The sequence below is a fragment of the Mesorhizobium quangtriensis genome (genome assembly GCF_040081925.1).
GTDB lineage: Bacteria > Pseudomonadota > Alphaproteobacteria > Rhizobiales > Rhizobiaceae > Mesorhizobium_K > Mesorhizobium_K quangtriensis.
Map to the genome: position 1 here is coordinate 1 of NZ_JBEBMF010000001.1, position 225,298 is coordinate 225,298.

Below are 225,298 nucleotides of genomic sequence, written 5' to 3' on the forward strand. Positions count from 1 at the left end.
AGTCGGGTGCAGGGCCGACAACACCGCGCGGCGGCGCAAAGAAGCCTTCAGTCCGCGTCCATCCTCACGCTCCCCAGTGGCAGTCGCGCCATCGCCGACATCGGCCGCACATCGAAATCCCCATAGCCATCGACCGTGGCCCGCGGCTTCCTGCATGAGAGGCTTTCGTACGCCTGCCGGCACCCGAAACCCTTCGCCATGTCGGTCGTAGCAAACGAGAGCGCACGTTCCCGAAAGCGGACATGATCAGCGACTATCGAAAAATGACACTCTGCGGAAGCGGTTGACCGGCGGTGTTTCAACCTGCCGCCACGATCCAGCCTATCGAAAGCAGTCCGGTTGCCGCGGCCCAGCTGCCAAGGACTCGAACGACCACACGAAAGGCGAAGGCGGTGTTAGAGACGAGGAGCGAGGACACCAGGATCGTCATTGCCAGGACAACGGCAACGGAACCCATCAAGGCGACCCAATCGGCGTCGGCGGATCGAAGCTCCAAGCCGCTTTGAAGACCGAGCAAGCCGCCAAAAGCGGCCGCCGCGATAGTTGTCACTATGGTCGTCGTCTTCAGGTCGAGCGCGACGGATCCGCCTAGCACAATGAGCATGCTGGCATTGACGAGGGCGAAAGAAGCATCGACCCCAGAAAGGAAGCCGATTGCACCCGCAAGAAGCCATGCAGTCGGAGCGACGGCTACGAGTAGCCGGCTTGCTTCAGCCCCTTGCGATCCCACAAACAGGCACAAGGTTCCCAAGCCGATCAGGTCCATTGGAGTGAACAATAGGTGCAAGGCGCCGTCGTAGAATGGCCCCAGCCCGGAATTAACCAGGTGCGCCTGCGCCGGCGTGGCGGCGCAGAGCGTCAAAGCAAGCACAACGCCGGCGCTGCGACTCATGCAAACGCGCCGATCAGGAAATAGGTCCCGCCCAGCAGAACGCCGCCACCGAGAGCGCGCAGCAAGGTTCGGCCCATCGGCAGCCTGTCCACTGCTCCAACTCCGATTCCTATTGCGTGGAGGAGCCCCGTGGCGATGACAAAGCCGAGGCTGTAGAGCACCGCATCAGCGCCTGGGGAAAGTTCAGTCCCGTGCGCGTGGCCATGGAAAAGCGCGAAGATCATCACCAAAGGGATCGCGACCACAAGACTGAGCCGCATGTTCGTGACGATGAAAAGCCCAAGGACGATCGATGAAATGGCAATGCCAATCTCGACCCAAGGCAGCGGGATGCCGAGAAGGCCGAGCATGCCGCCTGCGGCCATCGCAACTGGAAAAGCTATCGGAAGAACCCAAAGCGCAGGAGGACCGAGGAGCGCCCCCCATAGACCCACGGCGATCATCGCCAGGATATGATCCCAGCCGCCTACAGGGTGACTCAATCCGGACAGGAAACCGCTGACGGCCTCGCCTTCCGTATGGGCGAAAGCCGTGCCTCCGAACGACAGACTTGCCAGACAAACTGCGCTGGCGACCATGAATCGGACTGAAATGAGTTTGATCACTCTTTTGGTCTCCGCTGCGCGCTAGAACATCATCAACGTTCGTTCGATCGTCCAGAATGCCCCAAGTGATCCGACGACGTATCCGGGCACATAAGGAACCCATGTCGGCAGATTGAACCGCAGGATGAGCAATGCGCGGTGGATCAGCAGGATGATCAGGACGAAGGCCAATTGCCCGATCTCTACTCCGATATTGAAGGCGAGCAGCGCCAGAGGAATGTCGCTGGCAGGCAACCCGACCGTCGTTAGCCCGCTTGCGAACCCGAAACCATGCAGAAGACCGAAGGCGAAAGCGACAACCCATGGGTTGCGTAGCGTGAAGCTGGTCTGACCTCGCCATAGCCGCACGACCTCGACCCCGAGAAAGAGAATTGAAAGGGCGATCGCGGCGTTGAGGGGAGCGGCCGGAACGGACGCATACCCGAGGGTAGCCAACGCCAGAGTTATGCTGTGGGCGACTGTGAAGGCGGTGATGGTCTTGATCAAGGAGCGCGTCGAGCGAACGATGATCATAAGACCGACGACGAAGAGGAGATGGTCGAACCCCATCAGGATGTGTTCAATGCCCAGCACCATGTAGGTTTTGCCAACCTGCCAAGTGTTCTGAGGTTCGGAAAGATCGATCCATGGCTGTGCCGGCTTAACAATCGATGTTACTTTGCGGCCATCGAGCCACGACACCCGTACGAGGACATCGGTGATTGTCGCCTGCAGGCCGACAAAATCGATGCGTTGACCCGCAAGATCATCGTCAGATTGAAGAACGCTTCGCTCGATGACGGAGTCGGATAATTCACGTTCCAATGGCCCGCTAACCAGGGCGATACCGTCGGAAAACTCGAGCAGGACGGGCAGCCGCATCCCGGACAGGATCGGCGTACGCCATACGAGATTGAACCGCTGTGGCGCAACCTGATCGACCTGCAAGTAGGCGGGCCTAATCTCGTGTGCGGACGCGCACATGGCGGTGGCCAAAAACGATGCCAAAAAGCCTAACAACAACAGGACGAGTCCACGCACTCCGACGGCGCAGATCATTGGGATTCGGACACCGAAGGAGCATTGGGGTTCGGGCTCCTCAGATCAGCAAGGTTGACACTGTCGAGCGGAACGACATTCACCTTGTATCGAGAGCGCATCTCGTCCAGGGCGGCGCGTTTCACTTCCTGGTAGCGAGCGTCGTGCCAAGCGGCACGAACGTCAGTTTCCACCTCTTCGAAGGCCGGGACGCGGCCGGCGTCCATTGCATCGATCCAGACGAGATGCCAGCCGTATCCCGATTGGATCGGACCGCGCCATCCGCCAGTTTCAAGCTGGAACAGTTCCGCTGCAAAGCCTGGGCCGAACTCTTTCAGTATCTGCTCGGGCGTGCTGTCTCTGTAGTAGCTGCGCAGGAGAAACGAGTCGGCCAGCGCGGCCACCTCCGGGGAGTCGGCCCGTTTACCGACAATGGCGCCAAGCGCAAATTCGGCATCGTCACGCGCCTGCGAGCCTCTCGTATCCGGAGAAAAATAGAGCTGCCGGAAACTTGCTCGCGGAGGAAGCGCAAATCGGTCAGAGTTCTCGGAGAACCACTTAACCAGTTCTGCCTTTTCGGGCTCCTTGAGGGCAGCTACATCAGCGGCGAGGAAATCCATCTTCTGCGCCACGCGACGCTTGATGATCTCGTCATTGCGATCGAGGCCGAACGCCATCCCCTCGCGGAACAAGATTTCCTCGGATATCTTTTGATCAATCAGGCTTTGCAATTGTTGCCTAGTCAGCGGCGCGCGCCCCTGCGCCAGCCAGGCGACGGCCATCTGACGTATGTCATCGGCGCCAATCTCGATTGTCTCTCTGTCTGCCGTCGCCGCTGGTTCATCGCTGAAGAGCGAGTAAGCAACGAACAGGATCGCACCCGCAACAATGAAGTGCACGAGAGGCTCGCCCAGAAAGTTGCGCAACCTTCCGCCACTCGCCTTCGCGATAGTAAGTTCTGTCATCTTCTTGGCAACAATGGCTGTCGCTCAATTTTGCTCGTTACTTCGCGATCGACACCACTTCGTAGTTTGCGTAGCCGAACTCATTGCTGCGAGCCGCCACGTATTTGTCGCCGGATCGGTAAACCGTCAGCTCGAACGGAGTGCCTTCGAGCGTCGTGACGATGTGTCCGTCCTTGATTTCGTAGCTTGCAGACGCACTGGAAACGCTGTGCATGACCTGTAGCAGATCTCCACCCTTCGCCGGAGCGCCATCGAGTTCGGTAATGATGCGCTGGCCGTCTACTCCGAACAAGACGTTCGACGTCTGGCCGGTCACGTTATTGCGAACCGTGAGGTTCTTACCGACGACGAGTTGCTTGAGATCGTCATCGCCGAGCGCGGCAGCTCCGGTTCTAAGCAATTCGGCGACCGTCAGACCGGACTCGGCCTTTGCTGCATCGGCTTCTGTCGGCGTGTACCAGATCGGGGTGCTCCATGCCCGCTCCTGGATCGTAGCCGGCGCGTTCCCGGGCGGAACAATGCCCAGCTTTTTCGCATCATATGTGCTCCATCGCGGCGTCGGTATCTGAAGAGCCCGTGCGTAGTAGAAAGCATGCTGGCTCGCGTCGAATTCAGGGTCGGTTCAGACGGCCTTCAGTTCGATGGCGCCAATGTCATTGGTATAGGTGGCATTTGTAATATCCACCGTGTTTCCAACAGCTGGAAGTTTTCCCGTGGCGGGATCGGGTCGACGTTCACCCGACCAGGCAACGTCGAATATCTTCTCGAATATCTGACCGTCCTTGGTCCATCCCTTTACGATCTGGATACGGTCCAGGTTTCCATCGACGGGATCCTTCATGGCCCAGACGATGAAGGATGGCGCCTTGCCTTCGGCCTGGCTCAAGTCGCCACCCATCGGCACTCCGCCCGCATAGGCGGTCTTTACCCAGTCGGATTTGGACAACATGCCCTTGTCGTAGTCCCATCCTCCGAAAAAGCGCAGCTTGAGGCGGACCCCGCTCGTTCCGAACACCTCACGCCGCTGCATCGCCGCGAAGATGGATTCGCGCGTATTTTCCTCTGCCCATACTCCGCCTAGACCCGACGTGCCTGTCTTCAAGACGTCCATGCCGGAAGCGATGACGCCGGAAAGCCGCACCTCGGGCGTCGGATCGACAAGCGCATGATCGCCGAAGTAGTCCGACTGCGAATATGCTGTTGCGGTGTTGTGGGAGTCGCCAGCACCGAGGACACCGAATTTGTAAGGGTTGTAGCCGCGAGTATCCTGCATCGCCAGGCCGTTCTGGTAGGCTTGGCGCGTATAGCTTCCGTCCAGCTTCGAGAAGCTGTTGTCGATACCGATCAGGTAGCTCATGATTTCGAAACCGGCGAACTCGTCGTTCGGCGAAAGGTCCGGATGGGTTTCGGAGGTGCCTTTGACCTGCTTGATTTCGGTCAGCGGCTCGTTCGTCATCCGCTGCTGAGCCCAGGCGGCGTCGATCGGATTGCCTTTGCTGTCTACTTCGATCGGAAACATGATGCCGTTTGACAGGTTCGCATTGTGCGATATGGCCAAGGCTTCGTTGCCTGCCTTCCTCTGGCCGTCCATCCAGTTCCACAAATCTTCGGGATGATCGGAATCGATCGCACTAAACGGAGCCTCGGGAACCTTCGCGCAATCCTTGAAAAACACGTTGCGGTGCATGTTCTGGCTTTGCGGCATCGAGGTCCACTCGTAGGAACAGAACGTCGTGAACTCGCCCGGCTTGTAGTATTTGTCGGCAATCTCGTTGTTCTGCTTCCAAACTGAGTTCATGATTGCCGGATCGAGCAATTCCTTGATCGGCTCGCTGTGAGCAATGCTGCCAGCCAACCACTGGAATATCTTTACGGCGGTGTTGTCCTTCGTAACCTTCAGTTTTTGGGCGACCGGGAGCTTGCTGAGCGGCGAATTGGGATCGTTAGCCAGACGTACAACACCGACGTATTCAGAGTGGTCCGTGACGCCCTGGAAATCGAGAGGCGTTTTGATCTGCACGTCATAGCCGGCCGGATGCTTGATCGGTTGCCCCATCGAATACTGATAGGCTTCCTCGGGACCAGTAACCGTATTGCCGAGGATATAGGCGTCGAGGGACCAACTGGTGTGCTGATGTGTCTGACCGAAATAGGCATTCCTCTCCTGCGCCTGCACGACTCCTAATGGGAGAGTCAGTGCCAACGCCAGCGTGCTGGTGCCCGCTACCAATGTCGAATTGAAATTCCTCAGCCTAGCCATGCTCTGATTCCTTCAGAAATACCGCGCGAAGGCGAGTTGGCTCGCCTGAATTTCCCTTGGGGAAGTTGCATCATCAATGATAGCTATGTCTATTGCAATCAGCTTGCCATTTGGCGCCAAATGAAGCTTCACCCAGGGCGAGACAGTCCGCGCGGAGCGCTCTCAAGGATTGGGCTGGAAACGAGACGGCGGTTCTCCTGTCCATCGCCTGAAGGCGCGGGTAAAATGCGCCGGATCGCTATAGCCGACTCTGTAGGCAATTTCTGTCACCGTAGACCTGCCTTCCGAGAGCAGTTGAAGCGCTTCGCTGCGACGCGTTTCGTCAAGCAATTCCTCAAAATCGATACCGCAAAATTTGAGGCGCCTCTGAAGGGTGCGCGCCGACATCCCCAATCTTTTGGCTATGGTTGCCAGCGTAAGATGTTGCTGCTCCGACAGCCCGTCTACAAGCATTCCCGCCACATCGACTGCTGACCGGAGCGCCTCTGTTACCTTTGATCCGTCCTTGATTTCGGAGCGAAGCGGCAAGGCGAGTAATTCATGATCGAATTCGATCATGTCATGCTCTCTTCCCATCTCAATGTTCGGGCCGAGACATTCCTCAAGAGCCTCCTCGCCTCGTGCTCTTGAGGCGCTGAGATGCACACGTATCGCGGACGGATCGCCGGCCATCAGCGGAACTTTGCGCAGCACCGCGAGACTGCCGAAGATGAACTGTCGAGGATCGATGTCGTGCCGACCTGAAAAGCGATAGATGATCCTGGCCTTCCGGCCTTCTGTGACCAGACGGACATCCGATCCCAGATGAAGCATGGAGACATTGGCGGCAGCCAGTTCGCAGGCATGCCCTAGGTCGACGGACCGCAGTATGGCCTGTCCCCACATACCAAGCGAGCGCAGTTCGGTCATTTGGCCGACATACACCCCGCCAAACGGTTCTCGCGTCGCGGCCACGACTTCGTTTGCTATGCTAAAACACGTCGCGCGAGGAAGATAAATATCCGGATCCCGAAAAAGGTTCGGAGCAATGCCAAGCCGCTGGAAAAATTCGATCGAGGAGATCCCCCGCTTCGCCAGATAGGGAGCAACCTGCAGAAAGCTTCTGATCTTGATCGAGGGCGCGGTGTCTAACATGAACTTGGCATCAAATGGCAAGACGTGGCTGGCACACAATAGCAATATGCGTTGAACTTGAAAGGCATTCAAAAAACCAAGGTCGAGATGCGCTCCGTGCTTTTCATCGCCCACCTTGCGGTTGCTGGCATGCTGCAACCGACCCTGGCTAGCGCTTGTGGGTTTGAAAGCCCGCAGGCCATCGCCCTTGGTTCGCTTAACATGAACTATCCCGATGCGGTCCATGTGCTCGCAGCGGTATGGCGCGCTGAGGATGCAGGCGTGTTAACGCCTCGGCGCGGCCAAACAACTACGACAGGAGCGCTGGCATTCTATCGCGCAGCCTCGGGAGTAAAAGCGCTCGGCGCCGATCTCGCTGGGTCACTCGCGACCCAGCCCGACACCGCGATGGCGATCGTGTTGGTGCCACAGGTGATGTGGACACGCTTTGAAATGGGTGTCGCCGGGCTTGTCATTCAAAGCCATGCGGAAGGACCATTGGACGGCGACCTCGTGATTGTAACCGAAGAGAAGGTCGTGAGGTCTCTCGTGGACGGGAAGCTGGGTCCGGCCTTTGCCGAACAATCAGGACTGCTGCGCTTCTATGGAAATGACAGAGACATCGAAAAGATGCGTGCCGCTTTGGCAAAGATCGGTGAGAAAAACTAGACGATCCCAACATGAAACGGGCGAGCCCCAGCGACCGTCACGGTCTTTAGAAGCCAGTTTCCTCTGGTCGAAGCACCAGGTGCGGCGGTGCCGAACAAGTCACCAGGTTTGACATTCTGCGGTCTCAAAAACTATCAACGGCGTGCGCCTGAGCTATCCCGTGAGCGTCGCTGCGAAGGTTTCCGGTACGATTGGCTGCTTCACCAAGTCGTCAGTCTTCTAAAGTGTCCGCAGAGTCTGGTTTTCGCCGATGCTCCATCAGAAGCTCACCGTCCGAAACCGGCCCCATTGCGGTCTTCGCCGAGTGCGTGTCCCGGTTCCGTACCTCAATACCCATCGTCCCTCCGTGCCCCAGCTGTGCAGCCTCGGCCCCACTACGTGGGCGCGCGCGTGACAAAAGCCGTCAGCAATCGACCCCTCCCCCCTAGCGCCACGGCCGGCTGCTGAGCTACGCAGCGGCGTCACCGCCACCACAGCGTCACGTTCGGTGACGGCGGTGACGTACGTGACGGCGGTTGGACTGGCAGCGCAGGCCGGCACAGGGGTAGGGGGAGGGTCTAAATTTGAACGACAAAAACGCGGCGCTCCCAGAACTCTTGTTGCCGGGGGCAGAACGACGGTTGCGCGCGGTAATCAGATCAATCGTGCGCGCCTATCCCGACAAAGTCGGCAGAACTGACGACGACCGCGTTGCGAGCGCGGTAGACATCCTATTTGGCAGGAAGCGGCGGCGCGGTGCGCCGGGAAGGAACCGCGACGAGATGCTCGCGATGATGGCGATGATGTATGCAATAGCGAAGGACTACCAAAACAAGGAGCCTTCCTTCGAATCGCTCGCAAAGTCAGTGATCGACATGCCGGGTGGAGCAGGCAAAGACCCAGAAGGTTCAATCGCCAGGGATTTGGCCAGGAAATTTAGGAAGCACGCTCCGGAGTTGCTGCGCCAGCATGCTTATGACGGAGCCGACAACTCGGACAAATTCTTTATGGACGTTGGGCAGGCGGCCACGTCGATCGCAGCCCTGGGAATCGCAGTGGATCGCGACGGTTTGCCGCCGGATTCAGACAAGGGAGATAATCCCGGTTTTTTCTCCGATGATCGAGCAGACTTTATGTGAATGATGGGCAGCCTTCTCAAACAGTGAGGAAGGCAATGCCTGAAAACATAAAACCTGTAGAATCACTCCTGACCATCGATAAGGCGGCAAAGGAACTTGGCGTCCACACTTGGGCACTGCGCCGCGCCGTGAAATCAGGAACGGTCCCAGCATATCGCCCTTTCAACGGGCGCGCCCTTGTCCGCATCTCTGAAGTGATCGCCGCCATCAACGCCTCGAAGATCGGAGGCAACAATGTCTGAAGACATATTTGGAGCCGAAGCGCAGAAGTTCTGGGACAAAGGCTTTCCGGTAGTTCCGGTTGAGGGCAAGGCGGCCATTCCATCTGGCTGGACGGGATTACTGGGAGGAATCCCCAGCGAGGCCAAACGAACGGAATGGCTCGAAAAACACCGAACCAAGAACATCGGCCTGTTGCTGGGGATGGGCCTAGCGGCTGACGAAATTCTTGTTGCCTTAGATATCGACGATGATCGGCTGGTGAAGTTGGTGCTTTGCCTTCTCGGGCTAACCCGTGCTGAGCGCAGAGCAACGACGTCGGGTAAGCGCGGCAAAAAGGGTGTTACGATCTTTGTTCGCACTCGAAAGTTGACCAAATCAACGACGATCAAAGGCGCCAGCGGACTAGGTAATATAGACTTCCTTGCTGCCGGAAAAATGACGGTCATGCCGCCGTCAATCCATCCGGAAACTGGAAAGCCTTATGAGGTGTATGGCTCGTCCATATTGGATGTCGATTTCGCGGACCTCCCGGAATTCACAGACCGGCAGATTGGTCTGTTGAAAGCAACCATTGGCTCAGAACATGCTGCAGTTATTCGTGGAGGGAAATCCACTCACGACGCCGGTCTCTCGCTGGTGGCGGTATTGGTCCGGGCTGGCGCGACCGACGACGAAATCACGAACACTTTCATCGGACTTCTACCGGAAGGCTATTCAGGCGATTCGTTGAAGGAGCTGCCAGAATGGATCAGGTCCGCTCGCGAAAAGGGCTTTGACGAAGACACTGGGGAAAAGGGCACGCTGACCCAGGCGCTCGTTACCGTTGCAACCGGCAGCGAGATGATCCTGTTTAACGACGGCGATGGAAACGCCTATGCCACGCTCCCTCATCTCGGCAAATCCGTTGCCGTTCGCTTGGGATCATCCGTGTTCAGCACGTGGCTGCGCCACCTTGCCCTGAAGGTTCTAGGCAAGCCAGCGAGCACAGGGCCGGTTAAGGAAGCCGTAGCGACTTTGGAGGCGTTCGCGTTGTTCGACGGGCCTACGCTTCCAGTCTACGCCAGAATTGCAGGAGATGAGGAGCAAGTCGTGGTCGACACGGGCCAAAAGGATGGCAGCGTCGTCGTCATCGACGGAATAGGCTGGAAAGTCGCGTCCGACGCAAACTACCACTTCGTGAGGGGAGCCGGTTTCGGAACTCTTGCGCTGCCGATCCACGGCGGGTCCCTTAGAGGGCTTCAGTCCTTCCTTGGTCTGGACGAACAGACCTACCACCTTTTGGTAGCCTTCCTCGTCAACGCCCTGAAGCCGCATGGACCATACTTTGTTCTCCTGGTAGAGGGCGAGCAGGGGTCGGGGAAGAGCTTCTTCTGCGAGGTAGTCAAGCGCATTATTGATCCCAACGTAGCCATGCGTCTCAGATTACCGGAGAAACCGCAGGATCTCATGATCCAGGCGAAGGAATACCGGCTGCCTAGTTTCGACAACGCATCGGGAATGAGCGCGGAGATGTCTGACGCGCTCTGTGCCTTGGCAACCGGCGGCGGTATTGCTGTCCGGAAACTCTACAGTGACGGCGAACTCTATGTGATGAGCTATTCGCGTCCATTCGTGATCAACGGGATCGGCGGCTACGCCAACCGGCCCGATCTCATGGAACGGGCGATACCAATCCAGTTGGCCTCCATGCCAGAGGGCACACGCAAGACCGAAGCGGAATTGCTCGTTGAATTTGAACGGATACTTCCGGGCATCCTGGGTGCGCTTTACGATGCAGTATCACACGCTTTGCGGACCTTTGATAAGATCGAGCCACCCCGCCATCTCCGTATGGCCGATGCAGCGCGGTGGATCAAAGCGGCCGAAGGCGGATTGGATGAAGAGCCAGGTGCAATCATCGATGCGATTGCCACGGCGCAAAACGCCTTCGTGGTCGATCGCGTCAACGACGACGCGCTCGTCATGATGATCCGTCGCATCGTCAAGCCTGTGGGCTTCCACGATTATATCGGCGAGCTTTACATCAAGATCATTGAACAGGATGACGCAAAGCATCACCGCAGCCTGCCGAAATCGTCTTCACATCTGGCGGCCCAACTTCGGCGTATGCGACCTGCCATGGCAAAGGCCGGCATCCAGGTGGAACTCATTGGTCGAGATCGTAAGGGAAGCAAGGTCAGCATCCGGTTTTCGGATCCTGAGCCTTCAAGACCCGGCTGACGTGACGGTGGTGACTGTGGTGACGGCGATTTAGGGCCGTCGCTCGCAGGCGCAGTAGGGGGAGGGGTACTCCTCCCCCTACCAGCCGCACTGCGGGCATGCGCCGCCAGCCACCGTCACTGCCACCACACCACCACTCTGCTGTCCGCGACTGCGATTGCTACCTCTACGAGGGAAGCATCCGAAATCCCCAAGGCCGCGTCGTTGCGGGCTTGGCGGCTTAGTCGGCTCAAAAGGTTGCATCTGTGGTTGCACTCGGGGGCTCACTGAGCCCGCTTGCGATTACTTGTGACTGTTACAAGGGCATGATTTAATTAGGATTTTTTGGTTTTGAGAGAGCACACGCCATGAAGAAGTTCAACGGAGTAAACATCACGCAGCGAGCGAGGCGGCGAAAGCTGAAAAGCGGCGCTTTGGTAGCTCGCGACCAGTGGTTTGCAAACTACAACGATCCGAAAACCGGGAAGCGCAGGATCATCGCTTTCGACCGCAAGAAGGACGCCGAGGCGTTTCGGAATGCTCTGTTGGTGAAGATCGCCGAGGGCAGCTACGTAGACGAGCGCAAGGCCCCGACAATTGCCAAAGCCATCGAGCACTGGCTTGAGGACCGGGAAGGCAAGGTCAAAGCCTCTACGCTAAAGGGCTACAAGGTCGTAACCCGAGGTGCGATCCGTGGTCCGTTGCTGATCGGAACCCGGCAGGAGCGCGCCGACTACACCGCGACCGGTGTTGTGCCGGCCGGTGCCCGGTTCCTGAACCTGTTGGGCGACGTGAAGCTCACCGAGCTCAACACCGCAATGATCCGGCAGTGGCACCGAACCGTCGTCGAGCAATGCGGCACTTACACGGGAACCCGTGCGAAGGCGTTGCTGAAGTCCATCCTGGCGTTGGCCGAGGAAGATTTCGGTATCCGCGCCCCGTCTATGCCGACCGGGCTGGCTCGGGCGCGCCACAAGGCCAAGAAGGCCATCCTGACGCCTGAGGACATCGCAAAGCTGGTCGCCGCCGCCAAGCAGGATCCCGAGAACGGCATCTACTACGCCTTCCCATTCCTGGCCGGGACGCGCCCGTCCGAGCAGTTGGGCCTGCTGTGGTCGGAGATCGATTTTGACCGGAACGTCATCCACATCCGGCGCATCCAGGAGCGGACCGGCGAGCTCACGGAAATGACGAAGACCGAAGCTGGCACCCGCGACATCCCAATGAGCGCCACCCTGCGCGAGATGCTGCTGTCATGGCGTCTCCGTTGCCCACGGAAGGATCGGGAACTGCATCGCGTATTCCCTGGCCCTGGCCGGCTTCAGGAATGGCCGAAGCCCCGTCTGGGTGGCGGTGGAGCCTTGCTGTACCAAAACTTTCGCAAAAGGTATTGGGAGCCGCCATTCAAACGCCTTGGCTTGGCCTACGTGACTCCGCACAGCGCGCGCCATTCCTTTATCTCGACCTTGCAGGCGGAAGGGATCGAGGTCGGTCTTGTCGCGCAGATTGCCGGCCACGCGAACCCGACTGTGACGCTCGGACATTACACCCAGGCCGTACGCGATGGGGCTGCTGCCGCCGAAGCGTTGGAGCGCGCCTACGGCCGCTAGGTCGATGCTGGTATGGGGCGCTACCGCTCGGCGCGCCGAGGTGCCCTCCCGTGGCGCGGGACCGTGCGCCCAGTGCTGCGGGTACGGCTGCCGGTGTGGTGGGCCGGCCTGCGCCGCACCCGTGCATGGGAGAAATTGTGCGAGGAGTCTCGGCATGTTTCCCTGTTCTGTTGGACAGGAGAATCCCATGCACATCCTTGTGCGAGACAAGCGAACCGGAGTCGAGGAATGGATTCCGCTTGAGCAGGCAGCCGCGCTGATGGGCCTTCCCGCCGACGAGATCGAATGGGCTTTGGAAGAATATGGAGAATGCGAGTCGACTAACCACATAGCGCTGCAACCCGAATAGGCGCTGCCACCAGCGCCACCTGCCACCGGGCTGCGGCGCGGCCGGCATGGCGATCGGAATACGCGCCATCGCGCCGCCCCGGCGCGTAGCGCCAACCTCCCCCCCTTCGCGCGGAGGACCCAAAGACGAATGCGTGGGTCCCCGGTTGGGCCTGGAACAAGGGGAAGTCCGTACCCCCGGACGCTGCGCCGCCCGCTTACTTCTTGGTAGCAGCTCTCCGTAAGCGCCGCTTCTCCAAGATTCTACTCTGCTCGGCCCTATAGCTCTGCCAGTTCTCGAAACTGTGCCCACCTGGACCATCCATGACCAGCGGCCCGCCATCCGGAGCCCGCGCCGTAAACATGTCGAACTGAGCCCAGAGCGCAGGCGCGTCTGGAACGGTTTCGTGGTTGCGCCACTGCACAAGCCAATCCGGCGGTGCGACCAAAACCTCGGTCTGGGCGTAGTCCTGTAAGTTGGGCACGGTTAGCTCGCCCTTTGCCGCCACCAGTCGTCCGAGGTCTTGCATTACCCTGCCGTAGTCGAGGCCAAAAATCTGGGCTTCCGGCGGAACACCGGCGGCACCGTTGAGCACAAGGATAATGGACAGGTCATCCTGATCGACAACACTCCCTTCCTTGCAGCGCTCAATGAGCTGCGTCACCAGCCAGTCCGCTTGAGCTTCCTTGATCGCCATGTGCGTTACTCGATCCTGTATTCGACAGATGATGGCTGCACCCGGATGACGCGCAATGTCTTGCCAGCAACGCTCGTCTTCTGCCCTGCGCCCAAGGTGAAGGTGATTGGGCGTTGCGTCGTTGCGTATTGCGACGAGCCGCGCGGGGGAACGTATCGATACGACGTGGATGTGGCCTGACCCGAAACTTGCGTATGGCCGACGACGCCAGTGACTTGCGTATTGGTCGTGGTGGGAACGATCAACGGCGTCTCGCTCATCGTCGTGGCATTGCTCACCACCTGCACGTCGGTACGCTCGAACACGGCTTGCCCACCCTGGCTGCCAACATAGCGAACAGTCGTGCCGCCCGCATTTGTCGTGCGACCGAACAGGTCGGCTTTGCCAAAGGCATTGGGCAGTGCCTCCCTGGATTGGAAGTTCATCACCACATCGCCAGGGCCGGCTGTCATCGTTGCGCCGCCGCTCGGCGTCACCAGCGATGTCTTCGTCTCGACCGGTGCACAGGCAGCAATTGCGAAAACCGGAGCAAGGAGTGCAAGGCGAATAGCGATTGGGCAGTTCATATCTTCCATCCCTTTGAAAAAGCGAAACTTCCCAAAAAAAAATTTCCGCGAAAATCGCTGTCAAGATTCTGCCAGCTTGCGCAGGCGCGGTGCGTGCTCGCCTCGGATCATCGGAAGGCGTTCGTCGTCGGCAATAAGGATTGCGGCCTTGCGGAGCTGCGAGACCGAAACCGGCTTTTGACCCTTCCAAGGCTCCTTGGGCAGGAACTCGCGGACGTAATGCTCTGGCCCGTTGTAGATCGCACGTCCGATGCCTGCGTCGAAATCCAGTTCGAGGACGAGCAGGTGGTCGGCCTGCGTTTCCGAATAGCTGAACGCAATCCTGTTTGTGGAAGGGCCTTTCGCCTTAACCTGTATCGTCTTGTTACCGTCTGCCGAGTACCCATCGAAACCTGCGTTAGAGCGGGCCTCGACCAGGATCATCCCATATTCCTCGACGGCGCAGGCCTCGCCGAAATCACCAACGAGATTGCCGTCGAACGAAAACTCCAGATGCACCCCCTTGCGACGATAGTGGTCGCGAACTGCAATCCTTGCCTCCGACAGCGGTCGCACTTCGGGAGGCAATCGGAATTCGCGATCATGCCGGCTCAATCGATCGCTCCCGGCAAAAAGGTCGCGCAACGACTAGCGGCACACTTTTACAGTCGCCGCCGATGTCCCTGATCGTCTTGGAATTCACGTGCCCCGGATCCTCCTGGGGCGAGCATGTCACAATACCCGAATTTGGGGTACTCCAAAATCGGGTTCTATTGAAGCGCTGGTCTCTGCACTGGCGCTTCCCTTGTCCTCACTTCGCTCCGACCTCTACCAGAGAATGATCGAGCTGCTTGTGCAGGCTCGAAAGGATGCCGGCATCACCCAAGCCGAATTGGGCAAGCGCATTGGCCAGCGGCAAACTTTCGTGTCGAAATTCGAAGTGGGCGAACGGCGACTCGACGTTGCAGAGTTCGTTGCTGTCGCCAAAGCGATCGGTGTCGACCCGAGTCACTTGATTGAGTTGGCTCAAGCTGCCGAGCCTTAGGAACCCAAAGGCGAACTTGCCACGCACGAACCGAATCCCGTTGCCGATTGCGCTCCCACGGTAACCACCGCTTCAGATTTTCATCCCACGAATCGGAAGCCGCACATTAGAAAAGTGAGAAAGTGAAAATTTTCACTTGATGCTTTCAACTGTTTCAACTACGAATGCAGCATCCAAACGGAGCATATCCCATGCAAGCCAATGCTTTTTCGTTCGCCAGCCGACTGCGCACGCTTCGTGAAAATAGGAGATTGTCGAAGACCGCGCTCGCTAAGCAGGTTGGTGTTAGCACCACGTGCGTATGGAACTGGGAGGAAGGCAATACCGAACCCCGGTCCGAAAATTTGGCGGCATTGGGCAAGGTTCTGAACGCTCCTGTTTCGTACCTTCAAAACGGGAGTGAATGGGACGGGGCTTCCTCGAAGGCCATGCGACCTCACGAAGGTGTAACGCTCGCTGAAGTGATAGCCGACGCCAAAATTCGCATCGCTCTACTCGCGGGGATTTCCCCCGAAAAAGTGAATGTTTCACTTGAGTATTAAAATTGACAGCATGACTCGTTCGCTTGGTTAAGCCTGAACCGTGTACATGATGTCGAGCACTATGACCCTCAATGGATTTGAGCAAGAGTTGGCCGCACTCATCGGTCGCCCCACCGATCTTCGGCCCTTTGTTTGCGAAGGCTCTCCACTGAGCTGTGACGTTTTCCTTGTTGGATTCAACCCCGCCACAACTATGGAAGCAGACTTCTGGGAGTTCTGGCGGCCTGATTATGGCTACGACAAAGTGGCGTGGTTTCAGCGCTATATTGAGGAACGAGCAGCCAAGCCACTCAAGCCCGGAAAGACTCGTAGGCTACCAATAAGCCCCACGCGCCGAAACATGGAGTGCTTTGTGGAAGGTGCAGTCGGCGCACGGGTACTTGAAACCAACATCTACGCGGCGGCCAGCGACGATATGAGAAGCTTGGACGTCGCTAGCCGCGAGATTGCGCCTTTCCGATTCCTCCTCGACGCTATTCGCCCGAAGGTGATCGTGGTGCACGGCAAGCCTGCCGTAGAAGCAATCCAACGGTTCGATACCCCCGCTAAAGTAATCGCCTCCGATCACCACTTTTCTCGCAAAACATCTAAGGAAGCGGCTCGTACCTATGGAGCAACCGCCGCGAAGGAGAGCAGGGAAGCGACCGCCTCACCTAGATAAGGCGGGCTTAGATGTTAGCTACCGCCTTGCGGAGTTGCCCGAGAAGCGACGCGAGTTTGGTCCCGTCACGTTTTAGCTCCGCTAATTTGGCTTCGGCCTCGGATTGGTCCATCGCCAGGATAGAGCGGTCAGGCTGACGTGCACGGATCGACAGCGTTCGAATGAGCAGAAGCCACCGGCCATTGTGCTCGATGGTCACCTTTACCGTCCCGTGACATATCAATGTGCGGAACGCCTCATGATTTTCGCGAAACCGTGAGAGATCCGTGAGGGCATGTCTGCCCACAGCTTCAAATGGACCGTCGGGCCCAATTGCCAAGGCTAAATCCTCGAATCTCTGACCAATGAGGTGACGAAGGCGCACGACTGTTTTACCTTCGTCGAGCGCGCTCAACACAAGCAGCGTCTCGGTCAGGGCCGTTTCGACCATCGAAAAGTGGTGCATACAGGCACCCCGCCAACAATTGACCTCGGAGAAGATCAGATTCCAGTCGATCGATTGCAGCGGCGTTGTTTCGGCGGGCGTAGCAGTCATCTGTTTTTGATAACATGGCTACGTTAAGCATCGGATAAGCGACCTTTAGCGGTACTGGCACGCACCCTAGCGACACATCGATTTCACGCCGCGTCGAATCCGTGAAATGGTGACCCGCTGGTAACCCGAACCTTTCGGCCGGTTTCCGAACTCCCCGATTTCGCCTGCCCGGAAAACACGAAAGCCGCGGAAGACCGCGGCTTTTCGATGTGGAGATATTTGGAGCGGGTGAAGCGATTCGAACGCTCGACCCCAACCTTGGCAAGGTTGTGCTCTACCCCTGAGCTACACCCGCTCGCGCGGCCCTGACAAGACATCGGGGCCGCAAGCCGCGCCTATATGACCGAAGAGACTTGTGAATGCAACAGGGAAAAATGAAGGTCGGTCGCGCTTCTGAAGAAGGTCGGCCGCGGGAGTGGAGTGGTCGCGTGATCTTGTGCCCGAAGCGCGTTTCGCCTTAAAGGGGCCACCATTCCCGGAGGGCCGGACTAGACATGCCGAAGACACCCGACGACCTGTTCGACTATCTGGACGCGCTTGGCATCAGGACGACGACCGTCCGTCACGCGCCGCTCTTCACGGTCGCCGACTCGCAGGCGCTGCGCGGTGAGATCCCCGGCGGGCACACGAAAAACCTGTTCCTCAAGGACAAGAAGGACAATTATTTCCTGGTGACGGTGGAAGAGGACGCGGAGGTCGACCTCAAGCAGATCCATCACGTCATAGGGGCCGCAAGCCGCGTTTCCTTCGGCCGGCCGGAAGCGCTGATGGACCTTCTCGGCGTCATTCCGGGCGCGGTGACCGCCTTTGGGCTGGTCAATGATGACAAGGGGCGGGTAAGGTTCGTCGTAGACGCGGCACTGATGGAGCACGGGATAATCAACGCGCACCCTCTGACCAACGAGGCCACGACTTCCATATCCGCCGGCGACCTGATGGCGTTCGTTCGGGCTACCGGACACGAGCCTGCCATCTTGAAAGTCTCGGCCTGATCGCCACATGCTGGTCCATCGCGGCCCGATACTCGGAAGATTGAGATGAGTGACAACGGAAATCCTTTCGGCGGCATCGGCGGCCAGTATTCGACCAGCGTGAGCTATGGGGCGACGGCGCCCGCAAATGGCGCAGCGCCATCCGCGCCGCTGGAGGTCAAGGACGTGACGACCGCGGGCTTTGCGGTCGACGTGATCCAGGAATCACGCAAGCTTCCGGTGCTGGTCGATTTCTGGGCTCCGTGGTGCGGACCCTGCAAGCAGTTGCAGCCGGCGCTCGAGCGTGTGGTTGCCGCCGCAAAAGGCGCGGTAAAGCTCGTCAAGATGAACATCGACGAGCACCCGGCAATTGCCGGCCAACTCGGCATCCAATCCATCCCCGCGGTTATAGCCTTCCATAACGGCCAGCCCGTCGACGGCTTCATGGGCGCTGTTCCGGAAAGCCAGATCCGCGATTTCATCGAAAAGCTGGTCGGCAAGGGTGGCGGCGCTCCGCAGATCGCGGAGGCGCTAGCAGCGGCTGGCGAAGCGCGCGAGGCAGGCGACCTGCAGACGGCGGCCGGGATTTTCGACGCCATCCTGCAGGAGCAGCCTGAAAGCCTCGATGCGCTCGCAGGTCTGGCGGACATCCTGTTCGAGGTGGGCGATGCCGCTGCGGCGGAAGAGACCCTCGCGCGCGTTCCGGCGGACAAGTTGGACGCCCCGGCTGTGGCGGCGGTGCGCGCCAGGATCGATCTGGCCAAGGAAGCCGCCAGTCTGGGAGACGCAGCCGCATTTGAGCGCAAGCTTGCTGAAAATCCGAGGGATCACCAGGCTCGCTTCGATCTCGCCATGGTCCTGAACGCCCAGGGCAAGCGGGATGAGGCTGCGGACAATCTGCTCGCCATCGTCAAGGCCGACCGGACCTGGAACGACGATGGCGCGCGGGCGCAACTGCTGAAGTTTTTCGAGGCATGGGGCATGACCGACGACGCGACGCTCGCAGCGCGCCGGAAGCTTTCGTCGGTTCTTTTCTCATAACGCCACCTATGGCGGCTTGAGAATGGGCGAAACAGGCCCAGATTAACCTGCGGGACAAGAGCGCCGAAGATCGGAGCAGCCAGTGCAGGCAGGAAATGTCAATTATCGGCGGCAGACGGATCTCCCTGAGACCCTGTCGGTCTTTCCGCTGTCAGGCGCGCTTCTGCTTCCGGGCGGGCGTCTTCCGCTCAATATCTTCGAGCCCCGTTATTTGCAGATGATCGACGAGGCCATGAGCGGTGCGCGGCTGCTTGGCATGATCCAGCCGGGCTTTGATGGTGCAACGCGCCAGGATGGCGAGCCGGAAATCGTCAATGTCGGTTGCCTGGGCCGCATAACGTCGCTCACCGAGACCGGAGATGGACGTTATATGATAGCGCTTCAGGGTGTGTGTCGTTTTCGCGTGGTAGAGGAACTGGCCGTCAAGACGCCCTACCGGCAATGCCGCATCGCGCCCTTCCTGGCTGATCTCGACGAAGATCCCTCCGGCGCGCAGGTAAATCGGGCTGCGCTGCTCAGGACATTCCGCTCCTATCTCGAGGCCAACGACCTCGACGCGGACTGGCAGAGCGTCAGCCGTGCCGACAACGGCGTTCTGGTAAACGCCCTGTCGATGATGGCGCCTTACGGCCCGGCAGAGAAGCAGGCGCTGCTGGAAGCGCCGGACCTCAAGACGCGGGCCGAGACACTGATCGCGCTCACCGAGATGGCGCTGGCGCGCGACGAGGATTTTGGATCGAGCCTGCAATAGGAGAATAGGCATGAGCGAGGCAGAGCGCGCTTCCGGCATCGATGTGAAGATGCTCGAACTCCTGTCTTGCCCGCTGACCAAGGGGCCGCTTACCTGGGACGCGGAGCGTTGCGAACTGGTCTCCAGGGTCGCGCGTCTCGCCTATCCGGTGCGTGACGGCATCCCGGTCCTGCTGCCGTCGGAAGCGCGCAGCATCGAGCCCGACGAGAGCATGCCGGCCGGTAAGTGATGAGCCGGAAGGCGCCCTTCGGATTTACTGAAAGTTGCGGCCTTTGGGCATCACACTGCTCGCTTCTGAATGCGCTTGGCTGTGATTTGCGGGCTTATGGATTGAAGGCGGTCTGAGGCGTTGGTCGGTGCCCGGGCGCTTGATCTCATCGGCGCGGGCGAGGGTCTCGATCGATCGCGCCTTTTCCGAGAGGTCGGATAGCCAGGGCGTCAGGTCCTCCATCGTCTGCGCGACGATATGGATGACACCGGTCTCGCATTGCAGCCGGCCGGTGACGCGGATGAATTTCGATCCCATTATAATCGGCAGAAGTCTTTCGAAATCCCGTTGCCATACGATGATGTTGGCGACGCCGTTCTCATCCTCCAGCGTCAGGAAGATAGCATTACCCTTGCCCGGCCGTTGACGCACAAGGACGAGCCCGGCGACGGCGATGCGGCTGCCATTGCTGACGGCGGGGAGACGTTGGTTCGGCGTCACTCGCGATGCGTTAAGCCTTCCACGCAGGAAGGAGAGCGGATGCGCCTTGAGCGACAGGCCGAGCGTTCGATAGTCATGGATGACATGTTCGCCGGCCGGCATTACGGGCAGGCGCGTTGCGGGTTCGTTGTCTCGAAAGCGCAGGCCGGGCCGATCGAAAAGCGGCATGGCTTCGGCTGCGCTTTTCCGGTCGAGCGCCCTAACCTCCCAGAGCGCTGCGCGGCGATCGAGACCGATGGAGCGGAAGGCGTCCGCTTGAGCCAGCTTTTCGATCGCGCCGACATCGAGGCCGGAACGCAGCCAGACATCGCGCACAGACTCATAACCGACGCCGCGCTTGTCTACGAAGGCTTTCATGTTTTCGTGGGACAGTCCCTTGATCTGGCGGAAGCCGAGCCGGACGGCATGGGCGGTCCTGATGACACCACGCATTTCCGTGTGTTTTTCCAGGATGCGCCCCGGATCGAAACCGGCTTTTTCGAGCGTGCAGTCCCAGATCGAATAGTTGATATCCACCACGCGGATTTCGACGCCGTGATCACGCGCATCCCTCACGAGTTGACCAGGCGCATAAAAGCCCATCGGCTGTGAGTTCAGGATCGCCGCACAGAAGACGTCGGGATAGAAGGTCTTGAACCAGCAGGACGCATAGACGAGCAGCGCGAAGGAAGCCGCATGGCTTTCGGGAAACCCGTATTCGCCGAAGCCTTCGATCTGTGCAAAGCAGCGCTCGGCGAATTCTTTTTCATAGCCGTTATCAGTCATTCCCTTGATGAATTCGTCTCGAAGCTTGTGGATCGTACCAGTGCGTCTGAAAGTAGCCATTGCTCGGCGAAGTTTGTCGGCTTTAGCGGGAGCAAACCCCGCGCATTCGATGGCGATGCGCATCGCCTGTTCCTGGAATAGGGGCACGCCAAGTGTGCGCCAAAGGATATCGTCCAACTTCCCAGGAGACTTGGCCTCTTCCTTACCCATCCTTCGTCGAAGATAGGGGTGGACCATATTGCCCTGAATTGGCCCCGGCCTGACGATCGCGACCTCGATAACCAGGTCGTAGAACTCCCTCGGCCTAAGTCGAGGTAGCATCGACATCTGCGCACGCGACTCGATCTGGAAGACGCCAAGTGTGTCGGCGCGGCAGATCATGTCATAGACCTCGGGCAACCCTTCTTCGATCGTCGCAAGGCTGTGGGCGGGCTCTTCGGGATAATGATCCTTAACGAGCATGAAACAGCGCTTGAGACAGGAAAGCATCCCGAGCGCCAAAACGTCGAACTTGAACAGGCCGGTCGCGTCGAGATCGTCTTTGTCCCACTCCACCATTTTCCGGTCGTCCATCGCCGTCTTGACGATCGGCACGATCTCATCGAGCCTATCTCTCGTAATGACGAAACCGCCGACATGCTGGGTCAGGTGACGCGGAAATTCGAGAATCTCGTTGGCGAGGGAAATCACGTGACCCGCTACCGGATCTGACTTTTTCAGCCCCCCCGCTGCTGCTTCCTTTTCCCCCATTCTTGACGACCACCATCCCCAGATGGAACTGGAGAGAGCACTCTGGACATCGTCCGAAAGACCCATGGCCTTTGATATTTCGCGCAGCGCCGATCGACCTCGATAGCTGATGACCGCTGCGGCAAGCGACGTGTGTTTGTCGCTATATTTCTCATAAATGTATCGGAGCACTTCGTGGCGTCGCTCGTGCTCAAAGTCGACGTCGATATCGGGCGGCTCGCCACGCTCCTCGGAGATAAATCGTTCAAAGAGCGTATCCATGCGATCGGGACCGATATCGGTGATGCGCAGGCAATAGCAAATGAGGGAGTTCGCCGCCGACCCTCGCCCCTGGCAGAGGACTTTCAATTCTTCGCGCGCATGGTGAACGATGTCGTGAACGATGAGGAAGTAACCGGCGTAACCCAGTTTCCTCACAAGCATAAGTTCGTGTTCGAGGGTTTCCCTGTCCTTGGTCCTTATTCCCTTAGGCCAGCGAAAGGCTGCGCCTTCCCACGTGAGCCTTTCCAGTTCCTCCTGCTGCGTGGCTCCATCACGCGTTTTCTCGTCGGGAAGATTATATTTGAGTTCCTCAAGCGAAAACTTCAGTTCGCCCGCAAAACGAACCGTCTCGCTGATCGCCTGCGGGTAATCGCGGAACAGCCGGCCCATCTCTTCGGGCGTCTTCATGTGGCGTTCGGCGTTGGCATCGAGCTCGAAGCCGGCGTCCATGACGGTCGATTTAAGGCGGATCGCAGTGAGCACGTCCTGAAGCGGTCGCCGTTCGCAGGTGTGATAAAGCACGTCGTTGGTCGCCATCATCGGCATGCCGGCAGCTCTGGCCAAGGCAGCCGCTAGGTCCAGCCGATAGCGATCATTGCCTGAATAGGAAGGCGAGACAGCAAGGCGGATCGCTTGGCCGAAACGCTGGGTCACTTCGCTCAGGAGAGCAAGGATTGTGTCGGCGTCGCCTTCGACATCCGGGAGCACGGCGAGCGACATGCTGTCGCCCCATTCCAGGAGGTCGGCTCTGTAGAGATGCGGATCGCCCTTGGGGCTTTCATCGCGCATATTGGCCTGGGTAAGCAGGCGGCAGAGATTGCCCCAGCCCTTGCGGTCGCGTGGATAGACGAGCACGTCGGGGGTACCGTCGCAGAAGACCAGCCGCGCGCCTGGGTGATAGGGCAGCGAGACCGGCTTCCCGTCAGGGCCGGTCCCGACATGTTTCGACTGGCTCCACGCGCGCACCACGCCCGCGACCGTGTTGCGGTCGGCAAGCCCCATGCCGGCATGGCCGAGAAAGGCGGCGGCAAGGACCAGTTCCTCGGGCTTTGATGCACCACGCAGGAAGGAGAAATTCGATTGGACGCCGAACTCGACATACGCGGGATCGCTCATGCCGAGACGCCTTGCAGATACCAGCGCGGAACAATTTCCTTCCTGCCGTAGAGACCTTCGCGATAGAGCCAGAAGCGATGGCCCTCGGTATCCTCGACTCGAAAGTAATCGCGGGTCATCCGTGCCGTTTCGATGGCCACGGCCTCCTTTTGCGCCGCTTCCCGTTTCGTCTCCCTTTCGTCCTTGTCCGTTTTCGTCTCGTCCGCCTCGACATCAGGGGCACTCGTCAGCCACCATTCAGGCGAAATCCGCTCGGGCCCTTCCGCACGCGCCACGCGATGCACGCTGCGCCGCCAGCGGAAATTGCGCGGCGGCCCCTCCGGCACTTCCGTGAGAGGCACCTCAATGGGTTCCGGTCTCGCGAAAAGGCGCAGCGGCCGCTCTGGATTATGAGCAATTGGTGGTTGGGGCGGCCCCGCCCCGCCATCAAAGGGGACGAAGAGGGACGCGCGTTCCGGCACATGACTTTGCGCTAGATGAGGCTGCAGGACGGAAGCCGTTCCGAGACGGGCCCGTACGCGGTCGGCAAAGAGCGCGATGTCCTCGCCCTGAGTGTTGCCTGCGCCGGCAAGGTCCGCCTGCGGCATATCCAGCCTGGCCGTCTCGAAAGCCGAGAGCCGCACGAGATCGAATCCGTAACCGGGCTCCAGCGCAGTGCCGAGCACCACAAGCCGCTCGTGGAAGAGCCTGCCGACGGGACCGGCTTCGCGCAGCGGCAGGGAAGAGCCGACGGAAATCCGGCTGACCGCGCCATCGACTCTGAAAAGCAAGAGTTCAAAGAGTCTCGCACCTTCGCCTCGGCGTTCGAGGTCGCGTCGAAGACTGCCGGAAAGCAGCAGTAGAAGTCGTTCTATGTCCTCCACCAGGCCGATCGGCTCGGCGAGATGCCGCTCGACCGATAGAGCCGCCACAGGCAGGCGTGGCGAGATAGACTCCTCTATCTCCCCCAGTGCCTGGTCGAGCCTCAGAAGCAGGAGACTGCCGAAACGGCGGGCAAGCGGCGCACGGGGGGCGGTCAGGATCATGCCGATCGCCCTCAGGCCCACACTTTCGAGGCCGGAGATGGTCCTGGCTTCGATCCTGAGCGCGGCCAGCGGAAGGTTTTCCAGAAATGAACGCTCGTCGCCTTCCTGAAGGATTGTTCCGGTGGCGGAAAAGCGTGCAGCCGCCCATGCAGCACCCGGCGTCGAGGCAAGTCCCGCACGAACGCGAAAGCCCTGCTCGGAAAAGCGTTCCAGCATGCCGGCCAGCATCGCCTCCTCGCCACCGAACAGATGGACACAGCCGGTGACGTCGAGAAAAAGCCCTTCCGCTCCATCAAGCGCGACGAGCGGCGTATAGCGATCGCACCAGTCCGCCAGCGCTTCGAGCAGACGCCTGTCGGCTTTCGCCTCCTCGGCGACGACCTCGATCCCAGGATGCATGGCGCGTGCGTCGGCAATGCCCATGCCGGGCTTCAGCCCGAGTCGCGCCGCTTCCTCATCCATGGCCGCGATGCGCTGGGTGTTGTTCTCCTGACGGCTGACCACCAGCGGGGGTCGACCCTGCCGGGGAAGAGAACGCCAGGATCGTCCCAGGCGCTGCCGCAGCAGCCGCTCGGTGCTGAGATGCGGGAACCACAGGGACAGGATCCGTCGCCGCTCTTTCGGAAAAGGCGCGTGCATGGGCATTCCATTCGAGGATGAATTCGCTTGGTGGGTTGATGCGGTTCTTGTCTATGCGAACGAGGAAGGCCGGAGGTCCGATCGAGCGGGCGAGCGGCTTTCCCAAAAGGTGGCGTGTCCCCGCCGGCGCTGACGTTATGACCACGCGGAACGGCGCTGCGGTCGGCTCGCAAACGGCCATCTGGCGCAGGAGGAAAAGCGGGCAGCCGGCGTCGAGCGCACGGCGGTGAAGCCGTCGCGTCGCGGTAAGGTCGAGATGGGCGGATGGACCTCGCGTCTCAAGGAGGATCCCTGCGAAACCGTCGATGGAGGCGGCCTGTTCGGCAATCCACAAGACGTCGTTCAGCTTCTGGGCCTGCGCGATCAGGAGCCGCGCCGGGTCGATGCCGTGAAGGAAGCGGATGCCCGGCGGATAGGGGTAACCCGCCTCGCGAAAACTTTCCGAGAGGCCGACCCACAGGAGTGGAGACGACGTTCGCTCGACCAGAAGATGCAAAAGCCCCATGACGAAGCCCGCAGCCGCGCCTGCGTCGCGCATGCCGGTCGCATGGATTTCGGTCAGCCCCGCACCGGGAAAGCCGCCGCCAAGCGCCGCGTCGAACCTTTCTGCCCCGGTCGCGAGGAAGTCACCCTGCGGAAGGCCATCCTGTCGCCGCAGGTGCACATCGCCATTCTCGCCAGCGAATGTTTCGGCGAGGCGCCCTTCAATCTTCGCGATCTGATGGCGCAGGGAAACAATGGTTTCCCGCGCCACGGCAGACGAGGCCATAGCGACACTTCTTCCGAAATATGTTCCTGTTATGTTCTTATAGATTCCAGAGCCGTTTCGAAGAGTCAAGCGGACCCGAAGAAGAATTTATTCCTCGCCTGGCTAGCCTGTTTTTCCTCAATCCAGCCATCAGCCTCGAAACGCGGGGAGAGAACAGCTATATGGGCCCTCAAAGGATAAAGAATGGCCCGCATCTATCAGACACGTTCCTGGCACGAGCACATGTCGCCTTCCATGGAGGAGATGGAGTTGCTAGCGCTGGAAGCTTACGCACACTTGCCCGAGCAGTTCCGCTCCCTGACTGGGGAGATCGTCATCCAGGTCGCCGAATTTCCGACAGACGAGATCATGGACGACCTGTCGCTCGAAAGCCCGTTCGACCTACTCGGCCTGTTCGAGGGGCGCGGCATCGCCGAGCGCTGGAACCCCCAGACCGGCGAGGGCCCGAACCGCGTTACCCTCTACCGCCGCGCCATCCTCGACTACTGGGCGGAGAACGAGGAGACGCTGGGCTCTATCGTCACGCATGTCCTCATCCATGAGATCGGCCATCATTTCGGCCTCTCCGACGACGACATGGAGAAGATCGAGGAGAACGCCGACCTAGAGCCAGACGAACAGCCGGTCCAGGCCTCCTGACGACAGGCGTCCCGATCGGCAACCGGGTCAGTAGTCGGAAAGCTTCATTGACGGATCGTAGTCGATGCCCTCGACATCCTTCACCACGGCCTGGCCGCAGCGCATGGACTTCGTTTCGGCGTCGAAGGCATAGGTCGGCGACCCCTGCAGCTGCCAGCCCTTGTTCAGCGCCGCCGTCACCTTGTGGCAGAAGCTGGAATCGTCCGGGCCGGTCAGGAAGCGATAAAGCCTCATCGTCTAGCTCCTTCCTGCCCGTCCCAGCAGGCGCTCGGCCTGCGCGAGATGCAGCCGCTCGACCATCCTGCCATCGAGGGAGATGATCCCCTTGCCGGCGTTTTCGGGCCGCGCGAAGGCGGTGCTGATGGCCTCGGCTTCCGCGACTGCCTCCGGCGAAGGCGAAAAGGCCTTGAGCGCCGGCTCGATCTGGGCCGGATGGATGAGTGTCTTGCCGTCGAAACCCATCGCGGCCCCCTCTGTGCATTCGCGCGTAAAGGCAGCCAAGTCGCGAAAATCATTGCTGACGCCGTCGAGCACATCCAGCCCGCCGGCACGGGCGGCCAGCACCATCTGCATCAGCCAGGGCGTGATGTAGCGGCGGTCGGGCGTGGCGAGCACGCCGGTTTCCTTGACCAGATCGTTGGTGCCGGCGACGAAGCAGTCGAGCCGGGCGGCGCGGTCGCGGCCGAATTCCGCCAGCGCGCCGAGGTTCAGCATCGCCTTCGGCGTCTCGATCATGATCCAAAGACGCATCCCTTCCGGCGCATCGGTCTCGTCGAGGGCGTCATCAAAATCGTGGATATCGCGCGGCGTGTTCACCTTCGGCAGCAGGATGGCGTCGGGCGCGCAAGCTCGCGCCGCCAGCAGGTCCTCCGTGCCCCATTCGCTGGCGAACGGATTGACGCGGATGACCAGCTCCGGCGTCTTTTCGGGCCGGCTGGCGAACCAGTTGCGCAGGCGTTCGCGCGCGGCGGCCTTCTCCTCGGGCGCGACGGCATCCTCCAGGTCGAAGATCACCGCGTCGCAGGCAAGCGACGTTACCTTGGCGATCGCCTTTTCATTCGATGCCGGCACGTAGAGAACGGCACGGCGGGGGCGATGGACTCTCTCGCTCATGGAATGGCCGGATAACGAAATTTCTGTGGCATCTGGCCTTCTTGCCCGGCAAAGCTGGCCCTTGCAAGGGTGTGGCCACGGGTGTCTCGCCCCGGAGAAGGCAGGAACACGACATGACTCAATACGACGTGGTCATCATCGGCGGTGCGATCGTCGGCAGCTCGGTCGCCTATTATCTGCGCGAGGAGGGCTTTGCCGGCACGATCGCGCTGGTCGAGCGCGACCCGCAATTCACGCATGCCGCCACCACACTGTCCTGCGCCTCGATCCGCCAGCAGTTCTCGATTCCCGAAAACATCCGGTTGTCGCAGTTCACGCTCGGCCTGTTCCGGCGGCTGAAGCAGGAATTCGGGGCCGACGCCGACATCGCCTTCCGCGAGAACGGTTATCTGATCCTGGCGACCGAGGAGGGCCTGCCCGTCCTGAAGGCCAACAACGAGGCGCAGCAGGCGGAGGGCGCCGATATCGTCGTCGAGGATGCGCAGACGCTGACCGCGCGCTTCCCGTGGCTGTCGGTCGACGGCATTGCAGCCGGCGCTTTCGGGCGCACCGGGGAAGGCTGGTTCGACGCGCATGCCTATCTGCAGCTATTCCGCAGGGCGCTGCGTACGAAAAACATCGATTTTGTGCAGGCTTCAGTCGTCGGCATGGAACGGCAGGACGATCGCATCACGTCCGTCGCGCTCGACAATGGCGAAAGGCTGGAGGCTGGCATCGTCGTCAACGCTGCGGGGCCGAACGCCGGCAAGGTGTCCGCGTTTGCTGGCATTGCGCTGCCGGTGGAACCGCGCAAGCGCTCGGTCTTCGTCTTCGAGGCGCGCGACAGGTTCGACGACATGCCGCTGATCGTAGATCCGGGTGGCGTTTATGTCCGCCCGGAAGGCTCCGTCTACATAACCGGTGGTGCCGAGGACGAGGAACACGAAGGTGCTGCCGACCCAGCAGATTTCGAGCCCGACTGGTCGCTGTTCGAGGACAGGATCTGGCCGGCCATCGCGACCCGCGTCCCCGCCTTCGAGGCGATCAAGGCAACACGTGCCTGGGCCGGCCATTACGACTACAACACGCTCGACCAGAACGCCGTCATCGGCCCGCATCCCGAGGTGACGAACTTCATCTTCGCCAACGGCTTTTCCGGCCACGGATTGCAGCAGGGCCCGGCCGTCGGGCGCGCCATCGCCGAACTGATCGTTCATGGCGGCTATCGCACGATCGATTGCGCCGTCTTCGGCTACGGGCGCATTCGCGAAAACCGCCCTTACCGAGAGTTGAACGTGATCTGACCTTAGCCCTTTGATTCGAGGGCAGCTTTTGTGTAAAGCGACCGCAGCGAAAACAGGCCGGAAAGGCAGGTCTAGAGAGCCATGGACAAGTTCACCAAGCTGACGGGCGTCGCAGCGCCCTTGCCGATCGTCAATGTCGACACCGACATGATCATCCCCAAGGACTACCTGAAGACGATCAAGCGCACCGGGTTGAGCGCCGGCCTCTTCGCAGAAATGCGTTTCAACGAGGATGGCTCGGAGAACCCGGATTTCGTGCTCAACAAGCACGCCTACCGCAACGCGCAGATCCTCGTGGCCGGCGACAATTTCGGCTGCGGGTCGAGCCGCGAGCATGCGCCGTGGGCGCTTCTCGACTTCGGCATACGCTGCGTCATCTCGACCAGCTTCGCCGACATCTTCTACAACAACTGCTTCAAGAACGGCATCCTGCCGGTCACCGTCAGCCCCGAAGACCTCGAAAAGCTGCTGGACGATGCCTCGCGCGGCGCCAACGCCACCATCACGGTCGACCTCGAAGCCAAGGAAATCCGCGGCCCGGACGGCGGCGTGATCACCTTTGACCTCGACGACTTCAAGCGCCATTGCCTGCTGAACGGTCTGGACGATATCGGGCTGACCATGGAGAAGGCTTCCGACATCGCCAGCTACGAGCAGAAGCTCGCCGAGAACCGCCCGTGGGCGTAACCGGCGAGCTGGGTCTCATGCGAAAGCTGATCTCCACCGGCTCACCCTTTGAGAAGACCGCCGGCTACAGCCGAGCGGTCGTGCAGGGCGACTGGTGTTTCGTCGCCGGCACCACCGGCTACGACTACGCCACCATGACGATGCCCGACAGCGTCGAGGATCAGACGCGCAATTGCCTTGCCACGATCGGCAAGGCGCTGACCGAAGGCGGCTTCGCTTTAGAGGACGTGGTTCGGGCGCATTACTACATCACCGACCAGTCCTATGCCGACATCGTGTTCCCGATCCTTGGCGAGACGTTCGGCGACATCCGACCTGCTGCGACGATGATCGTCTGCCAGCTCAACAAGCCCGAGATGAAGATCGAGATCGAGGTCACGGCGCTCAGGCGCACGGCCTGATCGCGGCATGGCGCACGGCATCCACCACGTAACGCTGATCACTCGCAAGGTGCAGGCGAATGTCGATTTCTATGCCGGCTTCCTTGGCCTCAGGCTCGTCAAGCGCACGGCCGGCTTCGAGGACGCCAACCAGCTCCATCTAATCTATGGCGACGCGACCGGCAGTCCTGGCACGCTCGTCACCTTCCTTGTCTGGGAAGACGGCTCGCCCGGCCGCGTCGGCCTCGGCCAGATCAGCGAGCTGTCGCTTGCCATCGACAAGGCGAGCATCGGTTTCTGGCTGACACGCGCTCTGTCATTCGGTGTTCAGGTCGAAGGACCTGCCGACGAATTCGGCGAGCCGGTGCTGCGGCTGAAGGACCCTGACGGGATCATCGTGAAACTGGTCGGGACGGAGGGTTTTCCTTCGCCCGATCCTTGGCCGGCAAAAGGAATCTCGTCTCAGGATGCTGTCGGCCCCGTCCGCGCCGTGACCATCCTTGCTGAGGACGCCGACCTCACCGCAAGCTTCCTCAAGCGCCATTTCGGCTATCGCGAAGCGGCGCGCGGCGAAGCGACGACGCGGCTCGTCTCACCGTCTGGCGATGCGATCGATCTCAGGCAGGCGGCCGGCTTCTGGACCAGCGCCCCCGGTACCGGAACCGTCGATCATGTCGCCCTGCGCGCCACCGACATCGCTGAGGTCCAGGCCGCGCAGGCGGAACTCTCGACATCAAACGCATCCGCAACCACCGCGCACGACCGCAAATATTTCTATTCGCTCTATGTCCGCGAGCCCGGCGGCGTGCTGATCGAACTGGCGACTGACACACCGGGTATGACGGTTGACGAGCCTGCCCAAAACCTTGGCGAGAAACTGTTCTTCCCGCCGGGATTGACCGACGCGGAGGCAGACATGACGGCGCGCCTGCCGCAATTCGGCATGCCGGGCGAGCCGAGGACAATCTATCGCGACCTTCCCTTTGTGCACCGCATTCTCGAACCCGAGCAACCGGACGGCTCGACGCTGGTCTTGCTGCACGGCTCGGGCGGCAACGAAACGGGCCTGCTTACCTTCGGCCGGCGTATCGCTCCGAACTCCACACTGCTCGCCTTGCGAGGGCGCAGCGTCGAAGAAGGTTCGCCGCGCTGGTTCCGGCGCTTTCCCGGAGGGTTCGACCAGGCTGACATCCGCGCCGAGGCTCATGCCTTTGCGGCTTTCATCGAAGGCGCGTTGGCCGCATACGGGATCGATCTGCAGAAGACGCTCTTCATCGGCCAGTCGAACGGCGCGAACTTCATCGCGGCCTTCCTGCAGCTTCATCCCGGCATTGTCCGGCTTGCAGCGCTGCTGCGACCGGCTCAGGTGCTGGAAGACGCACCTGCGCCCGATCTCGCCAGTGTAAACGTTCTGGCCGTCCTCGGCTCGGCCGACCCTTTCCGTGATGGTGGCGCGACCCTTGCCGCCACCCTGCGCGACGGTGGCGCGTCGGTCGAAGGAGTCATCGTCGAGGCCGGCCATGATCTTGCCGATGCGGATGTTCCCGTCGTTGCGGAATGGTTGCGACGCCGCGGGTTTTGACCCTTGCGCGTCCCCCGCCGGGCGTTTAGCAAGGCACCTGTTTTGGCCACCCGTTCATTTTCAGACGCACAGGGGCGTTTCATGGCATCGAAGAAGCTTTTCCTCCTTCCCGGCGACGGCATCGGTCCCGAGGCCATGGGCGAGGTCAAGAAACTCATCGCCGCCATGAACGACAAGCTCGGCAGCGGCTTCGAGACCGAGGAAGGCCTGGTCGGCGGCTGCGCCTACGACGCGCACGGCCAGGCGATCTCCGAAGCAGACATGGCAAAGGCGCTCGCCGCCGACGCAGTGCTGTTCGGCGCAGTCGGGGGTCCCAAGTGGGACAGCGTGCCCTACGAGGTCCGCCCCGAGGCCGGCCTGCTGCGCCTGCGCAAGGATCTGGAGCTGTTTGCGAACCTCCGTCCGGCCATCTGCTACCCGGCGCTCGCCGCGTCCTCCTCGCTGAAGCAGGACGTGGTGGAAGGACTCGACATCCTCATCATCCGGGAACTGACCGGCGGTGTCTACTTCGGCGAGCCAAAGACGATCACCGATCTCGGCAACGGCCAGAAGCGCGCCATCGACACGCAGGTCTACGACACCTTTGAGATCGAACGCATTTCCAGCGTCGCCTTCGAGCTGGCGCGCACGCGCAAGAACCACGTCACCTCGATGGAAAAGCGCAACGTCATGAAGTCCGGCGTGCTCTGGAACGAGGTGGTGACCGCCACGCACAAGGCGAAATATTCCGACGTGAAGCTTGACCACATGCTGGCCGACGCCGGCGGCATGCAGCTCGTGCGGTGGCCGAAACAGTTCGACGTCATCGTCACCGACAATTTATTCGGCGACATGCTCTCGGATATCGCCGCCATGCTCACGGGATCGATCGGCATGCTGCCATCGGCATCGCTCGGCGCACCAGACGCCAAGACCGGCAAGCGCAAGGCGCTCTACGAGCCGGTCCACGGCTCAGCGCCCGACATCGCCGGGCAGGGCATCGCCAATCCGATCGCCATGCTCGCTTCCTTCGGCATGTGCCTGCGCTACTCCTTCAACATGATCGAGGAAGCCGACCGGCTCGACGCCGCCATCGCATCGGTCCTCGACGCCGGCCTGCGCACGAAGGACATCATGTCGGAGGGAATGACCGAGATCGGCACCGTGGCGATGGGCGACGCGATCATCGCGAAGTTTCTCGTCTGAGGGATCGGGACCCGCCCCCCTCGCCTGACTGATCCGGCCGTTTGGCCGGCATCGGTCCGGTAGCTGTCTATCTGGCCATCGCAAATGTCGCTTTTGCCGCTACGTAAAACACGCGGGACAGGCAATCTCGCCGGATGGACGCCAAAGCTTCCGCCCATATGAGTTCATCCGACGCCGCAAGGCAGTCGCCGCGCATGATCGTGGCGACTGCCTCCGTCATCCTGTCGATGACGCTGATTGCCATCGGCAACGGTCTGATGTTCGCCTACATCCCCGTGCGCCTCGGGGCGGAGGGCTTTGACCCGACATGGTCGGGAAGCATCCTCACCGGCCTGGCGGCGGGCGGGATCGCCGGGTGCCTGCTTACGGGCGCAATCGTCAGCCGCATCGGGCATGCCCGCGCCTACATGGTCCTGTCCGCCTTGATCGTCCTGTCGAACGCCGGCGTTGCGGCCGACGTCCATCCCATTCTCTGGATTGCCGCGCGCGCGATCTATGGCTTCGGCATGTGCGCGCTATTCATAGTCGCGCAGAGCTGGCTGAACGACGCCGTCGGCAACGCGATCCGAGGACGTGTGATGGCGGTCTTTTACGTCAGCTACATCGTCGCCATGGGACTGGGGTCGCTGATGATGGGCGGACTTGACCTGCATTCCGCGCAGGCTCCCCTGATCGGGATCGTCTTTACCGCGCTTTCCATGCTTCCGGTCGGAATGACCCGTCTTGCCCAGCCGCCGGCCCCGCAGGCAGCCTCCGTCGCGCTTCGCCGATCGTGGCAGATTTCGCCGGTCGGGGTGATGGGCATGTTCGCGGTAGGCGGGCTGTCGATGATGATAGCCGGCTTTGCGCCAATCCACGCGACCGCAAAGGGCTTCGCGCAACACGAGGTAGCGGCGCTGATGTTCGCCATGCCGCTCGGCACGCTGCTGCTCCAGCTCCCCTTCGGCTGGATCTCCGACAGGACGGATCGCCGTTATGTGCTGATCGCGGCTTCGCTGCTGGTCGTGGTCACTGGCATCGTTGCAGCCCAGCTTGATTCGGCGCCCCTCGCCGTCATTCTCGCGATCTATCTGGTTTGGAGCGGCGCGTCCGAATCGATCTACTCGCTCTCGAGCGCTCATGCGAGCGACCGCGCCTCCAAGGAGGATCTGGTCGCTCTGTCTTCGACACTGCTTTTTGCCTGGTCGGTGGCAGGATTTGTCACCCCCGCGGTCGGGACCGTGCTAACCGCCAGGTTTGGCACTCAGTCTTTCATCTACGTGGCGATCTCGATCGCGCTTGTCTTTGCGTTGTTTGTGGCGTGGCGGGTGAAGACGACACGGGCGGTCCCTGCGGAGGAAACCGGCAACTTTGCGCCCATGACGGCACAGGCGCCCTTGCCGGTCGACCTGGCGTTCCCGACGGAGGACGAGAGCGTGAGGCTGCCGTCTTGAAACTGCAATGCAACTCTGCCTATCTTCGGGGTGCCGGCTGATTTGCGCCGGCAGTTGTTCTGTCGTGAAAGGAAAGACACTGAGAACAGCATTACGGAAGAAGGCGGAAATTCTGCCTTCGCCGGCCGGGTTAGGCGGTAGTGACGCTTCGTCCCGCGCCCTACAAACAGTCCTTGCCAGTCTGGAAGACTCCAAGGCCGAAAACATCGTCTCCATCGACATTCAGGGCAAATCCAGTCTCGGCGACTACATGGTCGTCGCGTCAGGCCGTTCGCACCGCCATGTCGCCGCCGTCTCCGAGCACCTGTTGAAGGCGCTGAAGGATGCCGGGCTCGGCAACGCGCGGGTCGAGGGCCTGTCCGGCGCGGACTGGGTGCTCATCGATGCCGGCGACGTGATCGTGCACGTCTTCCGCCCCGAAATCCGCGAGTTCTACAACATCGAGAAGATGTGGCAGGCTCTGGACCTCGAGGAAGAGACGATCCACTAGGCCGCCGGGACCGGTCCGTCAGGATTGGTCCAACGTCCGACCAGGAAGCAATTTCGGAACCGTCCCGGTTTCGATATAGCCTTTTGCGGCGTGGAACTGGGCCAGTGGACAGATGAAGATTTCCCTATTTGCCGTGGGCCGCATGAAATCCGGCCCCGAGAAGGAGCTTGCCGACCGCTACGTCGAGCGTTTCTCGAAAAGCGGTCCGGCGTTGGGCCTCGAATTTGCGGGCGTCACTGAAGTCCCGGAAAGCCGCGCGCAGTCGGCCGCCGAGCGCAAGCGCGAGGAAGGCGAACGGCTCAGGCAGCATGTTTCGGGCGGTGCGCTCATCCTGCTCGACGAGCGCGGCAGGAACATCACCTCGCAGGACTTCGCCGATCGCATCGCTGCTTTTCGCGATGGCGGGCGGCGGTCGCTGGTCGTCGCGATCGGCGGGCCTGACGGACACGATCAGTCGCTGCGCGAAACCGCCGATCTGGTCCTCTCCTTCGGCGCGCAGACATGGCCGCACCAGATGGTGCGCATCATGCTCGGCGAGCAGCTCTATCGGGCCGCCACGATCCTCTCCGGCCATCCCTATCACCGCAGTTGATCTGCGGTCTGTCCAAGCCCTGCTGATTTCCGACAAAATCCCGTGCGATGCGGATCGAACCGGCACGCATGGTTGATGCTTCGTTAACGAAGCGGCCGCTAGGATCTGTGTTTCGGCGCGCGGGCAGGCTGCGCTGCGGATTTCGAGACGGATGACGGCTTCGCAAGGAGAACGGATCGGTTGGTGGCGCGGCCTCGCGATGGCGTTGTCGCTCGCCTCCATCCCGTCATTTCCGCTTGCCGCCGCCGCGCAGTCCGCGACCATCGAATGGCGCGAGATGAACGAGCAGCGCGCCGAATACGACCGCGTCGCTCGCGAAATCACCCTTTCGGAAGAGCGTCGCGCCTCCCTGGCTGCTGACATCGCCAAGATCAAGAAGGATAGCGCCTCGATTACCGCCGCGCTCATCCAGTCGGCCAAGACCGAACGCAAGCTGAGCCAGGACATCGAGGATATCACCGGCCGCGTCGAGGCGCTGAAAACGCAGGAAGACGGGATCAAGGCGTCGCTCGCCGCCCGTCGCGCGGTTCTCGCCGAAGTGCTGGGCGCGCTCCAGCGCATGGGCCTCAACCCACCGCCAGCCATTTTGGTGACGCCGGACGATGCGCTGGCCTCCGTGCGCAGCGCCATAATGCTGGGAGCAGTCGTGCCCGGCCTGCGCAAGGAGACCGAGGCGCTGGTCGCCGACCTCACCGAGCTTTCGCGCATCGCAGCCTCGATCGAGGACGAGCGCGGCCGTCTGGCCGCGGCCTTCTCCGAACAGCTTGCGGAAAAGAACCGGCTGGAGCTTCTCGTGCAGGAGAAGCAGCGTCTGCAGGTCGAGCAGGAGACGGCGCTTATCACGGAGAAGGACCGCGCGGCCGAACTCGCCGGCAAGGCGAAAACCCTGAAGGAACTCGTCGCCGCCCTAGAAAAGCAGATGGACGAGACGCAGAAGGCGCGGTTGGCTGAAGCCGAGCGTCGTCGCCAGACCGACGAGTTGGCCACGCTGCCGGTTCCCGAGGAGAATCAGCTGGCGCCGAGCGTCTCCTTCGCATCGCTGCGCGGACAGCTGGACCTGCCGGTTTCCGGGCGTTTCGTGCGCCGTTTCGCTGGCGATGACGGTAACGGCGGCGTGATGCAGGGCGACATGGTTGCGACACAATCGGGAGCAATCGTCACCTCACCGTCTGACGGGAGCGTTCTTTATGCGGGGCCATTCCGTTCTTATGGACAACTCTTGATCCTGAACGCCGGGGACGGCTATCATATCGTTCTGGCCGGGATGAGCAGAATCAGTGTCGTGTCGGGGCAGGCCGTGTTGGCAGGCGAACCGATCGGCGCGATGGGTGAGGCCAGGGTCGCGAGCGCCTCGGCGGAGACTCTTGGAAATGCTTCTGCGGAACTCTACGTGGAGTTCCGAAAAGATGGAAAACCCGTCGATCCTGCCCCGTGGTGGGCGGACCGGCAGTCTGGAAGGACAGCAAATGGTACGTAAAGTGTCGCTTCTGCTCGCAGGCGCCCTGATGGGAGCCTCGGCCATGAGCCTCGTCTACGGAGCGCCAGGTTCTACGGCCAACGCGGCAGGCTCCGATACCTACAAGCAGCTTGCCATCTTCGGCGATATCTTCGAGCGGGTGCGCGCACAGTACGTGACGCCGCCGGACGAGAAGTCGCTGGTCGAGAATGCCATCAACGGCATGCTGACCTCGCTCGACCCCCACTCGTCCTACATGAACCCGGAAGCCGCCAAGGACATGCGGGTGCAGACCAAAGGCGAGTTCGGCGGGCTCGGCATCGAAGTCACGATGGAAAACGAACTCGTGAAGGTGATCACGCCGATCGACGACACGCCCGCCGCGAAGGCCGGTGTGCGCGCTGGCGACTACATCGCCCAGATCGATGGCGAGGAAGTGCGCGGCCTGACGCTCAATGATGCCGTCGAGAAGATGCGCGGTCTGGTCAACACGCCGATCAAGCTGACGATCCTTCGCGAAGGCTCCGACAAGCCGATCGACATCACCGTGGTTCGCGACATCATCAAGGTGAAGGCAGTGAAGTACCGCGTCGAGGACGATGTCGGATACATGAAGATCACGTCCTTCACCGAGAAGACCTATGACGACCTTGAGGATGCGATCGCCAAGATCAAGGAACAGGTTCCGGACGACAAGCTGAAGGGCTACGTGCTCGACCTGCGCCTCAACCCGGGCGGTCTGCTCGACCAGGCGGTGAGCGTCTCCGACGCTTTCCTCGATCGCGGCGAGATCGTCTCGACGCGTGGTCGCGACCCGAAGGACGTTTCGCGTTTCGATGCGCGGGCCGGCGACGACATCGACGGCAAGCCGCTGATCGTGCTCGTCAACGGCGGTTCCGCCAGCGCCTCCGAGATCGTCGCTGGTGCCCTGCAGGATCATCGCCGGGCAACCGTGCTCGGCACGACATCCTTCGGCAAGGGTTCGGTGCAGACGATCATCCCGTTGTCGGAAAACGGCGCACTGCGTCTGACCACGGCGCTCTATTACACGCCGGCCGGGAAATCGATCCAGGGCAAGGGCATCTCGCCTGACATCAAGGTCGAGCAGCCGTTGCCTGAAGATCTGGAGGGTCGTGACGTTACCCGTGGCGAGTCTGATTTGAAGGGCCACATCAAGGGCGTAGAGGAAAGCGATGAAGGCTCGGGTTCGGCCGCCTACGTGCCGCCGGATCCCAAGGACGACGTGCAGCTCGGCTACGCGCTCGACCTGCTTCGCGGCGTGAAGACCAATCCGGCCTTCCCGCCGAATCCAGACAAAGCGGTGATGAACCAGTAAGGTTCGCGCCAGCCATAAAGTATAGTGTCAATGCGTCCTGCCGGGACCGGAAGGTTCCGGCAGTTTGATTCAAGGACTTCCGACAAGGGAGCCGAACCGCGGGATCGAAGGTGACGCATCTGACGAAGGACATCGAGCGTCCGCTGGGACAGACGAAGCGGACATCCGCGTCGTCCCGAAGTTTCCTGCCATCGACGGGTGCGATCGCGCTGGGCGCAGGCATTGCCGCGGTCATCGCTGCCTCGGCGGCAGTCGCATTGCGCGAACAGCCTTTCCGCAACCCCTCGGTTACGGTGACCTCCGTACCGCAACCGGCCGAAGTCGCTCCACAGCCACCTGTCGACGTAGCCGCAGCCAAACCGGCCACCGAGCCGAAGAAGGGCGGTCCATCGATCATCCGCGTCAACCCCGAGGAGAACCAGACGGGCAGCGGCGTGATCGTCATCCGCGACCCGTCCGCCGTCGGGCAGGATCTCAGGGTGGCGCATATGCCCGACCGCGCATTGATCGAAGAGAGCCAAAACGGACCGCTGCCGATCCGCGCGGCCGACGGACGCCGTCCGTTCGACGTCTACGCAAGGCCATGGTCGGGCGCGCGCGGCGCGCGCGTTGCGATCGTCATCGGCGGCCTTGCCGTATCGCAGACCGGCACGCAGGAGGCGATCGAGAAGCTGCCCGCCGAGGTGACACTCGCCTTCGCCAGCCAGGGCAATTCCATCGGCCGCTGGATGCAGGCGGCGCGCCGCAAGGGTCACGAAATCCTGATCCAGGCACCGCTGGAGCCCTTCGACTATCCGAACATCGATCCCGGTCGCAACACGCTCACTGTCGACGCATCGCCCGAAGAGAACATCGAACGGCTGCAGTGGACACTTGCGCGCACCACCAACTACACCGGCATCATGAACTACATGGGTGCCAGGTTCGTCGGTGACCCCAATGCGATGGCTCCCGTCATGGCCGAGCTCGGCAAGCGCGGCCTGCTCTATCTCGACGATGGGTCGACGGCGCGTACCGTCGCGCCCGACCTTGCCTTGAAGGACAAGGTGCCCTTTGCCGCCGGCGATGCGATCATCGATGGCGAGCGCGAGCGCGGCGCCATCCTCAAGAAGCTCGACCAACTGGAAGCCACCGCAAGAGCGAAAGGCTTCGCGCTCGGCACCGGCTCGGCCTTCGACATGACGGTCGATACCGTCACTTCATGGGTGGCGGAGGCCAAGAAACGCGGCATCGAGATCGTTCCGGTGTCGGCCATCGCAATCGACCCCGAGAAGGGCTAACGTGCCGAAGAAGAAGCCCGTCGATCCGCAATCCCTGCCCTACCGCCCCTGCGTCGGCATCATGGTGCTTAACCGGCAAAACCATGTCTGGGTAGGACACCGCATCGCCGAACCGCAGGGCGAGATGGAAGGCGCCGAGCATCTGTGGCAGATGCCGCAGGGCGGCATCGACAAGGGCGAGGACCCGCTGCCTGCCGCCCGCCGCGAGCTTTACGAAGAAACCGGGATGGAGAGCGTCGAGCTGATCGCGGAGGCTCCCGGCTGGATAAACTACGACCTGCCCGCCCACCTCATCGGGATCGCGCTGAAGGGAAAATATCGCGGCCAGACCCAGAAATGGTTCGCCTTCCGCTTTCTCGGCGATGTCTCGGAAATCAGGATCGACCCGCCTCCCGGCGGCCATACCGCCGAGTTCGATGGATGGGACTGGCGTGGCATGGCCGACCTGCCCGGCCTCGTCGTGCCGTTCAAGAAGAAGGTCTATGACGAGGTCGTCGCGGCATTCCGGCATCTGGCCGCCTAGGGCACGGTTTCTCATACGCCTAAAGCGGACATGGGACCGCGTGACGTCTTGGCGCTACGGGGACGCCCCGCTCACGGGAGCATGACGCACACCCGGCATTTTTTGCAAGGCACCACCTAGTCATTCCCGTGAACCACAAGATTTCGCTGTACAGATTCACATATTCGGCATATTATTGCAACGTCACAGTTTACCTCGGTGATATCTTGCAGAACTAGCATCTACGAGCTATTGATTGTTGCGAACAAGGGGCATTCGCAGACAACAAAGTGGCCGTACCCTCAACACCCTCGGATTCCGCCGCAACCGGCGCCATCCTCACAATCGATCTGCAGGCCATCCGGGATAATTACCGTCGCCTTGGCGCGCGACTTTCCGGCGCTGAATGCGCAGCGGTCGTAAAGGCTGACGGCTATGGGCTGGGGGCGGCCGATATCTGCAATGCCCTCGCGTCCGAAGGCTGCCGGGCGTTTTTCGTCGCCCATCCCGCAGAGGCGCTGGAACTGCGCACTGCGCTCGGACCACAGCCGGACATCTACATCCTGAACGGCGTCTATCCCGGAGCCGAGGAAGCTTGCGCACGGGCCGGGCTGATAGCCGTTGCCAACAGCACGGAGCAGCTCCTGGCGTGGCAGGCTGCTTCGCGGCGTCACGGCCCCCTGCCGGTCGCCATCCAGGTAGACAGCGGCATGTCGCGGCTCGGCATGGCCCCGTCGGAAGTGCGGGCTATCGCGCCCAGCGCCTTTGACGGGCTCGACCTCAGGCTGGTGATGAGCCATCTCGCCTGCGCCGACGAAGCGCAGAACCCGATAAACGGCATGCAGCGCTCCGCCTTTGAGGAGCTGCGTCGTCTTTTGCCGGACGCTCCCGCTTCACTCGCCAACTCTTCCGGCATCTTCCTCGGCACCGATTTCCAGTACGATCTCGTACGGCCGGGTGCGGCGCTCTATGGCGTCAACCCGACGCCCGGACAGGACAATCCGATGCGGCAGGTTGTCGGCCTGCAGGCGAAAGTCATCCAGACACGCGAACTGGCCATTGATATCGGCATCGGCTACGGCCACGCCTACCGGACGACGACGCCGTTGCGGACGGCCACAATCGCGATCGGCTATGCCGACGGCTGGCCGCGCAGGGCGGGCGCCGCTGCCTGGCTGGACGGCATCAGGCTTCCGTTCGCCGGTCGCGTTTCGATGGACTCTATCGTGCTCGACATATCTGCCTTGCCGCCGGGGCGGCCAGTGGCCGGCGAGCTGGTCGAACTCATCGGGCCGCACCAGACGGTCGACGATCTGGCAGCGATCGCGGGCACCATCGGCTATGAGGTATTGACGGGCCTCGGAGGACGGTTCCACCGGATCCTCGAAAATGGCGTCGTCGATCGGGACATGACGGCAAAGGCGTGGGGATCGGCAAGATGAAGGTCGTGGTGCTTGGGGCCGGCGTCATCGGGGTGACCACCGCCTATTATCTGAACGAGGCCGGCCACGACGTGACCGTCATCGACCGGCAGGTCGGCCCGGCCATGGAAACCAGCTTCGGCAATGCCGGCGAGATTTCGCCCGGCTATGCATCGCCCTGGGCCGGTCCCGGAGTGCCGTTGAAGGCGATCAAATGGTTGACCATGAAGCATGGCCCTCTGGTCGTGCGCCCGCGCCTGGAGAAGGCCATGTGGGTATGGCTGTTCCAGATGCTGCGCAACTGCACCTCCGCCCGCTATGCGGTCAACAAGGCGCGCATGGTGCCGATCGCCGAATACAGCCGCGACTGCCTGCGGGCACTGCGCGAGACGACCGGCATCAGCTATGACGAACGCAGCCAGGGTACGCTCCAGCTCTTCCGTTCGCAGGCGCAACTCGACGGCACCAGCAAGGACATCGAGGTGCTCAAGCAGTTTGGTGTGCCCTTCGAAATGCTCGACGCCGCCGGCTGCATCGCGGCGGAACCGGCGCTGGCGCGGGTCAGCGGCAAGATTGCCGGCGGTCTGCGCCTGCCGCAGGACGAGACAGGCGATTGCAAGCTTTTCACGGAGCGGCTGGCCGCGATCTGCAAGGAGCGTGGCGTCACCTTCCGTTTCGGAGAGGAGAGCGCGCGGCTCTATCACAATACGAAGACCGACGCTGAAATCCGCTCCGTCAAGATTGGCGGCAATCGGGAATCGTTCGATGCCTATGTGGTCGCCCTCGGCAGCTACTCGGCGCGCTGGCTGCACAAGCGCCAGATCTGGGCTCCGGTCTATCCGGTGAAAGGCTATTCGATCACGGTTCCGGTCACCAACGCCGATGCCGCGCCGGTCTCGACGGTCATGGACGAGACCTACAAGGTTGCGATAACGCGGCTTGGCGACCGCATAAGGGTCGGTGGTACCGCCGAGATTTCGGGCTTCGACCTGACTCTGCACGAATCGCGGCGTTCCACGCTCGAAAAGTCGGTTCAGGACCTGTTTCCCGATGGTGGCGACGTATCGAAGGCGTCCTTCTGGTGCGGCCTGAGGCCGATGACCCCCGACGGGCCGCCGATCATCGGCAGGACGCGCTACCCCAATCTCTTCCTCAACACCGGCCACGGCACACTCGGCTGGACCATGGCCTGCGGCTCAGGCAAGATTCTGGCCGACATCATGAGCAACCGGACGCCCGATATAGACATCGCCGGGCTCGGCATGGAGCGGTACGCCTAAGGGACCGCAGCCACAATATGCGGAGCGCCTGTCACGTTGGTGTGAAACTTAATTGGAATTGGCGCGTTCTTCCCGGACCAAACGACGGAGGAATCGCCATGGCCAATCCAGTTCGCATGCCCGATCCGCGCGACGAAGCCCGTAACGCCGATCCGCTTAATCCAATTCCGCCTGCCGCCGACCCGGTTACGCCCGGTGCTAGAAACCCGGCAAATGATCCTCGCGTAGTGAACCGGGTTGAAACCCGCAGCGGCGGGAGCAGCGTGATGATCGCCGCGATCATTCTCGTACTCGCTGTGATCGCCTATTTCGTCTTCGCACCGGGCTCGCAGAATGCCCCGCCGGCTCCCGGTGAGCCTGCGGTAACGACAACCGAGCCGGCAACGCCCGCTCCAGCAGCCCCGGCACCTGACGCAACGGCACCGACTGCGCCGGCTGATCCGGTAACCCCCGCGCCGGATGCGACGGCCCCCGCGGCACCGGCTGACCCGACTGCGCCTGCGCCCGAGTCGAGCGCTCCAGCCCCGGCTGAGCCTCCTCCTGCACCGGCCGAGCCCGCTCCGGCTCAGTAAACACCTGAAACCGCGTTGGAAGGGCCCGCTTGTCGGGCCCTTCTTCTTGTGACCTTGCTGGGCATTGACAAGCGAGGCACGGTCCTCCACCTCATGCGCGAAACGTTCATGAGGCCGGCAGGACCGGATAGTTTATGACCGGATACTTCTCCTTGCCCTTCCCGCGCAGGCGCTCGGTCGGTGTCGACGTTGGCGGCGTGATGGTCGGCGGGGACGCGCCCGTCGTCGTTCAGTCGATGACCAACACTGACACGGCCGACATCGACCAGACCGTGGCGCAGGTCGCCGCCCTGCACCGGGCAGGCTCCGAGATCGTGCGCATCACCGTCGACCGCGATGAATCGGCTGCAGCCGTGCCGCGCATCCGCGACAGGCTCGAACGGCTGGGCGTCCATGTCCCGCTGGTCGGCGACTTCCACTATATCGGCCACAAGCTGCTGACCGACCATCCCGACTGCGCCAAGGCGCTGGCGAAATACCGCATCAATCCCGGCAATGTCGGCTTCAGGGAAAAGCGCGATCGGCAGTTTGCCGACATCGTGGAAATGGCCATCCGCCACGACAAGCCGGTTCGAATCGGCGTCAACTGGGGCTCGCTCGATCAGGAACTGCTCACGCGCCTGATGGATGAGAACCAGAGCCAGGGCTCGCCGCTGACCGCCGTGCAGGTCATGTACGAAGCCATCGTGCAGTCGGCACTGCTTTCGGCCGAGATGGCCGAGCAGATCGGCCTGCCGCGAAACCGGATCATCCTGTCGGCAAAGGTCAGCGGCGTGCAGGATCTCGTCGCGGTTTATACCGAACTGGCACGGCGTTCGGATCACGCGCTGCATCTCGGCCTTACCGAGGCCGGCATGGGCTCCAAGGGCATCGTCGCCTCCTCTGCCGCGATGGGCATCCTGCTGCAGCAGGGTATCGGCGACACGATCCGCATCTCGCTGACACCGGAGCCCGGCGGCGACCGGACGCGCGAAGTGCAGGTATCGCAGGAACTGCTGCAGACCATGGGCTTCCGGCAGTTCGTGCCGATCGTCGCAGCCTGCCCTGGCTGCGGGCGGACGACATCGACCGTTTTCCAGGAATTAGCGCAGACCATCCAGGATGACATCCGCCGCAGCATGCCGGTCTGGCGGGAAAAATATCCCGGCGTCGAGGTCCTGAAGGTCGCGGTGATGGGCTGCATCGTCAACGGCCCCGGCGAGTCCAAGCATGCCGACATCGGCATCTCGCTCCCCGGAACCGGCGAGACGCCGAGCGCACCCGTCTTCATCGACGGCAAGAAGGCTGCGACGCTGCGCGGCCCGGCCATCGCGGCGGATTTCCAGAAGATGGTGGCCGACTATATCGAGCAGCGCTTCGGGCGCGGCAGGGCGGCGGCCGAGTAGGATGCCGGTCGTCCACAGGACGACTGTTGCCTTTACCGGGCTGGCGCTCGCCGCCTTGCAACTGGTTACGGCCGCCCCGACGTTGGCCGATCCGCCCGGCCGCTCGCTCCCCGTCACCATCGGCCGGATTTGCACCTTGCTGGAGCGGGAGGCCGACAGGAACGGCATACCGAAGGATTACTTCGCCCGGCTGATCTTCAAGGAGAGCCGCTTCGACCCCCGGGCCGTCAGCCCTGCCGGCGCCGAAGGCATCGCCCAGTTCATGCCCGGAACGGCCGCCATGCGCGGCCTCGACGACAGTTTCGACATCGAAAAGGCTCTTCCCGCCTCGGCGAAATATCTGAGCGAGCTGAAGGGCCGCTTCGGCAATCTCGGGCTTGCCTCCGCTGCCTACAATGCGGGCGAGGGCCGGGTGTCGCGCTGGCTTTCCTCCGGTGGGTTCCTGCCGCTGGAAACCGAGAATTACGTGCTCGATATCATGGGCGAGCCGGCCGATGTCTTTGCCGAGGCCTCCTACGCCGGCACAGTGCAGCCGCTGCATCCGACTGTCGCCTTCGCCAAGGCCTGCCGCAACCTTCCCGTGACGATGAGCGCGGTCGTCGCCATGTCCTCCATTCACACCAAGCCTTGGGGCATCCAGGTTGCCGGCAACACCAGGCGCAACGCGGCCATCCGCCAGTGGCAGAGGGTGAAGGGACGCTTTTCCGCTTTGCTGGCCGGGCACGATCCGGTCGTCAGCCGGGTACGGTCGGCCCGGGTGCCGCGCGGCATCTATGCCGTGCGCATCGGCGCGGAGTCGCGCAAGGAGGCCGACAAGATCTGCGACCGGCTTCGTCAGGCAGGCGGGGCCTGCGTGGTCATGCGCAACCGGTAAACCGGGTCAGGCAGTTCTGGCCATTTCCGCCTCGCCCAGCCATGTGGCGATCTTGCCGCTCAGCCTGTTTGGCGAGATCGGCTTCGGCAGATAGTCATCCATGCCAGCCTCGATGCATTTCTCGCTGTCGCCTTTCAGCGCATGCGCGGTGACGCCGATGATCGGCGTGCGCTCGCCAGTGCCCTCCTCCGCCTTGCGGATGGCGATGGTCGCCTCGAGCCCGTTGAGTTCCGGCATCGAGACATCCATCAGCACGAGCCGCGGTTTGAAGGCGCGATGCATTTCCACGGCAGTTCGTCCGTTGGGGGCGATCCGGTAACTGAGGCCCAGCCCTGAAAGGATTTGCGCGAACACCAGCTGGTTAACGTCGTTGTCCTCGGCAACCAGTATATCCAGCCGCACGGAGTTCGTCGCCGTCGCCTCTGCGCCCGTCCGTTCCACCGCGAGGGGCACGACATCGGCAGGTTCGCGCGTGAATTTCGAGCGCTCAGTCTGGTTCCGGGCCTTCTGGATCGCACCGACCACTGTGCCAAGAAGGGCCGCCGAGCGGGCGGGCTTGGTCAGGTGGGCTGCAATGCCGTAGTCGACCACCAGACGGCTGAAGTCGATCTGGTCCACAGAGGTCAGCAGCACAACCGGGATCGCCGAAGTCCGCGAGTCAGAGGCGATGGCCTTGGCGACGTCAGCGCCACTCATGCCCGGCATCTGGTAATCGAGCACGACGCAGTCGACAGTAGCACCCAGTTGTGCCGCGCGATCGAGGAAGGCGAGCCCGATAGCTCCGGACTCCGCCGCCGCGCAGTCGAAGCCCCAGCTGCGAAGTTGCTCCAGGAGGATTTCGCGGTTGATCGCATTGTCGTCAATGACGAGCACCCGCGCTCCGGTCACGTCGACGGGCACAGGCGCTTGTGCCTCGGGCGCATCGTGTACAGGAAGCGGCGCAGTGAACCAGAACGTCGAGCCGTGGCCGAATTCGCTCTCGAGGCCGATCCTGCCACCCATGAGGTCGACCAGCCGCGCGGCGATTGCGAGCCCCAGACCGGTCCCCTCATGCCTGCGCGTCGAGGAGCTGTCGACCTGTGCGAATTTGTCGAACACCGATGCGAGCTTGTCCGCCGGTATGCCGATGCCGGTGTCCTCGACGCGCACCTTGAGCTGGATGACGCCATCTGTGGTTTCGCCTGACACGTCGACCAGCACATGGCCCTTCTCGGTGAACTTCACCGCATTGCCCACCATATTGGTGATGATCTGTCGGAAGCGCCCGATGTCCCCGACGACGGAAGCGGGTAGACGCGGGTCGATACGCACGATGAGTTCGAGATTCTTTTCCGCGACACGCGCCGACATCAGCGCGGCGACATCCTCGACCGCCTCGGTCAGCCGGAACGGCTCGCGGTCGAGCGTCAGCTGTCCGGCATTGATCTTCGAGAAGTCCAGGATGTCGTTGATGATAGTCATCAGCGCATTGCCGGACTTGGTGATGACGTCGGTAAAGGTCTTCTGGCGCGGCGTCAGGTCGGTTCGCGCGAGGAGCTCCGCCATGCCGAGCACGCCATTCATCGGCGTACGGATCTCATGGCTCATGTTGGCGAGGAATTCGGACTTCGCCCGATCCGCCGCCTCGGCGCGAAACAGGGCCTGCGTTGATTGCGCGAACGCCTGCTGGATCGCCTTTTCCATCGGACGGAACAACCACCAGGCAACGCCTGCCATCACGAGCATAAGCGCCAGCGTTGACCAGCCAAGCAACGCGCGGGCATGGTTCTCGGCCCTTCTCCGTTCCTGCTCGAAGGCGTCGCGTGCCCGCGTCAGCATCGGCTGCGCGAAAAGTTCGCTTTGGTTGCGGATTTCCCGGTAGGTGGAATCCCCTATGGATTGTGCCGTGGCCAACACGCCGAGATTGCGCACCATGTCGCGCGCGGACCAGAACAGATCGCCGTTGATCGAAGCAGACCGCAGGTCGCTTAGGGCCGCCGCCGACAGGCTGCCCTTCAAGGTGTCGACGCGTGCGTCGAGATCGCTGATCGCGACGTCGAGCCTTGCGACATGGCCTTGCGCCGCGACGGCAAGCGCCTCTTGCGTCCCCGGCCGCCAGTTCGCCATCGCCTGTCCTGCAAAGGCTTCGGCGCGGCGCAGATCCTGCATGAGACCGGACAGATCGACTGATACCGCGTCAACTTCGTAACGGAACGAGTTGGCGCGGTTCATCGCGAAGACGATGACGCCAAAGGCGGCGGCAAGGACAAGCAAGCCCGACAGGTAGCGGAGCCGTATGAAACGGATAAAGGATGTCTGGCCGGACAAGCGCATACCCCGAACATGTGCGCCGAAAGAGAATGTCCGGATTAGGCTGTATTTGAATTAATATTTCGCGAATGGAGCGCCAGGTCAGCGCTTGCGATGGGCGATGAAATCTGCCGCCGAGGCAAGCGGCTCCGCTGCGTCGCCGTAAGGCTCCAGCAACCGCCGTGCTTGCGATACGAGGCCCCCAAGCTGGGACCGTGCCCAGTCGATGCCATGAAGACCGACCAGCGTCGCCTTGCCGGCTACGGCGTCCTTGCCGGTGGCCTTTCCCACCGTCGCGGCATCGGCGGTCACGTCGAGCAGATCGTCGGCAAGCTGGAAGGCAAGTCCGATGGCAGAGCCGAATTCCGCCAGTCGCTCGCGATCGGCGGACGACGCGCCAGCGGCGACTGCCCCTGCCTCGCAGGCGAAGCGAATAAGCGCGCCGGTCTTCATCGCCTGCAGCGTGATGATGCCCCTTTCGTCGGGCCGCCGGCGTTCCGCCTCCAGATCAAGCGCCTGTCCACCGGCCATGCCGCCAATGCCTGCCGCCCGCGCCAGCGCCAGCACGAGTGCCGCGCGGCGCTCGGCCGGAAGCGCTGTCGCCTCGTCGGCCACGATGTCGAAGGCGAAGGTAAGCAGGCTGTCGCCCGCAAGGATCGCGGTCGCCTCGTCGAAGGCCCGGTGCACGGTCGGACGGCCGCGACGCAGATCGTCGTCGTCCATCGCTGGCAGGTCGTCGTGGATCAGCGAATAGCAATGCACGCATTCCACGGCGGCCGCAACGCGCAGCGCTGCGCCGCGATCGGCGCCGAACAGTGCGGCGCTTTCGATCGCCAGGAACGGCCGCAGGCGCTTGCCGCCATTCAGCACGCCGTAGCGCATCGCTTCGAGAAGTCTTTCCGGCCGGGCGATCTCGTCGGCCAGCAGGCGTCCGTCGAGCAAACCGTCGAGAAGCTGCTCGACGGCTCGCGCGCGCAGGTCCAGTATCTCTTCGAACGCTTCTGCGGACTTCATCAAGCGACCGTTTACGGCAAAGCCCGACTGGGTCAAGCGCCGCCTGAAAGCGGACGCCTGCTGTTGCGTATCGGCGCGCGCGACATTATTCCAAAGGGACATGCGAGTGGATGCGTGACCGAAGCGGATAGTCAAACCGAAAGGCCGGGCATGGCGTCAGGGCGAACGCGCGCCTCCGCGGGCTTGTTCGGGAGTAGCAGATGGCTACGTCGCGCCCTGTGGGTCGTGGCGATCCTCATCCTGGCGCCCGTAGTGCTGACGATCCTGTACATCCCGTCCTTCGTGCATCCTGTCTCCACATTGATGATCAAGGACCTCGTCACCCTGCAGGGCTATGACCGCCGCTGGGTTCCGCTCGACGAAATCGCGCCGGTGCTGATGAATTCGGTCGTGATGTCGGAGGACGGGCAGTTCTGCTCGCATTACGGCATCGACCTCGCGGAACTCAAGCTGGTGATCGATGACGCCATTTCGGGCGAGAAGCCCCGCGGCGCGTCGACCATCACCATGCAGACGGTGAAAAACCTCTATCTCTGGCACCGGCCGCTGGAGACGGTGCGAAAGGTCGTCGAACTGCCTCTGGCGATCTATGTGGACCTCGTGATGCCAAAACGCCGGATCATGGAAATATACCTCAACATCGCGGAGTGGGGGCCGAACATTTACGGCATCGAGGCGGCGGCGCAGCATTATTTCGGCAAGTCGGCCAAGAATCTGACGCCCAGGCAGGCGGCGCTTCTGACCGTCGCCCTGCCAAATCCCATCACGCGCAATCCCGCCAAGCCGGGTCCGGGCCTGAGGCGGCTTGCCAACCTCATCGAGCGCAGGGCGTCTCGCGCGGGCGGCTATGTCGATTGCCTGCAGTAGCGGTCATGCAAAAAGAATCGTGTCGGCACTGGTCAAAACACGCTTCTGCGTGTAAGGACACGCCACTTTCTGAAGCTATAGGCCTGTAGAGTGGCCCTTTCGCGAGGGTTGCCGGGTCTTTTACGGATTACTGGAGCACTTCCATGGCTGTGCCAAAAAGAAAAACCTCGCCGTCCAAGCGTGGCATGCGCCGCTCGGCAGACGCGTTGAAGGCCCCGACCTACATCGAGGACAAGAACTCGGGCGAAATGCGCCGTCCTCACCACATCGATCTCAAGACCGGCATGTATCGCGGCCGTCAGGTGCTGACGCCCAAGGAAAGCTAAGCTTTCCTCTCGGTACGTCTGAAACAAAAAACCCGGCCTCGTGCCGGGTTTTTTGTTTTACCGTGTGCCGTATCGCCAAATAAAAAAGCGCCGCAGTTTAGCGGCGCTTTTTGTTATTTGTCAGTTGTCCGGATGATCAGCCCTGCGGCTGCGGCTCCATGCCGCTTTCGGGCTCGCCACCGCTCTTCTTCTTGCGGCCACCATGGCCTGCCTTAGGCACGGCGGAACCGCGGCTGGTCGGCGTATCGTCGCCAAGGTCGCGTGCTGGCTTTTCGCCGGCGATCAGCGACTTGATCTCGTCGCCGGTCAGGGTCTCGTACTCCAGCAGTCCCTCGGCGATCGCAAGCCACTCGTCGCGATGGTCCTTGAGGATGCGATGCGCCTCCTTGTAGGCCTCATCGATGAGCTTGCGCACTTCGGTGTCGATCAGACGCGCGGTCTCTTCCGAGACGTTCTGCGTGCGTGCGACCGAATGGCCCAGGAACACCTCTTCCTGGTTGTCGCCGTAGGAGACATGCCCAAGCTTCTCGGAGAAGCCCCAGCGGGTGACCATGGCCCGGGCGAGCTTGGTTGCCTGATCTATGTCCGAGGAAGCGCCGGAGGTGATGTTCTCCTTGCCGAACTTGATCTCCTCGGCGACGCGGCCGCCCATCATGATGACCAGACGCGACGTCATGTATTTGTAGCTCATCGAGTAGCGGTCGCCCTCGGGGAGCTGCATGACCATGCCGAGCGCGCGGCCGCGCGGGATGATGGTCGCCTTGTGCAGCGGATCGGCCGCCGGGACATGCAGAGCCGTGATGGCGTGGCCTGCCTCGTGATAGGCGGTCAGTTCCTTCTCGGCCTGCGTCATGGCGTTGGAGCGACGCTCCGCGCCCATCATGATCTTGTCCTTGGCGTCCTCGAACTCCTGCATGGTAACCAGGCGCTTGTTGCGCCGCGCCGCCATCAGCGCCGCCTCGTTGACGAGGTTCATCAGGTCCGCTCCGGAGAAACCGGGCGTGCCGCGAGCCAGCACCTTGAGGTCGACGTTCGGGGCCAGTGGAACGTTGCGGACATGCACCTTCAGGATCTTCTCGCGCCCGATGACGTCGGGGTTGGGCACCACGACCTGGCGGTCGAAGCGGCCTGGACGCAGCAGCGCGGGGTCAAGCACGTCGGGACGGTTGGTCGCGGCGATCAGGATCACGCCCTCATTGGCCTCGAAGCCATCCATCTCGACAAGAAGCTGGTTCAGCGTCTGTTCGCGCTCGTCATTGCCGCCACCCAGGCCGGCGCCGCGATGGCGGCCGACCGCGTCGATTTCGTCGATGAAGATGATGCAGGGCGCGTTCTTCTTCGCCTGCTCGAACATGTCGCGGACACGGCTTGCGCCAACGCCGACGAACATTTCGACGAAGTCCGAACCCGAAATCGTGAAGAATGGCACGTTGGCTTCGCCGGCGACGGCGCGGGCAGTCAGCGTCTTGCCAGTGCCGGGAGGGCCGACGAGCAGCACCCCGCGCGGAATCTTGCCGCCGAGCCGCTGGAACTTCTGCGGGTCGCGCAGGAACTCGACGATTTCCTCAAGATCCTGCTTGGCCTCGTCCACGCCTGCCACGTCGGCGAAGGTCACGCGGCCATGCGCTTCGGTCAGCAACTTGGCCTTGGACTTGCCGAAGCCCATGGCGCGGCCCGACCCCGACTGCATCTGGCGCATGAAGAATATCCAGACGCCGAGGATCAGAATCATCGGCAGCCAGCCCAGCAGGACGGACACGATACCGCCCGAGCCATCTGTCTCCGGACGCGCATTGATGGTGACGTTCTTCTGCTCGAGGCGATTGACCAGCGACGGGTCGCCTGGCGAATAGGTCTGGAAGCCCGTGGAATTGTCGCTGTAGGTGCCGCTGATACGATCGCCCGAGATGGTCACCGACTTCACGCGTCCCGCGTCGAGGTCGGTCAGGAATTCGGAATAGGCGATGTCGCGCGAGGAACCGCGCTGCTGCGGAGCCTGGAAGAGGTTGAACAGCGCGATCAGAAGAACGGCAATGATCGCCCACAGGGCCAGGTTGCGGTAGTTCGGATTCATCAGGTGTCCCGTCAGCGCCCGGTAGCCGGCGCCCGTCAGAGTGATGTTCAAGTGGCCCTAACATAGGGACCATGCCTTGCGTTGCCAAGCGTTACAGCCCGTCGCGGTTAAGCTTTACTCTCAATGTGTCCGCGCAAAGGCGAGCCGGGAATTTCCGTTGCGCCGAGCAGGTCTGCCACCGCGCGGGCTGGCGGGAGGTCAAAGGACGGCAGGTAGCGCGCCCACGGCGCAACGACCGGAACGGCAAGGATGCCATCGTCGGGCGCAGGCAATGTGGCTGCGGCATGACGCAGCAGGCTTTCGGGAACAGCGTCTGGTGCAAGTCGCGCCGCATCCGGCCTGCTCGCTGCATCGTGTGCTGCCGAAACGATGCGGTATCGCCCGTCCCAGGTCGTGCCTCCCGCTGAACCATCCCGGCTGGGCAGGTCACGCAGTTCCCGCATCAGGAAGATGCCTGCCTTGCGGGCATCGGCCAGCACGCCGGCGAGCGTGTCCTTGAAGCCGCCCGCCGACAGGCGGTCGTGGAGCGCCGCCGTGCGCGTCTCGTCGGGCAATTGCGCGGCACCGCCAGCGACCGCCAGCAGGATGCGCAGTGCATAAATCGCGACGTGACGTTCGCCACCTTGAAAGAAGTCCGGCGAAAGCCGCAGCAGTCCGGGAGCCGCTTGCTGGACATGTGCACGGATGAGCATCGCCGCTTCACGACCCGCCTGTCCCCGCTTTCGGGCCGCAGTGGTCGCCAGCTGCAAGGCATCCTCGATGGCCGCTTGCCCGCCCGGCCCGGACAGCATCTTGCGCTGGCGCGGCCGCTCGTAACGATCATCCAGATTCGTGGGATCTTCGATCCAGCCGATATTCCGCTCTGAAAGATAGCGGCGCAGCTCAAGGCGCCTCTCGCCAAGCAAAGGCCGCACGAACCATGTCCTGCCATCGTACAGTGTAGCCGGCGCGATCCCGGCGAGGCCGCGTCGTTCTGTAGCGTCGCCGCCGCGCGCCTGCCGCATCAGCACCGTTTCTGCCTGGTCGTCCGCCGTATGGCCCGTCAGCACGAGATCGGTTCCCTCGGCGTCCGCTGCCTTCGCCAGCAACTCATGCCGTGCTTCGCGCGCTGCCGCGGGAATGCCGGTCGCCGGCTTTGCGCCCGACCAGGTCAGAATGCGGTGAGCAACACCCAGCCGTGCACACAGCGCGCCAACCTCGGCGGCCTCCCTGTCGGAACCTTCCCGCAACGCATGGTCGACCGTGACGGCGACGGGCCGGGTCGCAGACGCGGCGCGATCAATATGGGATTTCAGCAAAAGGAGCAGCGCCGTCGAATCGCTTCCGCCGGAAACGGCGACGATCACGGACTTTCGGGCAGCAAGATCGAGACGCGAGAGGAGTCCGGAAAATTCAATGCCTTGCGGCGCTGTCAGCACGAGGCGAGGGCCTGTTCCTGCTTAACCCGTTCCTTCAGGACGCCCGAAGCGTCGGGATATTTCTTGCCGATTTCGGCAAAGGTCGCGCAGGCGACGTCGCGCTGGTCGAGGCCAACGAGCGACACGCCGAGCTTCAGCAGCATGTCCGGAGCCTTCTTGGATGACGGAAACTGCTTGTTGGCGGCGAGGAAAACCTCTGCGGCGTCACGATACTTCTTCTGGCCGAGCAGCGCTTCGCCAAGCCAGAAATTCGCATCGGCCGACTTCTGGTCCTGCGGGAAACGCGAGATGTGGTCGCGGAAACCCTGTTCGGCGGTGCCGTAATCTCCCGAAAGAATGAATTCGTAGGAATTGCGGTAGAGTTCGTCCGCGCTGTCGGTCGTGGGCAGCGCCGCGACCTGTGTTTCTGTTGTGGCCGCCGTCGCACCCGTCGGAGCGGGCAGCGCGGTTGCGCCGCTTATTTCGCCCGTGGCCTGCACTGACTGCGTCTGGTCGGTATCGCTGCCGCCCGTCACATTGCCCTTGTCGTCAAATGTAATGGTGCCGAATGTCTTCGGCGGCGCGCCAAGCCCATCGGCGCTATTGGCGGCACCGGTTTCCGAATTCGACCACGCTGGGTCACCAGTGCCGTTATCGACGAGGACCTCGGGCTCCATCGGGACGCTGGCCGAACCATTCTCCTCATCGGCAAGCTGGCCAGCTGGCGCCGGTACGGCAGCTTGGTCGGTCGGAGCCGGAGCAATCTCCTGACCGGCGGCCGGGGCCGAGGCGACATTGCTGTCGCTCGGCGCACCGGCATCCGTCTTCTTCTGCTCAAGCTCCTGGAAGCGGAACTCATTGTCTTCCTGCATCTTCCGGATTTGCTCCTGCATCTGCAGGATCTGGAAGTTCAGCTCCTCGATCGTGCCGGAGAGCGAGCGCAATTGCTCCTCCATGGCAGTGATCCGCGGATCGCCCGCCTGCGCGACGGTGATGGAGGCCGACGGCTGTTCCTTGCTGCCAAAAAACTTCGGCAGTCCGATCTTCGGAAGGGAAAGGCCGCCTGCGTTCTCCGCAGTCTTGAAGGCATCGAAAAGGCCGGCGCGCTCGTCGGCCTGTGCGACCGCGCCGGATACCAGAAGGATTGCGAGCGTACCGCTCAGGATCGTTCGAAAATACATGGACATCTCGCCATTGGTAGGAATGTTCATGCGCAATGCGCGTCTCGGCTTTTAGAGCAATGCGAGACTTCGGCCAAATTTTGTTTTGGCCCTTGCATCATAAGAAAAAGGCGGCCCGAAGGCCGCCTTTGCAATCCAGTGTAACTTGTCGGCGTCAGCTTCCGGCGCCGCTGAGCGTCGTGACGGCGCGGCGGTTCTGCGACCAGCAGGAGATGTCGTCGCAGACGGCGACCGGGCGTTCCTTGCCGTAGGAGATAGTCTTCATGCGGCTGGCGGCGACGCCGCGGGCAGCGAGGAAGTCGCGCGCAGCGGCTGCACGGCGTGCACCAAGTGCGATGTTGTACTCGCGGGTGCCGCGCTCGTCGGCATGACCTTCGATGACGATGGCGTACTGGCGATACTGGTTGAGCCACTGCGCCTGGCGGGTCAGGATGCCCTGTGCGTCGGCACGGATGACCGAGCTGTCGGTGTCGAAGAAGATGCGGTCGCCGACATTGACCGTGAAGTCGCGGGCCGAGCCCGGGGTAGCCGGACCACCGTTGAGGCCGAGGTCAGCGGCATTGTTTGGCGTCTTCTTGTTGGCGCAACCGGCGATCGCCAGCGTCAGGAACAACGCCACGACGAGCGGGTTACGGGTAAGTGCTGCGATGCCGCGCATGCCGGCCTCTCCTTCGCATTCGAGTTAATTCGTTGAACAACCAGTAACCACATCGCGGTTAACCGGGGTTCAAGGAACATGGTTAATTGTTGGTGACCGTCGCCCGTCCGCGACCCAGCCGTCCCATATGTTCCAAGTCTCCGCGCTCGCTTGGCGGAAATGCGGCACAAAGGCGACACGCGCGTGGCGATGTCGCCTTTGGTTAAAGTTTTATCTATTCGCAGGCCGGTTCGGCTATTCGAGAAGCGGCGACCAAGCGGGGTCGGAACCGAAATTCTGCGTCGGAATCGGCTGCTCGTTGCGTCCTGTCAGGTCGATCGAATAGAGACGCGGGCCGCCCGAGCCTGCGGCTTCCTTGAAGAACATGATGTAGCGTCCATTCGGCGCCCAGGTCGGCCCTTCCTGCTGGAAGCCGGTCGACAGGATGCGTTCGCCCGAACCGTCGGTGCGCATGACGCCGATCTGGAACTCGCCGCCCGACTGCTTGGTGAAGGCGATGAGATCGCCGCGCGGCGACCAAACCGGCGTCGAATAGCTGCCGCCGCCGAACGAGATTCGCGTCTGGCCCGAGCCGTCCGCGCCCATCGCGTAGATCTGCGGCTGGCCGCCACGGTCCGAGGTGAAGACGACCTTGCTGCCATCAGGCGAATAGGAGGGTGAGGTGTCGATCGCATTGGAGTTGGTCAGCCGCGTCGTCGTGCGGCTCCTCAGGTCCATGGCAAAGATGTTGGAGTTTCCGTCGTCGCGCAGCAGGCTCATGATGACCTTCTGGCCGTCCGGCGAGAAGCGCGGCGCAAACGTCATGCCGGGGAAGTTGCCGACAAGCTCGCGCTGCCCGGTCTCGATCTGCAGCAGATAGACGCGAGGTTCGCCGCCCTCATAGGACATATAAGTGATTTCCTGGCGCGTCGGCGAGAAACGCGGCGTCAGCGCGATCGAGCTACCGTCTGACAGATAGCGGACATTGGCGCCGTCCTGGTCCATGATCGCCAGCCGCTTCTTGCGCTGGTTCTTCGGCCCGGACTCGTCGATATAGACCACGCGCGTGTCGAAATAGCCCTTTTCGCCGGTCAGGCGCTCGTAGATCGCATCGGCGATGATGTGGGCGACGCGGCGCGAATTGGCCTTGTTGGCGAAGAACTGCTCGCCGATGAGTTGCTGACCGGCGAACGTATCCCACAGCCGGAACTCGGCGCGCAGGCGGCCGTCGCTCTCCTGCGTGACGCGACCGGTGACGAGCGCTTGCGCGTTGATGACCTTCCAGTCATCGAAGCGGGGCGCCGCATCCGGGTTGGAAATCTTTTCGATGAAGGCGCCCTTGTCGACCGGCGCGAACAGGCCCGAACGCTTGAGGTCGGCCGCGATGATGCCGGCGATCTCGGCCCCGAGGTCGTTGCTGGACAGGAAGTCCGTCACTGCGATCGGCAGCGGTTCGATGTTGCCCTTGTTCACGTCGATCTCGACGAGTGCGCGCGCCGGCAGGACCGACATGGCGCCGAGGCCTGCGGACAGCGCCACGGCGGTCATCATCGCTCTGAAGAATCTTTTCATGCAGTCGAACCTCTTTGCTAATGACTGGCAGACGCCGCGTCAGAACATCTCGCTGGGGTCGAAATTGACGATCACGTCAGCCCAGGCTTCGTATTTTTCGGAGGGAAGATTGTAGGGCGCGCAACGCGATACGGCGCGACGCGCGGCTTCCGCCGCCGCACGCTCGACGCCGGCGCTGCCGCCGCCGCTGATGATCTCCGGGCTGCCTTCCAGCGCGCCGGAGCGATCGAGCCTGAACTTCACCGACACGCGCAGGTTCTGGGCGTCGGCCGCACCGGCCGGAATGTTCCAGCACCGCTGCACTTGGCCGCGCAACGCGTCCATCTCGCTCTGCGACAGCTTCTGGCCGCCTGTCGAGCGGTCGCCGCCGAGCGAGGCGGTCTGGTCCGAACGCTTGGCGCCGCCGCCCGATGCCTTCTCCTTGTTGAGGAGCGCGGCGACCTCGTCGGCGTCGAATTCCTTTTCCTCGGTCTTCGGCTTGGCGGCCGCTTCCTTCGCCGGCTTCTGCGTGTCTTTCTTCTCGGGGGCTTTCGCCGTCTGCGCCTGCGGCGGCTTCGGCTTGGCCTCGGGCGTCGGAGCCTCGGTCGGCAACTTCACCGCATCGGCGTTGGTCTCGGCAGCCGCGATGGTCTCCTGCACCGGGTCGGGCTTCACGTCTTGCTTGGGCTGGGGCTCTGGCGTGGCCTCGGTTGCCGGCACGGCGGCCTTCTTCGGCTCGGGCTCGACGACAGGATCCGGCTTGGGCTGGTCTACCGGTTTTGGATCTGGCTTTGGTGCGGATTCGGGCATCGCCGCCGCCTCGACCTCCTTCGGCGTCACGGTCGGTGTTGCCTTCTTGTCGGTGTCGACCTTGTTCTCGCCAACCTTCTCAGCGTCGGGGATCGTTTCGGTCTTTTCCGTCGGCTTGGGCGAAGCCTTGTCCGCCATCGGGGCCTTCTTGTCGCCCTGCTGGATCTGCGTCAGTTGCTCGATGGGAATGATGTCGACCGGAAGCGACTCGACATCCAGCACCTCGAACGGCTTCGGCGCCGAAAGCGAGATCAGCCCGAAGCCGAGCACGGCCGCATGCAGAATGGCGGATGTCGTGAGGCCAGCTTTCATGCGCGGACCACGATCCTTCCGGTCGGTCTTGGCGAGAGCCTGCGCCTCATTCTCAGCTGTTGTCCTGTTCCTGCAGCGTCACCAGGCCGATGCGCGTGTAGCCGGCCGCCTGGATGCGGGCCATCACCTGCATCACGATGCCGTAATTGGTGGTCTTGTCGCCGCGCACATAGATGCGCTCCTCGTAGCCGGTGGTCGCGATCGCTGCGAGCTTGGGCACCACCTCGTCCAGCGCGATCTCCGTCTCCTGCAGGTAGATCTGCCCGTTCTCGTTGACGGAGATGGTGATCGGCTGCGTCTCTGGGTTCATTGCATTGGCCTGCGTTTCCGGCAGGTCGATTGGCACGCCGACCGTCAACAGCGGCGCTGCGACCATGAAGATGATCAGCAGCACCAGCATCACGTCGACAAAGGGCGTGACGTTGATTTCCGAGATGACGCCATGATGCCGGCCCCGTCTCCGGTGCCCGCGCCCGCCACGTCCGCCCGCATTGCCTACGGCCATTCCCATCGGTCAGCCCTCACGCCTTCTGCGAGACTTTTTCATCGATTTGCCGCGAGAGTATGGCGGAGAACTCGTCCGCGAACCCCTCCATGCGCACGCCGATCTTGCCAGCGTCCGACGACAGCTTGTTGTAGGCGATGACGGCGGGGATGGCGGCGAGCAGGCCGATCGCGGTCGCCAGCAGCGCTTCGGCGATGCCGGGCGCCACGACCGCGAGGTTTGTCGACTTCGAACCCGCGATGGCCTGGAAGGACGTCATGATGCCGACCACCGTGCCGAACAGTCCGATAAAGGGCGCCGCAGAGCCGATGGTGGCGAGGAAGCCGAGCCGCCCTTCGAGCCGCTCCATCTCCCGCGTCAGCGCGAGGTCCATCGCCTTGTCGATGCGCGTCTGCAGCCCGAGCGGCGATTTTGCGCCTTTCTCGAAGCTCTTTTTCCACTCCCGCATGGCCGCGACGAAGATCGCACCCATGCCTGTCGTCTTGCGGTCAGCCAGCGTGCGGTACAGCTCCTCGAGCGACTGCCCCGACCAGAAGACCTGCTCGAAGCGGTTCAGCGAGCTGCGCATGCGCGAATAGGCGATGACCTTGTCGATGACGATCGCCCAGGTCCAGACCGAAGCCGCGAGCAGGCCGATCATCACGAGCTTGACGACCCATCCGGCCTGCGCGAACAGGTGCCAGACGGACAGTTGAGCGCCGGCATCGGCGATAGGAAGAGTTTCCATAAAAGAGGTCCTTAAAGAGTCCGGGCGTGGCTCGCGGCTGGCCCTAGGCGCAAATATCCCGTCATCCGTCCGCGCTCATGCTTGCGGAAATGCCCAGAAATGCGCCGTTCGACGGCCTTTTCGGGACAAATGTTGGTGAAAGGAAGGCGCGCGGATTCCATCCAATTCTAACCAATTCCTTCATGAAGGGGTATGGTTAAGGAACCGTTAGGACAACAAGCCTGACCTGCGTCAGGTAGCCTCAGGCAGCAGGGTCCGGCAGCTGGCTCAGGCGGTCATTTCAGGCTCTGGAGGAATGAAGGCCGCGATCCATTCGGCCGGAAACCGCTTCGGCCGCCCGTTGCCATCGATGATCGCCGCCTCGACCTTAGCCCGGATCAGGATTTCGTCGCCCCGACGGATCTCCTGCGCCATGAAGATGCGCGCGCCGGATATGCGCTCCGTGCGCGTCTCGATGACGAGCACGTCGTCCATGCGTGCCGGCCGGACGAAGTCGATCTCCATACGCCGCACGACCCACACGATCTTCTCGCCGCGCATGCCTTCCATGAGTTCGGTGTGGCGCACACCGACAAGCCGCAAGTAGTCCGACCGCCCGCGTTCCAGGAATTCGAGGTAACGGGCATGGTAGACGAGGCCGGAAAAGTCGGTGTCGGCGTAGTAGACGCGCGCGAGCAGGCGATGGCCGGACGGCGTGAGTTCGCCGGAAAGCCCGACGGCGAGGGCCTGTTCCTCGTTCAAGTCAGTCTTCTTCCTGAAACAGGTTGATTTGCTGCTGCGCGAGATCCTTCGGCGCGTCGAGGCCCAGGTGCCGCCAGGCATTGGCGGTCAGCACGCGCCCACGCGGTGTGCGCTGGATAAAGCCTTGCTGGATCAGATAGGGCTCGATGATGTCCTCGATCGCGTCGCGCGGCTCGGAAAGCCCTGCCGCGATCGTCTCGATCCCGACCGGGCCACCGCCGAAATTCATCGCGATTATCGAGAGGTAGCGACGGTCGAGCTGGTCGAGACCGAGCGCGTCCACTTCCAGCCTGAGCAGCGCCTCGTCGGCGATCTTCTTCGTAACCAGCTCGACGCTCGCCACCGACGCGAAATCGCGCACACGGCGTAAAAGGCGACCGGCGATGCGCGGCGTTCCTCGAGCACGCCTCGCGATCTCAAGCGCGCCGTCATCACCGAGCGGCAGGCCTAGGATGCGTGCACCGCGCCGGACGATCTGCTCGAGTTCCTCGACCGTGTAGAAGTTGAGCCTCACCGGAATGCCGAAGCGGTCGCGCAGCGGATTGGTCAGCAGGCCGAGCCGCGTCGTCGCTGCAACCAGCGTGAACTTAGCCAGATCGATCTTGACCGACCGCGCCGCAGGGCCTTCTCCAATGATCAGGTCAAGCTGGTAATCCTCCATCGCAGGATAGAGAATTTCCTCGACGGCCGGGTTGAGGCGGTGAATCTCATCGATGAAGAGGACGTCGCGATCCTCAAGATTGGTCAGCAGCGCGGCAAGATCGCCCGCCTTGGCGATCACCGGGCCAGAGGTCGAACGGAAGTTAACACCCAGTTCGCGCGCCATGATCTGCGCCAGCGTCGTCTTGCCCAGCCCCGGTGGCCCGACGAAAAGCACATGGTCCAGCGCCTCGCCCCGGTTCCGCGCCGCCTCGATGAAGACCTTCAGGTTTGCGCGCGCCGCCGCCTGACCGACGAACTCGTCGAGCATCTGCGGACGCAGCGTCTGGTCGGCGTCCTCGCCGCGCTTTTCGGGCGTTATGAGGCGGGGCGCGAGGCTCACGAGAGAAGTTCCATAGACGGGACGAAACGAGCGGCTTTTAAGTCGAAAGTCACGGTATGCGAACAACCCGCTCGTATTGCCGAATAGGAGATCAGGCGATCTGCCAGATCGCCAGCCCTTGCTTCTGCGGCAATCGCAGAGAGCGATCCGTGATCCTCAAACAAGATTTCCTCGGTATCGAGCAATCTTGATAGAAGCGTCCCTATGGCAGCCTGACCATATCCGTAGTGCTTTCTCAAAACCCAGACCAGCTCCGCAACCACGATAAGGCTCACGAAAGCAGGATCCTCTGATGTCCTTTCTTCCAGAAAGGCGGATGCTTTGATGAATTGCCTCTCATCGTCGCGAAGGACGAACCGCAACAATATGTTCGTGTCGACAGCGATCATCGCTTTTTGCCGACGAGTTCATTCCATTCCCGCTTGATCCGCTCGTCATCTTCCGCGACCGCCTGTCCAATCGCATTGTCGAAATCTTCAAGCGTGGCAGGGGCACCCCTGGGGGGATTGCCGAGAATGCCCGCGAGGTCGGCAATTTTTTTGTTCTTTGGCAAAGCCACGACTTCACCATTCCTGACAGTGACGAAAAATTTTGTGCCCGGCTTCAGGGCCAACTCGTCTCTTACCTCTTTCGGGATCGTCAACTGTCCCTTGGAGGTCATTGTCGTGAAAGCGCCCATGACTTACTCCTGCCAAACATTCTTACTGATCATAAATAGTAAGAAAATCTCTGCTCAGCAATACAACTATCGCGCCAGCTCTTTCAACCCAAGTCTGATCAGCTTGGACGAGTCCGCCCCCTCACCGGCGCTCTTCAGAGCGGCAGCCACGGCATTCGCCGCAATGTCGCGCGAATAGCCGAGATTGACCAGCGCCGAGACGGCGTCGGCGATTGGCGCCGGCGCAACGCCCTCACCGAGTTCCTGCTTCAGCCCGATCGTCCCCGACGCAGCGCCCGCAAAGGCCGGCGCCTTGTTCTTCAGCTCGGTGACGATCCGCTCGGCGACCTTCTTGCCCACGCCCGGGGCACGGCTAACGGTGGCGATATCGCGTAGCGCGATCGCATTGGCTAGATCGGCCGGAGCCAGTGTCGAAAGAATTGCCAGCGCGACCTTGGCGCCGACGCCCTGCACATTATTCATCAGCAACCGGAACCACTCACGCTCCAGCACCGACTCGAAGCCGTAGAGCCGGATCATGTCCTCGCGCACATAGGTCTCGATGAAGAGCGTAACCGCCTCACCTGGGCCGGGAAGATGCGCCAGCGTCCGCGACGAGCAGTAGGCCACGTAGCCGACGCCATGCACGTCGATCGTGCAGTGGTCCTCGTCGATCTCGTCCAGCGTGCCCCTGAGCTTGCCGATCATTGCCCCGCCTTCAATCCCTACGCCACCGCCCGCGCCAACCGCGCCGCCGGGCTTTGCATGTGGTGCGCGTGGCAGATGGCGATGGCGAGCGCGTCGGCGGCGTGTTCGCTGTCGAAGCACGCCTTCGGCATCAGCACCTTCACCATCATGTGGATCTGCTGCTTCTCGCCATGTCCGACGCCGATCACCGCCTTCTTCACTGCGTTGGGCGCGTATTCGGCGACCTCCAGGCCAGCCAGCGCGGGCACCAGCATGGCGATGCCGCGCGCCTGTCCGAGTTTCAGCGTCGCCACCGCATCCTTGTTGACGAAGGTCTGCTCGACGGCCGCCTCATGCGGCGCCTGTTGCCCGACCACGCCCACCAGTCCGTCATGAATCTGCCTGAGCCTCACCGCCAACGCGGCCTTGTCGTCAGACTTTATCGTGCCGGCTGCGACGAAGCGCAGCGAATTGCCAAGAGTCTCGACCACGCCCCATCCGGTACGCCGCAGTCCGGGATCGATGCCGATGATACGAATCGCCTGAGCCATCGCGGAACCTTTACCTGTCCGCTGGAGCGATGCCAGAGAAATGTGAACAAAGCAGAAACAGAGGCCGCGCCGAGGCCATGATTTCAGGGGAAATCCCCGCAGACGGTTCCGGCAGGGGTTTGGCGGCTCAGCCGCGCGCAAACGCCGTGTTCAGGAGCGTGATCTGGTCGGATACCGGATTGGGGCTGCGCACTGGCGACAGCGGCGTGACGGTATTCTTGCCGTAGATCTCGTCGTCCATGCGCCGGACCAGCCCCTGCAGGCTGAGCGAGCGGTTCACCAGGTCGACGAAGGCTACCGGCAGTTCGCCCCAGCCGCTTGCGTCAGCATGGGCGGACGCGGTGTCGAGCCTTACCTTGGCCTTTTCGATCGCGACCTGGTCTCGGCTCATCTCGCCGGAGTTGGCCGCGCGCTGCAGCAGCAGCCAGGAAGCGATCTGCATAAGGCGGGTGGTGAGACGCATGGATTCCGCCGCATAAAGCGTCGCGGCGAGGCGCGACAGCTTCTTTGCTTCCGCGCGGCCCTCGCCGTCGAGATATTCGGCGGCGTTTTCTACCAGCGTCATGCCTTCGTTATAGAGCGGCTTGAAGGACTGCGAGAAAACGCGGCGTTCCGCGAGCTTGATCGTCTTGCTGTCCGTCGACGGCTCGCTCATGTCCAAACGCCCCTGCACTACTTTCCCGCTCCGGCTGTCCACTCAGCCGCCAGTCCTATTTGACCACCCACGGACCGGCGCAGCGAAAATGCGCCGTCATGCAGAGCAACGCAAGCGTATGTTTAATAAAAGGTTAACGGTACCGGCCCGGGTGTTAGCCGGCGACAATCCGCGAACGCTGTCGGACAAAAAAAAGAGCCGCGAAAAGGCGGCTCTCAGGAGTTTAACAGGGAGGCGTCAAACGAAGTGGCTCCAGCCACTCGGTAAGAATCCAGATCACTGGATGCGCACAGTAAACGCCCGTAAAGCTTAATGCGGGGTTAACTGACGGGCCGGAATCCGGTAAAAATTTTCGTCATTCCGCCGGAATGTGATGCGCGGCCGAAGCGGGACTTGCCCTCCAGAGCGCCGAAAGCGCGATGAACGCGAACAGGAACGTGCCGGCGAAATAGACCATGGCCGATACGCCCAGCAGCGGCTCGATCGACGGGTCTCCGCCGTAAAGAATGAAGAGCCCGATGAACATGCCGAGGCTGCTCAGCGCAGCGATCCAGAAGTGGATTTTGGCGAGCATCGACGCGCCGGCTCCCGGCACGAGATGGTAGAAGACGGCGAAGACCGCCGACATCAGCCAGCCCAGCACCATGATGTGCGCGTGGGTCGGCAATTGCGAGTGGTCCTGAGACATCGCCATGTGCAGGCCGAGCGACATGCCGACCAGCGAATAGATGACAGCGATGGTGAAGAAGTTGCGCGCTGTGCCTTTCATGGAGTTCCCCCTCGGGTCCGGATGATGTATCGCGCATTTCTGCGGCGGGCCCGTATCGGGACAATGTCGCCACGGGAAAAGCACGATGCACGCAGGATACCTGAGTCGCGACTACCTGCCACGAACCGGCTGCTGGAACAGAAATCCCTCGGCGACGAAGACGGCAGGACTGTCCGACCCGCTATCCGGCCTTGGCGCGGTCGCGCAGCTTGAACTTCTGGATCTTGCCGGTCGAGGTCTTGGGGATTTCGGTGAAGATCACCGCCTTTGGCACCTTGAAGCGCGCCAGCAGCCCACGGCAGTGCGCGATGATCTCGTCCTCCGTCGCGCTCGCCCCCGGCTTCAGCTCGACATAGGCGACGGGAACCTCACCCCATTTGTCGTCATGCCTTGCCACCACGCCGCAGGAAGCGACCGCCTTGTGCTTGTAGAGCGCGTCTTCCACCTCGATGGACGAAATGTTCTCGCCGCCCGAGATGATGATGTCCTTGGAGCGGTCCTTGAGCTGGATGTAGCCGTCCGGATGCATGACGCCGAGGTCGCCCGAATGGAACCAGCCGCCGGCAAAGGCCTCGTCGGTGGCTTTTTTGTTCTTAAGGTAGCCCTTCATGACGATGTTGCCGCGGAACATCACCTCGCCGATCGTCTGACCGTCGGCAGGCGTCTCGATCATCGTCTCCGGGTCCATCACGGTCAGCCCCTCCAGCGGCGCGTAGCGCACACCCTGCCGGGCCTTTTTAGAGGTTCGGGCATCCTTATCGAGACCGTCCCACTCGCCGTGCCATTCATTGACGACCGCCGGCCCGTAGGTTTCCGTCAGCCCGTAGAGATGGGTCACCGCAAAGCCTTCGTCGGCCATGCCGGCGAGCACCGCCTCGGGCGGCGGCGCGGCGGCGGTGTTGAAGGTGACCGTCTGCGAGAAGTCGCGTTTCTCTTCCGGCCGTGCGTTGATCAGCACCGACATCACGATCGGCGCGCCACAGAGATGCGTGACCCCATGGTCGGCGATGGCGTCGTAGATCGGCTTCGGTCGCACCCAGCGCAGGCAGACATGAGTTCCCGCGTGCACGGCAAGCGTCCAGGGGAAGCACCAGCCGTTGCAGTGGAACATCGGCAGCGTCCACAGATAGACCGCATGTTTCGCCATGCCGGCATGGATGGTGTTGGCATAGGCCATCAGCGCCGCGCCGCGATGATGGTAGACGACGCCTTTCGGATTGCCCGTCGTGCCGGACGTGTAGTTCAGCGACAGCGCATCCCATTCGTCGTCGGGCATCGACCATGCGAAGTCGGCGGCCCCGGACGCAACAAAGTCCTCGTAGTCGATCGAACCGATCCGCTCTCCCTTGGGATAGTGGGCGTCGGCGGGATATTCCGGATCGTCGAAATCGATGATCATCGGCTTTGCCTTGGCGAGCGCCAGCGCCTCGCGCATCACGCCCGAAAACTCGCGGTCGACGATCAGCACCTTAGTTTCGGCGTGGTCGAGCTGGAACGCGATGATGGCGGCGTCGAGCCGGGTGTTGAGCGAATGCAGCACCGCCTTGGTCATCGGCACACCGAAATGAGCCTCCAGCATCGGCGGCGTGTTGGACAACATGACGGTAACAGTGTCGCCCTTGCCGATACCGCGTTGGGCAAGCGCCGAGGCAAGCTGCAGGGAGCGCTGCCAGAACTGTGCGTAGGACCATCGGCTCGCGCCGTGGATGATCGCGGTGTGGTCGGGATAGGTCTTGGCTGTCCGTTCCAGATAGGTGATCGGCGTCAGCGGCTGAAAGTTCGCCGGCTGGCGATCCAGGTCCATTTCATAGGGATTCGTCATAGGCCCTCCCGGGGGAACCACAGCGTTCAAGCGGCGCAACGTCAGTAAAGGATGTCCAGCACGCCATCATAAATCAGCTTCACCGCGATCAGCGCAACAGTACAATAGGTGAAGGGATAGAATATCTCCGGTCGCATGCGCCGCACCAGCCAGGCGCCGGCGAGCGTCGCCAGCGGTGCGATCGGCATGAGCACGAGCGAGGCGGTCAGGTTGGTGGCGTCGAACTGGCCGAGCGCGAAATAGGGCACCAGCTTCACGGCATTCGTCACGGCAAAGAAGATCGCTGCCGTCCCGCTCAGCACTTTCGGATCGAGCCTCAGCGGCAGGGCATAGACCTGGAACGGCGGCCCGCCGACATGAGCGACGAAGCTGGTGAAGCCCGACACGACGCCCCAGAAGGCTGCGGCGATCCTGTTATGAGAGGCGCTGTGGCCGCTGCCGTGCCGCAATTGCTGATAGATCCAGCGCAGCACGAAGACGAACGCCACCGCGCCAACGATGAGGCGTACCATTCCGGCCGTGACCAGGGCGGCGGTCAACCAGCCCGCGCCGATGCCCACTATCGCGCCCGGCATCATCGAAACCAGCACGCTGCGGTCATAGATGCCGCGCCACGTCCACACCGAGACGATATCCATCAAGCACAGGATCGGCAGCAGGATCGCCGCCGCCTGCACCGGGCTCATCACCAGCGCCATCAGCGGCACGCCGACAAAGCCGACCGCACCGCCGAAGCCTCCCTTGGACAGGCCGACGAGGATGACAGCCGGGACGGCCGCCGCGTAAAACCAGGGATCGGTGAGCAGTGCGTTCATGGGAAGATGCGTGCGGGAACCGCCGCATTAGCGCTAAACGCGCCCGAAGGCGAATCGAATGTGCGGCTGTTCAAGCGAGGTTGCCTGATCTATGCCGCATTCCAACCAAACTCGACCGGCATAGGCCGATTCAGGAATCCGCCATGAACGACAAGACGCCCAACCGCTGCCGCATTGTCCTGATCTCGCCCTCCGGCGTGAACGCAGATGATTTCGCTTCGATGTTCCGCGCCGCGATTGCGGGCGGCGACATCGCGTCCATCATGCTGCCGTCGCACGGGATGGACGAGGCGTCCTATCAGGCTTTCGCCGAGAAGATTGTGCCGATCGCCCAGGAAGCCGGCATTGCGGCGATCATCGTGGACGACACCCGCATCGCGGGCCGTGTGAAGGCTGACGGCATCCACATCGATAGCGGCAAGGCGGCTCTCGCCGAGGCGATCGAGAGCTTTCAGGAGAAGATGGCGGTTGGCGCGGGCGGCGTAAAGACGCGTGACGACGCGCTGGAGCTTGGCGAGGAGCGGCCGGATTACGTTTTCTTCGGCAAGTTCGGCTACGACAACCAGCCCGAAGCGCACCAGCGCAACCTTTCGCTCGGCGGCTGGTGGGCGGAGATGGTCGAGATACCCGGCATCGTGATGGCGGGGTCGGACCTCGCTTCGATCGAAACCGTTGCCGCGACGGGCACCGACTTCGTCGCGATTTCTGCCGCCGTGTTCGGCGCTGGCGTCGACCCCAACGCAGCCATCGCCCGCGCCAACGCGATCCTCGAGGCCAGCGCCCCCCGATTCGAGACGGTGGCATGACCAAGCGTTCTGCCTTCGCTCTCCTGCTCGCGCTGCTGGCCGCAAGCCCGGTGGCCGGCGCGCAGGCTGAAACGAAGGCGCCGGACAAAACGACAACCGGGACGACTGGTACCCCGGAGGACGCAACTGACGGCGCGCCAGCCACCATCGAGCAGCCGGGCGCCGTCGATGAGGAGCGTTTCGGCGGTCCGCCGGCCGACGCGGCCTACGGAGCGTTCCAGCGCGGCCTCTACATGACGGCACTCAACCTCGCCACACCACGTGCCGAAGCGGGTGACTCCGCCGCCCAGACGCTGGTCGCAGAAATCCTGTCGCGCGGCCTCGGCGTGAAGCGCGACGAGGCCGCCGCCGCCAAATGGTATCAGCTCGCCGCAGAGCAGGGCGTCCCGGAAGCGCAGTTTCAATACGCGCTTCTGCTCATCGACGGACGCTTCGTGAAGAAGGATCCTAACGGGGCCTATGCGCTGATGCAGTCGGCAGCCGAGGCCGGAAACCGCATGGCGCAGTTCAATTTTGCGCAGATGGTCGTCCAGCGCGAGCCCGGCACGGCGGGCATGACCAAGGCGGTTTCCTATTATCAGCGCGCGGCGGACGCTGGCCTTGCCGATGCGCAATATGCCATGTCGCAAGTCTATGCTGCCGGCGTTGGTGGCAAGCAAAAGGATGAGGTCCAGGCGCGCCGATGGCTTATGCTGGCTGCGCGCCAGAACTACGACACCGCGCAAGTTGACCTTGCGACCTGGCTCGTCGAGGGACGCGGCGGTCCGCGCGATCTCAAGGCCGGATTCGAATGGATGAAACGCGCGGCCGAGAGTGGCAACGTCGCCGCGCAGAACCGGCTGGCCAAGCTCTATATGGGCGGCATCGGCACCGAGCCGGACGCCACCGAGGCGGCCGCGTGGTATTTTGTCGCCCGCCGCCGCGGGTTGGTCGACGCTGAAATGCAGGACTTCCTCAACGGCAAGACTGAGGAAGAACTGAAGGCAGCATTGGAGCGCGCGAACCGGCTGCGCTGAACTTGCCCGCTTGGGGCGCTTGCCTCTCCCGGCGATTTATGGTCATGGAAGCGCCGAAACGCGCCAGACGCGCGCAAAAATTCCGGAAATCGACAGCATGGCCAAGATAAACGGCAACGAAATCCGTCCGGGCACCGTCATCGAGCATCAGGGCGGGCTCTGGGTCGCGGTCAAGACCAACACGGTGAAGCCCGGCAAGGGCGGCGCCTACAATCAGGTCGAACTGAAGAACCTCGTCAACGGCACCAAGCTCAACGAGCGCTTCCGCTCCGACGAGAAAGTCGACGAAACCCGCCTCGATCTCAAGGATTTCTCTTTCCTTTATCAGCAGGGCGACCAGCTCGTCTTCATGGACACCGAGAGCTATGAGCAGCTCGAACTGGCCAAGGATTTCGTCGGCGACCGCGCCGCCTTCCTGCAGGACGGCATGATGGTTACCGTCCGGCTCTATGGCGAGAAGCCGATCGGGGTTGCGTTGCCCGACCAGGTCACGCTCGCCATCACGGAAGCAGATCCGGTGGTCAAGGGCCAGACGGCGGCGTCCTCCTACAAGCCGGCGGTACTCGAGAACGGCATCCGCATCCTCGTGCCGCCCTTCATCTCGACCGGCGAGCGCGTCATCGTCGATACCAACGAACTCACCTACATCCGCAGGGCGGACTGATCAGATGGCGCGCTCCGCACTCCTCAACGTCATGGTCCAGGCCGCCATGAAGGCCGGCCGCTCGCTCTCGCGCGATTTCGGCGAGGTGCAGAACCTGCAGGTCTCGCTGAAGGGTCCCGGCGACTATGTCAGCCAGGCCGACCGCAAGGCCGAGGAGATCATCCACACCGAACTGGCGCGCGCCCGCCCGGGCTATGCCTTCCTGATGGAAGAGCGCGGCGCGGTCGCGGGCGAGGACGACCAGCACCGCTGGATCGTCGATCCGCTCGACGGCACCACCAACTTCCTGCACGGCATCCCGATCTTCTCGGTCTCCATCGCGCTGGAGCGTCAAGGCCAGATCGTCGCTGGCGTCGTCTATAATCCGGCTATGGACGAGCTTTACACTGCCGAGCGCGGTGGTGGCGCATTCCTCAACGATCGCCGCCTGCGCGTGTCGGGTCGCACCAAGCTGTCCGACGCCGTCATCGGCACCGGCGTGCCGCATCTCGGTCGCGGCCATCATGGCAACTTCCTCATCGAACTGCGCAACGTCATGGGCGAGGTCGCCGGCATCCGCCGCCTCGGCTCCGCCGCACTTGACCTCGCCTATGTTGCGGCCGGCCGCATGGACGGTTTCTGGGAGCCTGCGCTTTCGCCGTGGGACATCGCCGCCGGCATCCTCCTCATCCGAGAGGCTGGCGGCTTCTGCTCCGACATGGATGGCGGACAGGAGATTTTCGACAAAGGCTCGATCGCCGCCGGCAACGAGGCGATCCATAAGGCTCTCCTGAAAACACTGAAAAAGCCGATCCGCTGATCCTAGCTTAGCCTGCGGCATCGCGCCCGGCTTGCGGTTTCCTGCACATGGCGGTCATAATCGTCTCGTAGGGATGGCTATGACCGAACCGACGGACCTCCCCTTCAGGGGCCGCTTCCACTATTCGCGCGCGGAGTTGATCGCGGACGGGGTGGTGCATGCCGTCGGCATCGTACTCGCCATCGCGGCCGGTTCGGCGCTGCTGTCGCTCGCCGTCTTCCATGCCGGACCCGGCGAATACGCCGCCGCGATCTTCTACTTCGTCTCGCTGCTGACCGTGCTTTCCGTCTCGCTGGCCTACAATCTCTGGCCGCTGACTCCGGTGAAATGGGTGCTTCGCCGCTTTGATCACGCGGCGATCTACCTGTTGATCGCGGCGACCTACACGCCTTTCCTCGCACAGCTCGGACCGGACGCCTGGCCGATCATCGCGCTCGTTTGGGGCGGCGCGCTTGCCGGCATGTCGATCAAGCTATTCCTGCCCGGACGCTTCGACCGGCTCGCCATCGTTTTCTATCTCGCCATCGGCTGGAGCGGCGTGGTCGTCGCCGGCCCGCTGGTCGAGACGCTGCCACCGGACACCGTCGCGCTCATCCTCGCCGGCGGGGTGGTTTATTCCAGCGGCGTGATCTTCTTCATATGGCAGGGCCTGCGCTACCAAAGCGCCGTGTGGCACGGCTTCGTGGTCACCGGCGCCGGCCTGCATTGCGCCGCGATCTTCGACTGCCTGATCGTCGCCCGCATCTGACTGCGCGGGTTCTCTGTACTGCTTCAGTCCTTCCGGACTTCCAATTTCGTCATAATTCCGCTTAGAGTCGCGGCCATTGCATCGCCGGGAACGGAATCGGGGCGAGAATGGGCATTTTGAGAAGCCTGGGCCTGACAGGCTCGTCGGACGTCATGGACTACGATCCCCACAGGCTTTCCAGCCCGCAGGTTTTTGTCCTGTCCATGCTGGTGTTCCTGGCGATCGTCGCTTTTATCGCGGCGATCCTGACGCGCCAGATCATGGCCGCCTTCGCCACCAATCCCGGCCTGAACGGACTGATCCTGGGCGTCCTCATCGTCGGAATCCTGCTGACCTTCCAGCAGACGATCCGGCTGTTCCGGGAAGTTCGTTGGGTGAATTCCTTCCGTGCCGGCTCCGAGGTCACCGACCCCGTGCTGCTGGCCCCGATGAAAGCGCTTCTGTCGCGCTCGTCCACCATGGCGCTGTCAACCAACTCGATGCGTTCGATCCTCGATTCCATCGCCAACCGGCTGGACGAGAGCCGCGACATCTCGCGCTACCTCATCGGGCTCCTGGTGTTCCTCGGCCTGCTCGGCACCTTCTGGGGCCTGTTGGCGACGATCGGCTCGATCGGCGAGACCATCCAGTCGCTCGATCCCGGTTCGGGCGACACCAATGCCGTCCTTGATGCCCTGAAAGCCGGCCTCGCTGCCCCTCTGTCGGGCATGGGCACCGCCTTCTCGTCCTCGCTGTTTGGTTTGTCCGGCTCGCTGGTGCTCGGTTTCCTCGATTTGCAGGCCGGCCGCGCCCAGACGCGTTTCTACACCGAGCTTGAGAACTGGCTGTCCTCGGTCACCGACCTGTCGTCCGACATCGTCACCATCGACGGCGGCAAGGGCGAGACATCGGACGAAATCCGCGCCCTGTCGGAACGCCTGCGCAGCATGCAGGAGGGCGGCGGCTCCAGCCCGCGCGTCGCCACCGCCATGGCCAACCTTGCCGACGGCATCTCCGGCCTCGTCAAGAACATGCGCTCGGAACAGCAGATCATGCGCGGCTGGGTCGAGGCCCAGTCGGAGGAACAGAAGGCGATGCGGCGCACGCTGGAACGTCTTGCCGAGACGCTGAAGAACCAGGAACGCAGCTAACATGGCGCTTGCAAAGGCTCGTCGCAGCGCTCGCCACGTCGATTACTGGCCGGGCTTCGTCGATGCGCTGTCGACGCTGCTTCTGGCCATCATGTTCCTGCTCTCCGTCTTCGTGCTGGCGCAGTTCCTGCTCAGCCGCGAGATCAGCGGCCGCGACGAGGTACTCGCGCGGCTGAATTCGCAGATCAACGAGCTGACGCAGCTTCTGGCGCTGGAACAGGGCAACACGCAGGACGCCCAAGACTCGCTCGCCAGCCTGCAGGCGTCGCTGTTGGCGGCGGAGAGCGAGCGTTCCCGCCTCCAGCAATTATTGGACCAGGGCGCCGGCGCGGACTCCGAGGCGAATGCGCGTATCGGCACGTTGAGCGGCGAACTCGATGCTCAGCGCCAGATCAGCCAGCGCGCGCTCAGTCAGGTCGAACTGCTGAACCAGCAGATTGCCGCGCTTCGCAAGCAGATCGCGGCGCTGGAGGATGCGCTTGAAGTTTCGGAGGCGCGCGACCGAGAGTCCAACACCAAGATCGCAGATCTCGGCCGCCGCCTGAACGTGGCGCTGGCGCAGCGCGTGCAGGAACTGAACCGCTATCGTTCCGACTTCTTCGGCCGGCTACGCGAAATCCTGTCGGATCGCGAGAACATCCGCATCGTTGGCGACCGTTTCGTCTTCCAGTCGGAAGTGCTGTTCCCGTCGGGCTCGGAAGTCATCAACCCCGCAGGGCGCGTCGAGATGCAAAAGCTCGCCGAGGCGATCATCGAGTTGCAGCGCGAGATTCCGCCCGAGATCAACTGGGTCCTGCGCGTCGACGGCCACACCGACAACATCCCCGTGTCGGGCAACCGGCGCTGGACCGACAACTGGGAACTGTCGTCCGCCCGCGCTACGTCGGTCGTCAAGTTCCTGATCCAGAACGGCGTCCCGGCAAACCGGCTGGTGGCGGCGGGCTTTGGCGAATTCCAGCCGCTCGATCCAGCCGACACCGACGCCGCGCGCGCCGCCAACCGCCGCATCGAGCTGAAGCTGACCGAGCGCTGACGCCCGGTCGCCGCCCCTTTTACGAAAAAGCGGGGATCACCTCGCGTCCGTAGCCGGCGATGATCTCTTCCTCCATGCCGCTGTCGAGGTAGATGTTGAACTGCGTCACGCCAGCATCCTTCAGCTTGCCGATCTTGGCGATATGTTCCGCCGGCTCGCCGAGCACGCAGAAATTCTCGACAACGTCGGGCGTGATGAAGTCGAGGTAGGGATTGCTGCTCTGGCCGTGCTTGGAATAGTCGTAGCCGCGCCGCTTCTCGATGTAGCTGGTCAGGCTTTCCGGCACGAGGCTGGTGTCCTTGCCGTACTTCTCCACGATGTCGGCGACATGGTTGCCGACCATCGCGGGGAACCATTTCGTCGCCTCGATCGCCTTGTCCTTGGGGCCAAAATAGGCAGGCGCGCAGGACATGGAGCGGAAGCCCGACATGTCGCGCCCCGCCGCCTTCCCGGCGTCCAGGCACTGATCGGTAAACCACTTGCACAGGCCCGGCTCGGCGATCTGCAGGACCACGCCGTCGGCATGCTCGCCCGCCGTCTTCAGCGCCAGCGGGCCGTAGGCGGCGATCCACGCCGGCATGTCATGGCCAACGGCCCACGGAAATTTCACCGGCTCCGGCGACTCGCCGTAGACGACCTCGTCGCCGCGCACCATCGCCTTGGTCTTGGCGATGAACTCGGCCACGCGGGCGAGCGTCGCCGGCTTGAAGCCCATCACGCGCCGCGAGGAATCGCCGCGCCCGACACCAAGGTCGAAGCGGCCGCCGCTCTGCTTCGACAAGGAGCCGAAGATCGACGCCGCCACAGACCAGTCGCGGACATCCGGGTTGGTGACCAGCGGGCCGAAGCGCATGTCCTTCGTGTGCTCCATGCACATGGCGATCGCCGCGTAGCAGTCGCGCCAGAGAATGTGCGAATCGTAGAACCAGCAGTAGCTGAAGCCGGCATATTCCGCCGCCCGCACCAGGTAGCGAGCGCGCTCTGGCTCGACGACGCCCTTGAATGTGATCCCGAATTCCATATCTGTCTCCCCTTTGTCCTGCCTGCGACCGCTATCAGCCGAATGCCTTGCGCAGGCGCGGCAGCACCTGCTCCGAATAAAGTTTCAGGAACCGTTTCTGGTCGTGCCCTGGCGCATGGAAGACCAGATGGTTGAAGCCAAGGTCCACATAGGGCCTGATCTTCTCGACATGCTCGTCCGGGTCGGTCGAGACGATCCAGCGCTTTGCCGCCCGCTCGATGGGCAGCGCGTCGGCAAGCTTCTCCATCTCGAGGGGATCCTCGACCGACATTTTCTCCTCGGGCGACAGCGACAGCGCCGCCCAGAAACGCGTGTCCTGCAGCGCCCGCTCGCGATCCGTGTCGAACGACACCTTCATCTCGATCATGCGGTCGATCGAGTCTGGCGCACGGCCTGCAGTCTCAAGCCCGGCCGACAAATTGGGCAGCAGCGTCTCGCTGTAGAGCTCCGGCGCCTTGCCGCTGGTGCAGATGAAACCGTCGGCGACACGGCCCGCATATTTGGCGATCATCGGCCCCGCGCCCGCAACATAGATCAGCACCGGCTGGTCCGGCCGATCATAGATCGTCGCGTTTTCGGTCTGGTAGAACTGCCCCTCGAAGCTGACGCGTTCGTCGCTCAGCAGCTTGCGCATCAGATCGACCGACTCGCGCAGTCGCGCGAACCGCTCCTTCAGCTCCGGCCACACCACCTTGGTCGCCGGCACTTCGTTCAACCCCTCGCCCGTGCCAATGCCGAGGATCAGCCTGCCGGGAAAGAGTGAGCCCAGCGTGCCGAAGGACTGCGCCACCATCGATGGGTGGTAGCGGAAGGTCGGCGTCAGCACGCTCGTTCCCATCATGATGCGCGACGTCTTCGCGCCGAGCGCGCCAAGCCACGACATCGCGAAAGGCGCATGACCGCCCGTGTGCCGCCATGGCTGGAAATGATCGCTGATGAAGACGGAATCGAAACCGGCCGCTTCCGCCGCTACCGAATTGTCGAGCAACTCAGACGGATTGAACTGTTCGGCCGAAGCCTTGTAGCCAAGCTTGAGGTCCATCACGCCTTCTCCCGTTTGCTCACAGGAACAGTTCCTGTTCCACCGGCCGCAGCACGTGGCGCGCGCTGGCCGCTTCATCGTCTTTCCAGTCCAGCCCGCGCAGCACCACGACCGGCAGCCCGGCATCCTTCGCCATCAGCAGGCCGGCCGCGGCGGCCACCTCGTCGGCGAAGGCCGGCAGCGTCGCCTTAAGCCCCCGACCGTAGGCGTCCGTTCTGGTCGTCCAGTCGACCAGAACAGGCACCCCCGCCACGCCGATCGCCACATTGACAAGACCGTTGCGCCATGGTCGGCCGAACGTATCCGAAACGACGACGCCAATTGGCCCGCCATAACGCGTCTCAAGCCCTTCCCGAATTTTGCGCGCGCTGGCGTCGGGATCGTCGGGCAGGAGCAGCAGCATGCCCTCGCGCCCCGCGCCAAGATTGGATTCGTCGATCCCCGCATTGGCGCAAATCCACCCATGCCTGTGCCGCGTGATGAGCAATCCGTCCGGCGGCTGCCTGCGCGCACGGATCACGCCGGTGGATTCGCTCAGGATCGCCTCGACCTTGCGGACATCCTTGCCGATCTCCTCGGCGAGCCTTTCGGCTTGTTCCGAAGGCACGAAATCCGCCAGCGGCACCAGCCGCCCTTCGGCCTTGGAGACGATCTTCTGGGCGACCACCACAATGTCGTCCGGCGCTATCTCCATGCCGGCAGCTTCGGCTGTATCGGCGATCAGCGCTGCCAAGTCATCGCCAGCCTCGATCTCGCCGATACCGGGGATAACCAAAAGTGTCACGCCGTCATCCTGCGCCGGCAACCTGATGGCTTCGGCAAGATCTTCAGGTCGGTCGATGTCGCGCGAAAGGTGCGCCAACGCCAGAACCTCAACGCCGAGTCCAGCCGCCTTGGCGGCAGCCTCATGCGCCTCGGCCGACTGGCGCCCGAAATGAAAGGCGATCGCATCGGGCGGCGAGACCAGCAGGGCATTGGTGCCGCCGTCGCGTGACTGCGCGATCACGACAGGCGCACGCACACCAGCGGCGAGCAATGCCATGATCTCACTCTCGACGAGCGTCGGGATGTCGGCATGCAGCACAAGCAGTGCGTCAGCCCCGATCCCCGCGGCCCACGCAGCGGCCAGTCCGGCCGCTGCGTTGAGGTCGCCTGCTTCCGGCTCGGATATGACGGTAGCGCCCTGTACTGCCGCGCGCTGCGCAACGACAGGCGACCGCGTCACAACGCCGATCGGCCCTTGATGCCGGGCCGTCAGGAAGGCAAGCGTGTTGTCGAACAGCAGCAGCGCAAGCCCTTCGCGCGCATCGTTCGCCAGCACCGGCCTGAGGCGCGACTTCGCTTCCGCCGGGTCCTTCATCATGATGACCGCCGCGACCGTCATGCGCTGCGACGCTCCCGGCCGGGTGCGAGCCCAGCCGCGAAATCCAGCACCTCGCGCGCCAGCCGTTCGGCGCCTTCCGGCCCGTCCATCAGGATATCCATGGAGGCGACAGCAAGTCCCGACTCTCGCAACGCTTCGGCGTCGTCAACGTCCCCCGCATCGACAACGAACCCGTCGAGCAGGCCGGCATACCGCCCGGCGACCGCACGAGACGTCGCCTCAAGGCCAAGATCCTGCATCAGCCGCGCCAGCGGCCCCTTCACCGCCTTGCCACCGATGAGCGGAGAGACACCGACGCAAGGCGCGCGACTTTGCGCAACAGCGCCGCGCAGTCCTGCAACCGCAAGCATGGGTTCAATCGACAGCAGCGGGTTGCTCGGCGCAAGGACGATCAACTGGGCGGACGCGAGTGCTTTCAGTGCCCGCTCAGAGGGCCGTGCCATTTCCGCCCCTTCGTAGCGCAACTCGCTGACTTTCGGCCCGCATCGTTTGCCGACGAACCATGGCTGGAAATCCATCCAGCCTTCGTCCGTGTTGAGTTTTGTCCGCAGCCTCTCGTCGGTGGCCGGCAGGATACTTGCGCGCGCTCCCAGCCGCCGGGCGGCCTCCGCCGTGATCTCCGAAAGACTCTCGCCCTCGGCGAGCCGCCAGCTCCGCCAGATATGCAGCCCGAAATCGGCATCGCCCAGTTTCATCCAGGCTGGCGCGCCGAGATCGCGCAGCACGTCGAGCGCCTTCACCGTGTCTCCAGCCACGCCCCAGCCCTGGCTCCGGTCGATGCGGTCGGACAGCGTGTAAAGCAGCGTATCGAGGTCCGGACACACCCGCAGCCCATAAAACTCCTCGTCGTCGCCGATATTCGCAATGACGGTCAGCGCACCGGATGGCAGGGCACGGGCGAGCCCCTCGGCCATGCGCGCTCCGCCGACGCCACCGGCCAGAAGCACCGCGTTGCGGAAATCCCCTGCCGAATCCACCACGGCCATCCTCATTCCGCCGCGACCGGATGCGGCGCGGACCGATCGAGGAACGCCAGCGGATTTGCGCCTTGCCTGCGGCCGACCAGCGGCGCGATCTCGTCGGGATCGCGCTCGGAGTAATCCGCCACCACCTCGTAGAGCGTGTTCCGCTGCATCGGAATTCGTCCCGCCGAGCGGATGATGCGCACCATCTCGGCCGGCGTGATCTCCTGCCCATGCACCGAGCCGGCGGCGCGCGAAATGCTCTCGTTCATCAGCGTGCCGCCGAGATCGTTGACGCCGCAGTCGAGCATGAAGCGCGCCGTTTCCGGCCCAAGCTTCACCCACGACACCTGGATGTTGTCGATGAAGCCGGCAAGCATCAGCCGCGCCACCGCATGCATGCGGATGTTCTCCGCCGTCGTCGGACCGGGTCGCGCCTCGGGATGATCGCGGAAAAGCCGTGTCTGCTCGTGCACGAAGCCGAGCGGCACGAACTCCGTGAAGCCCCCGGTGTCCATCTGGATCGAGCGGAGCCGATCGATATGCGCTGCCCAATGCGCCGGCCCGTCGATATGGCCGTACATGATGGTCGATGTCGTGCTGATGCCGGCTTCATGTGCCGCGCGGATGATCCGTTCCCACTCGTCCGCCGACAGCTTGTTGCGCGTGAGCTGCAGCCGCACCTGCGTATCGAGGATTTCGGCCGCGGTTCCCGGCATCGAGCCCAGCCCGGCCTGCTTCAGCGCCCTCAGATAGTCCTCGAGCGGCATGCGGCTCTTCTTGACGCCATACCAGATCTCAAAGGGCGAGAAGGCATGCACATGCATCTGCGGCACGCGCGTCTTCACGGCATCCAGCAGGTTGAAGTAATGATCGCCATCGATGTCGGGGTGCAGACCGCCCTGGATGCAGACTTCGGTGCCGCCGCGCAGCCACGCTTCCTCCGCGCGGTTTGCGACTTCCTCCAGCGACAGCAGTTCCGCGCTCTTCGCCTCCTTGCGGACGCCGAAATTGCAGAACTGGCAGGCCATGTAGCAGACATTGGTGAAGTTGATGTTGCGCACCGTGACGAAGGTGACGCGATCTCCCACGCGACGTCGCCGCACCTCGTCGGCAGTCGCCACCAGTGCGGCCAGATCGGCCCCCGAAGCCGAAAAAAGCGTTTCACCTTCATCGCGCGAGATGGTCCGCCCTTCCAGGGACCGGTCGAGGATGGCGCGGATGTCCGGCCTCGCGTCGCCGAGCGCAATCTCCACTGGCCGCTTTTCGATCTGCATGATGTCTGCTGCGTCGGACATTTCAGGCCACGTACTGGTCGCGCGCGAATCCGTCCGCCCGCGCCATTCCGGCCAGCGTCGCATGCAACGGAGCGGTTTCGACGCCGAGATGGGCGGGATAGACGGTCAGCCGCTCGACCAGCCGGTAGCCGCGCGCCTCGGTGCGTCGGGCCAGTTCGGCGATGGCAGGCCATGCCCGTTCCGGATTGATATGGTCGGCGGTCAGCGGTGAGATTCCGCCCCAGTCATTGATGCCGCAGTCAAGATAGTCCTCGAAATCCTGCTCCAGGTTCGGCGGTGCCTGCAGGCTGATCGACGGGTCGAGCACAAGCCGCGCCATCGCCAGCGTCCGCAGCATGTCCGCGCGCGACGGCTCCGCCCATTGCGCCATCGCCGTACCCGGCTTGGCGCGAAAATTCTGCACGATCACCTCCTGTACGTTGCCGTAGCGTCGATGGATTTCATCGATGGCAACGAGGCTGTCCACGCGCTCGTCCCAGGTCTCGCCGATGCCGATGAGGATGCCTGTCGTGAAGGGCACGCCGAGCCGGCCGGCAGCCTCGATGGTGCGCAGCCGCAGCAGCGGCGCCTTATCCGGACAGGCATGGTGCGCCATGCCGGGCTTCATCAGCCGCCGGCTGACATTTTCCAGCATCATGCCCATCGAACCGGAGACCTCGCGCAGCCGCGCGATCTCGTCCTCGTCCAGCGTTCCGGCATTGACATGCGGCACCAGCTTCGTGTGGTCCAGCACCAGCTTGCAGGCCTCGACGAGGTAGTCGACCGTCGACGTATAGCCCAGCCGAGCAAGCGCCGCGCGCGCTTCCTCGTACCGGCGCTCCGGCCGCTCGCCGAGCGAGAACAGCGCTTCCTTGCAGCCGAGCCGCTCACCATTCATTGCTACGGCCAGCACCTCGTCCGGCGTCATGTAGTTGGCACCGGGATCGCCCGGATGCTTGACGAAGGTGCAGTAGCCGCACGTGTTGCGGCACATCGTCGTCAGCGGGATGAACACCTTGCGCGAATAGCTGACGGCCTTTCCCCAGTGCCTGTCTCGCACATCGGCCGCCTGGCGCTTCAGCGCTGTCAAGGCGTGGCCCGCCAGGCCCGCGAAGGCCTTCGCCTCCTCGGCCATGCAAGGATCGACCTGTTCCCCTGAGCGCTCGATCGACATCGTCGGCTTTTTCTCGTTTCGGTTCTTTACCGATTGGTCAAATTTTCGACCGTTTGCGTTGCTGTGTCAATGGACGCCTTGCCGTCCGGAAATGCCGCAGTCGGGCAGATTATGGGTAGCAGCCCGAATTATGTCGCTATATTGGAGTTTCGCCATGACTTGCGCATCGCATCTTGGACATTGCGATGATTGCAAGCCGACTCTCGACGGCGGACTGATTATCAGAATGAGACAGGCGGCATGATAGGCCGACGATGTGTATTCTTCATCGGAGGCTACGATCCGAAGACCCCCGCGGCCTTCTTCCGGCGCCTGTCGCGCGAGATGGAGCTTTTCGAGACAACGTGGGATGTCCAGTCGTCGAGGAGCGACGTCGCGACGCCTGAGGGCGATGTCGGCATCCTGACGGTTACGTCCAGCCACCGGCAGGCCGCCCACCCGCAGAACGATGCATATGAACTCCCGGCCGAAGACAGGGACTGGCAGGTCACCACAGACTTCTATTTTCTCGGCCTCGATTCCATCGTGACGACGGACGCCGCCCGTCCGCTGTCCGTCCGCCTGTTCCGTTACCTCGTCGCCTTCTTCGACTACTGGCTGACAGGCACGGCCTTCTCGTTCTTCTCGAGGAGCTGGCGCTTCGCGCTCTACTTCCTCTATCCGTTCGTCACGACGGTCTTCCTGTTCCTCGTGGCGTTCTTCGCCTCGTCAGCTGTCCTTCGTTTTCTTGGCATCGACAGTTTGGCCATTGCGATGCTCATCGCGCTGGTTGCCCTGTTTCCGCTTCTGGCCACGCTTGGCAAGCGCTGGTCGGTCACGCACCTCATGGACCTCTGGTCGTTCTCATCGGAATATCTGCGCGGCAAGCGACCCGAAGCTGAGCGACTCATGGACCGCTACGCGGCGATCGTCGCGCAGGCGGCGAAAGCGCAGCCCTACGACGAGATCATCCTTGTCGGCCACAGCACCGGTGGCGGATTGATCCTCGAAATGGCAGCGAGAAGCCTAGTCGCCGACCCTTTGCTGGCCAGCCGCGATGCAGGGGTCAGCCTTCTGACGCTGGGGTCGACCGCGCTGAAGTTTGGGCTTCACCCGGCAGCGAGCGCCTTCAGGGCAAGGGTCCAGACCCTCGTCGACGAACCCGCGCTCGGCTGGTCGGAATTCCAGTGCCTGATCGACGTTATCAACTTCTACAACACCGATCCCGTGGTCGAGATGGCACTCCGTCCCAGGTCGTCGGGAGGCGCTGCCTTTCCCGTTATCCGCAAGGTCCATCTGCGCGACATGATGGGCGTCTCCAGATACCGGCAGATCAGGCGGCGGTTCTTCCGCATCCACTACCAGTTCATCATGGGCAACGCGCAGCGCTACTTCTATGACTTCTTCCACATCTGTTTCGGCCCCGACCCCCTGTGGGCGATCACGCCGGCGGCTTCGACCGAACGGCCTGCCGAAGCGGTTCGCGAGGCGGGGGTAAACCCATGACCGAGACCCTCGCCGCGATCGTGTGGACGCTGGGTCTGGTCGCCTGGTTCGTCATAAGGCTGCCCCACCAGCGGCGCGCCCGCCGGATCGGCATCGCCGCGACACAGCGCACGCTGACCGACCGCCTCGCGCTCGCGGCTTCCGGCATCGGCCTAGCGGTGATTCCCGCCTTCTACCTTGCGACGGGCATTCCAGCCTTCGCCGACTATACCTTCCAGCCCTGGCTGGGCTGGTGCGGACTGGTCGTCCAGGTGCTTTTTCTCGCGCTGTTTTACGCCAGCCACCGCCAACTCGGCCGAAACTGGTCGGTGACGCTCGAAATTCGCAACGATCACCGTCTGGTCACGGACGGCCTCTATCGTTATGTTCGCCACCCGATGTACTCTTCCTTCTGGTTATGGGCGATTGCCCAGGCCTTGCTCCTGCCGAATTGGGTGGCTGGCCTGTCCGGACTGGTTGGTGTCGCGATTCTTTTTCTTGCGCGCGTCGGCGCGGAAGAGGCGATGATGGAAAAGCATTTCGGCGAAGAGTACAGGTCCTACGCTGCCAGGACAGGCCGCGTCATTCCCCGCGTTTTCTGACTTTCGGAGACACCCCCCGCCAATGTTTGCCAGAACCGACCCAGTTGGCCGCTGGAAGGCCCGGACGGGCATCCTGCTGCGCGTCGGCATGCTTTTGCTCGCGCTGTTCTTCCCCGCACAAGTGCATGCCGCTCCGTCGGCCGATGTCTATATCCTGCGTGGCGGATTCGGCGTGTTCTCGACCGGCCTCGACAAGCTCCGCAAACAACTCAAGCAGAGCGGCGTCAACGCTGCCCTGGTTAGTCATGAGGCCTGGCGCTCGGTCGCACAGAAGATCGCGACCAACCAGGCCAAGAACGGGCGGCAGCCGGTGGTTCTCATCGGCCATTCTCTCGGCGCGAACAATGCGGTGCTGATTGCCGATGCACTCAAGAAAAAGGGGGTGCAGGTCGATCTGATTGTCAGCTACGCATCGACAGCGCCGATGACGGTGCCCTCCAACGTGCGCAACGTGCTGAACTTCTATTTCAGCGCCGGCGGTTGGGGTGGCCTGTTCACGGGCGGGAGCGGTTTCAGCGGCTCGCTCAACAACCAGGACATGAGGGGCCAGTCTGGCATGACCCATTTCAATGTCGATGATGACCCCAACCTGCGCAACCAGGTTGTCAGCACGGTCCTCCGCTACGTCCCGCCCGCCACGACGCAAAGCAACTGAGAGACCATAGGGCCGGGATCGCCTTTCTCCCGGCCAAACCGATGCGCGTCACGCTTTCAAAACCAGGTGCTCGCGTTCCCAGGCAGTGACGATATTGTCGAACGCCTCCAGTTCGCGCTGTTTTACGCGCAGGAATGTCTGGAAGAAGTCGTTGCCAAGGATGGCGCGCACCGGCTCGCAGGCGATGAAGCGATCGAGAGCCTGTGGCATGGAGCCGGGCAGCGTCGTTTGCGCTCGATAGACATTGCCTGACGCTTCCGGCCTTCGCTCGAGTTTTTCTTCCATGCCGAGCCAGCCGGCGATCAGCGTCGCGGCGATCGCCAGATAGGGGTTGGCGTCTGCCCCCGGCAGCCGGTTCTCGACGCGCCGCGCTTCCGGTCCGGCCTTCGGCACACGCAGACCGCAGGAACGGTTATCCTGCGACCACTCGACATTGGCGGGCGCGCTGTGGTTCGGCCTGACGCGCCTGTAAGAATTCACGTTCGGTGCAATGAGCGGCATGGTCTCGGGGACATATTTCTGCAGCCCGCCGATGAAGTGCGAAAACCGCGACGTATCTGCCCCGTCCTCGCCCGCAAAGACGTTGCGTCCCCCTTGGTCAACCAGCGACACATGCAGGTGCATGGCACTCCCGGCCTGATCGTCCATGGGTTTCGCCATGAAGGTGATGTTCATGCCGTGTTCGATCGCCGCCTTTCGGGCGACGCGCTTGAACAGCACGACCTGGTCGCAGAGCTCCAGCGGGTCGCCATGCAGCAGATTCACCTCGAGCTGGCCCGACCCCGTCTCGTGGCTCAGCGTATCCAGCGCTATGCCCATCTTCGCACAGCGCTCGTAGATCCGGCGCATGACCGGGTCGAACAGCTCCAGCGCTTCCATCCCATAGGGATTCTGCGCGCCCTCCCGCCTTCCGTCGGCAGTGACCGGCGTCACGACCGGGTGGCGCGGGTCCGGATTCGGCGCGGTCACATAGAATTCGAGTTCCGGTGCGACCACCGCGCGCCAGCCCCTTTCCGCATAGAGCGCCATCACCGATTTCAGCAGCACGCGCGGCAGCGCGCTCCACGGGCTATCGGCGGGATAACAGGCGTCGGCCAACACCCAGGCCCGGCCCGGCTGATCCGGCGCCGCCCGCAACGTCTTGAGGTCGGGAGCCAGGACCATATCCGGATCGCCATAGGCGAAACCCTCGTCCACCGACCCTGAATAGCGCCCGTCCGCACACACCAGCAACGCGCTCGTCGGCAGGTAAAGCGGGCTTCCCTCCAGCCCTTTCAGGAACTTCGCAGCCGGAAGCACTTTGCCCCGCAGCACCCCGTTCATGTCCGGGACGAGGCATTCGACCTCGTCTATGCCGTTTCGTTCGATCCAGCCTGCGGCATCATCCATGCTGGATCGCCTGTTCGTCAGACATGCTTGCGTCCTCCCGCCCTGCGGAACCATTCGTCCGGATAGGGATACCACCAGTCCTGCACAACTGGCTTGTGGTCGATGATCACCATCTTCGTCCGGCGGAAAGCGTCAAGCCCCTGCCGACCGAGTTCGCGGCCGATGCCGGACGCCTTCCAGCCGCCAAAGGGCAGCGCGTCATTGTCGATCAGCGGGTTGTTGACCCACACCATGCCGGCTTCGAGCCTTTCCGACGCCTCCATCGCCTCCGCCAGATCAGTCGTGAAGATCGACGCGCCGAGCCCGAACGGGCTGTCATTGGCGAGCCTGATCGCCTCGTCGAAATCCCTGACCCGGCAGACCGCAGCCACCGGCCCGAAACATTCCTCCCTGCAGATTGCCATATCGGGCGTAACGCCGGTCAGGATCGTCGGCTCATAGAACCAGCCGGTGTTGTGCGCGGGCGGAATGCGCCCGCCGGTCACGGCCTTCGCCCCGTTTGCGATGGCATCATCCACCAGCCGCATCACCTTGGCGCGCGCCGCCTCGCTGACCAGCGGCCCGATCTCCGTCTCGTCCATGCCGTTGCCGACGCGAAGCGCCTTCGTCTTTTTCGCGAAGAGATCGATGAATTCGTCATGCACGGACTCGACAACGAAGAACCGTTCCGCCGACGTGCAGACCTGCCCCGACAGATGGAAGGCGGCAGTCACGCTGCCCGCCGCCGCGACCTCAAGCGGCGCATGCGCCGACACGATCAGCGGATCGCTGCCGCCCGCCTCGATCACGCAGGGTTTGGTCCGCTCCGCACAGGCGACTGCGACTCGCCGCCCCGCCGCCACCGATCCCGTAAACGCCACCGCATGCGTGCGCCCGGATTCCACCAGCGCCTTGCCGGTCGCCGCACCTCCGGGCAGGCACGACACCAGCCCCTCCGGCAGCGAGCGGAACACCGCCATGTAGTCGAGCGTGGAAAGCGTCGTCGCTTCCGCCGGCTTGATGATGCAGGCATTGCCGGCCGCCAGCGACGCGGCGACCGTCCAGCACATCAGCAGGATCGGGAAATTGTAGGGCATGATGTGCACCGACACGCCGTAGGGCTCGTAGCGCGCATACTGGAACGAGCCGGCTTGCGTCGTGCCGGCAATCTTGCCCGCCTCGTCGCGCGCCATCTCGGCATAGTAGCGAAAGATAGGCGCGCAATTGGCGATCTCCCCGATCGCCTCGGGATAGGGCTTGCCCATCTCGCGCACCATGAGCTCGGCGCAGCGCGTGAAGTCGGCCGCCTCGATCGCGTTGGCGACGCCATGCAGGTGCTTCGCCCGCGTCTTGGCGTCGAGTGCTTTCCAGCGCTTCTGCGCCTCCGTCGCAGCGGTCAGCGCGGCGTCCATCTCCGCATCCGTCGCCTCGGCGATCTTACCCGCCATGCCCAGCGTTGCAGGATCGACGACCGGCCGCGAAGGCCCGGCCATCTCACGGTATGTCGGATTGATGAAATAGACCGGACGATCGTGCGAGAAGCTGTTCACAATCTTGCCCCTCAGCGGATCATGTAGACCTTCTTGATCGTCTCATGCACGGTGCACACGCCCTTCCAGTCCTGCGGGAAGAAGGCGGCCGTGTCCGGCTCGATCTCGATCACCTCGCCCGACTCGTGCACATAGGTGCAGCGTCCTTCGAGGAAGTGGCAGAACTCGTCGCGCGTCACATGGCATTCCCACTTGCCCGGCGTGCAGACCCATAGACCGCACTCCGAACGGCCTTCCGGTCCCTTGTGGATCACCCGGCCCGATGTCCGCGACTTGCCCTCGATCATGGTCGGGATCACACCCCAGTCGACCAGATCGGTCTGTTCGAGAGGCTTCCTCATCAGTGGTGTTGCAGTCATGGTCTTTTCCTTTGTCGCCGGCTCATCCTCTGCCAGCATGTAAACATTACGCATCGTCTCGTGGACGGTGCATTCGCCGGTCCAGCCGGCGGGAAACATCACCACCGTCCCGGCCTCGACCTCGATTACTTCGCCCCCGTCCTCGCGATAGTTGGCCCGCCCGGCGACGAAATGGCAGAGTTCGTCACGCGGGATCGACAGCCGCCAGCGTCCTTCGGTGCAGACCCAGATGCCGACTTCCGGCCGGTTGGCCGGCCCCTTGTGCACCAGCCTGCCGGTCGAGCGTGACACGCCCTCGATCGCGTCGGCCTGCACACCCCAGTCGACCAGGTCGGTGCGCGTCGAAGCCTCGTAGAGATGCGGCGCCGACGAGGTCACAGCAGCTTTTCCAGCAGGCCGGCGGCCTTCTCCGGTCCGTTCTGCGACCGCATGTGCTTCGAGGTCGCCGCCAGTTTCGCCTGAATCGCGGGATCGCCGATGCAGGCGTCGAGCTTCGCGATCAGTTCGGCGTCGGTCCAGTCATAGCGAGGCATCTTGAAGCCGTGGCCGGTCTCCTGCACGCGCGTAGCGTTGTCGTGACCGTCCCAGACATAGGGCATGATGATCGCCGGCTTGCCGAAGAACAGGCATTCCGTGAACGAGTTGTTGCCGCCGTGATGGATCACAGCATCCACCTGCGGGATGACCGAAGGCTGTGGGAACCAGCCATCGATGATCACATTGCCGGGCACGTCGGAATACTGGTCCTTGTAGCCGCCGACATTGACCAGCGCGCGATACTTCGACTTCCCGATCGCTGCGATGATCCGCTTCAGCAGGTCCGTATCGCCAGCGCCGAGCGAACCGAACGACACATAGACCAGCGGCCCGTCATTATTCTTCGCGAAGGTCGGTACCTCATAAGCCGCCTCCTTGCGAACGCAACCCTCCAGATACTGGAACTGCTTCGGGTCGAGCGGAACATCGCGCTTGAACTTCACGCTTTCGGGATAGAGCAGAAGGTTAAGGTAGGGCGACGCCTCGAAGAACTGGCCGATCGGATAGGGCTCTTCATTCGTCGACTTCAGGAAATCGTTGAAGTCGTCATGGATCGGCTTGATCACCTCGTTGAAGCGGTCGCGGTAGGCTTTGTGGCAGGCATGGTCATTCTCCCCGCAGCCCGAAAGATGCGGCGGGATGCCCTCGTCCTCGATCTCGTTTTCCGAGCAGGAGATGATGCGCACCCACGGCACGCCATACTGCTTGATCGCCGGAAACAGGATGACGTTGTCGACGCAGATCACGTCGGGCTTTATCTTCGCCAGCACCCCCGGCAAATCCTTCTGCGCCCACTTGGCGCTGTCCACGATCGCCGTCCAGCAATCCTTCACGTAATTGTCGATCTGATCGTACGGTGATTTCGCGAAGTTCGGGATATGGCCGTTGATAAAATCCTCCCAGAACTTCGCCATCACCTCCGGCGGCATCGGCTCCGAAAGGTTCACCGGATGCGCCTCGAAGCCGTAGCCCTGATACACTTCGACGAAACCCGGATCGGAGAGGAACACCGCCTTGTGGCCCCGTGCCTGCACCGCCTGCGCGATGCCGACGGAATTGAGCGCCGGCCCGTAGGCGGCCTCCGGGAAGAATGCGATTGTTTTCTGGGTCATGGATGCCTCCGGTCTCAATTCGAAAAGATGCGTGTGTCCGCCGCCGACCAGCCGAGTTCGACCTGATCGCCGACGGCAAGCGGCCGGCGGTCGGCCGTATCCGCCGTAACGCGAACGAGGAAGGGTTTGTTGGCTAACGGCGTCTGCACGTGAAGCTGCAGGTCGAGCCCGTGATACGCCAGCGCCACCACCGTTCCACTCGTTCGATTGGCAATCTCACCGGCCGGGAACAGCACGATACGCTCGGGCCGGACCGCCGCGACCGCAGCTTGGCCACCCGCAACCGCTCGCGGCAGCGAACCCGCAATCGCCGAACCGTCACGCGCCTTGACGCCGCCTTCGGCTAGCGCCACGCCCTCGGCGAAATTCATCACGCCGATGAAACCGGCGACAAACGCATCCGCCGGATGCTCGTACACTTCATGCGGCGTATCGCATTGCAGCAGCTTGCCATCCTTCAGCACCGCCATGCGATCGGCCAGCACAAGCGCTTCCTCCTGGTCGTGCGTCACCACGATGAAGGTGATGCCAACCTCGTGCTGCAGCCGCTTCAGCTCGATCTGCATGTCGCCGCGCAGCTTCTTGTCGAGCGCGCCGAGCGGCTCGTCCAGCAACAGCACGCGCGGCCGCTTGATCAGCGCGCGCGCCAGCGCCACGCGCTGCTTCTGCCCACCCGAAAGCTGGTCCGGCTTGCGATCAGCCAGCCCGCCGAGCTGCGTCGTCGCCAGCATCTCGTCAACGCGCGAACGGATTTCGGCAGGCGGCCTTCCCTCCATCTCCAGCCCGTAGGAAATGTTGGCGCGCACGCTCATATGCGGAAACAGCGCATAGGACTGGAACATCAGATTGACCGGCCGGCGGTTCGGCGGCGTGCGCGAGACGTCGGCGCCGTCGAGCAGGATGCGCCCGCGCGTCGGCGTCTCGAAGCCGGCCAGCATGCGCAGCAGCGTGGTCTTGCCGCATCCCGAGGGTCCAAGCAGCGCGAAGAACTCGTTCTCGTGGATCGAAAGCGACACGTCGTCGACGGCCGTCAGCGGGCCGAATTTTTTCGAGACGCCCTCGATCTCCAGCACGTCCCGGCTCATTGCCCGACCATCCCCTTGTTAAGCCTCTGCGAGATGGCGAGCGCGATGACGCTGACCGCCATGACGATGGTGGCCAGCGCGTTGATCTCCGGCGTGATGCCGAAGCGGATCATCGAATAGATCTGCATCGGCAGCGTTGTCGACGAACGCCCCGCGCCGGCCGTGAAGAAGGCGATGATGAACTCATCCACCGACAGCGTGAAGGCGAGCAGCGCACCCGCCACCACCGCCGGCAGGATGACCGGCAGCGTCACCCGACGGAACGTCGTGAAGCCTGACGCGCCGAGGTCGGCGGACGCCTCGGTGATCGACCAGTCGAAGCTTTTCAGCCGGGCACGTACTACGGCGCAGACGAAGGCCAAATTGAACACGACATGCGCCATCACGATCGTGTGCAGGCCCATCGTCACGTTGAGCATCGAGAAGAAGGAGAGCAGCGCCACCGCCAGCACGATGTCTGGAATGATCATCGGCGCGAACACCAGCGCCTCCAGCACCGTCCCGCGCCGACGCCGCGTCTCGACGCCGATGGCCAGCAACGTACCCAGCACGGTCGCGATGATGGTCGAGGCAACAGCGACGATCAGCGTATTCAGCGCCGCATGCAATATGTCGCTGTTCGACGCCAGCGACACGTACCATTTCGTCGAGAAACCCGACCACACGGTCGGCAGCCCGCCCGCGTTGAACGACAGCGCCACCAGCACGGCAATCGGTATGTAGAGAAAGGCGAAGACCAGCACGAGCACCGTCGTGCCTCCGCGCCGCGCGGCTGCCGAACGCTCCGCCATCACGTCTCCTCCCGGGCCTGCGCGGTGCGCGTCGAGGCGCGATCCGCCGCATAGCCCTGCACCAGCAGGAGCAGCATCATGATGGCGATCAGGACAGCGGCGAGCGCCGCGCCGAAGGGCCAGTCATTGGCAGTCAGGAACTGGTCGTAGACGAGGTTGCCGATCATCTGGAAGCGCCCGCCGCCGAGCAGCGCCGGCGTCACGAAATTGCCGATCGAAAGCACGAAGACGAAAACCGCGCCCGCCGCGATGCCGGGCAGGGTCAGCGGCAGGATGATGCGGCGGAAGGTCGTCAAGGCTGAGCCGCCGAGATCGCGCGAGGCTTCGGCGAGCTCGGGGTTCAGCCGCGACAGCGGCGCGTAGCAGGCGAGGATGACGAAGGGCAGGTAGTTGTAGACCAGCCCGGCTATGACAGCGCCCTCGGTGTAGAGCATGGACGGCGGCTCGCCCGTATAGCCGAACCAGCGCAGCACCTGCGTCACCAGCCCCTCGCGGTTCAGCAGCACGATCCATGCATAGGTGCGGATCAGGTAGTTCGACCAGAAGGGCAGCACGGCGAAGAACAGCAGCACCGGCTGCAGCGAGCGCCGGCATGACGCGATCGCATAGGCCGCCGCATAGCCGATGACCACGGCGATCAGCGTGGCCGTCCCGGCGATGCGCGCCGACCGCAGGAAGATGCCCGCATAAAGCGGATCGAAGACCTTTGCGAAATTCTCCAGCGTGAAATTGTAGTCGACGCCGCCATAGATGCCGCGCTGGAAGAAGGCGAGCGCCAGCACCAGCCCGCACGGCACGACCATGAGGCCGATAAGCCACAGAAGCGCCGGCGCCATAAGGAAGGCTGGACGGGAGGTGGTCACGCTAGATATGCTCCCGTCCGGCGACCATGCGGATTACTGCGCCGCCTTGATCTCGCTGACGATGCGCGAGTATTCGCGCTGCGCCTCGCCGACATCGCGCAGCACCTCGTACTTGGTCAGCTCGCCGACCGGCATCGCCATGTTCGGATAGGTGGTCGCAAGCTCCGCCGGCAGGCTGTCCATGGCCGCCTTGTTCGGCACCTTGTAGAGGATGTTCTCGGCCGCCCAGGCGTGGTTCTTGCCGTCCAGCATGAAGTTGATGAACTGGAAGGCCGCGTCCTTGTTCTCCGACGCCTTCATCACCACCATGGTGTCGACCCAGAGGTCTGAGCCTTCCTTTGGGATCACATATTTGATGTCCTTGTTGTCGGTGATGCCGTAGTTGCACCAGCCGTCCCAGGCCTGCACCAGCACTGCCTCGCCCGACACCAGCTTGGAATAGAAGGTCGTGTCGTCATAGGCGAGCAGCGTCTTCTTGGCGTCGATCAGCGTGTTCTTCACCTGCTCCATCTTCGCCGGGTCGGTCTCGTTGACCGAGAACCCGTCGGCCAGCTGGCCCGCCGCGAGCAGCCAGCGGTCGGTCGCCAGCATCGTGGTCTTGCCTTTCACCGCATCCGACGGCTTCAGGAGGTCGTTCCAAGAGGTCGGCGCGGTCGTCACGATGTCGGATCGGTAGCAGAGGCCGGTCGTGCCCCAGGTGTAAGGCACCGAGAACGTGTTGCCCGGATCGTAGGCAAGCGCGGCCGCTTCCGGATAGAGATTGGCGAGGTTCGGCACCTTCGAGGCGTCGATCGTCTCTGCCAGTCCCATCTTGTGCAGCACTTCCGCGAAGGGCGAGGAAACGAACACCACGTCGTAGCCCTTGCCGCCCGAGGCGATCAGCTTGCCCATGATCTCTTCGTTGGTGGCATGTTTCACGATCTCACCGGTATTGCCCGTCGACGCCTTGAACGCGTCCATGGCGTCGGGCGCCATGTAGCCGTCCCAGTTGGAGATGACGAGGTTGGCGGCGCTGGCCGTCGAGGCCATCGCGGCGAGCGACAGGCCGAGCAGGACGGCGCGCGCGCCGCTACGTTTAGTGGTGTTCTTCATCGCAGACTCCCATTGTCCCAGTGTCGAAAAACGCATCGAAATCCGTTCGCTGACCGCGCGCGACGATTGGCCAGCGCGGTATGTCAGACTGTTCCCCGGCTTTTCGCCGATTTTTCGCAACAGTATTATTGAAACAAAAAGAACGTCAATCCATAATCGGCATGTCATGTGAAGCCCTTTTGATGCAGACCGTTCCCAAGCGACCTCGTTCGAACCATCTGGATCTCGCCCAGCGCATCCTCGACGCGGTGCGCCAGGGCGGCTTCCGGCTGGGCGACCGCCTGCCCGAGCAGCAGGTCGCCACGATTTGCAACGTCTCGCGCACACCGGTCCGCGCCGCCATGCACCTTCTGGCCGAGCAGGGCGTGGTCTCGTGGGAAAAGACGACAGGATTCACGCTTGCCGTCGATCCCAGCGCCACGCTTGGGGCGGCTGTCGACCTTCCCAGCGCCGATGAGGACAGGCTTGCGGAGTCCATCCTGCGCGACCGCGCAGCCCGCCGTCTCGACGGTACTGTAACCGCGACAGGCCTGTCCCGACGGTACAGGAAGGACAAGCGCACGGTACTAAAGTCTCTAAAAATACTGGAAGCTGAAAACTGGATCGAGAAGGCTCCCGGCCAGTCCTGGTTATTCCGCCCCGCCCAGGAAGGGCCCGAGGCGATTGCCGAGAGCTACGACTACCGCCTTCTGCTCGAACCCGCCGCGCTGCTCCAACCGGGCTTCCGCGCCGACCAGACACAATCGAGCGCGCTGCGGCTCGGCATGGAGGCACAGCTCGCCTCTCCAGAATCCGCCTTCGACATCCGCGAGTTCCAGCGCCTCGATCTCGCCTTCCACGGCATGGTCGCGCGCGGCGCGGCGAACCGCTTCGTCGGCCAGTCGCTCGCCGATCATCTCAGGTTGCGCCGCCTGCCCGGCATGCTTCACGGCGTCAACGTCTTCCGCCTGAAACAATCGACACGCGAGCACCTCGCCATTCTCGACCAGATCGAGGCCGGACAATTCGAGGCTGCGGCCGACCTCATGCGCCTGCACTTGCGGCTGTCGCGCAGCCAGCGGCCACAGGCCGCCAGTCGCGGCGCGCCCGTGCTTCCCGCCACCGCCGAAAGACGTCGATGATGGTTCGCGCTGCGCCCGTCATCGCCCTTTTCCCCGAAGCCAGCTTCGGCGCCGCGCTGAATTGCGTCGGCATCGCACAGATTCTGCGCGAGCGCGGCGCGCGGCCCGTCTTCATCTGCCATCCCGGGTTCACCGGCCTGTTCGCCGACTACGGTTTTGCTGAACATCACCTGCCTGCGCCCGGCCCCATATCCGGGAAAGAAGGCCGGCCCGACACGTGGCAGGATTTCGTCCGCCGCCACCTGCCGCATTTCAATCTGCCTCCCGTCGACCAACTCGACACCTACGTCGCGCCGACATGGGAGGCGATCGTCGATACGGCGATCGACGCGGAACAAGGCTTGAGCAATCTTCTCGCGCGCCTGAAACCGGACGCCGTCGTGCTCGACAATGTCATCATGTTTCCGGCACTGGCGACCTCGGACATCCCGTGGGTGCGGGTCGTCTCCTGCGCCGAGACCGAAATTCCCGACGCGAATGTCCCGCCCTACCTGTCGGGGCTCGCCGCCACCGATCCCGCCCGGGCCGATTTCGAGCAGCGCTACCTGGCCGCCATCGCTCCGGCACATGACCGTTTCAACCGCTTCCGTGCCTCGGTCGGTCTGTCGGCGCTGCCTTCAGGCGAATTCCTCGAACCGTCGCCATGGCTCAATCTGCTGCTTACGCCTCGGATCGTGAAGCGCGACCGTGCCTTGCCGCTCGACGCGCAAAAATTCGTCTATCTGGAAGGTTGCGTCCGCAACGAAGGGCCGTTCGAGCCACCGGAATTTCCGCGCGGCGAGGGACCGCTGGTCTATCTCGGCTTCGGCAGCCTCGGCGCCAGCGACGTCGCGCTCATCGAACGCATGATATCGGTTTTTGCGACCTTCCCCGCGCGGTTCATCGTCAATGTCGGCGGCTTCCGCGACGCCTATCGGGCGGTGCCGGACAATGTCTATCTCGACGGCTGGCTTCCGCAGCCTTCCGTCGTCGCGCAATGCGATCTCTTCATCCATCACGGCGGCAACAATAGTTTCTGCGAGGCGCTCTATTTCGGCGTCCCCTCTCTCGTGATGCCCTATTGCTGGGATGGCCACGACAATGCCCTGCGCGCCGTCGAAACACGCGTCGGCCTCAGGCTTGATCGCGCCTCATGGACAGCGCAGGATCTAGCCTCAGCCATGTCGACACTGCTCGGCGATTCAAACATGCGCAATCGGCTGAAAGAAAACGCAGCGGGCATGTCAGCCAATCCTGGTGCGACGCGCGCCGCAGAAGCTGTCCTGGAACTGACCCGCGCTGACGCGAAACGTGATCGTTAGAATTCTTCCTACTTTTGCTGCACTGCGGTATAAGTCCCCTATGCCATCGCCACAATTGTGCTAGGATTGGGCGTCGATGCACTGGAGGCAAGCATGAGCATAAGCGACAAGCTGGACCGCATTCGTCAACGTGCCCACGCCATCTGGGAAAGCCTCGGGCGCCCGGACGGACAGGATCGAGAGCACTGGGATCAGGCGACCAAGGAAATCGAGGCTGCGGACGCAGTGCCGAAGAAGAAGCCCGCCGCCAAGGCCGCTCCCAAGCCGAAAGCTGCCGTCAAGGCTCCTGCTCCAGCCAAGAAGTCCGCCGCCAAGGCAAAACCGGCTAAGAAGTAGTCCTATCGTTTCAGCGGCTTTGCTGCCTTGAAGAAGTCGGCCCACGGGTCCGGCAGCTTCAATGCATCCTCGAGCGCTTTCGACCCGATTGCGAAATCGCCAGGTCCCACTCCGTCACGCACCATCTCAAACGTAACCGGCACAGCCACTGTCGCGTTCGCCTTCGCCCGCGACGACCACGGCGCTACAGCCGTCGACCCGCGCCCGTTGCGCAAATAGTCGACGAAGACCCGCCCCTGCCGCGCCTTCTTCGACAGCACCGACGTGTAGCGCCCGGGATCGGACTGCTGCATCGCCTTGGCGAAGTCATGCGCAAAGGTCTTCACCGTCTCCCAGTCCGCCTTCGGCTTCAGCGGCACGACGACATGGAATCCCTTGCCTCCCGTCGTCTTGACGAAGCTCGGCAGACCGAGCTGGTCGAGCCTGTCCTTGACGTCCAGCGTCGCCGCGCGCACATCCTCAGCCTCAAGGCCTTCGTCAGGGTCGAGGTCGAACACGATGAGATCGGGCGTATCGATGGCGTCCAGCGTCGAGCCCCAGACATGGATCTCGACCACGCCAAACTGCACCAGCGCCGCCAGCCCGTCGAAGTCGCGGATCGACAGCAGTTCCTCGCCGTCTTCCGGGTCAGCCGTGCGGATGATCGCCTCGTGCATGCCCTTCGACGCATGCTTCTGGAAGAAGCGCTGCCCGTCGATCCCGTCGGGTGCACGCACCAGCGCGAGCGGCCGGTCGACGACGAAGCGCTCCATCAGCGGCCACGCCTTCTCGTAATAATCGAGCAGCTCTTTCTTGCTAAGGCCCCTCTTCTCCGGGCCTCCCTGCGGCCACAAAAGCTTGTCGGGGCTGGTGAGAGTCACGGACATGGCCTTGCTCCTTTTCGCCAGAGGTTTTCGCGCCAACGGCGTCTTGCCCTGCGTCGCTGTCGTCGCCCCCTTGCCCTGGGCCTCCACCTTCGGCTCGGCCATATCGCCCGTCTCGGCGACGACCTCGGCCGCCGGCTTGTCGTCACGCAAGCCCTGGAACGACGCCTGCCGCAGCAGGCCGTCGCTGGTCCAGCTTCGGAACTCGATCTCGGCGACCAGTTCCGGTTTCACCCATACGATCTCGCGGTCCTTCGCTGCCTCGCCTGAAACCGGCGGCTTCTTCACCCGGATCGCATCCAGCCGTTGCTTCAGTTCGTTGGTCACCATCCCCGCAAAGCCGGTTCCGACGCGCCCGCCATACTGGAGCTTGCCACCGCGGTGATAGCCCACCGCCAGCGAGCGCAGCCCGCGCCCGGTCGCGGTCGACGGAATGTAGCCGAGGATCACGAACTCCTGCCGCAGCGTGCATTTCGTCTTCACCCAGTCGTGGCTGCGCCCGCTTTCGTAAGGCGCGTCCGCCCGTTTGGAGATGACCCCCTCAAGCCCCATGCGGCAGGCATGCGCCAGCATGGTCCGACCCGGCTCGGAAAAGTCCTCGCTGAACTGCACCGGCGACTTGGCCGAAGGTGCTCCCACCAGTGCCTGGAGCTTCGCCTTTCGCTCGGAAAGCGGTAGTCCGCGCAAATCCTTGCCGTCGAGCCATAGCAGGTCGAACACATAGTAGAGCAGCCGCTCGCCCCTGCCCGCAGACAGTGCCTCCTGCAGCGCCGAGAAGGAGGCGATGCCCTTGTCGGTCAGCACCACGATTTCGCCGTCGAGCACCGCGTCCCCGCAGTCGAGCGCGGCGAGCCAGTTGGCGATCTGCATTCCGAAGCGCGGCGTCCAGTCGAGCCCCTTGCGCGTAAACAGCGTCACCGAGCCCCCAGACACATGCGCCTGGATTCGATAGCCGTCGAACTTGATCTCATGCACCCACGCATCGCCCTCGGGCGGACTGGTCCTGAGCGTCGCCAGCTGCGGCTCGATGAAGCCCGGCATCGGCCCGCGCTTTTTGCGCGCTGCCGCCTTCTGCACCAAAGCCTTCTTACCAGCCGCCTTCTTGCGCGGCGGCTTGCCCTCCTTCACCTCTTCCACCGTGCGGCCGGATTTCACCGAGCGTGGCTGGTCTGCCAGAATATCAGCGCCGGGCCGCGCAAACGCATCGTCGGCCTTGATCAGCAGCCAGTTGTCGCGCTTCTCGCCCGGCTTAGGCTTCAGCCTCACCAGGTCCCACACTCCATGCAGCTTCTCGCCGGCAAGCTCGAAGCGCAGATGCCCTTTCCGCAGACCCCATTCCGGGTCGAATTCCGGCGTCCACCGCCCCTCGTCCCAAAGGATCACCGTGCCGGCGCCATAGCCTTCCGGGATAATCCCCTCGAAGCTGCGATAATCGAGCGGGTGATCCTCGACATGCACGGCGAGCCGCTTGTCGGCATGGTCGAGGCTCGGGCCGCGCGTCACCGCCCAGCTCCACAGCACGCCGTCATGCTCTAGCCTCAGATCATAGTGCAGGCGTCGCGCATCGTGCTTGTGCACGACGAACACGCCACCCGCACCCGCTTTGGCTGCCTTGGCGCTACCTTTCGGTTCCGGCGTACGCTTGAAATTGCGCTTGGAGCGGTAGGGTTCGAGCTTGTCCATCCGGCCGCTGCGCTATCCGCCTAAGACTTGCCCTTGCCGGGCGGTCGCCGGGCCGGGGAAGATTTCGAAGCCGGCTTCTTTGGTGCAGGTTCCCCATCACCGCCTTTCCCGTCGTCGCGCTTCTTCTTGTCGCCCGACGCCAGGCTCTTCTTCAACGCGTCAAAAAGATTGATGACGTTGGACGGCTGCTCCTCGTCATCGTCCTTGCGGATCGGCGCCTTCTTGCCGCTCTTCTTCTTCGACTTGATGAAGTCCAACACCGCCTTCTCGTAGCGGTCTTCGAACGTCGAGGGCTCGAACTTGCCCTTCTTCTTCTCGATCACGCGCATCGCGAGGTCGAGCAGGTCCGGGTCGATCTTGATCTTGTCCTGCTTCTCATAGGCCTCATCGGCCGTACGGATCGTGTCGTTGTAGCGCAGCGTGGTCAGCAGCATCCCCTTGCCGAAGGGTTCGATCAGGCAGGGGCGCTCGCGCTGGTAGAGCACGATGCGCGCGAGCCCGGCCATCTTCCGGTTCTCCAGCGCCTGGCGGATGACCGCGAATGCCTCCTCCGACACCTTGTCGCCGGGCGTCAGGTAGTAGGGTTTCTCGATATAGATCGGATCGACATCGGCCTTGGCGACGAAGCTCTCGAGGTTCAGCGTATGCGAAGATTCGATCTGGACGTTCTCGATGTCCTCGTCCTCGATCAGCAGGAAATCGTCCTTCTCCACCTCGTAGCCGCGCACCTCGTCCTTCTTGGCGACGGGCTTGCCGCTCGACTGGTCGAGGTATTGCCGGCGTACGGCATTGCCGGTCTTGCGGTTCAGCGTGCGGAAGGAAACCTTTTCCGCCGCCGTAGTCGCGCCGGAAAGCTCCACCGCGCAGGTGACGAGCGAGAGTTTCAGATAGCCCTTCCAGACGGGACGTGGCGCCATGACCGCTTCACTCCATGCCGCGTTAGCTTACGTCCGCTCGCGCCGGACGGAAAGACGGACGCGCGAATGCACGCCGTAGTCGACGCACTGTCCTGACAAATGCAGCCACCAGCCGTTGGTTCCACACCCTGCATTTCGTCGACGCGGCGTTTCAATTCCGGCTGCACTTGCTCTAGAATTCGCCATCACATGAGGAGGAACAATACGTGACCGCATCGACCACGCCTAGCTTCGACCTGACCGGCAAGGTCGTTCTCGTCACCGGGGCCTCGCGCGGTCTCGGCCGCGCCGCAGCACTTGCCTGCGCGGGCTCCGGCGCCGACATGGTCGTCGGCGTCCGCAAGGCGGCGGATGGCGCGGAACTCGTCGCCGAGATCGAGAAGCTCGGCCGCCGCGCGCTTGCCGTCGGCATGGACCTCTCGGATCTTTCCACCGTGCGCTCGGCGGTCTCGGCCGCGCACGACCGCTATGGCCGCATCGACGTGCTGGTCAACAATGTCGGCATCGGCCCGATGAACCTTGCGGTGGACGTAACCGAGGAGGATTTCGACTATACCGTCGACATCAATTTGAAAGGCACCTTCTTCACCGCCCAGACAGTGGGCAAGCTGATGATCGCACAGAAATCGGGCCGCATAATCAACATGAGTTCGCAGGCCGGCACCGTGACCCTGCGCGGCGAGGCGATCTACTGCATGTCGAAGGCAGCCATCAATCATCTCACCCGCTGCCTTGCGGCCGAATGGGCCGAGCACGGCGTCACCGTCAACTCCATCGCCCCGACCTTCATCCACACCGACGGCACCAAGCCGGCGCTGTCGGACCCGGCCTTTCGCGAAAAGGTGCTGAACCACATCCCCCTCGGCCGCATCGGCGACCCCATCGACGTCGCCGGCGCCGTCGTCTTCCTCGCCTCCCCCGCCGCCTCTTTAATCACTGGCGCGAACATCCTCGTCGACGGCGGTTGGTCAGTGGCTTGAATTCCTCGCCTCTGCGAAGCGGGGGAGAGGTGTCACGCGCAGCGTGACGGAGAGGGGGCCTTTCGACAGGCCCCCTATAGATCGCAAGCCAATCCTAAAGCTTCGTCCACGCCCCGTTCTTCTTGGACGACTTCACGCAGGCCTCTACGAAGGCAACTCCCTCCACCCCGTCCTGCACGGTCGGGTAGATCACGTCCTTGCCCGGCTTGCCGCCCTTCCGGCGCGCCGCGCGGATGGCGCGGGCCGCTTCCTGGTAGATGTTGGCGAAGCCTTCTAGATAGCCTTCCGGATGGCCGGGTGGGACGCGCGTCAGCCGTGCCGCGACCTGCGTCGAACCGGCGCCGCCGCGCGTGATGAGCTGCTTCGGCTGGCCGAACGGCGTGTACCAGAGATAGTTGGGGTCGGCCTGCACCCATTCGATGCCGCCCTTGGTGCCATAGACGCGCAGCTTGAGCCCGTTCTCGTGGCCCGGTGCGACCTGGCTCGCCCAGATCATGCCCTTCGCCGCAGGGGTCTTGCCGACCGCTTTGAACCGCAGCAGCACGTTCAGATTGTCGTCCACCAGCCGGCCCGGCACGAAGGCATCCAGGTCCGCCGACAGTTCCGCGAGTTCCAGCCCAGAGACGAAGCGCGCAAGGTTGTAGGCATGCGTGCCGATGTCGCCCGACGCGCCGCCGACACCCGACTGCTTGGGGTCGGTGCGCCACAGCGCCTGCTTCGAACCGGCAGCAGCAGCGTCCTCCGTCAGCCAGTCCTGCGGGTATTCGGCCTGCACGACGCGGATGTCGCCGAGCACGCCCTTCGCCACCATGTCGCGCGCCTGCCGCACCATCGGATAGGCAGTGTAGTTGTGCGTGAGGACGAAAACCTTGCCGGACTTCTCGACAAGTGCTGCGAGCTTCTTGGCGTCGGCGAGGTTGGAGGTCAGCGGCTTGTCGCAGATCACGTGAATGCCGGCATCGAGGAATGCCTTGGCCGCGGGGAAATGCACGTTGTTCGGCGTCACGATCGCCACCGCCTCGATGCCGTCCGGGCGCTGGGCCTCGGCCTTGGCCATCTCGGCAAAGCTTCCATAGCTGCGCGACGGATCGAGCCCGAGTTCGGCGGCCGAAGCCTTGGCGCGTTCCGGGTTGGACGACAGCGCGCCCGCCACCAGTTCGAACTCGCCGTCCATGCGCGCCGCCAGCCGGTGCACCGCGCCGATGAACGCGCCTTGTCCGCCGCCGACCATTCCATAACTGATCGGGCCCTGTCCCGATTCAACCTTCCTGCCGCTGACCATCCGTTACTCCTCGTTCCCTGTTAACGATCGAAATCCGCACCGTCACCGGAGCGGATTCCAACCTGTTTTTGCAAGCACCATTTTTCCGGCAATCGCGAGAACCAAACGCGGAGCCGGCCTCAGATCCCCATCATCTGCCGGAGCAGCTTCTTGTCCGTCGAGCCGCCGGCGAAATCGTCGAACGCCTTCTCGGTGACGCGGATGATGTGGCTGGCGATGAACGGCGCACCCTCGGCCGCGCCATCCTCGGGATGCTTCAGGCAGCACTCCCATTCGAGCACGGCCCAAGAGTCGTAGTCATACTGCGCGAGCTTGGAGAAGATGCCGCTGAAATCGACCTGCCCGTCGCCGAGCGAACGGAAGCGGCCGGCGCGGTTCACCCAGCTCTGGTAGCCGGAATAGACGCCCTGACGGCCGTCCGGGTTGAACTCGGCGTCCTTCACGTGGAACGCCTTGATGCGCTCGTGATAGATGTCAATAAACTGCAGGTAGTCGAGCTGCTGCAGCAGGAAGTGCGACGGATCGTAGTTGATGTTTGCGCGGCTATGCCCGCCGACCGCATCGAGGAACATCTCGAAGGTCGCGCCGTCGAAGATATCCTCGCCTGGATGGATCTCGTAGCCGACATCGACGCCGACATCGTCATACGCATCAAGGATCGGCTTCCAGCGCTTGCCGAGTTCGGCGAAAGCCTCCTCGATCAGCCCGGCGGGCCGCTGCGGCCACGGGTAGAGATAAGGAAACGCCAGCGCGCCGGAGAAGGTGACGGAAGCATTGAGCCCGAGATTGCGCGACGCCTTGGCGCCGAACTTCATCTGCTCGACGGCCCATTTCTGCCGCGCCTTGGGATTGTTGTGCACCGAGGCCGGCGCGAAGCCGTCGAACTGGCTGTCATAGGCCGGGTTCACCGCGACGAGCTGCCCCTGCAGATGCGTCGACAGTTCGGTGATCTCGACGCCGGCGTCGGCGCAGATGCCCTTCACCTCGTCGCAATAGGTCTTCGAGCTTGCCGCCTTCTTCAGGTCGAACAGCCGTCCGTCCCAGGTCGGGATCTGCACGCCCTTGTAGCCGAGGCCGGCCGCCCATTTCGTGATCGCCGGCAGCGAGTTGAACGGCGCGGCGTCGCCCGCGAACTGCGCCAGGAATATTGCGGGACCCTTCATTGTCTTAGGCACGAAAATCCTCCCTCGTTCTGGCCGTCGCGGCCAGCATCGACCTTCATTCTAAAAGCATCATCCCTGAAAGGGGAACGGCCTTTCGGAAACGCCCTCACGCGACCGCCGGCTTGCGGAGCCGTAGGTCGATCGCCTGCCCTCGGCAGTCAGGCGCAATGGCCGGCAGCACCACCCCCGGACCGCCGGCCATCAGCCTTTACCCCACGATGACAAGGCCACCCATAAACTCACGGCCCATCGTGTTCGCCGCCCAATCTGGTATTACCAAATTTGCATGACAGGTCAAGCGACGCCGCGAAAGCCGCACAGCGGACCGAAAATTTCGGGGCCCGTAATAATTCAAACATGTTCAACCACTTACGTCATATCGACGTAATTGGCCGTGGTCGACTTGCCGCGCCATTTTTTTTATTATAGAGGTCGAATAAACCCGAATTGGTCGAACCAGATTGCACTGATGGCACAAGCCGGTTCCCATGAGAGGGCAAAGCAGCAATAACGCCCGCGCAAACCGCGGCAATGAATTCGGGAGAGAAACAGCATGCACCTTTCAACGCACAACTGGATGCGGGCGGAGCCGCTGGAGGTTACGCTCAAGCGCATCAAGAAGTTCGGCTACGAATCCATCGAGATCTCCGGCGAGCCGGAAGTCTACAAGGTCCCGCAGACGCGCGCTCTGCTCAAGGAGTATGGCATCCGCTGCTGGGGCGCGGTGACGCTGATGCTGGGCGAGCGCAACCTCGCCGCCAGGGATCAAGGCCAGCGTGAGCGCTCCGTGCAATACGTCAAGGACGTGCTCACCATGGTGGGCGAGCTCGACGGCGAGATCATAACGCTCGTCCCCGGCACCGTCGGCAAGGTCGTGCCCGACGGCACGGCGGAGGAGGAGTGGGCGTGGCTGGTCGACGCCACCCGCGAATGCTTCACTCACGCGAAGAAAGTCGGCGTGAAGATCGCGATCGAACCGCTCAACCGCTTCGAGACCTACATCTTCAACCGCGGCGAACAGGCGCTGGCGCTCGCCGATGCCGTCAGCCCGGAATGCGGTGTTTGCCTCGATGCCTACCATCTCCACATGGAGGAGTTCGACGTCGAGGAAGCGATCCGCAAGGCCGGCAAGCGGTTGTTCGACTTCCACGTTGCGGACAACAACCGCTTCGCGGCGGGTGTCGGCACCTTCGACTGGCCGAAGATCGTCGGCATTCTCAGGGACGTCGGCTATCAGGGCGCGCTCACCAACGAGTTCGTCGCGCCGGTCGATCGTACGCCGGCTAATCGTTATCCGGACATGGTCGAGCGCAATCCGGTCGACATCTCGCCCGAGCAGTTGAAGTTCATCCAGGATCACGGCTCGAGCGTGCTGGCGGAAAAGTTCTACACCGACCAGATGCGCATCACCGCAGAGACGATCCTGCCGCTGATTGGCAAGAAGATGCCGGCCTGATCGCCGTGAGCTTATAGGACCGGTCCGCAGCGACCGTCGGGGGCAAGGAGAACCATGCGCATCAAGAGCGTCAAGGCCTGGTGGGTCCGCATTCCCATCGAGGCGAGCAGGCAGCACCGAAGCGACTTCGGTCAGGTGCAGACCTTCGACGCCGCCATCCTGCGCATCGAGACCGACGACGGGGTCGTCGGCTGGGGCGAGGGCAAGAACGCCGCCGGCTCAGCCGGTGACTACGGCGCCCTCGTCCACATGCTCAACCGCGAGATCGGCCCGCAACTGATCGGCCTGAACGCCGGCGACATCGGTATCATCTGGGAGATGCTCTACAACGGCGTTCGCTCCGGCCTCGCCGTCAAGGAGGGCCACGCGATGCCGCAGATGTCGCGGCGCGGTCTCACCGTCGCCGCCATCAGCGCGGTCGACATCGCACTGTGGGATATCCTCGGCAAGTCGCTGAACCTGCCCGTCTGGCAATTGCTGGGCGGGCGCAAGCTCGACCGCATGCCGGCATACGCATCTGGCGGCTGGGCATCCGCCGACAAGGTCGGCGAGCAGCTCAAATCCTACATCGAGAAGGGGGGCTTCAAGGCGCTCAAGATGCGGGTCGGCGCCATGGACGGCGCGCCACACATCTCGGCCGCCCGCGTGCGTGCCGCCCGGGAGGCGATTGGTCCCGACGTGGAGCTGGCTGTCGACGCGCACGGCACCTACACGGTCGCCGACGCCCGGCGCTTCATGCATATGGTCGAGGATTGTAACCTCGCCTGGTTCGAGGAACCGGTCATCGCCGACGATAAGCCCGGCATGGCCGAGGTGCGCGCCGCCGCCAACGTGCCGATCTCGGCTGGCGAGAGCGAGGCGACGCGCTACGCCTTCCGCGATCTCGCCATGCTCAAGGCCGCCGACATTTTCCAGCCCGATCCCGCCTTCTGCGGCGGCATCTCGGAGGCCATGAAGATCGGCACCATCGCCAGCGCCTTTAACCTGAGGCTCGCGCCGCATCTGTGGGCCGGAGCGCCTTGCTTCTTTGCGGGTCTGCACATCTGCGCAGCCTCGCCGGCCAGCTTCACCGTGGAATATTCGCTGGGCGCCAACCCGATGATCCACGACCTCGTCGAGGACAACATCGAGGTCAGCGACGGCCTAGTTGCTATTCCGGAGAAGCCAGGCCTCGGCTTCACCATCTCAGAGAAATTTCTGGAGGCGCACGTGCAGGCCGTCTAGGAGTGCTCCGGACGCGGCCTGACTGGATTCGCAGGTGCACAAATAGAGTATGGCGGGCGGCAGCGGTGCCGGTCCGCTCCAGGGTCAGGACCTGATCATGAAGGAAAACAACCTGCTGGCGGAACTCGCCGCCTACCTGTTCTCCGCCTCCAACGGAGAGACCGGGCGCACGCCGTCCGAGCGGGAGCTCGCTGACCATTTTTCGGTCAGTCGCGGCCAGATCCGCGAGGCGCTGGCCATCCTCGAGGCCATGCGGATCGTCGAGCGGCGGGCCAAATCCGGTATCTACCTGACCACAAGGCAGGCGAGCGTCGACGCCATGGCGCTGTTCGCCAAGGCGGGCGTTCCGCTCGATCCGGTCCAGATCTACGAGACGGTCGAGCTGCGCAAGATCCACGAGATCAAGGCCGCCGAGCTCGCATGCAGCAGAGCGACGGAAGAGAATTACGAACGCCTGCGCGAGATCCTGCACGAGTCCGAACTTCGCCTTGCCGCCGGCGAGGGTATCGCCAAGGAAGACCGCGACTTTCATCTCGAAATCGTGCGCGCCACCAAAAACAGCGTCTTCCACCGCGTCTGCAGCGTCTACTACGTCATGGGCGAGCAGCGCCTGCCGATCTATTTCCAGGACCCCGAGCGCGGCCGCAGGTCGCATGCCGAACACATCCAGATCTACGACGCGCTGCTCAAGCGTGACGGCAATCTCGCCCAGGCGCTCATGAGCGCGCATCTCCAAGGCGTCGAAAGCTACTGGAAGGGTCTCATCCAGGGCGGCCCGCAGGAAGCCGGCAAGACGCTGGAGCAGGTCTGAGGCATGATCCCGACAAGTGGTCGCCGGTTATCGGACTAGATCATGCCCCAGCGGGACACGCCGATGATCTTCTCAACTCATCCGCTACACCCGCGGCCGACCGCTATGCTGGCGGGCCATGGCGATCTCGTCATCGCTTCCGCTGTCGATCCTGTCACCCTTGCCGATGAGGCACGCGACGCCGACATCGTCATCGTCCGTGCCAACCTGCCGCCCGTCCTGTTCGAGCGCGCGCCGAAGCTGCGCGCCGCGATCCGCCATGGCGCAGGCCTAGACATGATCCCGATCGACGCTGCAACGAAAGCAGGCGTGCTCGTCGCCAACGTGCCCGGAGCGAACGCCCGTACCGTCGCCGAGCATGTACTCTGGACGTCGATGGCGCTGCTCCGAAAATTCCGCCGCGTCGACCGCGATCTCAGGCAAAAGGGCTGGCTCGCCGGACGCGACCACGCCAACGACGGCAACGATTTGTCCGGCCGGACGATGGGCATCATCGGCTTCGGTGCGGTCGGCCGCAACGTCGCCGCCATGGCCGCGAATGGCTTTGGCCTCGACGTTATCGTGAACAGCCGAAGCGCGAAGGATTTGCCCGCTTATGTCCGCTTCGCCTCGCTCGACGGGCTGGTCACCGAAAGCGACATCGTCGTGCTTTGCTGCCCTCTCACGCCGGAGACGACGGGACTGATCAACCGCGAACGCATTGCCCGCATGAAGCCAGGCGGGCTGTTGATCAACGTGTCGCGTGGGCCGGTGGTTGATGACGAAGCCCTGATCGACGCCCTGTCGTCAGGCCACGTCGGTGGCGCGGCGCTCGATGTCTTCGTCACCCAGCCGCTCCCCGCCGATCATCCCTATTTCGGTTTCGACAATGTGATCGTCACGCCGCACATGGCCGGCATCACGGAAGAGAGCATGATGCGCATGGGCATCGGTGCCGCGGAGGAAACACTGCGCGTGCTGGCCGGCGACCTCCCGATAAACCTTCGCAACCCGGAAGTGATCAATCACTACCGCCGCCGTTTTCCGAGCTAAGCGCCGCGCCGAGGGCGCGGCGGGATTGTCTCTTCCCGACCAGGAGGGCGGTGGGCAGTGTTCGAGATGCGAGCGCCGAGCAGTGCCGCCGCCCTGTTCCGTAGAGTCCCTTTAGGGTAGCGCGTTTCACAAGTGTCCGCGCTCTGAAGTCCGGGTCCCGCTACGCGGCCCGGAATGACGACTGGATGAGCCGGCAACATATGGTATTGGAGCCCACCGCCATCACGACCAGCTGATATCCGGCGGACAGAGGGGGGCGCTGTTCTCCCCGGCCTGGCGAAATTGCGACGGAACGGGCAATCAGCAGGGATCGGTGTCCGGGGACGTGAATAGTTTTTCGCAACTGGAAATACAAACAACTGAAATCGCGCGCTTTTCGATTTTTCCTTCGCAACTGGATTCACGCCGTTCCCGCCTCAGGCATACTCACCCCATCGCCCTCACGGGAACCTGGTGCGCACCGGGTATCAGGGAGGGCGGCGGTGCCGGATCGGTCAACGCTGCGGTCGCGTTGGCTGGGTGATGAACCCCCAGGTCCGGGCCTCGAGGGAGACCAGCGGCAACGGCCGTGTCCTCCCTCGGGGCAAGAACACCGGCGGGGTGCGGGAGACCGGCCACGTTACTAACAATATGAGAGGCAAGGCCCCGTGCCCCGCTTCCCGACTTCTCTTCCCGGCGGCGAAGAGCGCTCTTTGAAAAAGGCCAGACTGCGAAAGCAGGGCGTGGCGAGGGGAAAGTGCGAGCTCGGCTATGGCAAATGCTGCGTTGCGGTCGAGGTTTGACCGGTAGGCGTCATGAGTTCCGGAACCCGTTCTGGCAGTTGAGCCCTCCATACGCAGGTATGCTTGCATGCCTCTGTTTCAGGATTTAACTACGGACACCTTCCCAGGAGTTCTCATGACAGACCATCTCTTTTCGCCGATCCGGATCGGACATCTCGAAGTGCCCAATCGGATCGCCATTGCGCCCATGTGCCAGTATTCCGCCGATGACGGTTCCGCGACGGACTGGCATCTCCAGCAATGGATGACCTACGCCCTGTCCGGCAGCGGCATGGTCACGCTGGAGATGACCGACGTCGAGCGGCGCGGCCGCATATCGCATGGCTGCCTCGGCCTCTATTCCGATCATAACGAGGCCGCAGCGAAAGGAACTCTCGATGCGGCGCGACGGGTCGCCCAGCACGGGACGATCTTCGGCGTCCAGCTCGCGCATGCCGGCCGCAAGGCATCATGCCATCGGCCCTGGGAGGGCGGCGGACCGCTGAAGCCAGGCCAGGATCCCTGGCAGACAGTATCGGCATCTGCCGTGCCCTTCGATGACGGCTGGCACACGCCGCATGCGCTGACCGAAGCCGAGATCGATGCGCTGATCGGCCACTTCGTCAGCGCCGCGCATCGCGCCGCCCGCGCCGGTTTCGATTTCATCGAACTGCACTCCGCCCACGGTTATCTGCTGCACCAGTTCATTTCCCCCCTGTCGAACAAGCGCACCGACAAATGGGGCGGCTCCTTCGAGAACCGGGTGCGCCTTGCTGTCGAGGTCGCAAAGGCCATTCGCGGTGAAGTGCCCGGCCTGATGCTGGGCGCGCGCATTTCCGTCACCGACTGGGTCGATGGCGGCCTTCCCGTGGAGGAAGGCGTTAGGGTAGCCCAGGCGCTGGAAGATGCGGGCGCTTCCTACATCTGTTGCTCGAGCGGCGGCAATTCACCGCTGCAGAAAATCCCGACCGGACCCGGCTACCAGGTTCACCTCGCCGAGGCCGTGAGGAAGGCTGTCGGCATCCCCGTGCGGGCTGTCGGTATCATCACCGACCCGGCGCAGGCAGAGGCGATCATCGCGGAAGGAAAGGCCGACATGGTGGCACTGGCACGGGCGATCCTCGCCGACCCGCGCTGGCCATGGCGGGCCGCCGCCGCGCTGGGCCACGAGATCAAGACCGCACCGCAGTTCCTGCGCTCAACAGATCTCCATAAGCGCTGGGTGAAAGCCTAGTCGCCGAAATCTCTGGAACGGTAGATCGGGAAACCGGCGAAGCTGTTGCCGGTCTCCACGGACGCCAGATCAGTCCGACGTGTCAGCCGTGATACTGCAGCGACTTTCCGGTCTGCTTGTCGAAGACAACGACCTTTTGGGGATTCCACGAGAAGCGGATGTCTTCGTCGATCGACAACTTGGTCTGCGCGGAGACCGTTGCGTGGAAGGTGATGTCGGCAACGCGGAGCGTCAGGATCTTCGCGACGCCGTGATTCTCGACGTCATGGACGCGTGCCTCGTGCGCTGCGCCGGATTCGACCACTATATCTTCCGGCCGGATGCCGAAGGTCAGGGGACGTCCGTCGGTCGTCCCGCCGTCGGCAGTCGCCGCGCCCGAAGACACCAGTACGCCGTTGTAAGGCAGGTCGAGATCGATGGGATCGAGGATCGCGCGACCGGAGACGAGCTTGCCGTGAAGAAGGTTCATCGGCGGAGACCCGACCGCGCGCGCGACAAAGGTGTTCCTCGGGTTGTTGTAGATGTCCGACGGCGTGCCTGTCTGGACCAGACGGCCATGGTTGAGGACGCCGATCTTGTCGCCCATCGACATCGCCTCGATCTGGTCGTGGGTCACGAACAGGAAGGTCTGGCCGAGGTTCATCTGGATGTTCTTGAGCTCTGTTCTCAGCGCCTCGCGCAGCTTGGCGTCGAGAGCGGAGAGCGGCTCGTCCATCAGGAACACGCGCGGCTTGCGCACGATCGCACGACCGATGGAGACGCGCTGCATCTCGCCGCCGGACAGACGATCGGTCTTGCGATCCAGAAGATGCGTGATGCGCAGTGTGTTGGCGACGCGGTCGACGCGTTCCTTGATCTCGGCGTCGGGCACGCGGCGCAGCTTCGACTTCAACGGAAACTCGAGGTTTTCGCGCACCGTGTATCGCGGATAGAGCGAATATTGCTGCAGCACCAGCGCCACGTCGCGCTCCGCCGCGCCCCAATCGGCAACGTCCACGCCGTCGATATACACCTCGCCCGAGGTCGGCTTCTCGAGGCCGGCGATGATCCTCAGCGTGGTGGTCTTGCCGGCGCCCGTCTCCCCGAGCAGGACGAAGAACTCGCCATCGGCGATGTCGAGGTCGAGGTTCTTCAGCGCCGTATGCGAGCCGAATGTCTTGGTGACGTTTTTGAGCTGGATGTGGGCCATCAGAGTCTCACTCCGAGCGACTGTCCGCTCGCCGTGTCGAAGAAGTGGGTCTGGGTCGGATCGAGGCGTGCAAAGACCTGCGCGCCCGGGCCGGCGACGAAACCGGATCGCGTACGGGCGCGCAGCATCTGTTCGCCGAACTTCAGGTCGACGATATCGTACGAGCCAAGCGGCTCGATGATATGGGCAACGGCAGGCACGAAGCCGTCTGCCGCCTCGTGCGCAACGATAACCCCCTCCGGACGAATGCCGAGCGATAGCGGTTTGCCGGCGCTGCCATTGAGCTTGGCGAGCAGTTCGCTCGGGAATGGGAAACCCTGCGTCGCGCCCTCGGCGGTGACGCTGGCCTTGCCGGCGCTTTCGGAAACCGAGGCGTTGGCGATGTTCATGACGGGAGAGCCGACGAACTGCGCAACGAACAGGTTCGCCGGACGCTGATAGACTTCCTCCGGGCTGCCTACCTGCTGCAGCACGCCCTCGTGCATAATCACGATGCGGTCGGCAAGGCTCATCGCCTCGATCTGGTCGTGCGTAACGTAGATCGTGGTCGACCCTTGCTTCACATGCAGGCGCTTGATCTCGGCGCGCATCTCCTCGCGCAGCTTGGCGTCGAGCGCGCCGATCGGCTCGTCCATCAGCATAGCTTTGGGACGCCGGACCAAGGCCCGGCCGATCGCGACGCGCTGCATGTCGCCGCCCGACAGCGCCGACGGCCTGCGATCCAGCAGATCGGTGATCCGCAACACCTTGGCCACTTCACGCACGGCCTTGTCCGTGTCGGCGCGGTTCATGCGCGTCGCTCGCAGCGGAAACGCGATGTTCTCGTAGACCGTCATGTGCGGGTAAAGCGAAAAGGACTGGAACACCATCGCGATATCGCGGTCCGCAGCCTTGAGATGCTGGACGGCCTTCCCATCGATCAGGATGTCGCCTTCGTCGATCGTCTCGAGCCCCGCCACCGCACGCAGCGTCGTCGTCTTGCCGCAGCCGGACTGGCCGAGCAGCACGATAAACTCGTTGTCCTCGATCTTGAGATTCAGGTCCTTGATGACCTGGACGGCGCCGAACCATTTCTGGACGCCGGCAAGTTCTATCTGTGTCATGACCTGCCTCCGTGCACGGTACCATCGTGATGATCGGAGACATCGAAGACGCCGTCGGTTTTCTCCTTGTCCTCCGCCGGCTTTCCGAACCAACCGGTGAGCATGAAGGTGATCAACCCGAGCAGAATGATCGTCACGCCGTAGCGGTGCAGGAACATATTCCAGGGCTGGCAGAGCGCGATGATACCCAGCACCATGACGATTTCGGCAATGCGTTGAAGCTTGGCGCTGCCAATCATTTGCGGATCGCTCCGAAGCTCATGCCGCGCAGGAGATGGTTCCTGAGCAGGAAGGTGAAGATCGCGACCGGCAGCAGGAACAGGAAGGTACCAGCGGCGATCACGGTCCAGTCGGGCAGGCCGGAACCGACCTGGCTGGGAATGAAGGGCGGCGCGGTCTGCGCCCGACGGTTGGTCATGATCAGAGCGAACGCATACTCGTTCCAGGCCGTGATGAAGCAGAATACGGCAGTGGCAGCGATGCCCGTAGCGGCTTCAGGGATGACGATCTTGAAGAAAGCCTGCATGCGGGTGTAGCCGTCGACAAGGGCCGCTTCCTCATACTCCTTCGGAATCTCGTCGATGAAGCCCTTCATCAGCCACACCGCAAACGAAAGGTTGAAGGCGGTGTAGAGCAGGATCAAGCCCCAGTGCGTATCGTTCAGCCCGACCGCCCGGTACATCAGGAACATCGGAATCGCCACCACCACCGGCGGCAGCATTCTGGTCGACAGGATGAAGAAGAGCAGGTCCGCCTCCCCCTTCACCTTGAAGCGCGAGAATCCGTAGGCCGTGATCGTTCCCATGCCCACGGCCAGCACAGTGGACGTGATCGCTATGATCAGTGAGTTCATGAAGCGGTTCGGGTAGGCCGACCACTGGACATTGCCCTTGCCGTCGCGCACGACCTTCTCGCCGCCCTCCAGGACGATGCGTTCCCACCAGGGCGCGGCGTCGAGTTGCTCCTGCGTCGGCTGCTCGCGCAGTTGGGAGCGCTTCGTGAACAGCTTTACGAAGGGGGATATCTCCGGCGTGAAGACGATCGTCGGGGGAATCGTCGTGGACAGGTTACGCGGCTTGAACGAGGTGGCGACGATCCAGTAGATCGGCGCCAGGAAGATCAGCGTTATAATCAGCACCGCCACGATGGCGATGCGATTGCCGGCCACCTCGGCCCGTGTCTTGACGGCGGCCATGTCAGAGCACTCCCGAATTCATGCAAATGCGGAAGGATAGGCTGCGAGACGTCACCATCTCAGCGCTCCTTCACCTTATTGAGGTACTTCACGTAAATGTTCGTGATCGCCAGGATCATGATCAGAACGATGTAGGCCAGCGCCGAGGACCTCCCTGTCTGCCACTCCTGGAACGCCATCTTGTAGAGTCTGATCGATATGACCTCGGTCGTGGGCTGGCTGGTCAGGATGTAGGCCAGGTCGAAGGTCTTGAACGCCTCCATGGTGCGGAAGATGATGGCGATCATCAGGATAGGCGCCACCAGTGGCAGCGTGATGCGGAAGAAGGTGTAGAGCGAGCCGGCGCGGTCAATCGCGGCGGCTTCGTAGAGGTGCTTCGGCACCGCCGAAAGGCCGGCCAGCGAGAGTAGCATCACGAAGGGCGACCACATCCAGATGTCGGTAATCGCCACGGCATAGAGCGCCACGTCGGGGTTCGACAGCCATTCGAACGTGCCAAGCCCCAGCACGTGATTGATGATGCCGAAAGACGGATCGTAAAGCAGCTTCCAGAACAGTCCGACGACGGCCATCGACAGCATCATCGGCAGCAGCAGCAGCGTTGTGATCAGGCCCTTGAAGGGAATGTCGCGGTTGAGCAGCAGCGCCACACCGAAGCCGACGATCACCTGCCCGGTGACGGAAACGATGACGTATTTCGCCGTGATGGAGAAGTTGGTCCAGATGAACGGGTCGTTGAGCAGCTCGCGGTAGTTCTGCAACCCCACGAAGTTAGCCGGCGCATTGGTGGACGCGCGGAAGTCGGTGAAGGAATATCCGAGCGAATAAAGCAGCGGAAATATGTTGAAGATGATCAGGAAAGCGATCGTGGGAATGATGAATAGGTTGCGGATTGAGATGTCGCTCATGCCGCGTGATGCTGCTCGCGACTTCGGATCCAGCGTTGCTATGACTGCGGTGGCCAAGGCCAGTTCCTTCCCCGTATTCTAGATTTCCGACCGCCGAAAAAGAAAAGGAGGGGGCGGGCGCCGCCCCCTCCGATCTAACCCGCGACTATTGCTGTACGCGGTTGTACTTCTTGAACGTGGCGTTCCAGTCCGCCGCCAGATTGTCCAGCACTTCCTTCGCTGTCCCTTCGCCAGCCGTGACGTAGGGGTAAACGCGCTGGTTCATCTGGATCAGCAGCTCGGCGTATTCCGGAGTCGCCCAGAAGTCCTTCACCTTGAACATGGTCTCGTAGAAGGCCTTGTTGTAGGGCGTTGCGTTCTGGAACTCTTCGCTCTCTAGCACAGCCTTGTTGGCGGTGTAGCCACCGAGTTCGGCCCACTTCTTCTGGGTCTCGTCCTTAATGAACCACTCGAGGAACTTCATCGATTCCTCCTGGTTCTCCGAGTAGGAGATCACGGAGATGCCCTGTCCGCCGAGCGCAGCGAACTGTTCACCACCAGGACCCGCCGGGTTGGCGAAGAAGCCGGTGCCCTTGGCATTCGGGTTCGAAGCCTCGTTCACCAGAGCAGGGAAGAAGGCGAAGTAGTTCATGCTCATCGCCGCCAGACCTTCGGTGATGGCCTGGTTGTTCTCGGGGAAGAAGGCCTTTGCCCAGCCCGGAGGTGTGAAACCGTAGAGCTCGCGATACATCTCGAGCGCCTTGATGTTCTGTTCCGAGTTGATGATCCCGTCGACCTTGTAGGTGGCGTAGTCGCCGAGCTCGCCGCCATAGGAGAAGATGGCGTTTTCGACGCCCATCACGAGGCCGTCATACGAGTTGTCGGTATAGATCGCGATGCCGTAGCGCTTCTCGTCCGGACGATGGAAGAACTCGGCGATGTCGCGCAGCTGTGCCCAGGTGGTCGGTGGCGCAAGATCATAGCCGTACTTGGCCTTGAATGCCTCCATCTCCTTGGGGTCTTCGAACCAGTCCTTGCGATAGGACCAGCCCACAGCGTCGCCTTCAGCCGGGATCGACCAGTACTTGCCCGAGTTGGACGGATATTCGGCATAGTACTTGACCGTGGCCGGAGCCATCGTCTCGTTCAGCTTGTGCTTGTTGAAGAACTCGGTCAGGTCGACATAGTGCCCGGCCTCCGAGGCAGCACCAATCCACTGCGAGTCTCCGACGACCATGTCGTAGGCGGAGCCCTTGGCGTTGAATTCGGTGAAAGCCTTGGTCTGGAAATCCGACCACGGGGTCGTCTCGACCGTTACCTTAACGCCAGTCTCGGCTTCATAGATGTTGGCGAGTTCCTGCAGATAATTCGCCGGATCCCACTCCGCCCAGAAGATCGTCAGTTCCTGCGAGTACGCCGCCGTTCCGCTGGCAAGCGTCATCGCGATGCCGGCAAGCATGCCGGTCAATTTGCTGCGCATGTTTACTTCCTCCCATTAAACCGACCACTTTACAGCGGGCGGTACCTCGACCAGTGTATTACTTATTCCCGGTGGCTCTGCTCAGGCTCCTCCCGACCAGACCCAACCCGGATCAGGCACCACTTCCCAATCCAGTCTCTGCACTCATCTGGTATTACCAATACCGGAGTTTCGTCAAGCGCTTTCTTGCCGGTTGCCCAAACACGTAGAATTGCGAGATGGCACAAAAACGCTTCAATTTCATTTGGTTCTGCAAGGCGCGCAAAAAAATGCAGGAAATTTCATGCCTGCGTAGCAATCGATAACCAGGTAAGACAGCCCGATCTGGTCGAACCAGTTCCGATGCCTGAGCTGACGTCGGCGCGTTAGTCTTCGACGTCCTCGTCTTCCAACGCGGCCAGAACGAGCGCCCTACTCGTCCATTGAGCCACAGATTGCATTTCCTGACTATCCAGACCCCAGATATCTTTGAGGGCAATGAGCGCCTCAACGCCGAATACCAACGAAAGCGCCTGAGCCAGACGATTGATCTTTTGTTCCTGAAGCCTGCCTTCGAGAGGGATCAGTACATCTTTCAGCAGGTCCGCTCGGTGGCCTCGCTTGAACTGGGGTTCTGCTCCAAGCGTTCCGGCGCGTCCGCGCGCCCACTGATCCAGGGACAGCTTCAGCGCTGCTTTAAAAGTCGCTTCGAACTCTTCGATGCGCGGCAGTCCGATACTGAGCAATTCCGAGACGCGACGGTGCGGGTCGTTCTCCTTGGAGGTCCAGGTGAGGATTGGCCCTAGCGCCTCATCGACAACAGCGCTTACAAGCGCCGCCTGACTCGGGAAATACCGGTACGCTGTCGCACGGGATACACCGGCGGCCTCGGCCACCTCGCTGACGGAAGGCGTCGCCCCGCCCTGCATCAGCCTGATGGCGGTCTCCAGCATCAGCCTCCCGGTCCGCGCCCTTGGCCCGGTCACCGCTGTGCGATCCGCCTCCGCGATGTCAGAGTCTGATTGACGTGAGATCAGCATATCAATACGATACTCGTGTCTCAAAAAAGACGCAAGGGCGGCTCAACGCCCATGATGATGGGATGATGACCATGACGGACATCGACCCGGGAGGCAACGTTGAAGCGCATCTATGTGGTCGGGACAGCCGACACCAAAGGCGAGGAGCTTGCCTATCTCGCGGCTTCCGTGGAGGAGGCGGGCGGGCGGGCGGTAATTGTCGACGTCGGCACCAGACCGCCTTCGATTGATCCGGGCATAGGTGCCGCCGACGTCGCCGGATATGGGCCGGACGGTGTCGCAGAAGCGCTGGCTTCGGGTGACCGCGGCAGAGCCGTTGCCGCAATGGCAGGCGCTTTTGCCCGCTACGCAGCATCACGTTCCGACATCGCGGGCATCGTTGGCATCGGCGGTGGTGGCGGCACCTCCATCGTGACAGCCGGGATGCGTGAATTGCCGTTCGGCTTGCCCAAGATCATGGTTTCCACGCTGGCTTCAGGGGATGTCGCGCCATATGTCGGCGTCTCCGACATCATCATGATGCCGTCCATCACCGACATGGCCGGGCTCAACCGTATCAGCCGCGTGATTCTCGCCAACGCAGCGTCGGCGATCGTAGCGATGTCGAATAGACATCATGAGGAGAACAGCAGCAAGCCCGCAATCGGCTTGACCATGTTCGGTATCACAACGACGTGCGTGACGGCGATCGTCGATAGCCTGAAGAGTGACTACGACTGCCTGGTGTTCCATGCCACGGGCACTGGCGGGCGCACCATGGAGAAGCTTGCCGATTCCCGCCTGCTCGCCGGCGTGCTCGACATCACCACGACCGAAGTCTGCGATCTGTTGTTCGGGGGAGTTCTCCCGGCCGGCCAAGATCGGCTGGATGCGATTGCACGCACTGGATTGCCTTACGTGGGTGCGCCTGGCGCGCTCGACATGGTGAACTTCTGGGCCCCTGAAACAATTCCGGACAAGTACCGGCACCGGCTTTTCTACAACCACAATTCCAACGTCACGCTGATGCGAACGACGGCGGAAGAGTGCAGGTCGATGGGTCTGTGGATCGGCAGGAAACTCAACGCCTGCGAAGGGCCGGTACGTTTCCTGATCCCGGAAAAGGGCGTATCCGCTCTGGATATCGAAGGCGGCGCTTTCTGGGATCCCGAAGCAGACGCCGCCTTGTTCGACACTTTGGAAACAACGGTCGTGAAGACCGATTTGCGCCGCGTCGAGCGCCTTCCGCTTCACATCAACGACCCGGATTTCTCCAAGGCCGCCGTGGCGGCGTTTCAAGAAATCCGCAGCCTCTAGGCCTTTTACAGGACAGGAGAACAAATGCCCGCCATTCCGCGCAAGAAGATACTGGAACGGTTCAGCGCCATGGTCGCCAGCGGCCAACCGATCGTCGGCGGCGGCGCCGGTACAGGGCTCTCCGCCAAGGCGGAGGAAGCAGGCGGAATCGACCTTATAATCATCTACAATTCGGGCCGCTATCGCATGGCCGGACGCGGATCCGCTGCGGGACTGCTCGCCTACGGCAACGCCAACGAAATCGTCAAGGAAATGGCGTATGAGGTGCTGCCGGTCGTGAAACACACGCCTGTTCTGGCGGGGGTCAACGGTACCGATCCCTTCGTCATCATGCCGAGGTTGCTGGCGGAACTGAAGGACATGGGATTCTCCGGCGTTCAGAATTTTCCGACCGTCGGCCTCTTCGACGGCAGTATGCGTGTGAGTTTCGAGGAAACCGGAATGGGTTTCGGCCTCGAGGTCGATATGATCGCCGAGGCGCACAAGCTCGACCTTCTGACCACACCCTACGTCTTCAATCCGGAAGAGGCGAAAGCAATGACGCGGGCCGGCGCCGATATCGTGGTTGCCCATATGGGCGTCACGACGGGCGGCTCCATCGGCGCGACCTCGGCGAAATCGCTGGACGATTGCGTCGGGGAAATCGACCAGATCGCGGAGGCGGCGCGATCCGTGCGCAAGGATGTCATCCTGCTGTGCCACGGCGGCCCTATCTCGATGCCGGACGATGCGCGCTACATTCTGGAGCGCTGCGCCGGGCTGCATGGCTTCTATGGCGCGAGCTCGATGGAGCGCCTTCCGGCCGAAGCAGCGATCCGAGACCAGACCGAAAATTTCAAGGCCCTGACCACCAGCAAGTAAACTCAACGCATCGGGAGGATCGAGATGTCCGCTTCCAACAAGTTCTTCGTATATCCCAAGGATGTCGACGCTTTCGGTTTCGACTGGGGCAAGCTGTCGCTGACCGTCGCGCCCGAGGTGAACGGCGCGGCACGCTTTTCAGGCGGTGTTGTCGATCTGCCGCCCGGCCAGGGTCACGCGCGCCACAACCATCCCGGTGCGGAAGAGATCATTTTCGTGATTTCAGGTCATGGAGAACAGATGGTCGAAGACGACGCCGGCAATCCGATCACGCAGAAGGTCGGGCCGGGATGTACGATCTATGTGCCGGAAAGCCGCTTCCACTCGACCCTCAACACGGGCGCGGGCCCGATGCAGTTGTTCGTCGTTTACTCGCCTGCCGGACCGGAGCTTGGCTTGCGGGACCTACCGGACTTCAGGATCATCCCGGCCGGCAAATAGGCGGGTTCCTCCCCTGTCGTTTTCATATTGGATAGCCCGCCGCTTTCCCTGCGGCGAGCCACGGGATATAGACCGAAGAATCACCGCTGTACCGGCGGGCTTCTTCCGAGATCGTCGTGAACAACGGAATCCTGCTGGCACTGCTGGCCTACGCCATTTACTCGTGGGGTGATGCGGCCATAAAGGCCCTCGGCGGCGGCCTGACCGTCTTTCAGATCGGCTTCTATCTTACGCTCGTATCCGCGATCTGCATCGCTCTCACGACTCCGAAAACCGAGAAGCTGATTCACTTCTGGCACATGAAACGCCCGTGGGGCGTACAGGCCCGTGCCATCTCGGGTGCGACTGCCAGCGTCCTTAGCGTTGTCGCCTTCACGACCATTCCGCTGGCCGAGGTCTACGCGATCATTTTTCTGGCACCCCTGTTCGTGACACTGCTTTCCGTGTTCGTGCTCAAGGAACATGTGGGGCCCTGGCGATGGCTTGCGGTCATCGTCGGCTTCGCTGGCGTGTTGCTCGTCGTGCGCCCCGGTTTTCGGGAGCTGCAGTTTGGCCATTTCGCCTCGCTCATTATAGCATTTCTTGCCGCCGCAAGCGTCATTCTCATGCGCTCGCTGTCGGCACACGAAACCCGAACGACCATGCTGGGTTTCCTGATGCTCTATACCGCGGCGTTTAACCTGGTCGCCATGGTCTTTACCGGGTTTGCCCTCCCAACGCCTGAGCAGGCCTCAATCCTGATTATGGCCGGCGTCTTCGCCGCGGCAGGCAATATCCTGATTCTCAGGGCGACCCGCTTCGCGCCGGCAAACCAGCTTGCGCCTACGCATTATTCGCAAATCATCTGGGCAGTGGTTCTCGGCGCCATCTTCTTCAGCGAACGACCAGACATCCTGTCGCTCGTTGGCCTTGGCGTGATCGCGGCATCCGGACTGCTGACGCTCGCCCGCGAGAAGATCCGGCTAGGCACCGTCCGGTGGAATCCCTTTAGCCGGAACCGCCTATAGGGCTTCAGCCTGCGGTCCCGCCCCTGTTCCAACCGCGACCGGTCTCGCCATACATCTCGTAGCCACTGGCGGTGACGGCGACGGTGTCCTCGAGCTTTATGAAGCCGCGCCGCGGATGAAGCATGGTCGTCTCGACCGAGATGACCATGTTCTCCTCAAGCGGCTTGTCGGCGTCGATGCCTTCATAGGCCACCGGATGGTTGGTCATCAGGAAAGGGGCCTCGTGGCTGATGAGACCCATGCCATGACAGAAGAAATCGGTGAAGGCGGCTGACGGAGAGGTTTTCAGCGTAGCCTCGGCCTCGATGATCATGTCCTCTCCCATGGCGCCGGCTTTGATCTTTGAAAAGGCCGCCTGCTGAATCGCCTCGATCTCATGTAGCAGATCCTCAAGCTCGGCATCGGGCTCGCCGAGGATCCCCATGCGGCACAGATCGCCGATGTATCCCTGATTGTTGCCGCCCGAATCGATCGACAGCACTTCTCCCTTTGCCCATGCTTGCGGCGACACCGCGCGGTTATGACTCGAGCCGAGCGTCAGCAGGCAGTATTCGAAATGCAAACCGCGATTCGTTTCTTCGCGCCTCAGATGCTCGATGATGTCTGCCTTGGTCGATCCTTCATGGGCGGCCGCAATCGTCGCAAGCATGGATTCGGTTATCAGGTCCGACGCCTTGCGCAGCTTCGCCAGCTCTTCTGGCGTTTTGAGCGCGCGCATTCGCTCGAAGGTCGAGGTCGCATCGAAAACCTTCGCGTCAGGCAGCGCTTTTCTCAACGCGATGTAAGCATCTGAAGGCAGGAAGGCCGGCTCGATGCCGATGCGCGCATCCGTTCGGCCGATCTTGGTCAGATGCTCGGCAGCTAGCGCAGCTGCGTCCAGCGAACCCCAGGTCGCGGTATGCAGCTCCGGCGTCCAGAACGGCCTGTTCTGATGCTCCCCTGACTCCATCTTGTTTCCGATATAGGCGGCGCGATCCGGCCTGCCTTTTTCATAGATGACCAGAGGCAGGTAACGGCTGTGCCCGATCGCATCCATGCCTGAGAAGAATATGAATTTGTAGCCGCCGAGCAGGTATTGGACGTTGTGCTTGGAGGTAGCGATGAGGAAATCGAAATCCGCCTCGTCCATCAACCTGTCGAGGCGACTCTGATCGAAAGGCGGCTTGACCCCTTGGGTTGTGGTCACTGCATCCATACCCTTATCCTCTCCCACCAGCCGGCGCCAAATTCCTCTCCGCTGCTGGTCTTACCAGTTTGCAACACTTGACCCTGTGCGGTCCAGTAGTTGCAGATCGGCTAAATACTATGCTTTGCCGAAAAGCCACCAAGAAACGAGGTCAGATTGTCTGAAAGCGCGTCACAAATATAGCCGCCCTCCTGGACGATGACAGTCGGCAGGCGCAACTCGGCAATGGCTTCGCCGATCCTTGCGAAACCGTCCGTCGTCACCGAAAGCCCGCCGAACGGATCGCCCTCGAATGCATCGAGCCCCAACGCAACCACCAGCGTATCTGGCGCAAATGCCTCCACCCGGCGACAGGCCGCCGACAATGCCGCGAGAAACTGCTCGTCACCTGATTTGCGTTCGAGCGGCAGGTTGAGGTTCGAGCCGAGCCCCGCACCTTCGCCGCGTTCGTCGGCGTGGCCCCAGAAGAACGGATAGAACCGTACCGGATCGGCGTGGATCGAAACGGTGAGCACATCGCTTCGCCTATAGAAGATGCCCTGTGTTCCATTGCCGTGGTGTAGGTCGACATCGAGAATCGCCACCCGGCTACCGGACTTAACCAGCCGCTGAGCCGCAATCGCCGAGTTGTTGAAGAAACAGAAGCCGCCGGCGACATCGGCAAAGGCATGGTGCCCCGGTGGCCGGCAAAGCGCGTACGCGCTCGACGCTCCCGCCTGCACGTCGTCAGCGGCCGAAATGGCCGTCCAAGCACTCCAGCAGGCGCTCTCCCAGGTGAATTCGGAAATGGGACAGGACGTGTCCGCCATATGGTACCCGGCCTGCCCAACCGCGGACGCCGGATATGTTCCGTGTCGGTCGATCGGGTGGATGTTGGGGATGACCTCGGCCGAGGACCCGTCGATCAAGCGCCAACGCGCATAGATGCGCTGCAGGAATTCGATGTATTCCGACGTGTGAATGGCGGCGATGGGACGGAGCCCATGGCTCTTCGGACGCTCGATCGAACAGCCGGCCGCCTTTGCTCCAGCCAGCAGCCGCGTCGTGCGCTCGGGGACTTCGGGGTTTGGCTTCGGCGCACCGGACGAAAGAAACGATTTCGGATCGTGACGTTCCTGTTCCTCTGCAAAGAAAGTTTTCATCGAGACACCTGATCAGGTTCGTCCGCGTCGGCCAGCATTTCGAAGTCCTCGCCACGTGCCGAGTGAATTTGGTCGCTGTTGCTCGGTCGCAAGCCAAGCCGCGAATAGAATGCCTGGGCGCGCCGATTTTCTTTGTCGACGGACAATCGAATGTAGCAGCCGCCGTTTTTACGTGTAACCGCGGCCAGGCGCCGTAGCAGTTTTTCACCGATGCCCTGCCCGCGAAAGTCGTCGCGGACGTAGAGATCTTGGACATAGACGCCCGGCTTTCCAAGCCAGGTGGAAAAGCTCGGAAAGTAAATGCAGCAACCGGCGAAGCGCAGATCGCTTTCTGCCACCAGCCCTGAGAAAAGAGGCGCTGGGCCAAAACCGTGACGCAGCAGGTCCTCCGCTTTGCTCATGACCTTGTGACTCTCGCCAACCACATCCGCGATGCCGCGCACCGCCGAATAAATGTTCTCGACATCCGCGGCGATGGCAGGACGGACAACCACACGCAAATCGTTAGTCATGACTTACCGAAACTCTTGATTTCATTTGTCCTTACCTACCCCGAGGTAGCGATCGAGTACGTTGGCCGTCACGCGCTCCACCATTGGATCGCGGCGCAACAGGCCGGCTACCCATTCACAACTCCCAGCATGAAACACCTCGCCCTTGCCACGCGGAAAGTTGACGATCATGCCGTTGCCGCGTTTCACCTTGTCGAGATTTTCGTCGCTTGCGTCACCGAACAACGTCTCTGCTGTAAAGCGTCCGTCTTCGTCACTCAGGAACTGATCTTCGTCAGGTATGTCGGCGCTTTCCTCCACCTGGCTTGCGAGGCCGAGCGCCAGGACCTCGAGCCCCTCGGGCGCACCACTTCCCGCTACCGGAAAGGGCAACCCGCCTCTGATCTCATAGTCGAGACCGTCGACCTCATAGCCGAAAACATGACTGTCGGCTCCAAGCAGGTCGCCATAGTAGATGCCGGTTCCGCTGAAGGCCCAATGCTCCGGGCGATAGACTGGAAAGCCTCTTACCCCGCGCGGCGCGCAACCACCCCACCCGGCATAAACGCCCCTGGTCGCGTTAAGGCCGAAGGTAAGCGCGCCGGGCCGGCCGATCTCGGGGGCCTCCCAGGAGTTCGTGGCTCGCGTGAGATCGCCGGCTTGATAAACCGGGTCTTCGGCACGCGCGCGGTACTTGTAGCAGACCTGCCGTCGGCCCTCGTCTTCCAGACGCGTCTGCCACATGAAATTCCCGGCGAAACGGGCGGCATGCCCGCCGGCGTCGACATAATTGTCGACCGCATCACGCATGTCCCAGGTCCAGTATTCATCATGTCCGACGAAGACCGCGCAGTCGTAGCCCGCAAGAATATCGGGCCTGAAGTGAAGGTCGTGCTGGGAACAGAGATCGACCGCGTAACCGGCCAGTTCCGCCCACCGAAAAAAGTGGCTGTCATAGCTTGCCCATCCCGCCGAGGCGTATTTCTTCGAATGCCCTGTCGCGAAAGCCCATTCCATGTGCGGGTAGCGCGGGACGGTTTTCGGCCGCAGGCTTATCTCGATCGGGACACGCGGCGCACCCGCAGGAAGCCTTACAAAACCGCGACACCAGGGCCGTTGCGTCGAAACCGCTGTTGCATACTGATCGCGGTTTGGCCCGGTGATGCCCTGATAGGAATTCGAGCCGCCCCACGTGTTGTAGGCAAGCCATGTTCCGGTTGCAGCTACCTGCAGGATGCGTCCTGACTTCAGACCTTCACGCGGGGCAATGATAAAGAGATGGCTGCAGGAAATCTGCGACCCATCGCGGCCTTCCGCCACAAGGGTCATGCGATACGCACCTGTCGGCCAGCTTTCATCGATGACAATTTCGAATGTTGGCTGCCACCCACAGCCATCGACCGAACATTGGTCGGGGGTATCCTGCCAGCCGCAATCCAGTTGATGCCTCTCCAGCACTATCGTCTCGGCCGCGCCGTCGCGATGAACTTGCAGAGAAAAGGAACCGGCGGTCGCGCTGACGTGTATGGTCGCGGTTTCGCCGTGTTGATAGGAAATGCGGTCCGTGTAGCACCAGATTTCTCCGCGCTCACCATCCATGCCGGCGAACTCGTAGTAGTGGCCGCGCACAGCGAAGCGCCGCTGCTCTGCTGTCAGTCCGAAATCGGGATATTGGAACGCCATCGATCCGCCGCACACCATTCTGCACGTTAGTTCACTGTGGAAGACCGGAGATCGTCAAGGGATGCCAGGCGCTGGCATTGCCAATCTACCGGATTGGCTAGCGAAGTCAGCGTGCAATTCTTCCGACTTCGCACCGAACATGGTAGCGGTGCCAACGATGGCTCAGAAGAAAGCTTATGAGGTCGATGCATGGCTCCGGCGTCCCGCGGACGCGGTGTCGATCATACTCCTCTACGGACCAGATCGAGGCCTTGTCTCCGAACGGGCAACGGCATTTGCGCGTAAAACCGGACTTGCGCTTGATGACCCGTTTTCCGTGGTCAGGCTCGAAGCCGCAGAGGCCGAGCAGGGCCGTCTGCTCGACGAGGCGCACACGGTCCCGATGTTCTCCAGCCGGCGATTGCTGTGGGTCCGGAATGCCGGCGCGCAGAAAGCTCTCGCCGACGACGTCAAAACCTTGTCAGCAACCCCACCGCGCGATGCCATAATCCTGATCGAAGCCGGCGAGTTGAAGAAAGGCGCGGCGCTCCGTACCGTGGTGGAAGGCAGCGAGATCGGCATGGCCCTGCCGTGTTACGTCGATGAAGGCCGGGCCATAGACCAGGTGATCGATGACGAACTTGGGAAATCCGGCCTCGGCATCACGATCGAAGCGCGCGCGGCGCTGCGCAACAACTTGGGCGGAGACCGGCTTGCGACACGCGCCGAGGTAGCGAAGCTGGCACTTTATGCCTATGGCCAGCCGCGAATAGAGCTGGAAGACGTGCTCGCGCTGACGGGCGACGTTTCCGGTACGTCGATCGACGACGCCGTGGATGCCGTTCTGGAGGGCAAGGTTGCGGATTTTGACACGTCCTTTACCCGGCACGCCGTCGGCACGGGGCAGGTCTATCCTGTTCTCGCCGGGGCAATTCGCCAACTTCAGGCGCTTCAACTCATGCGATCCTCGATGATCGGCGGCCGGAATGCAGCGGCGGCGGTCGCGGCTGCTAGACCCCCGGTTTTCTTCGCGCGGCGAAAGACTGTCGAGCGTGCACTGGAACGATGGTCGCAGGACGCGCTGCAGCGAAGTCTTGCAAGACTGCATGCTGCGGTGCTTGCGACGCGCCGGCAGCCTGCCTTGGCGACAGAGATCACCCGGCATGCACTGCTCGCAATTACCGTCGAGGCGTCGCGGCTTTGAAGGTAGATAGCCGGCTAATCTATTGTTGCAGACGCCGGCATAGATCGTCGAGTTGATCGAGCGTCCGGTATCCGATCCGCACTTCGCCGCCCTTGTCCCTATGAGCGATTGAGACAGAAAGACCCGTAACATCGGAGAGAAGTTTCTCGAGCGCCAGCGTGTCGGGATCCTTCTCCGGCGGGGTCACAGCCTTCTTCGGCTTGGAAGTACTCTCCGGCTGCTGGGCAAGCGCTTCTGCCTGGCGTACGGAGAGGCCTCCATCCACGATCCTTCTGGCGAGTGCGGAGGGGTCTTCCGCCGTCACCAGCGTTCTCGCGTGTCCCGCGGACAACGATCCATTGACCAAAAGATGGCGGATCGACTCGGGAAGCTTGAGCAGCCTCAGTGTGTTGGCAACATGGCTCCGGCTTTTGCCGATCACGTTGCCAAGATCGGCTTGTGTGTAGCTGTGCTCGTCTATCAGCTGCTGGTACCCCAAGGCCTCTTCGACGGGGTTCAGGTCGGCACGCTGGACGTTCTCGATAATCGCAAGTTCGAGCGCTGTGCGGTCGTCCACATCACGGACCAGGACGGGAATCTCCGTCAGCCCGGCTTTCTGGGCAGCACGCCAGCGGCGCTCGCCGGCAATGATTTCATACTTGCCATCAGCCTTCCGGCGGACCAGCACCGGCTGCACGATACCGTGTTCGCGAATGGACTGGGCTAGATCGGCCAGATCGGCTTCGGCAAAAGAGCGCCGCGGATTTTTGGGGTTTGGTGAGACGAATTCGATCGGCACGCGCCCGTCTGCTGTTGTGACCACTGCAGGTTTCGCCTGAGCCGTCTCTTTCGGCGCCGGCCGGTCCATTTCGCCGATCAGCGCGGCGAGGCCTCGGCCCAGTCTTTTTTTGGATTGGTCTTCGTTCATCATGAATCCGGTTTGTTTCGAGTCCGAATCGAGGTTTACGCGGCGCGCAATTGGCGTTCGCGGCGAATAACTTCGGAAGCAAGCTGGAGATATGCCTGACTGCCGGAGCACCTGAGGTCGTAAAGGATCGCCGGCTTACCATAGGATGGCGCTTCCGACACGCGCACGTTGCGGGGGATGACGGTCTCATACACTTTGTCGCCCATATGCTCGCGCACATCCTCGACGACTTGCCGAGCAAAGCTGTTGCGCCCGTCGAACATCGTCAAAACAATGCCTTGGATGGTCAGGTCCGGGTTGATTGAATTCCGAATTTGCTCAACGGTTTCAAGGAGTTGGCTCAACCCCTCTAGAGCGAAGAACTCGCACTGCAGTGGAACGAGCACCGAATCCGCGGCCGCCATGGAATTTAAGGTAAGTAGATTGAGCGAAGGCGGACAGTCGATCAGGATATAGGTGTATGGCGCGTTCCTCAGCGAGGAGTCCATTACTGCATTTCGAAGACGCAGTACGCGATCAGGAGCGCCTGCAATCTCCATCTCAATGCCCAGCAGATCGAGGGTGGATGGCACAATGGAGAGGCCGGGAACCGCCGTTTCCATAGCAGCTTCTTCCAACCGCAACTCACCCGTCAGCACATCGTAAGACGAAACGGTACGTTCCCGACGATTGATGCCAAGACCTGTAGACGCGTTCCCTTGCGGGTCGAGATCGACGATCAGGACTCGCTCACCGATCGCCGCAAGCGCGGTGGCAAGATTTATGGCGGTGGTGGTCTTACCGACACCACCCTTCTGATTGGCCAATGTTATGATACGAGGTCCGGGTTTCATTCTAACCCTATGCATTTCCGATGATTTTAGCTTTCAGCTAAACCGCACTCCGGCGCGTCAGATTCTCTACTTGGAGAACGACGCTATCGTCGTCGATCTTGCTCTGATGTTCTATCAGATCGAACCGCCACGCGGGAATGCTTTCTTCCAATTCCTGACGGTAATCCCGACCTTTGTGAAAAAGGCCACTTGCAGTTTGAGAAAGCCAGGGAAAAGTCAGCCCTAAAAGCTCGTTGAGGGGAGCCAGAGCGCGAGCCGTTACGATGTCGATGCCGTCAAGCAACTCGACTTTGTCAATTCTCTCGGCGTGAACCTTAGCGGGAAGGGAAAATTGCCCAATAGCCGCCTGCAAGAACCCTGCTTTTTTATGATTACTGTCCACGAGGTCTATGCGTCCTCCTCGTTCCCGCAACAGAAAAGCAAGGACGAGACCCGGGAACCCCCCGCCAGAGCCTATGTCCAGCCACCTCAACGCCGCTGGCGCGAGGGGAAAAAGCTGAGCGCTGTCAAGAATATGGCGATGCCATACATCTTTTAGTGTGGACGGTGCAACCAGATTGACCCGTTGGGCCCAGGTCATGAACATCGCTTCAAAGGCCTGGATGTCTCTGAATGTTTCACGTGAAACGGGCCCTGCCACCTCCAACAGCGTTTGGTAGTCGCGCTGAGTCAAGCGGCACCCTTCGAGAGGTGCTCGATCTGCCTTACATGGGAAATCACAATAGAGAGCGCAGCAGGCGTCATGCCGTCGATTCGCTGCGCCTCTGCAAGCGACCGCGGACTGCGCGCCTTCAATTTCTGCCTAATCTCGTTTGAAAGGCCAGGTACCTCGGAAAAATCCACATCTTCCGGAATCAATCGCTGCTCTTCGCGGCGAACCTCGTCGGCGTCAACAGCTTGTCGTTCCAGGTAAACCGCATATTTCGCCTCTGTTTCAAGGCGTTCCGCTGTTTTGAAGTCAATCGACGCCAACTCCGGCCATACTGTCGTAAGAGATGAAACAGTGTGCTCCTTCACGGCAAGGAGTGCGTAAGCGGATCGCTTCACCCCGTCCAGGTTCAGATCCAGCCCCCGCTTCCGTCCTTCCGTCGGGCTAACAACCAACTCGGAAGCAAGCTTGCGTGCAGCGTCAAGCCTGCTCGCCATCGCGCCAAACCGTCCAACTCGCTCGTTACATACGAACCCGTGCTCAATCGCCAACGGTGTCAAGCGCTCGTCTGCATTGTCCGCGCGCAGCGAGAGCCTGAACTCGGCCCTCGATGTGAACATCCTATACGGCTCGGTTATCCCTCGAGTCGTCAAATCATCGATCATGACCCCAATGTAGGCCTGGGTCCGACTTAGAATGAATGGTTTTCCACCACCACCCGCCCTCGCCGCGGCATTGATGCCTGCAACGACGCCCTGGGCGGCCGCCTCCTCATACCCAGTCGTTCCGTTGATCTGCCCTGCAAGGAAAAGGCCCCTCAGCCTCCTTGTTTCCAAAGTGGTTTCCAACTCTCTAGGGTCGACGTGATCGTACTCAATCGCATAGCCAGGCTGGAGCATAGCCGCGCGCTCCAGACCCGGAATCGTGGTTAACAATTGAAGCTGGACCTCTTCGGCCAACGAGGTCGAAATTCCATTGGGATAGATGGTATGGTCATCCAGGCCTTCGGGCTCCAGAAAGATCTGATGCCCTTCTCGATCACCGAATTTTACGATCTTGTCCTCGATCGACGGGCAGTATCTCGGTCCAACACCCTCAATGGAACCGGAGTACATCGCCGAGCGACCCAGATTGGCGCGCACCAATTGATGCGTCGCCGGAGTTGTTCGGGCAATGCCGCACTGAACCTGCGGAGTCGTAATTCGATCGGTCAACAGAGAGAACTGCACGGGGTCGTCGTCAGCAGACTGCATTTCCAGCCCGGCCCAATCGATTGTGCGTCCGTCCAGGCGCGGCGGCGTGCCAGTCTTCAGGCGGCCCAACGCGAAACCGACGCGCTTAAGGGTCTCGGACAGTCCAAACGACGCTTTCTCGTCCACTCGGCCTGCGACGATCTTCTTTTCCCCAATGTGGATCAAACCGCGCAGGAACGTTCCCGTGGTCAGAACAACGGCGCCGCAGGCAATTCGTTGTCCATCGGCCAAAATAACTGCCGAAACGCCCGCTTCACCCACTTGAAGGTCCATGACCTCGGCCTCGATGACAACTAGGCGCTGCTGCTCGGAGATTAGGCGCTGAATGGCCTCGGCATAAAGCTTTCTGTCGGCTTGCGTCCTCGGCCCACGCACGGCCGGACCCTTGCGTCGATTAAGCAAGCGAAATTGAATACCCGCAGCGTCCGCCGCACGCCCCATCAAACCATCAAGGGCGTCGACTTCCCGGACAAGATGACCCTTGCCGAGCCCGCCGATCGCCGGATTGCAAGACATTGTTCCGATCTTGTCCGCCCGTAGCGTTATCAGCGCGGTGCTAGCACCCAACCGCGCGGCAGCACTGGCTGCTTCACAGCCTGCATGGCCACCGCCAACAACAACAACGTCGTAGTTTCCAACCATTTTAGCTAACTCCGGAGCTGGGAGACACATGCGTCCCACACCGATACCAAGTCAAGTGTTTGAAACCGCGAAGGTTTCACACCATCCAGGGTGTTTCACGTGAATCACTTGGCAATCATTTGCCGATGCAAAACTGCGAAAAGATGACATCGAGCAAATCCTCGACATCCACAGCACCCGAAATTCTGCCCAGATGAACGGTAGCCGCCCTAAGATCGTCCGCCCGGAGTTCCAGTTCCTTGGCGGGCTGCAGCGCCGTCTCAAGGCAGGCAGCTGTCTCCTTGAGTAGTCTTACATGCCGGAGTCGAAACGGAAGAATATCCCCAATAGTCCCAATAGCCTCTACAGCACGAGACTCCAGCAGCGCCAACAGTTCGGATAGCCCTTCTTGAGAAGCGGACGACACTGCCAAGTGTACGTCGCGCGCAGGCGGCAAGAGATCACATTTTGTCCCCAACCGGACGAGTTTTTCTTCTTCAACGTCTGGAACGGACACGGCATCGGCGGTGGGATCGAGCAAATAGAGCACTAGGTCGGCCCCCGAAGCCCGTTCCTTGGCGCGCCTGATGCCGATCGCCTCAACTTTCCCTGCTCCATCCCGAATTCCGGCAGTATCGGTGAGCCGTACCTTTACCCCGCCCAAGTCGAGCGACACTTCCACCAAATCTCGCGTCGTACCCGGTTCGTCTGACACAATGGCCACGTCACGTTTTGCCAACGCGTTCAGCAGGCTCGATTTGCCGGCATTGGGCGCGCCGACAATGACGACATCGAAACCGTCGCGAACGACTTCGGCACGATGGTAGTCCCGGACATGGACGAGGATTTCCTGAAGTAAATCCGCGACATCCTGCCAAACGGATTCGCCAGCGACGTCAGGGACATCGGATTCATCAGCGAAATCGAGTTCAGCTTCGATCATGGCACGGGCTCGCACCAGTCGATTCCGCCAATGCATATAAGTCTGGGATCCGCCGCCTTGCGCATTCAGAAGAGCCAGGCGTCTCTGAGCCTCGGTTTCGGCTGCGATCAAATCGGCCAGTGCTTCCGTCTCCAGCAGGTCGACTTTGCCGTTGAGGAACGCGCGTCGCGTAAACTCGCCCGCCTCGGCGGGCCGAACTCCGGCGATAGCTACAAGTTCATTCAAAAGCGCAGCAACGACAGCCTTCCCGCCATGAACATGAAATTCCGCACTGTCCTCGCCAGTGAAGCTATGGGGACCCGGAAAGAATAGTAACAGGCCCGAATCGATCGTCTGGTCTATTGAATTCCGGAACCGAGCGAAGGTCGCCAACCTCGGTTGCGGAACCCGGCCAGCAATCGTTTCGACTACGAATCGAGTCCTTGGGCCGGACACCCTCAGTACAGCAATGCCCGCCGGCAGCCGCCCGCTCGAGAGAGCCACAATTGTGTCAGGCGAAACTACCATCTCAGAAATCTGGACGAGGAGTCCGGAATCGTTCCGTTGCCGAATCAATGCCGACGATTGAATTGGCTCAGGTATTCATCGAGTCGAAGAAGTCTGCATTCGTCTTGGTCTGCTTAAGCTTGTCGATGAGGAACTCAATCGCGTCCGTCGTACCCATCGGCGCCAGGATCCTGCGCAACACAAAGATCTTCTGCAGATCTGCCTTGGGAACGAGCAAGTCTTCCTTACGCGTGCCCGACTTGAGAATGTCCATCGCCGGGTAGATGCGCTTGTCGGCTACCTTGCGGTCGAGCTGAATTTCACAGTTGCCGGTGCCCTTGAACTCTTCGAAGATCACTTCGTCCATGCGGCTACCGGTATCGATCAGCGCGGTCGCGATGATCGTGAGCGATCCCCCCTCCTCGATATTTCGTGCCGCACCGAAGAAACGCTTCGGGCGCTGAAGGGCGTTGGCGTCGACACCACCGGTCAGAACCTTGCCGGAGGACGGCACAACAGTGTTATAAGCGCGGCCGAGGCGCGTGATCGAATCCAGCAGGATGACCACGTCGCGGCCATGCTCGACGAGGCGCTTGGCCTTCTCGATGACCATTTCGGCAACTTGGACGTGACGCACGGCCGGCTCGTCGAAGGTTGAGGAGATGACCTCGCCCTTCACCGAACGCTGCATGTCGGTGACCTCTTCGGGACGCTCATCGATCAGGAGAACGATCAGATAGCACTCCGGATGATTGGCCGTAATCGAATGCGCGATGTTCTGCATCAGCACCGTTTTACCGGTGCGCGGCTGGGCGTTGATCAACGCGCGCTGGCCCTTGCCGATCGGCGCGACGAGATCGATGACCCGCGGCGAGATGTCCTTGCTGGTCGAGTTGTCGATTTCCATGCGCAGCCGCTCGGTCGGATAGAGCGGCGTCAGGTTATCGAAATGAATCTTGTGCCGGATCTTCTCGGGATCGTCAAAATTGATCGTATTGACCTTGAGAAGCGCAAAGTAGCGCTCGCCTTCCTTGGGGCTGCGGATCGGACCTTCGACCGTATCGCCAGTCTTCAATGAAAAGCGGCGGATCTGGGAGGGCGATATGTAGATATCGTCCGGACCCGGCAGATAGTTTGCGTTGGCGGAACGAAGGAAGCCGAAACCGTCCTGCAGCACCTCGACGACGCCGTCGCCGATGATCTCGACATCCTGGGCGGCCAGCTTCTTGAGGATCGCGAACATCAGTTCCTGCTTGCGCATGACGCTGGCGTTCTCCACCTCGAGCGATTCGGCGTAAGCGATCAGCTCCGGCGGCTTCTTGTTCTTGAATTCTGCGAGTTTCATTTCCTGCATGGATAGACTCTGAATGAGCGATATGGGGAGGTATAAATCGGCTAAGGCGATTGTCGTCTAGGCGGCCACGCCGAAGGCTGACAGGCGGCTCAGGACGAGAAAGGAAGAATCGCTTTCTAGCTGCGTAGGCCGCAAAGAGCAAGCCGCAAAGAATCCATTCCTAGAACGGCTTGACGACAACGAGGATCACGATAGCGATCAACAACAAGGTGGGAACCTCGTTGATGATACGCCAGTGACGCGAGGATTTTCGATTGCGATCCTCCGCAAACCGCCGAACGCCGCCTGACAGATACCCATGAACGCCGGACAACAGCACTACGAGTCCGATCTTGCCATGCAGCCAGCCGCCGTGAAACGCAAAGCCTCTCCAGGCGAGCCAAAGCCCGAAGACCCAAGCGACGATCATCGCCGGATTGATGATCGCACGCAGAAGACGCCTTTCCATGACCTTGAAGGTCTCGGATTGCGGCGAGCCGACCGGAACATCGGCATGATAGACAAACAGTCGGGGCAGATAGAGCATGCCGGCCATCCAAGCGATCACGGCGATCACATGGATCGCCTTAGCCCAAAGATAGAGGTCTTCAGGCCAGAACAGAAAGACCGCCGCGGCAAAAACAGCAAAGATAACGAGCGCGGCAAGGGCGCGACCGGCAGGCCAGTTCATGATCGACCTTCTTTGCGAACAGCCGCAATCATCTGCTCGACGTGAAGAATAGGCGTATCGGGCGTTACGCCGTGCCCAAGATTAAATATGAGGGGGCCTTTGCCCAAGGTACCGAGAATGGCCTCAACGCCGTCGACTAGCGCCCTTCCACCTGCAACGAGACGCTGCGGGTCGAGATTGCCCTGGACCGCGCCTGCGACCTGCAACTCTCGCGCCTGCGACAAAGGAACGGTCCAGTCCAGCCCCAGACCCGTCACCCCCGTCTTGGCCCGGTAATCCCGATAGCGACTACCCGCACCACGCGGAAAGCCGATGATCGGGACATCCGGACAGGCAGCGCGAACCGTCTTCACCATTTGCGCGACCGGAGCGACGCAGAACTCCTCAAAACTAGCCTCATCAAGCACACCGGACCAGCTGTCGAAAATCTGTACGACATCTGCGCCGGCCTCGATCTGCCGGATAAGATAAGCGGCCGAGACGTCAGCCAGCACCGCCAGCAGCTTCTTCATCGCCTCCGGATGACGGTAACCAAACAGCCGCGCCGGAGCCTGGTCCGGCGTTCCATGCCCGGCAATCATGTAGCTCGCAACCGTGAAAGGTGCCCCGCAAAATCCGATCAGGGTTGTCTCGGCCGGCAGTTCGGCGCGAAGCCGACGGACGGTCTCATACGTGGCGGACAGATTCACGTGAAACATCTCGCCGTCCAGCCGATCGATTTCAGCCGGTTCGATCGGCGTCATCAACGGCCCACGGCCTTCCTCGAAGCGCAGGTCACGACCGAGCGCGTGTGGTACAACCAGGATATCCGAGAACAGGATGGCCGCGTCGAACCCAAAACGACGGATCGGCTGCAGGGTAACCTCCACCGCAAGATCCGGATTGTAGCAAAGGTCCAGGAAACTTCCGGCGCGTTTGCGGGTTTCGCGATACTCAGGGAGATATCGACCTGCCTGTCGCATCATCCAGATCGGTGGAGGAAAGACGCTGCTTCCTCGCAACACGTCGAGGACTGCTCTCTGTCCAGACCTTCCGTCTAAAACCAAAATTGAGATTCTTTCTTGTTTCTGATTCTTAGACTCTGTGGGAATCGGTGGTCTCGACTTGTCCCCAGACGCGATGAAAAAGCCTGTTGTCCTCATAAAGGACGAAACATCGCCGGAAAAGGACAAGTCTGGGGATCATGACGAATCCGCGTGGTTTTGTCGCGACTTATCGGCAAGTCGACATGCGCCCAAGAAGCTGAGAACAGCGCGAGCCACAATTGTCCCCAGAGCCATCCCGGCACTCGGAACAGCCGCCGTTCGGGGGTGGATTGTGGACATCCAGCGGTTTGATACAGTCACCCCGGACCGCCCCGTCCATTTCTCCAGTCTCATCCACAGAAAGCCACAGCCGGCAGAGAATTCCGTGAAGACGTGAACAAACCGCAAAATTTCTTCCATTTGCACATGATTTCGGACGCGACTGGCGAAACGCTGCTGGCTGCCGGGCGGGCGGCATCGGCGCAATACAAGAACGCCAGGGCGATCGAACACATCTATCCCCTGATCCGAACGGAAAAGCAGGTTCGCAAGGTCTTCGATGAGATCGAGGAAGAGCCAGGGATCGTGCTCTACACCATGGTCGATCCGGTTCTGGCCCGTCTGATCGACGATTGTTGCTCCGCACAGGGGCTTCCGGCCGTTTCGGTTCTGGAACCGGTGCTGACCGTGTTCCAGTCCTATCTTGGAACGCCTGCAGGTCGTAGGGTCGGTGCCCAGCACATGCTGGACGCCGACTATTTCAAGCGCATCGATGCGCTGAACTTCACGATGGAACATGATGACGGGGAGTTGATCGAGGAAGCCGAGCTGGCCGATATCGTTCTGGTCGGCATCTCGCGTACATCAAAAACGCCGACATCGATCTACCTTGCCAACAGAGGCATAAAGACGGCCAACATCCCGATCGTGCTGGGGATGCCGCTGCCGGACAGCCTGGTTCAGGCGAAGGGTCCGCTCGTTGTCGGGCTTCTGGCTACAGCGGATAGAATCTCCCAGGTCCGTCAAAACCGCTTGCTTGGAGCGACATCCGGTTTTGATGCGCACGCCTACGCGAACCGGGCCTCGATATCCGAGGAACTCGCTTATGCCCGGCAGATCTTCACCCGACACGGCTGGCCGGTGATTGACGTCAGTCGCCGGTCGATCGAGGAAACGGCCGCGGCGATCCTGGCGATTCGACCCAAGGGACGGTGAAGTCTCCGCGGACCGTGCTATACGCCTGTAGATCACGCGAGGGCGAGGTATCCTCCTATGGCCGAAACAATCATTCTAGCGTCCGGCAGCCGGTTCAGACGGGCGATGCTCGAAGCTGCGGGCGTCGCAATAGAGGTGGTACCGGCCGATATCGATGAACGCCCCGTTGAGGCGACGCTTCAGGGAAGCCACGTATCCCCGGAAGATGTCGCACTCGTTCTGGCGGAAGCCAAGGCGGTCGACGTCAGCGAAAGGTTTCCCGGACGTCTCGTGCTCGGATGCGACCAGACCCTGTCTCTCGGCGACGAACTCTTCCACAAGCCGGTGGATATGGAGGATGCAAGGCGGCACCTTCTCAAGCTTTCCGGGCAGACGCATCAGCTCAACAGCGCCGCCATCTTGGCCCGCAACGGTTCGGCTTTCTGGCGATATGCCGGCGTAGCGAACCTGACAATGAGGAAACTCGAGCCGGCTTTCATAGGTCGTCATCTGGCGCGGGTCGGCCCGGTTGCCCTGAATTCAGTCGGCGCCTACCAGGTCGAGGGTGAAGGCGTTCAACTCTTCGAAAAGATCGAGGGTGACCATTTCACCATCGTCGGACTTCCGCTCATGCAGGTGCTTGCGGAATTGCGAAAACTCGGAGCCATCGATGGCTGAAACGAGAAAAGCCTTTATCTGTGGCTACCCAATCGCGCATTCGCGCTCGCCGATGATCCACGGCTATTGGCTGAAGAAATACGGCATCGCCGGCACTTATGAGCCCATCGAAGTTGCTCCAGCCGACTTCGCTCAGTTTGTTGCCAAGCTGAAGGCCAATGGCTTTGTGGGCGGCAACGTGACGATTCCGCATAAGGAAGCGGCTTTTCAAGCCGTGTCGCGTCGCGACGAAGCCGCCGAACTGATCGGCGCCGTAAACACGCTGTGGTTCGAAGACGGAAGTCTCGTCGGGGGAAACACGGACGCTTTGGGCTTTGCCGCAAACCTTGATGAATACGTCCCAGACTGGACCGACGTCGGCCCTGCGGTCGTGCTCGGAGCAGGCGGCGCCAGCCGGGCGGTCATCCAGGCGCTGAAGGAACGGGGATTCAAAGACATCAGGATCGTCAACCGGACGATCGCTCGGGCGCAGGAACTGGCTGACAGGTTTGGCGCGGGCGTATCGGCGCACGGGACGTCGGACACAGGCGAGCTGCTTTCCGATGCCGGACTTCTGGTCAACACGACCTCGCTCGGGATGGCAGGAAAGGGTAAGGCGGATACGCTGCCTGCCGATCCGGGTCTTCTTCCGCGGCACGCCATCGTTACAGACATTGTGTATGTTCCGCTTGAAACGCCGCTATTGGCCGCTGCCCGCAAGCAGGGGCTGAGGACTGTGGACGGACTTGGAATGTTGCTGCACCAGGCAGTGCCGGGCTTCGAGAAATGGTTCGGCAGGCGGCCTGAGGTAACGCGGGAGTTGCGGGATATGATCGTCGCGGAGATGTCCGAAACGGTTTCGGCTGCAAAGAAATGATCCTGCTGGGTCTGACGGGCTCCATTGGTATGGGCAAGTCCACGACCGCGAAGATTTTCTCCGAATATGGCGTGCCGGTTCACGACTCCGACGAAGCTGTTCATCGGCTTTATCGGGGCAAGGCGGCGCCTCTGGTCGAAGCGGCTTTTCCAGGAACGACTAGGGACGGCATTGTCGACCGATCCAAGCTTGCCGAAAAGGTCTTGGGCGATCCAGTAGCCCTGAGACGCCTGGAAGAGATCGTCCATCCGCTGATCCGGGCGGACGCCACGGCCTATCTCAAACCGCATCATGCCGCCGGCGCGCCGCTGGCAGTCCTCGACATACCCCTGCTCTATGAAACAGACGGCCGCGATCGGGTAGATCTGGTGGTGGTCGTTAGCGCGCCGTACGAAGTCCAGCGCGAACGCGTCCTGGCGCGACCCGGCATGACGGAGGAAAAATTCCAGAAAATCCTTGCCAAGCAGGTGCCGGACGAAGAGAAGCGCGCGCTCGCTGATTTTGTCATCGACACGAGTCAGGGCATGGAGTCGGTCCGCGAGGCGGTGGCCGACATCATAGAAAAGCTGACTGGCAAACGGCCAAAGCGTATGATGGAAGCCGTAAGCGAAAGCCGCTGATCCACCTTCTCCCCGGCAGAAAACCGAAGCTGCCTTGCGACATGCGGCGGGCACCTGCATGCTTGTCGATCAACGAGACTTTGATTCGATGCGGGAAATCGTCTTCGATACGGAAACGACCGGGCTGGACTCGCGCGATGACCGCATCATCGAGCTGGGTGGGATCGAACTCGTCAATCGTTTTCCGACGGGCAGGACCTTCCACAGGTACATCAATCCGCAGAACCGGGCGATTAACCCGGAAGCGCAGGCCGTCCACGGCATCAGCGCGGCCGATCTCGTCGGCAAGCCGACCTTTCCGGAGGTGGTCGACGAATTCCTGGATTTTATCGATGGCGCCCATCTGGTGGCGCACAATGCCGGCTTCGACATTGCCTTCATCAATGCGGAATTCGGCAGGCTCGGTCATCCCGAGGTCGATCGGGGCCGCGTGATCGACACGCTTGCGATCGCAAAGCGTCGGCATCCGATGGGGCCAAACTCGCTCGATGCGCTCTGCCGGCGCTATGGAATCGACAACAGCCGGCGCACCAAGCACGGTGCGCTCCTCGATTCGGAGTTGCTGGCCGAGGTCTATATAGAGCTGATTGGCGGCAAGCAGGCGGCGTTGGGTCTGGAAACGACTGTCTCCACGACGACGGTCGTGGAAACCGCGGTCATCGAGATCAGCGTCCGCCAGCGACCGGCTCCGCTGGCACCAAGACTGACCGAAATTGAAATATCGGCGCACGCCGAGATCGTCAGGGACCTCGGCGACAAAGCGTTGTGGTTGAAGCTGGATCAGTTCGGGCCGGCTTCGGAGAACCGGGAAGCGCTCGGCTCGGTCGCCGAGCGCTGATTATTAGCTGACTTGAACATTGGCCTTTGCCTGGTCGTCGGCCAGCTTCTGCTGGAACATCTGCGCGAAGTCGATCGGATCGAGCATGAGCGGCGGAAAGCCGCCGTTGCGGGTCGCCTCGGCGATGATCTGGCGCGCAAATGGGAAGAGCAGTCGCGGGCACTCGATGAAGAGCAGCGGCAGCATATGCTCCTGCGGGAAGCCTTCGATCCGGAAGACGCCGCCATAGACCAGCTCGACGTTGAAGAGCACGTCCTTTTCGAAGGAAGCCTTTGCCGTCAGCGTCAGATTGACGTCGAATTCCTTGTCCGAGAGCGGATTGGCGTTGACGTTGACGTTGATAGCGATGCCAGGGGCCTTCTCGCGGCCGCGCAGGGAGTTCGGCGCGCCGGGGCTTTCGAAGGAGAGATCCTTCACATACTGCGCGAGCACGCTCAGCGACTGCTTGGCTCCGCCGTTTCCGTTCGCGCCGGCTGCTGCCGCATTGTCTTCATTGGCCATAGAGCCCGAGTCCTCATGTCGTGGTGCCGTTGCGCGGCCCCGTTTTGAATCGGGCGTTGGCTAGCATGGTGGGTGCGGCAAGACAAGGTTGGCCGCGACAGCGTTCGTTCTAGACGAGCCGGGGGCGCTTGCCTCTCGGCTCAATCCTTGTCGATCTGGCTCCAGGGTGAATCGGTGCGGGGCCGCGCCTTTGGGTCATGGCTGTATTCATCGGCATCGAGATCGATGGTCGTTCCCCGCTGGCGGGCGGCGCCATTGAAACCTCCGAAACCGGCGCTCGAAAACACCATGCGCTTGCTGAGAAATCCCCAGGCGAACGTGCGAACAGGCGGCAGAAAAAGCAAAAGACCGATAGTGTCAGTGAAAAAGCCGGGAATAAGCAAAAGAACTCCGGCCAGCATGATCATGACACCGTTTGCGAGTTCGCGCCCCGGGTCGTGCCCCACGTTGAGTTCCTTGCGAATTCGCGTCATGACGCCGAAACCCTGGACGCGAAGCAGGATCATGCCGAGCACCGCTGCCGCGATCACGAGGCCCAGCGTCGCCAGAACGCCGATCTGTCTGCCCACCACAATGAAACCCGCAATCTCGATGAACGGCAGGGCGAGAACGAAGAGCGGGATGAACGGGAAGCGCATACTTGGTCTTCAAAACCTCGTTAGGACAGGCAAATGCCATGCCGCTGGCATATTCCATGTTAAATAGGTATTCAGGCCCCGATTTGAATGATCGCACCATGCGGTCTATATGCAGGTATTGAAACCTGCTTGGCGGACGGCCGGAAACAAGGGTCCTTGGCGGAAGACATGGAATTTTTCGACTTTGGCACGATTTTCTTCCTCATCGCAGCTGTGGTGATCTTTTTCCAGCTGCGGAACGTGCTTGGTCGCCGCACGGGCAACGAGCGTCCGCCATTTGATCCCTATACCGCGGGACGGGCGGCTAAGGATGCCCCGGCCAAGTCCGAGAATGTTGTCTCCCTGCCGCGGGCCAAGCGCGCCCCCGGCGAGGAAAAAGAGGACGCATATGCCCCGATCGACGCATTCGAGAAGCCCGGAAGCGACCTGAACAAGGGACTGCGCGCAATCCGCGACGCCGATCCGACGTTCGAGCCCAAGACCTTCGTCGATGGCGCCAAGATGGCCTATGAGATGATTGTAATGGCTTACGCCGACGGCGACCGAAAGACGCTGAAGAATCTCCTGTCGCGGGAGGTTTTCGACGGTTTTGTCGCGGCGATCGCAGATCGGGAAGGTCGGTCGGAAAAGGTACAGTCTTCCTTTGTCGGCATCGACAAGATCAATATCGTTGGCGCCGAGATGAAGGGAAGCGAGGCTCATGTCACGCTCCGGATCGTCAGCGAGTTGATTTCGGCGACACGCGACAAAGCCGGCGAGGTCATCGACGGCGACCCCGAGACGGTGGCTGAAGTGAAGGACGTCTGGACCTTCGCTCGCGACACGCGTTCCAAGGATCCGAACTGGAAACTGGTCGCGACCGAAGAGGAAGACTGATTTCCTTTGCGAGGCGCGCGTGAATGACCACCGTGCCGCTTTCTCCAATCCTCAGGCCTGTTTCCTTTTCCGACCTGCCGGGCTGGAAGGACGACGACCACCTCTTGGCCTTTGAAGCCTTCAGCCGCTCCGCATTTCACGTCCTGACGAAACCCTATCGCAGCGGATCGATGGGCGTGGCGTTCGACAGCTTTGCCCGAGCCTACAGCGATTCACGTGAAACACCCGCATCAGACAATGCTTCGGCGAGAGCGTTTTTCGAGAGGCATTTCGTTCCGGCGCGCGTTCTTTCTGAACAGGCCGAACATGGCTTCGTAACCGGATTCTACGAACCTGTTGTCGAGGCCTCGAGGATGAGAACCGAGGATTTTGCGGTCCCGCTCCTGTCGCGCCCCAACGATCTGATCGACATCGATGAGACGAACAGGCCGCCGGGTTTGGACCCCTATCTGGCTTTTGGACGCACGACCGACAATGGTCCTGTCGAGTATTTCGATCGGCAAGCCATCGAAAGCGGCGCACTTGCCGGCAGGGGGCTGGAGATCGCCTGGCTGGCGAGCCGCGTCGATGTCTTCTTCATCCACGTACAGGGTGCCGCGCAGCTGCGGATGACGGACGGAACGGTGCGGCGCGTCACCTATGCCGCCAAATCTGGCCAACGGTTTACCGGAATTGGCAGGGTGCTTGTCGACCTCGGAGAGATTCCGCTGGAGAAGGTCACCATGCAGTCCATCCGCGCATGGCTCGCGGCGAATCGACATCGCCAGAACGAGATCATGTGGCGGAACCAATCGTACATCTTCTTCCGCGAGGCTCCCGTAGATGACCCGGAACTCGGTCCGATCGCTGCGGCGAAGGTGCCTCTTACGCCCGGTCGTTCATTGGCGGTGGATCGCCTGCTGCATACGTTCGGGACACCGTTTTATATCGACGCGCCGACGCTCACCGCCTTCGGCGGCGAAGGCTTTCGCCGTTTGATGATTGCCCAGGACACGGGCTCAGCGATCGTTGGACCGGCACGAGGTGATCTCTTCGCCGGGTCGGGAGACGCGGCGGGATCGATCGCCGGGGGCATACGCCATCCAGCCGACTTTTACGCCCTCCTGCCACGGCCGCTGGTCGAAGGCGGTTCGTGGTGAGCCGGCAATCGAAGACGCTGACGGAAGACGATCGCGTTCTCTGGACGCTCGTGGCGAAATCCACGACGCCGCTCAGGAAGCGCAAAGTCACGGAGGACGATCCGCCGAAACCAGCGTCGAAAGACAAGATGCCAGCCGCCTCGGCGATGGCGAAACACCCGGAAGCACCGCCCGCCCCACCAAAAAAACTGTCCGTCACCCCGACGCTGGACCGTCCGACCCTGACAAAACTGTCCCGAGGAAAGCTGCCGATCGAAGGACGCGTCGATCTGCACGGAATGACGCAAAGCGAGGCCTATGCCCTGCTGCTGTCCTTTTTGCAACGGGCGCAGGCCAACGACATCAGGTTCGTGCTGATCATCACCGGCAAGGGTTTCTCATCCGGCGGCGGCGGTGTTCTGCGTCGACAGGTACCGGCATGGCTGGCGACACCGCCATTCCGAACTCTGGTTTCCAGCCACGACGTTTCCGCGCGGCATCATGGCGGCGACGGGGCACTTTATGTTCGCCTGAGGAAAAGGACATGACCCCGCTGGGTGAAAGGCTTCGAGAGCTTCGCCGGCAAAAGGGCGTCAGCCAGAAGGAAATGGCGGCGGCCGTCGGCGTCAGCGCCGCCTATCTCTCGGCGCTTGAACATGGTCGGCGCGGTTTGCCGACATGGGTGCTTCTGCAGAAGATCATCGGCTACTTCAACATCATCTGGGACGATGCCGAGGAGGTTCTGAATCTGGCCGGCCAATCGCATCCGAGGGTCGTCATCGACACGTCCGGCCTATCGCCATCGGCCACTGAGCTGGCGAATCTCCTGGCGGCGCGGATCGAAAGCCTCGACGCCGAGACGATCGCAAGGATTCTTGACATGATCGCGGCCTCGCCGCGCGAAGGGCCGAAACGTTATGACGACTAAAAGAGAGCCTGCAGCTCGGGCAGCTTCTCGTTGACCAGCCAGCCGTAATAATTCTCTTCGGGATAGCGGGGCGCTTCGCCATCGGCCGCGCGCTGGTCGTTCTCGCGCTTCAACGCTGCGGCGCGGGCATCCGGATTGCCGATATTGTAGAGCGTCGCCGTGATGCCGGGGTTCTGCGAGATGTCGAAACCGGCAATCTCACGGTAGGCGTTGATGGATGTCTTCAGCGTCGCCGCGACGTAGCTGAGCGTGATGTCCGGATCCATGATCGTCTCATAGACCTGGTTCGGCTTGGCTGCGTCCAGCCTCGGCAGGCCGGAAACCCGATGCACGAGATCGCTCATCTGCAAGGCGGTCAGCGGGCTCATCTGTCCGAGACCAAAGGTCTGGCCGGCATAATAGGGCTGGAAGAACACGGCCGCGAACCGGTTGTCCGGAAATGCCTTCCCGTCAACGTTCTTGCCCCGGAAGGACTTGTCCCAGACGCGTTCGCGGCAGGCCCACAGGCCGTAGCTGTCAGACTGCATGCAATCGGCGAATTGCGGACGTTTCACGAAATCGTCGACGTCCTCGCCATCATATTGGAAAGACAGGTCAGCGTTCAGATAGGCGGCCGCCTTTACGTAATAGGTCTGGAGCCGGTCGTAGGCGTCGACGTTGTAAGTATGCTCGCCGACGATAGCGCCAACGATGTGCATGGGGTCGATGCCGTACTGGCCAGCGGTCTTTACGATCTTCGAGCGCAGCTTCTTGTCGTTCTTCAGCAGCGCATAGACCTTGCGGTACTTCGCCTCGAAGGTCGTTCCGCCAGATTTCGTTCGCTTGGTGGATGCGCCGGGCACGCCGGGCTGTTCGACGGAGCGGTTGCCGGGCGGGACGAGAACCGTGGCGGATGCGAAGCTCGCGCCGACCAAAACGAGAAGCGCGGCGACAAAAGCCCGCGCGAACCACCCCTGCATACCAGATACCCGCCTGATCATCCGCCGCACCCACGAGGGTTTCCCCTCAAACTGCCGCGCAAACTAGGCAAAGCGACTGCCGGAGTCGAGCGAAAGGCGAAAATCGCCTGACCTCTCCAGGTCATGCGATGGCCGAATGCTTCCATTCGGCCACACCCGTCTGCGCGGCCCGGCAGCGCATGTTTTGCCACGCGCCGCCCTGCCCGATGCGCGTTTAAAGGATGAAACGCGACAAATCTGTGTTCCGAGACAGGTCGCCCACATGCTTCTCTACATAAGCTGCATCGACGGTGACTGTCGTGCCGTTGCGGTCGGGCGCGTCGAATGAGACGTCGTCGAGCACCCGTTCCATGACGGTCTGCAACCGGCGCGCGCCGATGTTCTCCACATTGGCGTTCAGATCGACGGCGATCTGCGCCAGGCTATCGATTGCATCTTCCGTGAAGTCGAGCGTAACACCCTCGGTCTGCATGAGCGCGACATATTGCTTGATCAGGCTCGCCTCGGTCTCGGTCAGGATGCGCACGAAGTCGTCCTTTTCCAGCGCGCGAAGCTCGACGCGGATCGGCAGGCGGCCTTGAAGCTCGGGCAGCAGGTCCGATGGCTTGGAGACATGGAACGCGCCCGAGGCGATGAAGAGGATGTGGTCCGTCTTCACCGGGCCGTACTTGGTCGCGACCGTCGTCCCCTCGACCAGCGGCAGCAGGTCGCGCTGCACGCCTTCGCGCGACGGCCCGCCAACCACGCCGGAGCGCGCGGCAATCTTGTCGATCTCGTCGAGGAAGACGATGCCGTCATTCTCGGTCGATTCCAGCGCCTGGCGGATCACCTCGTCCTGGTCGAGCAACTTGTCAGACTCGTCGTTAACGAGCACGTCGTAGGATTCCTTGACGGTCGTCTTGCGCGTCTTGGTTTTCCTGCCGCCCATCGCCTTCTGGATCATGTCGTTGATGTTCAGCACACCGACGCTGCCGCCCGGCATACCGGGAATGTCGAAGCCGGGCATGCCGCCGTTGCCGGTGTCGGCAACCTCGATCTCGATTTCCTTGTCATCCAGCTCGCCGTCGCGCAGCTTCTTGCGGAAGGAGTCGCGGGTGGCGGGCGACGCGGTCTTGCCGACCAGCGCCTCGAGCACGCGCTCCTCGGCGTTGATGTGGGCGCGCGCCTTGACGCCTTCGCGCATCTTCTCGCGCACGAGGACGATGGCGATCTCGACGAGGTCGCGGATGATCTGCTCGACGTCACGGCCGACATAGCCGACTTCGGTGAACTTGGTGGCCTCGACCTTGACGAAGGGCGCTCCGGCCAGCCTGGCGAGACGACGCGAGATCTCGGTCTTGCCGACGCCGGTCGGGCCGATCATCAGGATATTCTTGGGCATGACCTCTTCGCGCATCTGCCCTTCGAGTTGCTGGCGACGCCAGCGGTTACGCAGCGCAATAGCCACGGCGCGCTTGGCGTCCTTCTGGCCGATGATGAAGCGATCGAGTTCGGAAACGGTTTCGCGGGGAGAAAAACTAGCCATGTGGGGAAAGGTACTCTTGGAACGAAAGTTGCAGCTTATGTATGGGGCCTGACGCGGCGTACAAGGTCGACGGCCCGCCTGCCCGGTGCATGCCGGCCGCGCATGGAGTGCATGACGGGATCAGCCGCCGCCCTGCCAGACCTTCACCGCCTCGATCGGGTAGATCAGCATCAGCACGTTGAGGGTCAGGTTGTCGCGGATCAGCCAGCCGACGACAACCTCGAAGACGATCGCAATCACGATCGTCAGCCAGACCGGCAGCCGGGAGGCGAGGAAGAAGCCGAACACCATCCACAGCGTGTCGGAGACGGAATTGATGATCGAGTCGCCGAAATAGTCGAGCGAGATGGTCGCCTCGCGGTAACGGTTGATGATGATAGGGCTGTTCTCGAGGATTTCCCACGCGGCTTCGAGCAGGATGGCGCAGGAGAGGCGCGTCCAGAAGGTCGAGCGGCCCAGGATCAGCCAGAACAGCCAGTAGAACAGGAAGCCGTGGATGATATGCGAGAATGTGTACCAGTCGGCGATGTGCTGGGAATTTTCCGAGCTGACCACGACGCCTTGCCAGAGCTTGACGTAGCCGCACTCGCAGATCCAGACGTGGCCCTGCCAGCGCAGGATCAGAGCCTGCGCGACGAGAAGCAGGACCGCGACGAGCAAACCTGCCTTCCAGTCCAGTCCCCAGCGCGGTTCCGTCGTACCCCGATCCGCCACGGCAATCCCCTCCGTCCGACTCAATCGACCGCCAATCTAGCAGCGGAGCGCGGGTACGTGGATGGAATTCAGCGCGGCAGCGGTCAATCCGCGTCGCGCGCCATCATCACGGCCGGGCCGTAGATGGTGTCGCGTCGATCGAAGGTCCGGAAGCCCGCCTTCTCGTAGGCGCGGATGGCGCGCAGATTGTCCGGATTCGGGTCGATGACGACACGCGGACAACCTTCCTCGAACAGCAGGTCGACGAACTGGCTGACGATGGCAGAGCCGTGGCCGACGCCGACAAAGTCTGGCGGGCCGATGGAAATGTCAATGCCCAGCGTGCCGAAGGGCTGGTCCTGGTAGGGGTGACCGTCCTCCAGATGCGGATCGTAACTCTGGAGGTAGGCGATGGGTCGTCCGTCCAGTTCGACGATCAGCGGCTCGGTGTCGTCGCTGTCCATCGCCTGCCTGATTTCGGCGATCGCGGCGTCCGGCCCCTCGTCCCACCATTCGGCGACGTGCGGCTCGGCGAGCCAGGCCGACAGCAGCGGCAGGTCGGCCTCGGTGACCGCACGGAAGTCGTAGACCGGTTTGCCGCTGCTTTTGGCCATTGATTTCGCCACGAGTCTGGCCGTCAGGCGACGGCGTCGAGGGTTTCGACGACGAAGTTGTTGTTCGTGTAGACGCAGATGTCGGAGGCGATCTGCATCGCCTTGCGGGCGATCTCCTCGGCGTCCTTGTCGGTGTCGATCAGCGCGCGGGCGGCCGCCAGCGCATAATTGCCGCCGGACCCGATCGCCATGACGCCATGCTCGGGCTCGAGCACGTCGCCATTGCCGGTGATGGCGAGCGACACGCTTTTGTCGGCGACGAGCATCATCGCCTCGAGATGGCGCAGGTAACGGTCGGTGCGCCAGTCCTTGGCGAGCTCGACGCAGGCGCGGGTGAGTTGGTCGGGATACTGTTCCAGTTTGGCCTCAAGCCGCTCCAAAAGCGTGAATGCGTCGGCTGTCGCGCCGGCGAAGCCCGCGATCACGTTGCCGTTCGCGCCGATGCGGCGCACCTTGCGGGCGTTGCCCTTCATGACGGTCTGGCCGAGGCTGACCTGCCCGTCGCCGGCGATCACGACCTTGCCACCCTTGCGCACGGTCACGATGGTCGTGGCGTGCATTGTGAGATTGTTCGACATGTATGCTGCTCCGATTTCGCGCGGCCCCGGATTTCAAGTCTTGCGGCAGCCGGCGCGGTACGAGGTGGGTTGGCGCATATGTATGCTGACGTCGGCGGAATGCAAATTGTGTGCGTTCCCGGCCGAACGAAGCGAGGCTCGGGTGCAGACGACCGCGTTGAGCGAGCGTCCAGACATGACTTTGTTACGTTGCTCTGCTATCTGCGGCATTTAGTCAGCCGGCTTCGTCATTCCGTCATGGAAATCGCCTAAGGGACGAGCCGACAAGGATTCTTCGATGCGATACGCCGTCTATTTCACACCGGGCCAGAATGACCCGCTCACGCGCCTTGCGGCTGGGTGGTTAGGCCGCGACCCCTTCACGGGCGCGCAATTGCCGCCGCCTGCGGTAGCAACCCTGTCGCCTGCGGAGATCGCCTTCCACACGGCGAGCGCGCGGCGCTACGGCTTCCACGCCACCCTGAAGGCTCCGTTCCAGCTGGCTGACGGCTTCGGCGAAGGTGACCTCGATCAGGAGTTGGCGCGTTTTGCCGCCGGCTCCGAGCCCGTCCTGCTGTCGAAGCTGCTACCCAAGCGCATCGACGGTTTTCTCGCGCTGGTGCCCGCGAGCCCGGCCCCCGACCTCGACCGCTTTGCCGGCGAGATCGTCACCCATTTCGACCGTTTCCGCGCGCCGCTGTCGGAGGCCGACATTCGCAGGCGCAGCCCGGAATCGCTGAGTCCCGAGGAGTTCCGCAACCTGATGCAGTGGGGCTATCCCTATGTTTTCGAGAGCTTCCGCTTCCACATGACGCTGACCGGCCGCGTGCCCGACGCCGACTTGGTTCGGGTGCGCGCGGCTATCGACGAAGTCTTTTCCGCCGCTCTCGACCAGCCGGCCGTGATCGACGGGCTGGCGCTTTTCGTCGAGCCGGAGCCCGGCGCGCCCTTCGTGGTAAAGTCCTGGCACGGGCTTGGCAGCCGCCTCAAGAGAAAGACCGCATGATGACCGAGACCGTCCTGACCAACGCCAACATCGTGCTCGCCGACGAGGTCCTGCCGGGCAGCGTCGTCATCCGCGACGGCAAGATCGCCGACATCGACCGCGGCCCGGTTCGCGTGGGCGAAGATCTGGAGGGCGACTACGTCATCCCGGGGCTGGTCGAGTTGCACACCGACCATCTCGAAGGCCACTACGCGCCGCGCCCGAAGGTGCGCTGGAACCCGATCGCCTCCGTGCTGGCCCACGATGCGCAGATCGCCACGGCCGGCATCACCACCGTGTTCGATGCGCTGCGGGTCGGCATGGACTACGAGGCCGACCTGACCATGCAGGACATGCGCCAGCTGGCCGACGCCATCGAGACCAGCGTCAGCGAAGACCTCGTTCGCGCCGACCACTTCATCCATTTGCGCTGCGAGGTCTCCGCGCCGGACTGCCTTGAAGCGTTCGCGCTGTTTTCGAGCGACTATCGCGTCAAGCTCGCCTCGCTGATGGATCATGCGCCCGGCCAGCGCCAGTTCGCCAGCCTAGAGGCCTACGCCACCTACTACATGGGCAAGATGAAGATGTCGGAGGAACAGTTCCGCCGCTATTGCGATGCGCGTGTTGCCCAGTCGCAGCAGAACTCTGCGCCCAACCGTCTCGCCGTCGCCAAGGCCTGCCACGAGCGCGGCATCGTCTTGGCCAGCCATGACGACGCCACGGTCGCGCATGTCGACGAGGCGATCGAACAGGGCATTCGCGTCGCCGAATTCCCCACCACGACGGAGGCGGCCGCCGCCTCCAAACATGCCGGCCTTGGCGTGCTGATGGGCGCGCCGAACGTCATGCGCGGCGGCTCGCACTCCGGCAACGTCTCGGCGCGCGACCTCGCGGCCGATGGCCTGCTCGACATATTGTCGTCCGACTACATCCCGTTCAGCCTGATCCAGTCGGCCTTCTTCATCGGCGATGCGGTCGAAGGCATTTCGCTGCCGCAGGCGGTGGCGATGGTGTCGAAGAACCCCGCCGACGCCGTCGGGCTGACCGATCGTGGCGTCATCGAGCCCGGCCGGCGCGCCGACCTCGTGCGCGTCCGGCTGGAGGAGCATATCCCGGTCGTGCGCACGGTCTGGCGCGAGGGACGCCGCGTCGCATGATGACGTCAGCCCTGCTTGAGCGCGCGCAGGCCGGCGCGCTGCCGATCCGCACCGGCGCCTTCGTCGCCATCGTCGGGCCCAGCGGCGCCGGCAAGGACACGCTGATCGCCCACGCAAAGGCGGCGCTGGCCGGTGAGCCGCAGGTTGATTTCGTGCGGCGTGTCATCACGCGGCCCTGCGACGGTTCGACCGAAGAGCACGACACACTGAGCGACGGCGACTTCGTGCAGGCGCAGAAGGACGGCGCGTTCGCGCTTGCCTGGGAGGCTCATGGCCTTCGCTACGGCATTCCGGCCAGCATCGACAACGCGCTCGACAACGGCCATGTGGCGGTCGCCAATCTTTCGCGCGGGGCGCTGCCGGCGCTGCGCGAGCGATACGCCAATGTGGCCGTGGTGGAAGTAACCGCCGATCCGGAAATCCTCGCCTCCCGGCTTGCCGGCCGGGGCCGAGAGACCCGCGAGGAGATTCTTGCGCGGCTGGCGCGCACCATCTCCTACGACACGACGGGCCCGTCGATCGCGCTCGACAATGGCGGTGCGCCCGAGGTCGCCGGAGAAAAGCTCGTCGCGATCATCCGCAAGGCAATGGCCTTCGCCGACATGTCCGGAACCGTCTGACGATCATCGGTGCACGGTTTTATCCACGCACCCTCGGCTCAGCCTATCCTGAGCATGTGATTGTCCCAGACGTAGCTTTCATCCCTGGACGACCTGCCACCCGGTTCGACGACCACGCCCGTCCCGGTCGAGACGATGAAGCCGGCGCGATCGGGCGCAGCGCCACACACTTCCGTCAGGCTTTCCACCGCAAGCACGTTTCCGCTAGCTGCCTCGATCACCGCATAGGCATTGCCCTGCGGCGAGGTCACGGCGACCGTGCCGGCTTCCCGATTCGCCGCCACCGAGCCGATATAGTTGCGGAAGCCGTAAAGCACTCTTGGCTCCATGTCGATCAGTTGCAGGTCCTTGCCACGGACGGCGCGGCCGACGAGGGCAGGCTGTTCGGTCGCCGGTCCCTCATGCTGGCAGCCGAACCAGACCGCGCCTGTCTGGTCGGTGTCCATGTGCCTGATGGAGAGCTGGTGCAACTCGGGCGGCAGTTCGTGCTTTTCGACCAGGTCGCCGGTGAACCGGTCGACCAGCACGAAGGACGGTTTCATGGTGGGCAGGTTGAGCTTGGCGCGGCCGAAATCCGGATGCGTCTCGATGCCGCCATTGGCGATCGCGATTGTGCGTCCATCCGCGAGCAGCAGGAGCTCGTGTGGCCCGACGCCATGTGTCGGAAATTCTCCGACCCGGGCAAAACCGTTCGCCGCATCGTAGACGCCGACCATGCCGGCGGCGTTATCGAAATCGTTTTCGGTCGTGTAGAGCAGCCGACCGTCGGGCGAAAAAACGCCATGGCCGAAGAAGTGCCTACCGGCGATGCTGTTCACCGTCATTGGCGGTGCGTCACCCTTGTGTCGGAACGCGACGAAGAAAGTTCCGGGTTGGCGCGCGAACACCACGGAGCGCCCGGAAACCGGATCGAAGGTGATGTCGTGACCACGATCGGGCAGATCTACCGCATGAAGTATTTTGCCGGCTTCCGAAAGAATGGCGGCGCCATAGCTGCCGTCGCGGCGCTGGTAGGCTGTGGCGAAGACAGCGTCCGTCGCGAGGGTGTCGGCGAAAGCCTGCGGGGCAAGCGACGACAGGAAGGCCGCGCCCGCCGCCTTCAGGAAATCGCGGCGGTCTATCAGCATCGGTTTCCTGCGCAAAACCTTGCTGGCCGCCATCTCAGTCTCCATCAAGCGAGGAGAAGCCGGCGGTCAGGCCGAGCGCCCCGGACATCTGCGCATTAAAGATGTCCGACAGGCTGGAGGTCACGAGGCCGAAATAGGCAAGTTTTGCCCGCTTCTCAGGGTCCGCGAGGATATCGGCGATAGATCCATCGAGACCAGACAGGGCGTGCGCTGCATTGGAGAATTCGAAGAGCGCGCTTGGCCCGAGAAACGCTTGGTCCACCGGCAGCGCGCCTGCCATTTTCGAGGCCTCCAGCAGGTCGCGCATGCCGACCATGTTTCCAGCCAATGCGGGAACCGTCTGTGCCGAACGCCAGAACAGCGCCCGTTTCGGCTTGTCGTCCTTCGCTTCCTTGCCGAGGAAACCACCCAGCCGCACGTCGCGCACCAGCTCCGTGCCGGTGATGAACACGTCCATCAGTTTCGTCACGGCCTCCTTGCCGTCCCGGAAAAGCGGGTTGTCGACCGACGGCGTCGCCCAGGTCTTCGCGAAGCCCTCGGGGTCAGCCCAGGCGGCGTCCAGTTCGGTCGCAATGGTCTGGAGGTTGCCCGCGATCGCTGCGCCGTAGGAACAGCGATAAGAATCGGTTGCCGCAAGCTTTTCGGAATCGGCGCCAAACAGCACGAACTCCAGCGCGCCGAGCCCCTGCATGGCGACGCTCTTGCCGGCAAGCTGGTCCGCATCCGTCGCGGTCGGATCCTTGTCGGCGAGTGCCGCCTGAACCTGTTTCAGGCCCGTGCTCTTGCGATCCGGCCAAAACAGCACGCGTTCCATCCGGTTCTGTTCGGTCACCGGCCCGAAGCGGATGATCTCGAGGCGCGACCAAGCGTCGACCGTCTTGCCGAATGCGCCACGAGCCGCATCGAGATTTGCCTGAGACGGCTCGTTGCAGAGCTTTTTGCCGGCTTCCGACAGTCCCGCCGTCGCCTCCGCAAAAGCATGATAGCCGGGCCGCACGAAACCGCCGATGGCGCTATTGACGATGTCCGTCGCCTTGCTGGCGTGAGCAGGCAGCGCGCCTGCGACGAAGGTGAGCGTAACGAAACAGGCGGCCAGGCGAGACTTCATCAGAGCGACTCCAGGAACGTCACCAGGGCTTCACGTTCCGTTGCGGGCAGGTCGGCAAAGCGGTCGCGCGCGGCCTGCGCCTCCCCGCCATGCCAGAGGATGGCTTCCGTCAGGTTGCGGGCGCGACCGTCATGCAGGAAGAAAGTGTGTCCGCTCACCCGTTCGGTCAGGCCTATGCCCCAGAGCGGCGGCGTGCGCCATTCGCTGCCCGTCGCATCGCCAACCTGCTGGCCATCGGCCAGCCCCTCTCCCATGTCGTGGAGAAGAAAATCGGAATAAGGCCAGATAAGCTGGAAGGCGTGCGCCTTGTTCGGCGCGTCGCGCCGCGTGACGAATTTCGGCGTATGGCAGGACGCGCAACCGGATTCGTAGAAGACCTGCTTGCCGCGCAGGACATTCGGCTTGCCGATGTCGCGTCGCGCCGGCACCGCAAGATGTTGCGAGTAGAAGGTGACGAGGTCGAGCACCGGATCGGGCGCTTCGGTGTCGCCCAGCCGTTCCTGCACGCCATTAGGCCTGTCCAGGCAGGCCGTCTGGGCTTGCGTACAGTCACCCCAATGTCTCGGCGCATCCGGACTGGAGATGCCGATGTCGCCGGCGAAGGCTTCCGCCGTCTGCTCCCTGATCGTGGGGGTCGAGGCCTTCCACCCGAAACGGCCGAGTGTCAGTTCTCCTGTCTTCGGGTCGCGAACGAACGACGCCTTGCCCGATATGCCGTCGCCATCCGCATCGTCAGGGTCGGCATTCGCGAGGATATCTGCCGGGTGAATCTGCTCAACCAGCCCGAGGCCGATCATCTGCGGCGTCACCCGTGGAGACAGAGTCGTTCTGGGGTCGAGGGGACCGTAGCCGAGGTTTTCGACCGCATAGGTCGGCTTGCGGAGCGAGACGGAGATCCCGTCACCGAGTGTTACCGGCATTTCCTCGTAGGAGATCTTCATGCGGCCTTCGCCGGCTAGGCCAGGGACTGCGAGATCCTGCAACTGGCCGCCATAAACCGGGTCGGGAAAGTTCGGGGCGGCGTGCTCCGCGACCAGCCTTTTCTCTTCCTCCGTCTCGGCCTGTCGCGCCAACCTGAGGAACATGGAGGTCGCGTCGGAGTTGCCTTCCGGCGGATGGCCGCGACCGTCCTTCAGGTGGCAGCTCTGGCAGGCACGTGCGTTGAACAACGGGCCGAGGCCGTCCGAGGCCTGCGTGGAGGACGGCGACGACACCCAGAGCTTGCGGAACAGAGCGTTGCCGAGCTTGAACGTGCCTTCTTCCTCGAAGCTTATGTTGGCGGAGGATTGCGAGAACGCATCGCGGTTGACGCGCTTCTTCGAAGTGCTCGCGCCGCCCTGCATCAGCTCGAACTTTTCAGGCACGGAAAAGTCAGTGGCCGATGCGGTGATCGCCTTGACGCGCGCGGCGTCTTCCGGCGTCAGGTCGCTGCGGTCGGTCGGCATGCCTGCATCTCTCGCGAAGACCGGCATCAGGACACAAGGCACAAAGACCATGGCGAAAGCTGCTGCCATGGTCTGGAATGCGTGCGGCGCGCGGAAAGGTCGAGTTATGACGCGCCGCATGGTTTCATGGTCCTAGTGCCCTTCGCCCTCGGCCTCATTGGCCGAATCCGCGTTGAGCTGGCCATACTTGGCATCGCCCAGCGAGTTCAGCAGGTCGAGCTGCGTCTCGAGGAAATCGATATGGCCTTCCTCGTCAGCCAGCAGTTCTTCAAACAGCTTCATGGTCACGTAGTCGCCGGCGTCATGGCAGATTTCACGCGACTTCTTGTAGGCGGTGCGAGCGTCGTACTCGCCCGCCAGATCGGCTTCCAGAACTTCCTTCACGTTCTGCCCGATCCGCAACGGCGCCACCGACTGGAGGTTCGGATGGCCTTCGAGGAAGATGATGCGCGCCACGAGCTTGTCGGCATGCTGCATTTCCTCGATCGATTCGGCGCGCTCCTTCTTCGCCAGCTTGGTGTAGCCCCAGTCTTCCAGAAGCCGGTAGTGAACCCAGTACTGGTTGACGGCGCCGAGTTCGAGGAAGAGGGCCTCGTTAAGCCGCTCGATTACCTGCTTTTCGCCCTTCATGGCTTCTGCTCCCGTATTCGGACCGCAGTCCACGGACGCGGTCGAGATGTGAAACGATGTCCACGTCGCTCGCCTCCGAGCGCGCGTGGAAGTGTTCGGTGACCCGAATGATCGTTTCCACCACATTTGGGAAGCAGCCGCAACAGCGACCCCGCTTGCGAAGGGTGTGATAGACCTTCGCAGGCACGATAAGCTGCCAGCGGTCCTGCTCGAGCAGGCCGATGATTGTCTCCTCGATCTCCTTTTCGGTAATCAGGTTGCAGTGACAGACAAGCATCTCGAACTCTTGCTGGCTGGCGGCGCAACTGCGCGCCGCCTGGCTGAATAGGTAGGTATTACTCGAATACCTTGTCAGGGGCGTCGAGACTGTCGGAGCCTTCGAACGCGATGGCGTCGAGCTTCAGTGCGGCGACCGCCCGCTCGATCGAGCGTGTCTGGTCGACCAGCGCGTCGACTCCGGCCTGTACGGCCGCGTTGCCTTCGGCATTGCCCTCGCCGATCTGCTGGTCGTAGGCCTCGCCGCCTTCGGCCCGCTTGGCGATCGCCTCGAAGGCCGCGACAGACGCGTCGATCTTGGCCGACAGTTCGGTATCCACTGAGGCATCCGCCGCCTTCACCAGATCGGAAACCGAGGGTCCCTCGACCTTCGAGCCGTCCACGCGGGTGTAGCTGCCGTGATAGACGTTGCGGATGCCGATCACGTCGTAGAGATGCGAGATGTGCGTATTGTCGGAGAAGCAGTCGTGCTCCTCTTCCGGGTCATGCAGCAGCAGGCCGAGCTTGATACGCTCGCCCGCCAATTCTCCATAGGACAGCGATCCCATGCCGGTCAGGATGCTCGAGATGCCGGCGTTGGTGCCGCCCTCGAGCAGGCCCTTGCGCGCAGCACCGTCGGCACCCCAGTTGCCGACCATTTGCTGGAGGTCGGCGACAAGAAGCTCGGTAGCGGCGGCGAGGTATTCACCGCGACGCTCGCAATTGCCGCCGGTGCAGTTCGCCTTGTCGTAGTCGGTATAGGGCCGGTTGCCGGCGCCGGGGCCTGTTCCGTTAAGGTCCTGGCCCCAGAGCAGGAACTCGATGACGTGGTAGCCGGTCGCGACATTGGCCTCGATGTCGCCGGCTTCCTGCAGGGTGCCCGACAGGAACTCCGGCGTGATCTTCGACGCATCCACCTTCTGGCCGTCGATCGCGATCGACGGATTGGCGATGACATTGGCGGTATAGAGCGTGTTTTCGTCCGACTCCGTACCGTAGGCGGGGTCGATATAGTCGATCAGGCCCTCGTCCAGCGGCCAGGCGTTTACGCGGCCTTCCCAGTCGTCGACGATGGGGTTGCCGAAGCGATAGACTTCCGTCTGCTGGTAGGGCATGCGCGCCGCCTTCCAGGCATCGCGCGCAGCGGCAAGCGTCTCGGCCGACGGGGTTGCGATCAGCGCATCGACCGCAGCGTCCAGAGCCTTGGCGGTCGCGAGCGCATCCTCGTATTCGGCGAGTGCGATATCGGCATAGGTGGTCAGCACCGCCTTGGGGTCGGTTTCGGCCGTTGCGGGCAGCGCCAGCACCGTCAACATGGTCGCGCCCGCCAGCGTGCGGCCTATCACCGCCAAACCCCCACCCTGGTTCATCTTTCTCTCCTTGGCCCAGCGCATGGCAGCGCTCCGAAAAATCTTGTTTGCGAATGGGGAGCCGTGACTTTCCGGCGTTCGCCGCGGCGCTACGCCTTCCTGGCGTGCCGGGCCGGAACCATCAAAGTTCCTCCAATCGACCGGGTTCAAGGCCCGGACATCAAAGGGTTTGCCCCAGGGGGCGTCGTGGTCTGATAGGCCCCCACGTCTGGCCGAGTCAACGAAAATTAGAGAAAAGCTTAACACAATCAATAGTTTAGAATCATTCTAAACTAGAACTGTCATGTTTTCAGACCTTTGATCCGGATTGACATCCGTACCCGGTGAATGCGACGCGAACGCTTTCCGTCACGCCGCGAATGGACACGCGGCGTATCCGGCGGGACTTCAGGATAGAGCGGCATGGAAGACGGCGTTGTCATCATTGGAGCGGGTCACGGCGGCGTCCAGGCTGCAGCGAGCCTGCGCGAGGAAGGCTATCAGGGCCCTGTCATGCTGATCGGCGACGAGCAGGAGCTTCCCTACCACAAGCCGCCGCTCTCCAAGGCCTTCATCAAGGACAAGGAGGCCAAGCCGCAGATTCTGCGCGCCGACGCGTTCTTCTCGGGAGCAAACATCGACCTTCTGCTGGGCGAGCACGTCACAAGCCTCGATCCCGCCGCGAAACAGCTGAAGCTGGCCTCCGGTGCCACGCTCGCGTTCGACAAGGCGATCCTCTCCACCGGCTCGCGGCCGCGCGTGCTGCCGGTCGAGGGCGGGCCGCTCGAAGGCATGCTGTCGTTGCGGTCGATCGCCGACGCGCGCGCCATTCGCGAGTTGGCCTACGCGGTCGAGGACGTGGTGGTTCTGGGCGGCGGTTTCATCGGACTGGAGATCGCGGCGACGCTCGCCGCCGCCGGCCGAAAGGTCACCGTTGTCGAAGCGCAGGACAGGTTGCTCGCCCGCGTTCTTCCCGCGATCATATCGACCCATGTGGCATCGCGTCTCGCCGCGTCGGGAGTCCGCCTGCTGACCGGCACGACGGTCGCGCGAATCGAGGGCGAGGATGGTCGCGTCTCCGCCGTCATAACCTCGACCGGCGAACGCATCCCGGCCCGCATGGTCATCGTCGGCATCGGCGTCGTCCCGAATGTAGAACTGGCTGCTGCGGCCGGCATCGTCACCGCCAACGGCATCCGGGTCGACCAGCACATGCGGACCTCGGCTCCCGACATCCTCGCCATCGGCGACGTGGCCAACTATCGCCACTGGATGACGCAAGAGGACGTCAGGCTGGAATCGGTGCAGAACGCCACCGACCAGGCCCGGTTGGCCGCCCGCACCATCACAGGTCATGACGAGAGCTATTCGGCGGTCCCATGGTTCTGGTCCGATATCGGCGACATGAAGCTGCAGATGGTCGGGCTGACCGGCGGCAGCGACCGGCAGGTCCTATCCGGGGAGCCCGCCGACAACAAGTTTTCCGTTTTCCACTACAAGGGCGACCGGCTTCTGGGCATCGAATCGGTCAACCGGCCTGCCGACCACATGCTCGGCCGCAAGATGATGGGTCTCGGCTTCTCGCCCGATGCAGCCGTCGCAGCGGCGGGAAGCGACGCGCTCAAGGGCGCGCTGGCTGACTGGCAGGCGAACCAGGCCGCGCCGGCCTGATCGCAGCCGCATCAGGCCCGCATCAACCCGCTCTTAAAGTCTTGCTGCCATGCTGCGCATCATGGCTGGACTGGCGCTTCCGAAACTCAGATGGCTTGTCATCGGCGCGATTGCCGTTGGCATCTGGGTCGTGCGCGAGGACATGAAGAACCCGCGCCCGCCGAAAAACGTGCAAACTGAACGGTCCGCCGCGAAGCCGCGCCCGACGCAGCCCGTCGGCGTCAAATCAAGTGCCGCTCCGAAAACGGCGGCCAAGGCTACTCCTGAAAAGCCCGTGCCTCCTAAGCCACTGACCGGCAAAGGGCCGCCAGACAAGACTTTGGCTGCCAAGACCGTGGCTGCGAAGACTCCGCAGCCCGCCGGCAGCGAAACCATCGCGCTGGTTCTGCCCAAGACCGTGGACCGGCCTCCGGCGAGGCCGCAAAAAATCGTCACCGGCTCGATCAGCCGGCCGGACAAGCCGGTATTCATGCAGACGAAGGCGCGCGTGCATCTGCGGGCGCAGGCACGTACGGATGCGGCCGTGATAGCGACGCTGGAGCCGGGCACCGTAATGCGAGAACTGGCGCGCGACGGGGACTGGCGGCTTGTGATGGGCGACGGCCGCAAGGGCTGGGTGCGCGGCGATTACGTCGAGGCGTCCGGCTTCCTCAAGCGGCGGCCAAAGCTGCCTGTCGCGGAAGTCCGCGCTAAAACGCCCTGAAGGTCAGCGTCGTCAGCGAACGGACGATGCCCGGGACATTGGCGATGTGTTCGTTTATGAACTTGCCGATGTCATCCTCGGCCTCGATGTAGATCTTCATCAGGAGGTCGTATTCGCCACTGGTCGAATAGAGCTCCGAGACGATCTCGCGCTCGAACAGCGCATCGGCGACCTCGTAGGTCTTTCCGGGCTGGCACTGGAGCTGCACGAAAACGGCTCTCATCGCGATCTTTCCATTCCCGGGCGCAAGTCTTGCGCCTCTTTTTCGGTCAGGGCCGTTCGATAGCCCGTCTATCCCCTGCTATCAATCCGCCAGCAGCGTGCGCGTCAAGGGGTGGGCCGGATCGGCGAGCCCATCAATGATGTTGAAGTGATGCCGGTCGGGCTCCTCGACATAGGCGGTTGCGCCGCCGACGCCGATCCAGGCATTGGCGAGCAGCTTGCTCTGGCGGATGAATTCGGAGCGTTCCGTACCGCCCACCCAGAATGTCACCGGGATGCCGGCGATCGGCTCCAGGAAAAGCGGACTTTCCGCCTTTGCCTCGGCGTCGTCGATCTTCAGCGTGTCGTTCATCGCCGCACGCATCAGCGGTCGCAAATCGTGGAGGCCGGAAAGGGACACGACGTTGCGTATGCGCCCGCGCACAGCTTCGGACAAAGGCGAGTTTGTGCAGACCATGCGCGTCGCCAGATGTCCGCCAGCCGAGTGGCCGGTGATGCGGATCGACCCATCGACCATGCCTGCGATCTTCTCGATCGCCTGCCCGATTTCCTTCGTGATCCCTGCGATCCGGTTCTGCGGGCAAAGCGTGTAGGTGGGCATGGCGACCGTATAGCCACGCTCGACCGCTCCCCGCGCCAGATTCGACCAGTAGCTCTGGTCGAACTTCATCCAGTAGCCGCCGTGAATGACGACAACGAGACCCTTCGATTCTCCGTCTGGCAGGAAAAGGTCGAAACGGTTGCGTTCGCCGGGTCCGTAGTCGAGGCCGAGCTTCGCCTTGCCGGCCGCTACACGCGCATCACGATAGGCCTTGGCGGGCGCTGCCCAGAACGTGTCCGGCCAACGGTCTCCGCCCGGTATGTATGCACCGTTGGTATAGGCGTCGTCCCAGTCCTGAATGCGTCGATGATACATCTGTGCCTCCGCAGTGTGCCGTTTCATAACCGGCCGTGGACCGGCTGTCACGGCGCAGTCCGGTGCATTCAGCGGATTGCCGAAAACACGCGAAAACCGTTCTCGTCGCGCAGTTCCTCCACCTTCTTGAAAGCCGCCTGCAGGGTCTGCGCATAGGGCAGGCCGCGATTGGCGACCATCAGCAGCCGTCCGCCGGGTTTCAGCGCGGAAGCCGCCCGGCCAATCATCGCCTGGCCGATACCCGGCTCGGCCGCGCGACCCTGATGGAAGGGCGGGTTCATGACAATGAGGTCGTATTTCCGCTCGACCGCCTCACCAACCAGATCGTGCCAGAAGAAGTCGAAGGCCGGAGGCTGCGGCAGGTCGGCAAGGTTGCGCTTTGCGGCTTCCAGAGATTCATAGTCGGCTTCGTAAAGGTCGATGGAGGTCAGTCCCTTGGTGCGTTCCGTCAGCATTGCCGATAGATAGCCCCAGCCTGCGCCGAAATCGGCCGCGGCGCCTTTTGCTGTTTCAGGCAGGCACTCCACCAGCAGCGTCGAGCCGGCGTCGACGCGGTCGTGCGAGAACATGCCGGGCGCTGTTGCGAAACGATCGTCCACCAGAACAGGCTGTGGCCGCAGCGCCGTTATGAATGATGCGTCGGAGGGCCGACGGAACCAGAAGGCGACGCCATGATGCTTCGGCAGCGAATCGTCCGTCCCCACCAGCTTGTTGACGCGCTTGCGCAGCGACCCGATGCCGTCCTCATTGCTGCCGGCAACGAGGATCAGCCCGCCGGCCGCGACGCGCTCGACCGCCTCAGCGATCCAGTCCTCGTTCTGGCCGCGATGCCGGCCCGCAAGCACCAACGCACCGTCACAACCGCGCCCCTCCGGCAGCGCCGATATCGTGTTCCCCGCCGCTTCCAGCGCCCGGAAATGCGGGCGGAAGCCCTGGACGAGATGCAGGTCTGCCGCGAACCCCTCGGGCAGCCGAAAGCCCGGCTCGGCGCCGAGGAAAAGCAAGCGCCCACCGCCCGGCGTGGCGATCGCGCCGCTTTGGAACGGGTGGAACAGGGTGGCGAGAGGGCGGCTTGGTTTCATGCTTGGGATCCGTTTGCGCGCTGGACCGTCGGCTTGCCGCCGATGGCTGAGGGCGCTTTTTCACGCCCCGTGTAGACTGCGCCGCGAATGGAGGAAACCGTCATGTGGCGCGACCGACGCATTCTCGATCTTTTTGGCGTCAAACACCCGATCCTGCTGGCCCCGATGGCAGGCCCGGTCCTCTCGGAGATGGCGATTGCAGTCGCAAGGGAAGGCGGGCTTGGCTCCCTGCCGTCTGCCATGCTCAGTCCTGACCAGACCCGCGCCGAACTGGAGAAATTCCGCGCAGCGGTGAAAGCGCCGGTCAATCTCAACTTCTTCTGCCACACGCCGCCGGTGCCGGACGAAAAGCGAGAGGCGGCGTGGAGCGCAAGGCTCGCTCCTTACTACGCCGAGCTCGGCATCGACCCGGCCGCGCCGATCCCGGTCTCAAGCCGCACGCCGTTCGACGAAAACCTCTGCCAACTGGTCGAGGAGTTGCGGCCGGAAGTCGTCAGCTTCCATTTCGGCCTGCCGCCCGAGGCGCTGTTTGCCCGCGTCAAGGCTGCCGGCGCGAAGGTCATCGCGTCGGCCACCACCGTTCGCGAAGCGATCTGGCTCGCCGAACGCGGCTGCGACGCGATCATCGCGCAGGGATTCGAGGCGGGCGGACATCGTGGCGTTTTCTTGGGCGGCGATGCCGCGCAGCAGGTCGGCACCATGGCGCTCGTGCCGCAGGTCGCGGACGCAGTGAAGGTTCCCGTGATCGCTGCCGGGGGCATCGCCGATGGACGCGGCATCGCGGCGGCATTGGCGCTCGGCGCATCGGCCGCGCAGGTCGGCACGGCCTATCTGTTCTGCCCGGAAGCCAAGATCAACGCACCACACCGCGCGGCGCTAAAGGGCGCATGGGACGACGACACCGTGCTGACGCGCGTCTTTACCGGCCGCCCGGCGCGCGGCATCGTCAACCGCGTCATCCGCCAGGTCGGCGCGATGTCAGACCTGCCGCCGCAGTTCCCGCTTGCCGGCGGCGCGCTGATGCCGCTGCGCGGAAGGGCCGAACCTGCCGGTTCGGGCGATTTCACGCCGCTATGGTCCGGACAGGCGATGCGGCTCGGCCGCGAGATGCCCGCCGGTGATTTGACGCGCACGCTGATACGCGAAACGCAGGAGCGATTGCGGCAGATCGCCGGTTAGGGATCGCGCAACGAAAAAGGGCGCGGCTTTCGCCACGCCCTTTTTAACTCTTAGTCCCGAAAGCTCAGGCGGCGGTCTCTTCGCCTTCGGCCTTCTTGTCGGACTTCGGCAGTTCCTTGCCGGTGGTCTGGTCAACGACCTTCATCGACAGGCGAACCTTGCCGCGCTCGTCGAAGCCCATCAGCTTGACGAAGACCTTCTGGCCTTCCTTGACGACGTCCGACGTCTTGGCGACGCGGTCGTTGGCGAGCTGCGAGATGTGGACCAGGCCATCCTTCGGGCCGAAGAAGTTGACGAAGGCGCCGAAGTCGGCGGTCTTCACCACGGTGCCTTCGTAGATCTCGCCGACTTCCGGCTCGGCCACGATGGTGTGGATCCACTTCTTCGCCGCCTCGATCTCCTTGGCGTTCGACGAAGCGATCTTCACCGTGCCGTCGTCCTCGATGTTGATCTTGGCGCCGGTCTTCTCGACGATCTCGCGGATCACCTTGCCGCCCGAGCCGATCACGTCGCGGATCTTGTCGGTCGGGATGTGCATGACCTCGATGCGCGGCGCAAACTCGCCGAGCTCGGCGCGCGCGCCGGACAGCGCGTTGCCCATCTCGCCGAGGATGTACTCGCGGCCGCCCTTGGCCTGCTCGAGCGCCACCTTCATGATCTCTTCCGTGATGCCGCTGATCTTGATGTCCATCTGCAGCGAGGTGACGCCGTCACGCGTGCCGGCCACCTTGAAGTCCATGTCACCGAGATGGTCCTCGTCGCCGAGGATGTCGGAGAGCACCGCGAAGCGCTCGCCTTCCTTGATCAGGCCCATGGCGATGCCCGCAACCGGCTTGGTGAGCGGGACGCCCGCATCCATCAGCGCCAGCGAGGTGCCGCAGACCGTCGCCATCGAGGACGAGCCGTTCGACTCGGTGATCTCGGAGACGACGCGCAGCGTGTAGGGGAACTGCTCGGCGGCCGGAAGCATCGGGCGAATGGCGCGCCAGGCGAGCTTGCCGTGGCCGATCTCGCGACGGCCCGGCGAACCCATGCGGCCGGTCTCGCCGACGGAGTAGGGCGGGAAGTTGTAGTGGAGAAGGAACTTCTCCTTGTACATGCCGGTCAGGCTATCGACATACTGCTCGTCCTCGCCGGTGCCCAGCGTCGCGACGACCAGCGCCTGCGTCTCGCCACGGGTGAACAGCGCCGAACCGTGGGTGCGCGGCAGGACGCCGACCTCCGACACGATCTTGCGGACCGTAGACAGGTCACGGCCGTCGATGCGCGAGGCGGTGTCGAGGATGTTCCAGCGCACAATCTTGGCCTGGAGTTCCTTGAACACGGTGCCGACCTGCTCGGCGGTCCACTTCGGGGCTTCCTCGCCCTGCGGAGCGAAGGCCGCCTTGACCTTTGCCTTGACGGCGTCGACCGCGGCGTAGCGGGCCTGCTTGTCGACGTTCTTGTAGGCGTCGCGCAGCTCGCCTTCGACGATCTTCAGCATTTCGCCTTCGAGCGCCGAATAGTCCGGCGACGTGAAGTCGCGCGGCTCCTTGGCGGCAACCTCGGCCAGCTTGATGATCGCATCGATCACCGGCTGGAAGCCCTTGTGGCCGAACATGACGGCTCCGAGCATGACGTCCTCGGGAAGCTCCTGGGCCTCGGACTCGACCATGAGAACCGCGTCGCCCGTGCCGGCCACGACCAGGTCCAGCTTGGACTCAGGCATCGTGTCGATGTGCGGGTTGAGAACGAATTCGCCATTGATGTAGCCGACGCGGGCGCCGCCGACAGGGCCCATGAAGGGCACGCCCGACAGGGTCAGCGCAGCGGAGGTGGCAACGATCGACAGGATGTCCGGATCGTTCTCGAGGTCGTGCTGCAGGACGGTGACGACGATCTGCGTGTCGTTCTTGTAGCCTTCCGCAAAGAGCGGGCGGATCGGGCGGTCGATCAGGCGGGAAACCAGTGTTTCCTTCTCCGACGGACGACCTTCGCGCTTGAAGTAACCGCCCGGGATCTTGCCGGCGGCAAACGTCTTTTCCTGGTAGTTGACGGTCAGCGGGAAGAAATCGAAGCCCGCCTTCGGCTCCTTGGCCGACACGACGGTGGCGAGCACGATGGTCTCGCCATAGGTGGCGAGCACAGCGCCGTCAGCCTGACGCGCGATCTTGCCCGTCTCCAGTGTGAGGGGCCGGCCGGCCCATTCGATTTCCACTTTGTGGTGATTGAACATGTCTTGTCCTTTGTATGGAAGGTCGCGCGGAACGCATTCCGCACGCTGAACCTTCCTGGCTTCGTTCGGGCGAGCCACGGGCAAGACAACGGGAAGCTCGGTTAAGCGGGCCATCGGCCCGAGCGTCCTGCAATCCTGCCCCATGACCGTCCATGGGCGGCTCGTGCCGGACCCCTTCCGGTTCGAGCCTGCGGACCGCCTCGCGGCGATCCGAATGCAAAACCGGCGCGCCTAGGCGCGCCGGGAAGTCGTCAACGGCGCAGGCCGAGCTTATCGATCAGGGTCGAATAGCGGGCCTCGTCCTTGCGCTTGAGGTAATCAAGCAGACTGCGGCGCTGCGAAACCAGTGCGAGCAGACCACGGCGGGAATGGTTGTCCTTCTTGTGGTCCTTGAAGTGCTCGGTCAGGTTCTTGATGCGTTCGGAAAGAAGCGCAACCTGCACTTCAGGCGAACCAGTGTCGCCCTTTGCGGTTGCAAACTCGGCCAGAAGGGCCGCCTTACGCTCTGCGGTAATCGACATCGGATTCTTCCTTTCAAATTGAGGAACGGGACGCCCAAAGCCGGGATGTCGTCCAGCAAGGGCCAGTGAACAAAGCGCCGGAAATCAAGCCGTTTTGCCTGTTCGGGCGCGATGTTGCGCGGCATATAGGCGAATTTCCGACAAAAAGCCAGAGAGCATTTTGAGGGCCTGTTTCCCGGCTTTGTAGGGGCTCAACCGGCAAAAACCCGCTTCGGCTTGAACATTCCGGCCTCGATCGCGCCGATCGCCACCAGCCGTCCCCTTGCCGTGGCGCAGGCCTCTTCCGCCTCCACCGGAGCGTCGCGGCCACGGATGATGACGGGATTGCCGAGCCTTATGCGGTTCGCCGCGTCGTCGGTCAACGCAACCTGCGGCAGGCATTCGAGCGCCGCGCCGGTATCGACCACCAGATCGTCGATCGCCGAGAAGTCGGTCGGCAGCGGTTCTCCCTCCTGTTGGCCGGCCTCACCGAAACGAGCTGCCTCCAGTTCGGCGACCGTGACGAAATCCTCCGGCGTGAAAGGATCGACCTCGACGCGGCGCAACTCCGAAATGTGGCCGAAACAACCGAGGTCGCGGCCCATGTCGCGTGCCAGGCTACGCACATAGGTGCCCTTGCCGCATTCGATCTCGAAGACGGTCGATCCCTCACGCATCTCGACGAGATCGAAGCGGCCGATCTCGACCTCGCGCTCGGGAATCTCGACGGTGCCGCCGTCGCGCGCGATGTCATAGGCCCGTTCGCCGGCGATCTTGATGGCGGAAAACTGTGGCGGCGTCTGCATGATGACGCCGGTATATTTCGGCAGCAGGGCGCGGATGTCCGCCTCGGCGGGCCGGTTGTCCGACGTCTTCGTCACCGGGCCTTCGAGGTCGTCGGTCGAGCGCTCCTCGCCCCACGCCACGGTAAAGCGATAAACCTTTGCGCCATCCTGCACGTACGGAACGGTCTTGGTCGCCTCGCCAAGGGCGATCGGCAGCATGCCCGACGCCAGCGGATCGAGCGTGCCGGCGTGCCCAGCCTTCTCGGCCTGGAACAGCCACTTCACCTTCGAGACGGCCTCCGTCGAGCCCATGCCGACAGGCTTGTCCAAAATCACCCAGCCGGAAACCGGCCGGCCTTTCTTCTTGCCTCTGCGGGCCATCAGTTGTCCTTGTCGTTCTCGTCGTGATCGAGGTCGCGCGCCACTTCGGGCGACCTCAGCAGATCATTGATCTTCGTGAAATTGTCGAAGCTGGTGTCCAGCCGGAAGCGGAACTCCGGCATGTATTTCATCTGGCGAAGCGCGTGGCTGACGCGCCCGCGAATGAATTTCGCATGATGGTTCAGCGCCTCGACCACGGCGCCGTCATCCTTGGCGCCCAACGGTGAGACGAAGGCGGTTGCGATCTTGAGGTCCGGCGACATGCGCACCTCGGAGATCGAGATGACGCTCGTCTCGATCAAAGGATCGATGATATCGCCACGCTGCAGCGATTCCGAAAGCGCATGGCGCACCTGTTCGCCGACGCGCAGCATGCGCTGGGATGGGCCTGAGCCTGAGCTTCTGGACATGATTCCAATCTTGAAGTCGTGCGACAGCGGAATGGAACCGCGTCCGCATGTTCAATCTCACTTCATTCTGTCGCCGGCGGCAGCCGGCAGAGTCCGGGAACGGCTCGTACCGCCGTCCCCGGGATCGTGCTTAGAGCGACCGCGTTACCATCTCCACGCGGAAGCACTCGATGACGTCGCCGACCTGAATGTTCTCGTAGTTCTGGAAGGCCATGCCGCATTCCTGGCCGACCGGGACCTCGGACACTTCGTCCTTGAAGCGCTTTAGTGTCTTTAGCGTGCCTTCGTGGATGACCACGTTGTCGCGGATCAGGCGAACGCCAGCGCCACGCTCGACCTTGCCTTCGGTGACACGGCAGCCGGCGATCTTGCCGACCTTCGTGATGTCGAAGACCTCGAGGATCTCGGCATTGCCAAGGAAGGTTTCGCGACGTTCCGGCGAGAGCAGGCCCGACATAGCCGCCTTCACGTCATCCACGAGATTGTAGATGATGTTATAGTAGCGGATATCGAGGCCGATGCTTTCGGCCGCCGACTTTGCCTGCGGATTGGCGCGCACGTTGAAGCCGATCATGGCGGCGCCCGACGTCTCAGCGAGCGACACGTCCGTCTCGGTGATCGCGCCGACACCCGAATGGACGATCCGCGCGCGAACCTCGTCGGTGCCGAGCTTGTCGATCGCAGCGGCGATCGCCTCGATCGAGCCCTGCACGTCGCCCTTGATGACCAACGGGAATTCCTTCAGCCCGCTCGTCTGCAACTGCGACATCATCTGCTCCAGCGAACCGCGCTGGCCGGCATGCTTGGCCACCGCCTTGTCACGGGCGATGCGCTGGCGATACTCGGTGATTTCGCGGGCGCGCGCCTCGTTCGGCACAGTCGCAAAGCGGTCGCCGGCCCGGGGCGAGCTCTGCAGGCCCAACACTTCGACAGGGGTCGACGGACCAGCTTCCTTGAGCTGCTCGCCGCGATCGTTGAGGATCGCGCGCACACGGCCCCATTCGCTGCCGGCGACGACAATGTCGCCGATCATCAGCGTGCCGGTCTGGACGAGAACCGTCGCGACAGCGCCGCGGCCCTTGTCCAGCTTCGACTCGATGACGACGCCTTCCGACGTGCGGTCCGGGTTGGCCTTGAGATCGAGCACCTCGGCCTGCAGCAGGATTGCTTCCAGCAGCTTGTCTAGATTGGTGCCCTTTGTGGCGGAAACCTCGACGTCGAGCACTTCGCCGCCCATCGATTCCACGAACACTTCGTGCTGCAGAAGCTGCGTGCGCACCTTCTGCGGATCGGCGCTCGGCTTGTCGATCTTGTTGATCGCGACGATGATCGGCACGCCGGCCGCTTTGGCATGGTTGATGGACTCGATCGTCTGCGGCATCACCGAGTCGTCGGCCGCAACCACCAGCACGGCGATGTCCGTCGCTTGCGCGCCGCGGGCGCGCATGGCAGTGAACGCGGCGTGGCCGGGCGTGTCGATGAAGGTGATCTTGTGACCGTCCTTCTCCACCTGGTAGGCGCCGATATGCTGCGTGATGCCGCCGGCCTCGCCCGCGACAACCTTCGCGTTGCGGATGGCGTCCAGCAGCGACGTCTTGCCGTGGTCGACGTGTCCCATGATGGTGACGACCGGCGGACGCGACACCAGATCCTCTTCCTTGTCCGGCGCCTTGAAGACGCCTTCCTCGATGTCGGCCTCGGCAACCCGGCGCACCGTGTGGCCGAACTCGTTGGCAACCAGTTCAGCCGTGTCGGCGTCGATCACGTCGCCCGGCTTCATGATGTCGCCCTGCTTCATGAAGAACTTCACGATGTCGACCGCGCGCTCCGACATGCGGTTGGCGAGATCGGTGATCGTGATCGTCTCCGGCAGCACCACTTCGCGCGAAATCTTCTCGCGGGGCTCCTGGTGCATAGCACGCTTGAACTTCTCCTGACGGCGGCGGGCGGCGGCGAGCGAACGCCCGCGCGCAGCATCGCCATCGTCCGATGTCGCTGAACTCAGCGTCAGCTTGCCACGACGGCGATCTTCCTCGCCCTTCGTGCGCTGCGGTTTCTCCGGCACCTGCGGGGTCAGGCGGCGCGGCGGAAGGCCAGCTGCTGCACCCACGCGACGTGGCTTGGCTTCTTCCTCATCCGGTGTCTGGTCAGCCAGGGGAGTCCGGCGGCGGGCCTCCTCCTCGGCGCGACGGCGCGATTCCGCTTCGGCGAGAAGCCGAGCTTCCTCGTCAGCCTGGCGACGCGCGGATTCCTCACGCTCGCGCTTGCGGCGCTCATCCTCTTCCTGGCGGCGCTTGGCGTCGTCGATGGCGCGCTGGCGATCCTCGACTTCGCGGACCTTCGATCCCTCGAGAGCGCGACGGCGCGCCTCCATCTCGTCCGCAGACAGATCATTGAGCACGAGGTTCGGCCGGTCAGGCGCGGGCGCGCGGGGAGCTGGCTTCGGCGCTTCCTGCACGACGGGCTTGGCGACGGGCGCAGGAGCGGGAGCAGCCTTCGGCGTAAACACCGAGGCCGCATCCGGCTTCTCGCCGGGCTTGACGAACTTGCGCTTGGTCTCGACGACGACGGACTTCGTGCGTCCGTGCGAGAAGTTCTGCCGCACGGTCGACTGCTCGACGCCCGGACGCTTCAGCGTCAGCGTCTTCTTGGTGTTGACACTCAACGTCTTGTCGTCACCGGTTTTCGTATCGGTCATTCCACATCCTCTGCGGCTTCATTCTTGCCGGCAATCGCCGCAAACATTGCCAGATCATCCGGGGATCCGCCCCGGTATCGGTCAAGCGCAACCGTGCGCTTTTCAGCCGATCTGCCCGCGTCGCCCGCGAGAACGGCTGCATGTATCACATTTGTACCGCCCAATGCCAAACCCATTTCCTGTTCGGAAAAAAGTTTGTAAGCGCGGATTTCCGGCCCTCCCAGATGGACCGTGGCGCGACGTGCCTGCGCAATTTTGCGGACCCCGTCCTCTGAAGCCTCCCCGGCGTGGAGCACGAAAAGCGCACTGCCGTCGCGCACTGCCGACTCGACCTTGGTCGCGCCGAGAGCCACCACGCCAGCCTTGCGCGCCAGCCCGAGGGAACCCAGCGCCGACTTCGCAAGCAGCCTGTCCACCAGATCGCCAATGTCTGCCGGCACCGACAGTTCGGTCTTCAGCACCCTGCCGAACAGGCCCTTCCTGGCGGCCTTGTCGACATGCGCGCGGTCGGCGGTCACCCAGCAGCCGCGGCCGGGCAGATTTCTCTTCAGATCCGGTACGACGGCCCCGTCCGGGCCGACAACAAAACGGATCAGCTCATCCGGCCCGGACTGCCGACGCGTGACGATGCAGGTACGATCGTTCATCTCGTCCAAGATGTGCTCCGGGCCGTTTCACCTCACGCGTCCGCTGTTTCGGCGGGCGCGTCGGCTTCGGCCGCTGCTTCTTCCTCGGTGATCCAGCCCGCCTTCAGACGAGCGGCAAGAACCATCTGCTCGGCCTCCGCGCGCGACACTCCGTGGGACGCCAGAACGCCGGGGAAGAACTTCGTCTCTCCGTCCTTGCGCTCCTTCCAGCCGACGAGGTCGTCGGCTGCGTAGCCGGCAAAGTCCTCGATCGTCTTGACGCCGTCCTCGCCGAGCGTGACCAGCATCGCCGTGGTGACGCCGGGGATATCGCGAAGTTCGTCTGCAACGCCGAGTTCCTTGCGCTTGGCGTCGTGCTCGGCCTCGATCTTCTCCAGATATTCGCGGGCGCGGGTCTGGATCTCGCTCGCGGTGTCTTCGTCGAAACCGTCGATAGACGAGATCTCGTCCGCCTCGACATAGGCCACTTCCTCGACGGAGGTGAAGCCTTCGGACGCCAGCACCTGGCCGACCATTTCGTCGACGTCGAGCGCCTCCATGAAAAGGTTCGAGCGTTCGACGAATTCCTTCTGGCGACGCTCCGACTCTTCCTGCTCGGTCAGGATATCGATATCCCAGCCGGTCAGCTGCGAGGCGAGACGCACGTTCTGGCCGCGACGGCCGATGGCAAGCGACAACTGGTCATCCGGAACAACAACTTCAATACGCTCAGCATCCTCATCGAGCACCACCTTGGCGACTTCGGCCGGCTGCAGCGCGTTGACGATGAAGGACGCCGCCGACGGCGACCAGGGAATGATGTCGATCTTCTCGCCCTGCAATTCGCCGACGACCGCCTGGACGCGCGAACCGCGCATACCGACGCAGGCGCCGACCGGATCGATGGACGAGTCGCGCGAAATCACGGCGATCTTGGCGCGGCTGCCCGGATCGCGGGCGACCGACTTGATCTCGATGATGCCGTCGTAGATTTCCGGCACTTCCATGGTGAACAGCTTAGCCATGAACTGCGGATGGGTGCGCGACAGGAATATCTGCGGGCCGCGTTGTTCGCGCCGGACGTCGTAGACATAGGCGCGCACGCGGTCGCCATACTTGAAGTTCTCGCGCGGGATCAGCTCGTCGCGGCGGATGATCGCCTCGCCACGGCCGAGATCGACGATGACGTTGCCGTATTCGACGCGCTTGACGGTGCCGTTGACGATCTCGCCGATGCGGTCCTTGTATTCGTCGAACTGCCGGTCGCGCTCGGCCTCGCGCACTTTTTGAACAATGACTTGTTTGGCGGACTGGGCTGCAATGCGACCGAAGTCCATAGGCGGCAGCTGTTCGGCGATGAAGTCGCCGACTTCCGCGTCGGGATTGCGCTCGCGCGCAGACGACAGCGCGATCTGGCGACCGTAGTCCTCGACGGTGTCGACGACTTCCATCAGCCGCTGCAGCTTCATCTCGCCCGTGTTCGGGTTGATGTCGGCGCGGATGTTGGTCTCCTGCCCATAACGCTGGCGTGCCGCCTTCTGGATGGCGTCGGCCATCGCGGCGATCACGATTGATTTGTCGATCGACTTTTCGCGCGCGACCGCATCCGCGATCTGCAGCAGCTCAAGCCTGTTCGCACTGACTACCATGTCCGTCTCCCTGAATTCCCGCTTCCAGCGGGAGCTCGATCAAAACTCAGATTTCGTTTTCCGCGTCAGCCTCTTCCGGCTCGCCGCGGCGTTTCCTGGCTTCCTTGCGCGCCTTGTTGTCCTTCGACAGCGCGTCGCGAATAAGATCGTCGGTCAGCACCAGCCGCGCCTCGGCGATCGCCTCGTAAGGCACCCTTACCGTGGGCTCGTCGCCATAGGCCGGCACGTCGCGCTCGATCAGCACGTCGGTCTCGCCGGCTTCGGCGATCTTGCCCTTGAACCGCTTGCGATCCGTGACAAGGATGGACGTTTCCATCTTCACATGATGGCCGGCCCATGCCGAAAAGTCCGACTTGCGCACGAGTGGGCGGTCGATCCCCGGCGAGGAGACCTCCAGATGGTAGGCCTTTTCGACAGGGTCCGCGACATCGAGCGCCGGCGACACGGCGCGGCTGACCTCTTCGCAATCCTCGACAGTCATGGTGCCGTCTTCCCGCTCGGCCATGATCTGCAGCGTCAGGCCGTTCTGGCCCGACAGGCGGACGCGCACGAGGCGGAAACCCATTCCGCGCAGCACCGGCAGCACGACGGAAGCGATGCGCGCGTCAATGCCGCTTTCGCGGATGATGCGATCGTCTTCAAGTGCTTCGCCAGCAAGTGCCGTCATCGGGTCTCCGGTTTGCAAGATGGTCAAACGGGGTCGAGGTAACAAAAAAGAGCGGGACCGGGTGGACCCACTCTTCGTCATATCGACCAAGAATTTGAGGCTGATATAGAACCCTTCGGCCCGGAATGCAAGCCGGACGCCCCTTTCACGCCGGACGCCGCTGCTCCACGCGCCCCCATGCAAGGCGCGCATGGCTGCCTTGTCGCGGCACCCCTGACGCTGCCGCTTCGCGCACACTATCTTTGTTGCAGTGCAGCAACGCACGGAAACGAAGGTTATCATGTCACCCAGACTCACCCGCATCAGCCAGATCGCCTCGATCATCGGCGATGCGATCGCCACGGCTGCCGCCGTCAGCGAAGGCCACCAGCCCAAGGCGCATAATCTGCGCGCCCTCGGCATCGACCCGAAGGCGTTCCGCAAGATCAGGTACTAGGGCGTCGAAAACCTGTCGGCGATGATAATTGCCTCACCGATTACTCTGCTCTCTCTGAGATAGAATTTGCCGTGTGGCCGAATTGCATTGACCGCATCGGCTCCAGACAGGAAAAAGAATCCTACCCTTCGCCGCTCGCCCGGCAACATCGTGGTGTCGAGCAGCGGATAGCCGTCCCAACAGTCAGTTGCTGCGTTACCAGGCGCACAGGGGCATCCCCAGCCGATGTCGATTGATAGCTTTCTGCCCCCTTGTTCAGAAGGGTACAAATGGAGGTCAGCCGTCAGATCCGGCGTTTCAATTCGAGAGCGAAGCGTCGCAATCTTGCTCATGTGTCCTGCGCTTGTAAGAGGACGCACGGCGACTCAGTCCGTATCGCCGGCGATCTGCTCCAGCAGCTTCCCCTTGCCGCGATAGCGCAGCCAGAGCGGCAGGAAGACTGCGGTCAGCGCCAACACCCAGAGCAGGATGCCGATCCACGAATTGAACAGGGCAAGCACGTTGCCCTGGCTGATCTGGAGCGCCTGCCGCAAGCTCTTCTCGGCCATCGGCCCGAGGATGAGGCCGACCACCACCGGCGCGATCGGATAGTGGAAGCGGCGCAGGACGTAGCCCAATATGCCGAATAGCATCAGCAGGAACAGGCCGAACGAGATCGGTATGCCGAAGAGCGAGTAGGTCGAACCGTCCGCGCCGATCGTGCCCAGCGTCGCGAAGGTCAGGATGCCGGCGTAGAGCCAGGGGCGGGGGATCGTCAGCAGCTTCACCCACAGCCCGATCAGCGGCAGGTTCAGCACCAGCAGCATCAGGTTCGCGACCAGCAGGCTGGCGATCAGACCCCAGACAAGCGGCGCGTTCGTCGCGAACAGAAGCGGGCCAGGCTGGAGCCCGAACTGCTGGAAGCCCGCCAGCATGATCGCGGCGGTGGCCGTCGTCGGCAGGCCTAGCGTCAGCAGCGGCACCAGCGTCCCGGCGGCGGACGCGTTGTTGGCGGCTTCCGGTCCGGCGACGCCCTCGATGGCGCCGTGCCCGAACTCCTCCGGATGTTTCGAAAAATTCCTCTCAGCCGAATATGAGAGGAAGCTTGAGACATCCGCGCCGCCGGCCGGCATCGCGCCGATCGGGAAGCCGATCGCCGTGCCTCGCAGCCACGGCGCCCATGATCGCTTCCAGTCCTCGCGATTCATCCAGACCGAGCCCTTCACGGCCTGGACCTTCTCCTCCTGCATGTGCTTTGCCGCCACGACCGCCAGCGTTTCGCCGATGGCGAAAAGCGCGACCGCAAGCGTCGTCACGGATATGCCGTCGAACAAATTGGGCAGGCCCATGGCGAGCCGCGTCTGGCCGGTAAGCTGGTCGATGCCGATCAGCCCGAGCGCCAGACCTATGAACAGCGAGGTCAGGCCGCGCAGCGTCGACTCGCCGAAGGCTGCAGACACTGTCATGAAGGCGAGCAGCATCAGCGCGAAATATTCCGCCGGCCCGAAGGACAGCGCAAACTTCACCACCGACGGCGCGATGAAGGCGAGCCCCAGCGTCGCGATCAGGCCCGCGACGAAAGAGCCGATCGCGGCGGTGGCGAGAGCCGGCCCGCCGCGCCCCTTGCGCGCCATCTTGTTGCCCTCGAGCGCTGTGACGATCGAGGCGCTTTCGCCCGGGGTGTTGAGCAGGATCGACGTGGTCGACCCGCCATACATGCCGCCGTAATAGATGCCGGCAAACATGATGAGCGAACCGGCCGGGTCGAGCTTGTAGGTGACGGGCAGCAGTAGTGCGACCGTCAGCGCCGGGCCGATGCCGGGCAGCACGCCGACGGCGGTGCCGAGCGTGACGCCGATCAGCGCGTAGAGCAAATTATGCCATTGAAGGGCGGTCAGCAGGCCCTGGCCGAGCAACTCGAACGTTGTCATTTGTCAGGCCCTCCGCCCGTCGCTTGATTGCCCGTCGCCTGATTGCCCGTCGCCTGATTGCCGATCTCAGAACAAACGTTCCAGAGGCCCTGCGGGCAGGCTGAGCTGCAGGCCCTTGGCGAAGATGAACCAGATGATGAAGGAGAAGACGATGCCGATGGGGATCGTCTTCCACAGCGGTCCCCGCCCGAACCCCATTGCCGTCGCGGCGAACAGAAGCCCGGTAGCGATCGAAAATCCGACCGTCTTCATGGTCAGCATCTGCACGGCCAGCCCGCCGATGATCCATGCCATCGGCCCGAAATTCTGGTGCTCGCGCTCGGGGAAATTGCCGCGCCACGCCTCCAGTGCCGTCAGCACACCAAGCCCGAACAGGCCCGCCGCGATGACATAGGGGAAGGTCTTCGGTCCGACCGGCGAATAGCCGGCGACACCGCCCATGCGCGCGGTGCTGATCGCGATTGCGATCCCCGCAAGCACCAGAAGGGCGGCTATAACGAGCGCCGCCCTATCCGGAGCGCGTTTACCGAAGCGACCGGCCTCGCTCATTGGACGAGGCCGATGTCTTTCAGGATCGCCGCGGTGGCTTCATTGTCCCTCTTGAGCTGTTCGGCGAAGGCGTCGCCGGCCAGGTAGGTGTTGGCCCAGCCCTTGTCGGTCAGCGTCTTCTGCCAAGTGGCGGAATTCACCATCTTGTCGACATCGGCGATGATGGCGGCCTTCTGCTCGTCGGTGATATCGGGAGCGGCCGCGACCATGCGCCAGTTCTGGATCGACACGTCGACGCCCTGCTCCTTGAAGGTCGGCACGTCGACACCCGCGACGCGTTCGTCGCTGGAGATGCCAATCACACGCAGCGTGCCGGCCTTCGCCTGCTCGGCGAACTCGCCGTAGCCGGAGATACCCACCGTCACCTGGTTGCCCAGGATCGCGGCAAGCGCTTCGCCGCCGCCCGAGAAGGCGATGTAATTGACCTTGGTCGGGTCGACGCCGACCGCCTTGGCGATCAGGCCGGCCGTGATGTGGTCGGTGCCGCCGGCTGAACCGCCGGCCCACGATACGGAGCCCGGATCGGCCTTCAGCTTCTCGACCAGCCCGGCCATGTCCTTGATGTCGGACGCGGCAGGCACCACGATGGCCTCGTACTCGCCGGTTAGGCGCGCGATCGGCGTCACCTGATCGAGCGTCACGGGCGACTGGTTGGTGAGGATCGCGCCGACCATCACATAGCCGCCGACGATCAGCTGGCTCGGGTCGCCGGCCGCCTGGTTGACGAATTGCGCAAGGCCGATCGTTCCGCCCGCGCCGGGAACGTTGGTCACCTGCACGCTGTCGGAAATCTTCTCATCCTGAAGTGCCGCCTGCATCGAGCGCGCGGTCTGGTCCCAGCCGCCACCGGGCGACGCCGGCGCGATGATCTTGTAGTCGGCAGCGAAGGCCGGCGCGACGAGAAGGCCGGCTGCCAAGGCCGACAATGCGAATCTTTTCATTACTGCACACCTCCCTTGTCCAACCAGCCGGCGCCCCCTTTGCCGCAGGTCATGATCTGGCATCTTGTCAGGTCGCAGCGACAGCGGCAAGCGATCCTGCGCGACTGCTACTTTCGGATGAAAGTGAGATATGCGGGCGTTCTTCCCTCCCGGAAGGCCTTTGCCTCGTAGCGTGTTCCCGGCCAGTTTTCATAGGGTTTTCGCCAGTCGTCAGCACTGGCAGCCTGCCACTCGAAGCCGCCATTGGCCGCGCATTGGAGGAGCGTCCAGTTGACGTAGGTATCGATGTCGGAGGCGAAGCGAAAGCGGCCGCCCGGCTTCAGCACGCGCGCGATACGCTTGAGGTTGGTGGGACTGACGAAACGCCGCTTCCAGTGCTTCCTCTTCGGCCAGGGGTCTGGATAGAGAAGGTCGATTCCGGCCAGCAGCGCATCAGGCAGCCAGTCGAGAAGCTGCGTAGCGTCGTCGTCATAAACCCGGAGGTTGGCGAGTGGCGTCTCCTCCAGCGCGACCATCATCTTGGCCATCGAATTGACGAAGGGCTCGACGCCGATGAAACCCGTGCCGGGGTGCGCCGCAGCTTCGTGCAGCAGACGTTCGCCGCCACCGAAGCCGATCTCCAGCCTGATGTCGGCGACCTCGCGGTCAAACAATCCGTGCAGGTCCGCCGGGGCGGGCTGCGCTAGATCGAGCCTATAGTGGCTCAACCCGTCGGCGAGCGCCGTGGCTTGTTTCGGTCGGATCGTCTTGCCGCGCCGCCGCCCGAAGAAGGCTTCCGTCGAGCGGCTTTTGCGGGCTTCGCTCACAGAACGACCGTCAGGCGGCCAGCCTGTCCTTCAGCGCCTTCACCAGATCGGTCTTCTCCCAGGAGAAGGAACCGTCGCGGCCGGGCTTGCGGCCGAAATGGCCGTAGGACGAGGTCTTGGCGTAGATCGGCTTGTTGAGGTCGAGGTGCTTTCGGATGCCCGACGGCGAAAGGTCGATCACGTCGCGCAGCACTTCCTCGAGCTTCGCCTCGTCGACCTTGCCCGTTCCGTGCAGGTCGACATAAACCGACAGCGGCTGGGCGACGCCGATGGCGTAGGAAAGCTGGATGGTGCAGCGGTCGGCCAGCTTGGCCGCGACCACGTTCTTGGCGAGATAGCGTGCGACATAGGCAGCCGAACGATCGACCTTGGTCGTGTCCTTGCCGGAGAAAGCGCCGCCGCCATGCGGAGCCGCGCCGCCATAAGTGTCGACAATTATCTTGCGGCCGGTCAGGCCGGCGTCCCCGTCAGGTCCGCCAACCACGAACTTGCCGGTCGGGTTGATGTACCAGGCGCAGTCCTTGGCTATCTTCAGATCGCCCAGAGCCTCGCGAATGTATGGCTCGACGACCTTGCGGACCTTCTTGGAGTCCCACTTCGGATCGAGATGCTGGGTCGACAGCACGATGGAGGTGGCTTCTGCGGCCTTGCCGTCGACATACTTCACCGTGACCTGGCTCTTGGCATCCGGACCAAGCTTGCCGGCATCGCCTGTGCCGGCGTGGCGAGCGGCGGCGAGCAGTTCAAGAATCTTGTGGCTGTAGTAGAGCGGCGCGGGCATCAGGTCCGGCGTCTCGCGGCAGGCATAGCCGAACATGATGCCCTGGTCGCCAGCGCCTTCTTCGCCCTGTCTGTCGGCGGCATTATCCACGCCCTGCGCGATGTCGGCGGACTGGGCGTGCAGCAGCACTTCGATCTTGGCCGTCTTCCAGTGGAAACCGCTCTGCTCATAGCCGATGGCGCGGATCGCCTTGCGGGCAACCGACTTGAACTTGGAAGGGTTGATGACCTTGTTGCCGTTCTTGTCTGTCTTCATCAGCGAGTCCGGCACGCGAACCTCGCCGGCAATGACAACCCGATTAGTGGTCGCGAGCGTCTCGCAGGCGACGCGGACCGTCCACGGGTCCATGCCCGTCTTCTTGGCTTCGCGATAGACCAGGTCCACGATCTCATCAGAGATCCGGTCGCAAACCTTGTCCGGGTGTCCCTCGGATACGGATTCCGAGGTGAAGAGATAGTTCTGCCGAGTCACGGATGTCCCCTCTGAGCGGTCGGCCGGCGAGAACCGGCATCGGGCGGCATCGTGTAGCGATGCGCGCCCGTCTTCGTCAAGCAGACATTGCCCTCGCGGCATTGCTGGAGGGGAATGATTTTGCGCCGCGGCCCCGGCAGGCAGATCAGTCGACGCTGACCTCGTCCGCCAGCGTCTTCACCAGATCGATAATCCTTCTGCGGACCCGCTGATCGGATATCCTGACGAAGGCTCGGGTGAGTTGGAGCCCCTCGGCGCTGGTGCAGAATTCGAGCGCCGACGTCGCGGCGGAATCTTCCGCGAAGCCTACCCTGCCTACACCCTCTTCGTTGGGCAGGCCGTCGAAGAAAAAAGACACCGGAACGCCGAGGATGTTGGCGATCGCCTGCAGGCGGCTGGCGCCGACTCTGTTGGTGCCCTTCTCGTACTTCTGGATTTGCTGAAAGGTGATGCCGAGATTTTCGCCCAGCTTTTCCTGGCTCATGCCAAGCATGTTGCGGCGAAGCCTGATCCTGCTCCCAACGTGCATATCAGTGGGATTAGGCTTCTTTTTATTGTCCTTGTCTGCCATTTTGTCCTTGCCGGTCCGGCCGGCTGTTCGATCTTGTTCTGGTTTGAATCCGGCGCATCCCCAATTCCCCAACGATGCTGCGGGCTAAGCGCCTCTAGGCCGGATCATTCACTATGAGTTTCTAATATAGCGCCTGTCAATTCGTCCTGAGCCTTTCAGTAATCAAACCGCCAAGCGCCATCAGCGCAAGAAACCCCAGGATCGCATAGCCGGCAGTTCGCTGCACGGGCGCAAGCGCCGACGGTCCTTTCGGAAGCGAAATCTGCGCGTCCAGGCTGTCCCTGACATTCAGCGCCAGGGCATCGACGACACGTCCCCGCGCGTCGATCACGCCCGAAATGCCGTTGTTGGCTGCACGCAGCACAGGCAATCCATTCTCCACGGCCCGAATCTGCGCCTGCCGGAAGTGCTGGTAGGGGCCAGGCGTATCCCCGAACCACGCGTCATTGGTGACGTTGACAATAATCCGGGATGACGCAGCGTCAACTCTGACCATGTCGGGAAAGATTATTTCGTAACAGACAAAGGCCGCCGCCGCCACACCACCGGGCAATTCGATCGGGTAGCGCTGGCTGCCGGCTGCAAAATTCATCGGCCCGGCGACCAGTTGATTCAGTCCGAAGCGCCGCGCCAGACCGGCGAAGGGAATGTACTCGCCGAACGGCACCAGATGCACCTTGTCGACCGCGCCGACGATCTCGCCCTGATCGTTGATCGCCACGACCGAATTGTAGTCGAGAGGGGTGGCTCCGGCGGTCTCTTCCTCGCGAACCGTGCCTGCCAGCAGCATCTGCCCCGGCTGAAGCATCTCCCCGATCGCCACCAGCGCCTCCGGCCGCTCGGCAAAGAGGAAGGGAACCGAGGTTTCGGGCCACACGATGAGCGTCGGCGCGGGTTCTCCCTCTGCGGGCGGTCGTGCCGACAGCTCCAAGGTCGTGGCAAAGATCCGGTCGCGCACGCTCTGGTCCCACTTTTCTGCGAGATCGATCGACGGCTGTACGATGCGCAAGGCAAGCGTCTTGGATTCTGCCGGCTCCTGCGCATTGAGACGCACCATGCCGAGGCCGACATGGGCGACGACCAGAAGCAACGCCGCGATCAGTCCCGCGCGACGGCCTTGACCGCCGGCCAGCAGGGCGGGCATGGCAAAGACGAAAACGGCAAGCGCGTTCATGCCGACCACGCCAGTGATCGCGACGCTCTGCATCAGGAGCGGGGTCGGCATCGCCGCGAGGCCGACCGGATTCCACGGGAAGCCGGTGAAGAGAAACCCTCTCAGCCACTCGGCGAGGCCGAAGGCGAAGGCGAGTGCCGCGATCCGCCCCAGCCCGTTCGACCAGAACAGCCGCGCCAGCGCGGTGGCGAACCCGTAGAAAAAGGCCATCAGCAGCGGAATTCCTACGACCGCGAAGGGAAGCGCCCAGGCAAAACTGTCCGCTTCGACCAGCACCGCTCCGCCGATCCACCAGAGCCCTGCGAGGAAATATCCGAAACCGAACCACCAACCGGCGGCGAAGGCGGGCCGAAGGCGTTTCAGCGGATTGGCCGACGCGTCGCCTGTTATCCCGTCGAGCAGCCAGACCAGCACCGGAAACGAGACGAAGCCTGCGGCGAAGAAATCATACGGCGCCTGCGTTAGCACCAGCAGCGCGCCGGCGACGAAGGCAACGGCCAGGCGACGCCATCCCCACAGCAGAATTATCCGTCCTGCCAGACGCTTCATGCGCAGCCGGCCCCCTTCCGAATTCGACTCGACCGTTGTGGGCAAGCCGCGTCACGCGAAGAATCACGCGGCGGAGGTTAGAGCAAGTTGGACGAAGATTGAATCGTCGACGGATATCAGGAGACGCGCCTGCGGCGTTCGGCCTTGCTCTTGTCGACGATGCGCACGCGCTTGACGCGGCGCGTATCGGCGTCGAGCACATGGAACTCGAAGCCTGGAACGGCCTCCACCACTTCGCCGCGTACCGGGACACGGCCGAGCGCGTTGAACACAAGGCCGCCGATCGTATCGACATATTCGCCGTGCTCGCCGACGTTGAAGCTCTCGCCCAGCACTTCCTCGACATCCTCGATCTCGGCCTTGCCGTCGACAACATAGACACCGTCACCGGCCGGAGTGATGGTCGGCTGTTCGTCGTCGTGCTCGTCTTCAATGTCGCCGACTACCATCTCGACGATGTCCTCCAGCGAAGCCAGCCCGTCGGTGCCGCCATATTCGTCGATGACCAGCGCCATCTGGGTGCGGCTCGCCTGCATGCGTCCCATCAGGTCCGACGCCAGCATCGAGGGCGGCACGAAGAGCACCGTTCGCATCAAGTCGAGTTCGCCAATCGTCTTCGATGTGTCGACATTGCCGAAATCCAGCGCGTCGCCCGGCGCTCCGTCGCCTTGGCGCGCCAGCCGCGTGATATGCGCCAGCACATCGCGGATGTGCACCATGCCGCGCGGGTCGTCGAGCGTCTCGGAATAGACTGGCATGCGCGAATGACCGGAGCGCTCGAACACGTTCATCAGGTCGCCAAGCTTCGTGTTGATCTCGACCGCCTCGATATCGGCGCGCGGGATCATCACGTCCTCAACGCGGACTTCGCGCAGCCGAAGGATGTTGTTGAGCATCGCCCGCTCGCCGGGCGAGAAGGCTTCCTCGCCGGCCACCTCGGTCTCGGCAAGCGCGTCAACAATCTCCTCGCGGAGGGATGCACCGTTTCTCTGTTTGAAGAGGCCTGCCAGCCTGTCGAAGAAGGACGACCGGCCTGCCGGTGTTCCTGTCGTCGCCGCGGCCGGCTGCATAGACTGTCCGGGACTTAAACTCGGCCCGTCTTCCGTCTTTTCGGCTTTCGCGCTGCCCGTTTCCGGGGGCGCGGCAGTCACTGGACTATCGTTCATCGCTATCAGGGTTGTTTTCCAACTTTTCTGTTACGCGTAGGGATCGGGAATAGCAAGTCTCGCAAGCGTCGCCCGCTCCAGGCTTTCCATGCGCTCGGCCTGCGTTTCCTCCTCGTGATCGTGGCCGAGAAGATGCAGCAGGCCATGGATCACGAGATGGGTGATATGGTGCTCCAGCGGCTTGCCTTCCAGCTCGGACTCGCGCGCAACGGTTTCCGCGGCCAGCACGATATCGCCCAGCATGGGTGGCAGCGGGTCGCCGGGTTTCACCGGAAATGCCGGGAAGGAGAGCACGTTGGTGGGCTTGTCCTTGCCGCGCCAGCCGGCGTTCAGCACCTTTATATGGGCATCGTCGGAGAAGACTATGCTTAGCTCGCACGGCTGTCGGGACGAAGTGCCCGCCTCCGCAATAGCTGCCGCGACCGCCTTCTCGACCAAGCTTCGCAACCGCCGCTTGGCCGGCCAGTCGCCCGCCTCGACGGCGATATCGATGGAAATGTGCGGTTCGGGCGCGTCAGCCCTGGCCTTGCGGCCAGCCATGGGTCACTCCCCGTCGGCGCCGAGCCCGCGCGCCATCTTGGCGTCGCGGTCGTAAGCCTTGACGATCTCGGCCACCAGCGGATGCCTGACAACGTCGGTGTCGTTGAACCGGACCGTCACCGCGCCCGGCACCCCGTCGAGCACGCGCAGCGCCTCGACAAGGCCGGACTTCGTGTTCGGCGGCAGGTCGATCTGCGTCGGGTCGCCGGTGATGATCATACGCGACCCCTCGCCGAGGCGGGTCAAAAACATCTTCATCTGCATCGGCGTGGTGTTCTGCGCCTCGTCGAGGATGACAGCGGAATGCGCCAGTGTGCGGCCGCGCATGAAGGCCAGCGGCGCGATCTCAATTACCTCGGCAGTGATCGCGCGTTCGACCTTGTCTGCCGGCATCATGTCGTAAAGCGCGTCGTAGAGCGGCCTCAGATAGGGATCGACCTTCTCCTTCATGTCGCCGGGCAGGAAGCCAAGCCGCTCGCCGGCCTCGACCGCCGGGCGCGACAGGATGATGCGCTCGACCATGCTGCGTTCCAGCAGCATCGCGGCATGCGCCACGGCCAGATAGGTCTTGCCGGTGCCTGCCGGGCCGATGCCGAAAACCAGTTCGGAGCGCTCCAGCGCCCGCATGTAGGCGTCCTGATTGAGCGACCTTGCATAGATCGTGCGCTTGCGCGTCGAAATCTGCGCGGCGGCCATCTTGCCCTTGCGCTCCAGTGTCGGCAGCGTCAGCTGGTCGTCGGCCGCGACCGCCATCCGCACCGCGCCATCGACGTCGGACTGGCCGATGTCGGCCCCCTTCTGCAGGATGCCGTAGAGATTATCGAGGGCACGCCGCGCCTGCTCGGCCGCTGACGCCGATCCCCGGATGGTGAGCTGGTTGCCGCGCGAGCGGATATCGACGCCGAGCTTCTGCTCGAGCCGAGCCAGATTCTCGTCGAATTGCCCGTAGAGCGCGCTTGCCAGCTTGTTGTTGTCGAAGGTCAGGACGATGTGCGCCATGTCTGAAGCCCCGGAGGCCGGACCCGCGGGAGGCTTCTTCAATTCGGTAGCGCTCAAACGTCTCTCCTTGCTGGATCAGACCGGTTCCGCAAACAGGCTGTGGCCGGCTCGCGTGATTCGCACATTGATAATGTCACCGATTTCGCCGGCCGTCTCATCAACAATCACCGGCTGCAGCCAGGGTGACCGCCCAACGCGCTGGCCTTGATCCCGGCCAGGCTTCTCGATCAGCAGATCCATCGTCCTGCCAGCCATGCCGGCGTTGAAATCGCGCATCTGCTCGTTCAGCAGCGCCTGCAGCCGCTGCAGCCTCTCGTCCTTCACGGCTTCCGCAACGTGATCCTTCATGTCGGCCCCGGGAGTGCCCGGACGCGGCGAATATTTGAAGGAATAGGCCTGCGCATAGCCGACATCGCGGACGATCTGCATCGTCGCCTCGAAATCGGCGTCGCTCTCGCCCGGAAAGCCGACGATGAAGTCGCCCGACATCGCCATGTCCGGCCGCGCCGCGCGGATGCGCTCGATCAGCCTGACATAGTCGGCGGCCTTGTGACGGCGGTTCATCGCCTTCAGGATACGGTCCGAACCCGCCTGCACCGGCAGGTGCAGATAGGGCATCAGCGCCGGCAGGTCGCGATGCGCCTCGATCAGCTCGTCGTCCATGTCGCGGGGATGGCTGGTCGTATAGCGCAGCCGCGCGATGCCCGGAATTTCCGCCAGTCTGTACAAGAGCCTGCCAAGGCCCCACTCGCCGCCATCCGGCCCCTCGCCGTGCCAGGCGTTGACGTTCTGGCCGAGCAGGGTCAGTTCGCGCACGCCGGCATCGGCGAGTTTCTCCGCCTCGGCGACGATCTGGGCGACCGGGCGCGACACTTCCGAGCCGCGCGTATAGGGCACGACGCAGAAGGTACAGAACTTGTCGCAGCCTTCCTGCACCGTCAGGAACGCCGTGACCCCGCGCCCGATGATCTCGGCGCGTCTCGGCTTGGGCAGATGCTCGAATTTGTCCTCGATGGCGTATTCCGTCTCGACCACCTTTTCGCCGCCGCGCGCTCGGCGCAGGGCATCCGGCAGGCGATGATAGGTCTGCGGGCCGATGACCAGATCGACGGCTTTCTCGCGACGGAGGATCTCGCGGCCTTCCGCCTGCGCGACACAGCCTGCGACGCCGATCACCATCTCCTGGCCGCGCGCCGCGCGCTCCGCCTTGAGGCCCCTCATGCGTCCGAGTTCGGAATAGACCTTTTCCGCCGCCTTCTCGCGAATGTGACAGGTGTTGAGCAGCACGAGGTCGGCATCCTCGATGCTCTCCGTGCCGGCATAGCCGTCGGCGGCCAGCGCGTCGGTCATACGCTGGCTGTCATAGACGTTCATCTGGCAGCCATAGGTCTTGACGAAGACCTTCTTCGAGGTGGTCGCCAAAGACGGCGCAAACGTGGCTTCGGGCTGCTCCGCCGAGTGAGTCTTTTCTATCTGTTCGAGATCCATTTCGCGGCTTTTAGAGCCTTTTGGCGACAAAAAACAGACAGGCGGCGCTATTTCGCCCGCAGCGGTTTCGGCCGGCTCGGCATCGGGCTGGCAAGTGCTGCGTGCAGCATCGTGCGGACCTCGCTCTCGGCCAGCCGCGTCACCGCCTTGCGGTCGTCGCCCGGCGAAAATTCGATCGGCTCGCCAAAATGCAGTTCGACGTCGATCGCGCCTTCCTTCAGCAGCCTCGCCGCGTGTGGCGCAAGCTCATCGTCGCCGATCCAGGAGGCCAGCGGGCGGTGCTGGCGGCCCATCGGCATCCCCTGCACCCGCGTATAGGCAATCGCCAGCGGCTGGATGTAAACCTTGTCCACCGTGCCGTCGGTGATCGCCCTGGTCGCCGCGCCGAACAGCGTGCTCTTGAAGGGCAGGAGCATGTTGCCGTCGCCCGTCGTGCCCTCGGCGAACAACACGATCGCATCGTCATCGGCCAGCCGCCGCGCGATCTCGTCGGCCTGCGCGCCGGAGGCGCGCCTGCGTTCACGCTCGACGAAGATCGTGCGTTGCAACCGCGCCAGAAAGCCGAGCAGGGGCCACGCGGCCATCTCCGACTTGGCGACGAAGGAAACCTCGCAACGGGACGAGATGACGGGAATGTCTGTCCACGACACGTGGTTTGCCGCAACGATCAGCGGCCGCTTGGTCGTCAGCGCGCCCTTCTGGTGCACCCGGAATCCGAGCGCCCTGACGTTCAGACCATGCCAGAGGCGCGGCACGCGCCGCTCGCTGAACAACCGCGTCTTCATGGCGATCAGCTGCACCGGCATCAGGGCGACCATGGTGACCCCTACGAAGCCGAGCGCGGCAACCAGCCTGATCCTGCCCATCATTCCGGAGCGCCTTCGAGGACCCGATACGCGATGCGCTATCGAAGATCGCGGCGCATGACAAGCGCGCCCTTTCGGCCCTGAGACGCCTCGTAATAGCCGGGACGCTTACCGACCTCGAAGAAACCGAGCCTGCGGTAGAGCGCGATCGCCGGCGCGTTGCCCTCGTCCACTTCGAGGAAAAGCGCCTCGGCGCGCTGACCGTGGAGTTCGCGCAGCACCGCGTCCATCAGCCGCCAGCCAAGCCCGTGTCTCCTGTGCGAACGCGCCACTGCGACGGTGAGGATTTCGCCCTCGCCGGCCGCTAGCCTCGCCAGCACGAAGCCGACCGGAGGCGAACCGCCGCGCCCTGCCTCGCGCACGGCATAGCCGAAGACGGTGTCCTGCCCGAGCAGGCTGGCGAATTCTCCGTCGCTCCACGGCCGCACGAAATCCTCGTGGTGGATCGCGGAGATCGCCGGGCTGTCGGCCGGTGCGAGCGGTTCCAGAGCATAGTCGCGCTGCTTTGGCGTCAGAAAAGGTATGCGCATTGCTTTTTTATCGTTCGGGCGTTTCCGCCTGCGATCATGACTGGATTCGCGGCAGCACGAAACCGGCCTGCGGCTTCGCATCCGCTTCCCTTAAGTAAAGCGGCTTGGGCTTTTCACCAACAGCCTTCGCCGCGCCAAGCCGCGCGTACACGCAGATATCGGCCGTCGCCCCTGTGCTTCCTGTCGGGAACGTCCGGTCTGCCGCACCAGCGACCATGGCCGCTGCGGAACCGGCAATCACGCCGTCATGCGCTGTCGCCAACCTTGCCGCTTCGTCGAGGTTGGTCACCAGCGGCTTGCCAACCTGATCGCCCGTCTCGTCGAAGAACCCGACATTGATCTCGCCCCGCCCGCCATCGAGCGTAACCATGATCCTTTTGCCGGCAAAGCTTTGTCTCGTTTCGGCGGCAACGGCCTCCAGCGTCGTGACGCCGACGGCCGGTATATTCAGCGCCAGCGCAAACCCCCGTGCGGTCGCCACGCCGACGCGAACGCCGGTGAACGAGCCCGGTCCCACAGAAACGACGATACGGCCGAGCGCATCAAATCCAACTGCCGCCTGCGCCAGCGCCTCGTCGACGACAGCCATCAGATGCTCGGCATGGCCCTTGCCAAGGTCCAGCACAGACCGTCCAAGCTCTCGGTCCGCATCGCTGTCATAGACGCAGGCCGCGCAAAGCGCCGATGCCGTATCTATGGCGAGGAGGATCACACCGCCTGGTCCCGCGCCTTCAGCTCCAGCCGGCGCGCGTGCAGAACCGGCTCCGTATAGCCGTTCGGCTGCTCGCGTCCCTTGAAGACGAGGTCGCAGGCCGCCTGGAAGGCAATGGAATTGTCGAAGTCCGCCGCCATCGGCCGATAGAGCGGATCGCCCGCATTTTGCTGGTCCACGACCGCCGCCATGCGCCGCATTGTCTCCATCACCTGCTCGCCGCTCGCCACGCCGTGATAGAGCCAGTTGGCGATGTGCTGCGAGGAGATGCGCAGCGTCGCGCGGTCTTCCATCAGCCCGACATTGTTTATGTCGGGTACCTTGGAACAGCCGACGCCCTGGTCAATCCAGCGCACGACGTAGCCGAGGATGCCCTGCGCGTTGTTGTCCAGTTCGGCCTGAATTTCCTCCGGCGTCCAGTTCGGACGCACGGCGACAGGAATGGACAGGATATCGTCGAGCTTCGCCTTCGGGCGGCTTTTCAGCGTTTCCTGCACCGCATGGACATCGACCTTGTGATAGTGCGTCGCGTGCAGGGTCGCGGCCGTCGGCGAGGGCACCCATGCGGTGTTCGCGCCGGCCTTGGGGTGCGCGATTTTCTGCTCCAGCATCGCCGCCATCAGGTCGGGCATCGCCCACATGCCCTTGCCGATCTGCGCGTGCCCCGACAGACCACATTCGAGACCCGTATCGACGTTCCATGCCTCATAGGCCGAAATCCATGCGGCCTGCTTCATGTCGCCCTTGCGGATCATCGGGCCGGCTTCCATCGAGGTGTGGATCTCGTCGCCGGTGCGGTCGAGGAAGCCGGTGTTTATGAACACGACGCGTTCGCTTGCCGCACGGATGCACTCCTTGAGATTGACGGTGGTGCGCCGTTCCTCGTCCATGATGCCCATCTTGATCGTGTTGGGCGCCATGCCGAGCAGCTTCTCGACGCGCCCAAAGATCTCCACGGCGAAAGCGACCTCGTCCGGCCCGTGCATCTTGGGCTTCACGACATACATCGAACCCATCCGCGAATTCGCGCGGCGACCCTTGGCGCCGATATCGTGCAAGGCGATCAGCGCGGTGATCGCCGCGTCGATCAGGCCTTCGGGCACCTCGTTGCCGTCGCGGTCGAGGATGGCGGGATTGGTCATCAGGTGGCCGACATTGCGCACCAGCAGCAGCGAGCGGCACTTCAGCTCGAATGTGGAGCCGTCAGGCGCGGTGTAGTCGAGGTCGGGATTGAGCTTTCGCGTAAAGCTCTTCCCAGCCTTCGCGACCTCTTCGGTCAGGTAGCCTTTCATCAGGCCGAGCCAGTTGCGATAGGCGACGACCTTGTCGGCGGCATCGACGGCGGCGACCGAATCCTCGAAATCCTGGATCGTCGTCAGCGCCGATTCCAGCCACACGTCGGAGATGTTGGCGGAATCCGACTTGCCGATCGCCGCCGTCGCGTCGATCAGAATCTCGACATGGATGCCATTGTTCCGCAGCAGGAACTGGGTCGGCGCAGAAGGGTCTCCAAGATAGCCGACGAATTTCTCCGGTTGGCTGAGGCCGGTGGTTCGGTCTTCTCCGAGCGACACGACCAGCGCGCCGTCGACCACCGAAAATGCCCGGGCGTCGCGCCAGTGCGCATTCGCCAGCGGTGCTGCATCATCAAGGAAGTTGCGGACCCAGGCGATCACCTTGCCGCCACGGATCGGGTTGTAGTCCCTGCCCCTCTCGGCGCCGCCGATGTCGGAGATGGCATCGGTACCGTAGAGCGCGTCGTAGAGCGAGCCCCAGCGCGCATTGGCGGCGTTGAGCGCGTAACGCGCATTCATCACCGGCACCACAAGCTGTGGGCCGGCCAGGGTCGCGATCTCCGGGTCGACATTCTGCGTCGTCACCTGAAACGGCTCACCCTCGGGCACGAGATAGCCGATCTCCTTCAGGAACCCCTTGTAGACGCCCATGTTGATGGGGCCGCCATGGGCGCGGTGCCAGCGGTCGACCGCTTCCTGCAGCTCGTCGCGACGTTTCAGCAGCGCCCGGTTCTTCGGCGCCAGATCATGCACGATATCGGAGAATCCGGACCAGAATTCGTAGACGTCGATTCCCGTTCCCGGCACGGCCTCGTCGACCACGAAATCAACCATCTCGCGGGCGATGTGCAGGCCGGAAATCTCCAGGCGATCGGTCATGTAGTCACTCTCCAAAACAGGTCGGCGGTCGGGCCGCGCCGGGCTTTTGACCATGTGCGGGTGCCGGGGTCAATTATCGAAGCTTTTGAAAGCGCTTCAACCTCCGCAAGGCTCTTGCCCTTCGCAGGCGCTTGCCCGATACCATGCGCGACATTCTGGAGGATTGCAGGAACATGATGCCATCGGCGCATTTTTCGGACCTTGAACGGGCCTCGGTCCTCATCACCGGTGGCGGTTCGGGCATAGGCGCCGCGCTGGTGGAGGGTTTTGCGCGGCAGGGCGCGAAGGTCGCCTTCATCGACATCGCCGAAGAGCCCAGCCGAGCCTTGGTCGCGGACCTGTCCACGAAGGTTTCGCACACGCCGCTGTTCATGAAGGCCGATCTCGCCGACATCGCGTCGTTGCGCAAGGCGATCGACGCGGCCGCGGCCGCGCATGGCCCGGTCACGGTGCTGATCAACAATGCCGCCTATGACGAGCGCCACGACATATTCGATGTAACGCCCGAATACTGGGAGCAGAACCAGTCAATCAACCTCAGGCCGCATTTCTTCACCGCGCAGGCGGTGGCGAAAGGCATGATCGAGGCGGGCAGGGGCTCCATCATCAACTTCACCTCGACGTCCTTCATGATCAACCATGCCGAGATGCCGTCCTATACGGCTGCCAAGGCAGGCATCATCGGCCTCACGAAGGGTCTCGCCGGTCGCCTCGGCCCGCACGGCATCCGCGTCAACGCGGTCGCACCCGGCTGGGTCATCACCGAGCGCCAGCAGAAGCTCTGGGTGTCGGAGGAAAGGCTGGCTGCCCATGTCGCCAAGCAGTGCATCCGCGAGGTCATGAAGCCGGACGACATGGTCGGCACCTGCCTCTTCCTCGCCTCGGACTCATCGCGCATGCTGACAGCGCAGACACTCATCGTGGACGGCGGCTACCTGTGACCGCTCCCGCCATCGCCGCCGTCGACTGGGGCACCTCGAGCTTCCGGCTCTGGCTGCTCGACGCCGCCGGCACCGTGCTCGCCGAGCGGCGCAGCGGCGACGGCATGCTGACCGCCGGCGCGGAAGGTTTTGGCGTTGTCCTGGAACGGCATCTCGCGGCGGCTGGCGCGCCCGAAGCGCTTCCCGTCATCGTCTGCGGCATGGCCGGCGCGCGGCAAGGCTGGATCGAAGCGCCCTACGTCACGTTGCCGGCCGGGCTGGATGGGATTCTTGCCGGCGCGGTGCCGGTTTCAGGCCAGTCGCGTGACATCCGCATCCTGCCCGGACTGGCACAGCGCAAGGCCGACGCGCCTGATGTCATGCGCGGCGAAGAAACACAGCTTGCTGGAATCGTGCCGCTCTTTTCCTCGGGGCGGCATGTCATCTGCATGCCCGGCACCCATTCCAAATGGGTCGAGGCGGCGGATGGCGTCATCACCGGCTTCCAGACCTGGCTGACCGGCGAGCTGTTTTCGGTGCTGGCGAAACAATCGATCCTGCGCCACTCGCTTGGCGAAGTCGCCTCGCCTCCCTCGCCCGAAAATCCCACCTTTGTCGCGGCCTGCACGCAGGCGCTGGAGCAGGGCGGCGATATCGGCCCTCAACTTTTCCGCATTCGCGCGGCGACCCTACTGCAGGACCGGACGCCTGAGGTCGCCGCCGCGACGCTGTCCGGCCTGCTCATCGGCTCGGAGATCGCATCGGCAAGGCGCAGCCTCGCGCCGCCGGACGATCGGATCATCCTCGTCGCGTCCGGCCCGCTGGGTACGCTTTACGCCGCCGCGCTGAAAATCGCCGGCTGCTCGGTGCTGCAGGCAGACGCCGACGAAGCCGTCCGCACGGGACTGTTCGAGGCAGCTGCACGGCTTGGCTGGACAGGAGATTCGAAATCTTGACCGTTCCGTTTCCCTCGCTCCGCCGTCGGCTCGTCGCCATCTTGCGCGGCCTGAAGCCCGATGAGGCGCTGGACATCGCTTCGGCCATCTTCGAGGCCGGTATCGAGGCGATCGAGGTACCCCTCAATTCGCCCGACCCGTTCCGATCCATCGCGCTGCTCGCGAAATCCCTGCCGGACACGGCGCTCGTCGGGGCAGGAACGGTACTGACGGCGGCGCAGGTCGACGAACTGCACGGGGCAGGCGGGCGGCTTATGGTCAGCCCCAACATCGACCGCTCCGTCATGGAGCGCGCCGCGCATCATGGCATGGTGATGATGCCCGGCGTCTTCACCCCGACGGAGGCCTTTCTCGCCCTGTCGCTTGGTGCCTCCGCGCTGAAATTCTTCCCGGCAAGCGCACTCGGGCCGAAAGGCATTTCGGCGATCAAGGCGGTGCTGCCCAGGGAAACCATCGTCGGCGCGGTCGGCGGCGTTTCGGAGAAGGATTTCGCCGACTATGCAAAGATCGGCGTCTCGACCTTCGGCCTCGGCTCCAGCCTCTATTCGCCGGAGCTGACCGCAGCCGAGGTTGCCGGGCGCGCACGCGCCGCAGTCGCGCAATGGGACTCGGTGTTCGCCGGCCAGGGATAACGGCAGGTCGCGCCCGCTGAAGGCGAGGGCGCAAAAGTCTCCGCGCATTGCATGCAAACCGCTAGTCTGGGCGCACGTTCCGAGGCGCCCGCCAGCCATGTCCAAGCCAACACTGATCCTTGTCTACGAAACCGAAGCCGCCTGCCGTCAGCGCCTGAAGGCGGACGGCTTTGCCGAACAGCACGCGTTGGAGATCTCGTACTATCTGGCGCAGTCCACCGACCTTGCGCCGGAGTTTCCTGACATCGAACGTACCTGCGCCGCGCGCGGCATTTCTTTCCTGCCCGTCGAACTGGACGACGCGCCAACCGTGCTCGCCGGCCGGCCCGCCGCAACCACCCTCGTCTGGACACTCACCGACGGCATCGCCTATTTCCGGGGCGGCGCCGCGCCGGCGCTTGCCCGCCTGAACGGCTTGCCGACCCTTGGAGCGGACGACTCCCTTTTCGCGCTTTGCCAGGACAAGTTCCGTTCCGGCGCTGTGCTTTCGGTGCTCGGCCTACCGACCCCACCTGCTGGACTGGCACGCGATGGCGAATGGCTGGTGCGCCCGCCTGCTTCCGCAGCCGGCTGGTTCGTCAAGCCGAACCGGCTCGGCGCCAAGATCGGCATCTGGCCGGATTCGCACTGCGGCGACCTCGACCATGCGCTTGCACTCAGCCGCCGCGTGCATGATGCCTACCGTGACGCCGTCGTCGTGCAACCCTACGTGGAGGGCCGCAACGTCCGCGCGAGTTTCCTGGGCGTACGTCCCGATGCCGGCCCTGAAGCGCTCGGCATCTTCTTCGTCGACTCCGGCACCGATTTCCAGACCATGGACGATTCGATGGCGCTCTACGGCGATACCGGCGCGGCGGCTATCGCGGAAGGGCGTTATACCGAACCGGAGCTGATCGCTGTCGCCGACAGCCAGCCGGAAGCCGCGGTGCATATTCGCTCCATCGCTGCCATGCTGATGTGTGCGCTCGGGCTACGCGACGTGTTTTCGATGGATTTCCGGGTCGAGACGGACAACACCGTTCACCTTATCGAGTTCGAGATCTGCCCCGGCCTGCCATGCTTCGATTTCCGCAGCTATTGCCGCTCGCGGTGGGGAATGAGCCTCGCCGAGGCAATGGCGCAGACGGCGGCTTCCCGTTTCGAGCGATAAGCCGCCTGTGCGGTAAATCAGATCGCTTCGGCCATGCAGATTTTCGTGACGCCGGAATCGACGAAGCCGAGCGTCCTTGCGGCGGCCTTCGACAGGTCGATGACGCGTCCCTTTACGAAGGGGCCGCGATCGTTGATGCGCACGACGACGGTCTTGCCGTTCTTCTGGTTGGTGACTTTCAGCTTTGTCCCGAAGGGTAGGCTGCGATGAGCCGCCGTCAGGTCGGTCGGGTCCATCTTCTCGCCCGAGGCCGTCTGCGAGTGAAGCGCATACCATGAAGCGCCGCCGCACTGTGCCGAAGCGGGAGCCGTAAAACCCGCCGCCAGAACCATGCTGGCAATTGCCACCGCGCCGACTGCTCTCATCTTGCCCGTCATGCCTTAAGTCTCTCCGTACTATTTCGGGGGAGCGCCGGCTACCCGGCGAATGTGGCGGCAAATGCGGCAAGGAGCCGGCCGTTCCGTGATCCGGGCACACGTTTCGAGACATTTCGAAACACTGAGTTATGCTTTCGGTAAGCTTGGCGCTGCCGGAATCAGCGGCATGAAATCATCTGGTCCAGCCAGATAAGCTTGCCATTTTCGTACTGATTTTATTCGTTGTTTCGCGTCACTGAGCCAGAGGCTTGGGCCAGCCTGACGCGCTTCAGAGGCTTCGTGCTTGCCCTGCGGAAGTGACCCGCCCAGACTTCACGTTCTGGATTTACCCAGCGTCAGCTATTTCAACTCGACTTCGATGAAGACATACTCGCCTTCGCTGGCGCTTATGACGTCGTGCTCGACGCCTTCGTTGCGAAAATAGGGCGCCCCCTTCTTCATATCGACGAAGGTTTCGCCGTCCTTGGTGGCGATCTTCAGCCGGCCGTCCATCATCGGCACCACTACATAATCATGCCCATGACGATGCCATCCGGTGTTCTCACCGGGCTGGAAGCGGTATTCGGTGACGATCACCCGCTCGTTGTCGATAAGCGTCGTGGCTTTGGCCGATCCGGTCATGGCGTTTCTCCTGTTTGAGGCATCATGCACCCGGAGCGGAGAACGACAAAGGCCAGGGTCCGCCAAGCACCACGCCAGCAAAAAGCCCGGCGCGAAGGCCGGGCTTTTTAATCCAATATCGGTTGAAACGATCAGACGTTTCCGCCGATCCAGTGCGACAGCGCCGTCTTCGGCAGCGCGCCGACCTTGATGTCGGCCACTTCTCCGCCCTTGAAGATCATCAGCGTCGGGATGGAGCGCACGCCGAACTGCGCGGCCAGCTCCGGATTCTCGTCGATGTTCAGCTTGGTGATCTTCACCTTGCCGGCGAGCTCGGTGGAGATCTCCTCCAGCGACGGGCCGATCATCTTGCAGGGACCGCACCACTCGGCCCAAAAATCGACGACGACCGGCTCGGAAGCGTCCAGCACATCGCTCTTGAAGTTGTTCTTGTCGACCTTGACGGTTGCCATGATGAAACCTTTCGGGAATTCGTGTCGCACAATATGTGGTGGCGGGCGCGGCTGCCTTCAAGCAGCGTTTGTGTCACGCGCCGTTTTTGTCACGCTCCGGTGAGTCGGGCAAGCGCCTGGTCCAGCATGGCGTCCGGCAGCGGCATCACGCTTGGCGTCTCGGTGAACAGGAGCGCGCAGCGCACCGCCTTGCCCGGATAAAGCGGCCGCAGCAGCGCCCGGTACAGCGCGAGCTGGAGGACATAGGCCGGCGGAACCTCGTTCAGCGTGGTCGGCGGCGGCCGGTTGGTCTTGTAGTCGATGACCAAGACCTCGGCCGCTGTGACCGCCAGCCGGTCGATCATACCGGACACCAGCCGCTTCGCCCCGCGCAACTCGATCTCGCCCATAACGGCGACCTCGGCGCGCGAGCCCGGTGCAAAAATCGACGCAAACACCGCGTCGCCCAAGATGGCGTCGACCTGTCGCCACGCGCCGTCGCGCTCCGCTTCCGGCCAATCGGGGACGGCACGCTGGAGATAGCGCCGCGCCGCCGGTTCGCGCGTCTCGACCGCCATGCCGGGCAGCACCTGCAGCAGCTTGTGAATCGCCGAGCCGCGCACGGCGGCAAAGCCCGTCTGCTCCTCGCCATCCAGCACGGGCGAGCGCCGCGACGCCACCGCCTCGGTCGCATCCTCGACCAGCACCGACGCGCCGGATGGCGACAGCGGACGCGGCAGGTCGTCTTCCGACGGCAGCTTGCCGAATACAGGCAGGGGGTGCGAACTCGTTTCCGGCGCAGTTGCATCCACGTCATCGGCAACAATGGCTGGCAGTATCCGGCTGCGGTAGCGGTACACCGTCTCGCCGGTCGCCTCGTGGACGCGCTGTTCAGTCTCGGGAATACCGACCAGCGCCCGCTCGACGATCGCATGCCAGGTTGCTGTGTTGCGCGCCAGCTTGCCGTGATAGCCGCACACGATCAGCCGGTCCTCGGCCCGCGTCATCCCGACATAGAGCAGCCGGCGATATTCGTCGTCGGCGCGCGCCTTGACGCCGGAGGCCGCATCCTTTGAGACGGAATTGGCGACCTCGCTCGACGAGCGCCACAGGAAGCCGGGGCCGATCCCCTCGAAGTCGTAGGGCATCAGCCGCGGCAGATGCTGCTCGCTGACCGGCGGCGCGCCGCCATCGACAAGGAACACTACGGGCGCTTCGAGCCCTTTGGCCGCATGCACCGTCATGATGCGCACCTCGTTGCGGCCCTGGTCCATCTCGCGCTTGATCTCCGGCCCGGCGCTCTGCAGCGTCGCCAGAAAGGCTTCCAGCCCGGGCAGCCCTGCCCGCTCTTCGGCCAGGCAGAAGCTCAGGAACTCGTCCAGTATGTCGCCGGCCTCATGGCCCAGCCGCGCGATCATCCGCTTGCGAATGCCGTCGCGGGCGAGGATGCCGGAATAGAACTCGAAGACGGGCTTGTAGGCAGCTTCCGTCGCCCAGTCGTCGAGCGAACGCACGACATCCGCCAGCAGCAGGTCGCCTGCCGCGCGTTCCCGGAGCCTGTCGCCGAGCGAACGGTTGGCGGGCCGCTTGGCGGCAAGCTCGTACAGCATGTCCTCGGTCACCGCGAAGATCGGGCTGCGCAGCACTGCCGAGAGCGACAGATCGTCGTCCGGTTGCAGCAGGAAGCGCCCCAGCGCCGCCAGATCCTGTACCGCGATATGGGCGGGCAGGCTCAACCGGTCGGCACCGGCAACCGGGACGTTCTTGTTCTTCAGACTGCGCGACAGCGCATGCACGAAGCGGTCGCGCTTGCGCACCAGCACCATGACGTCGCCGGGCCGCAGCCGGCGGCCCTTGCCCTCGATGATCTCCCCTTCTTCCAGCCAGCGCTTGATCGTCTGCGCAACGAGCTCGGCGACCCGCACGGCCGGCGCCTGCGCGTGGTCAACCGGCTTCGTCCAGTCGTCCGGCTCGTCCACCGCGTCCGCCCCGACCGAAGGCCAGATCTCGACATAGCCCGGTTCATCATCGCGGATCGCGTCGTGCCGCACCGGATCAGCATCGTGAGTGATGCCGCGCCGCGCATCGGCGCTGGCGAAAACGCGGTCGACCGCATGCAGTACGTCGTTGGTCGAGCGGAAGGACAGGTTAAGCCCGACGCGCTCGAAGCTGGCATTGGCCTCGCGCACGCGCCGCGAGAATTCCGCGCCGGTCTCGGCGAAGGACTCCGGCGACGCGCCCTGAAAAGAATAGATCGACTGCTTCTCGTCACCGACGGCGAAGACCGTGCGCCGCACATTGTCTCGCGCGCCGAGCCCGGCGAAAAACTCCTCTGCCAGCCGCCGCACCACGCTCCACTGGTCGGGGCTGGTGTCCTGCGCCTCGTCGAGCAGGATGTGGTCGATGCCCTTGTCGAGCTTGTACTGAACCCACGCCCCCGCATCGGCGCGCGATAACAGCCGTACGGTGCGGGTGATCAGGTCGTTGAAATCGAGGAACCCGCCGCCCGTCTTCAACTGCTCGTAGCGTGCGATCAGCCAGTCAGCGATCGTCAGCGCGGCGCGGGTGCCTTCCAGCATGCGGAAAAGCGCCAGCCGATCCGACACGGTGAGGATCGCCGTCACTGCCTCCTGATAGCGCTCGGCGAGATCGGGGATCGCGCTATGCATCGCCTTGGTGAAGGCGCTTGTCAGACTGTAGGGATCGCCATCCGCCTTCAGGAACCCTTCGGCGAGCAGCCTCAGACGCCTGACCGGTTCGTGGATGCGAAACGCCTCGTCCAGCGCCGGCAACATGTTCTTCTGCACGACTTTGGCGTTGGTCATGAGCGCCGTGTGGTGAAACGTGGTGTAGAAATCGGGCGGAAATCCCGGCAGCGGCCAGGCCTGTTCGGCGATCGACGCCGCCGTCTCGACCGGCACGAATCCGAACACCTCGAACAGGTCGGCATAAGACGCCGTGTCGCCACCCAGCCTGTCGATGAAGTCGCGCAGCCGGTCGCGTTTGCCCACGACCTCGGTCAACAGCACGTCGAGGCCGAACTCGCCGCCGCGCTCCAGCACAGTGGCAAAGGCTTCCGCCAGTCCCTTGTCGTTGGCCACCGCGCCGGTCAGCATCGCGCGCCGCGCCTCGGCGAACAGCAGCGCCTCCATGCGCGGGTCGAGCATCTCGAAATGCGCCCCGATGTTCGCTTCCAGCGGGAACTGGTGCAGCACCGCCTCGCAGAAGGCGTGAATGGTCTGGATCTTCAGCCCGCCCGGCGTCTCCAGCGCCTCGGCGAAAAGCTTGCGCGCGCCGGCCAGCCTGTCGCGGCCCGGCGGCCTACCTTCCAGTTCGACAATCCTTTGCGCAAGCTCCTCGTCGCCCAGCGTCGTCCATTCCGCCAGCTTCGCGAAGACGCGGTTCGACATGTTCGCCGCTGCAGCGCGCGTATAAGTCAGGCAGAGTATCTTCGAGGGGTCGGTTCCCTCCAGCAACAGCCGGATGACTCGCTGCGCCAGCACATGCGTCTTGCCCGAGCCGGCATTGGCCGACACCCAAACCGAACTTGCCGGGTCCGCGGCGATGGCCTGCCGCCGCTTGGTTTCGTCGGGAACGATGCGCTGCCGCTTCATTCGCCGACATCCTCTTCGGGTCCGTCGCCGCCCGATGACCATTCGAGCACGCGCGCCAGATGATCGTACTCGCCGTCCAGTTCGCCCTCGCGGAACGGCACGGCGCGCGACAGGTAGCCGGTGCTGGGGTCATTGTAGTGCAGTAGCAGCTTTTCCAGCCGCGACCAGGCTTCCTCCGAGAGATCATCAGCCGTCTTCGCCTGCGAGCCGAGCTTCAGGATCGATTCCGGCAGCACCACGCCGTTGGCCTTGAGCCGGATGAAGGCAAGGTCGGCCGGCTCCAGCACGCCGGCATCTTTGAATGCGCCGCGCCTCAGCAGCGCGCCTTCCAGTGCGAGCTGCGGCGACAGCAGCGTATGCGCCTGCGCCTTGGAGGGTGAGGATCCCGTCTTGAAATCGAGGATTTCGGCCGAGCCGTTCTCCATCACGTCGATCCTGTCGGCGACGCCCGACAGCACCACGCCCGACGCGCCGACCTCGGTACGTTCCGCGCGCGCCTCGGCGATACGCCGCGTCACGGGGCGAGGAATCTCCCAGCCGATGATGCCGTCGGCCAGCGCGCGGAAGCGCGGCCACCATACGGCCTCCACGTCGGCTGGGAGCGCTGCCTCGTCAAAACATTCGCGCGCCTTGTCAACGAGAACGCCGAGCGCCGATGAATCGGCCGGGTCGACGCCAGAGGCGGAGAATCGGTGCAGGATTTCATGGAACAGCGTACCGCGATCCGAGGCCTCGGGATCACGCAACAGCGGGTCGATCGCCTTCAGCGCGAGAATCTTCCGCGCATAAATCGCGTAAGGGTCGCGCCGCAGCGTCTCGATCTCGGTGACCGAGAATTTCTTCGGCCGCACGGCGAGTGGCGGCTTTGGCTGCGGCCGCTTCGCAAAGGCGACGCGCGGCGACGCGTCGAGCCCAGCCGCCCAGACAAGCAGGCGTTCGCCGCGCCTGCGCATCGCGTCGGTCGCCTCCTTGCCGGCGAAGGTGGTCAGCCGCTGCAGCCAGCGCGAGGCGACGGCCGGCGCTTCTCCGGCGCGGGCCGAGCGCGAGAGGATGACGCGTTTCGTCCCCATCGCCATGACGAAGTCATGCGCGGCCTGGCCTATGCGCCGTTCGGGTGGCTCCAGTTCAAGCCCGGTCTTCATCGGCCGCGACATGAAACGGTCGGCCTCGGCGCGGCGCGGCCAGCTTCCCTCGTTCAGCCCGCCGACCACCAGCGTGTCGACGCTCTGCAGTCGCGCCTCCAGCGCGCCCCAGATGGCGATCCGCCTGTCAGCGCCGGCCGACGGCTTCACGCTTTCCGGCCCGATCAGCGCCATCACCACCTGCGGCCATTCGTTTGCGCCGAAATCAAAAGTCGCCGATGCGCCAACGAGGTCGCGCAGCACACTTGCAAGCTTGTCCCCGGCGTTCCCATCATAGAGCCGAGCGAGGCTGCCACCTTCGTCGCGGCCAAGCGCTTCGAAGGCAAGGACCGTCGTCTTGACGATATCGGCGAGCTCGACGTGGCGCGCGTCCCGATAGCCGGCTAATGGTTCGATTGCCTTGGCCAGCAAGGCAAGCGCTTCACGCGCAGCCACTATGCGATGTTGATTGATGCGGCCGGCCCAGAAGGGCTGTCTCCGGTCTTCCCCGGCCAGTTCCAGTAACCGCTCCTCGAACAGGTCGTCGAGCGTCGCGATATCCGGCCTTCCGGTCCCCCCGCGCAGCGCCACCAGTTCGATCGTCTCTGCGGCATGGCGCATGCGGGCGCGCTCCAGCCCAAGCGCCAGCAGCGGATGCTTCAGCAGCGCCACCACCGGCACCGGATCGCCGGGTCGGAACACAGCTTCGACCAGCAGCCGCAGCAAGGTTGCAGGCGGCGTGTTCGCCAGCGGCGTGCCGCCGGAATCGTCGGCGCGCACGCCGAACCGCAGGAGCTCGGCCGAGACCCGTCGCGCCAACTCGCGGTCGCCCGTCACCAGCGCCGCGTTGCCGCCGGTCTCCTCGACGGCCTGCCGCAGCGCGATGGCAATCGCCACCGCCTCGTCACGCTCGCGCGGCGCTTCCAACAGCATGACGTCCGCAAGCGCGGCATCGACATCCTCGGTCTTGAAGTCCAGCCTGCTCGTCGCCCAGGCGTCGGTCGTCTCCGCCGGCCGCAGCGCTTCGGAGACCAGCCGATCACGCAGAACAGATGCCGGCGTGCGCGCTCCGATTTCCTCGACATCGCCACGCAGCATGCCGATGCGACCGAGCAGTTTCGCGAGTCCGTATTGCGGATGGCCGAGAATCGCCGGCTTTGGATCGACCCCGGTCAGGACCGACCACGCCGCCTCGTCCATGTCACGGTCCAGCCCCGGCAGCACGACTGCGCCATTGTCCAGCCGCGCGATCGTCGCCAGAAGCTCCGCCGTCGCCGGAATCGAGCCTGTCGAACCGGCAGCGATGACGGGGCCTTGCGGAGGGTTGGTCCGCAGGCGCTCGGCCTCGAGGCGGATCAGCGCGCTGCGATGCGCCGCCGGGTTGGACCAGCCGCGCTCGGCCAGGAAATCCGGCCAGTGCGTCGTCACGATCGAGAGGAAGTCGAGCGTCACCTGCCACCAGCCCGACAACGCATCGGGTGCAAGACCGGCGAGCCTTGTCCAGTCCGAGCCCTCCGTCTCGATCTCGTCCATCAGCGCGGTCAGGTCGCGCGCCAGCCAGATCGCGTCGGCGGCCGAGGCCGGAACCGTCACCTGTTCGTCGAAACGCGCCGCCACTTCGGCCGGGAGCCTGCTTTTCCAGGCGCGCACCAGCGGAGCCAGATGCAGCAGACGTTCGACTGTCCCGATCGGTGGCGCAAGATCGAGCGCAGCCACCCCTTCCTCGCGAAAGCCTGCCTCGTCCTCGTCGAACTCGCCGAGCGGCCGGACCGTCGGCAGGATCGCTGACCCGGCCGTCGATCTCTCGACGAAGATGGCACGCAGTGCTCGCGCAGCGCGGCGCGTCGGCACGTAGATCGTCGCGCCGGCGAGCGCCAGCGGATCGGCGTCGCCCCGGAAGCCCGGCACGAGGTGTCCGTCCAGCAACGCGTCAGCCAGCGTCGGGAGGAAGGCCGCGCCGGGCGCGATTGTCAGGACACGCGGGAGCGGGCGCTCGCTCATGACGCTCCGGCGGCGGCGCGGTTCACCACCGCCTCTGCCTGCGGGATAGCATCGGGGGTGCCGACCGTGATCCAGCGCCCGCGCATGCGCATGCCATGCAGCCGGCCCGCCGCGATCGCCTCGTCGAAATAGCGGTTGAGCGAGAGCGGCCCCCCGGGCGCGCCGGTCAGGATCGCGGGGTTGAGGATGGCGACGCCTGCATAGATCAGCCCATCGGGCGCGCCTTTCGCACGCGCGAGGACACCATCCGGCCCGACGAGGAAATCTGTGCCGCCGCTATGGCCGGTTGCGCAATCGAGGTCTGCCAGCATCAGCAGAATATCCATCCGCGCCGCATCCCAGGCAAGGGCGAGACGGTCGAGGTTCGATTCCCCCACGTCGATCCAGAAGGTGTCGGCATTGAGGATGTAGAACGGCTCCATGCCCAGTTCCGGCAGCGCCTTGACGATGCCGCCCGCTGAATCCAGCAGGCCGGCGCTTTCGTCGGAGATGACGATCCGTGGTGATGTGCGGCCAGCCACATGCGCGACGATCTGCTCAGGAAAATAGTGAACGTTGACAACGGCCTTGGTCACGCCCGCGGCGGCAAGACTGTCCAACCCGCGGTCAAGCAGCGTCCTGCCAGCGATCTCAACCAGTGGCTTCGGCATGGTGTTGGTGATCGGACGCATACGCTTGCCGAGACCAGCCGCAAGCACCATCGCCGTTTTCGGACTCATCCGGCGTCTCCGATCAATCCGTTGCGGACGTAGAAATCGCGTAGCTCGGCCAAAGCGGGATGCGCGAGCGCACGCCGCAGATAGTCGCTGATGCGCGGCAGGTGCTTCAAATACGCCGGCTTGCCGTCGCGCTCGTTCAGCCGCACGAAGATGCCCAGTATCTTCGAATTGCGCTGCGCCGCCATGATCGCATAGGCCTCGGCGAAGGCCGCTTCGTCAAATGCCCCCGCCTGCTTTCTTGCATCCACATACGCCTTCACGGTCGTAGCTTCGATCTCCCGCGGCACGGTCACGCGGGCATCCATGGCGAGCGAGGCGACATCGTAGGCGGACGGGCCGATCAGCGCATCCTGGAAGTCGATGACGCCCAGCCGGTCATGCCCCTGCCGCTCGCCGCGCCAGATGATGTTGGGCGAATGGAAGTCCCGTAGCACGAGGCTTTTCTCAGCAGTGTCGAGCCTGTCGAAAACCGCGTTCCACGCCGCCCGAAACCCGGCGCGAAGGCTTTCGCCGGCAGGCCTTCCCGTCGCATAGGGCACATACCAGTCGACCAGCAGGTCGACCTCGATCATCAGCGCATCGCGGTCGAACGGCGGCACCTCATGTACCGTGCCCGGCGCGGCCTCCAGCCTTGGTTGCCAAGGGCGGCCATGGATGGCCGCCAGCAATCCTCCCGCCGCGGCGTAGCGCTCCACGACCGGTTCTCCGTTGGTCCCGAGAAAACTCCCGCTTCCCAGATATTCGATGAGCAAAAAGCCCTGTTCTAGGTCCTGCGCGAAAATCCGTGGGACCGAAATCCCGCCGTCGCCAAGCGCACGGTCGACGGCGACAAAGGCGGCGACCGACTGCGCCGTATGGGCGATCACGGCATAGGGCTTTCCGTCCCGCACCGGCGGCCCAAGCACAAGGCGCGGCGAATTCATCAGCACGCGCGCTTCGCCCGCCAGCGCGACCGTCTCATAGGATCGCGCCGACGCATCGCCAGTCAGGTGCCGACGCGATGCCTCGCCCCACCCCGCAGCCGCCAGAAAATCGCGCATGGCAAGCGAGCGGTTGATGCGCGCAAGGGCCGGGCCGGAGCCGGAGATGCGCGCCAGCCGGCCATCGTCCAGATGCTCGATCTCCAGCGAGATCGCATCCGTCGGAAGACTGTCGCCGGCCCTGTCAGGCCATTCGACGAGCGCGGCACCCGTCGCCAGCATTTCGTCCAGTCCGAGTTCGTCCAGCTCGTCAGCGGATGTGAGCCGATAGAGGTCGAAATGATGGATCGGAACCCGTGTGTCATAGGATTGCACCAGCGTGAAGGTCGGGCTCGGCACTTCCAGTCCGGCATCGTCGGCCATGGCGCGGATCAGCGCGCGCGACAGCGTCGTCTTGCCCGCGCCGAGGTCGCCGGTCAGCGCGATCACGTCGCCGGCGCGGAGCGCCATGGCGAGGTCCTCGCCCAGCCGCATCGTCGCCTGCTCGTCGGGCAGACGCCGTTCCAGCACGCGCCTCTCGCTCGCGTCGGGCTTCATTCAGCCGCGTCGCGCATGCCGGCGGGGTTGAGCGGGAAAAGGCAGATCACCGTCGTGCCCTGGTCCGGCGCGGTCTCGATGCGCACGGAACCGCCATGCAGTTCGACGAGGCTCTTGACGATCGAGAGGCCGAGCCCCGCGCCCCTGCGGCGACCGCCATTGGTGCGCGGCTCGAAGCGCTTGAACACGGTGTCCAGCACCTCGGCCGGAATGCCCGGCCCGTCGTCGTGCACGCTGAATTCGACGCCGATCTCCAGCCTGCGGCAGGCGAGCTTCACCGTGCTGCCGTCGGGTGCGTAGTTCACTGCGTTGCTCAGCAGATTGTAGAGGATCTGCCGGATGCGGGTTTCGTCACCGAGCATGAGGTCCGGCGCGAAGGCGGTCTCGACCTTCAGGCTGATCGCGTGCTCGCTCAGCCTGTCGGCGATCAGGTCGCCGGCCGCCTCGATCGTCTTGCCGACATTCACCTCGGAAATGTCGAGCTGCATGATTCCGGCATCGACGGTCGCGAGGTCGAGGATGTCGTTGACGATGGTCAGCAGCACGGAGGACGACGTGCCGATATGCTCGACATATTCGCGCTGGCGGGGCCCGAGCGGCCCTGTCGCCGGCATCGACAGCAGTTCGGTGAAGCCGATGATGTTGGTCAGCGGCGAGCGCAGTTCGTAGGATACGTGCTGGACGAAGTCGTTCTTGAGCTGGTCGGCCTTTTCCAGCGCGTCGTTCTTGTCCTTGAGCGCGCGCTCGACGTTCACGCCGTCGGTGATGTCGACGAAGGTAATCATCACCTGCCCGTTGGGCAGGTGGCTGACGCCGTAGCGCAGCACGACGCCGTCGACCAGTTCAGTCTGCCCCTGCCGGTTGCGCCGTTCCTCGTCGAAGCCGGTCACGGTGGCGACGAAGCCGGGCCATGGACTGTCCTTGGACAGCGTGTCGCAATGCGAGCGGATCGCCGAGATATGGACCTTCTGCGCCACGATGTCGTCGGAAAGCCGCCAGAGCGCGTTAAAGGCTGGATTGGACAGGCGGATACGTCCGTCCGGTCCGAACACAGCCACGCCCTCCGCCAAGTTGTCGAGCGTCTCGCCCTGAACGCGCACGGCAGTGGCGTAGCGGCTTTCGAGATCGATCTTCTCGGTCAGGTTCTCGAAGATCCAGGTGACGCCGCCCTTGGGCTGCGGATTGGCGACGACGCGGATGGTGCGCCCATCGGGCAGATGCCACAGATGCTCCTGCGGATCGACAGATCGGTAGGCCGACAGGAGGTTCTCTTTCCAGCGCCGCCATTCGGGCTGTTCGGCGAGCCTCCCGTCGCTGCGCAGCCTGTCGACCAGCAAGGCGTTGTCCGGCGCCGAGGCCAGGAAGCCATGGTCGAGTTCCCAGAGCTTCTGGAAAGCCTGATTGAAGAAGCGCAGCTTCTGGTCCTCGTCGAAGATCGCCACCGCCGTTGTCAGCCGGTCGAGAGTGTCGGCATGGCTTCGCACCGTGCGCTCATATTCGGCGCGCACCGCCTCGATCTCGCTGGTATCGACGGCGATGCCAGCCGAGCCTTCCGCCCCGGCGAAATCGGTCACGGCAAACATGCGCCGATCGCCGGCGATCACCGTCGACAGCGTCTGCGCAAAGACCGGGTTCGTCGTGTGCTGCTTTTCGATCGTCTCGCGCGCCTGCGCGCCGAAAAGCTCCTTGCCCTCGCGCATCGCCGTCTCTCGATCGCCGGTCTCGACGGAGGCCGCGTACGCGCGGTTCACCCAGCGCAACTGCCCGTCCTTGCCCTTTATCCAGAACGGCATGTTCAGCGCGTCGAGTAGCCCGAGCATGGTTTCCTGGTTTGCCGAAAGCCGCTGGTTCTCAAGCTTCAGCCGCGCCTGCTGGCGGCGGCTTTCCGAGAGCGAGACAAATCGCACGATGGCGTAGGCGGGCGTGCGCCGGCCCTGCACCTCGATCGGCGAGCCGTTCTGCGCCTCGATCACCAGTTCGAATGCCGCGCCGCGCTCGCGCAGTCCTGCGATGGCGCTTTCAAGCGCCGCCGCCGAGCGCGAGGTCACCCAGCGTCCGAACGCCAGGAAAGATGCGCGTTCCTCGGGCGCGCCGGTCTCGGCGGGCAAGGTGCCCAGCAGTTCCGGCTTGCGATGATCGTCGTTCCAGACGACGAGCCGCTGGTCGCGCAAGCCTAGCAGCGCCTCCGAACGGCGGATCGCGCCATTGAGGTCGGCGACCTTCGCGCGCAGCGTAACGTTTTCCGCCGCCGAGCGCGCCCGCTCACGCATCAGGAAGATGGCCGACAGGAGGGCGGCGCCCATGACGCCGACCAGCATGGAGACCTGGATCACCTCGAAGGTGCCGAAGGAGAATGGAAGGAGAGAGGCGGCCAACGTTTCCTGCGCGTGGGCGAAATGCGGGACCAGCGCAAATACGGCGGCCGAGGCCCAGAGGCCGCGCCGCACCGCCGATCTGCCCATAGCAAGGCCTGCCGCCGCCGGACCCGCGTCCCCGGAATCCGCATTGCGGCCGGAATCGACCTTTCCCGCCTGACGCGGGGCATGCCCCGGCATGTCCTGTTCCTCTCCGCCGCCCGAAATGCAAGACCGCCCCGAAAGGGCATGACCACCGTTCCCCAAAACCGAAAACTTCAAGCGGTGGCGTCGCGAATCACCAACCATAACGCCTGCGCGAATCGGCGTGAAGGAGCGTCCGCGCCAAAAAAAGAGGCCTGACGAAAAGTCAATCGCCCGGCCTCAATATATTGTAGGGGGTGTCGCTGGATTTAATAGCGGTAGTGTTCAGCCTTGAACGGACCCTGCTGGCCGACGCCGATATAGGCGGCCTGCTCGCTCGACAGTTCGGTGAGCTTTGCGCCGAGCTTGTCGAGATGCAGACGCGCGACCTTTTCGTCGAGGTGCTTGGGCAGCACGTAGACCTGGTTTTCGTACTGGCCGGCCTTCGAGAAAAGCTCGATCTGCGCCAGCACCTGGTTGGTGAATGAGGCCGACATCACGAAGCTCGGATGGCCGGTCGCGTTGCCGAGATTGAGCAGGCGGCCCTCCGACAGCAGGATCAGCCGCTTGCCGTTCGGGAAGGAGATCATGTCGACCTGCGGCTTCACATTGGTCCATTTCAGGTTACGAAGCGCCGCGACCTGAATCTCGTTGTCGAAGTGGCCGATATTGCCGACGATCACCATGTCCTTCATCTGTCGCATATGGTCGAGCGTGATGACGTCCTTGTTGCCGGTCGTCGTGATGACGATGTCGGCGGTCGGCGCGGCATCCTCCAGCGTCACAACCTCGAAGCCGTCCATGGCGGCCTGCAACGCGCAGATCGGGTCGACCTCGGTCACCTTGACGCGCGCGCCGGCGCCGCTCAGCGAGGCGGCCGAGCCTTTGCCGACGTCGCCATAGCCGCAGACAACCGCAACCTTGCCGGCCATCATCACGTCGGTGCCCCGCCGGATACCGTCGACCAGCGATTCCTTGCAGCCGTACTTGTTGTCGAACTTCGACTTGGTCACGCTGTCGTTGACGTTGATCGCGGGGAAGGGCAACAAGCCGTTCTTCTGCAGCTGGTAGAGCCGGTTGACGCCGGTGGTGGTCTCTTCCGTTACGCCGCGGATCGCCTCACGCTGTTTGGTGAAGAAGCCCGGCGTCGCCGCCAGCCGCTTCCTGATCTGTGCAAAGAGGATTTCCTCTTCCTCGCTGCCCGGCTTCGACAGCACGTCCTCGCCGGCCTCGGCGCGAGCGCCGATCAGGATGTACATGGTCGCGTCGCCGCCATCGTCCAGGATCATGTTGGACTGGCCGCCATCGGTCCACTGGAAGATCTTGTCGGTGTAATCCCAGTATTCCTCCAGCGTCTCGCCCTTCACCGCGAAGACCGGGATGCCGGCATCGGCGATGGCCGCCGCCGCATGGTCCTGCGTCGAGAAGATGTTGCACGAGGCCCAGCGGATATCCGCGCCGAGCGCCTTCAGCGTCTCGATCAGCACCGCCGTCTGGATGGTCATGTGGAGCGAGCCGGAGATGCGCGCGCCCTTCAGCGGCTGCTTGTCGCCAAATTCCTCGCGGCAGGCCATCAGGCCCGGCATTTCCGTTTCGGCGATCTCGATTTCCTTGCGGCCCCAGTCGGCCAGCTTCAGGTCGGCTACCTTGTAATCCGTGGACATTCTCTGCTCCGACATTCTTCTGTGGTGGCCGGGCGCGCGGCGCTCCGGCGTGGAAAAGCGCGGGATGTCCCCCGCGCGAAAGTGTCCGCGTGACTAGCAGATCGGCCGGAAATCGGCAACGGGATATAAAGAAATCTTTATTCGTGCATGTCGCGTTGCGGCAGGACGCTCAGGCTTCCTCGCCGAAACGCGCGGCGATCAGCTGCTCGATCGCGGTGATCGCGGCCTCGGCCTCCGGCCCGTTGGCCGTCACGCGGATGGAGCAGCCGGGGCTGGCGGCCAGCATCATCAGTCCCATGATCGACGTGCCGCCGACCTTGATGCCGTCCTTCTCGACGCTGATGGAGGCCTGGAAGGAATCCGCAAGCTGGACAAACTTGGCGGACGCACGAGCATGTAGCCCACGCTGGTTGATGATGAGGAAATCGCGCGCGATCGCGCCGTCGACGTCGGTACCCGCCCCTGGACTCATCGCCCCCCGCTCACTTAGTCGCGAGCAGCTGGCTGGCGACGTTGATATATTTGCGGCCGGCAACCTGCGCCTCCTCCACCGCGACGGAGAGATTATCACTCTTGCGCACGCTGGAAAGCTTTATCAACATCGGCAGGTTCATGCCGGCAATGACCTCGATGCGGCCGGCCTCCATCACCGAGATGGCGAGGTTGGAGGGCGTGCCGCCGAACATGTCGGTCAACACCACGACGCCTGAACCGTTCTCGACGCGCGCGACAGCCTCGACGATGTCGGCGCGCCGCTTCTCCATGTCGTCCTCAGGCCCGATCGAGATCGTCTCGAAGCGCTCCTGCGGGCCGACCACGTGTTCCACGGCGTTGCGGAATTCCTCGGCCAGCCGGCCATGCGTCACAAGGACCAGGCCGATCATGCTCGTCGTGCTTTCGTCATCATCCGTTCAATGGCATTCCAAATGAGCCTCAAGGCTCGATCCTCCGGACCAACCTCTAGGACCAACCGGTTGGCGGGGCCGCAATCTTGTCCACGCCCGGCGCGTTGACAAGCCCAATTCGGCATTCGGCCCGGCGATTTTGCCGCACCGCAATATCCGATACCCCGGTTCGGCTCAGCCGAACGGTGCGACGGCGAGGCGCGCCGCTATCGCATTCACCGCCGCCTGCCTGTCTACCAGGCCAAGTTCCAGCAGCGGAAGCTCACAACCGAGCAGCGTCTCCGTCTTCGGCTGCGGAAGCCGCTCGGCCGCATCGCGCCCGACCAGCCTCACGACCAAGTCCACCGGCGCTTTCCGCTCGAAGGCGATGCGAACCGGGCCGATGCCCCGCGCCTCGACAAGGCCGGCGATGGTATCGGGAGCATGCGCCACGAGGCGTCCGCCATGCTCGCTCAGGAAAAGCTGGTCATCCGCGACCAGCCGCCCGAACGATCCGGCAGCCTCGGCGTAGCATATAAGGGCGAGCGCCAGTTGCGTCTTCCCCGCGCCGGCGGCTCCGGTGATCACAATGCCGCGATCACCGAGCACCACGGCGCTCGCATGGATGTTGGTCAGCGCCGCTGCCCCGGGCATAATCTCGCAGGCTCAGTTTTCGGCGGGCAGCGTCACGGTGAAACGCGCGCCCCTGATCTCGCCGGGCTTGCCGCCGGTAATGTTTTCGGCCGTCAGCGTACCGCCATGCGCCTCGACAATCTGCCTGGAGATGGACAGGCCGAGTCCCGAATTCTGGCCGAAGGCCTCGCCCGAAGGCCGGTCGGTGTAGAACCGCTCGAAGATACGATCGATGTTGTCGGCGCGGATGCCGGGTCCGTTGTCATCGACGGTCAGGATGATCGTCTTGCCGGTGCGCGACAGCGAAACGGCAATGCGGCCCGAGCCTTCCGGCACGAAGGAGCGCGCATTCTCGATCAGGTTGGTTATGACCTGTCCGAGCCTCAGATCGTGGCCGATGACGAAGAAGCCCTTCGCGCCCTGCGGCAGCTTGCCGACCTCGAAGGCGATCTCGACCTGCTTGCGGGTGGCGCCGGAATCACGGATCACCGCCACAAGGTCGCCCACGAATTTCTTGAGGTCGACCTTCTTCGCATCCTCGCGCGCGAGTTCGGCGTCGAGCCGCGAGGCGTCCGAGATGTCGGTGATCAGCCGGTCGAGCCGCTTCACGTCGTGCTGGATGATTTCCATCAGGCGAGCGCGGGATGCTTCCGTCTTGGCGATCGGCAGCGTCTCGACGGCGCTGCGCAGCGAGGTTAGCGGGTTCTTCAGTTCGTGGCTCACGTCCGCGGCGAAGCTTTCGATCGCCTCGATGCGCGCATAGAGCGCGTTGGTCATGTCGCGCACGGCTATCGACAGGTTGCCGATCTCGTCCTGGCGGTCCGAGAAGTCGGGAATCTCCTCGCGGCTCTTCACGCCGCGCCGCACCCGGTTAGCCGCGGCCGCCAGCCTGCGCAACGGATTGGCGATGGTCGAGGCCAGCATTATCGAGAGCAGCACGTTGACCAGCGCAGCGACTCCGAAGACGCGCAGGATCGAATTGCGCTCGGCCTGCACGATCTTGTCGATGTCGCCACCCTGCGTCGACAGCATCAGCACGCCGAGCACGGCGCGGAAGCGCTGCACGGGCACGGCAACCGAAACGATCTGCTCGCCCTGCTCGGACATGCGGACCACCGTCGACGGCATCCCGGTCAGCGCATTGACGACTTCGGGAAACGCCGAGCCGTTGCCGCCCGGCTGTTCCTTGTAGATAGGCAGGTCGGTGCGTCGGAAGAAATCCGAGACGAATTTCTGCACTCGTTCCAGAAAGTCCGGTTCCTCCTCGTCGACCGGCGGCAGGTCATAGCGAAGGATCTGGCCGCGCGAATAGAGGTGGCGCGAATCGAGCAGCAGGTTGGCGTCGCGGTCGTAGATGCGGGCGCGGATGCGCGTCGGCGAGATCAGCCGCCGCAGCACGGGCGCGACGCGCTCGGGATTGATCGGAAAGTCGAGGCTGTCGAGCTGGTCGGACCCGGGCCCCAGGCTTTCGCCGGCCTGCAGTTCCAGCAGCTTTTCCGGATCGATCGAGATGGAGTCCGTCTCGACTGTGGCCGAGGCCGCGATCGCGCCGGCGATGATCTCGCCCTGCGTCCTCAGGCTTTCCACGCGCGCCTCGATCAGCCCGTCGCGGAACTGGTTGAGATAGAGGATGCCGACGACCAGCACGCAAAGCGCGGCGAGGTTGAGGAAGAGGATGCGCCGCGTCAGGCTGGAGAAGATATAGTGGCCGAGGAAGCGCTGCGCCTTGATCCGCATCCGCGCCAGCGAAGACGGCAGAGGCTTCGCCGGCCGCCGCGCGGCAGCCGGTGCTCTCTTTATCTCTGCCACTTCCATGACCAAAACAGATGGTCTCCGGCCCAGCTACGCGGGCATTCCCGGCCCAGCGCTTCAGTCGTTCAGGCTCTCATGCCTCGCGGAAACGATAGCCGACGCCGTAGAGCGTCTCGATCATCTCGAAGTCATCGTCCACCTGCTTGAACTTTTTGCGCAGGCGCTTGATGTGGCTGTCGATGGTCCGGTCGTCGACATAGACCTGCTCATCATAGGCCGAATCCATCAGCGCATCACGGCTTTTTACCACGCCGGGTCGCTGGGCCAGCGAATGCAGGATCAGGAACTCGGTGACGGTGAGCGTCACCGGCTCGCCCTTCCAGGTGCAGGTGTGGCGTTCCTGGTCCATGATCAGCGAGCCGCGTTCCAGCGATTTAGACTGCTGGGCGGGAGCCTTGACGCCGGCCTCGCGGGCCGCGGCGCGCCTCAGCACCGCCTTGACGCGCTCGACCAGCAGGCGCTGCGAGAACGGCTTCTTGATGAAGTCGTCGGCGCCCATCTTCAGGCCGAACAGTTCGTCGATCTCGTCGTCCTTCGAGGTCAGGAAGATGACCGGCAGGTCCGTCTTCTGCCGCATGCGGCGCAGCAGTTCCATGCCGTCCATGCGCGGCATCTTGATGTCCAGTATGGCGAGGTTCGGCGGACGGGCGGAAAGGCCCTCCAGCGCGGAAGCGCCATCAGTGTAGGTCTCTACACGATAGCCTTCGGTTTCCAGCGCGATCGAGACCGAAGTCAGAATGTTCCGGTCGTCATCGACGAGCGCGATCGTTGCCATATCAAGCGGCTCCCTCATGAGCGGGTGTCCCTTCCTGCTGCAGGTTCGCGGCACTTGCGGGACAAATTAGGTACAAATTGTGGCACAGATTTACGGTCATGTCACAGGAAGCCTCCCCGGTCGAGATGCGGCCATTCGTTACGCCTATGACGACAGGCTCCTGCCAAATCTTTGGGCGCGGGTTTGATTTTTTTGCCTATCTAAACGATTTAATACTTTTTCAAAATCTTTAAATCGATTAATGATTTGATATCGTTGGGCTTTTCTGTTTTCGAGGATTCGGACCTCTTCGAGGTCTTTCCGCTCGGCATGAGCGGAACAACAGCCATCGAAGACGTTGAGGGAGCCTCCGATGAATGAGATCGGACAGTGGAATCGTGCCTGCGGCATCGGCCTTTCGGGCCTGACGACCGAGGGTTCGGTCTACTATAATCTCCAGGCGCCCGACCTCTATCGCGAATCCCTCCTGCGCGGCGAAGCCGAACTCAGCGGCGATGGCGCCCTCGTCGCCCATACCGGCCAGCACACAGGCCGCTCGCCGAAGGACAAGTTCATCGTGCGCGACCGCAACACGGCCGATGTCGTGTGGTGGAACGCCAACCAGCCGATGGAACTGGACGCATTCGAGCGGCTGCGCGCGGACTTCATCGCACACGCTGTTGGCCGCGACCTGTTCGTCCAGGATCTGGTCGGCGGCGCAGACCCCGCGCGCAACCTCCCGGTGCGCGTCGTCACCGAAATGGCGTGGCATTCGCTGTTCATCCGCAATCTGCTGATCCGGCCGGAACTGGCGGAATTGGAAGAGTTCCTGCCGAGGATGACGATCATCGACCTGCCGTCCTTCCGCGCCGACCCGGAGCGCCACGGCACGCGCTCGGAAACCGTCATCGCCATCGACCTCACCCGGCTGATCGTGCTGATCGGCGGCACGGCCTATGCCGGCGAGATGAAGAAGGCGGTGTTCACGGCGCTCAACCACCTCCTGCCGGAGCAGGGCGTGATGCCGATGCACTGCTCGGCCAATGTCGGGCCATCGGGCGATTCCGCCATCTTCTTCGGCCTGTCCGGGACCGGCAAGACGACGCTGTCGGCCGACCCGGCGCGCACGCTGATCGGCGACGACGAGCATGGCTGGGGGCCGGACGGCATCTTCAATTTCGAAGGCGGCTGCTATGCCAAGTGCATCCGGCTTTCGCCGGAGGCCGAGCCGGAAATCTTCGCGGCCAGCACGCGTTTCGGCGCCGTACTCGAAAACGTCGTCCTCGAGCCGGTGACGCGCACGCCGGATTTCGACGACGAATCGAAGACCGAAAACACGCGCTCGGCCTATCCCCTGCCGTTCATCCCGAACGCATCGGCGAGCGGCCGCGCGGGCCAGCCGAAGAACGTGGTGATGCTCGCAGCCGATGCCTTCGGCGTGATGCCGCCTATCGCGAAGCTGACGCCGGCGCAGGCCATGTACCACTTCCTGTCGGGCTACACCGCCAAGGTCGCAGGCACCGAGCGCGGCGTCACCGAACCGACGCCGGAATTCTCGGCCTGCTTCGGCTCGCCCTTCCTGCCGCGCCACCCGTCAGAATACGGTGCGCTCCTGAAGCGGCTCATCGCCGAGCACGGCGTCTCCTGCTGGCTGGTCAACACAGGCTGGACCGGCGGCCCCTATGGCGTCGGCAGGCGCATGCCGATCAAGGCGACGCGCGCCTTGCTGTCGGCGGCTCTCGACGGATCGCTGAACGAGGCCGAGTTCCGCACCGACCCTTCCTTCGGCTTCGCCGTTCCGGTTGCCGTGCCGGGCGTCGATACCTCGATCCTCGATCCACGTTCCACCTGGGCGGACAAAGCCGCTTACGACCGGCAGGCCAAGAAGCTCGTCGGCATGTTCATCGATAACTTCGCCAGCTTCGAAGACCATGTCGACCACGCGGTGCTGGGTGCAGCGCCGCGCGTACTGGAGGCGGCGGAATAGAACTCCTTCGCCGCTTGCAGCACGGAACTGGCCCGGCTCGTCCGGGCCTTTTCTTTTTCCGATATCCGCGCCATGTCTTGTGCCATGGCTGCTGACGACAAAATCATCATCTCCGGCGAGGCCGTCATCCATCCTGACGACCTCGAGGAGGCGTTCATCCGCTCGTCGGGGCCGGGCGGGCAGAACGTCAACAAGGTGGCGACCGCCGTCCAGCTCCGCTTCAACACGGCAGGTGCCGAGGGCCTGTCCGAACGCGTGCGCGAGAGGGTGCTGAAATTCGCCGGCCAGCGCGCCACCAAGGACGGGGTCATCGTCATTGAGGCGGGTCGCTTCCGTACGCAGGAGCAGAACCGCGCCGACGCCCGCGCCCGACTCACCGAACTCGTCGCGAAAGCCGCGGAGCCGCCGCCGAAGCCGCGCCGGAAGACGAAGCCGACCAAGGGTTCCGTCGAGCGGCGGCTGAAGCAGAAGGCCGGCCGCTCCACCGTCAAGAAGATGCGCGGCCGCGTGGACAACGACTGATGCCGACCGCAAAGAAGGCGCTGCCACCGGGCATCCGCCACCTGCCCGACCATTTCGATCGCCCGGCCCAGCAGGCGCTGGTTGACGACATCCGCCGCGTCGTCGAGGCCGCGCCGCTGTTCACGCCCGCCATGCCGCGCACCGGCAAGGAGATGAGCGTGCGCATGACCAATTGCGGCGAACTCGGCTGGGTCACCGACAAGGAGCGCGGCTACCGCTACCAGCCGACGCATCCCGTCACGGCTGAGCCGTGGCCGCCGATCCCGGACACCCTGCTCGATCTCTGGCGCGCGGTCGCAGACCATCCCGACCCGCCGCAGGCCTGCCTCGTGAACTTCTATTCCGACTCTGCCAAGATGGGCCTGCACCAGGACCGCGACGAAAGCGATTTCTCAGCGCCGGTCGTTTCGGTCTCGCTCGGCGACGATTGCCTCTTCCGCGTCGGCGGCGTCAACCGCAACGATCCGACGCAGTCCTTCCGCCTGCGCTCCGGCGATGTCGTCATTCTCGGCGGCGAGGGACGTCTCGCCTTCCACGGCGTCGACCGCATCTATCCGGAAACCTCGACGCTCCTGAAAAACGGCGGCCGCATCAACCTGACGCTGAGAAGGGTGACGATTTCGGTTTGATTGTCACGTCGCCCGAAACGGTTCCTTAAAGACACTCTGCTACCAGAGGTGGCAAACCTCGGGCGGGGTGGGACGACATATGGCCGATACGACACTGACGGAAAGCACTCGGTGCTCGTCTCCGGTACGCGATCTTGCGAACGCGTTGCGGCGGGAAATCCGGAATAACCGGATCTTCTATGTCATCCTGTTCAGCTGGCTCAGCTATACGGTCATCGGATCCGCGTTGCGCCAGGACGGTTTCATGGCCGAACTGGCAGAGTATCTCGGCCGTGCGACGCGATCGGCCTTCATTCTTTGCTGCGTCGCGGTCGCCGTAACCGGCATCAGGGTCATGGTCAGCCGGCCCGAGCGGCCGCTCATGGCACTTGGCACGGCACTTGCGGCATTCATGCCCGGTCGCGTCCTGCTCCGTTACGCCTACGGCTTCTTTGTCTTCGCGATCTTCATGGCGTCTTTCCTGCACCACAAGATGCGAATCCCCGAAATCATGCCGTTCGCATGGGACGAGACCTTTGCAAACTGGGATCAGGTGCTGTTCGGCGGATATCAGGCATGGGAATTGCTGCAGCCGCTTTTTGGGCATCCCTGGGCCATTCTCGTGCTGGACTATGCGTATGTTGGCTGGGTGCCCGGCGTGTTTCTTTTCTGGAGCTGGATGTTTGCCAGTCGGACTGTTCCCGAACCGCTTCGCCGGCAATACTGGACAGCTACAGTCCTCAGCTGGGTCCTGCTGGGTATCGTGATGGCGACCGTCCTGTCGTCGGTCGGTCCCTGCTTCCTGCCGCTGTTCTTCCCTGAGCAGGCCGCAGAGTATGCAGCCCTCAATGCGAATCTGGCGGATCTTCATGAGCGTTTCGGTCTGGCATCGAGCCTGACAAAGGAGCATCTCCTTGAGGTTTACCGGGGCCTCACGACGGAGCCGGGCGGAATCTCCGCCATGCCCAGCATGCACAATGCACAGACCATGCTCTTTGTCCTGGCCGGCTATAGCGTCAGCCGGCGTCTCGGCCACCTTATGGTCGCTTATGCGGTGTTGATCTTCATCGCCTCCATCATGCTTGCGTGGCACTACGCCGTCGACGGCATCATAGGGATGGCAGGGGCAGCGTTGATCTGGTGGTGTGCTGGCCGTCTGTCGCGTAACCGGCCCGTGGCAGCCTGATGGCCAGCCTCGATATCCCCGCAGGCCAAGACGTCCGCCGACTGAAATTGCCGCTCACCCATGGCGACATCGCCGTGATGTGCTTCGCGGCGGGCTATGCAGTTGTCGCAATCGCCCTGCTTCTGGCCACCGATGCCCGGCAGGCATTTGCCTTTCGCCACTATCTCGTGGTCTGGCCATTCGTCTTCCTGATGCTTTTCCCCTTCATCTACGGATTGCTCGTCCTGCTGAAGATCGTGCATCGCATTCCGGACCGCCGAGGCAGAATAATGGCGTTAAGGCGAGCTGTCCGTCACCATCACATGCAACCCTTCGCGACCGGTCTACTTCTGCTTTGCTGCCTGATGGTTTTTCAGGGAGCCTTTACGTCCTTGAAAACGGCCCTGCCGCTCTGGTGCGGTGGCTTTCCGCACGACGTCGCGCAAGCCGAGATCGATCGCGCATTGCATTTCGGCGTCGATCCCTGGCGCTACCTGACGCCGCTTGGAAGCAACCGCTGGGTGCATGCCGCGATAGAATGGAACTACAATCAGGGATGGTTCATATTCTGCTACGCGACGCTGTTCTTCGTCGCCATATCGGCGCGCACGACAGCCGTTCGAACCCGCTACTTGTTCACCTACATGCTGACATGGATCGTAGTCGGCAATGTGCTCGCGGGCCTCTTTCTTTCGGCAGGGCCAGTGTTCTACGAAGCCGTGACGGGAGATTCCCAACCTTTCGGCGAGCAGATTGCTTTCCTGTCGTCCCACGGCGACGGGCCGCATTCAGTGGCCTTTCTGCAGTCGTACCTTTGGCAGCTTTACAAAACCGGCAACGCCGGATTCGGGTCAGGAATCTCGGCCTTCCCAAGTATGCACGTGGCACTGGCAACCCTGAATGCCCTGTTTATTGCCGAGATTTTTCCCAAGTGGCGTTTGCCGGCCTTCGCGTATGCGGTGTTGGTGCTCGTCAGCTCGGTCTATCTCGCCTGGCACTACGCCATCGACGGTTATGTGGCGATCATGGTCACGATCGCGATCTATGCGGCGATGAAGCCAGGTTTTGGGCGGCTGGCCATCGCAGAGCGACGCTTTCGGGTCTGAACTCAAGGCTGACCAAGTAGTGTCGCGCGTCTGGATGTGACGGTCGGTATCCCGAAGCGCGCCAACATGTGCGGTAGCTTCCACCTCAGACTGCAGCGCGGTTCCCAAAAAAAGAAAGCCACACCGGCCGGTGCGGCTTTCAGGCATTCTGGAGGTCTTTGCGGAAACTCTTATTGCTGCTTGGTTTCCTCGGTCTTGCTTTCTTCCGGTGCCGGCACTGGTGCAGCCGGCTGGGCCACGCTCGCCACGGTGGTCTCCGTATCGACCGAGGCGTTCACCTTGGCATGCCCGGCGCACTCGGCCGCCGCCAACGAAACCGAAAAGCCCAGGATCGCGGTCACTGCGAGGATCGTCTTCATCGTGTTCCCTTCTGTCTTTTGTTCGCCCAAGGGAAAGCTACGCCCGGCGCGCTGCGGCGCGAAATCACAATTGCGTTCACAAGAGAGAGAGGTCGCCGCTTCCCGCGCCCTTCACAGCTTCCGGAGCGCCACCTGTTCCACCCTGTGATCCGCGCCCTTCTTGAGAATAAGGTCAGCGCGGGGGCGGGTGGGGCGGATGTTCTCGCGCAGGTTTTTCAGGTTGATGTTGCTCCACAGCCCTTCGGCGATCGCCATAGCCGCCGCCTCGGACAGTTCGGAATAGCGGTGGAAGAAGGATTTCGGGTCGCGGAAAGCGGTTTCCCTCAGCCGCATGAAGCGTTGGACATACCAGCCGTGGATGAGCTCCTCCTCGGCGTCGATATAGACCGCGAAGTCGAAGAAGTCGGACAGGAAGGGCACGAACCGGCCGTCCTTGGGCAGGTCGCGCGTCTGCAGCACGTTCAGCCCCTCGAAGATCAGGATGTCCGGCCGGTCGATCACGACATGCTCACCCGGCAACACATCGTATGTCAGGTGCGAATAGACAGGCGCGCGCACGTCGGCCTGCCCGGACTTGATCGCGGAGAGGAACCGCAGCAGCGCCCCGACGTCGTAGCTGTCGGGAAAACCCTTGCGCTCCATCAGCCCCTTGCGCCGCAGCACTTCATTCGGGAAGAGAAAACCGTCGGTCGTCACCAGGTCGACCTGCGGGCTGGAGGGCCAGCGGGCGAGAAGCTCCTTCAACAGGCGCGCGGTGGTGGACTTGCCGACGGCGACCGAGCCGGCGATGCCGATGATGAACGGCGTTTTCACCGCATGAGGGCGGTTGAAGAATTCGCGCCGCTGCTTGAACAACAACTGGCTCGATTCCACATGCGCCGACAGCAGTCGCGAGATCGAGAGATAGATGCGCCGGACTTCGTCGAGGTCGATCGGATCGTTGAGCGATGAAAGCCGGCGAACGTCGTCGTGTGTAAGGTCGAGCGCAGCGCCCTCGGCGAATTCGGCCCAGCGCTCCGCCGGGTAGAAGCGGTAGGGCGAATATTTGCCGCTCGCAACAGGCGTATCCATCGACTGCTCCCCGCCGCCGGCTTCAGCCAGCCGCGTCCTCCCCTGGTCGTGACGCTTTCTCGGCGATGCCGGACTGCGCGGTACGCCGCTGCAGCTCGGCCAGCACCTCCGAAGCCGGCACGTCGGCCAGCGCCAGCACCACCAGCCAATGATAAAGAAGGTCCGCGCTTTCGGAAACGAGCGCCTTTCGGTCCCGCGCCACCGCCGCGATGATCGTCTCGACGGCTTCCTCGCCGAGCTTCTTGGCTGCCTTCTCAGGCCCACCGGCAAAGAGCTTTGCGGTCCACGAATTCGCGTCGCCCGAACGGCCGCGCTCGGCGATGATCTTTTCCAAGTCGGAAAGCGAGAAATCCGCCATGCCTGCCAGTCCCCGTCCCTTATTACCCCCGCACTGCGCGCCGTTTATTGCGCCGCAGCAAAAGAGTCCAGACGCATCGGCAGACCGGCCTTTGACATGAAGGCCTTGGCCTCGCTGATGGAATAGGTGCCGAAATGGAAGATCGAGGCGGCGAGCACCGCGGTCGCATGACCGTCGCGCACGCCCTCGACCAGATGGTTCAGCGTGCCGACGCCGCCCGATGCGATGACCGGCGCGCGCACCGCGTCGGCGATGGCGCGGGTCAGCGCGATGTCATAGCCGGCCTTCGTGCCGTCGCGATCCATCGAGGTGAGCAGGATCTCGCCCGCGCCAAGGTCAACAACTTTTTGTGCAAACTCGATCGCATCGATGCCGGTCGCCTGCCTGCCGCCATGGGTGAAGATCTCCCAGCGTTCAGTCTCGCCCGGCGCCGAAACCTTCTTGGCGTCGATGGCGACGACGATGCACTGGTTGCCGAACTTGTCGGCCGCTTCCGCCACGAATTCCGGGTTCTTCACCGCAGCCGTATTGATCGACACCTTGTCGGCCCCGGCCAGCAGAAGTTTCCTGATGTCGCCAACGGCCCGCACGCCGCCGCCCACCGTCAGCGGCATGAAGCAGCGTTCGGCCGTGCGCGCCACCACGTCGAAGATGGTCTCGCGGTTGTCGGAAGAGGCCGTGATATCGAGGAAACAAAGCTCGTCCGCGCCCGCCGCGTCATAGGCGGTCGCCGCCTCGACCGGGTCGCCGGCATCGATCAGGTCGACGAAGTTGACGCCCTTGACGACACGGCCGTCCTTGACGTCCAGGCAGGGGATGACGCGCGCCTTGAGCATCAGGCCTGCTCCATCGCAGCCAGGAAATCGACCAGCAGATGGCCGACGACCGGCGGCACTTCGCTCTTGGCGTCAAAGGCCGGATCGTAGGCGGTCAGCGTCAGACCGACGATCGGGGCCGAGCGCGCCATGCAGGTGGCGGCGTCGCGCACCTGCACCGGCGTCGGTCCGCCCGACTGGGCATAGCGGTTGACCTGCAGTTCGTCCGGGTCGTGCACGTCGAGATCGATATGCATGTGCGTCCGCTTCACGTCCTTCGCCTTGAGCTCCGCTACTTTTTCGGCCGCGTCCGTCATCTCGGCGCGGATCACAGGCAGGCTTCCCAGCACGACCTTTTCCTCGGGATCGAGATCGCGGGCGCCGACCAGCATGCTTTTGGCCGGCTCGATCGGGCGGAAATCGTGGATGGTGTAGGCCATCGGCCGCCAGCAGAGCCCGAGCGCGGTCGCCAGCGCCATGCCGTCGAGGAAGCCGTGGGCGGAGGTTTCCGGCGTGTTGATGTCGGCGTGCTGATCGAACCAGATGATCGAATCCGCTTCTTCGCCGGCTACCGATCCGCAGGCGGTGAGGCAGTTGCCGGCCAGCACGACGGGGAAGCGGTCCGCCTTGCGTGCGGCGCTGACCTTTTCGGCCACCGCCTTGCAGACGGCGAAGCCGGTCGCGATCTCGCGATCGTCCAGCCCCTTGATGGACCCGATCTCCTCGACCGCCACGTCGTGCCCTTCCATCGTCAGCGTCTCGACCAGCCCACCCGAGATCAGCGCCTCCGGTCCCTTGCCGAAGCCGTGGTCGCGGCGACCGCTGTCGTAGGGGGCGAGGATGATGGATAGCTTCACGTCAGTCGCCTTTCCCGGTATCGCGCAAAATCGCAAGCGCCTCGGCCGGATCGATACGTCCATCATATAGTGCGCGGCCGGAAATTGCGCCTTCGAGTTTGCGCGCATCGGGGAGCGTCATGCGCCTGATGTCGTCGAGCGAGGCCAGCCCGCCGGACGCGATGACCGGGATCGACACGGCGTCGGCGAGTGCAATGGTCGAGTCCCAGTTGAGGCCGGTCAGCACGCCGTCGCGGTCGATGTCTGTGTAGATGATGGCCGCGACGCCGGCGCCCTCGAACTTCTTCGCCAGTTCGACGACGCCGAGGCTCGACGCCTCAGCCCAGCCCTCGACCGCCACCTTGCCGCCGCGCGCGTCGATGCCGACGGCAATCCTGTCGGGAAATTCGCGGCAGGCCTGCTTCACCAGTTCCGGCTCGCGCACCGCCACCGTGCCGAGGATGACACGCGCAAGTCCTCGATCCAGCCAGTCCTCGATCTGGTCCAGGGTGCGGATGCCGCCGCCCAGCTGCACGGGGTTTTTCGTCGCCTTCAGGATCGCGCCGACCGCCGCGCTGTTGACGCTCTTGCCCTCGAAGGCACCATTCAGGTCGACGACGTGCAGCCAGCGGAACCCCTGATCCTCGAAGGCTTTTGCCTGCGCTGCCGGATCCTCGTTGTAGATGGTGGCCGTCTGCATGTCGCCGAGCTTCAGGCGCACGCACTGGCCGTCTTTCAGGTCGATGGCGGGAAACAGGATCATCAGCGGTTGATCTCGACGAGGAAAACCCAGGAATCGAAGGCGGCCTTGGCGATAGAAAGACAGATGCCGGCCGCCAGCCAGTACGCGCCGTCGGCATTGCCGGCCATGAGCAGCACGCCGCCGACCAGCCACGGCAGGATCGCCAGTTCGAACAGCACGAGGTTGGCCGTGTAGACGCGCGCGTAGCCCTTGGCGCGCCTCAGGCTTCGCGCCGCCAGCAAGGTGCCCATGACGCCTGTGACCGCGGCGATGACGAGCACGCCGTTTCCGGCGACGAACAGGCTCAAACCCGGCATCAGGAGGAACAGCGCAACCATTAGGGCCGCCAGCAACTGGATCAGCGCCTGCTCGGCGCGTTCGGTCAGCCCGTTGCCGGCCAGCACCTTCTCGAGGTTCAGCGAAAGCGATACGAAGAACAGCCCGAGCAGCGCCGCCGTCGCGCCGGCCACCGCGGCAAGGAAATCGGTCCAGGCGGACAGGCCGAGCGTCATACGCCCTCCACGATGGCAATATGAGCCGTCGAATAGGCCTGTCGTAACTTTAGCGCCTCCTGATATTCTGGCGAACGATAGCAATCCAGCGCGGTTTGGTAGCTGTCGAACTCGATGACGATCAGCCGCGAAGCCATCGGCCCCTCAAGCACCTCGCCGCGACCGCCGCGCACGATGAATCGCGCGCCATACTTGTCGAAGGCGGCCTTGTTGGCAGCGATGTAGCGTGGATAGTTTTCAGGGTCGGTCACGTCGACCATGCCCATCCAGTAGCCCTTCTTTGCCGGCGCGTCGGTCATCTGGGCTTCCAGCGCAAAAAATTCGCGATCAGCGCCAGACCCAGCGCCTGGCTCTTTTCCGGGTGAAACTGTGTTCCCGCAAGATTGTCGCGCGCCACCGCCGCCGTCACCGGCCCGCCATAGTCGGCAACCGCCAGCACTTCGGCCGGGTTCTTCGCATCGAGATGGTAGGAATGGACGAAATAGGCGTGCAGGCCGTCCTCGCCGGTCGGGATGCCTTCGAACAGTGGGTGCTGCCGCGTCAGCCGGATCGTGTTCCAGCCGATCTGCGGGATCTTCAGCGCCGGGTTGGAAGGCGTGATCTCCGTCACGTCGCCCTTGATCCAGCCGAATCCGTCGGTGACGACCTTCTCCAGCCCGCGCTCCGACATCAGTTGCATGCCGACGCAGATGCCGAGGAACGGCTGGCCTTTGCGAACCGCCGTTTCCTCGACCGCCTCCCACATGCCATCGACTGCATGCAGGCCCGCCGCGCAATCGGCATAAGCGCCGACGCCCGGCAGCACGATGCGGTCGGCCGAGCGCACCCGCTCGGCATCCGCCGTCAGGTCGATCTCGGCGTCGATGCCCGCTTCGCGCGCCGAGCGCTCGAAGGCTTTGGTGGCCGAGCGCAGATTGCCCGAGCCGTAATCGATGATCGCGACACGCATGTCAGTGTCTTCCGGGATAGCCGAGCAGGCCGAGCGCCGGACCTGTATGCGCGGCAGCTGTCGAAGCCGGCCACGCCGGGGCAGGGCGGGGTTCAGCTGTCCACGGCCCGGCAACCCGTCCCTCATCCTCGCCGGCCAGATAGCGGATTTCCGCCTCGGCCGCGCTGTCACCCTCGACCACGCCCCATTCGCACCAGCCGCGCCTGCGCAGGGCGGCGATGCGCAGCGCCGGGCCTTCCAGCGCCACGAACAGCGAAACCAGCAGCGACAGGGCAGCACCCGCAAAGGCAAAGCCCGTCGTTTCGCCCAGCGCCATCAAAACAACGCTCGCGACGAAGGCCACGAACGCCTCGATCCAGAGCCGATGCCACAAAAGCCAGACCAGCGGCAGGATGAAGGCGATCAGCGAAAAGCCGTCGCGCACCATGACGGCGCGCTCCGCCGCCTCGTCCTCGCTCGCTCCGGGCGGCTCCATCACCACATAGATGGCCATCGGATTACCCCTTCAGGCTGCCCTTGGTGGAGGGTACCGCGTCCGGCTGGCGCGGGTCGCGCTCCAGCGATGCGCGCAGCACGCGCGCCACTGCCTTGAAGCAGGTCTCGGCGATATGGTGGCTGTTGGCGCCATAGTGATTGGTCACATGCAGCGTGACGCCGGCATTCTGGGCCAGCGCGTGGAAGAACTCGCGCACCAGTTCGGTGTCGAAGGTGCCGATCTTCTGCGACGGAAACGTCACGTTCCAGACCAGATATGGCCGGCCCGACACGTCCATCGCCGCACGCGTCAGCGTCTCGTCCATGGCGAGGTCAAGCGAAGCGTAGCGCATGATGCCGCGCCGCTCACCCATCGCCTTGGACAGCGCCTGGCCGATCGCGATGCCGGTATCTTCCACCGTGTGGTGGTCGTCGATGTGCAGGTCGCCCTTTGCCTTGATCGTCATGTCGATCAGGGAATGGCGCGAGAGCTGGTCCAGCATATGGTCGAAGAAACCGACCCCGGTAGCCATCTCGGCCTTGCCCATGCCGTCGATGTCGAGGGCAACCGAAATCTCGGTTTCCTTGGTCTTGCGGCTGACCTTTGCCGAACGCGATGCCATGCGAGAACCCTGCGGAACTGAAAGCGGCCTTCTATCAGCCTGATCCCTCGAAGGAAAGTTGGTGCGCGGGCGGGAAGCGAGCGCACGGCCGTGCGAGAGGCCACCCGCGGGCGGAATCCTCGACTTTCCCGCCGTTTCATGCCACTTCCCGCGCCATGGCACTCGACATCAAGATATGCGGGCTGAAGACGGCCGAGGCGCTGGAGGCGGCGCTGGCGGGCGGCGCGACGCATGTCGGCTTCATTTTTTTCCTCAAAAGCCCGCGCAACATCGCGCCCGCCGAGGCCGGACGGCTGCGCAAGCCGGCGGCCGGTCGCGCAAAAGCCGTGGCCGTGACGGTCGATGCCGATGATGCCTTCCTAGATGAGATCGTCACCGCGATGGCGCCCGACATGCTGCAGCTCCACGGCCATGAGACGCCTGAGCGCGTCGCTGCCGTAAAGACGCGCTCAGGCCTGCCGGTGATGAAGGCGTTCTCGGTGCGCGACGCGGCCGACCTCGCCGGGCTGGACGCATATCGCGGCATCGCCGACCGCTTCCTGTTCGACGCCAAGCCGCCCAAGGGGGCCGAGCTTCCCGGCGGCAACGGAGTGCCGTTCGACTGGACGGTGCTGGCCGCGCTCGACCCGGATATCGACTACATGCTGTCGGGCGGGCTGAACGCCGCCAATATCGGCGAGGCTCTGCGCCGGGTCCGCCCCGCCGGAATAGACATCTCGTCCGGCGTCGAAAGCGCGCCCGGCGTCAAGGACCCCGCGCTGATCCGCCGGTTCTTCCGGGCCGTAGAGGCAGAGCTGGAGAAAAACGGCGTTTAGCTTGCGCCCCGGCCCTCGAAAAGGCTAATCGAAATCGACCGGCGGCAGGAACGGGCCGCCCATCCGGGAAACGCCATGAACAAGCCACTAGAGCCCAATTCCTTCCGCACCGGTCCCGACGAGCAGGGCATGTTCGGCATTTTCGGCGGCCGCTTCGTCGCCGAGACGCTGATGCCGCTGATCCTCGAGCTCGAGCAGGAGTGGGAAAAGGCCAAGACCGACCCTGCCTTCAAGGCCGAACTGACCGCGCTCTCCACGCATTATGCGGGCCGGCCGTCGAAGCTCTATTTCGCCGAAGGCCTGACGAAGCATCTCGGAGGCGCGAAGATCTATTTCAAGCGCGAGGACCTGAACCACACCGGCTCGCACAAGATCAACAACTGCCTCGGCCAGATCCTGCTCGCCAAGCGCATGGGCAAGAAGCGCATCATCGCCGAGACCGGCGCCGGCCAGCACGGCGTGGCGTCGGCCACCGTCTCGGCCCGCTTCGGCTACCCCTGCGTCGTCTACATGGGCGCGACCGACGTCGAGCGGCAGAAGCCCAACGTCTTCCGCATGAAGCTGCTCGGCGCGGAAGTCCGCCCCGTCACTGCCGGCCACGGCACGCTGAAGGACGCCATGAACGAGGCGTTGCGCGACTGGGTCACCAATGTCGAGGACACCTACTACCTGATCGGCACCGCCGCCGGCCCGCACCCCTATCCGGAACTCGTGCGCGACTTCCAGTCGGTCATCGGCACCGAGGCCCGCGCGCAGATTCTCGAACAGGAAGGACGCCTGCCCGACGCCATCATCGCGGCTGTCGGCGGCGGGTCGAACGCCATCGGCATGTTCCACCCCTTCCTCGACGACCGTTCGGTTAAGATCATCGGCATCGAGGCGGGCGGGCGTGGCCTGGACGGCATAGAGCACTGCGCCTCGATGAACGCCGGCAAGCCCGGCGTCCTCCACGGCAACCGTACCTATCTCCTGCAGAACGCCGACGGCCAGATCCTCGACGGCCACTCCATCTCCGCCGGCCTCGACTATCCCGGCGTCGGCCCCGAACACTCGTGGCTGCGCGACACCGGGCGCGTCGAATACGTGCCCATCCTCGACGATGAGGCGCTGGATGCGTTCCAGGTCACCACGAAATATGAAGGCATCATCCCGGCGCTGGAATCGGCGCATGCCGTCGCCCACGCCATGAAGATCGCGCCGACCATGGGCAAGGACCAGATCGTCATCGTCAACCTCTCCGGACGCGGCGACAAGGACGTGCACACCGTCGCCGGCATGATGGGCATGGAGATCTGATCATGGCCGACACCCGCATCGATCGCCGCATGGCGAAGCTGAAGGCCGAGGGACGCCCGGCGCTCGTCACCTATTTCATGGGCGGCGACCCCGACTACGCGACCTCGCTCCGGATCATGCAGGCATTGCCCAAGTCCGGCAGCGATATCATTGAACTCGGCATGCCCTTCTCCGATCCCATGGCCGACGGGCCGGCGATCCAGGCCGCCGGCCTGCGCGCGCTGAAGGCAGGGCAGACGCTGGCCAAGACGCTGGCCATGGCCGCAGATTTCCGCAAGTCGGATGACGAGACCCCCATCGTGCTGATGGGCTATTACAACCCGATCTACATCTACGGCGTCGACCGCTTCCTCACCGACGCGAAGGCTTCCGGCATAGACGGGTTGATCGTGGTCGACCTGCCGCCGGAGATGGACGAGGAACTGTGCATTCCGGCGCTGAAGGCCGGCATCAACTTCATCCGCCTCGCCACGCCGACGACCGACGACAAGCGCCTGCCCAAGGTTCTGCAGAACACGTCCGGCTTCGTCTACTACGTCTCGATGACCGGCATTACCGGGTCGGCGCTTGCCGATACGGCAAAGGTCGGCACCGCGGTCACGCGCATCAAGGCGCATACGGCGCTGCCGGTCTGCGTTGGCTTCGGCGTCAAGACAGCCGAGCAGGCGCGTGCGATCGGCGCGTCAGCGGATGGTGTCGTGGTGGGGACGGCCATCGTCAACGCGGTCGCCAATGTGCTCGATCCCAAGGGCGGCCAGACCGCCGATCCGGCCGAGGCGGTTGCGACGCTGGTCAGCGGGCTGGCGCAGGGCGTTCGCTCTGCCCGCCTTGCTGCTGCCGAATAGTCTTCCCATCTTCTCCCGAAACGGGATTGTTTCACGATGAACTGGATCACCAACTTCGTCCGCCCCCGCATCAACTCGATGCTCGGCCGACGCGACATACCGGAAAACCTCTGGATCAAGGATCCGGAGAGCGGCGAGATGGTGTTTCACAAGGACCTCGAGGAAAACCAGTACGTCATCCCCTCGTCCGGCCACCACATGAAGATTTCGGCCAAGGAGCGGCTGAGATTCTTCTTTGACAATGGCGAGTATGCCCTACTCGAAAATCCGAAAGTGCCGCTCGACCCGCTGAAGTTCCGTGATGAGAAGCGCTACACTGATCGTCTCAAGGACGCGAAGTCCAAGACGCAGCTCGAGGACGCGATCCTGAACGCGACCGGGTCGGTCGAGGGTCTGCCCGTCGTGGCGACCGTGCAAGATTTCGCCTTCATGGGCGGGTCGCTCGGCATGGCGGCAGGCGACGCGATCGTCCACGGCTTCGAGACCGCGCTGAACCTGAAGCGGCCACTGGTCCTGTTCGCTGCGTCCGGCGGCGCGCGCATGCAGGAGGGCATCCTGTCGCTCATGCAGCTTCCGCGCACCACGGTAGGTGTCGATCGGCTGAAGGAGGCCGGGCTGCCATACATCGTCGTACTGACCAACCCGACGACGGGTGGCGTCACCGCCTCATACGCCATGCTGGGCGACGTCCATATCGCCGAGCCGGGCGCGCTCATCGGCTTTGCCGGCCCGCGCGTCATCGAGCAGACCATCCGCGAAAAGCTGCCGGAAGGATTCCAGCGTGCCGAATATCTGATGGAGCACGGCATGGTCGACATGGTGGTCTCTCGCCTCGAACTGCGTTCGACGATCGCAAGGCTGCTGAAGATCCTGCTGAAGGCGCCGATGCCGGTTGCTCCGATCGAGCCGGAAATCCTGCCGCCGGCCCGCCCTGCACTGGAAGCGCGTCCGGGCGTCTAGCAAATGGCCGGCATTCCCGGCCCTGGAACCTCTAATGACCACCCTTCTGGCCGATCTGGAAATCGAGCGCCTCATGGCGCTGCACCCGAAAGGCTATGACCTTTCGCTGGATCGGGTGTCGCGGCTGCTGGATCGTCTCGGCAACCCGCAGCTTAAGCTCCCGCCCGTCATCCACATCGCCGGCACCAACGGCAAGGGCTCCGCTGCCGCGTTTTCGCGGGCATTGCTCGAAGAGGCCGGCTACCGGGTCCACGTCCACACCTCGCCGCATCTGGTCAACTGGCACGAGCGCTACCGGCTCGCAGCCGAGGGGGGCGGGCGACTAGTGGATGACGAGTTGCTGGCCAAGACCATCGCGCGGGTGGCGGAGGCCAATCGCGGCGAAACCATCACAGTCTTCGAAATCCTGACGGCGGTCGGCTTCCTGCTGTTCGCTGAACATCCCGCAGACGCGGTAATCCTCGAAGTCGGGCTCGGCGGTCGTTTCGACGCGACCAACGTAATCCAGAGCCCCGCCGTATCCCTCATCATGCCGGTTTCGCTCGACCATGAAGCCTATCTCGGCGATCGGGTTGAACTGATCGCGGCCGAAAAGGCCGGCATCATCAAGCGTGGCTGTCCGGTGGCGATAGGCGCGCAGGAAACCGATGCTGCGCGGATTGTGCTGGAGGAGACGGCAGAGCGGCTGGACTGCCCGGTCCAGATCTACGGTCAGGATTTCCTCGCCTACGAGGAGAACGGCCGGATGGTCTATCAGGATAGCGATGGCCTGATGGATCTGCCGTCGCCGATCCTTCCGGGACGTCACCAATACGCCAACGCGGCAGCGGCGATCGCTGCGGTGCGCCTGGCCGGTTTTGACATCGATCACGCAGCGGCGGAGCGCGCGATGCGCAGCGCTTCGTGGCCGGGGCGCATGCAAAGGCTGCAGTATGGTCATCTGGTCGATCTTGCGCCTAAGGGCGCGGAAA

General features: G+C 63.0%; 224 protein-coding genes, 1 tRNA gene and 2 pseudogenes (1 of these 227 cut by a window edge). 87 read left to right on the forward strand and 140 right to left on the reverse strand.

What is annotated here, in order from left to right; genetic code table 11:
- Window positions 1-298: 298 nt before the first annotated feature.
- From ABMA32_RS00005 to ABMA32_RS00035, 7 genes and pseudogenes are all read right to left on the reverse strand, one after another.
- Window positions 299-892, reverse strand: a complete 594-nt coding sequence (locus tag ABMA32_RS00005; RefSeq protein WP_349011696.1) for a hypothetical protein — start codon at window positions 890-892, stop codon at window positions 299-301.
- Window positions 889-1,497, reverse strand: a complete 609-nt coding sequence (locus ABMA32_RS00010) for a HupE/UreJ family protein (protein WP_349011697.1) — start codon at window positions 1,495-1,497, stop codon at window positions 889-891. The genes ABMA32_RS00005 and ABMA32_RS00010 overlap by 4 nt, the downstream gene beginning before the upstream one ends.
- A gap of 21 nt (window positions 1,498-1,518) precedes the next feature.
- Entirely contained in the window at window positions 1,519-2,535 is a 1,017-nt protein-coding gene (locus ABMA32_RS00015; RefSeq protein WP_349011698.1) for a HupE/UreJ family protein, read from the reverse strand.
- Complete coding sequence (locus ABMA32_RS00020; RefSeq protein WP_349011699.1) at window positions 2,532-3,440, reverse strand: peptidyl-prolyl cis-trans isomerase; 909 nt, start codon at window positions 3,438-3,440, stop codon at window positions 2,532-2,534. Before ABMA32_RS00020 ends, ABMA32_RS00015 begins: the two co-directional genes overlap by 4 nt.
- A 76-nt stretch (window positions 3,441-3,516) precedes the next feature.
- Window positions 3,517-3,879 carry a hypothetical protein gene (locus ABMA32_RS00025; protein WP_349013369.1) on the reverse strand — a complete coding sequence of 121 codons (363 nt, stop codon included), beginning with the start codon at window positions 3,877-3,879 and terminating at the stop codon, window positions 3,517-3,519.
- 60 nt (window positions 3,880-3,939) lie between these two features.
- A pseudogene (locus ABMA32_RS00030) lies at window positions 3,940-5,739 on the reverse strand (DUF3604 domain-containing protein); the annotation flags it as partial.
- A 162-nt stretch (window positions 5,740-5,901) separates the two neighbouring features.
- Window positions 5,902-6,987, reverse strand: a complete 1,086-nt coding sequence (locus ABMA32_RS00035) for a helix-turn-helix transcriptional regulator (RefSeq protein WP_349011700.1) — start codon at window positions 6,985-6,987, stop codon at window positions 5,902-5,904.
- On the opposite strand from ABMA32_RS00035, the gene ABMA32_RS00040 reads away from it, so the two are divergent.
- The 6 genes from ABMA32_RS00040 to ABMA32_RS00065 all read left to right on the forward strand — a co-directional run bounded on the left by ABMA32_RS00040 (window position 6,970) and on the right by ABMA32_RS00065 (window position 13,019).
- Window positions 6,970-7,521 carry a hypothetical protein gene (locus tag ABMA32_RS00040; protein ID WP_349011701.1) on the forward strand — a complete coding sequence of 184 codons (552 nt, stop codon included), beginning with the start codon at window positions 6,970-6,972 and terminating at the stop codon, window positions 7,519-7,521. The two genes, ABMA32_RS00035 and ABMA32_RS00040, sit on opposite strands and share 18 nt — an antisense overlap.
- 563 nt (window positions 7,522-8,084) lie before the next feature.
- Window positions 8,085-8,639 (forward strand): hypothetical protein, encoded by a 555-nt coding sequence (locus ABMA32_RS00045; protein ID WP_349011702.1) that lies wholly within the window; start codon window positions 8,085-8,087, stop codon window positions 8,637-8,639.
- A complete protein-coding gene (locus ABMA32_RS00050; protein WP_349011703.1) occupies window positions 8,636-8,881 on the forward strand; it encodes a hypothetical protein in 246 nt (81 codons plus the stop codon). The genes ABMA32_RS00045 and ABMA32_RS00050 overlap by 4 nt, the downstream gene beginning before the upstream one ends.
- Entirely contained in the window at window positions 8,874-11,081 is a 2,208-nt protein-coding gene (locus tag ABMA32_RS00055; protein ID WP_349011704.1) for a bifunctional DNA primase/polymerase, read from the forward strand. The genes ABMA32_RS00050 and ABMA32_RS00055 overlap by 8 nt, the downstream gene beginning before the upstream one ends.
- A gap of 527 nt (window positions 11,082-11,608) precedes the next feature.
- Window positions 11,609-12,670: a tyrosine-type recombinase/integrase gene (locus ABMA32_RS00060; protein WP_349013275.1), complete on the forward strand. Its 1,062-nt coding sequence runs from the start codon at window positions 11,609-11,611 to the stop codon at window positions 12,668-12,670.
- 187 nt (window positions 12,671-12,857) lie between these two features.
- Window positions 12,858-13,019: a hypothetical protein gene (locus ABMA32_RS00065; protein WP_349011705.1), complete on the forward strand. Its 162-nt coding sequence runs from the start codon at window positions 12,858-12,860 to the stop codon at window positions 13,017-13,019.
- 196 nt (window positions 13,020-13,215) lie between these two features.
- Here the strand turns inward: ABMA32_RS00065 and ABMA32_RS00070 are convergent, their stop codons facing one another.
- From ABMA32_RS00070 to ABMA32_RS00080, 3 genes are read right to left on the reverse strand one after another with little or no spacing between them, the layout of a single operon-like run.
- Window positions 13,216-13,695 carry a hypothetical protein gene (locus ABMA32_RS00070; RefSeq protein WP_349011706.1) on the reverse strand — a complete coding sequence of 160 codons (480 nt, stop codon included), beginning with the start codon at window positions 13,693-13,695 and terminating at the stop codon, window positions 13,216-13,218.
- 5 nt (window positions 13,696-13,700) lie between these two features.
- The gene (locus ABMA32_RS00075) at window positions 13,701-14,261 is read right to left on the reverse strand and encodes a hypothetical protein (RefSeq protein ID WP_349011707.1); all 561 of its coding nucleotides are present in this window, start codon (window positions 14,259-14,261) and stop codon (window positions 13,701-13,703) included.
- A gap of 60 nt (window positions 14,262-14,321) precedes the next feature.
- Window positions 14,322-14,855 carry a DUF6998 domain-containing protein gene (locus ABMA32_RS00080; RefSeq protein WP_349011708.1) on the reverse strand — a complete coding sequence of 178 codons (534 nt, stop codon included), beginning with the start codon at window positions 14,853-14,855 and terminating at the stop codon, window positions 14,322-14,324.
- 223 nt (window positions 14,856-15,078) lie between these two features.
- On the opposite strand from ABMA32_RS00080, the gene ABMA32_RS00085 reads away from it, so the two are divergent.
- The 3 genes from ABMA32_RS00085 (at window position 15,079) to ABMA32_RS00095 (ending at window position 16,488) form a co-directional block, all read left to right on the forward strand.
- A complete protein-coding gene (locus ABMA32_RS00085) occupies window positions 15,079-15,285 on the forward strand; it encodes a helix-turn-helix domain-containing protein (protein WP_349011709.1) in 207 nt (68 codons plus the stop codon).
- A 191-nt stretch (window positions 15,286-15,476) separates the two neighbouring features.
- A complete protein-coding gene (locus ABMA32_RS00090; protein ID WP_349011710.1) occupies window positions 15,477-15,827 on the forward strand; it encodes a helix-turn-helix domain-containing protein in 351 nt (116 codons plus the stop codon).
- 46 nt (window positions 15,828-15,873) lie between these two features.
- Window positions 15,874-16,488 (forward strand): hypothetical protein, encoded by a 615-nt coding sequence (locus ABMA32_RS00095; RefSeq protein WP_349011711.1) that lies wholly within the window; start codon window positions 15,874-15,876, stop codon window positions 16,486-16,488.
- Between the two features lie 7 nt (window positions 16,489-16,495).
- Here the strand turns inward: ABMA32_RS00095 and ABMA32_RS00100 are convergent, their stop codons facing one another.
- On the reverse strand, window positions 16,496-17,023 hold the full coding sequence (locus ABMA32_RS00100) for a hypothetical protein (RefSeq protein ID WP_349011712.1): 528 nt from the start codon (window positions 17,021-17,023) through the stop codon (window positions 16,496-16,498).
- Between the two features lie 220 nt (window positions 17,024-17,243).
- A tRNA-Gly gene (locus ABMA32_RS00105) sits at window positions 17,244-17,318 on the reverse strand.
- Window positions 17,319-17,517: 199 nt separating this feature from the next.
- Between ABMA32_RS00105 and ABMA32_RS00110 the strand changes: the two genes are divergently transcribed.
- The 4 genes from ABMA32_RS00110 to ABMA32_RS00125 all read left to right on the forward strand — a co-directional run bounded on the left by ABMA32_RS00110 (window position 17,518) and on the right by ABMA32_RS00125 (window position 20,015).
- Window positions 17,518-18,015, forward strand: coding sequence for a prolyl-tRNA synthetase associated domain-containing protein (locus tag ABMA32_RS00110; protein ID WP_349011713.1), 498 nt, complete (start codon window positions 17,518-17,520; stop codon window positions 18,013-18,015).
- A 45-nt stretch (window positions 18,016-18,060) separates the two neighbouring features.
- Window positions 18,061-19,035 (forward strand): thioredoxin, encoded by a 975-nt coding sequence (trxA, locus tag ABMA32_RS00115; protein ID WP_349011714.1) that lies wholly within the window; start codon window positions 18,061-18,063, stop codon window positions 19,033-19,035.
- Window positions 19,036-19,117: 82 nt separating this feature from the next.
- Entirely contained in the window at window positions 19,118-19,786 is a 669-nt protein-coding gene (locus ABMA32_RS00120; RefSeq protein WP_349011715.1) for an LON peptidase substrate-binding domain-containing protein, read from the forward strand.
- 10 nt (window positions 19,787-19,796) lie between these two features.
- The gene (locus tag ABMA32_RS00125; protein ID WP_349011716.1) at window positions 19,797-20,015 is read left to right on the forward strand and encodes a Trm112 family protein; all 219 of its coding nucleotides are present in this window, start codon (window positions 19,797-19,799) and stop codon (window positions 20,013-20,015) included.
- Between the two features lie 24 nt (window positions 20,016-20,039).
- On the opposite strand, the gene ABMA32_RS00130 is transcribed toward ABMA32_RS00125, so the two are convergent.
- From ABMA32_RS00130 to ABMA32_RS00140, 3 genes are read right to left on the reverse strand one after another with little or no spacing between them, the layout of a single operon-like run.
- Entirely contained in the window at window positions 20,040-23,387 is a 3,348-nt protein-coding gene (locus ABMA32_RS00130; RefSeq protein ID WP_349011717.1) for an error-prone DNA polymerase, read from the reverse strand.
- Complete coding sequence (locus ABMA32_RS00135) at window positions 23,384-24,916, reverse strand: Y-family DNA polymerase (protein ID WP_349011718.1); 1,533 nt, start codon at window positions 24,914-24,916, stop codon at window positions 23,384-23,386. The genes ABMA32_RS00130 and ABMA32_RS00135 overlap by 4 nt, the downstream gene beginning before the upstream one ends.
- On the reverse strand, window positions 24,867-25,820 hold the full coding sequence (locus ABMA32_RS00140) for an ImuA family protein (protein WP_349011719.1): 954 nt from the start codon (window positions 25,818-25,820) through the stop codon (window positions 24,867-24,869). The genes ABMA32_RS00135 and ABMA32_RS00140 overlap by 50 nt, the downstream gene beginning before the upstream one ends.
- A 183-nt stretch (window positions 25,821-26,003) precedes the next feature.
- On the opposite strand from ABMA32_RS00140, the gene ABMA32_RS00145 reads away from it, so the two are divergent.
- Window positions 26,004-26,459 (forward strand): metallopeptidase family protein, encoded by a 456-nt coding sequence (locus tag ABMA32_RS00145; protein WP_292769538.1) that lies wholly within the window; start codon window positions 26,004-26,006, stop codon window positions 26,457-26,459.
- A 27-nt stretch (window positions 26,460-26,486) separates the two neighbouring features.
- Here ABMA32_RS00145 and ABMA32_RS00150 read toward each other — a convergent pair whose 3' ends face one another.
- On the reverse strand, window positions 26,487-26,693 hold the full coding sequence (locus ABMA32_RS00150; protein ID WP_349011720.1) for a DUF1737 domain-containing protein: 207 nt from the start codon (window positions 26,691-26,693) through the stop codon (window positions 26,487-26,489).
- A gap of 3 nt (window positions 26,694-26,696) precedes the next feature.
- Complete coding sequence (locus ABMA32_RS00155) at window positions 26,697-27,572, reverse strand: HpcH/HpaI aldolase/citrate lyase family protein (RefSeq protein ID WP_349011721.1); 876 nt, start codon at window positions 27,570-27,572, stop codon at window positions 26,697-26,699.
- Between the two features lie 113 nt (window positions 27,573-27,685).
- Between ABMA32_RS00155 and ABMA32_RS00160 the strand changes: the two genes are divergently transcribed.
- The 16 genes from ABMA32_RS00160 (at window position 27,686) to ABMA32_RS00235 (ending at window position 45,310) form a co-directional block, all read left to right on the forward strand.
- Window positions 27,686-28,855: an NAD(P)/FAD-dependent oxidoreductase gene (locus ABMA32_RS00160; protein WP_349011723.1), complete on the forward strand. Its 1,170-nt coding sequence runs from the start codon at window positions 27,686-27,688 to the stop codon at window positions 28,853-28,855.
- Window positions 28,856-28,936: 81 nt separating this feature from the next.
- Window positions 28,937-29,542: a 3-isopropylmalate dehydratase small subunit gene (leuD, locus tag ABMA32_RS00165; RefSeq protein ID WP_349011724.1), complete on the forward strand. Its 606-nt coding sequence runs from the start codon at window positions 28,937-28,939 to the stop codon at window positions 29,540-29,542.
- 17 nt (window positions 29,543-29,559) lie between these two features.
- On the forward strand, window positions 29,560-29,943 hold the full coding sequence (locus ABMA32_RS00170; RefSeq protein ID WP_349011725.1) for a RidA family protein: 384 nt from the start codon (window positions 29,560-29,562) through the stop codon (window positions 29,941-29,943).
- 7 nt (window positions 29,944-29,950) lie between these two features.
- Entirely contained in the window at window positions 29,951-31,504 is a 1,554-nt protein-coding gene (locus tag ABMA32_RS00175) for a VOC family protein (protein WP_349011726.1), read from the forward strand.
- 81 nt (window positions 31,505-31,585) lie between these two features.
- The gene (gene leuB, locus ABMA32_RS00180) at window positions 31,586-32,689 is read left to right on the forward strand and encodes a 3-isopropylmalate dehydrogenase (protein ID WP_349011727.1); all 1,104 of its coding nucleotides are present in this window, start codon (window positions 31,586-31,588) and stop codon (window positions 32,687-32,689) included.
- A gap of 158 nt (window positions 32,690-32,847) precedes the next feature.
- Window positions 32,848-34,122 (forward strand): MFS transporter, encoded by a 1,275-nt coding sequence (locus ABMA32_RS00185; RefSeq protein WP_349013276.1) that lies wholly within the window; start codon window positions 32,848-32,850, stop codon window positions 34,120-34,122.
- A gap of 112 nt (window positions 34,123-34,234) precedes the next feature.
- The gene (rsfS, locus tag ABMA32_RS00190; protein WP_349013277.1) at window positions 34,235-34,612 is read left to right on the forward strand and encodes a ribosome silencing factor; all 378 of its coding nucleotides are present in this window, start codon (window positions 34,235-34,237) and stop codon (window positions 34,610-34,612) included.
- 112 nt (window positions 34,613-34,724) lie between these two features.
- Entirely contained in the window at window positions 34,725-35,204 is a 480-nt protein-coding gene (rlmH, locus tag ABMA32_RS00195) for a 23S rRNA (pseudouridine(1915)-N(3))-methyltransferase RlmH (protein WP_349011728.1), read from the forward strand.
- A 151-nt stretch (window positions 35,205-35,355) separates the two neighbouring features.
- Entirely contained in the window at window positions 35,356-36,681 is a 1,326-nt protein-coding gene (locus tag ABMA32_RS00200) for a murein hydrolase activator EnvC family protein (RefSeq protein WP_349011729.1), read from the forward strand.
- On the forward strand, window positions 36,671-37,996 hold the full coding sequence (locus ABMA32_RS00205) for a S41 family peptidase (RefSeq protein ID WP_349011730.1): 1,326 nt from the start codon (window positions 36,671-36,673) through the stop codon (window positions 37,994-37,996). Before ABMA32_RS00200 ends, ABMA32_RS00205 begins: the two co-directional genes overlap by 11 nt.
- A gap of 110 nt (window positions 37,997-38,106) precedes the next feature.
- Window positions 38,107-39,276, forward strand: a complete 1,170-nt coding sequence (locus ABMA32_RS00210; protein ID WP_349011731.1) for a divergent polysaccharide deacetylase family protein — start codon at window positions 38,107-38,109, stop codon at window positions 39,274-39,276.
- Window position 39,277: 1 nt separating this feature from the next.
- The gene (locus ABMA32_RS00215; RefSeq protein WP_349011732.1) at window positions 39,278-39,799 is read left to right on the forward strand and encodes an RNA pyrophosphohydrolase; all 522 of its coding nucleotides are present in this window, start codon (window positions 39,278-39,280) and stop codon (window positions 39,797-39,799) included.
- Window positions 39,800-40,068: 269 nt separating this feature from the next.
- The gene (gene alr / locus ABMA32_RS00220) at window positions 40,069-41,220 is read left to right on the forward strand and encodes an alanine racemase (RefSeq protein WP_349011733.1); all 1,152 of its coding nucleotides are present in this window, start codon (window positions 40,069-40,071) and stop codon (window positions 41,218-41,220) included.
- Window positions 41,217-42,479 carry a D-amino acid dehydrogenase gene (locus tag ABMA32_RS00225; RefSeq protein ID WP_349011734.1) on the forward strand — a complete coding sequence of 421 codons (1,263 nt, stop codon included), beginning with the start codon at window positions 41,217-41,219 and terminating at the stop codon, window positions 42,477-42,479. Before alr ends, ABMA32_RS00225 begins: the two co-directional genes overlap by 4 nt.
- 706 nt (window positions 42,480-43,185) lie before the next feature.
- Window positions 43,186-44,436: a flavodoxin-dependent (E)-4-hydroxy-3-methylbut-2-enyl-diphosphate synthase gene (ispG, locus tag ABMA32_RS00230; protein ID WP_349011735.1), complete on the forward strand. Its 1,251-nt coding sequence runs from the start codon at window positions 43,186-43,188 to the stop codon at window positions 44,434-44,436.
- Between the two features lies 1 nt (window position 44,437).
- The gene (locus ABMA32_RS00235; RefSeq protein ID WP_349011736.1) at window positions 44,438-45,310 is read left to right on the forward strand and encodes a transglycosylase SLT domain-containing protein; all 873 of its coding nucleotides are present in this window, start codon (window positions 44,438-44,440) and stop codon (window positions 45,308-45,310) included.
- A gap of 6 nt (window positions 45,311-45,316) precedes the next feature.
- Here the strand turns inward: ABMA32_RS00235 and ABMA32_RS00240 are convergent, their stop codons facing one another.
- Both ABMA32_RS00240 and ABMA32_RS00245 read right to left on the reverse strand, forming a co-directional pair.
- Window positions 45,317-47,623, reverse strand: a complete 2,307-nt coding sequence (locus ABMA32_RS00240; RefSeq protein WP_425475452.1) for a response regulator — start codon at window positions 47,621-47,623, stop codon at window positions 45,317-45,319.
- A 78-nt stretch (window positions 47,624-47,701) separates the two neighbouring features.
- Window positions 47,702-48,613, reverse strand: a complete 912-nt coding sequence (locus tag ABMA32_RS00245) for a polyprenyl synthetase family protein (RefSeq protein ID WP_349013278.1) — start codon at window positions 48,611-48,613, stop codon at window positions 47,702-47,704.
- 150 nt (window positions 48,614-48,763) lie between these two features.
- Between ABMA32_RS00245 and ABMA32_RS00250 the strand changes: the two genes are divergently transcribed.
- Window positions 48,764-49,480 carry a biosynthetic peptidoglycan transglycosylase gene (locus ABMA32_RS00250; RefSeq protein ID WP_349011738.1) on the forward strand — a complete coding sequence of 239 codons (717 nt, stop codon included), beginning with the start codon at window positions 48,764-48,766 and terminating at the stop codon, window positions 49,478-49,480.
- A gap of 143 nt (window positions 49,481-49,623) precedes the next feature.
- On the forward strand, window positions 49,624-49,806 hold the full coding sequence (gene rpmF / locus ABMA32_RS00255) for a 50S ribosomal protein L32 (RefSeq protein WP_121580515.1): 183 nt from the start codon (window positions 49,624-49,626) through the stop codon (window positions 49,804-49,806).
- Window positions 49,807-49,942: 136 nt separating this feature from the next.
- Here the strand turns inward: rpmF and ftsH are convergent, their stop codons facing one another.
- From ftsH to ABMA32_RS00345, 18 genes are all read right to left on the reverse strand, one after another.
- The gene (gene ftsH, locus ABMA32_RS00260; RefSeq protein ID WP_349013279.1) at window positions 49,943-51,880 is read right to left on the reverse strand and encodes an ATP-dependent zinc metalloprotease FtsH; all 1,938 of its coding nucleotides are present in this window, start codon (window positions 51,878-51,880) and stop codon (window positions 49,943-49,945) included.
- Between the two features lie 107 nt (window positions 51,881-51,987).
- Window positions 51,988-53,226 carry a tRNA lysidine(34) synthetase TilS gene (gene tilS, locus ABMA32_RS00265; RefSeq protein WP_349011739.1) on the reverse strand — a complete coding sequence of 413 codons (1,239 nt, stop codon included), beginning with the start codon at window positions 53,224-53,226 and terminating at the stop codon, window positions 51,988-51,990.
- A gap of 65 nt (window positions 53,227-53,291) precedes the next feature.
- Entirely contained in the window at window positions 53,292-54,458 is a 1,167-nt protein-coding gene (gene ybgF / locus ABMA32_RS00270; protein WP_349013280.1) for a tol-pal system protein YbgF, read from the reverse strand.
- 154 nt (window positions 54,459-54,612) lie between these two features.
- Window positions 54,613-55,116: a peptidoglycan-associated lipoprotein Pal gene (gene pal / locus ABMA32_RS00275; protein WP_349011740.1), complete on the reverse strand. Its 504-nt coding sequence runs from the start codon at window positions 55,114-55,116 to the stop codon at window positions 54,613-54,615.
- 234 nt (window positions 55,117-55,350) lie between these two features.
- A complete protein-coding gene (gene tolB, locus ABMA32_RS00280) occupies window positions 55,351-56,646 on the reverse strand; it encodes a Tol-Pal system beta propeller repeat protein TolB (RefSeq protein ID WP_349013281.1) in 1,296 nt (431 codons plus the stop codon).
- A 60-nt stretch (window positions 56,647-56,706) separates the two neighbouring features.
- Window positions 56,707-57,768, reverse strand: coding sequence for a hypothetical protein (locus ABMA32_RS00285; protein ID WP_349011741.1), 1,062 nt, complete (start codon window positions 57,766-57,768; stop codon window positions 56,707-56,709).
- A 52-nt stretch (window positions 57,769-57,820) separates the two neighbouring features.
- Complete coding sequence (gene tolR, locus ABMA32_RS00290; protein ID WP_349011742.1) at window positions 57,821-58,279, reverse strand: protein TolR; 459 nt, start codon at window positions 58,277-58,279, stop codon at window positions 57,821-57,823.
- A gap of 10 nt (window positions 58,280-58,289) precedes the next feature.
- Entirely contained in the window at window positions 58,290-59,000 is a 711-nt protein-coding gene (gene tolQ / locus ABMA32_RS00295; RefSeq protein ID WP_349011743.1) for a protein TolQ, read from the reverse strand.
- Window positions 59,001-59,267: 267 nt separating this feature from the next.
- Complete coding sequence (gene ybgC, locus ABMA32_RS00300; RefSeq protein WP_349011744.1) at window positions 59,268-59,741, reverse strand: tol-pal system-associated acyl-CoA thioesterase; 474 nt, start codon at window positions 59,739-59,741, stop codon at window positions 59,268-59,270.
- Window position 59,742: 1 nt separating this feature from the next.
- On the reverse strand, window positions 59,743-60,783 hold the full coding sequence (gene ruvB, locus ABMA32_RS00305) for a Holliday junction branch migration DNA helicase RuvB (RefSeq protein WP_349011745.1): 1,041 nt from the start codon (window positions 60,781-60,783) through the stop codon (window positions 59,743-59,745).
- Entirely contained in the window at window positions 60,780-61,172 is a 393-nt protein-coding gene (locus tag ABMA32_RS00310) for a type II toxin-antitoxin system VapC family toxin (RefSeq protein ID WP_349011746.1), read from the reverse strand. Before ABMA32_RS00310 ends, ruvB begins: the two co-directional genes overlap by 4 nt.
- Window positions 61,169-61,462 carry an AbrB/MazE/SpoVT family DNA-binding domain-containing protein gene (locus ABMA32_RS00315; protein ID WP_349011747.1) on the reverse strand — a complete coding sequence of 98 codons (294 nt, stop codon included), beginning with the start codon at window positions 61,460-61,462 and terminating at the stop codon, window positions 61,169-61,171. Before ABMA32_RS00315 ends, ABMA32_RS00310 begins: the two co-directional genes overlap by 4 nt.
- A 66-nt stretch (window positions 61,463-61,528) precedes the next feature.
- Window positions 61,529-62,149 carry a Holliday junction branch migration protein RuvA gene (ruvA, locus tag ABMA32_RS00320; protein WP_349011748.1) on the reverse strand — a complete coding sequence of 207 codons (621 nt, stop codon included), beginning with the start codon at window positions 62,147-62,149 and terminating at the stop codon, window positions 61,529-61,531.
- Window positions 62,150-62,166: 17 nt separating this feature from the next.
- Complete coding sequence (ruvC, locus tag ABMA32_RS00325; protein WP_349011749.1) at window positions 62,167-62,679, reverse strand: crossover junction endodeoxyribonuclease RuvC; 513 nt, start codon at window positions 62,677-62,679, stop codon at window positions 62,167-62,169.
- Between the two features lie 127 nt (window positions 62,680-62,806).
- Window positions 62,807-63,334 carry a protease adaptor protein RcdA gene (rcdA, locus tag ABMA32_RS00330; protein ID WP_349011750.1) on the reverse strand — a complete coding sequence of 176 codons (528 nt, stop codon included), beginning with the start codon at window positions 63,332-63,334 and terminating at the stop codon, window positions 62,807-62,809.
- Between the two features lie 355 nt (window positions 63,335-63,689).
- Window positions 63,690-64,103, reverse strand: coding sequence for a hypothetical protein (locus tag ABMA32_RS00335; RefSeq protein WP_349011751.1), 414 nt, complete (start codon window positions 64,101-64,103; stop codon window positions 63,690-63,692).
- A gap of 181 nt (window positions 64,104-64,284) precedes the next feature.
- Window positions 64,285-65,925 (reverse strand): acyl-CoA synthetase, encoded by a 1,641-nt coding sequence (locus ABMA32_RS00340; RefSeq protein WP_349011752.1) that lies wholly within the window; start codon window positions 65,923-65,925, stop codon window positions 64,285-64,287.
- Window positions 65,926-65,966: 41 nt separating this feature from the next.
- Window positions 65,967-66,740, reverse strand: coding sequence for a sulfite exporter TauE/SafE family protein (locus tag ABMA32_RS00345; protein ID WP_349011753.1), 774 nt, complete (start codon window positions 66,738-66,740; stop codon window positions 65,967-65,969).
- 143 nt (window positions 66,741-66,883) lie between these two features.
- On the opposite strand from ABMA32_RS00345, the gene ABMA32_RS00350 reads away from it, so the two are divergent.
- From ABMA32_RS00350 to ABMA32_RS00380, 7 genes are all read left to right on the forward strand, one after another.
- Window positions 66,884-67,546 carry a thiamine phosphate synthase gene (locus ABMA32_RS00350; protein ID WP_349011754.1) on the forward strand — a complete coding sequence of 221 codons (663 nt, stop codon included), beginning with the start codon at window positions 66,884-66,886 and terminating at the stop codon, window positions 67,544-67,546.
- Entirely contained in the window at window positions 67,543-68,562 is a 1,020-nt protein-coding gene (locus ABMA32_RS00355) for a tetratricopeptide repeat protein (protein ID WP_349011755.1), read from the forward strand. The genes ABMA32_RS00350 and ABMA32_RS00355 overlap by 4 nt, the downstream gene beginning before the upstream one ends.
- 97 nt (window positions 68,563-68,659) lie before the next feature.
- Window positions 68,660-69,226, forward strand: coding sequence for an elongation factor P (gene efp / locus ABMA32_RS00360; protein WP_349011756.1), 567 nt, complete (start codon window positions 68,660-68,662; stop codon window positions 69,224-69,226).
- A 4-nt stretch (window positions 69,227-69,230) separates the two neighbouring features.
- Entirely contained in the window at window positions 69,231-70,025 is a 795-nt protein-coding gene (locus ABMA32_RS00365; protein ID WP_349011757.1) for an inositol monophosphatase family protein, read from the forward strand.
- A gap of 73 nt (window positions 70,026-70,098) precedes the next feature.
- Window positions 70,099-70,773, forward strand: coding sequence for a PAQR family membrane homeostasis protein TrhA (trhA, locus tag ABMA32_RS00370; protein ID WP_425475453.1), 675 nt, complete (start codon window positions 70,099-70,101; stop codon window positions 70,771-70,773).
- 107 nt (window positions 70,774-70,880) lie between these two features.
- Window positions 70,881-71,903, forward strand: a complete 1,023-nt coding sequence (locus ABMA32_RS00375) for a MotA/TolQ/ExbB proton channel family protein (RefSeq protein ID WP_349011759.1) — start codon at window positions 70,881-70,883, stop codon at window positions 71,901-71,903.
- A 1-nt stretch (window position 71,904) separates the two neighbouring features.
- Window positions 71,905-72,936 (forward strand): peptidoglycan -binding protein, encoded by a 1,032-nt coding sequence (locus tag ABMA32_RS00380; protein ID WP_349011760.1) that lies wholly within the window; start codon window positions 71,905-71,907, stop codon window positions 72,934-72,936.
- 19 nt (window positions 72,937-72,955) lie between these two features.
- On the opposite strand, the gene ABMA32_RS00385 is transcribed toward ABMA32_RS00380, so the two are convergent.
- From ABMA32_RS00385 to cofG, 6 genes are read right to left on the reverse strand one after another with little or no spacing between them, the layout of a single operon-like run.
- Window positions 72,956-73,957: a TIGR03842 family LLM class F420-dependent oxidoreductase gene (locus ABMA32_RS00385; RefSeq protein ID WP_349011761.1), complete on the reverse strand. Its 1,002-nt coding sequence runs from the start codon at window positions 73,955-73,957 to the stop codon at window positions 72,956-72,958.
- A 34-nt stretch (window positions 73,958-73,991) separates the two neighbouring features.
- Complete coding sequence (gene fgd / locus ABMA32_RS00390; RefSeq protein ID WP_349011762.1) at window positions 73,992-74,999, reverse strand: glucose-6-phosphate dehydrogenase (coenzyme-F420); 1,008 nt, start codon at window positions 74,997-74,999, stop codon at window positions 73,992-73,994.
- Window positions 75,000-75,018: 19 nt separating this feature from the next.
- Window positions 75,019-76,383: a coenzyme F420-0:L-glutamate ligase gene (cofE, locus tag ABMA32_RS00395; protein WP_349011763.1), complete on the reverse strand. Its 1,365-nt coding sequence runs from the start codon at window positions 76,381-76,383 to the stop codon at window positions 75,019-75,021.
- Entirely contained in the window at window positions 76,380-77,360 is a 981-nt protein-coding gene (cofD, locus tag ABMA32_RS00400; RefSeq protein WP_349011764.1) for a 2-phospho-L-lactate transferase, read from the reverse strand. Before cofD ends, cofE begins: the two co-directional genes overlap by 4 nt.
- Before the next feature lie 11 nt (window positions 77,361-77,371).
- Window positions 77,372-78,643 (reverse strand): 5-amino-6-(D-ribitylamino)uracil--L-tyrosine 4-hydroxyphenyl transferase CofH, encoded by a 1,272-nt coding sequence (gene cofH / locus ABMA32_RS00405; protein WP_349011765.1) that lies wholly within the window; start codon window positions 78,641-78,643, stop codon window positions 77,372-77,374.
- Window position 78,644: 1 nt separating this feature from the next.
- Window positions 78,645-79,796: a 7,8-didemethyl-8-hydroxy-5-deazariboflavin synthase CofG gene (cofG, locus tag ABMA32_RS00410; protein ID WP_349011766.1), complete on the reverse strand. Its 1,152-nt coding sequence runs from the start codon at window positions 79,794-79,796 to the stop codon at window positions 78,645-78,647.
- 240 nt (window positions 79,797-80,036) lie between these two features.
- On the opposite strand from cofG, the gene ABMA32_RS00415 reads away from it, so the two are divergent.
- The 3 genes from ABMA32_RS00415 to ABMA32_RS00425 are packed head-to-tail and all read left to right on the forward strand — an operon-like array spanning window position 80,037 to window position 82,517.
- Complete coding sequence (locus tag ABMA32_RS00415; RefSeq protein WP_349011767.1) at window positions 80,037-81,281, forward strand: lipase; 1,245 nt, start codon at window positions 80,037-80,039, stop codon at window positions 81,279-81,281.
- A complete protein-coding gene (locus tag ABMA32_RS00420) occupies window positions 81,278-81,862 on the forward strand; it encodes a protein-S-isoprenylcysteine O-methyltransferase (protein WP_349011768.1) in 585 nt (194 codons plus the stop codon). The genes ABMA32_RS00415 and ABMA32_RS00420 overlap by 4 nt, the downstream gene beginning before the upstream one ends.
- A 22-nt stretch (window positions 81,863-81,884) precedes the next feature.
- The gene (locus tag ABMA32_RS00425; protein WP_349011769.1) at window positions 81,885-82,517 is read left to right on the forward strand and encodes a thioesterase domain-containing protein; all 633 of its coding nucleotides are present in this window, start codon (window positions 81,885-81,887) and stop codon (window positions 82,515-82,517) included.
- A 48-nt stretch (window positions 82,518-82,565) separates the two neighbouring features.
- On the opposite strand, the gene ABMA32_RS00430 is transcribed toward ABMA32_RS00425, so the two are convergent.
- From ABMA32_RS00430 to ABMA32_RS00470, 9 genes and pseudogenes are all read right to left on the reverse strand, one after another.
- A complete protein-coding gene (locus tag ABMA32_RS00430) occupies window positions 82,566-83,906 on the reverse strand; it encodes a glutamine synthetase family protein (RefSeq protein ID WP_349011770.1) in 1,341 nt (446 codons plus the stop codon).
- A 17-nt stretch (window positions 83,907-83,923) separates the two neighbouring features.
- Window positions 83,924-85,378 carry an aldehyde dehydrogenase family protein gene (locus ABMA32_RS00435; protein WP_349013282.1) on the reverse strand — a complete coding sequence of 485 codons (1,455 nt, stop codon included), beginning with the start codon at window positions 85,376-85,378 and terminating at the stop codon, window positions 83,924-83,926.
- A gap of 68 nt (window positions 85,379-85,446) precedes the next feature.
- Entirely contained in the window at window positions 85,447-85,794 is a 348-nt protein-coding gene (locus ABMA32_RS00440) for a cupin domain-containing protein (protein ID WP_349013283.1), read from the reverse strand.
- A gap of 51 nt (window positions 85,795-85,845) precedes the next feature.
- Window positions 85,846-86,172: pseudogene (locus ABMA32_RS00445) on the reverse strand (cupin domain-containing protein); the annotation flags it as partial.
- Complete coding sequence (locus ABMA32_RS00450; protein WP_349011771.1) at window positions 86,169-87,443, reverse strand: glycosyltransferase; 1,275 nt, start codon at window positions 87,441-87,443, stop codon at window positions 86,169-86,171. The gene ABMA32_RS00450 and the pseudogene ABMA32_RS00445, both read right to left, overlap by 4 nt.
- A 14-nt stretch (window positions 87,444-87,457) precedes the next feature.
- The gene (locus ABMA32_RS00455; protein WP_349011772.1) at window positions 87,458-88,528 is read right to left on the reverse strand and encodes an ABC transporter ATP-binding protein; all 1,071 of its coding nucleotides are present in this window, start codon (window positions 88,526-88,528) and stop codon (window positions 87,458-87,460) included.
- Complete coding sequence (locus tag ABMA32_RS00460; protein WP_349011773.1) at window positions 88,525-89,319, reverse strand: ABC transporter permease; 795 nt, start codon at window positions 89,317-89,319, stop codon at window positions 88,525-88,527. Before ABMA32_RS00460 ends, ABMA32_RS00455 begins: the two co-directional genes overlap by 4 nt.
- Window positions 89,319-90,155 (reverse strand): ABC transporter permease, encoded by an 837-nt coding sequence (locus ABMA32_RS00465; protein WP_349013284.1) that lies wholly within the window; start codon window positions 90,153-90,155, stop codon window positions 89,319-89,321. The genes ABMA32_RS00460 and ABMA32_RS00465 overlap by 1 nt, the downstream gene beginning before the upstream one ends.
- A gap of 60 nt (window positions 90,156-90,215) precedes the next feature.
- On the reverse strand, window positions 90,216-91,274 hold the full coding sequence (locus ABMA32_RS00470; protein WP_349011774.1) for a polyamine ABC transporter substrate-binding protein: 1,059 nt from the start codon (window positions 91,272-91,274) through the stop codon (window positions 90,216-90,218).
- Between the two features lie 182 nt (window positions 91,275-91,456).
- On the opposite strand from ABMA32_RS00470, the gene ABMA32_RS00475 reads away from it, so the two are divergent.
- From ABMA32_RS00475 to ABMA32_RS00485, 3 genes are all read left to right on the forward strand, one after another.
- On the forward strand, window positions 91,457-92,395 hold the full coding sequence (locus ABMA32_RS00475) for a GntR family transcriptional regulator (protein ID WP_349011775.1): 939 nt from the start codon (window positions 91,457-91,459) through the stop codon (window positions 92,393-92,395).
- Window positions 92,392-93,696: a glycosyltransferase gene (locus tag ABMA32_RS00480; RefSeq protein WP_349011776.1), complete on the forward strand. Its 1,305-nt coding sequence runs from the start codon at window positions 92,392-92,394 to the stop codon at window positions 93,694-93,696. Before ABMA32_RS00475 ends, ABMA32_RS00480 begins: the two co-directional genes overlap by 4 nt.
- Window positions 93,697-93,789: 93 nt before the next feature.
- The gene (locus ABMA32_RS00485; protein WP_349011777.1) at window positions 93,790-94,032 is read left to right on the forward strand and encodes a DUF2934 domain-containing protein; all 243 of its coding nucleotides are present in this window, start codon (window positions 93,790-93,792) and stop codon (window positions 94,030-94,032) included.
- Between the two features lie 2 nt (window positions 94,033-94,034).
- On the opposite strand, the gene ligD is transcribed toward ABMA32_RS00485, so the two are convergent.
- Both ligD and ku read right to left on the reverse strand, forming a co-directional pair.
- The gene (gene ligD, locus ABMA32_RS00490; protein WP_349011778.1) at window positions 94,035-96,578 is read right to left on the reverse strand and encodes a DNA ligase D; all 2,544 of its coding nucleotides are present in this window, start codon (window positions 96,576-96,578) and stop codon (window positions 94,035-94,037) included.
- Window positions 96,579-96,598: 20 nt separating this feature from the next.
- Window positions 96,599-97,495, reverse strand: a complete 897-nt coding sequence (ku, locus tag ABMA32_RS00495; protein ID WP_349011779.1) for a non-homologous end joining protein Ku — start codon at window positions 97,493-97,495, stop codon at window positions 96,599-96,601.
- 206 nt (window positions 97,496-97,701) lie between these two features.
- On the opposite strand from ku, the gene ABMA32_RS00500 reads away from it, so the two are divergent.
- Window positions 97,702-98,475, forward strand: coding sequence for an SDR family NAD(P)-dependent oxidoreductase (locus ABMA32_RS00500; RefSeq protein WP_349011780.1), 774 nt, complete (start codon window positions 97,702-97,704; stop codon window positions 98,473-98,475).
- A gap of 94 nt (window positions 98,476-98,569) precedes the next feature.
- Here ABMA32_RS00500 and ABMA32_RS00505 read toward each other — a convergent pair whose 3' ends face one another.
- Window positions 98,570-99,757, reverse strand: coding sequence for a Gfo/Idh/MocA family protein (locus tag ABMA32_RS00505; RefSeq protein WP_349011781.1), 1,188 nt, complete (start codon window positions 99,755-99,757; stop codon window positions 98,570-98,572).
- A 119-nt stretch (window positions 99,758-99,876) separates the two neighbouring features.
- Complete coding sequence (locus tag ABMA32_RS00510; RefSeq protein WP_349011782.1) at window positions 99,877-100,932, reverse strand: sugar phosphate isomerase/epimerase family protein; 1,056 nt, start codon at window positions 100,930-100,932, stop codon at window positions 99,877-99,879.
- A 541-nt stretch (window positions 100,933-101,473) separates the two neighbouring features.
- Here ABMA32_RS00510 and ABMA32_RS00515 point away from each other — a divergent pair.
- The 5 genes from ABMA32_RS00515 to ABMA32_RS00535 all read left to right on the forward strand — a co-directional run bounded on the left by ABMA32_RS00515 (window position 101,474) and on the right by ABMA32_RS00535 (window position 107,438).
- Window positions 101,474-102,376, forward strand: coding sequence for a sugar phosphate isomerase/epimerase family protein (locus tag ABMA32_RS00515; protein ID WP_349011783.1), 903 nt, complete (start codon window positions 101,474-101,476; stop codon window positions 102,374-102,376).
- A gap of 54 nt (window positions 102,377-102,430) precedes the next feature.
- The gene (locus ABMA32_RS00520) at window positions 102,431-103,600 is read left to right on the forward strand and encodes a mandelate racemase/muconate lactonizing enzyme family protein (RefSeq protein WP_349011784.1); all 1,170 of its coding nucleotides are present in this window, start codon (window positions 102,431-102,433) and stop codon (window positions 103,598-103,600) included.
- A gap of 97 nt (window positions 103,601-103,697) precedes the next feature.
- Window positions 103,698-104,411 carry a FadR/GntR family transcriptional regulator gene (locus ABMA32_RS00525; protein ID WP_349011785.1) on the forward strand — a complete coding sequence of 238 codons (714 nt, stop codon included), beginning with the start codon at window positions 103,698-103,700 and terminating at the stop codon, window positions 104,409-104,411.
- Between the two features lie 42 nt (window positions 104,412-104,453).
- The gene (locus ABMA32_RS00530) at window positions 104,454-105,443 is read left to right on the forward strand and encodes a hydroxyacid dehydrogenase (RefSeq protein WP_349011786.1); all 990 of its coding nucleotides are present in this window, start codon (window positions 104,454-104,456) and stop codon (window positions 105,441-105,443) included.
- A gap of 897 nt (window positions 105,444-106,340) precedes the next feature.
- A complete protein-coding gene (locus ABMA32_RS00535) occupies window positions 106,341-107,438 on the forward strand; it encodes an NADH:flavin oxidoreductase/NADH oxidase (RefSeq protein ID WP_349011787.1) in 1,098 nt (365 codons plus the stop codon).
- An 82-nt stretch (window positions 107,439-107,520) separates the two neighbouring features.
- Here the strand turns inward: ABMA32_RS00535 and ABMA32_RS00540 are convergent, their stop codons facing one another.
- From ABMA32_RS00540 to ABMA32_RS00570, 7 genes are all read right to left on the reverse strand, one after another.
- Window positions 107,521-108,627: an ABC transporter ATP-binding protein gene (locus tag ABMA32_RS00540; RefSeq protein WP_349011788.1), complete on the reverse strand. Its 1,107-nt coding sequence runs from the start codon at window positions 108,625-108,627 to the stop codon at window positions 107,521-107,523.
- A complete protein-coding gene (locus ABMA32_RS00545; protein ID WP_349011789.1) occupies window positions 108,627-109,730 on the reverse strand; it encodes an ABC transporter ATP-binding protein in 1,104 nt (367 codons plus the stop codon). Before ABMA32_RS00545 ends, ABMA32_RS00540 begins: the two co-directional genes overlap by 1 nt.
- Window positions 109,727-109,969, reverse strand: a complete 243-nt coding sequence (locus ABMA32_RS00550; protein WP_349011790.1) for a hypothetical protein — start codon at window positions 109,967-109,969, stop codon at window positions 109,727-109,729. Before ABMA32_RS00550 ends, ABMA32_RS00545 begins: the two co-directional genes overlap by 4 nt.
- Window positions 109,966-110,925 carry a carbohydrate ABC transporter permease gene (locus ABMA32_RS00555; RefSeq protein WP_349011791.1) on the reverse strand — a complete coding sequence of 320 codons (960 nt, stop codon included), beginning with the start codon at window positions 110,923-110,925 and terminating at the stop codon, window positions 109,966-109,968. The genes ABMA32_RS00550 and ABMA32_RS00555 overlap by 4 nt, the downstream gene beginning before the upstream one ends.
- 59 nt (window positions 110,926-110,984) lie before the next feature.
- Window positions 110,985-111,890: a carbohydrate ABC transporter permease gene (locus ABMA32_RS00560; protein ID WP_349011792.1), complete on the reverse strand. Its 906-nt coding sequence runs from the start codon at window positions 111,888-111,890 to the stop codon at window positions 110,985-110,987.
- A gap of 88 nt (window positions 111,891-111,978) precedes the next feature.
- Window positions 111,979-113,292, reverse strand: coding sequence for an ABC transporter substrate-binding protein (locus ABMA32_RS00565; RefSeq protein WP_349011793.1), 1,314 nt, complete (start codon window positions 113,290-113,292; stop codon window positions 111,979-111,981).
- Between the two features lie 365 nt (window positions 113,293-113,657).
- Complete coding sequence (locus ABMA32_RS00570) at window positions 113,658-114,311, reverse strand: TetR/AcrR family transcriptional regulator (protein WP_349011794.1); 654 nt, start codon at window positions 114,309-114,311, stop codon at window positions 113,658-113,660.
- A 99-nt stretch (window positions 114,312-114,410) separates the two neighbouring features.
- On the opposite strand from ABMA32_RS00570, the gene ABMA32_RS00575 reads away from it, so the two are divergent.
- The 4 genes from ABMA32_RS00575 (at window position 114,411) to ABMA32_RS00590 (ending at window position 117,916) form a co-directional block, all read left to right on the forward strand.
- Entirely contained in the window at window positions 114,411-115,607 is a 1,197-nt protein-coding gene (locus tag ABMA32_RS00575) for a Tm-1-like ATP-binding domain-containing protein (protein WP_349011795.1), read from the forward strand.
- A 24-nt stretch (window positions 115,608-115,631) separates the two neighbouring features.
- Entirely contained in the window at window positions 115,632-116,468 is an 837-nt protein-coding gene (locus tag ABMA32_RS00580) for a phosphoenolpyruvate hydrolase family protein (RefSeq protein ID WP_349011796.1), read from the forward strand.
- A 24-nt stretch (window positions 116,469-116,492) separates the two neighbouring features.
- On the forward strand, window positions 116,493-116,909 hold the full coding sequence (locus tag ABMA32_RS00585; protein WP_349011797.1) for a cupin domain-containing protein: 417 nt from the start codon (window positions 116,493-116,495) through the stop codon (window positions 116,907-116,909).
- A 116-nt stretch (window positions 116,910-117,025) separates the two neighbouring features.
- Complete coding sequence (locus tag ABMA32_RS00590; protein ID WP_349011798.1) at window positions 117,026-117,916, forward strand: DMT family transporter; 891 nt, start codon at window positions 117,026-117,028, stop codon at window positions 117,914-117,916.
- A gap of 4 nt (window positions 117,917-117,920) precedes the next feature.
- Here the strand turns inward: ABMA32_RS00590 and ABMA32_RS00595 are convergent, their stop codons facing one another.
- The 4 genes from ABMA32_RS00595 to ABMA32_RS00610 form a co-directional block, all read right to left on the reverse strand.
- Window positions 117,921-119,111 (reverse strand): M24 family metallopeptidase, encoded by a 1,191-nt coding sequence (locus ABMA32_RS00595; protein WP_349011799.1) that lies wholly within the window; start codon window positions 119,109-119,111, stop codon window positions 117,921-117,923.
- A 101-nt stretch (window positions 119,112-119,212) separates the two neighbouring features.
- Window positions 119,213-120,244, reverse strand: a complete 1,032-nt coding sequence (locus tag ABMA32_RS00600; RefSeq protein WP_349011800.1) for a histone deacetylase family protein — start codon at window positions 120,242-120,244, stop codon at window positions 119,213-119,215.
- Window positions 120,241-120,756 (reverse strand): GNAT family N-acetyltransferase, encoded by a 516-nt coding sequence (locus ABMA32_RS00605; protein ID WP_349011801.1) that lies wholly within the window; start codon window positions 120,754-120,756, stop codon window positions 120,241-120,243. The genes ABMA32_RS00600 and ABMA32_RS00605 overlap by 4 nt, the downstream gene beginning before the upstream one ends.
- A gap of 21 nt (window positions 120,757-120,777) precedes the next feature.
- Window positions 120,778-122,418 carry a N,N-dimethylformamidase beta subunit family domain-containing protein gene (locus tag ABMA32_RS00610; protein WP_349011802.1) on the reverse strand — a complete coding sequence of 547 codons (1,641 nt, stop codon included), beginning with the start codon at window positions 122,416-122,418 and terminating at the stop codon, window positions 120,778-120,780.
- Window positions 122,419-122,575: 157 nt separating this feature from the next.
- Here ABMA32_RS00610 and holA point away from each other — a divergent pair, with 157 nt between their 5' ends.
- Window positions 122,576-123,601 (forward strand): DNA polymerase III subunit delta, encoded by a 1,026-nt coding sequence (holA, locus tag ABMA32_RS00615; protein ID WP_349011803.1) that lies wholly within the window; start codon window positions 122,576-122,578, stop codon window positions 123,599-123,601.
- Between the two features lie 19 nt (window positions 123,602-123,620).
- On the opposite strand, the gene ABMA32_RS00620 is transcribed toward holA, so the two are convergent.
- From ABMA32_RS00620 to hemE, 8 genes are all read right to left on the reverse strand, one after another.
- The gene (locus tag ABMA32_RS00620; RefSeq protein WP_349013285.1) at window positions 123,621-124,508 is read right to left on the reverse strand and encodes a ParB/RepB/Spo0J family partition protein; all 888 of its coding nucleotides are present in this window, start codon (window positions 124,506-124,508) and stop codon (window positions 123,621-123,623) included.
- Window positions 124,509-124,543: 35 nt separating this feature from the next.
- A complete protein-coding gene (locus ABMA32_RS00625) occupies window positions 124,544-125,341 on the reverse strand; it encodes a ParA family protein (RefSeq protein WP_349011804.1) in 798 nt (265 codons plus the stop codon).
- A 37-nt stretch (window positions 125,342-125,378) separates the two neighbouring features.
- The gene (gene rsmG / locus ABMA32_RS00630; RefSeq protein ID WP_349011805.1) at window positions 125,379-126,014 is read right to left on the reverse strand and encodes a 16S rRNA (guanine(527)-N(7))-methyltransferase RsmG; all 636 of its coding nucleotides are present in this window, start codon (window positions 126,012-126,014) and stop codon (window positions 125,379-125,381) included.
- Complete coding sequence (gene mnmG / locus ABMA32_RS00635) at window positions 126,011-127,885, reverse strand: tRNA uridine-5-carboxymethylaminomethyl(34) synthesis enzyme MnmG (RefSeq protein WP_349011806.1); 1,875 nt, start codon at window positions 127,883-127,885, stop codon at window positions 126,011-126,013. The genes rsmG and mnmG overlap by 4 nt, the downstream gene beginning before the upstream one ends.
- 115 nt (window positions 127,886-128,000) lie before the next feature.
- On the reverse strand, window positions 128,001-129,314 hold the full coding sequence (mnmE, locus tag ABMA32_RS00640) for a tRNA uridine-5-carboxymethylaminomethyl(34) synthesis GTPase MnmE (RefSeq protein WP_349011807.1): 1,314 nt from the start codon (window positions 129,312-129,314) through the stop codon (window positions 128,001-128,003).
- A gap of 67 nt (window positions 129,315-129,381) precedes the next feature.
- Window positions 129,382-130,647, reverse strand: a complete 1,266-nt coding sequence (rho, locus tag ABMA32_RS00645) for a transcription termination factor Rho (RefSeq protein ID WP_292770523.1) — start codon at window positions 130,645-130,647, stop codon at window positions 129,382-129,384.
- 160 nt (window positions 130,648-130,807) lie between these two features.
- Window positions 130,808-131,317 carry a protoporphyrinogen oxidase HemJ gene (gene hemJ / locus ABMA32_RS00650; protein ID WP_349011808.1) on the reverse strand — a complete coding sequence of 170 codons (510 nt, stop codon included), beginning with the start codon at window positions 131,315-131,317 and terminating at the stop codon, window positions 130,808-130,810.
- The gene (hemE, locus tag ABMA32_RS00655; RefSeq protein ID WP_349011809.1) at window positions 131,314-132,489 is read right to left on the reverse strand and encodes a uroporphyrinogen decarboxylase; all 1,176 of its coding nucleotides are present in this window, start codon (window positions 132,487-132,489) and stop codon (window positions 131,314-131,316) included. Before hemE ends, hemJ begins: the two co-directional genes overlap by 4 nt.
- 246 nt (window positions 132,490-132,735) lie before the next feature.
- Between hemE and ABMA32_RS00660 the strand changes: the two genes are divergently transcribed.
- The 5 genes from ABMA32_RS00660 to dnaQ all read left to right on the forward strand — a co-directional run bounded on the left by ABMA32_RS00660 (window position 132,736) and on the right by dnaQ (window position 136,528).
- Window positions 132,736-133,557, forward strand: a complete 822-nt coding sequence (locus tag ABMA32_RS00660) for a pyruvate, water dikinase regulatory protein (RefSeq protein WP_349011810.1) — start codon at window positions 132,736-132,738, stop codon at window positions 133,555-133,557.
- A gap of 57 nt (window positions 133,558-133,614) precedes the next feature.
- A complete protein-coding gene (locus ABMA32_RS00665) occupies window positions 133,615-134,214 on the forward strand; it encodes a Maf-like protein (protein ID WP_349011811.1) in 600 nt (199 codons plus the stop codon).
- On the forward strand, window positions 134,207-135,070 hold the full coding sequence (locus ABMA32_RS00670) for a shikimate dehydrogenase (protein WP_349011812.1): 864 nt from the start codon (window positions 134,207-134,209) through the stop codon (window positions 135,068-135,070). Before ABMA32_RS00665 ends, ABMA32_RS00670 begins: the two co-directional genes overlap by 8 nt.
- Complete coding sequence (gene coaE / locus ABMA32_RS00675) at window positions 135,067-135,690, forward strand: dephospho-CoA kinase (protein ID WP_349011813.1); 624 nt, start codon at window positions 135,067-135,069, stop codon at window positions 135,688-135,690. The genes ABMA32_RS00670 and coaE overlap by 4 nt, the downstream gene beginning before the upstream one ends.
- Before the next feature lie 88 nt (window positions 135,691-135,778).
- Window positions 135,779-136,528: a DNA polymerase III subunit epsilon gene (dnaQ, locus tag ABMA32_RS00680; protein ID WP_349011815.1), complete on the forward strand. Its 750-nt coding sequence runs from the start codon at window positions 135,779-135,781 to the stop codon at window positions 136,526-136,528.
- 3 nt (window positions 136,529-136,531) lie between these two features.
- Here dnaQ and secB read toward each other — a convergent pair whose 3' ends face one another.
- On the reverse strand, window positions 136,532-137,029 hold the full coding sequence (gene secB / locus ABMA32_RS00685; protein ID WP_349011816.1) for a protein-export chaperone SecB: 498 nt from the start codon (window positions 137,027-137,029) through the stop codon (window positions 136,532-136,534).
- A 140-nt stretch (window positions 137,030-137,169) separates the two neighbouring features.
- The gene (locus ABMA32_RS00690; protein WP_349011817.1) at window positions 137,170-137,667 is read right to left on the reverse strand and encodes an FxsA family protein; all 498 of its coding nucleotides are present in this window, start codon (window positions 137,665-137,667) and stop codon (window positions 137,170-137,172) included.
- 168 nt (window positions 137,668-137,835) lie between these two features.
- Here ABMA32_RS00690 and ABMA32_RS00695 point away from each other — a divergent pair, with 168 nt between their 5' ends.
- From ABMA32_RS00695 to ABMA32_RS00710, 4 genes are read left to right on the forward strand one after another with little or no spacing between them, the layout of a single operon-like run.
- Entirely contained in the window at window positions 137,836-138,543 is a 708-nt protein-coding gene (locus ABMA32_RS00695; RefSeq protein ID WP_349011818.1) for a Tim44/TimA family putative adaptor protein, read from the forward strand.
- 32 nt (window positions 138,544-138,575) lie between these two features.
- A complete protein-coding gene (gene mltA / locus ABMA32_RS00700) occupies window positions 138,576-139,682 on the forward strand; it encodes a murein transglycosylase A (protein WP_425475486.1) in 1,107 nt (368 codons plus the stop codon).
- On the forward strand, window positions 139,679-140,209 hold the full coding sequence (locus tag ABMA32_RS00705) for a Smr/MutS family protein (protein ID WP_349011820.1): 531 nt from the start codon (window positions 139,679-139,681) through the stop codon (window positions 140,207-140,209). The genes mltA and ABMA32_RS00705 overlap by 4 nt, the downstream gene beginning before the upstream one ends.
- On the forward strand, window positions 140,206-140,589 hold the full coding sequence (locus ABMA32_RS00710) for a helix-turn-helix domain-containing protein (protein ID WP_349011821.1): 384 nt from the start codon (window positions 140,206-140,208) through the stop codon (window positions 140,587-140,589). Before ABMA32_RS00705 ends, ABMA32_RS00710 begins: the two co-directional genes overlap by 4 nt.
- Here ABMA32_RS00710 and ABMA32_RS00715 read toward each other — a convergent pair.
- The 5 genes from ABMA32_RS00715 to hslV form a co-directional block, all read right to left on the reverse strand.
- Complete coding sequence (locus ABMA32_RS00715; RefSeq protein ID WP_349011822.1) at window positions 140,586-141,548, reverse strand: DUF1402 family protein; 963 nt, start codon at window positions 141,546-141,548, stop codon at window positions 140,586-140,588. The genes ABMA32_RS00710 and ABMA32_RS00715 overlap by 4 nt on opposite strands.
- A 214-nt stretch (window positions 141,549-141,762) precedes the next feature.
- Window positions 141,763-143,073 carry an ATP-dependent protease ATPase subunit HslU gene (gene hslU / locus ABMA32_RS00720; protein ID WP_349011823.1) on the reverse strand — a complete coding sequence of 437 codons (1,311 nt, stop codon included), beginning with the start codon at window positions 143,071-143,073 and terminating at the stop codon, window positions 141,763-141,765.
- A 120-nt stretch (window positions 143,074-143,193) separates the two neighbouring features.
- Window positions 143,194-143,793 carry a DUF2585 domain-containing protein gene (locus tag ABMA32_RS00725; RefSeq protein WP_425475487.1) on the reverse strand — a complete coding sequence of 200 codons (600 nt, stop codon included), beginning with the start codon at window positions 143,791-143,793 and terminating at the stop codon, window positions 143,194-143,196.
- 77 nt (window positions 143,794-143,870) lie between these two features.
- Window positions 143,871-144,380: a GNAT family N-acetyltransferase gene (locus ABMA32_RS00730; protein ID WP_349011825.1), complete on the reverse strand. Its 510-nt coding sequence runs from the start codon at window positions 144,378-144,380 to the stop codon at window positions 143,871-143,873.
- 23 nt (window positions 144,381-144,403) lie between these two features.
- Window positions 144,404-144,958 carry an ATP-dependent protease subunit HslV gene (hslV, locus tag ABMA32_RS00735; protein WP_349011826.1) on the reverse strand — a complete coding sequence of 185 codons (555 nt, stop codon included), beginning with the start codon at window positions 144,956-144,958 and terminating at the stop codon, window positions 144,404-144,406.
- 277 nt (window positions 144,959-145,235) lie between these two features.
- Between hslV and ABMA32_RS00740 the strand changes: the two genes are divergently transcribed.
- The 3 genes from ABMA32_RS00740 to phnN are packed head-to-tail and all read left to right on the forward strand — an operon-like array spanning window position 145,236 to window position 147,699.
- Window positions 145,236-145,943 carry a DUF1045 domain-containing protein gene (locus ABMA32_RS00740; RefSeq protein ID WP_349011827.1) on the forward strand — a complete coding sequence of 236 codons (708 nt, stop codon included), beginning with the start codon at window positions 145,236-145,238 and terminating at the stop codon, window positions 145,941-145,943.
- The gene (locus ABMA32_RS00745; protein ID WP_349011828.1) at window positions 145,940-147,079 is read left to right on the forward strand and encodes an alpha-D-ribose 1-methylphosphonate 5-triphosphate diphosphatase; all 1,140 of its coding nucleotides are present in this window, start codon (window positions 145,940-145,942) and stop codon (window positions 147,077-147,079) included. The genes ABMA32_RS00740 and ABMA32_RS00745 overlap by 4 nt, the downstream gene beginning before the upstream one ends.
- Window positions 147,076-147,699 (forward strand): phosphonate metabolism protein/1,5-bisphosphokinase (PRPP-forming) PhnN, encoded by a 624-nt coding sequence (gene phnN / locus ABMA32_RS00750; RefSeq protein WP_349011829.1) that lies wholly within the window; start codon window positions 147,076-147,078, stop codon window positions 147,697-147,699. The genes ABMA32_RS00745 and phnN overlap by 4 nt, the downstream gene beginning before the upstream one ends.
- A 38-nt stretch (window positions 147,700-147,737) precedes the next feature.
- On the opposite strand, the gene ABMA32_RS00755 is transcribed toward phnN, so the two are convergent.
- From ABMA32_RS00755 to ABMA32_RS00775, 5 genes are all read right to left on the reverse strand, one after another.
- A complete protein-coding gene (locus tag ABMA32_RS00755; RefSeq protein WP_349011830.1) occupies window positions 147,738-148,859 on the reverse strand; it encodes a DUF1513 domain-containing protein in 1,122 nt (373 codons plus the stop codon).
- Window position 148,860: 1 nt separating this feature from the next.
- The gene (locus ABMA32_RS00760) at window positions 148,861-149,934 is read right to left on the reverse strand and encodes an imelysin family protein (RefSeq protein ID WP_349011831.1); all 1,074 of its coding nucleotides are present in this window, start codon (window positions 149,932-149,934) and stop codon (window positions 148,861-148,863) included.
- On the reverse strand, window positions 149,934-151,430 hold the full coding sequence (locus tag ABMA32_RS00765; RefSeq protein ID WP_425475488.1) for a di-heme oxidoreductase family protein: 1,497 nt from the start codon (window positions 151,428-151,430) through the stop codon (window positions 149,934-149,936). The genes ABMA32_RS00760 and ABMA32_RS00765 overlap by 1 nt, the downstream gene beginning before the upstream one ends.
- A gap of 81 nt (window positions 151,431-151,511) precedes the next feature.
- Window positions 151,512-152,009, reverse strand: coding sequence for a bacterioferritin (gene bfr / locus ABMA32_RS00770; protein ID WP_349011832.1), 498 nt, complete (start codon window positions 152,007-152,009; stop codon window positions 151,512-151,514).
- Complete coding sequence (locus ABMA32_RS00775) at window positions 151,975-152,232, reverse strand: (2Fe-2S)-binding protein (RefSeq protein ID WP_349013287.1); 258 nt, start codon at window positions 152,230-152,232, stop codon at window positions 151,975-151,977. The genes bfr and ABMA32_RS00775 overlap by 35 nt, the downstream gene beginning before the upstream one ends.
- Here ABMA32_RS00775 and ABMA32_RS00780 point away from each other — a divergent pair.
- Entirely contained in the window at window positions 152,134-152,337 is a 204-nt protein-coding gene (locus tag ABMA32_RS00780) for a hypothetical protein (RefSeq protein WP_349013288.1), read from the forward strand. The two genes, ABMA32_RS00775 and ABMA32_RS00780, sit on opposite strands and share 99 nt — an antisense overlap.
- A 7-nt stretch (window positions 152,338-152,344) precedes the next feature.
- Here ABMA32_RS00780 and ABMA32_RS00785 read toward each other — a convergent pair whose 3' ends face one another.
- Window positions 152,345-153,634 (reverse strand): imelysin family protein, encoded by a 1,290-nt coding sequence (locus ABMA32_RS00785; protein WP_425475454.1) that lies wholly within the window; start codon window positions 153,632-153,634, stop codon window positions 152,345-152,347.
- A gap of 402 nt (window positions 153,635-154,036) precedes the next feature.
- On the opposite strand from ABMA32_RS00785, the gene ABMA32_RS00790 reads away from it, so the two are divergent.
- Window positions 154,037-155,284, forward strand: a complete 1,248-nt coding sequence (locus ABMA32_RS00790; RefSeq protein WP_349011833.1) for an NAD(P)/FAD-dependent oxidoreductase — start codon at window positions 154,037-154,039, stop codon at window positions 155,282-155,284.
- Window positions 155,285-155,333: 49 nt separating this feature from the next.
- Entirely contained in the window at window positions 155,334-155,987 is a 654-nt protein-coding gene (locus ABMA32_RS00795; RefSeq protein WP_349011834.1) for an SH3 domain-containing protein, read from the forward strand.
- Here the strand turns inward: ABMA32_RS00795 and ABMA32_RS00800 are convergent.
- From ABMA32_RS00800 to ABMA32_RS00810, 3 genes are all read right to left on the reverse strand, one after another.
- A complete protein-coding gene (locus ABMA32_RS00800) occupies window positions 155,974-156,210 on the reverse strand; it encodes an Lrp/AsnC ligand binding domain-containing protein (protein ID WP_292766812.1) in 237 nt (78 codons plus the stop codon). The two genes, ABMA32_RS00795 and ABMA32_RS00800, sit on opposite strands and share 14 nt — an antisense overlap.
- A gap of 81 nt (window positions 156,211-156,291) precedes the next feature.
- A complete protein-coding gene (locus tag ABMA32_RS00805; protein ID WP_349011835.1) occupies window positions 156,292-157,125 on the reverse strand; it encodes an alpha/beta hydrolase in 834 nt (277 codons plus the stop codon).
- 68 nt (window positions 157,126-157,193) lie between these two features.
- Complete coding sequence (locus ABMA32_RS00810) at window positions 157,194-158,207, reverse strand: class I SAM-dependent methyltransferase (RefSeq protein ID WP_349011836.1); 1,014 nt, start codon at window positions 158,205-158,207, stop codon at window positions 157,194-157,196.
- Window positions 158,208-158,309: 102 nt separating this feature from the next.
- On the opposite strand from ABMA32_RS00810, the gene ABMA32_RS00815 reads away from it, so the two are divergent.
- Entirely contained in the window at window positions 158,310-159,386 is a 1,077-nt protein-coding gene (locus ABMA32_RS00815; RefSeq protein ID WP_349011837.1) for an NAD(P)H-dependent flavin oxidoreductase, read from the forward strand.
- A gap of 64 nt (window positions 159,387-159,450) precedes the next feature.
- On the opposite strand, the gene pnp is transcribed toward ABMA32_RS00815, so the two are convergent.
- From pnp to rimP, 8 genes are all read right to left on the reverse strand, one after another.
- Window positions 159,451-161,601 carry a polyribonucleotide nucleotidyltransferase gene (pnp, locus tag ABMA32_RS00820; RefSeq protein WP_349011838.1) on the reverse strand — a complete coding sequence of 717 codons (2,151 nt, stop codon included), beginning with the start codon at window positions 161,599-161,601 and terminating at the stop codon, window positions 159,451-159,453.
- 251 nt (window positions 161,602-161,852) lie between these two features.
- Complete coding sequence (gene rpsO, locus ABMA32_RS00825) at window positions 161,853-162,122, reverse strand: 30S ribosomal protein S15 (protein WP_292766801.1); 270 nt, start codon at window positions 162,120-162,122, stop codon at window positions 161,853-161,855.
- 191 nt (window positions 162,123-162,313) lie between these two features.
- Entirely contained in the window at window positions 162,314-163,267 is a 954-nt protein-coding gene (gene truB, locus ABMA32_RS00830) for a tRNA pseudouridine(55) synthase TruB (RefSeq protein ID WP_349011839.1), read from the reverse strand.
- Entirely contained in the window at window positions 163,267-163,677 is a 411-nt protein-coding gene (gene rbfA, locus ABMA32_RS00835) for a 30S ribosome-binding factor RbfA (protein WP_349011840.1), read from the reverse strand. The genes truB and rbfA overlap by 1 nt, the downstream gene beginning before the upstream one ends.
- 130 nt (window positions 163,678-163,807) lie before the next feature.
- The gene (gene infB, locus ABMA32_RS00840) at window positions 163,808-166,375 is read right to left on the reverse strand and encodes a translation initiation factor IF-2 (protein WP_349011841.1); all 2,568 of its coding nucleotides are present in this window, start codon (window positions 166,373-166,375) and stop codon (window positions 163,808-163,810) included.
- A complete protein-coding gene (locus ABMA32_RS00845; protein WP_349013290.1) occupies window positions 166,372-167,022 on the reverse strand; it encodes an RNA-binding protein in 651 nt (216 codons plus the stop codon). The genes infB and ABMA32_RS00845 overlap by 4 nt, the downstream gene beginning before the upstream one ends.
- Window positions 167,023-167,054: 32 nt before the next feature.
- Complete coding sequence (gene nusA / locus ABMA32_RS00850; protein ID WP_349011842.1) at window positions 167,055-168,650, reverse strand: transcription termination factor NusA; 1,596 nt, start codon at window positions 168,648-168,650, stop codon at window positions 167,055-167,057.
- 46 nt (window positions 168,651-168,696) lie between these two features.
- On the reverse strand, window positions 168,697-169,317 hold the full coding sequence (rimP, locus tag ABMA32_RS00855; RefSeq protein ID WP_292773495.1) for a ribosome maturation factor RimP: 621 nt from the start codon (window positions 169,315-169,317) through the stop codon (window positions 168,697-168,699).
- Window positions 169,318-169,597: 280 nt separating this feature from the next.
- On the opposite strand from rimP, the gene ABMA32_RS00860 reads away from it, so the two are divergent.
- Window positions 169,598-169,753, forward strand: coding sequence for a hypothetical protein (locus ABMA32_RS00860; protein ID WP_349011843.1), 156 nt, complete (start codon window positions 169,598-169,600; stop codon window positions 169,751-169,753).
- On the opposite strand, the gene ABMA32_RS00865 is transcribed toward ABMA32_RS00860, so the two are convergent.
- The 16 genes from ABMA32_RS00865 to ABMA32_RS00940 all read right to left on the reverse strand — a co-directional run bounded on the left by ABMA32_RS00865 (window position 169,750) and on the right by ABMA32_RS00940 (window position 185,980).
- Complete coding sequence (locus ABMA32_RS00865; protein ID WP_349011844.1) at window positions 169,750-170,085, reverse strand: hypothetical protein; 336 nt, start codon at window positions 170,083-170,085, stop codon at window positions 169,750-169,752. The two genes, ABMA32_RS00860 and ABMA32_RS00865, sit on opposite strands and share 4 nt — an antisense overlap.
- Window positions 170,086-170,118: 33 nt before the next feature.
- On the reverse strand, window positions 170,119-171,663 hold the full coding sequence (locus ABMA32_RS00870; protein ID WP_349011845.1) for a tripartite tricarboxylate transporter permease: 1,545 nt from the start codon (window positions 171,661-171,663) through the stop codon (window positions 170,119-170,121).
- Between the two features lie 66 nt (window positions 171,664-171,729).
- Entirely contained in the window at window positions 171,730-172,212 is a 483-nt protein-coding gene (locus tag ABMA32_RS00875) for a tripartite tricarboxylate transporter TctB family protein (RefSeq protein ID WP_349011846.1), read from the reverse strand.
- Window positions 172,209-173,153, reverse strand: a complete 945-nt coding sequence (locus ABMA32_RS00880) for a Bug family tripartite tricarboxylate transporter substrate binding protein (protein WP_349011847.1) — start codon at window positions 173,151-173,153, stop codon at window positions 172,209-172,211. Before ABMA32_RS00880 ends, ABMA32_RS00875 begins: the two co-directional genes overlap by 4 nt.
- Before the next feature lie 107 nt (window positions 173,154-173,260).
- Window positions 173,261-173,959, reverse strand: coding sequence for a tRNA (guanine(46)-N(7))-methyltransferase TrmB (trmB, locus tag ABMA32_RS00885; RefSeq protein WP_349011848.1), 699 nt, complete (start codon window positions 173,957-173,959; stop codon window positions 173,261-173,263).
- A gap of 10 nt (window positions 173,960-173,969) precedes the next feature.
- A complete protein-coding gene (gene metK / locus ABMA32_RS00890) occupies window positions 173,970-175,211 on the reverse strand; it encodes a methionine adenosyltransferase (RefSeq protein ID WP_349011849.1) in 1,242 nt (413 codons plus the stop codon).
- A gap of 145 nt (window positions 175,212-175,356) precedes the next feature.
- Entirely contained in the window at window positions 175,357-175,782 is a 426-nt protein-coding gene (locus tag ABMA32_RS00895) for a helix-turn-helix domain-containing protein (RefSeq protein ID WP_349011850.1), read from the reverse strand.
- Window positions 175,783-175,918: 136 nt separating this feature from the next.
- Window positions 175,919-177,505, reverse strand: a complete 1,587-nt coding sequence (lnt, locus tag ABMA32_RS00900; protein ID WP_349011851.1) for an apolipoprotein N-acyltransferase — start codon at window positions 177,503-177,505, stop codon at window positions 175,919-175,921.
- Between the two features lie 116 nt (window positions 177,506-177,621).
- Window positions 177,622-178,671 (reverse strand): hemolysin family protein, encoded by a 1,050-nt coding sequence (locus ABMA32_RS00905; RefSeq protein WP_349011852.1) that lies wholly within the window; start codon window positions 178,669-178,671, stop codon window positions 177,622-177,624.
- A gap of 30 nt (window positions 178,672-178,701) precedes the next feature.
- A complete protein-coding gene (gene ybeY / locus ABMA32_RS00910) occupies window positions 178,702-179,211 on the reverse strand; it encodes an rRNA maturation RNase YbeY (protein ID WP_349011853.1) in 510 nt (169 codons plus the stop codon).
- 3 nt (window positions 179,212-179,214) lie between these two features.
- Window positions 179,215-180,210 carry a PhoH family protein gene (locus tag ABMA32_RS00915; protein WP_349011854.1) on the reverse strand — a complete coding sequence of 332 codons (996 nt, stop codon included), beginning with the start codon at window positions 180,208-180,210 and terminating at the stop codon, window positions 179,215-179,217.
- A 75-nt stretch (window positions 180,211-180,285) separates the two neighbouring features.
- Window positions 180,286-181,698 (reverse strand): tRNA (N6-isopentenyl adenosine(37)-C2)-methylthiotransferase MiaB, encoded by a 1,413-nt coding sequence (gene miaB / locus ABMA32_RS00920; RefSeq protein WP_349011855.1) that lies wholly within the window; start codon window positions 181,696-181,698, stop codon window positions 180,286-180,288.
- A 47-nt stretch (window positions 181,699-181,745) separates the two neighbouring features.
- Window positions 181,746-182,567 carry a lyso-ornithine lipid O-acyltransferase gene (gene olsA, locus ABMA32_RS00925; protein WP_349011856.1) on the reverse strand — a complete coding sequence of 274 codons (822 nt, stop codon included), beginning with the start codon at window positions 182,565-182,567 and terminating at the stop codon, window positions 181,746-181,748.
- A gap of 35 nt (window positions 182,568-182,602) precedes the next feature.
- Window positions 182,603-183,094: a GNAT family N-acetyltransferase gene (locus ABMA32_RS00930; RefSeq protein WP_349011857.1), complete on the reverse strand. Its 492-nt coding sequence runs from the start codon at window positions 183,092-183,094 to the stop codon at window positions 182,603-182,605.
- A 34-nt stretch (window positions 183,095-183,128) separates the two neighbouring features.
- Window positions 183,129-183,806, reverse strand: coding sequence for a tRNA (adenosine(37)-N6)-threonylcarbamoyltransferase complex dimerization subunit type 1 TsaB (gene tsaB / locus ABMA32_RS00935; protein ID WP_349011858.1), 678 nt, complete (start codon window positions 183,804-183,806; stop codon window positions 183,129-183,131).
- Window positions 183,803-185,980, reverse strand: a complete 2,178-nt coding sequence (locus ABMA32_RS00940; RefSeq protein WP_349011859.1) for a malate synthase G — start codon at window positions 185,978-185,980, stop codon at window positions 183,803-183,805. The genes tsaB and ABMA32_RS00940 overlap by 4 nt, the downstream gene beginning before the upstream one ends.
- A 173-nt stretch (window positions 185,981-186,153) precedes the next feature.
- On the opposite strand from ABMA32_RS00940, the gene ABMA32_RS00945 reads away from it, so the two are divergent.
- The 4 genes from ABMA32_RS00945 to ABMA32_RS00960 all read left to right on the forward strand — a co-directional run bounded on the left by ABMA32_RS00945 (window position 186,154) and on the right by ABMA32_RS00960 (window position 189,638).
- On the forward strand, window positions 186,154-186,921 hold the full coding sequence (locus ABMA32_RS00945; protein WP_349011860.1) for an SDR family NAD(P)-dependent oxidoreductase: 768 nt from the start codon (window positions 186,154-186,156) through the stop codon (window positions 186,919-186,921).
- Window positions 186,918-187,856 (forward strand): 2-dehydro-3-deoxygalactonokinase, encoded by a 939-nt coding sequence (locus tag ABMA32_RS00950; RefSeq protein WP_349011861.1) that lies wholly within the window; start codon window positions 186,918-186,920, stop codon window positions 187,854-187,856. Before ABMA32_RS00945 ends, ABMA32_RS00950 begins: the two co-directional genes overlap by 4 nt.
- Window positions 187,853-188,488, forward strand: coding sequence for a 2-dehydro-3-deoxy-6-phosphogalactonate aldolase (locus ABMA32_RS00955; RefSeq protein WP_349011862.1), 636 nt, complete (start codon window positions 187,853-187,855; stop codon window positions 188,486-188,488). Before ABMA32_RS00950 ends, ABMA32_RS00955 begins: the two co-directional genes overlap by 4 nt.
- A gap of 97 nt (window positions 188,489-188,585) precedes the next feature.
- On the forward strand, window positions 188,586-189,638 hold the full coding sequence (locus ABMA32_RS00960; protein WP_349011863.1) for a D-alanine--D-alanine ligase family protein: 1,053 nt from the start codon (window positions 188,586-188,588) through the stop codon (window positions 189,636-189,638).
- A 17-nt stretch (window positions 189,639-189,655) separates the two neighbouring features.
- On the opposite strand, the gene ABMA32_RS00965 is transcribed toward ABMA32_RS00960, so the two are convergent.
- From ABMA32_RS00965 to ABMA32_RS01030, 14 genes are all read right to left on the reverse strand, one after another.
- Window positions 189,656-190,015 carry a septal ring lytic transglycosylase RlpA family protein gene (locus tag ABMA32_RS00965; protein WP_425475455.1) on the reverse strand — a complete coding sequence of 120 codons (360 nt, stop codon included), beginning with the start codon at window positions 190,013-190,015 and terminating at the stop codon, window positions 189,656-189,658.
- A 339-nt stretch (window positions 190,016-190,354) separates the two neighbouring features.
- Window positions 190,355-190,636, reverse strand: coding sequence for a cupin domain-containing protein (locus ABMA32_RS00970; RefSeq protein WP_292773476.1), 282 nt, complete (start codon window positions 190,634-190,636; stop codon window positions 190,355-190,357).
- A 131-nt stretch (window positions 190,637-190,767) separates the two neighbouring features.
- On the reverse strand, window positions 190,768-191,088 hold the full coding sequence (trxA, locus tag ABMA32_RS00975) for a thioredoxin (protein ID WP_349011864.1): 321 nt from the start codon (window positions 191,086-191,088) through the stop codon (window positions 190,768-190,770).
- Window positions 191,089-191,177: 89 nt separating this feature from the next.
- Entirely contained in the window at window positions 191,178-194,681 is a 3,504-nt protein-coding gene (addA, locus tag ABMA32_RS00980; protein WP_349011865.1) for a double-strand break repair helicase AddA, read from the reverse strand.
- On the reverse strand, window positions 194,678-197,803 hold the full coding sequence (gene addB, locus ABMA32_RS00985) for a double-strand break repair protein AddB (RefSeq protein ID WP_349011866.1): 3,126 nt from the start codon (window positions 197,801-197,803) through the stop codon (window positions 194,678-194,680). The genes addA and addB overlap by 4 nt, the downstream gene beginning before the upstream one ends.
- Window positions 197,800-198,522: a nucleotidyltransferase family protein gene (locus tag ABMA32_RS00990; RefSeq protein ID WP_349011867.1), complete on the reverse strand. Its 723-nt coding sequence runs from the start codon at window positions 198,520-198,522 to the stop codon at window positions 197,800-197,802. The genes addB and ABMA32_RS00990 overlap by 4 nt, the downstream gene beginning before the upstream one ends.
- Window positions 198,519-200,039 (reverse strand): tRNA (adenosine(37)-N6)-threonylcarbamoyltransferase complex ATPase subunit type 1 TsaE, encoded by a 1,521-nt coding sequence (tsaE, locus tag ABMA32_RS00995; protein ID WP_349011868.1) that lies wholly within the window; start codon window positions 200,037-200,039, stop codon window positions 198,519-198,521. The genes ABMA32_RS00990 and tsaE overlap by 4 nt, the downstream gene beginning before the upstream one ends.
- Window positions 200,036-202,594, reverse strand: a complete 2,559-nt coding sequence (locus ABMA32_RS01000; RefSeq protein ID WP_349011869.1) for a PAS domain-containing sensor histidine kinase — start codon at window positions 202,592-202,594, stop codon at window positions 200,036-200,038. The genes tsaE and ABMA32_RS01000 overlap by 4 nt, the downstream gene beginning before the upstream one ends.
- A gap of 212 nt (window positions 202,595-202,806) precedes the next feature.
- Entirely contained in the window at window positions 202,807-204,201 is a 1,395-nt protein-coding gene (gene ahcY, locus ABMA32_RS01005) for an adenosylhomocysteinase (RefSeq protein ID WP_349011870.1), read from the reverse strand.
- Window positions 204,202-204,370: 169 nt separating this feature from the next.
- A complete protein-coding gene (locus tag ABMA32_RS01010) occupies window positions 204,371-204,673 on the reverse strand; it encodes an HPr family phosphocarrier protein (protein WP_349011871.1) in 303 nt (100 codons plus the stop codon).
- Between the two features lie 10 nt (window positions 204,674-204,683).
- On the reverse strand, window positions 204,684-205,085 hold the full coding sequence (locus ABMA32_RS01015; RefSeq protein WP_349011872.1) for a PTS sugar transporter subunit IIA: 402 nt from the start codon (window positions 205,083-205,085) through the stop codon (window positions 204,684-204,686).
- Window positions 205,086-205,280: 195 nt separating this feature from the next.
- Window positions 205,281-205,739, reverse strand: coding sequence for an HPr kinase/phosphorylase (locus ABMA32_RS01020; protein ID WP_349011873.1), 459 nt, complete (start codon window positions 205,737-205,739; stop codon window positions 205,281-205,283).
- Window positions 205,740-205,751: 12 nt separating this feature from the next.
- A complete protein-coding gene (locus ABMA32_RS01025; protein WP_425475456.1) occupies window positions 205,752-207,539 on the reverse strand; it encodes a stimulus-sensing domain-containing protein in 1,788 nt (595 codons plus the stop codon).
- Between the two features lie 64 nt (window positions 207,540-207,603).
- Window positions 207,604-208,305 (reverse strand): response regulator transcription factor, encoded by a 702-nt coding sequence (locus ABMA32_RS01030; protein WP_349011874.1) that lies wholly within the window; start codon window positions 208,303-208,305, stop codon window positions 207,604-207,606.
- Between the two features lie 352 nt (window positions 208,306-208,657).
- Between ABMA32_RS01030 and ABMA32_RS01035 the strand changes: the two genes are divergently transcribed.
- From ABMA32_RS01035 to ABMA32_RS01055, 5 genes are all read left to right on the forward strand, one after another.
- Window positions 208,658-210,271 (forward strand): phosphoenolpyruvate carboxykinase, encoded by a 1,614-nt coding sequence (locus ABMA32_RS01035; RefSeq protein ID WP_349011875.1) that lies wholly within the window; start codon window positions 208,658-208,660, stop codon window positions 210,269-210,271.
- An 84-nt stretch (window positions 210,272-210,355) separates the two neighbouring features.
- The gene (gene arfB / locus ABMA32_RS01040) at window positions 210,356-210,793 is read left to right on the forward strand and encodes an alternative ribosome rescue aminoacyl-tRNA hydrolase ArfB (RefSeq protein ID WP_349011876.1); all 438 of its coding nucleotides are present in this window, start codon (window positions 210,356-210,358) and stop codon (window positions 210,791-210,793) included.
- Entirely contained in the window at window positions 210,793-211,422 is a 630-nt protein-coding gene (locus tag ABMA32_RS01045; RefSeq protein ID WP_349011877.1) for an alpha-ketoglutarate-dependent dioxygenase AlkB family protein, read from the forward strand. The genes arfB and ABMA32_RS01045 overlap by 1 nt, the downstream gene beginning before the upstream one ends.
- A 79-nt stretch (window positions 211,423-211,501) precedes the next feature.
- Window positions 211,502-212,587: a phosphatase PAP2 family protein gene (locus tag ABMA32_RS01050; RefSeq protein ID WP_349011878.1), complete on the forward strand. Its 1,086-nt coding sequence runs from the start codon at window positions 211,502-211,504 to the stop codon at window positions 212,585-212,587.
- The gene (locus ABMA32_RS01055) at window positions 212,587-213,672 is read left to right on the forward strand and encodes a phosphatase PAP2 family protein (protein WP_349011879.1); all 1,086 of its coding nucleotides are present in this window, start codon (window positions 212,587-212,589) and stop codon (window positions 213,670-213,672) included. The genes ABMA32_RS01050 and ABMA32_RS01055 overlap by 1 nt, the downstream gene beginning before the upstream one ends.
- Before the next feature lie 170 nt (window positions 213,673-213,842).
- Here the strand turns inward: ABMA32_RS01055 and ABMA32_RS01060 are convergent, their stop codons facing one another.
- The 11 genes from ABMA32_RS01060 to hisB all read right to left on the reverse strand — a co-directional run bounded on the left by ABMA32_RS01060 (window position 213,843) and on the right by hisB (window position 220,411).
- Entirely contained in the window at window positions 213,843-214,031 is a 189-nt protein-coding gene (locus ABMA32_RS01060) for a hypothetical protein (protein WP_349011880.1), read from the reverse strand.
- Between the two features lie 111 nt (window positions 214,032-214,142).
- Window positions 214,143-215,102 (reverse strand): type I pantothenate kinase, encoded by a 960-nt coding sequence (coaA, locus tag ABMA32_RS01065; protein ID WP_349011881.1) that lies wholly within the window; start codon window positions 215,100-215,102, stop codon window positions 214,143-214,145.
- 22 nt (window positions 215,103-215,124) lie between these two features.
- Complete coding sequence (locus ABMA32_RS01070) at window positions 215,125-215,460, reverse strand: phosphoribosyl-ATP diphosphatase (protein WP_349011882.1); 336 nt, start codon at window positions 215,458-215,460, stop codon at window positions 215,125-215,127.
- 44 nt (window positions 215,461-215,504) lie between these two features.
- Complete coding sequence (gene hisF, locus ABMA32_RS01075; RefSeq protein WP_349013293.1) at window positions 215,505-216,299, reverse strand: imidazole glycerol phosphate synthase subunit HisF; 795 nt, start codon at window positions 216,297-216,299, stop codon at window positions 215,505-215,507.
- The gene (locus tag ABMA32_RS01080; RefSeq protein ID WP_349011883.1) at window positions 216,296-217,132 is read right to left on the reverse strand and encodes an arginase family protein; all 837 of its coding nucleotides are present in this window, start codon (window positions 217,130-217,132) and stop codon (window positions 216,296-216,298) included. Before ABMA32_RS01080 ends, hisF begins: the two co-directional genes overlap by 4 nt.
- 1 nt (window position 217,133) lies before the next feature.
- Window positions 217,134-217,874: a 1-(5-phosphoribosyl)-5-[(5-phosphoribosylamino)methylideneamino]imidazole-4-carboxamide isomerase gene (gene hisA, locus ABMA32_RS01085; protein WP_349011884.1), complete on the reverse strand. Its 741-nt coding sequence runs from the start codon at window positions 217,872-217,874 to the stop codon at window positions 217,134-217,136.
- On the reverse strand, window positions 217,874-218,365 hold the full coding sequence (locus ABMA32_RS01090; RefSeq protein WP_349011885.1) for a hypothetical protein: 492 nt from the start codon (window positions 218,363-218,365) through the stop codon (window positions 217,874-217,876). The genes hisA and ABMA32_RS01090 overlap by 1 nt, the downstream gene beginning before the upstream one ends.
- Window positions 218,362-218,664, reverse strand: coding sequence for a DUF1330 domain-containing protein (locus tag ABMA32_RS01095; protein ID WP_349011886.1), 303 nt, complete (start codon window positions 218,662-218,664; stop codon window positions 218,362-218,364). Before ABMA32_RS01095 ends, ABMA32_RS01090 begins: the two co-directional genes overlap by 4 nt.
- Window positions 218,661-219,314 (reverse strand): imidazole glycerol phosphate synthase subunit HisH, encoded by a 654-nt coding sequence (gene hisH, locus ABMA32_RS01100; RefSeq protein ID WP_349011887.1) that lies wholly within the window; start codon window positions 219,312-219,314, stop codon window positions 218,661-218,663. Before hisH ends, ABMA32_RS01095 begins: the two co-directional genes overlap by 4 nt.
- A gap of 1 nt (window position 219,315) precedes the next feature.
- Window positions 219,316-219,807 carry a DUF2628 domain-containing protein gene (locus ABMA32_RS01105; RefSeq protein ID WP_349011888.1) on the reverse strand — a complete coding sequence of 164 codons (492 nt, stop codon included), beginning with the start codon at window positions 219,805-219,807 and terminating at the stop codon, window positions 219,316-219,318.
- Between the two features lie 4 nt (window positions 219,808-219,811).
- Window positions 219,812-220,411, reverse strand: a complete 600-nt coding sequence (gene hisB, locus ABMA32_RS01110; RefSeq protein WP_349011889.1) for an imidazoleglycerol-phosphate dehydratase HisB — start codon at window positions 220,409-220,411, stop codon at window positions 219,812-219,814.
- 155 nt (window positions 220,412-220,566) lie between these two features.
- Between hisB and ABMA32_RS01115 the strand changes: the two genes are divergently transcribed.
- The 5 genes from ABMA32_RS01115 to ABMA32_RS01135 all read left to right on the forward strand — a co-directional run.
- A complete protein-coding gene (locus ABMA32_RS01115; protein WP_349011890.1) occupies window positions 220,567-221,226 on the forward strand; it encodes a phosphoribosylanthranilate isomerase in 660 nt (219 codons plus the stop codon).
- Window positions 221,227-221,301: 75 nt separating this feature from the next.
- Window positions 221,302-222,522: a tryptophan synthase subunit beta gene (gene trpB, locus ABMA32_RS01120; protein WP_349011891.1), complete on the forward strand. Its 1,221-nt coding sequence runs from the start codon at window positions 221,302-221,304 to the stop codon at window positions 222,520-222,522.
- A gap of 2 nt (window positions 222,523-222,524) precedes the next feature.
- Window positions 222,525-223,367, forward strand: a complete 843-nt coding sequence (trpA, locus tag ABMA32_RS01125; protein ID WP_349011892.1) for a tryptophan synthase subunit alpha — start codon at window positions 222,525-222,527, stop codon at window positions 223,365-223,367.
- Between the two features lie 36 nt (window positions 223,368-223,403).
- Entirely contained in the window at window positions 223,404-224,327 is a 924-nt protein-coding gene (gene accD, locus ABMA32_RS01130; RefSeq protein WP_349011893.1) for an acetyl-CoA carboxylase, carboxyltransferase subunit beta, read from the forward strand.
- Window positions 224,328-224,361: 34 nt separating this feature from the next.
- A protein-coding gene (locus ABMA32_RS01135; protein ID WP_349011894.1) for a bifunctional folylpolyglutamate synthase/dihydrofolate synthase crosses the window boundary here: on the forward strand, window positions 224,362-225,298 show its 5' portion. 395 nt of this gene lie beyond the right edge of the window; only the first 937 of its 1,332 coding nucleotides appear in the window; it begins with the start codon at window positions 224,362-224,364; its stop codon lies beyond the right edge, outside the window.

Bases quoted from the DNA above. Each gene is read 5' to 3' on its own strand.
- ABMA32_RS00005 (WP_349011696.1), bottom strand. From the start codon at position 892: ATGAGTCGCAGCGCCGGCGTTGTGCTTGCTTTGACGCTCTGCGCCGCC.
- ABMA32_RS00015 (WP_349011698.1), bottom strand. From the start codon at position 2,535: ATGATCTGCGCCGTCGGAGTGCGTGGACTCGTCCTGTTGTTGTTAGGC.
- ABMA32_RS00055 (WP_349011704.1), top strand. From the start codon at position 8,874: ATGTCTGAAGACATATTTGGAGCCGAAGCGCAGAAGTTCTGGGACAAA.
- ABMA32_RS00065 (WP_349011705.1), top strand. From the start codon at position 12,858: ATGCACATCCTTGTGCGAGACAAGCGAACCGGAGTCGAGGAATGGATT.
- ABMA32_RS00070 (WP_349011706.1), bottom strand. From the start codon at position 13,695: ATGGCGATCAAGGAAGCTCAAGCGGACTGGCTGGTGACGCAGCTCATT.
- ABMA32_RS00075 (WP_349011707.1), bottom strand. From the start codon at position 14,261: ATGAACTGCCCAATCGCTATTCGCCTTGCACTCCTTGCTCCGGTTTTC.
- ABMA32_RS00085 (WP_349011709.1), top strand. From the start codon at position 15,079: ATGATCGAGCTGCTTGTGCAGGCTCGAAAGGATGCCGGCATCACCCAA.
- ABMA32_RS00090 (WP_349011710.1), top strand. From the start codon at position 15,477: ATGCAAGCCAATGCTTTTTCGTTCGCCAGCCGACTGCGCACGCTTCGT.
- ABMA32_RS00095 (WP_349011711.1), top strand. From the start codon at position 15,874: ATGATGTCGAGCACTATGACCCTCAATGGATTTGAGCAAGAGTTGGCC.
- ABMA32_RS00100 (WP_349011712.1), bottom strand. From the start codon at position 17,023: ATGACTGCTACGCCCGCCGAAACAACGCCGCTGCAATCGATCGACTGG.
- ABMA32_RS00110 (WP_349011713.1), top strand. From the start codon at position 17,518: ATGCCGAAGACACCCGACGACCTGTTCGACTATCTGGACGCGCTTGGC.
- trxA (WP_349011714.1), top strand. From the start codon at position 18,061: ATGAGTGACAACGGAAATCCTTTCGGCGGCATCGGCGGCCAGTATTCG.
- ABMA32_RS00125 (WP_349011716.1), top strand. From the start codon at position 19,797: ATGAGCGAGGCAGAGCGCGCTTCCGGCATCGATGTGAAGATGCTCGAA.
- ABMA32_RS00130 (WP_349011717.1), bottom strand. From the start codon at position 23,387: ATGAGCGATCCCGCGTATGTCGAGTTCGGCGTCCAATCGAATTTCTCC.
- ABMA32_RS00140 (WP_349011719.1), bottom strand. From the start codon at position 25,820: ATGGCCTCGTCTGCCGTGGCGCGGGAAACCATTGTTTCCCTGCGCCAT.
- ABMA32_RS00145 (WP_292769538.1), top strand. From the start codon at position 26,004: ATGGCCCGCATCTATCAGACACGTTCCTGGCACGAGCACATGTCGCCT.
- ABMA32_RS00150 (WP_349011720.1), bottom strand. From the start codon at position 26,693: ATGAGGCTTTATCGCTTCCTGACCGGCCCGGACGATTCCAGCTTCTGC.
- ABMA32_RS00155 (WP_349011721.1), bottom strand. From the start codon at position 27,572: ATGAGCGAGAGAGTCCATCGCCCCCGCCGTGCCGTTCTCTACGTGCCG.
- ABMA32_RS00160 (WP_349011723.1), top strand. From the start codon at position 27,686: ATGACTCAATACGACGTGGTCATCATCGGCGGTGCGATCGTCGGCAGC.
- leuD (WP_349011724.1), top strand. From the start codon at position 28,937: ATGGACAAGTTCACCAAGCTGACGGGCGTCGCAGCGCCCTTGCCGATC.
- ABMA32_RS00170 (WP_349011725.1), top strand. From the start codon at position 29,560: ATGCGAAAGCTGATCTCCACCGGCTCACCCTTTGAGAAGACCGCCGGC.
- ABMA32_RS00175 (WP_349011726.1), top strand. From the start codon at position 29,951: ATGGCGCACGGCATCCACCACGTAACGCTGATCACTCGCAAGGTGCAG.
- leuB (WP_349011727.1), top strand. From the start codon at position 31,586: ATGGCATCGAAGAAGCTTTTCCTCCTTCCCGGCGACGGCATCGGTCCC.
- ABMA32_RS00185 (WP_349013276.1), top strand. From the start codon at position 32,848: ATGAGTTCATCCGACGCCGCAAGGCAGTCGCCGCGCATGATCGTGGCG.
- rlmH (WP_349011728.1), top strand. From the start codon at position 34,725: ATGAAGATTTCCCTATTTGCCGTGGGCCGCATGAAATCCGGCCCCGAG.
- ABMA32_RS00200 (WP_349011729.1), top strand. From the start codon at position 35,356: ATGACGGCTTCGCAAGGAGAACGGATCGGTTGGTGGCGCGGCCTCGCG.
- ABMA32_RS00205 (WP_349011730.1), top strand. From the start codon at position 36,671: ATGGTACGTAAAGTGTCGCTTCTGCTCGCAGGCGCCCTGATGGGAGCC.
- ABMA32_RS00225 (WP_349011734.1), top strand. From the start codon at position 41,217: ATGAAGGTCGTGGTGCTTGGGGCCGGCGTCATCGGGGTGACCACCGCC.
- ispG (WP_349011735.1), top strand. From the start codon at position 43,186: ATGACCGGATACTTCTCCTTGCCCTTCCCGCGCAGGCGCTCGGTCGGT.
- ABMA32_RS00235 (WP_349011736.1), top strand. From the start codon at position 44,438: ATGCCGGTCGTCCACAGGACGACTGTTGCCTTTACCGGGCTGGCGCTC.
- ABMA32_RS00240 (WP_425475452.1), bottom strand. From the start codon at position 47,623: ATGCGCTTGTCCGGCCAGACATCCTTTATCCGTTTCATACGGCTCCGC.
- ABMA32_RS00245 (WP_349013278.1), bottom strand. From the start codon at position 48,613: ATGAAGTCCGCAGAAGCGTTCGAAGAGATACTGGACCTGCGCGCGCGA.
- ABMA32_RS00250 (WP_349011738.1), top strand. From the start codon at position 48,764: ATGGCGTCAGGGCGAACGCGCGCCTCCGCGGGCTTGTTCGGGAGTAGC.
- rpmF (WP_121580515.1), top strand. From the start codon at position 49,624: ATGGCTGTGCCAAAAAGAAAAACCTCGCCGTCCAAGCGTGGCATGCGC.
- ftsH (WP_349013279.1), bottom strand. From the start codon at position 51,880: ATGAATCCGAACTACCGCAACCTGGCCCTGTGGGCGATCATTGCCGTT.
- ybgF (WP_349013280.1), bottom strand. From the start codon at position 54,458: ATGTATTTTCGAACGATCCTGAGCGGTACGCTCGCAATCCTTCTGGTA.
- pal (WP_349011740.1), bottom strand. From the start codon at position 55,116: ATGCGCGGCATCGCAGCACTTACCCGTAACCCGCTCGTCGTGGCGTTG.
- tolB (WP_349013281.1), bottom strand. From the start codon at position 56,646: ATGATGACCGCCGTGGCGCTGTCCGCAGGCCTCGGCGCCATGTCGGTC.
- ABMA32_RS00285 (WP_349011741.1), bottom strand. From the start codon at position 57,768: ATGAAAGCTGGCCTCACGACATCCGCCATTCTGCATGCGGCCGTGCTC.
- tolR (WP_349011742.1), bottom strand. From the start codon at position 58,279: ATGGGAATGGCCGTAGGCAATGCGGGCGGACGTGGCGGGCGCGGGCAC.
- tolQ (WP_349011743.1), bottom strand. From the start codon at position 59,000: ATGGAAACTCTTCCTATCGCCGATGCCGGCGCTCAACTGTCCGTCTGG.
- ABMA32_RS00310 (WP_349011746.1), bottom strand. From the start codon at position 61,172: ATGATCGCTGTCGACACGAACATATTGTTGCGGTTCGTCCTTCGCGAC.
- ABMA32_RS00315 (WP_349011747.1), bottom strand. From the start codon at position 61,462: ATGGGCGCTTTCACGACAATGACCTCCAAGGGACAGTTGACGATCCCG.
- ruvA (WP_349011748.1), bottom strand. From the start codon at position 62,149: ATGATCGGCAAGCTCAGGGGCACGCTGGACGAGATCGACGAGGACCAC.
- ruvC (WP_349011749.1), bottom strand. From the start codon at position 62,679: ATGGCTCAGGCGATTCGTATCATCGGCATCGATCCCGGACTGCGGCGT.
- rcdA (WP_349011750.1), bottom strand. From the start codon at position 63,334: ATGAGCGAGCCGTCGACGGACAGCAAGACGATCAAGCTCGCGGAACGC.
- ABMA32_RS00335 (WP_349011751.1), bottom strand. From the start codon at position 64,103: ATGAAAGGCACAGCGCGCAACTTCTTCACCATCGCTGTCATCTATTCG.
- ABMA32_RS00340 (WP_349011752.1), bottom strand. From the start codon at position 65,925: ATGACGAATCCCTATGAAATGGACCTGGATCGCCAGCCGGCGAACTTT.
- ABMA32_RS00345 (WP_349011753.1), bottom strand. From the start codon at position 66,740: ATGAACGCACTGCTCACCGATCCCTGGTTTTACGCGGCGGCCGTCCCG.
- ABMA32_RS00350 (WP_349011754.1), top strand. From the start codon at position 66,884: ATGAACGACAAGACGCCCAACCGCTGCCGCATTGTCCTGATCTCGCCC.
- ABMA32_RS00355 (WP_349011755.1), top strand. From the start codon at position 67,543: ATGACCAAGCGTTCTGCCTTCGCTCTCCTGCTCGCGCTGCTGGCCGCA.
- efp (WP_349011756.1), top strand. From the start codon at position 68,660: ATGGCCAAGATAAACGGCAACGAAATCCGTCCGGGCACCGTCATCGAG.
- ABMA32_RS00365 (WP_349011757.1), top strand. From the start codon at position 69,231: ATGGCGCGCTCCGCACTCCTCAACGTCATGGTCCAGGCCGCCATGAAG.
- trhA (WP_425475453.1), top strand. From the start codon at position 70,099: ATGGCTATGACCGAACCGACGGACCTCCCCTTCAGGGGCCGCTTCCAC.
- ABMA32_RS00375 (WP_349011759.1), top strand. From the start codon at position 70,881: ATGGGCATTTTGAGAAGCCTGGGCCTGACAGGCTCGTCGGACGTCATG.
- ABMA32_RS00380 (WP_349011760.1), top strand. From the start codon at position 71,905: ATGGCGCTTGCAAAGGCTCGTCGCAGCGCTCGCCACGTCGATTACTGG.
- ABMA32_RS00385 (WP_349011761.1), bottom strand. From the start codon at position 73,957: ATGGAATTCGGGATCACATTCAAGGGCGTCGTCGAGCCAGAGCGCGCT.
- fgd (WP_349011762.1), bottom strand. From the start codon at position 74,999: ATGGACCTCAAGCTTGGCTACAAGGCTTCGGCCGAACAGTTCAATCCG.
- cofE (WP_349011763.1), bottom strand. From the start codon at position 76,383: ATGACGGTCGCGGCGGTCATCATGATGAAGGACCCGGCGGAAGCGAAG.
- cofH (WP_349011765.1), bottom strand. From the start codon at position 78,643: ATGTCCGACGCAGCAGACATCATGCAGATCGAAAAGCGGCCAGTGGAG.
- cofG (WP_349011766.1), bottom strand. From the start codon at position 79,796: ATGTCGATCGAGCGCTCAGGGGAACAGGTCGATCCTTGCATGGCCGAG.
- ABMA32_RS00415 (WP_349011767.1), top strand. From the start codon at position 80,037: ATGATAGGCCGACGATGTGTATTCTTCATCGGAGGCTACGATCCGAAG.
- ABMA32_RS00420 (WP_349011768.1), top strand. From the start codon at position 81,278: ATGACCGAGACCCTCGCCGCGATCGTGTGGACGCTGGGTCTGGTCGCC.
- ABMA32_RS00425 (WP_349011769.1), top strand. From the start codon at position 81,885: ATGTTTGCCAGAACCGACCCAGTTGGCCGCTGGAAGGCCCGGACGGGC.
- ABMA32_RS00430 (WP_349011770.1), bottom strand. From the start codon at position 83,906: ATGGATGATGCCGCAGGCTGGATCGAACGAAACGGCATAGACGAGGTC.
- ABMA32_RS00435 (WP_349013282.1), bottom strand. From the start codon at position 85,378: ATGGCCGGGCCTTCGCGGCCGGTCGTCGATCCTGCAACGCTGGGCATG.
- ABMA32_RS00440 (WP_349013283.1), bottom strand. From the start codon at position 85,794: ATGACTGCAACACCACTGATGAGGAAGCCTCTCGAACAGACCGATCTG.
- ABMA32_RS00450 (WP_349011771.1), bottom strand. From the start codon at position 87,443: ATGACCCAGAAAACAATCGCATTCTTCCCGGAGGCCGCCTACGGGCCG.
- ABMA32_RS00455 (WP_349011772.1), bottom strand. From the start codon at position 88,528: ATGAGCCGGGACGTGCTGGAGATCGAGGGCGTCTCGAAAAAATTCGGC.
- ABMA32_RS00460 (WP_349011773.1), bottom strand. From the start codon at position 89,319: ATGGCGGAGCGTTCGGCAGCCGCGCGGCGCGGAGGCACGACGGTGCTC.
- ABMA32_RS00465 (WP_349013284.1), bottom strand. From the start codon at position 90,155: ATGGCGCCGGCGCTTCTGTGGCTTATCGGCCTCATGGTCGTGCCGTGC.
- ABMA32_RS00470 (WP_349011774.1), bottom strand. From the start codon at position 91,274: ATGAAGAACACCACTAAACGTAGCGGCGCGCGCGCCGTCCTGCTCGGC.
- ABMA32_RS00475 (WP_349011775.1), top strand. From the start codon at position 91,457: ATGCAGACCGTTCCCAAGCGACCTCGTTCGAACCATCTGGATCTCGCC.
- ABMA32_RS00480 (WP_349011776.1), top strand. From the start codon at position 92,392: ATGATGGTTCGCGCTGCGCCCGTCATCGCCCTTTTCCCCGAAGCCAGC.
- ABMA32_RS00485 (WP_349011777.1), top strand. From the start codon at position 93,790: ATGAGCATAAGCGACAAGCTGGACCGCATTCGTCAACGTGCCCACGCC.
- ligD (WP_349011778.1), bottom strand. From the start codon at position 96,578: ATGGACAAGCTCGAACCCTACCGCTCCAAGCGCAATTTCAAGCGTACG.
- ku (WP_349011779.1), bottom strand. From the start codon at position 97,495: ATGGCGCCACGTCCCGTCTGGAAGGGCTATCTGAAACTCTCGCTCGTC.
- ABMA32_RS00505 (WP_349011781.1), bottom strand. From the start codon at position 99,757: ATGGTCAGCGGCAGGAAGGTTGAATCGGGACAGGGCCCGATCAGTTAT.
- ABMA32_RS00515 (WP_349011783.1), top strand. From the start codon at position 101,474: ATGCACCTTTCAACGCACAACTGGATGCGGGCGGAGCCGCTGGAGGTT.
- ABMA32_RS00520 (WP_349011784.1), top strand. From the start codon at position 102,431: ATGCGCATCAAGAGCGTCAAGGCCTGGTGGGTCCGCATTCCCATCGAG.
- ABMA32_RS00525 (WP_349011785.1), top strand. From the start codon at position 103,698: ATGAAGGAAAACAACCTGCTGGCGGAACTCGCCGCCTACCTGTTCTCC.
- ABMA32_RS00530 (WP_349011786.1), top strand. From the start codon at position 104,454: ATGCCCCAGCGGGACACGCCGATGATCTTCTCAACTCATCCGCTACAC.
- ABMA32_RS00535 (WP_349011787.1), top strand. From the start codon at position 106,341: ATGACAGACCATCTCTTTTCGCCGATCCGGATCGGACATCTCGAAGTG.
- ABMA32_RS00540 (WP_349011788.1), bottom strand. From the start codon at position 108,627: ATGGCCCACATCCAGCTCAAAAACGTCACCAAGACATTCGGCTCGCAT.
- ABMA32_RS00545 (WP_349011789.1), bottom strand. From the start codon at position 109,730: ATGACACAGATAGAACTTGCCGGCGTCCAGAAATGGTTCGGCGCCGTC.
- ABMA32_RS00550 (WP_349011790.1), bottom strand. From the start codon at position 109,969: ATGATTGGCAGCGCCAAGCTTCAACGCATTGCCGAAATCGTCATGGTG.
- ABMA32_RS00555 (WP_349011791.1), bottom strand. From the start codon at position 110,925: ATGGCCGCCGTCAAGACACGGGCCGAGGTGGCCGGCAATCGCATCGCC.
- ABMA32_RS00565 (WP_349011793.1), bottom strand. From the start codon at position 113,292: ATGCGCAGCAAATTGACCGGCATGCTTGCCGGCATCGCGATGACGCTT.
- ABMA32_RS00570 (WP_349011794.1), bottom strand. From the start codon at position 114,311: ATGCTGATCTCACGTCAATCAGACTCTGACATCGCGGAGGCGGATCGC.
- ABMA32_RS00580 (WP_349011796.1), top strand. From the start codon at position 115,632: ATGCCCGCCATTCCGCGCAAGAAGATACTGGAACGGTTCAGCGCCATG.
- ABMA32_RS00585 (WP_349011797.1), top strand. From the start codon at position 116,493: ATGTCCGCTTCCAACAAGTTCTTCGTATATCCCAAGGATGTCGACGCT.
- ABMA32_RS00595 (WP_349011799.1), bottom strand. From the start codon at position 119,111: ATGGATGCAGTGACCACAACCCAAGGGGTCAAGCCGCCTTTCGATCAG.
- ABMA32_RS00600 (WP_349011800.1), bottom strand. From the start codon at position 120,244: ATGAAAACTTTCTTTGCAGAGGAACAGGAACGTCACGATCCGAAATCG.
- ABMA32_RS00605 (WP_349011801.1), bottom strand. From the start codon at position 120,756: ATGACTAACGATTTGCGTGTGGTTGTCCGTCCTGCCATCGCCGCGGAT.
- ABMA32_RS00610 (WP_349011802.1), bottom strand. From the start codon at position 122,418: ATGGCGTTCCAATATCCCGATTTCGGACTGACAGCAGAGCAGCGGCGC.
- holA (WP_349011803.1), top strand. From the start codon at position 122,576: ATGGCTCAGAAGAAAGCTTATGAGGTCGATGCATGGCTCCGGCGTCCC.
- ABMA32_RS00620 (WP_349013285.1), bottom strand. From the start codon at position 124,508: ATGAACGAAGACCAATCCAAAAAAAGACTGGGCCGAGGCCTCGCCGCG.
- ABMA32_RS00625 (WP_349011804.1), bottom strand. From the start codon at position 125,341: ATGAAACCCGGACCTCGTATCATAACATTGGCCAATCAGAAGGGTGGT.
- mnmG (WP_349011806.1), bottom strand. From the start codon at position 127,885: ATGGTTGGAAACTACGACGTTGTTGTTGTTGGCGGTGGCCATGCAGGC.
- mnmE (WP_349011807.1), bottom strand. From the start codon at position 129,314: ATGGTAGTTTCGCCTGACACAATTGTGGCTCTCTCGAGCGGGCGGCTG.
- rho (WP_292770523.1), bottom strand. From the start codon at position 130,647: ATGCAGGAAATGAAACTCGCAGAATTCAAGAACAAGAAGCCGCCGGAG.
- hemJ (WP_349011808.1), bottom strand. From the start codon at position 131,317: ATGAACTGGCCTGCCGGTCGCGCCCTTGCCGCGCTCGTTATCTTTGCT.
- ABMA32_RS00665 (WP_349011811.1), top strand. From the start codon at position 133,615: ATGGCCGAAACAATCATTCTAGCGTCCGGCAGCCGGTTCAGACGGGCG.
- ABMA32_RS00670 (WP_349011812.1), top strand. From the start codon at position 134,207: ATGGCTGAAACGAGAAAAGCCTTTATCTGTGGCTACCCAATCGCGCAT.
- coaE (WP_349011813.1), top strand. From the start codon at position 135,067: ATGATCCTGCTGGGTCTGACGGGCTCCATTGGTATGGGCAAGTCCACG.
- dnaQ (WP_349011815.1), top strand. From the start codon at position 135,779: ATGCGGGAAATCGTCTTCGATACGGAAACGACCGGGCTGGACTCGCGC.
- secB (WP_349011816.1), bottom strand. From the start codon at position 137,029: ATGGCCAATGAAGACAATGCGGCAGCAGCCGGCGCGAACGGAAACGGC.
- ABMA32_RS00690 (WP_349011817.1), bottom strand. From the start codon at position 137,667: ATGCGCTTCCCGTTCATCCCGCTCTTCGTTCTCGCCCTGCCGTTCATC.
- ABMA32_RS00695 (WP_349011818.1), top strand. From the start codon at position 137,836: ATGGAATTTTTCGACTTTGGCACGATTTTCTTCCTCATCGCAGCTGTG.
- ABMA32_RS00710 (WP_349011821.1), top strand. From the start codon at position 140,206: ATGACCCCGCTGGGTGAAAGGCTTCGAGAGCTTCGCCGGCAAAAGGGC.
- ABMA32_RS00715 (WP_349011822.1), bottom strand. From the start codon at position 141,548: ATGCAGGGGTGGTTCGCGCGGGCTTTTGTCGCCGCGCTTCTCGTTTTG.
- hslU (WP_349011823.1), bottom strand. From the start codon at position 143,073: ATGGCTAGTTTTTCTCCCCGCGAAACCGTTTCCGAACTCGATCGCTTC.
- ABMA32_RS00730 (WP_349011825.1), bottom strand. From the start codon at position 144,380: ATGGCCAAAAGCAGCGGCAAACCGGTCTACGACTTCCGTGCGGTCACC.
- hslV (WP_349011826.1), bottom strand. From the start codon at position 144,958: ATGTCGAACAATCTCACAATGCACGCCACGACCATCGTGACCGTGCGC.
- ABMA32_RS00740 (WP_349011827.1), top strand. From the start codon at position 145,236: ATGCGATACGCCGTCTATTTCACACCGGGCCAGAATGACCCGCTCACG.
- ABMA32_RS00745 (WP_349011828.1), top strand. From the start codon at position 145,940: ATGATGACCGAGACCGTCCTGACCAACGCCAACATCGTGCTCGCCGAC.
- phnN (WP_349011829.1), top strand. From the start codon at position 147,076: ATGATGACGTCAGCCCTGCTTGAGCGCGCGCAGGCCGGCGCGCTGCCG.
- ABMA32_RS00755 (WP_349011830.1), bottom strand. From the start codon at position 148,859: ATGGCGGCCAGCAAGGTTTTGCGCAGGAAACCGATGCTGATAGACCGC.
- ABMA32_RS00760 (WP_349011831.1), bottom strand. From the start codon at position 149,934: ATGAAGTCTCGCCTGGCCGCCTGTTTCGTTACGCTCACCTTCGTCGCA.
- ABMA32_RS00765 (WP_425475488.1), bottom strand. From the start codon at position 151,430: ATGGTCTTTGTGCCTTGTGTCCTGATGCCGGTCTTCGCGAGAGATGCA.
- bfr (WP_349011832.1), bottom strand. From the start codon at position 152,009: ATGAAGGGCGAAAAGCAGGTAATCGAGCGGCTTAACGAGGCCCTCTTC.
- ABMA32_RS00785 (WP_425475454.1), bottom strand. From the start codon at position 153,634: ATGAACCAGGGTGGGGGTTTGGCGGTGATAGGCCGCACGCTGGCGGGC.
- ABMA32_RS00790 (WP_349011833.1), top strand. From the start codon at position 154,037: ATGGAAGACGGCGTTGTCATCATTGGAGCGGGTCACGGCGGCGTCCAG.
- ABMA32_RS00795 (WP_349011834.1), top strand. From the start codon at position 155,334: ATGCTGCGCATCATGGCTGGACTGGCGCTTCCGAAACTCAGATGGCTT.
- ABMA32_RS00800 (WP_292766812.1), bottom strand. From the start codon at position 156,210: ATGAGAGCCGTTTTCGTGCAGCTCCAGTGCCAGCCCGGAAAGACCTAC.
- ABMA32_RS00805 (WP_349011835.1), bottom strand. From the start codon at position 157,125: ATGTATCATCGACGCATTCAGGACTGGGACGACGCCTATACCAACGGT.
- ABMA32_RS00810 (WP_349011836.1), bottom strand. From the start codon at position 158,207: ATGAAACCAAGCCGCCCTCTCGCCACCCTGTTCCACCCGTTCCAAAGC.
- ABMA32_RS00815 (WP_349011837.1), top strand. From the start codon at position 158,310: ATGTGGCGCGACCGACGCATTCTCGATCTTTTTGGCGTCAAACACCCG.
- pnp (WP_349011838.1), bottom strand. From the start codon at position 161,601: ATGTTCAATCACCACAAAGTGGAAATCGAATGGGCCGGCCGGCCCCTC.
- rpsO (WP_292766801.1), bottom strand. From the start codon at position 162,122: ATGTCGATTACCGCAGAGCGTAAGGCGGCCCTTCTGGCCGAGTTTGCA.
- truB (WP_349011839.1), bottom strand. From the start codon at position 163,267: ATGGCCCGCAGAGGCAAGAAGAAAGGCCGGCCGGTTTCCGGCTGGGTG.
- rbfA (WP_349011840.1), bottom strand. From the start codon at position 163,677: ATGTCCAGAAGCTCAGGCTCAGGCCCATCCCAGCGCATGCTGCGCGTC.
- infB (WP_349011841.1), bottom strand. From the start codon at position 166,375: ATGACCGATACGAAAACCGGTGACGACAAGACGTTGAGTGTCAACACC.
- ABMA32_RS00845 (WP_349013290.1), bottom strand. From the start codon at position 167,022: ATGAACGATCGTACCTGCATCGTCACGCGTCGGCAGTCCGGGCCGGAT.
- nusA (WP_349011842.1), bottom strand. From the start codon at position 168,650: ATGGTAGTCAGTGCGAACAGGCTTGAGCTGCTGCAGATCGCGGATGCG.
- rimP (WP_292773495.1), bottom strand. From the start codon at position 169,317: ATGACGGCACTTGCTGGCGAAGCACTTGAAGACGATCGCATCATCCGC.
- ABMA32_RS00860 (WP_349011843.1), top strand. From the start codon at position 169,598: ATGTCACCCAGACTCACCCGCATCAGCCAGATCGCCTCGATCATCGGC.
- ABMA32_RS00865 (WP_349011844.1), bottom strand. From the start codon at position 170,085: ATGAGCAAGATTGCGACGCTTCGCTCTCGAATTGAAACGCCGGATCTG.
- ABMA32_RS00870 (WP_349011845.1), bottom strand. From the start codon at position 171,663: ATGACAACGTTCGAGTTGCTCGGCCAGGGCCTGCTGACCGCCCTTCAA.
- ABMA32_RS00875 (WP_349011846.1), bottom strand. From the start codon at position 172,212: ATGAGCGAGGCCGGTCGCTTCGGTAAACGCGCTCCGGATAGGGCGGCG.
- ABMA32_RS00880 (WP_349011847.1), bottom strand. From the start codon at position 173,153: ATGAAAAGATTCGCATTGTCGGCCTTGGCAGCCGGCCTTCTCGTCGCG.
- ABMA32_RS00895 (WP_349011850.1), bottom strand. From the start codon at position 175,782: ATGGCAGACAAGGACAATAAAAAGAAGCCTAATCCCACTGATATGCAC.
- lnt (WP_349011851.1), bottom strand. From the start codon at position 177,505: ATGAAGCGTCTGGCAGGACGGATAATTCTGCTGTGGGGATGGCGTCGC.
- ABMA32_RS00905 (WP_349011852.1), bottom strand. From the start codon at position 178,671: ATGAACGATAGTCCAGTGACTGCCGCGCCCCCGGAAACGGGCAGCGCG.
- ybeY (WP_349011853.1), bottom strand. From the start codon at position 179,211: ATGGCTGGCCGCAAGGCCAGGGCTGACGCGCCCGAACCGCACATTTCC.
- ABMA32_RS00915 (WP_349011854.1), bottom strand. From the start codon at position 180,210: ATGGCGCACATCGTCCTGACCTTCGACAACAACAAGCTGGCAAGCGCG.
- miaB (WP_349011855.1), bottom strand. From the start codon at position 181,698: ATGGATCTCGAACAGATAGAAAAGACTCACTCGGCGGAGCAGCCCGAA.
- olsA (WP_349011856.1), bottom strand. From the start codon at position 182,567: ATGATGGGCAGGATCAGGCTGGTTGCCGCGCTCGGCTTCGTAGGGGTC.
- ABMA32_RS00930 (WP_349011857.1), bottom strand. From the start codon at position 183,094: ATGCGCATACCTTTTCTGACGCCAAAGCAGCGCGACTATGCTCTGGAA.
- ABMA32_RS00940 (WP_349011859.1), bottom strand. From the start codon at position 185,980: ATGACCGATCGCCTGGAGATTTCCGGCCTGCACATCGCCCGCGAGATG.
- ABMA32_RS00945 (WP_349011860.1), top strand. From the start codon at position 186,154: ATGATGCCATCGGCGCATTTTTCGGACCTTGAACGGGCCTCGGTCCTC.
- ABMA32_RS00960 (WP_349011863.1), top strand. From the start codon at position 188,586: ATGTCCAAGCCAACACTGATCCTTGTCTACGAAACCGAAGCCGCCTGC.
- ABMA32_RS00965 (WP_425475455.1), bottom strand. From the start codon at position 190,015: ATGACGGGCAAGATGAGAGCAGTCGGCGCGGTGGCAATTGCCAGCATG.
- ABMA32_RS00970 (WP_292773476.1), bottom strand. From the start codon at position 190,636: ATGACCGGATCGGCCAAAGCCACGACGCTTATCGACAACGAGCGGGTG.
- trxA (WP_349011864.1), bottom strand. From the start codon at position 191,088: ATGGCAACCGTCAAGGTCGACAAGAACAACTTCAAGAGCGATGTGCTG.
- addA (WP_349011865.1), bottom strand. From the start codon at position 194,681: ATGAAGCGGCAGCGCATCGTTCCCGACGAAACCAAGCGGCGGCAGGCC.
- addB (WP_349011866.1), bottom strand. From the start codon at position 197,803: ATGAGCGAGCGCCCGCTCCCGCGTGTCCTGACAATCGCGCCCGGCGCG.
- ABMA32_RS00990 (WP_349011867.1), bottom strand. From the start codon at position 198,522: ATGAGTCCGAAAACGGCGATGGTGCTTGCGGCTGGTCTCGGCAAGCGT.
- tsaE (WP_349011868.1), bottom strand. From the start codon at position 200,039: ATGAAGCCCGACGCGAGCGAGAGGCGCGTGCTGGAACGGCGTCTGCCC.
- ABMA32_RS01000 (WP_349011869.1), bottom strand. From the start codon at position 202,594: ATGCCGGGGCATGCCCCGCGTCAGGCGGGAAAGGTCGATTCCGGCCGC.
- ahcY (WP_349011870.1), bottom strand. From the start codon at position 204,201: ATGTCCACGGATTACAAGGTAGCCGACCTGAAGCTGGCCGACTGGGGC.
- ABMA32_RS01010 (WP_349011871.1), bottom strand. From the start codon at position 204,673: ATGAGTCCAGGGGCGGGTACCGACGTCGACGGCGCGATCGCGCGCGAT.
- ABMA32_RS01015 (WP_349011872.1), bottom strand. From the start codon at position 205,085: ATGATCGGCCTGGTCCTTGTGACGCATGGCCGGCTGGCCGAGGAATTC.
- ABMA32_RS01020 (WP_349011873.1), bottom strand. From the start codon at position 205,739: ATGCCCGGGGCAGCGGCGCTGACCAACATCCATGCGAGCGCCGTGGTG.
- ABMA32_RS01030 (WP_349011874.1), bottom strand. From the start codon at position 208,305: ATGGCAACGATCGCGCTCGTCGATGACGACCGGAACATTCTGACTTCG.
- ABMA32_RS01035 (WP_349011875.1), top strand. From the start codon at position 208,658: ATGAATGAGATCGGACAGTGGAATCGTGCCTGCGGCATCGGCCTTTCG.
- arfB (WP_349011876.1), top strand. From the start codon at position 210,356: ATGGCTGCTGACGACAAAATCATCATCTCCGGCGAGGCCGTCATCCAT.
- ABMA32_RS01045 (WP_349011877.1), top strand. From the start codon at position 210,793: ATGCCGACCGCAAAGAAGGCGCTGCCACCGGGCATCCGCCACCTGCCC.
- ABMA32_RS01050 (WP_349011878.1), top strand. From the start codon at position 211,502: ATGGCCGATACGACACTGACGGAAAGCACTCGGTGCTCGTCTCCGGTA.
- ABMA32_RS01055 (WP_349011879.1), top strand. From the start codon at position 212,587: ATGGCCAGCCTCGATATCCCCGCAGGCCAAGACGTCCGCCGACTGAAA.
- ABMA32_RS01060 (WP_349011880.1), bottom strand. From the start codon at position 214,031: ATGAAGACGATCCTCGCAGTGACCGCGATCCTGGGCTTTTCGGTTTCG.
- coaA (WP_349011881.1), bottom strand. From the start codon at position 215,102: ATGGATACGCCTGTTGCGAGCGGCAAATATTCGCCCTACCGCTTCTAC.
- ABMA32_RS01070 (WP_349011882.1), bottom strand. From the start codon at position 215,460: ATGGCGGATTTCTCGCTTTCCGACTTGGAAAAGATCATCGCCGAGCGC.
- hisA (WP_349011884.1), bottom strand. From the start codon at position 217,874: ATGATCCTGTTTCCCGCCATCGACCTGAAAGACGGCCAGTGCGTGCGC.
- ABMA32_RS01090 (WP_349011885.1), bottom strand. From the start codon at position 218,365: ATGACGCTCGGCCTGTCCGCCTGGACCGATTTCCTTGCCGCGGTGGCC.
- ABMA32_RS01095 (WP_349011886.1), bottom strand. From the start codon at position 218,664: ATGACCGACGCGCCGGCAAAGAAGGGCTACTGGATGGGCATGGTCGAC.
- hisH (WP_349011887.1), bottom strand. From the start codon at position 219,314: ATGCGTGTCGCGATCATCGATTACGGCTCGGGCAATCTGCGCTCGGCC.
- ABMA32_RS01105 (WP_349011888.1), bottom strand. From the start codon at position 219,807: ATGGCCATCTATGTGGTGATGGAGCCGCCCGGAGCGAGCGAGGACGAG.
- hisB (WP_349011889.1), bottom strand. From the start codon at position 220,411: ATGGCATCGCGTTCGGCAAAGGTCAGCCGCAAGACCAAGGAAACCGAG.
- ABMA32_RS01115 (WP_349011890.1), top strand. From the start codon at position 220,567: ATGGCACTCGACATCAAGATATGCGGGCTGAAGACGGCCGAGGCGCTG.
- trpB (WP_349011891.1), top strand. From the start codon at position 221,302: ATGAACAAGCCACTAGAGCCCAATTCCTTCCGCACCGGTCCCGACGAG.
- trpA (WP_349011892.1), top strand. From the start codon at position 222,525: ATGGCCGACACCCGCATCGATCGCCGCATGGCGAAGCTGAAGGCCGAG.
- accD (WP_349011893.1), top strand. From the start codon at position 223,404: ATGAACTGGATCACCAACTTCGTCCGCCCCCGCATCAACTCGATGCTC.